Raw genomic sequence first — 228891 nt, 5'->3', positions numbered from 1 at the left:
TCGACGATCACGTCTACCACACGGTGATCGGCCGGACGGTGCGCTTCCCGGAGACCACGGTCGCCGGTGAGCCCATCACCACCTACGCCTCGAACTCCGTGGGCGCCGCCGCCTACCGCCAGCTCGCCAGGGAGGTGCTCGCCCGGTGTCACGCCGAGTGAGTCTGCCGGGGGCCGACGAACTGTTCCGCACGACCGGGGGTATGGGGCTCCAGTCCTCCAACCGCAGGTCCGGCGCCAACGGCGAGCCGGCCAGGGTACCGGCGCCCGCGGGCGAACCCGCGGCCCAGGGTCCCGCCGACGGAAGCGGTGAGGGCGCCGGACACGGCGCCGCGGCCGACGCCGGACAGCAGCGGACCAGGGGAACGGAGGGCGAGGGCGCCGCGCCGGCAGGGACCTCCGGTCCTGCAACCGCCGGTGCCACCGCGGCCACGGCCAAGGCCGCCGCGGGCAGGAGCCAGGAGGCCCCTGGAGCGCCGCGTAACGCCGTCCCGGCCCCCACCGGGGCCCAGCCACGCCGCCGGGGCGGACGCGGTGCCAACCGGCGGCCCAGCGGCCGCGAGCGGCACGACGAGAAGATCACCGTCTACGTCTCCGCCGAGGAACTCATGGACCTGGAGCACGCGCGCCTGGTGCTGCGCGGCGAGCACGGCCTGGCCGTGGACCGGGGACGGATCGTCCGGGAGGCGGTCGCCGTCGTACTCGCCGATCTGGAGTCGCGCGGCGACGCGAGCATCCTCGTACGGCGCCTGCGCGGGCGCTGACCGGTGCGGCGGTAGCCTCGCGGCTGCCCCTCCACCGTGTTCCGCCCGTACCCAGGACCCTCCTTGACGCCGCCCGCAGTTCCCGCCCCCACTCCTGAAGACGACGCACCGGGCCGCCCCTCGTCCCGCCGCCCGCTGGGGCGTGGGCCGGGGGCGGAGGGTGCCGCGGGGGACACGGGCGCCGCGGCCGGGGAGCCGACCGTGAGGACTCCCGAAGAGGCCGCGTCCGGGGGATCCGGCGGCGAGGCGCAGTCCGGGGCGGTTTCCGGAGAGGCGCGGTCCGGGGCCTCCGAAGAGGCGCCGGGCGAACCTTCCGAAGGGCCGTCGTCCGGGGCCACCGGAGAGCCGCCGCCCGAGCCGTCCGACGGCAGGTTCACTGTCCGGCTGGCGAACTTCGAGGGGCCCTTCGACCTGCTCCTCCAGCTGATCGCCAAGCACAAGCTGGACGTCACCGAGGTCGCCCTGTCGGAGGTCACCGACGAGTTCATGGCCCACATCCGCGCCATGGGGGCCGACTGGGACCTCGACCAGACGACCGAGTTCCTCGTCGTCGCCGCCACCCTGCTCGATCTGAAGTGCGCCCGGCTGCTGCCCACCGCCGAGGTCGAGGACGAGGCGGACCTGGCGCTGCTCGAAGCCCGCGACCTGCTGTTCGCCCGGCTGCTCCAGTACCGGGCGTACAAGAGGATCGCCGCGATCTTCGAGGAGCGCCGGCAGAGCGAGGGGCGGCGCCACCCGCGCACCGTGGGCCTTGAGGAACAGCTCGCCGAGCTGCTGCCCGAGGTGGTCATCACCATCGGCGCCCAGGGCTTCGCGGAACTGGCAGTGAAGGCCATGCAGCCCAGGCCGCAGCCCCAGGTCTACGTCGACCACATCCACGCCCCCCTGGTGTCCGTGCAGGAGCAGGCCGGGGCCGTGGTGGAGCTGCTGCGCGAGCGGGGCGCGGCGAGTTTTCAGGAACTCGTGCAAGACGCACCGGACACCCTCACCGTCGTCGCCCGCTTCCTCGCCCTTCTGGAGCTGTACCGGGAGAAGGCCGTCGAGCTGGACCAGGAGGAGGCACTGGGGGAGCTGACCGTGACCTGGACGGGCAGCGGGACCACCGATCCCGTCGTCACGGACGAATTCGATCACGTGACGGAGAAGAACGTGACGGAGAAGAACGTGGAGGAGAAGGAGTGAGCGAGCAGGACCTGAGAGGTTCCCTGGAGGCGGTCCTGATGGTCGTCGACGAACCCGCTTCGGCGGCGCACCTCGCCAGAGTCCTGGACGCCACGGAACGGGAGGTCACCGACGCCCTGCGCGAGCTGGCCGACGAGTACACCGGCCAGGGGCGCGGATTCGAGCTGCGACTGGTGGCGGGCGGCTGGCGGTTCTACTCGCGGGCCCGGTACGCGGACGCCGTCGAGGCCTTCGTACTGGACGGGCAGCAGGCCCGGCTCACCCAGGCGGCACTGGAGACCCTGGCGGTCGTCGCCTACCGGCAGCCGGTGCCCCGGTCGCGGGTTTCGGCCGTACGGGGAGTCAACTGCGACGGGGTCATGCGGACCCTCCTCCAGAGGGGTCTGGTGGCGGAGGCGGGCACGGAACCCGAAACAGGTGCGATCCTGTACAGGACGACGAACTACTTTCTGGAGCGGATGGGCCTGCGAGGCCTGGACGAGCTCCCGGAGCTCGCTCCCTTCCTCCCAGAGGCGGACGCGATCGAGTCCGAGACGCAAGAGGGTGTGCCGTCGTTCGATCCGGACGCCCCGGACACCGACGCAGACGACGACAAGACGGATTTTTGATGCGAAGCAACGGCAGGAACAGCGGCAGCAGCGGCAACGACCGGAACCAGCGGGGTGCGGGTAACGGACGCGGCGGCCCTGCGAGCGGCGGGCGCGGCGGCGCGGGCGGCGGCGGACGCGGTGCGGGCTCCGGCTCGGGCGCGGCGGGCGGCGGACGAGGCGGCTCCGGCGGCGGGCGCGGGGGCTCCGGCTTCGGCGGGTCCGGCGGCGGGCGCGACGGGGGCTTCAGCGGCTCCGGCGGCGGCCGGGGCGGCGCGGGTGGCCGTGGCGGCGCCGGGGCCGGTCGTGGCGGCAGCGGTGGCCGTGAGGGCTTCGGCGGCGGGCGCGGTACGTCCGGTGGCGGACGCGAGGGCGGCTTCGGCGCCCCGCGCGACTCCCGCGACGACGAGCGCGAGCAGCGGCCGCGCCGGCCCCGTCCGGAGGAGCGCCGTTACGACGTCGGCCCCTCCGCCACCCACGAGGGCCCCCGCAGCGGCCGCGGCGACTCCGCCCGCGGCGGTGCCAAGGGCGGACCGAAGTCCCCGAAGACCCCGCAGAAGCCCGGTCGACGCGGCAACTACAACGCCGGCGCCTCCCGCCCCCGCGAGCTCGACGCCAAGATCGAGCAGCGCAACCGGGACCGCTACGCGGGCAAGCCCGACATCAAGATCGAGAAGACCTTCCCGGGTGCCGAGCAGGAGGGCGAGCGTCTGCAGAAGATCCTCGCCCGGGCCGGCATGGGTTCGCGCCGCGCGTGCGAGGAGCTCATCGAGCAGTCCCGCGTCGAGGTGAACGGCGAGATCGTCACCGAGCAGGGCCGGCGCGTCGACCCGCACAAGGACGAGATCAAGGTCGACGGCCTCACCGTCGCCGCCCAGTCGCACCTGTTCTTCGCGCTGAACAAGCCCGCGGGCGTCGTCGCGACGATGGGCGACCCGGACGGCCGCCAGAACCTCAACGACTACGTGAACAACCGCGAGACGCGGCTGTTCCACGTCGGCCGTCTCGACACCGAGACCGAGGGCATCATCCTGCTCACCAACCACGGCGAGCTGGCCCACCGGCTGACCCACCCCAAGTACGGCGTGAAGAAGACGTACCTCGCCGCCATCCAGGGGCCGCTGCCGCGCGACATCGGCAAACGGCTGAAGGACGGCATCGAGCTGGAGGACGGCTACGCGCGCGCCGACCACTTCCGGGTCGTCGAGAACACCGGCAAGAACTACCTCGTCGAGGTGACCCTCCACGAGGGCCGCAAGCACATCGTCCGCCGCATGCTGGCCGAAGCGGGCTTCCCGGTGGAGCGCCTGGTCCGCACGTCCTTCGGGCCGATCGCCCTGGGCGACCAGAAGTCCGGCTGGCTGCGCCGCCTCACCAACACCGAGGTCGGCATGCTCATGAAGGAAGTCGGCCTCTAGGCCCGCCCGTCCGGCTGTCCCACCCGTCCCGGATCTCGGGGGCGGGATGTGCCCGGGGTCGGTCCCTGCTCATGCAGGGACCGGCCCCGGGCTTTTTTGCGTCCGGCCTCGTAGGTGCGGGCCTGGGATCTCCTGCCCTTGTGCGCCGACAGCACTTCATTTATAGTCAACCTGACTATATGGAGGGGGCGGGAGATGCCGGAGACCGGTGCGGGCAGGCCGTACACGCAACTCGCCGTAGGACAGCCCGCGGCGCTGCGGATCGTCCTCACCGCTCCTGCGGTGTACGGAAGTCCGCGGCCTGGGCCCACGGGGGTGGACCAGGCCGCGGACTGCCGGTGCGGTATCCACGCCCCATCCGACCGGGCCCGGCGGTGCGGTGAGGCCCGGCGAGGTCGCCGCAGCCTTGGCCGCGCTGCGAAAGGGTGCGAGTGCGTGCGCGGTGCGGAGGCGGCCAAGTGACAGGAAACGACATTTCATACGGCGGAGACGTCCCACCGGGTTACGACCCGAAAGCATTCGAACCCTTCGCGGTCACCGTCGATCTCGCCGTCTTCACCGTCCGGGATGCTCGACTGCACGTCCTGCTGGTACGGCGCGGACAGGCGCCCTTCGAGGGGGCGTGGGCGCTGCCCGGCGGTTTCGTCCTGCCCAGGGAGTCGGCGGAACGGGCCGCGCTGCGTGAACTCGCCGAGGAGACCGGGCTCTCGGAGTCGGCCGCGGCGGGACTGCACCTGGAGCAGCTGCGCACGTACAGCGAGCCGGACCGGGACCCCCGGATGCGGGTCGTATCGGTGGCGTTCGCCGCGCTCGTGCCGGATCTGCCGGAGCCACGCGGGGGCGGAGACGCGGCCGAGGCCCAATGGGTGCGCCTCGGAGAGCATCCGGAGCCTGCCCTCCGCCTCGCCTTCGACCACGGTCGGATCCTCGCCGACGCGCGGCGGCGGATCGGCGACAAGCTGGAATACACGACGCTCGCGACGGAGTTCTGCCCGACCGAGTTCACACTGGGTGAGCTTCAGCAGGTGTACGAGACGGTGTGGGGCGTCACGCTGGACCGGCCGAACTTCCGACGGAAAGTACTGGCTACGGGGGGATTCGTGGAGCCGGTGGGCGGGGCACCCAGGCGTACCGGGGGGCGCGGCAAGCCGGCGGCGCTGTACCGGGCGGGGGGAGCGGCTGTCCTGCATCCGCCGTTGCTGCGGCCGGTGGCCGATGTGTCTGCGGGAGCCGCCGTGGAGGCGCAGCCGCCCGTGCAGCCACCTGGGCCGACATCCGCGCAGGCACCCGGCGATGTGCGCGTGCCCGCAGAAGTATCCGCAGAGCTGCCGGAAGGGCAGCCGTCCGTTGAACGGCCTGGGGAAGGACCTCCCGCATGATGCGTACGAAGCAGGCAGCCACCGGTTCGCTCATCGGGCTCGCCCTGGGGGACGCGCTCGGCTTCCCGACGGAGTTCGACAACGTGCCGTCCATCCTCGCCGAGCACGGGCCCTGGCGCGAGATGGAACTGCCACCGAAGGCGCGCGTGAGCGACGACACGCAGATGACCCTGGCGCTGGGGCGGGGGCTGTGGACCGCGATGGAGCGCGGGCCGCTGGTGCCGCGGAGCCTGGAGAGGCCGGTGCGGGAGGAGTTCGTGAACTGGTACCACTCGCCGGACAACGACCGCGCGCCCGGACGGACCTGCCTGGTCGCCTGTCGACTGCTGGACAGCGACCTGCCCTGGCAGAAGGCCTCGCAGATCGGCTCGAAGGGGTGCGGGGCGAACATGCGGGTGGCGCCGGTGGGGCTGGCGCCGGGGCTGGACGAGCGGCAGCGGGCGGGCGCCGCACAGTTGCAGGCGGCGCTGACACACGGGCACCCGACGGGACTGGCGGCGAGCGACCTGACGGCCAGGGCCGTCCACCTGCTCGCCCAGGGGGCGGAACCGGCCGGCTTGGTCGGTCGCTTGCGCTCGTACGGGCTGGAGAGCCGGACGAGGTACGACGAGCGGTGGCTGGGCGACCTGTGGACCTACGCGGACGACCCCACCCCCGCGCACTTCATCGCCCGGGGGTGGGACGAGTGCCTGGCCGTCCTGGAACGGCTGGAGGCGGTCCTGCGCGACCCGTCGCTCACATCGGAAACGGACCCGTGTCTGGCGACGGGCGTCGGGTGGGTCGCGGAGGAGGCGTTGGCAACGGGGCTGCTGTGCTTCCTGATGTTCCCGGAGGACCCGGTCACGGCCCTGCGCAGGGCCGCGTGCACCCGGGGCGACTCGGACTCCATCGCCTGCCTCACGGGGGCCTTCGCCGGCGCTCACCTGGGGGTTGCGGCTTGGCCGGGGGAGTGGGTGGAGCGGGTGGAGTATCGGGGGGAGTTGGAGGGGTTGGGGGTGGGGTGGGATGGGGGTGTGTAGGGGGTGCGAGTGGCTGCAGCTTTCAACTGGGGAGTTGAGCGGGGACTTCGGGGCCGTTCATGCATCCCAGCTCGCGGCTCATGGTGCGTGCCAACGTGGAAGCTAGGTTCTCGCGAAGTTCTCCGTCAAAGTCAGGAATGTTCTGTGCGTCGATCCACACCCAGAGAGGGAGGCCCGAAGCTTGTTTCTCGTGGGCCTTTGGAATCTGACAGGCGAGTGCGAAGCGCGACGCCGTAGTTCCCGGCATACGGGATGAATAAACGTCGCCCGCAGAGTGACGCCAGCCGAATTGCGGGTCACCTGAGGTGATTGCCGACATGGGCAGAAACGACCATCCCACCCGGGCTGTGAAGTGTTGGCGCTTCTCGGCAAGAACTAGCTGGCACGGGATGTAATCACTCCCCGCAGAGCCGGGGGAGATGCGTGGTGTCCACGCCCGTGCATCCTTTGTCAGGGATTTAGTGAGATCCTGGGGGGTTATGGCCCGGTTGAAGTATTGGACTGTCCCACCAGTCATCCGTGTGTGTACGGCATCGACGTTTTTCGCGCCGAGTAGTTCATTGCATGTACTCCATCCGGCGGGAGGGCCGCTTCGAGAAGGAGTTTGCTCGGAGCAGGAGATAGTAAGCGCGATTGCCGCGGCTAGGATGTAGAAGGCGACGCCGGTTCGTCTATGCCTCACTGGCTACGACGCTTTCTCTGCGGCATCCGTCTTTCCCATTCCGCGATCGTACGCATTGTTGACTCGATCGCGGAGGATCAGTCGTTGGTCGGTCGGCATGCCACTCGTATCCATATAACGTTCAATGGGGCGCCAGGCAGCTTTGGTTCCTACTGTTTCGATGTGCTGGCTTTGCTCAACGGCTGTTGCGCTGTGATCAGCCTCATTCGCCTTCAAGTACTCGAGCATCGAGTTCCCGTAAGCCGTATTTACGGCTGCGCCGCCTGCTTCCAGAAGCATGGGAACCGCTTGGGACGCGATGACTCCGGCGGCTGGGCCAGCGACAAGGGTGCTTCCCGCTCCCACTGCCACCTCGACGCACGTGCTCACTCCGAATTGACGCCAAGCGCCCTGTTGCTCCAACTTGAGATTTTCGTTGTCTCCCAACTCTCTAGCGTCTGCGCGAATCTGAGTCGATCGTGCCCCGTCGATGATTCCATGCATTTCTGCCGAGGTGCTTGCGATCTCACTACCGTTCATGTGATCCTTCCGGAATGCAGCCAGTCCGCTTGCCGTAAAAAACTCCTGCGCCGTCGAGAGGCTCTTGTAACCCTCTTCGCTTCTCGCCACCAATGTCATGAAATTCCTCACCTTCATCAGGTCGAAATCTGTTCGCTTAGATCCATCGCTACTGTAGGCGTAGCGTTCTTCTCTTCCCATTTCCCTTCCTGATCCGCCGAAATTATCCGACGAATAATTCAAGTCGTCGATATACGCAGCCCCCATTCGACCCAAACTGTCCATCATCTCCTCGTGCGGCTTCACCTCCGACGTGGGACTGTACAAGTCGATTACCTTCTTCATAATGGCTGCCGTCCCCTCGTCCCGGTGCAGCCCGGGTCGTACGTCGTCCCAGGGGTGGCCTGTCGTTGCCGCTTCCAGTGCGTGGCCCAAGGCGTCGGGGCCGCCCTTTCGGGCGTCTTCCAGTGCCTCGTCGTCGGTCGACCTGTCGAGAGTGTCTGCGGCCCACTCGAATTCGTTGCTCGTCAATTCCGCCAAATGCTCCCCGTCCGCGAAGAATTGCTTGGCTGCCTCCGGGCTGTGGCCCAGCCCCTCCAGCACGCTGGTCAGCGGGTCGTAGCCTGCGCCCGTGCGGCCCGAGGGGTTGAAGCCGTAGTCCGGGTCGTTCGGGGCGTACGGTCTGTTTTCCATGAATCGGTTGGGGTCCTCCTTGTGCAGGCGGAGGATGTCCTCGGCGATGGGGCTGATGAAGCGCGGGTCGTAGTCGCCGTAGCGGAGGAGGCCGCCCAGGATTTGGTAGCCGTAGGGTCGGTTGGAGGCGAGGGGGTCGTATTCGATGGGCTGGGTTCCCAGTTTCCGGAATTCCGGGCCCCAGCTTGTGGGCAGATGGGGCTTGTTGTCAGGGTCGGTGGCCGAGGCGAGGGCGGTGCCCATGCTGCGTTGCAGTTCCTGGACCTGAGCCAGACGTGTCGGGTCGTCACCCTCCGTGCCGTGCAAGGACATCCGGGCGTAGAAGTCCAGTGCTTGCTTCGGGCCGCCGAGTCCCCGGTAGAAGGCGGTCGAGAAGTCCGCGTCCTTCGCGTTGAACTTCATGATGCTGTTGAACTCGGCGTACTGGTCCTCGGTCATGCTTGGGCCGGACCGGGCCAGTTCCAGGGCGCGTTCCTGTTGTGCGTCGTCCAGGGAGCCGTATGCGCGGTGGCCGAAGTGGGTCGCGTCGTTGCCGTGCGACCCGCTCAGTGCGCGGGCCACCGAGGCGTCGATTTCGGCGGCGTGCGCGACGAGGACGGACAGGCGGCTGTGCAGCGCCTGGACGGCCGCTTCGTCGTGCGGCTGGGTCGTGCGCGGGACCGCCTTGTCGAAGGTGCCCGGTCGGTACTGGAGGTTCGCCCAGTCGTTCTGCACGGTCAGGTTCAGGCCCAGCTTCGGACCCTCCACCTCGCGGATGTGACGTACCGCCTTCTGGATCTTGACGAGTTCCAGGTGGGCGTCCTCGATGACCTTCACGATGCTCTGCGCTTCCGCGAGGGCGTCGGCGAATTCCTTTGTCGTCCTGCGAATGAAGTCACGGGTGACGGCCGCGTTGACGCCTTCCCAGCGGGCCCGTTCCGACTTGGCGAGGAGGCCGGTGCGGGCTTGGGCGGAGAGGGCCTTGAGGTGGGCGGCCGTGCGTTTCCAGTCGGCCACCGCGCTGCCGAGCCGGGTGAGGTCGACGTCGGCGACGTCGGCGTGGGTGAGGGCGCTCATGGCCGGTCCCGTCCGTCCCGGCCCTACTTGAAGTACTCGGTGAGGCGAGAGACGGGGGTGTCGGGGGCGACGATGCCCCGGATCTTCGTTCTGACCTTGGCGTCGTCCTGGGCGTGGGAAGCCTTCGTGTGGTCAAGGTGGTTGGAGATGTGTGCGCAGGCCTGGAGGAGGTGCTTCAACTGGGCGGTCCAGACGGTGACCGTCGTCCCCAGGGCCGGACCCATCGCGAAGTGGTGGCTCTTGAGGGAGACCGCCGCCTGCGAGGTCGAGCAGGCACCGGACCTGTCGAGGCCCGCCCCCGAGATGTCGGCCTGTCGGGACAGTGCGCGGTGGAGGACGAAGGCCTCGTGGCCGACCGCCCCCAGATCGTCCTGGTGAGCCACCAGGTCACCCCGGGCCCCGCCGCCCCCGCCACTGCCCCCGCCGCCGGGCGAGGCGGCGGCCTTGGCCGACTTCAGGCTTTCCCACTCGTTCCAGGCCACCGACGGGTCCTTCCGGCCAAGCGCTTCCTACGGGGAGGTCCCGTACGCCGACGCCGAGTTGCGGCGGGTACGGATCAGGAAGTCTTCCACCCGGGCGTGGTCGGGGAGGAGCGGCAGCGGGCTGCCGGATGCGGCCTCGGTCGCCGCCGTGATGAGGCGGCTCAACCGGTTTTCGATGTGCTGCCAGGGGATCTCGCCCCGCTTGACGCGGAGGAGGTCGTCGCGGGCGTCGCCCACGTCGGTCGTCAATTCACCCGTACGGAGAAGGGCGACGCAGCTCGTGAGGAGGCGGAGCAGGTGCATGGCGTGCTTCCACCGCGGAGCGCCGTACCGGCGTACGTCCGCGTCGATCCTGCGGCGCTGGCTTTCCGCGTACCCGACGAAGGTCGCGTGGACGCGCCGGGAGAGGAACGCGGTGCGCAGCGCGAGGAGTTCGTCGCCGCGGGCGTCCGTGTGGAGGGGGAGCGGGGAGTGCAGGACCTCCAGAACGTTGGGGTTGGCGCGCAGGGCGAGGGCGCAGAAGCGTTCCAGTTCCCAGGAGAACTGTTCGGGGGCGGGACCCTCCACGTGCGTGGGGGGCTTGTCGAAGCACCAGAAGAGGGGCGTGGGGGCGACGAAGACGCCGCGCACGTCCGTGTCGCTGTCCTCCGTCGCCAGGCCGAACGCGCGGGAACCCATCACGCAGGAGTAGATGCTGTGGTCACGGACGAGATCGGGCTGCGCGGGCGACGGGGGCATGGAAGGGATTGTTGCCGGTCAGGCCAGCCGGATCGAGCCGCTTTCCACCGTGATCGCACGGGGAGGAAGGGGCTGGGTCGCCGGACCGCCCGCCACCGAGGCATCCGCCACGCGGAACCTGCTGCCGTGACAAGGGCAGTTGATGGTCCCGTCGGACACGGACGCCACGTCGCATCCCTGGTGGGTGCAGGTCGAGGCGAACGCCTTGAAGCTGCCCGCCTCCGGCTGGGTGACGACCACCCTCTGCTCCTTGAAGACCTTGCCGCCGCCCACCGGGATGTCGGAGGTGGCTGCCAACGGGGCGGGCTTCGGGTCCTGTTGGCCGGTCGGAGCGGAAGCGCCGGACGGAGCCGGAGGGTTGTCGTCGGCGTCGCCCGCGCCCCCGCTGTCGTCGCCGTACTTGCTGCAGCCGGTGACCAGCGCGGCCGCCGTCCCGGCCGCCGCGGTCAGGACCGTCCGCCGGTGGGTGGGGTGGGTCATGGGGTGAGCTCCCTTGCGAGTGCGAGTGCGAGTGCGCTTGCGAGTACCGGTGCGAGGAGGTGTACGTGCGGCGGGGGGCGCGCGTTCACCGGGTTACGTGGTGACGCCGAAGGTGCGGAAGAACCACAGGGCGGACGTCAGCCAGGCCACCGCAAGGACGGTGAGGACCAGGCCGCCGACGACCGGCAGCAGCCACCCGGGCAGTCGCTCCGCCCGCAGCAGCAGCATCTTCGCCCTTGAACGCGCCGAAGAAGAAGCAACCCGCCAGAGAGTGCCACATCACGCGGCTGCCGAAGGACTGGAAGCCGAGACCGTAGAGGCAGTGCACGGCGACGGGGACCGCGAGCAGGAAGGCGATCCCGCCGGACCAGCGGTGGGTGGCGGACATCCAGGGCGCTGTACGGACGCCCGGCAGGCGGCCGTACAGCGCGAGGGCGGACACGACCTGGGCCAGCGCGAACGCGAAGGCCGCGGTCGCCAGCCACGACTTCACCGCGCCCGTGCTGCTGAACCCGGCCAGGTTGAACGCCGTGCCGGCCGGGTCGTGGATCCGCCCGTACGCCCCGAGTGCGACCGCGACCGCGGCGGCCACCAGTACCGGGACGGTCCAGCGGGCGGGCCCGGGGCGGCCGTGGCTGTGCGCGGGGGAGGGGAACGACATGGTCGGGGCGTTGGGGTCGACGTTGCTCATGGCGGGGTCACTCACTCCCTGGGTGGTGGGACGGGGCACAGGAGCGGGTCCCGTTACGGGACGACCGCACGGGCGACGAGCCGGGTGTCGCCGACCAGCACGGTTCCGGTGGCCGGGTCGAGACCGGGGGCGGCGGCGCGCCTGCCGTCGCGGGTGAGGATGCCGACCTGGCGGCCGTTCGGGAGGACGATCTACCCGCCGTCGACCTCGGCGCCGCGTACCCGCGAGGTCGCACGGTAGAGGCCGGACGGCTTCGTCGTCCTGGCGAGCGTGAAGTCCTGCTCCCGGTCGGTGGCTTCGACCGTGCCGATGAGCGTTCCCGCACGGGTGGAGGCTTCGAGTCCGGCGCCGTTCCTGCCGGTCAGGCGCATGCTGCCGTCCTCCTTGACGACGCCCTTCAGCCAGGACTCACGGGTACGGCCGTCGCAGTAGTACGCCACCGCTTTGCCGTCGCGCACGGAGACGGAGAGCGCGGCGGACCCGTCGGTGGTACGGCCCGCGTAGACGGTCTCGGAGGCCGGGACGGACGTCGTCGGCCCGGAGGGGGCAGGGGTGGGAAAGGGCGTCGGAGTGCCGGACGAGGACGGCGGGTCCGTAGGGATCTGTGAGGCGGAGGAGGCGGGCGGCGTGGAGGGGGCCGGTGGGGCGGAGGGCGTGCCGCCGCTCGCGTAACCCGGAGTATTCGTTCCTGTCGTCGCATTGAGCGACAGCATGAAGGCGGCGAGGAGCAGCCCCGCCAGGAGCGTGCAGAGGGGACCGGAGCGTTTCAAGGAGGGCCTCCCCAGTGCGCCGGATAGGCGGCGCCGGACCCACCATGCAAGCGGACCCGGAGTCGGCGCGTCCATAGCCAGGACGGGCCGGAGCGCGCGCTCCCCAAGCACCTCAATGACCGCCTGAGTGGCGGGGTGACTGCGGCTGGGCGAGATTGATCGAGTCCGGCGTCCGTGACTGGACCTGGTCCTCGGGCCGTTCGAGTCTCGGCTCCCGGCCCTCTTCGCACCTTCTCGAAAGGCTGGACCATGGCGGGCAACGACCTCGGCAGTCTCCTCGGCGGCCTCCTGGGCGGCAGCGGCAGCGGCAGCGGCAGTGCCGGCGGCTCCGGTTCCGGCGGCGCGGGAAACATCCTCGGCGCACTCCTCGGCGCTCTCGGCGGCAGTAGCGGCAGTGGCGGAACGCAGGGCGGCAGCCCGCTCGACGGCCTCCTGGACATGCTCAAGAAGTCCGGTCTGGGGGAGCAGGCGGAGTCATGGATCGGCACCGGCGGCAACCAGCCCGTCAGCGGTGCCGAAGTCGCCCGGGCGCTGCCCGACGACGCGCTGCAACAGGCCGCGGACCAGGCGGGTGTGAGCCCGCAGGAGGCTGCCGACACGCTGGCCCAGGCACTCCCGCAAGCAGTCGACAAACTGACCCCGGCCGGCTCGCTCCCGCAGGCGGCCTCCTTGGAGGACCTCGTCCGTCAGCAGCAGCTCTGATCCGACGCGCGTCCCGCACGCCCGGCTGGCCGCCCACGCCCCCGTACGCATGACACGTACTACGGCACGGGCGGCCGGAGCCGTTGTCGGTGGCGGCCACTACGCTGATCGGAACGCCCGACCGCCCCGCCCCCCGGCCCGGCACCACCGTTCCGACCCGGCGCCCGCGCCGCCCTGCGCAAGGACCTCCCGTGAGAACCGCACTCGTCATCGGCACCGGCCTGATCGGCACGTCGGCCGCCCTCGCCCTCGCGGCGCGCGGCGTCACCGTGCACCTCGCCGACCACGACCCGGACCGCGCGAGCACCGCGGCGGCCCTCGGCGCGGGGACCGACGAGGCGCCGGCGGGCCCCGTCGACCTGGCCGTCGTCGCCGTGCCGCCCGCCCATGTGGCGCGGACCCTGGCGGACGCGATGCGGCGCGGCCTGGCGCGCGGATACATCGACGTGGCCAGCGTCAAGGGCGGGCCGCGCCGCGAGCTGGAAGCGCTGGGCTGCGATCTCGCCCCGTACATCGGTACGCACCCGATGGCCGGCAAGGAGAAGTCCGGTCCGCTCGCCGCGAGCGCCGACCTCTTCGAGGGGCGGCCGTGGGTGCTGACCCCCACCCGCGACAGTGACACCGAGGTCTTCAACCTGGCGCTGGAACTGATCGCGCTGTGCCGGGCGGTGCCCGTCGTCATGGACGCCGACGGGCACGACCGCGCGGTCGCCCTCGTCTCGCACACCCCGCAGCTCGTCTCCTCCATGGTCGCCGCGCGGCTCGAGGAGGCCGACGAGACGGCGGTACGGCTCTGCGGGCAGGGCATCCGCGACGTCACCCGGATCGCGGCGTCCGACCCCCGGATGTGGGTGGAGATCCTGTCGGCGAACCCGGGGCCGGTCGCGGACGTGCTGTCCGGGCTTGCCGCCGACCTGGAGGAGACCGTGCAGGCGTTGCGGGCCCTCCAGTCGGGGGACGAGGCGAAGCGGCGGGGCGGCGCGGACGGCATCGAGGACGTGCTGCGCAGGGGCAACACGGGACGGGAGCGGGTGCCGGGCAAGCACGGGTCGGCCCCCGCCGCGTACGAGGTCGTGGCGGTGCTCATCAGCGACCAGCCCGGCCAGCTGGCCCGGATCTTCGCCGACGCCGGGCACGCCGGGGTCAATATCGAGGACGTACGGATCGAGCACGCGACCGGCCAGCAGGCGGGCCTCGTCCAGCTCATGGTCGAACCCGCATCGGCGGACACCCTGGCGCGGACGCTGGTGGAGCGCGGATGGTCGCTGCGACGGTAGGAAACGCCGGCCCGCCCGCCGGGAAGACGGTGGTGGGCGGACCGCGGTGAGGAGGGCGGAGGCGGCCGTCCGGCCTGCCCGTAAGGGGTACGCCATTCAGCCGGTACCGTAGATGGTTGGCAGCACTGTGGTCTGCCTCGTCAAGCCCGTGTTCTCAGGAAGGTGCCCGACACCGTGGAAAACGCCGCCCGGACCGCCCCGGCCGCAGTGATCGTCGCCATCGACGGCCCCTCCGGCACGGGCAAGTCCAGCACGTCCAGGGCCGTCGCCGCCAAGCTCGGCCTCAGCTACCTGGACACCGGCGCGCAGTACCGGGCGATCACCTGGTGGATGCTGACCAACGGCGTGGACGTCACGGACGCAGCCGCCGTGGCCACCGCCTCCGCCAAGCCCGTCATCGACTCCGGCACCGACCCGTCCGCCCCGGCCATCACCGTCGACGGCCAGGACGCCTCGGGCCCGATCCGCACCCAGGAGGTCACCTCCAGGGTCAGCGCGGTCAGCGCCGTGCCCGAGGTGCGCACGCGGATCACCGAGCTCCAGCGCGAGATCGCCCGCGCGGCCGGGGGCGGCATCGTCGTCGAGGGCCGTGACATCGGCACCACCGTGCTGCCCGGCGCGGACCTGAAGATCTTCCTCACCGCTTCCGCCGAGGCCCGCGCGGCCCGCCGCAGCGGCGAGACCAAGGGCGCCGATGTCGCCGCCACCAAGGAAGCCCTGATCAAGCGGGACGCGGCCGACTCCGGCCGGAAGACGTCCCCGCTCGCCAAGGCGGACGACGCGGTCGAGGTCGACACCACCGACCTGACCCTCGACCAGGTCATCGAGTGCGTCGTCACCCTGGTCGAGGAGAAGCGGGCCGGGAAGTGACGGACGCCAGTGCGCGCAGTGCGCGCGGCGCCGCCGTGGGGCGGGGCATCGGCATCGGCCTGATGTACGGCCTGTGGCGGCCGCGGGTGCTGGGTTCCTGGCGCGTCCCGGCCACCGGGCCGGTCATCCTCGCCGTGAACCACACCCACGGCATCGACGGACCGATGCTGATGGGGACGGCGCCGAGACCGGTGCACTTCCTCATCAAGAAGGAGGCCTTCGTGGGCCCCCTCGACCCGTTCCTGCGGGGCATAGGACAGCTGAAGGTCGACCGCCACGGCGTCGACCGGAACGCGATCACCGACGCGCTCGGCGTGCTCGGCGACGGGGGTGTACTGGGAATCTTCCCGGAGGGCACACGCGGCGAGGGCGACTTCGCGTCGCTGCGCGCCGGGCTCGCGTACTTCGCGCTGCGGTCCAGGGCGCCGATCGTCCCCGTCGCGGTACTCGGCAGTACGCGGAGCAGGAGCCGGCTGATATCGGCGGTGCCGCCGCTGCGCAGCAGGATCGACGTCGTCTTCGGCGACCCGTTCGAGGCCGGCGACGGCAGCGGACGGCGCACGAGGAAGGCGCTGGACGACGCCACGGTTCGGATCCAGGAGCGGCTGACCGCCCACCTGGCGGGGGCGAGGCGGCTGACCGGCCACTGAGGCGAGGACGGCAGCGGGGGGCAGGAACGGCCGCCGGGGCGGGAAGCGTCATCGGTGGCGGTGAGCGAGACTTGAGTAGTGGGCCGCGGGGAAACGCGGCTCATCGATGATGATTGAGGAACGGACTTCATGAACGACCAGATCCACTCCGGCGACGAGCACGGACCCGAGCAGGGCGCCTCGCACGGTGCGCTCGGCGACGCCGAGTACGCGGAGTTCATGGAGCTCGCCGCGCAGGAGGGCTTCGACCCCGAGGACATCGAGGGCGCCCTCGACGAGGCGTCGGCCGGGCCGCTGCCCGTGCTCGCCGTCGTCGGCCGCCCCAATGTGGGCAAGTCGACCCTGGTGAACCGCATCATCGGCCGCCGCGAGGCCGTGGTGCAGGACAAGCCCGGCGTCACCCGCGACCGCGTCTCCTACGAGGCCGAATGGGCGGGCCGCCGCTTCAAGGTGATGGACACCGGCGGCTGGGAGCAGGACGTGCTGGGGCTCGACGCCTCCGTCGCCGCCCAGGCCGAGTACGCCATCCAGACCGCCGACGCCGTCGTCTTCGTCGTCGACTCCACGGTCGGCGCCACCGACACCGACGAAGCCGTCGTACGGCTGCTCCGCAAGGCCGGCAAGCCGGTCGTCCTGTGCGCCAACAAGGTCGACGGCCTGTCCGGCGAGGCCGACGCCGCGTCCCTGTGGTCGCTCGGCCTCGGCGAGCCGCACCCGGTCTCCTCCCTGCACGGGCGCGGCACGGGCGACATGCTCGACGCCGTCCTGGAGGCCCTGCCGGACGCGCCCGCCCAGACCTTCGCGAACGGCACCCCGCTCGGCGGCCCGCGCCGCATCGCCCTCATCGGGCGTCCCAACGTCGGCAAGTCCTCGCTGCTGAACAAGGTGGCCAAGGAGGACCGCGTCGTCGTCAACGAGCTGGCCGGCACCACCCGCGACCCGGTCGACGAGCTGATCCAGCTCGGCGGCGTCACCTGGAAGTTCATCGACACCGCGGGCATCCGCCGCCGCGTGCACCTCCAGGAGGGCGCGGACTACTACGCCTCGCTCCGCACCGCTGCCGCGGTGGAGAAGACCGAGGTCGCCGTCGTCCTGATCGACGCCAGCGAGTCCATCTCGGTGCAGGACCAGCGCATCATCACGATGGCCGTCGAGGCCGGACGCGCCATGGTGCTCGCCTTCAACAAGTGGGACACCCTCGACGAGGAGCGCCGGTACTACCTGGAGCGCGAGATCGAGACGGAGCTCGGCCAGGTCGCCTGGGCCCCGCGCGTCAACGTCTCCGCACTCACCGGCCGCCACATGGAGAAGCTGGTGCCGGCGATCGAGACGGCGCTGGAGGGCTGGGAGACCCGCGTCCCCACCGGCCGTCTCAACGCCTTCCTCGGTGAGCTCGTCGCCGCCCACCCGCACCCGGTCCGCGGCGGCAAGCAGCCCCGCATCCTGTTCGGTACGCAGGCCGGTGCGAAGCCGCCGCGGTTCGTGCTGTTCGCCTCGGGCTTCCTGGAGGCCGGCTACCGGCGCTTCGTCGAGCGCCGTCTGCGCGAGGAGTTCGGCTTCGAGGGAACGCCGATCCACATCTCGGTGCGGGTGCGCGAGAAGCGCGGCCGCAACAAGTAGGCGGGCAGCACCTCCAAAGGTGCTAGTAGCCCCTGCGGGGGCCGGGCGGCAGTGCGGCGGGAACATGGTTCCCGGGGTGCTGCCGCCCTTGGCCGTGCTGGATGTGCAGGTTCTGCCACGTGCTGTACGGGGCGACGTAGTGACCGTGCTGGTGCTGGCCGGACTGCGGGTGCGGCGGCAGACCGCTGCCGACGCGATGGCCGTGCTGCAGGCCCGTCCCCGTGCCGAAGGCCGTGAAGCCGAGGTCCTCCTCGCCGCTCCGGTCGCCCGGCAGGGCACGGAAGGACCTGCGGTACTCGGAGTAGAGCGCGTCGTAGATCGGCGTGTACGAGGTGTGCGGCTGAGGCTCCTGGGACGGCCGCATGGCGGGGATCTGGCTCTGGAACGGGCGAGTGGGGTCGTATGAGTGCACGTCTGTGCCAACGACCCCACTGCCTCGCGGATGCGGGTACGGAGTGCATCCGGACCCACCGCCTCCGGATCACCCTCGCGCCGGATCACCTACCGCCTCCGGATCCTCGCGCCGGATCACCTACCGCCTCCGGATCCTCCGCGCCGGATCGCCCGCCGTCTCCGGATTACCCGCGCCGCCGGACGCGCCGACGGCGGACGACTGTCAGGTACCCGCCAGCGGCAGGGTCGCGGCGACCAGCCGGCCCTCGGCCGCCGCCTTGTCGAGGGCGCTGCGCAGCAGGTCCTCACGCGGCTGCTGGCCGATCGACCCGACCGGAGCGGCCAGGACGAGGACCTTCTGCGACTTGTTGGCGGCGGACCGCCACGAGTCGGTGACCTGGAGCGGACGGTGCGCCTGCCACCAGGCGACCGGGGTGCCGCCCGCGGCGCCGGGCTGGAGGACGGCGTGCAGCTGACCGGCGGCGAGCAGTACGGACCAGCCCGGCAGCGAGGCGGGCATCGCCCTCAGGTCGGCGACGGGCTGGAAGCCCTGTTCGGCGAGCAGCGGCAGGAACTCGTCCCCCGCGTCCGCGCCCGGCCGGGCGACCGCGGAGGTCGGCTCCACGACGAGCGCGGGCTGCAGCTCTCCCTCGATGAGGACGAGTCCGCTGGTGACCCCGAGCACGGCCTGCTCGGGCGACCCGTCGCCGGCCGAGCCGTCCTGGCTGGCGGTGATGGAACGGACCGCGCCCTGGAGCTGCTCCTCGGCGACCGGGACGACCTGGGACGGGATGCAGGTGGCGTGCGCGAAGGCGAGAACGGCGGTCTCGTCGCCGACGAACAGCACGGTGGAGGTGGCCTCCCTGCCGGAGTCGCCGGGGGTGCGGCAGGAGGTGCAGTCGTAGTTGCCGGGGGCGTTCTCACCGGCGAGCAGCCGGTCGGCTTCTTCGTCGCCGATCTCGGCGCGTACGTCGTCGCTGACGTCGAGCATGCGCGACACGGTTGGCTCCTAGAGCTGGGTGCTGGCGCCGGGCGGATCCCGGAGCTCAAGAAGACAACGGGCGATCCGCGGCCGGAGTCACGCGCGGGAGGGAACGGAATCGACCCGGACACGCTCTCCGGGCCTGCTTTCTCGTACGCATGTTCCCGCGTGCGCGTTCCCGTTCGGCACCGCAGGCACGGTGGTGCCGAACGGGAACCGCGGCTCGTCGTCGAGTGACGGCACGCAGTCGCGGCGGGCCCGATCGGTCACCCGACCGGGTGGGGGGCCGTCCGCGTTCTGCGCGCCGTGCGCGTGCGCACGGGGTGACGGTGATGGGGTGGCCGCGTGCTGAAGCCTCGATTGCGTTTCCTGTCCTGCGTGGTGCTCGGCGCGCTGGTCGCCCTCGCCCCGCTGCCCGCCGTCTCCGCGGCCCCTTCCGTCGCTGCCGCGTCCTCCGGCCCCGCCCTCGGAGCGCCATCCGCCGCAGGGGTCTCGGAGGCTCCCGCGTGCGCGGCGAGTGAGTGGCCGTGGAACTGCCTCGCCGAGTGCGAGAGCAGCGGCGACTGGACCGCCAACACCGGCAACGGCTACTACGGCGGGCTCCAGTTCGCCCAGCCGACCTGGGAGGAGCACGGCGGACTCGCCTACGCGCCCCGCGCCGACCTGGCGACCCGTAGCGAACAGATCAAGGTCGCCGAGGAGGTGCTGAGCACCCAGGGGTGGGGGGCCTGGCCCGAGTGCTCGAAGCGGTACGGGCTCCCCGACCACCGTATCCACATCGTGAAGACGGGTGAGACGCTCTGGTCCATCGCGGCCAGGTACAAGGTCAGAGGTGGCTGGCAGAAGCTCCACGAGGTCAACAGGGAAGCGGTCGGTCCCCGTCCGGACGGCCTCGTCACCGGGACCTGGCTGGTCATCCCCGAGGGGTCGGGACGGGGGAGGGGCGGACACGACGAGCGCCGTCGGTTCGGTCCGCCGGCCGACATCGCGCCGAGCGGGGCCAAGAGCTCCTAGGCACGGGCGGCGGCGGGCAACACTCCGCCGCCGGGCTCGCCCACCCCACCACGCACGCCGCCCCGGACCGCAGCGGCAGCTCGAACGCCATGCCCTCCATCCGACCCGTGTCCGGGAGCGGGCAAGTAAAGTCCTCAGCTGAAGGAACGGCGGCCGACAACGTGACCGGGCCGCCGAAGACCAGGGGGACTCACCGGCGCATGCACATCTCTTTCCTGCTCCACAACGCGTACGCCGTCGGCGGCACGATCCGCACCACGTTCAACCTCGCCCAGACCCTCGCCGAGGAGCACGACGTGGAGATCACCTCGGTCTTCCGGCACCGCGACGAGCCCGCCATGACCCCGCCTCAGGGCGTGCCCCTGGGCCACCTCGTGGACCTGCGCAGCCAGAGCCCCGGGTACGACGGGAACCGGCCCGAGCACGCCAGGCCCGCCCGCGTCTTCCCGACCGGCGACGGCCGCCACCCCCAGTACAGCCGCCTCACCGACCAGCGGATCGGCGCCCACCTCCAGGGACTGAAGGCCGACGTCGTCGTGGGCACCCGGCCGGGCCTCAACGTGCACATCGCCCGGCAGGCCCGCCCCGGCACCGTACGGGTCGGCCAGGAGCACCTCACCCTGGACGGCCACCGCTACCGGCTGCGCCGCGAACTGCGCTACCGCTACGCCCTGCTCGACGCGGTCACCACCGTCACGGAGGCCGACGCCCGCTCGTACCGGGAGAAGTTCGGGCTGCCCGGCGTGCGCATCGAGGCGATGGCCAACATCGTCCCGCCCGCCCGGCTCGCCCCCGCCGACGGCGAGGGGAAGGTCGTCGTCGCGGCCGGCCGGTTCGCCCCCGGCAAGCGCTACGACCTCCTCATCAGGGCCTTCGCCCAGGTCGTCGCCGCCCACCCCGACTGGAAACTGCGCATCTACGGCAGCGGCGAGACCGCCCCGAAGCTGCGCGCCCTCATCGACGAACTGCGTCTGCACAACCACGTGTTCCTGATGGGCGTCGCCGACCCCCTGGAAGCGGAATGGCCCAAGGGCTCCATCGCCGCCGTCACCTCCGACCTCGAAGCCTTCGGAATGACCATCGTCGAAGCGATGCGCTGCGGCGTGCCCGTCGTCTCCACCGACTGCCCGCACGGGCCCCGCGAGATCATCCGCGACGGCGTCGACGGCCGCCTGGTACCCATGGGCGACGCGGACGCCGTCGCCCGCGCCCTCCTCGACCTCGTGGAGGACGACGGACTGCGCAAGCGGATGGGCCGCGCGGCCTTCGAGAACTCCGCCCGCTTCGACCCCGTCCGGATCGCCGAGCGGCACGCCGCGCTCTACGCCGACCTCGTCGCCCGCGGCACCAACGACCGAACCCGCAGCACTCTGCGGGACAACCTTCACCGCGTGCCGGGTGTCCTCATCGACGAAGCCTTCACCCTGCGCCGCAAGGTCCTCTCCACGCTCCGGAAAGGCCGTACCGCATGACCACCTCTTCCTCCTCCCGGCCGCCGGCGGCCGGGGACGACGCCCCGGCCGTGCCGCGTGCCGACTGCACCGCCGACTCCGCGGGCGGAGTCACCTTCGACGTGGCGGTGGCGGCAGCGCCGGACGCCGCGCTCGTACTGCGCCGCGGCGGCAGGGCCGGCGACGAGGTACGGCTGCCGCTCACGCCCGTCTCGCCGGGCCGGCTGCGCGCCGTGCTGCCCAGCACGGTCGACCTCCCCGAGGGGCGCTGGGAGGCGCATGTGTACGGCGGTGGGACCGACCTGACCGTCCGGCCCGGTATCCGTGACCTGCGGGCCCTGGTCAGCCGTACGCCCGACCCCCGCACCGACGCGGTCGCCGTCCGCATCCCGTACGCCACCGCGGACGGCAGCCTCGCCGTCCGCAGCTGGCGCCGCGCCCCGCACGCCGAGGCCGGCGACATCCTCTTCGACGACGCGTCGATGACCGTCGAGGGACGGCTGTACGGGGCCGGGCTGGGACCCGGCGCGGCCGTCGAGGCCCGGCTGCGCGGCGACCGGGACCGGGTCCACCGCGAGCCCGTGACGGGCGCGGAGCACGCGTTCTCCTTCACGCTGCCCTACGCGCCCCTCGCCGCCGGCCGGGACGGCGCCAAGCAGGCCTGGGACCTGTGGCTGACGGCGGCCGACGGCACGCCCGCGATACGGGTGGCCCGGCTGCTCGACGACATCGCGGACAAGCAGCCCGTCTTCAAGTACCCGGTGCTGCCGGTCGGCGACGACGGCAAGACCGTGGCCTTCCCCTACTACACGCTCGACAACGACCTCACGGTCCAGATCGGCACCCCGTAGACGATCAGAAACCCCCGCCCGCACAGGACTTGCGGACCGCACCTGTCCGCAAGTTCTGGCAGACTCCGCACCATGTTGGAGACCTCCGCACGGCTGCTGCGTCTGCTCTCGCTGCTCCAGTCCCACCGCGAGTGGTCGGGCCCCGGCCTGGCGGACCGGCTCGGCGTCACGCCCCGCACCGTACGGCGCGATGTCGACCGGCTCCGTGAGCTGGGCTACCCCGTCCACGCCAGCCCCGGCACCGGCGGCGGCTACCAGCTGGGCGTGGGCGCGCAGCTGCCGCCGCTGCTGCTCGACGACGACGAGGCGGTGGCCGTGGCCGTGGGCCTGCGCAGTGCGGCCGGCCAGGGCATCGAGGGCATCGGCGAGACCTCCGTACGCGCCCTCACCAAGCTGGAACAGGTGCTGCCGGACCGGTTGCGCCGCCGGGTCGGCGCACTGAACGCGTTCACCGTGCCCATGCTGCACGGCCGCCGCGCCGGGGCCGTCGACCCGGGAGTCCTCACCGAACTCGCCGCGGCCTGCCGGGACTCGACGCGGCTGCGGTTCGAGTACCGCGACCACGAAGGCAGCGTCACCCGCCGCACCGTCGAACCGCACCGCCTGGTGTGCACGGAGCGCCGCTGGTACCTGGTCGCCTGGGACACCGACCGCGCCGGCTGGCGCACCTTCCGCGCCGACCGGCTCACGCCCACACCGCCGCACGGACCGCGCTTCGAACCACGCCAGGCACCGGCCGAGGACCTGGCCGCGTACGTCTCCGAGGGGGTTTCCACGGCGGCCTACCGGGCGACCGCCGTACTGCGCCTGCTGGTCCCCCTGGAGGCGGCCCGGGAGGTCGTGGGCCCCAGTGACGGCGTCCTGGAGGCGGAGAGCGAGAACACCTGTCTGCTGCGCACCGGGGCCCTGAGCCTGGACGTGATGGTGATCCACGTGCTCCTGACGGGGCTGGAGTTCGAGGTGCTGGAGCCGGTGGAGCTGACCGAGCGGATCACTGCGGCCCGTGATCTCCTCGGGCGCGCTCTGGATCGAGCGGCCCCGGCGTGACCTGGGTCTCCCGCTGCAGCGCGGCGATCTCCGGGTGGTGGAGGTCGAAGGCGGGGGACTCGGAGCGGATCTTGGGCAGGGTGACGAAGTTGTGCCGCGGCGGCGGACACGAGGTCGCCCACTCCAGTGAGCGCCCGTAGCCCCAGGGGTCGTCCCGGTCGGTCTTCGCCCCGTACTTCGCGGTCTTCCAGACGTTGTGGAGGAACGGCAGCGTGGAGAGGCCCAGCAGGAACGCCCCGCTGGTGGAGAGCATGTTCAGGGCGGTGAAGCCGTCGGCGTCGAGGTAGTCCGCATAGCGTCGCGGCATGCCCTCCGCGCCCAGCCAGTGCTGCACCAGGAACGTGGTGTGGAAGCCGGCGAACAGGGTCCAGAAGTGGATCTTTCCCAGCCGTTCGTCGAGGGGCTTTCCGGTGAACTTCGGCCACCAGAAGTAGAACCCCGCGAACATGGCGAACACCACCGTGCCGAACACCACGTAGTGGAAGTGCGCCACCACGAAGTACGAGTCGGTGACGTGGAAGTCCAGCGGCGGCGACGCGAGCAGCACCCCGGTCAGCCCGCCGAACAGGAACGTGACCAGGAAGCCGATGGACCACAGCATCGGCGTCTCGAAGGACAGCGAGCCCTTGAGCATGGTGCCCGTCCAGTTGAAGAACTTCACCCCCGTCGGCACCGCGATCAGGAACGACATGAAGGAGAAGAACGGCAGCAGCACCGCCCCGGTGGCGAACATGTGGTGCGCCCACACCACCAGCGAGAGCCCCGTGATGGCCATGGTCGCCCCGATCAGCATCACGTAACCGAAGATCGGCTTGCGGGAGAAGACCGGGATGATCTCCGTGATGATCCCGAAGAACGGCAGCGCGATGATGTAGACCTCGGGGTGGCCGAAGAACCAGAACAGGTGCTGCCAGAGCAGGGTCCCGCCGACCTCGGGCGCGAAGACCATCGACCCGAACCGCCGGTCGGACTCCAGCACGAGCAGCGCGGCCGCGAGCACGGGGAATGCCACCAGGATCAGGATCGACGTGAACAGCACGTTCCAGGTGAAGATCGGCATCCGGAACATGGTCATGCCGGGCGCGCGCATCCCGATGATGGTGGTCAGGAAGTTCACCGCGCCCAGGATCGTGCCGAAGCCGGACAGGGCGAGCCCCATGATCCACAGGTCGGCCCCCATGCCGGGGGAGCGCTCCAGCCGGCTGAGCGGGGTGTAGGAGGTCCAGCCGAAGTCCGCCGGGCCGTTGGTCACCAGCAGTGAGCCGAGCACGATGAGTCCGCCGAAGAGGAACAGCCAGTACGAGAACATGTTCAGCCGCGGGAACGCCACGTCGGGCGAACCGATCTGGAGCGGCATGATCGCGTTGGCGAACCCGGCGAAGGTCGGCGTCGCGAACAGCAGCAGCATGATCGTGCCGTGCATCGTGAACGCCTGGTTGTACTGCTCGTTCGACATGAGCTGGATGCCGGGCCTGGCCAGCTCGGCCCGCATCAGGAGCGCCATCAGGCCGGCGATCAGGAAGAACCCGAACGACGTGATCAGGTACAGGTGCCCGATCTTCTTGTGGTCGGTGGTGGTCAGCCAGTCCACGACCACCCGCCCGGGCCGCCGCTCCCGCACGGGCTCCGCGGCAGTCGTCTCGACGGTCGTCGTCCCCATCGTGCCCCCTCGCAGTCCCCGCCCGGGTCAACTCGTCACATGATGCGCGTGAGTACCCCGGACCGACAGGGGGCATGCGCGATCGGATGTGCGTATCAGATGTGGTACTCGGGCGGGACCCTCGCGCAGTTGGGGCGGAATCATGTATTCCGAATCGTGGGGAAAGTCTTCTTGCTTTCCTCGAAAGGCCTGAGGGGCGGAGGGCGGGAAAGGGCATCCGGAGTGAATTCGAAGTGAACGTGGGCACGTCAGAATCTCGGCGGCGAGACGGCATTCTCCCGCGAAAGAAGTGCCCTATCGAGTGAAAGGGCATCCGCCAAACTCCTGTAGTGATCTTGTGACACAAGCGTGACCGGGAAGGTATCCGGGCCTACGGTGGCTCCCATGGCACCTCTACCGACACCCCCCGCCCAGCCCGAGGACACACCCGACCGCTACGTCGGTCTCGCCGCCGCCGAGGCCACCCGGAGCGCCGAGGAACACGGCTGGAGCACCGTCAGGACGCTCCCGCCGGGCACGATCATCACCATGGAGTTCCTCCAGGGACGGCTGAACTTCGAAGTCCAGGACGACACCGTGACCCGCTGCTGGGTCGGCTGACCGGCCCCGTCACAAGGGTCCGCCCCCACCGCGGCGAAGGCCCCGGACCGCTCACCAGGAGCGGTCCGGGGCCTTCGCCTTGCGCGCGCCGGGTTTCCCCGGCGGGCGTTCCTGTCCCGGGCCGGCCGGGTCAGCGCGTCGCGTGGGGCGCGTGCGTACCGCCCTTGTGCGGCTGCGGCGGCCGTCGGCTGCCCGCAGGGGCGACCGACGGACGTTCGGAGCGGGCCGCGTGCGGACGGGCCTGGAGGTGGGCGGAGGCCTGGAGGTGCGCCGGAACGCCCTGGGACGCGGGACGCGTGCCCGCGTACCGGCTGCCGCCCGCACTCACCGGCTCGCGGGCCGCGGCGGGCTCGGTCGCACCCGGGAGTACGGCGGGCACCGTCACCGCAGCCCCGGCAGGCACCGCCGCGCCGGGGACGCCGCCGGAGAACCCGGGGACGGCCGGTACGAACGCCCCGCGCGAGCGCCACCGCTCGCGCACCGCGAAGACGAACGCCTCGGCCCGCCCGATCAGCGGCTCGAACCAGGGCAGCGCCAGCAGGATGAGCAGCCCCGCCGCCCAGCCGAGCAGCACGTCGCTCAGCCAGTGCGTACCGAGATAGACCGTGGTCGCTCCCACGCTGAGGGCGACCACCGCGGAGAGCACCGAAAGCCAGCGTCTGGCCCTCGGTGTGGTGGCCAGATAGGCGAGGATTCCCCAGGTCACGACTGCGTTGGCGGTGTGGCCCGAAGGAAATATATCGCCGCCCGCGTACAGCTCGGCGGAGCCGATCTGCGTCGCGTAGTGCGGGCCGAGACGGCCGAGGCCGATCTTCACCGCGCCCACCGTGACGTTGAGCAGCAGCAGCGAGGTGGCCAGCGTGAGCAGCGGACGCAGCGTGTGCTGGCGCCAGGAGCGCCAGCCGAGCCAGGCGGCGACCATCACGGCGGTGGGACCGCGCTGGCCGAGCACCACGAGGTAGTCCAGGAAGGCGTGCAGCTCCGGCCACTGCTCGTACGCCCGGAAGAGCATGACCTTCCAGTCGAGCAGGACGAGCCAGGAACTCAGCAGCACGGCCCAGACGATGGCGAGGTAGAACGCCAGCGTCGAGCCGAAGAGAACCTTGCGGGTCCCGCTCATGCGGGGGATCTCTATCTTCGGCGGCTCCGGTTCCCGGTCCAGCCGGGCAAAGATTCGGTCGATACGCACCCAATCGACGTTACCGCGAGTGCGTGACGGGCCCGACCGGTCTCCGGTCTTTGTGATGACCATGTGATGTGGAGTGTGTCTCATCTCAAGGTTTGTTCCGGGTTCCGCGGGAAATGGCGGGTGCGTTGTTCCCTATTCATTACGGCACACTCCCGCAACTCCCTTTGAATCCGGTGAATTCTGGTGGGCGGGTCGTCATCAGGAATTCCGCGTTCCGTACGACGGCCGCCCGGGCCGACCGCCCGCCGACCGCGCGGTGACCCGTGCCGGCGCCCGGGAGCGGACCGCCGGGGGAACCGCGGGGGCCCCGCCGAGCGTGCTCCCGCGTGGCGCACGCCACACCTGTCGGGAGGTTTCCGTGAGAGATGGACCACGCGCCCGACGGGTGAACTCGCGTACGCTGACGGCTCGCTCGCCCGTCGATGCCGGGCCCCACCAGGTCGTATGAATTCGTGACGTATGAATGCATACAGTGCCGGCGGTCTGCCGAGCGCGAGAGGTTCTCCGGGAGGTCACGTACATGGCAGGGACAACCACGGCCGGCGCCGAGCTGACTGCGGGAGGTCCTTTGCGACGGCTCCTCTCCGGGCAGGGGGCCAACCGCTGGGTCGTTCTCGTGGTGCTCTGCGTGAGTCTGATCCTCGTCGCACTCGACTCGACGATCCTGCACATCGCGGTCCCCTCGGTCACCGAGGACCTGCGTCCCGGTTCCGTGGAGCTGCTCTGGATCGTCGACTCCTACCCTCTGGTCTGCGCTTCGCTTCTGATCCTCTTCGGCACGCTCGGCGACCGGGTGGGACGCCGTCGCATCCTGCTCCTCGGCTACGGACTGTTCGGCTTCGCCTCGGCGATGGCCGCACTCTCCGAGACCCCCCAGTTGCTCATCGCGGCCCGTGCCCTGCTGGGCATCGGCGGCGCGATGATCATGCCCGCGACGCTGTCGATCCTCCGGCAGGTCTTCCCCGACCGGCGCGAGCGGGCGATGGCCATCGGCATCTGGGCGGCGGTCTCGGGAATCGGTGCGGCCGGCGGTCCGGTGCTCGGCGGCTTCCTGGTGGAGCACTACTGGTGGGGCTCGGTCTTCCTGATCAACATCCCGCTGATGATCGTGATCCTCCCGCTCGGCCGGCTGCTGCTGCCGGAGTCGCGCGGCAGCGGCAAGGGCCCGTGGGACGTGATCGGCGCGCTGATGGCCTCCGCGGGCGTGCTCGGCGTCGTGTACGGGGTCAAGCGCGCGGGCAGCGGCGACCCGGTGCTCGACGTGCTGACCCTGGCTCCGCTGCTGGTCGGGGCGGTGCTGCTGGTGCTGTTCGTACGACGGCAGAGGCGCCTTGAGCACCCGCTGATCGACATGAATCTCTTCAGCCGGGTCACCTTCACCACCTCCGTGGGCTGTCTGGTGCTGGGCATGCTCGCGCTGGTCGGCCTGGAGCTCATCGCCGTCCAGTACCTCCAGCTGGTGCTCGGGCTGAGCCCGCTGGAGACCGGCATGCGTCTGCTGCCGCTGACCTTCGCGGCGATGGCGGCGGGCGCGGTCGGCGGCTGGGTCCTGCACAAGGTGGGTCCGCGCGCCATGGTCGTCTTCGGCTTCACGCTCACCGCGGCCTCGGTCAGCCTGCTGACGCTGATGGGCCAGGAGGACCGGCCGTGGCTGATGGCGGGCGGATTCGTCCTCCTCGGCTTCGGCATCCAGGCGACGCTGTTCGGGTCGTACGAGTCGATGCTCAGCGAAGCCCCCGCCGACTCGGCGGGCGGCGCGGCGGCCATCGGCGAGACCTCCTACCAACTCGGCGCGGGCATGGGCATCGCCCTGCTCGGCAGCGTGATGAACGCCGCGTACGGGCCCGGCGTCAAAGGCGTCGAAGGCGTCTCGGCCGCGGAGACGAAGTCCGCGTCGAACTCGCTCGGCGAAGCGTACGAAGTGGCCAAGGAGATCGGCGGCACGGCGGGGGCCGCCCTGCGCTCGACCGCCCGCGTGGCCTTCGTGGACGGTCTGCACCTCACCTTGCTCACCAGTGCCGGCCTGCTCCTCGTCGGGGCCTTCGCCGCGCTGCGGCTGCCGCGCGGCATGGACCAGACGGCGGCCTCCGCCGACGGCGGGGACGGCAGAGGGGACGGCGGAGGGCCCCCGTCGGGCGGTCCCTCCGTACCGAAGCAGTACGACCTCACCAAGCAGCACGACAGCACCAAGCAGCACGACAGCACCAAGCAGCACGACAGCGCCGGGCAGCACGACCGCGTCGAGCCAGACGACCGCACGAAGCAGGGCGGTCGGGCGGAGTCGGGTTCGCCGGGGGCCGGGCGAGGGCAGGCTGAGTCCCGGCAGCTCCGCTCCACGGCGCGTGAGCGGGCCGACGCGACCGCGGGCCTGGACTGAACAGGACCCCGCCCGTACCGTTTCCCCGAGCATTAACTAACACCGCTAGTTAATTCGTCCGCGAGCCGTGTCCGAAAGTCGCCGGAGGGCATCATGTCCGCACAGTCAGCGAAGCTTCCGTCGTTCGACCCCGCCGACCCGCTCGGCATCGACGACCTGCTCGGCCCCGAGGACCTCGCCGTCCGTGGGACCGTCCGCAGCTGGGCCGCCGACCGCGTACTGCCCCACATCGCCGAGTGGTACGAGCGTGGCGAGCTCCCCGGCATCCGCGAGCTGGCCCGCGAACTGGGGTCCCTCGGCGCGCTGGGCATGTCCCTGACGGGCTACGGCTGCGCGGGTGCCACCGCCGTCCAGTACGGCCTGGCCTGCCTCGAACTGGAGGCCGCCGACTCCGGCATCCGCTCCCTGGTCTCGGTGCAGGGCTCGCTCGCCATGTACGCGATCTGGCGCTTCGGCTCCGAGGAGCAGAAGCAGCGGTGGCTGCCGGGCATGGCCGCGGGCGAGACCATCGGCTGCTTCGGCCTGACCGAACCCGACCACGGTTCCGACCCGGCCGGCATGCGCACCCACGCGAAGAAGGACGGCGCCGACTGGGTCCTCACCGGCCGCAAGATGTGGATCACCAACGGCTCGGTCGCCGGGGTCGCCGTCGTCTGGGCGCAGACCGACGAGGGCATCCGCGGATTCGTCGTCCCCACCGACAGCCCCGGCTTCTCGGCCCCCGAGATCCACCACAAGTGGTCCCTGCGCGCCAGCGTCACCAGCGAGCTGGTCATGGACGAGGTCCGGCTGCCCGCCGACGCCGTGCTCCCGGACGTGGTCGGGTTGAAGGGGCCGCTGAGCTGTCTGAGCCACGCCCGGTACGGAATCGTGTGGGGCTCGATGGGCGCGGCCCGCGCCTCCTTCGAGGCGGCGCTCGACTACGCGAAGTCCCGCGAACAGTTCGGAAAGCCGATCGGCGGCTTCCAGCTCACCCAGGCCAAGCTCGCGGACATGGCCGTCGAACTGCACAAGGGAATCCTGCTCGCCCACCACCTGGGGCTGCGGATGGACGCCGGAAGGCTGCGCCCGGAACAGATCAGTTTCGGAAAACTCAACAACGTGCGCGAAGCGATCGAGATCTGTCGTACCAGTCGCACGATCCTCGGCGCCAACGGCATCTCGCTCGAATACCCGGTGATGCGCCACGCGACGAACCTTGAATCGGTGCTGACGTACGAAGGCACCGTGGAAATGCACCAGCTGGTGCTGGGCAAGGCGCTCACCGGACTCGACGCGTTCCGGTAAGGGCGCCCGGAACGAGGACGCCGGTGAGCGCCCTGCTCAGCTCTGGTTGAAGAAACCGCCGGTCCCGCGGCCGGCGGCCTCACCGCTCACGATGCTGGTGTTGGCGGGGGTCAGCAGGAAGACCCGGGTGGCCACGCGCTCGATGGAGCCGCGCAGACCGAAGGTCAGACCGGCGGCGAAGTCCACGACGCGCTTGGCGTCTCCCGGCTCCATGGCGGTGAGGTTGACGATCACCGGGACGCCGTCCCGGAACAGCTCGCCGATGCCGCGGGCGTCCCGGAAGCCGTCCGGGGTGACGGTGGCGATACGGCGGCCCTTGTCCTCGGCCGCCTCGGAGACGACACGGACCCGCGGGTCCGTGACCCAGGGCTCCGGTGTCTCGTTGTTCCCTTCGGCGTACTCGTCGTCGTAGTAGCGGTCGTCGTCGCTGTCCTCGACGAGTCCGAGCCAGGCACTCGCCTTGCGCACCGATCCCATGAACGCCTCCTTTCACCGCGGTCTGCTTGTGTTCCGCTCCCCCTATGGTCGTCCATCATGCGGATTGCGCGCCAAGTGGATAGTCGGCGCGCAGGGTTTTCGTGACGGTACTGGTGCAGAAGTTGTGGCGATTTCCCTGTGCTCCGGCCGGGATTCGCCGTGCCCGGAGCCGCCGGGAGAGTGTAAATCGGACCATCGGGCCAGACGGGTGAGCAAGGGCACGGACGGGTGAACGTACGCCGTCGATACGATGCCTGACGGACCGTCCAATGGGTGTTCGGAGCCCGGGGGACCACACACGGGGGCGCAACTTGTTCGGCATCGTCAGACCCTGCACGCACCGGCTCGGTGAAGGTCTCGCCACGGAATGGATGGCCCATCTCTGCGGACTGTGCCTGGCACTTCGCCGTGACCACGGCCAGTTCTCACGCATCGTCACCAACTACGACGGCCTGATCGTCTCGGTCCTGACGGAGGCTCAGTCCCCGGGGCCGGCCGGGCGGAGGCGTACGGCAGGCCCCTGCCCCCTGCGTGCGATGCGTACCGCACCCGTCGCGCAGGGCGAGGGCGCCAGGCTCGCCGCAGCCGTCTCGCTGGTACTTGCCTCCGCCAAGGTGCGCGACCACATCGTCGACCGGGACGGCCTGTTGGCCCGCCGCCCCGTCGCCCTCGCCGCGCGCAGGATCGCCAGGAACTGGGACAGGGCCGGCGTCGGGACCGCTGCCTCGCTCGGCTTCGACACCTCGGTACTCGTCGACGCGGTGGACCGGCAAGGGGGCATCGAGGCGGTCGCGGGCCCCGGCACGCCGCTGCTCCTGGTGACCGAGCCGACCGAGACCGCCACCGCCGCCGCCTTCGCGCACACCGCCGTACTCGCCGGGCGTCCGGGCAACACGGCCCCGCTCGCCGAGGCGGGCAAGCTCTTCGGACGGCTCGCCCACCTGCTGGACGCCGTCGAGGACCAAGGCGCTGACGACGCGTCAGGCGCGTGGAACCCGCTGACCGCCACCGGGACATCCCGCAACGAGGCGCGGCGGCTGTGCGACGACGCGGTGCACGGGGTGCGGCTCGCGCTGCGGGACGCGGAATTCGACGACTCCCGGCTGGTGCACGTCCTGCTCGCGCACGAACTCCGCGAGTCGGTGAACCGGGTCTTCGGCACGACCGGGTGCGGGCACGCCCACGACGGCCGGGCTCAGGCCTACGGGCCGCCGCCCGGCGGACAGCAGTCCGGACACCCGGGGCAGGGCGGCCCCTACGGGTCCAGCAATCCGCACGGCGGAGGCGGTTTCGGCCTGCCCTCCAGTGGCGGTGGCCCGGGGCAGGGCAGGCCGCCGGGCGGCGGCGGATACGGCGGCGGTGGCTTCCTGGGCGGAGGGCCGACGCCGCCCGAGCGGAAGAAGCCGCGCGGCTTCTGGTCCGGCTGCGCGGTGGCGATCGGCCTGTGCTGCACGTGCAGGGTGTGCTGCGCCAGCGAGTACGAGAGTGCCTGGTCGAGGAAGAAGCGCAAGGGCTGGTGCGACAAGTGCGACTGCGGCAACTGCGACTGCGGTTGCTGCGACTGCTGACCCGCCTCGTGCGCGCTGTGCGCGACTGCCGACTAGCCCGGTGCGCACTGTGCGACTGCCCATCCCCCGGGGCGCGGTCGACGTACGGCCTGCTCCCGCTGCCCCTCGCGCGGGTTCGGGCGATTGTCCGACCCGTGTGGAAGGCTGGTCGCATGAGCAGAGTCGAGAGCAGCGGCACGCAGGCGCAGGACGACCCGCGGCGGGACTGGGAGCGCTGGCACGAGCGGCGCGTCGAGACGGCCGCCTCGCCGTACGGCCCGCTCTCCCTGTCCGGCACCCACTGGCTCGCCGACCACCCCGACGGCCGCATCGACGGCGTGCCCGGACGGTGGAAGGACGACGGCGCGGAGGTCGTGCTGACCGCCGCTGAGCAGGACGGCATGAGTGTCGACGGGCAGCCGTTCGCCGGGGAGGTCCGGCTCGGCGCCGACCGGGGGCCGATCCCCGGCTCGCGGGTCTCGGTGGGGGAGCGGCGACTGGTCGTGCTCAGCCGGGAGGGTCAGTGGGCGGTGCGCGACTTCGACCCCGGGTCGGCGGCGCGCCGCGCCTTCGCGGGCGTCGAGGCCGGACCGTACGACCCCGCGTGGGTGCTGCGGGGCCGCTTCGTGCCCTACGGGGAGAACCGGACCCTGCAGGTCGAGAACGCGGACGGGCGCTCGCGCGGGCTGGGCCTCGCGGGCGAGGTCGTCTTCTTCGCACATGACGGCGCCGAGCACTCGCTGCACGTCGCGGTCGAGGACGACGGTTCGCTGTGGGCGGTCTTCGCGGACGCGGACAGCGGCCGCAGCAGCTACCGGTTCCGCTTCCTGCGGCCCGGGGCGCCGGATGCCGAAGGGGCGGTGACCGTCGACTTCAACCGGGCGCTGCTGCCGCCGTGCGCCTTTGCCGACCACTTCATCTGCCCGTTTCCGCCGCCGGGCAACACGCTGCCCTTCGCCGTGCCGGCCGGGGAACTCAACATGCTTGTGAAATAAGCGGCTTCGACCTCCCGTTCACCGGCAGCCCCGGGCCCTGCAACGGTCCCGGGGCTGCCGCGCGTCGTGCCCCCGCCGACCGCGCAAGGCCGAAACGCGCCCTTGCGCGGGCGTGGAGCGCGTCGAATACTCCCGTCACAGCGCTTGTCAGGGGCACAGCGAGGCCGACGGCATCACACCGGGGCCCACGCGGCCCCTGGCTGCGCCTCACGGGCCCCGGGACAGACCCAATCCATACGGGGCCCCCGATTCCCCTCGGGAGGAACGACAAGTGAGGAAAGAGCGCACCACCCCCACACCCCGCAGCGGTACAGCAAGACGCGCCCGATTCCTGGGCGTGGCGGCAGGACTCGCCGCCGCTGTCGCCATCGCGGTACCGAACGCCCAGGCCCAACCGGCCGCCACCCCCACAGCGTTGAGCGCCACCCAGCTCGCCTCCGTGCAGTCCGCCGTCCTCAAGGCGGACGTCGCGGGCACCGCCTGGCACGTCGACAAGGCCACCAACACCCTCGTTGTCACCGCCGACTCCACCGTCTCCCGCGCCGATCTCGCCCGGATCAGCGCTGCCGCCGGTGACCAGGCGCGGGGCCTGCGCATCGAGCGCACCCCGGGCAAGTTCTCCAAGCTCCTGTCGGGCGGCGACGCCATCTACGCGCCCAGTTGGCGCTGTTCGCTCGGCTTCAACGTCCGCTCGGGCAACACGTACTACGCGCTGACCGCCGGGCACTGCACCGACGGCAACCCCACTTGGTACTCCAACTCGGGCCGCACCACGCGGATCGGCCCCACCACCGGGTCCAGCTTCCCGGGCAACGACTACGGCATCCTGCGCTACGACAACACCTCGATCGACCGCCCCGGCACCGTGGGCAACGTCGACATCACCAGCGCGGCCAACGCCACCGTCAACATGGCCGTCACCCGGCGGGGATCCACCACCGGCACCCACAGCGGCCGGGTCACCGGTCTCAACGCCACCGTCAACTACGGCAACGGCGACGTCGTCTACGGCATGATCCGCACCAACGTGTGCGCCGAGCCCGGCGACAGCGGCGGCCCGCTCTACTCCGGCAGCCGCGCCATAGGTCTCACCTCCGGTGGCAGCGGCAACTGCAGTACCGGCGGCACGACCTTCTTCCAGCCGGTCACCGAAGCACTGAGCGCGTACGGGGTCAGCATCTACTGACCCCCGTTCCGTCCCCGTCCGTCCGTCACCCGAGGTCTCTCGGGTGCTTGTGAGAACCGCGTTGGCACGTGACAGGCCCCCGCCCGGACTCCCCCGGGCGGGGGCCTGTCACGTGCGCGGGCACGACGGACGGCGAAACCGTCGCCGCACACCCGGCATGCGCGTCCTCACTCGCGTACCGCTGCCCGAAATGCGTCCCGCAGGGACCAGTACCGGACAGGAGTAGACCTCACACTGGGGCGGTCACCCGTCGCACCGGGTGTTCGCGAATGTGACGAGGAGGGCACGGGTGGGGCACCGGAACGTCATGTCAAGAGATGGAGGGCGTGCGGTAGTTGTCGTGTGCGCGTCCTGAAGTCGACCTTGTGTGCCCCTGGTCGTCCTGGGAATAGTGAGGCCCCACCCGGGCCCACCCCCACAATTCGGGGCCCGGACCCCCCACAGGAGGTCATTCGTGAAGCACCGACGCATCCCCAGGCGACGCGCGGCCGCGGTAGGCACCGCGGTCGTCGCCCTGATCGCCACGGGCGTCACCTTCCAGACCGCGAACGCCAGCGAAGACCCGGCCGCGGCGCCCGCCCTGAAGACGCTGTCCGCGACGGGTGCGACCCAGCTCGCCTCGTCCCTGACCAAGCAGCTCGGCGCAGAGGCCGCCGGGGCGTACTACGACGCCGAGGCCCGGTCCCTCGTCGTCAACGTCACGGACGAGACCGCCGCCCGGACCGTGCGCGAGGCGGGCGGCAAGGCCAGAGTCGTCCAGCACTCGCTCGCCGAGCTGAAGTCCGCACGGTCGACGCTGGCGGGGAAGGCGTCGATCCCGGGCACGTCCTGGGCGACCGACCCGGTCAGCAACAAGATAGTCGTGACGGCCGACCGCACGGTCAAGGGCGCGGCACTCGCCAAGCTCACCCGCGAGGTCGACGCGCTGGGCTCCAAGGCCCGGCTGAAGCAGTCCAAGGGGGAGTTCAAGCCGCTCATCGCCGGCGGGGACGCCATCTACGGGGCGGGCTCCCGCTGCTCGCTCGGCTTCAACGTAACCAAGGGCGGCGAGCCGCACTTCCTGACCGCGGGTCACTGCACCGCCGGCATCACGACCTGGTCCGACAAGCAGGGCGGCGCGGGGATCGGCACCACCGTCGACTCGAACTTCCCCGGCGGCGACTACGGCCTGGTGAAGTACACGGGCGACACCCCGCACCCCAGCGAGGTCAACCTCTACAACGGCAGCACCCAGGTCATCAGCAGGGCCGGCGACGCCACCGTCGGCCAGAAGGTGACCCGCAGCGGCTCCACCACCCAGGTCCACGACGGTGAGGTCACCGGCCTCGACGCCACCGTGAACTACGGCAACGGCCAGGTGGTCAACGGCCTGATCCAGACCACGGTCTGCGCCGAGCCCGGCGACAGCGGCGGGGCACTCTTCGCGGGCGACACCGCGCTCGGCCTGACCTCCGGAGGCAGCGGCGACTGCTCGTCCGGCGGGGAGACCTTCTTCCAGCCGGTGACGGCGGCGCTCGCGGCGACGGGCACCGAGATCGGCTGAGGTCCGCAGCAGACGCACGCGCACGCCCCGGCCAGGTGAGGCCGGGGCGTGCGTGCGTGGGGCGGGGGTCAGGGGCTTCCGACCGTGCGAGCCGCGCTCACCCGAGGGGGGTCCGCGCGGAGCGGACCTCCGTGGCGCCGCCCGGCTCGTTGTCCGCGCCCGCCCGGCTCGACTTCACCCGGGAGGCCACCGCGAGGGTCAGGGCAGAGCTGACGACCGCCCAGGCGGTAAGGACCAGCAGCGGGCCCGTGATGCTGTTGCCCTTGAAGTACGCGATCGAACGCGCCACCCACGTTGCCGCGCCCGGCGGCAGCGCCGGCCCGATGGCCTGCCAGAAGCCCGGCAGCATCGGACCGGGGAACGCGCCGCCCGCACTGGGGTTGCCGGCGATCACGATGATCAGGATGGCCAGCCCGATACCGACCACGCCGAAGATTCCCTGGAGGGCGAGGGTCAGGGCGCCGACCGCGAAGACCGTGAGCGCCCCGAGCCCCCACAGGCCGAGGACGCTGCCCGGAAGCGCGTTCAGGACCGGTCCCGCGATGACCGCGCCGAGGAGGCCGGAGACGACCGCGTACAGGGCCATCACGCCGAGCCGGATCGCGGCCCGCTTGCCGTTCGCCGGGCGGGCCCCGGCGCTGATCGCGAGGATCGCCGCGCACAGGTAGCCACCGACGCACCAGCCGACCACCAGGTAGAACGACGACAGTCCGTTGGCGTCCTTCGCGGAGGCGGGCGCGACGTCCTCGAAGGTGACGGTGCGCTGCTGGGACTTCGCGACCCCGGTGAAGACCTGCTCCAGTGCGCGGGTCTCCGAACCGCCCTGGCCGGAGGCGACCAGGAGCGTGTCGGAGGTGCCGCCCTTCGGGTCGACGAGGAGGGCCGCGTCGATGTCCCGGTTCAGCATGTCGTCGCGCGCGGCCGCCTCGGAATCGGACACACGAGGATCGAGCGGCGAGCCGGGGAGCTTCCTGAGCTGCTCCGTGAACTTCTCCGCCGCCCCGCCGGGCGCGACCACCGCCACCTTGACGTCGCGCGGTTCCGGGTGGTGCAGGGCACCCACGTACGACGTGATGAACAGCAGCTGGAGGGCGAGCGCGCCGAGGACGAGCAGCGCGGCCCTGGGCGTGACGGCGTTCTTCAACTCGTCGGCGAATCTCATGCCCTCAACGCTCTGGCGGGCGCGGGGTTCCCGCAGGTGGGGTGGGCCGGACGAGTGAAGAGGAGGAGCGGTGCGACGGGGCGTCCCGGCGCGGGCGTGCACCGGACATGAGTGTGCCGTCCGTTCCCCCCGGAACGGACGGCACACTCAGCTGTGGGGGATCAGCGGCCGTGACGCCCGCCCGCGGCCGCCTTGCGGCGGACCGAGCCGAACAGCAGCGCCGCGCCGAGCGCCAGCACGGCCGCACCGCCGACCGCGAGGTACGGGGTGCTGCCGTCGCCGCCGGTCTCGGCGAGGTTCTCGCCGCCGGCCGGAGCGGGGGCCGGGGTGTCGGCGGGGGCACCGGCCGGGGCTTGCGTCGGCGTCTTCACCGGGTCGGGCGCGCCGCCCTGCGGAGCGGGCACGTTGGCCTCGGCGGCAGGCGCCTCGGGGGCGGTGGGGGCGGACGGCTTCGTGCCCGCGTTCGTCGTGTGGTCGTCGTCGCCGTGGCCCTGGTGCTCGACCGTCGACTTGTCCGCGCCCGCCGCGATGTCCTTGTCGGACGGTGCGGAGGCGACCGGTGCGGTGGCACCCCCGGTGCCCGTGCCGGAGGTGTCCTTGCCGAAGACCACGTCGGAGCAGGTGTAGAACGCCTCGGGGCTGTCCGAACGCTGCCACACGCTGTAGACGAGGTGCCGGCCGGACTTCTTGGGCAGCGTGCCCTCGAAGACGTAGTCCCCCGCCTCCATCCGCGGGTCGGTCACCGACGCGAACGGCTTGGCCTCGAGGTCCGACCACTTCAGCGGTTTGGCGGGGTCGTAGCCGTCCTTCGTGACGTAGAGGTCGAAGGATCCCTTGTGCGGGGCGGTGCCCTTGTAGCGGAAGGTGTGCTTGCCGGCCGTGAGCTTCGACGAAGGCCAGTCGGCGCGGGGCAGGTCCAGCCCCTTGTACTTGTCGTTGCCCGCGCTGCACAGCTTGCCGTCCGGGATGAGCGCCTTGTGGTTGCCCGCGGCATTGGCGATGTTGACCGCGTTCCAGTCGTAGAACGCCTGGACGCCGCTGGCGGCGACGGCCGCCTTGCAGGCCGCCGAGTCGGGGCTCTCCGGGCCCTCCGCGTAGCAGGCCGACACCCGGCTGACCGGGTCCGTCATCGAGCCGTGCGCGGCCGCCGGGGAGGCGGCGAGACCGGTCAGGGCGAGCGGGGCGAGACCGAGAGCGGCAACGGTGGCGGCCTTGCGACGAGCGGTGGTCATCGTGGGGAACTCCTTGGCAGGGTGCTGTTTCCATGGCCGGAGGAGAGAGGGGCGAACTCCCCGGCGCAACAGCACGCTAGACCCCCGGAACCGCGAAAAGCCCTGCTGAGGGCGGGGTGCGGAGTTCTTTATGGCCCGCTTAAGGACCTGCTCAGTGGTGATTAAGAAGGCCCTACGGCGAGCTCCGGAACCTCACGCCCCGTCACCGGGCGCACCCGCTCACCCCACCCACCGGTACCGCCGTTCCGGCCGCCCCGTTCCCCCGTACCGCAGGGTCACCTCGGCCCGCCCGGTCGCCGTGAAGTACTCCAGGTACCGCCGCGCGCTCACCCGCGACAGCGCCCCGCCCTCGGCGCACTCCGTCGCCGACAGGCCCTCGGGATGTGCGCGCAGGGTGCGCTCGACCAGTTCCGCGGTGTGCGCGGCCAGCCCCTTCGGCAGCTCCCGCGAACCGGGCGGGCGGGTCCCGAAGAGCTGGTCCACGTCCTCCTGCCGGGCCTGCCCGTGCACGGCGATCGAGTCGAACCGGGTCCGCAGCGACGCCACGTGCCGCAGCTGTTCGCGCAACGCCGCCTGGTGGAACGGCTTGATCAGGTAGTGCAGCGCCCCCGCCCGCAGTGCCGCCCGCACCGTCCCGGCGTCCCGTGCCGCCGTGATGAACAGCACGTCAGCGGTCGGCCGCCCCTCGTCCCGTGCCTCGGCCGCCCGCAGCCCGCGCAGGACGTCCAGCCCGTCCATGTCGGGCAGGTACACGTCGAGGAGCAGCAGGTCCGGGCGCAGCCGCTCGGCGGCGCGCAGGGCGTCCGCACCGCTGTGCGCGACACCGACCACCGCGAACCCGTCCATCGCGGACACGCAGCGGCTGTGCACCTTCGCCACCATGAAGTCGTCGTCCACGACCAGCACATTCGTCACCCGGTGAGGCTAGGCGCGCGACCACAACGACCACAACGTCCGTTGGTTCCGGAACGGCGACAGCTCCCTCACACCCCGGCAACATGACCCCACCCCCTCCCGCGTCACGCGACGAAAGAAAGGCGGCACCCGTGCGTCTGCGCACCCCCCTCGCCCTCGCCGGGGCGGCACTCCTGGTGCTCGTGGGGCCACCGCTGCTCTCCCCGGGCGACGGCGCCGACACCGGCACCCGGATCCCCGGCCTGCGCTTCATGGTCCCCAACACCCCGGGCGGCGGCTACGACATCACCGCCCGCACCGCCGCCAAGAACGCCGAGGACGCCGGCCTCACCTCCGGCATCGAGGTCTTCAACCTGCCCGGAGCCGGCGGCACCGTGGGCCTGGCCCGGCTCGCCGCCGACCACGGCAACGGCAAGGTCGCCATGTCCATGGGACTGGGCGTCGTCGGCGCCGTCCACACCAACAAGGCGCCCAAGACGCTCGCCGACACCACGCCCGTCGCCCGGCTCACCGAGGAGCAGGACATCGTGGTGGTGGCCAAGGACTCCCCGTACAAGAGCCTCGGGCAGCTCGTACAGGCGTGGAAGACGAACCCTGCCAAGGTCCCCGTCGGCGGCGGCTCCTCGCCCGGCGGACCCGACCACCTCGCACCGATGCTGATGGCACGCGCGGCCGGGATCAAACCGAAGGACGTCAATTACGTCCCGTTCGACGGCGGTGGCGAACTCCTCGCCTCCATCCTCGGCGACAAGGTCCACTTCGGCGTCTCCGGCGTCGGCGAGTACCTGGACCAGATCAAGGCCGGTGAACTGCGCGTCCTCGCCGTCACCGGTCCCCGGCGGGTCCCCGGCCTGGACGCCCCGACGCTGCGCGAGTCCGGACTCGACACCGACTTCACCAACTGGCGCGGCATCGTCGCCCCGCCCGGCCTCACCGACGCCGAACGCACCAAGCTGATCACCCTCTTCGAGAAGCTGCACGCCTCGAAGGAATGGCAGGACGCCCTGAAGAAGAACGGCTGGGACGACGCCTTCCTCACGGGGGACGAGTTCGGCGCGTTCCTCGACAAGGAGAACAAGCGCGTGGTCTCGGTCCTGAAGGAGCTCGGCCTGTGAGCACCCCCACCGCCCCCGGAACACCGCAAAGCACCCCCGTGCCCGCTTCCGGGCGCCGGGCCTGGCTGCGCGAGCACTCCGAACTCGGCGTCAGCGCCCTTCTGCTGCTCATCGGCGTTCTCGTCCTCACCGACGCCCTCACCATGCACGTGGAGCTCACCCAGCGAGGCCCCGTCGGCCCCCGTACCGTGCCCGTCGTCGTCGGTACAGCCCTCGTACTGGTCGCCGTGCTCCTCGCCGTGGACGTCCTGCGCGGCGGACGCGGCGAGGCCGAGGGCGGCGAGGACGTCGACCTGTCCGAACCCGCCGACTGGCGTACGGTCCTGCTGCTCGCCGGAGTCTTCCTCGGCAACGCCGTGCTGATCGGCCCGCTCGGCTTCCCGGTCTCCGGCGCACTTCTCTTCTGGGGCTCCGCGTACGCGCTCGGCAGCCGGCACCCCGGCCGCGACCCGCTGATCGCCGCCGGCCTCTCCCTCTTCACCTACGTCGTCTTCAACAACCTGCTGGGCGTACCGCTCCCCGGCGGCCCGCTGATGGGAGTGCTTTAACCGATGTGGGACTCCCTCAACTCCCTGATGGGCGGCTTCGAGACCGCCCTCACCCCGGTCAACCTGCTGTGGGCCGCCGTCGGGGTGCTCCTCGGCACGGCCATCGGCGTCCTCCCCGGCATCGGCCCCGCCATGGCCGTCGCACTCCTGCTGCCCGTGACGTACGGACTTGAGCCGACCGGCGCGTTCATCATGTTCGCGGGCATCTACTACGGAGCGATGTTCGGCGGCTCGACCACCTCGATCCTCCTGAACACCCCGGGCGAGAGCGCGGCCGTCGTCGCCGCCATGGAGGGCCACCCGATGGCCAAGGCGGGACGCGGCGCACAAGCCCTGGCCGCCGCCGCCATCGGCCACTTCGCGGGCGGCATGATCGGCACGATCCTGCTGGTCGCGCTCGCACCCGCCGTCGCCGCCCTCGCCGTCGACATCGGGGCCCCCGACTACTTCGCGATCATGGTGCTCGCCTTCATCGCGGTCACCTCCGTCCTGGGCTCCTCCCGCATCCGCGGCCTCGCCTCCCTCCTCATCGGTCTCACCATCGGCCTGGTCGGCCTCGACCGGATGACCGGCCAGTCGCGCCTCACCTTCGGCTCCCTCGAACTCGCCGACGGTGTGGACATCGTGATCGTCGCCGTCGGCCTCTTCGCCATCGGCGAAGCGCTCTGGGTGGCCGCCCACCTGCGCCGGGGCGGTGTGGAAGCGATACCGGTGGGCCGCCCCTGGCTCGGCAGGGCGGACGTCAGGCGCACCTGGAAGTCCTGGCTGCGCGGCCCGCTGATCGGCTTCCCGTTCGGCGCGATCCCGGCCGGCGGCGCGGAGATCCCCACCTTCCTGTCGTACGTCACCGAGAAGCGCCTCTCCAAGCACCGCGACGAATTCGGCAAGGGCGCCATCGAGGGAGTCGCCGGCCCGGAGTCGGCGGCCTCCGCCTCCGCCGCCGGAACGCTCGTCTCCATGCTCACCCTCGGCCTGCCCACCACCGCCGTCGCCGCCGTCATGCTGGCCGCCTTCCAGCAGTACGGAATCCAGCCGGGCCCGCTCCTGTTCGAACGCGAACCCGACCTGGTGTGGGGCCTCATCGCGTCCCTGTTCGTCGGCATGGTGCTGCTGCTCGCGCTCAACCTCCCCCTGGCACCCCTCTGGGCGAAGCTCCTGCGCATCCCGCGCCCCTACCTCTACGCCGGCATCCTCTTCTTCGCGTCGGTCGGCGCGTACGCGGTGGGCGGCGAGGCGCTGGACCTGGTGGTGCTCCTGATCATCGGCCTGATCGGCTTCGGCATGCGGCGGTACGGACTCCCCGTCCTGCCCGCCGTGATCGGAGTCATCCTCGGCCCGGCCGCCGAACAGCAGCTGCGCCGCGCCCTCCAGATCAGCGACGGAAGCGTGAGCGGCCTGGTCAACACGCCCTTCTCGATCGCCGTGTACGCGATCGTGGCGCTGCTCCTGGCGTGGCCGCTGCTGAAGAAGCTGCCTCTGCTGCGACGCGGCGGGGCGTCGTGACCAGCCCGCACGACACGTCTCTCCGCCCGGCCGCGCCGCCCTCCTCGGGCCGGTTGTCGCAGGCGGATGCCACCATCGGGGCATGAGGTTCGAGAACCGGCATCCTGCGCCCGCTCCCCGGCACACCGAGGTGGTCGACGTCCACCTGATCCTCCGCCGGGGTGCGGACGTGCTCCTGGCCCGCCGGGCCAACACGGGATACGCGGACGGGCTGTTGCACGGCCCGTCCGGGCACGTGGAGGACGGCGAGGACGTGCGGGCGGCGATGATCCGCGAGGCGTACGAGGAGGTCGGTGTCACGATCGGGCCGGACGAGCTCGCCGTGGCGCTGGTGATGCAGCATCGCGGGCCGGGTGGGCAGGCGCGTACGGGCTGGTTCTTCGAGGCGTGGTACGACCCGGCCGACCCGCCCGCCAACCGGGAGCCCCACAAGTGCTCCGGTCTTGCCTGGCACTCCCTCGACGCGCTTCCGGACGACATGGTGGCGTACTGCCGGGCCGGCCTGGAGGCGTACCGCAAGGGCGAGCGCTTCGTCCTGCACTGGCACGAGGACGGCGACCCGATCGCGTACGAGGAGTCGGTGCGCGACCGGAAGGTGCCGCTCCGGGAGTCCGGGACCCGCGGCCCGGTGCACCACAGACCGGAGAACCGGGACGGCCGCGAGGTGTAGATCGTGGCGCAGAACCGCCCGTAGGGGGAACGGATGTGCGGTTGGATGGGTGCATGAGACACAGGGTGCGGAGGACGTCCGCCATGCTGCTGCTTCCGTTGGTGCTGACCGGGTGCGGGAGCGAGGTGGTCGGCGGGGCGCAGGTGGACCGTGCGGAGCTGGAGAAGCGGGCCGGGGAGTCCGCGCTGGAGCACGTTTACGTCACGGAGATACCCGGGTTCACGCTGGCGGAGCAGTCCGTCAACGTCATCGGCCACGACGGTTTCTCGGCCACGTACTTCTCGCAGCGGGGCGGCCAGGTGCAACTGGCCGTCGACCGCGAAAAGTTGCCGGCGAACGGCTGCGACGGCTGCGTCAGGGACGGTGACCACTGGTACAGCTCCACCAGTGGGGGGAGCGTGTACCTGCGCGCCGAGGGCGGACACGTCGTTCGGCTCACCGGCTCCGGCGGTGTCCCACGGGACGTCGTCAGGACCGCCGCGGAGAAAGCGCACCACGCCGGCCCGGAGGAGATGGACGCCGTACTGCCGAAGGCGCGTTCCGGGGCTGCGGGCGGCGCGAGCACCGAGGGCCCCGCCGGCGGTGGCACGAGCACCGGTGGGGGACCGGTCGAGCGGGGCGACCTGCCGCCGGTGGGCGACGGGGCGCCCCGCAACGACGTGGGGGTCAGCGGCTGACCCGGAGTGCCGGCCGACGTCAGCCGCCGGCGTCGCCGCACAGCAGATCGGTGAACCGCTCGCTGCGCGCGGCCAGTTCGAGGGCGTCCAGGGTGCGGGACGCCGCGGCGGACGCCGCCGGGTCACGGTCCGCGAGGCCGCTCGCGGCGAACTCGTCCTCGTCGAGCCTCAGCACCGTGGCGCCGTCCGCCGAGCGCCACAGGTCGAGGTCCAGGTCCTCGACCTCCACGGTGCCGTCCCCGTGGACGACCGCCGGGCGGGCCACGTCGCAGTACCAGCCCTTGAGCGTGCCGTCGCCGGAACGGACCTCCTTCACCGCGTACCAGCGGTCCCGCCAGTAGTGCTCGACGAAGACGTCACCGGGCGCGAACTGCACGAAACCGAAGTCCTTCACCGTCTCCCGGGCCCAGGCTGCGCGCACGGTGAGGTGGGTGCCGTCGTCGGAGAGCAGAGCGGCGGGGTAGCGGATCTTGAGGCGGCCGGCCTTGGTGAGGGCGACCTCGATCACGTCGGCGGCGTCAGGCGAGGGCGCGGACATATTCCACCTCCGTGGCGCAGTGTGCGTAACCGCACCAGCGGTTGACGGCGAGCATCGGACCGTTCACGGCGTCGTTGCCGGTGTACGCCTCCAGGCAGCCGGCCGCCCGTGCCCTGCGCAGCGAGTCGGCCTTGGCGGCCTTGGCGAGACCCAGGCCCCGGAACTGCTCGCGGACGCCGGTCATGCCGGACGAGTAACGGGTACGGCCGTCGGTGTGGGCCAGGGTGAAGGCGGCGACGCGGCCGTCGTCGGCATACACGAGGGTGGTGAGGGCGCGGTCCAGCACAGGGACGTCCCAGGTGGTCCTCCGCCAGTCGTCGTAGTCGTCGAGCGAAACCGGCACCGAGCCCGGCTCGTCGCGGGCGGCCTCCGCGTCCGCCTCGTACAGCGCGTGCGGGTCGTCGCCCAGCCCCTCGGCGCTGCGCAGGGCGAACCCGGGCGGCAGCGCAGGGACTTCGGGAACGCCGTCGTCGGCCAGGGCGAGGCGGAGGTGGTGCATGGTGTGGCCGGCGGCGAAGCCGCGCTTCTCGGCGAAGGCACGGTCCCCGCCGTCCGCCGTCCACACGTGCAGGGTGGTCGCGCCCAGCCCGGCGAGGTACTCCTCCGCCCTGCGCAGCAGCTCCGTACCGGTGCCCCGGCCCCGGTGCTCCGGGTGGACGTGCGGAACGCCGAATGCGTGGCCCGGCACGGGGCTCCGGTAGGAGAGCCCTGCGTGCAGGGAGCCGACGACCTGCCCGGTCGAGTTGTCCTCGGCGAGCAGGAGCCGGTACCGGCCCGCGGGGTGGGCATTGGCCATGCCGCAGGAGACGGCCTCCGCGGTGGTCACGACGAACGGGGCGGTGGCACGGCGGAGCCGCACGACGGACTCTGCGTCCGGGGAACCGGGACGGTACTCGCGGATGGTCACAGTCATGGGAAGGCACGGTACGTACCCGCAGGGCCGGGACGCCTCCGAATTTCCGGGCGTGGGGGACAATCCCTCGCGTGACCGTGACTCTGAAGATCGTCGTGGACTGCGACGACGCCACCGCCCCGTACGAGCAACTCCGCGCCCAGATCTCCGGGCAGGCCCGCTCGGGGAAGCTTCCCGTCGGCTACAGACTGCCCACCGTGCGCGGACTGGCCGGCGAACTGGGCCTCGCCCCGAACACCGTCGCCAAGGCGTACCGGGCCCTGGAGACGGACGGGGTCATCGAGACGCGAGGGCGGAACGGGACGTTCGTGGCGGCGGCGGGGGACGCGGCGGGACGGGCGGCGGCGTCGGCGGCGCGGGAGTTCGCCGAGCGGGTGCGGAGGCTGGGGCTCAGTGAGGGGGACGCGGTGCGGGTGGTGGGGGAGGCGGTGCGGGCGGTGTATGGGGGGTGAGAGGCAGTGCGTGGGGGGCGGGGCTCACGTGAGGGTCGGGGGCGTGGGGCGGGGTGCACCGTCCGGTGAGGGCCGGCCCCTTGCCCGCCCGTTCCGCCCCCGGGGGGCGGCCCCGCCGCCCACGGGGCCGGGGGACGTGGCGCGGCCCCGCTGTCCGAGGGGGCGGGGGACATGGCGCGGCCCCGCTGTCCGAGGGGGCTCATGTCTGCTGCGTCCGACAACTCCCCCCGTTACTCTGGCAGGTGATGGGACGACACGGGTGGAATCCGGAGGCGCGGAGGTGGCGGTTCGCTGCCCTGCTGGGTGTGGGGATGACCGTCCTGGCGCTCGTACTCACCATGTGCAGTGTCTGGCCGGACGACGACGGCGCTGTTGTTCCCGGCACCACCTCCGACGGGGCGCGCCCGCACGGCACTGCGCCACCCGTCCCCGGTGCGCCGAAGCCCGAACTGGGCTGGGGCTTCACCCACACCCAGTACAGCGCCGACGACGACACCCCGGCCCCCGCGGCCCGCGCCCGGGCCGAGAACCTCCTCGCCGACCGCGGACTGCCGCAGGTCCAACACCTGATGGGCTGGGGCTCCGACAACCCCGAGCCCGCACCGGGCCGCTACCAGTTCGGCGCGATGGACAGCCGCATCGACCTGATCCGCAAGTCGGGCGGCACCCCGGTCGTCACCCTGTGCTGCGCCCCCGACTGGATGAAGGGCGGAAAGCCGGGTGCGAAGACCGACTGGTCCCAGCAGGCCCTGGAGACCGCGCCCCGCCCCGAGCACTACGCGGACTTCGCGAAGCTCGCCGGGATCGTGGCGCGTCGCTACCCCGACGTCAAGCACTTCATCGTCTGGAACGAGTTCAAGGGCTTCTTCGACGACCGCGCCAAACGCTGGAACCACGAGGGCTACACCGAGCTCTACAACCTCGTGCACGCGGAGCTGAAGAAGGTCGACGCGAGCATCCTGGTCGGCGGCCCCTACCTCGTCATGGACAGCCACGAGCCGCGCGCCACGGAGTACGCGTCGAGCGTCAAGGGCCCGTGGGGCAGCATCGACCAGCGGTCCCTGGACGCCTTCACGTACTGGAACAAGCACAAGGCGGGCGCCGACTTCGTCGTCGTCGACGGCTCCAGCTACACCCGGGACGACGAACTGCTGCCCGACGAATTCCGTGCCACCGACAAGTTCACCGCCGTCAGCCGCTGGGTCCGCGAGCAGACCGCGAACAAACTGCCCCTCTGGTGGGCGGAGTACTACGTCGAGCCCGGTGACAGCAACGACGCACGCGACGACTGGAGCGAACCGCGCCGCGCCGCCGTCCACGCCACCGGCATGATCGCCCTCGTACGGGGCGGCACCGGCACCGCCTTCTACTGGAACCCGCAGAACCAGGGCGCCCAGTGTGCGGGCTGTCTCTGGTCCTCCACGCAACTCGGCGACGGGGGGCAGGAGTTGCCCATGATGAAGCTGATCTCCCGCTTCGCGAAGGAGTTTCCGCCGGGCACCCGTCACGACGCCACGGTGACCGTCGCCGCCGCCGACGCCCCGCACGTCCGCGTCCTCGCGAACGACACGACGGCCCTTGTCGTGAACACCCTCGCGCGCCGCGTCGAGACCCAGGTCGGCAGCGAGAAGGCCGACTTGGCGCCCTACGAGGTCCGCTGGCTCACGCGCCGCTGACCGGCTCGCGAGGCCTGCACGTCCGTCCCCCGACCGGCGATTTCAGGCCAGCACCCCCGACAGCGACAGCAGCCTGATCAACAGGGCCGCCAGCAGTACCGCCAGCAGCGGCAGCGCGAACCAGTACGTGGACTGCATCCACTGGAGCTTGCGCACGCTCTCCCGCCGCGCGACCCGCACCATCTCCCGCGCCGACAGCAGCACGATCAGCGCCACCGCCGCGAGTGCGCCGACCACCGACCACGACGTCCAGGTCACCCGCGGACCGGCGGGTCCCGGGTCCGCCTTCTCGACGGGGCCGTCCGGCCGGTCCCGCATCGTGTAGAGCGTGACATCGGGGTTGGCCAGGACCTTCTTCAGCTCTGGCCGGGCGTCCAGGTTGCGGACCAGGCGCTTCTCCCAGGCCGTGCCGTACCCCGCGTCCATCTGGAGGTAGACGACCTGGCTGCGGTTGATCATCAGATACGAGTTCGGGCCGGCGTCCTTCAGCTTCTTGACCAGCCCGGCGACCAGCACGGGATCGCGCGGGGCCTCCGTCGGCTCGTACCGGACCTTCTCCATGTCCCGTGCGCCCCACGGCATCGCGGGCGTCACGTTCTCCATGATGTCGCTGCTCATCCACAGCAGCCGCGCGGTCGGCTCGTCGTGCGCGTACACGTACTCCATCGCCGCGACCTCGCCCGCCCGGGTCCGCTCGAACGCCTCGTTGCCCCAGCGGGCCACCAGGAAACCGCCCATCAGCACCAGGCCCGCCGTCAGCGCGGCCAGCGGCGCGAGGCTGGTGCGGTCCGCGTCGCGCTCGGCAGCCGTCGCCCCCGTACGGGGGAAGAAGCCGAGTCCGGCGAGCAGGGCGGCCCCGGGCAGCGCGAACATGAAGACGCGCAGGGCCATCTCCCCGCCGTACGACTGCATCCCGAGCATCAGGAACGGGACGAAGGCCAGGACGATCAGCGAACGCTCCGTGTAGCCCGCGAAGCGCCGGCGGGAGACGCCCCAGCAGGCCAGCGCCAGCACACCGCCGGCCAGTGCCACCCGCACGTACAGCACCAGCTTGTGCGTGGAGCTGCCGCCCTCGATGCGGCCCGCGACCGACGACGACACGTTGTCGCCGAGACCGCCGATCCCGCCGAAGAGCTCCTCGAAGTGCCCCGACCAGTACGGTTCGGCGAAGAAGCCGATCCAGACCGCGACCAGGACGGTCAGCAGGACCGGCAGGCCGCGCAGCGTGCAGCGCCCGAGGACCACCAGCAGCGTCACCACCCCCAGCATCACGAACGGGGTGAGCTGGTGCGCCGGTACCGTCCCCGCGAACAGCGCGATCAGCACCACGAGCAGCGTCGCCTTCTCCCGCCGCCCGGCAGGCGCCACCTCCGCCTCGCCCGGCCGCCGCTTCGTCCAGATGACCCGCGGCTCCCTGAACCACACCAGCAGGATCGCCACGAACGCGAGGTGGAGGAGGTACGTGTAGCCCTGCGGCGAGAAGTAGTCCTGCCCCACCCAGCCGCTCAGTACGAAGAACCACGCGCCCGTCCACTTCGCCCGCCAGCTCGCCCGCATCGACTGCATGAGGAGGAACAGCGGTGGCAGATAGAGCAGTTGCATGGTCGTCGGCCACCACCGGATGACCTCCGTCAGATCCTGGATCCCGCACGCCTCGGCGACGAAGGAGGCCGCCGCGAAGAAGCCCGGCCAGCTCCAGCGCGCGTCCAGGTCCGGCACGGAGGAGCCGGTGCGGTCGATGTACTCGACGAAGCCGAGGTGCTGCCAGGCCGTGGCGAAGCGCGGCGTGTCCTCCAGTACGGCGGGCAGGGCGTGCAGCGACACGACGGTGGCGACCAGGGCCAGTCCGAGAAGAACGGTGCGCGGGCGCTCCAGCCACAGCAGCGACGCGAACGACACCGCGAGCAGCCCCGCTCCGGCGAGCGTCGCCCACGGCAGCACGGAGACGAGACCGAGCCCGCCGATCCGGTCGAGATCCGCCTCGTCGATGCCGCGCACCGGCAGCCAGTACAGCAGCAGTGCCGCCAACAGGAGGACGGCCATCGAAAGTTCAGGGGCACGGCGGCGCAGGAAACTCCGTACCCGGCGGTGCGGCGGGGCAGCGGCCTCGCGGTCGGCGGGGGCCGGCGCGGCGGAGTCCGGCCCCGCCGGGTTCCCCGCCGCGCCGACGGCCGGTGCACGCGCTGCTCCGGCCGCCGGCAGCGGCTTCTCGCTCTCGTCGACGGACGGCACGGACGTGGGCGTGGAGGCCGTCGACGCGGGGGTGGACGAGCCCCGGGCGGGGGCGACCGCCGGACGCGACGGCGACGGCACGCGCAGCGCCCACGTCGGCCGGTGTTCCCCCGCGCCCCCGGACATCTTCCCCATGCCCTGTACGACGCCGGAGGCTCCCCGAGGGATGTACAGCCCGCCCGCCGGGGTTTCCGGGGCCGGCGGCACGTCCGGCCTGCGTTCCAGGTGGTCGAAGCCGGCGTGCGCGCCGAGCGGCAGGGAGCCCGTCTCGGCGAACCCGGTCCGCTGCGCCCAGCGCGGGCCCTTCCGCAGGGGCTCCCGGTCCGCTCCCACCACGGCGGCGGGCTCTCCCGGACCTCCCCGCCCGCCCGCGCCCCCGGCGGCGACCCCCGGTACGTCCGCAGCGGGAGCCGCGGGCTCTCCAGCAGGCTCCGGCGCGTCCGCGGCACGCGCCGCTCCGGCCGCCGGCCCGCGGGGCCGCCTTACCACCCCGTACAGCTTGCAGGCGGCGACGGCGGCGACCACCGCGAGGCTCGCCACCTCCGCGACGCCCGCGCCCGTCAGGCCCGTCCGGGGCAGCAGCACCAGCGTCAGCCCGAGCACCAGGACGCACAACCCGCCCTGAAGATACGCCAGTCCGGACGTGCGGCTCTGCGCGCGCAGCACCGCGAAGTACACCTCGATGACCACCCGCAGCAGGGCGCCGACCGCGAACCAGCGCAGCAGCGGCGTCGCGGCCGCGGCGTACTCCGGACCGAAGACCCCCAGGATGTACGGCGCCCCGAAGAAGAGGACCGCCGCCACCGGCACCATCAGCTTCGCCATCCTCACCAGCGCCGCCCGGCAGTTGCGCGCCAGTGAGGCAGGGTCGTGCGCGCCCTCGACCGTCAGCGACGCACCCATGTTGATGGCGAGCAGGTTGACGGTGCTGACGATGGTCACGGTGATGTAGAAGTACGCGTTGTCGGCCGCGGCGACCTGCGAGGCCACGATCACCGGCACCAGGTAGACCACGGCCAGCGAGAACAGCGAACCCGTGTAGTCCCCGGCCAGGAAGCGCCCCATCTGCCGCGCCGTCGGCCGCTCGGCCAGCCCCTTCGTCGCCTCGATGTGCCGGGGCACCAGCCTGCGGAACACCAGGAACCCCAGCGGGACCACCGACACCGAGATCGCCGCCACCCATGACACGAACACGCCCGCGGTCGGGACCGACGCCGCGATCAGCACCAGCAGGACCAGCTTCACCGCCGAGAAGACGGTGTTGCCGACCGGTACCCACAGCGCGCTGCGCAGTCCGGTCAGTACCCCGTCCTGGAGCGTCAGCAACGACCAGCCGATCACGGCCAGCACGAATCCCAGCCCGTTCAGCGGCCCGTGCAGGAATCTGTACGACGGCCCCCACAGATCCAGGGTGAGCAGGAAGATCCCGGCCGCCACCGCCACGACCACGGAACTTCCCGCGTACGTACGGAACACCAGCCGCCCGGTTCCGGCGCCGGACACCGGGATGAACCGCGCCAGGGCGCCGGTGAGGGTCAGCGCGGTGAGCCCGGCGAGCAGCTTCATGGCAGCGATCGCCGCCGACCCCTGACCGACCGCCGAGGGCGCGTAGTAGCGCGCGGCGACCAGCCAGAAGCCCAGGCCGAGGACCGCGCTGACACCCGTGTTGAGCATCAGCGCGTAGGCGTTGCGGAAGAGCGGACTGCCGCCGCCCCTGCCCGCGGAGAACAGCCCGGCCACCGACGGCAGCCGCGACCGGCGCCCCGGCGGGCGTTCCCCGGCGACGGAGTCCTGCACGGCATCGGGCACTGCGTCGTGCACGGCGCTGTTCTCCCCGGTGTCGTTCCCGGCCTGTGCGGTGGTCGTGTCAGACACGTCCGGCGGCTGCCTCTCGGATCTGCCGCGGCACACGGGCGGCGGCCCGGGACCTGCGCAGCACCGCGTAGCCCCGGGTGAGTGTCCGGTCCTTCGCGAAGTCGCGGCGGGTCGCCCGGTTCTCCACCATCCGCTCGAAGCGGCCGATGCCCGTGGTGCGCCGCACGGTCACCCGGCGCAGCGCGTACGGGCCCTGGCAGCGCGCCGCGAGACAGTTGTTCACCGCCAGGGCCTGCGCGAACCCGGCGTCCCGCACCGCCTGTCTGACCCGGCGGCTGGAGTAGCCGTAGGGGTACGCGAACGACACGGGTGCGCGGCCGAGTTCGCAGGCGGCCAGGTCCCGGCAGCGCAGCACCTCGTGCCGCAGCCGCGCGTTGTCGAGCTGGTCCAGCTGCGGGTGGCTGTGGCTGTGCCCCCCGATCTCGGTCCCGGCAGCGGCCAGTTCGCGCACCTGGCCCCAGTCGAGCATGGTGTCCGGCGCGCCCGGTGCCTCGTACGGTCCGCGCAGCCAGCCCGTGGAGACGAACAGGCTGGAGCGGAAGCCGTACCGGACGAGTTCGGGCAGCGCGTACCGGTGCACGCCCTCGTACCCGTCGTCGAAGGTGATCACCACCGGCTTGGCGGGCAGCACGGCGCGCCCCCGTCGCCAGGCGTCCCCCAGCTCCCGTGCGGTCAGCGCGGTGAAGCCGTTCGCGTCGAGCAGCGCCATCTGTGCGGCGAAGGAACCCGGCGAGACGGACAGCCGGTACGCGGCGTCCGCCGGCCGGTGTCCTACGGCGTGGTACATCAGGATCGGAACAGGTGCCGTGCTCATCCGTACGCCCCCTCGCGTTCCTCGCTCCCGCCGCCCGCGCCGTTCGCCGGGGGTGCGAGCGGTGTGACCGGCGCGACCGAGAAACCGGCATCCCCCCTGCGGACCCGGACGCTGCCGACTACGTACCCTCCCGCCGCGGCGGCCACTCCCGAGACGATGGCCCCCGCCCGGCCCGCCCCGCCCGGCCGGCCCCGCGCCGCGTCCCGCAGAGCGCGCAGCACGCCCGCGGGCAGCACCCTGCTCGTGTAGCGGCGCTCGGACTCAAGCCCCTTGTCCGCGCCCACACTTCGTGTGACGAGTGCTTTCGACAGGCCCTCGGCGTAGGTCCGGGAACGGAAGTAGCCGAAGCGCTCCCGGCCGGCGGGCACCTTGTGGTGAATGACCGCCCGGTCGTCGATCAGGAGCACCGCGTCCGGGAGCGCTCTGCTGAGCCGGATGCACAGCTCGGTCTCCTCGCAGCCCAGCGGGCGCCTGTCGCCGTCCCGGCCGATGCCGGTGGCGAAGCCGCCCGCCGCGTCGAAGGCGGATCTGCGGAACGAGGCGTTGCCGCCCAGCACGTTGCGCACCCGCACCTTCCCCGGCGGGATGCCCCGGTATGTGCAGCCGACGACCCAGTCGAACTCCTCGGGGAACCAGGCCGGGCGGCGGCCCGAGGACCACGCGGGCACGGTCCGGCCGCCGACCGCCATCACGCGCGGATCCGCGTAGCCCGACACGAGGTGGTGCAGCCAGTCCCGCTCGGCGACCGCGTCGTCGTCGAGGAACGCGACGATCTCCCCGCGGGCGGCGGCGATGCCGGTGTTGCGGCCCGCGGACAGGCCGCGGGGTCCCGCGTTCGCGAGCACCCGCACCCCTCCCGGGGCGGCCCCGCCCGTCTGCTCCCCGAACTCCTTCTCCAACCGCTGTCCCAGCGCCGGATTGTGGTCCACGACCAGCAGCGTCTCCGCCGCCGGCCGGGACTGCGCGCGCACCGAGGAGACCGCCGCGAGGATGTCCTGCCAGCGGTCCTCGGTGTACACGCAGATCACCACCGAGACCGTCAACCGGTGCACGTCCGGCGGGTGTTGGGCTCTCAAGACACCTCTCCCGGACCTGCCACCCGGCGGGGTGCGACCGCGGGCAGGGCGGCGCGGCGCCTCCCGTGCCGCTTGCCGTGCTCCTTGAGGATCACCCTGAGCACCCGCAGCCCGTCGCGGACCGCGCTGAGGTTGCTCAGGCCGTGGATGCGCTCGTACTCGTGGCTGGGTATCTCCTGGACGCGCAGGCCGGCCTTGACGACCCGGATGTTCATCAGGGTCTCCACCTCGAAGCCGGTGCAGTCGAGGTCGATCTTGTCGAGGCAGTGCCGCCAGAAGGCGTTGTAGCCGTAGCAGAGGTCGGTGTACCGGGCGCCGAACTTGGCATTGACGACCGCGCACAGCACCCAGTTGCCCAGCTTGCGGATGGCGGTCATGTCGTCCGTGCCACCGCCGTTCGCGAACCGGGACCCCTTCGCGAAGTCGGCGCCGGAGACGAGCGCGGAGACGTAGCTGACGATCTCGGCCCCGTCCGCCGAACCGTCCGCGTCGACCATCACGATGATGTCGCCGGTGCAGGCGGCGAAACCGGCGATCAGCGCGTCGCCCTTGCCCTTTCCGGTCTGCCGCACGACCTTGACGTCCGGCCACAGTTCACGTGCCACCCGCACGGTGTCGTCCGTGGAATTCCCGTCCACCAGTACGACTTCGTGAATCCATTCCGGCAGGGTCTTGAAGACGTACGGAAGATTTTCCGCCTCGTTCATGGCGGGGATCACGACGCTGACGGGCGGAGTGATCGCGAGATGCGAAGAGATGGCGCGGTACGTGAGACCTTTCTTGATCGGCCTTCGGTTGTTTCCGTTCGTGGACGGCACGAGAAGCGGATCTTGTCCCGCTACCGCGGGTCGGAGAAATGAGCCCATGAGTCTTTTCCCTCTCCACCGGTGGACCGCCCGCCCCCGGGCGGTCCGGATGAGTTTCCGGTTTGAAGGGGGGTTTCACCCCGGCGCAACGGAATCGAACTCCGTGCTGGTGTACTTCCGTTCCGACTGGGTGAGCTGGCTGATCCTCTGCGCGGAACGTGCCTCGGCGAATAAGTGTTCGCCGAGCACGGCACCCCCCTGCCCGCGCGCCCGCCCCGGACCCCATCGCGACGCCTGAGCCCTCCCCTGGAGCCGCTTTGCTCGATGGACCGGTGCGAGTCGATGTAGACGGTATTGATGCTTGGGACCCTATGGCAAGACCTGGAACCCTTCCTCGCTCTTTTGTGACTTTGGCCGTTCTTCGACGGTCACTTCCGGAATCGTCCCGATCGGATTTCTCCCATCCGTTTGAGCAGTCTGTCGGCGGGTTCGAAGAACTCCGGCCGCTCCACCACCGTATTCCGCAGTGCGCGCACCGGAGTGCGGTGTGCGCGATGGCCGAATGCGACCGGATGACGTCGCATCACCCACCCCTCGGAAACCATGACCTCCCGCGTCTTGAGCGCGTCCTTGTACTCTTTCTGGCCGCGGCCCAGATCGATGTGCGCGATCCCCCCGGACGCCGCACCTTCCGCGATCTTGAGCTGCAACAGCAAACCCGGCGAATATTTTGCGAACTCCGGGTCGTAGGCCGGGAACCAATTCGCGAGGATGCGTTTCGACCGTGGACCGAAGTGCGCGGCGACGGGCCGCCCGTCCGCGTACAGCACCGACAGGAGCCCGCTGAAGGAGTCGGTGCGGGTGTGGAACAGCTGCTCGACGAGATGGACGATCCACTCCTGGGCGAAGCGGTCGCTGCGCCCGGTTCTGCGGTACTGGGCGGACTTCCACCGCATCAGCGTCCGCAGCATCGCCGGATCGCGCTCGTCGTGCACGTAACGCACCTCGCCGGCCTGCCGCTGCAGCCGGCGTTCCTTGGCCAGCGTCGTCTTGAGGAACTTCGGTGCGTGGGTCCGCAGATGTGCGAGGTAGGTGTCGTAACCGCCGAGGGTGTCGACGACGGGGGAGGGGAAGCTGCCGCTCGCCCCGGTCTCGAACGGGCCCTGCCCCTGCACCAGGTGGTCGAACTCCCAGACGGCGAGCCCGCAGGCCCGCAGCAGCTCCCGGGCGTCCCACGTGAAACCGCTCCGGTGCACGATGCCCTGGCTGTCGGAGACGCCCAGCCCCAGTGCCCGTCCCACGCCGGCGGCGGACCGTTGGTACGCGAAGAACGCGACGGGCTCCCCCGACTCCCGTACGACGGCGATCCGCACCCCCCGCCGGCACCGGCCGAGCGCCAGCGCGAACTCCGGCGAAAGGAACGGATTGGCCAGCTCGGGCGCACCGTGCAGATGTGCCTCGGACTGCAGGGCGCTCCATGCTGCCCGGTCGGCGGAGCAGAGTTCGCCGGGGCGGTACACGGTGACGCCGTCGGCGCCGTGGACGTGGGAGCTGCTGCTCCCGGGGCGGTTCGCGTGCGTGTCGTTCTCGTAAGTGCTGTTCCTACGAGCGCTGTTCGGACCGGAGAGTTCCACGTCAGGTGCCCTGCCTTCTCGCCGTACGGCCGCCCGGCCGGCGTACCAGGGTGAACAGGATGAGGAGAGCGCTGATCCCGGCGACCGCCACGACACCGCCCCGGACCGACCACAGGTGCATGGCCAGCATCGCCTGGGCGACGAGGAGGTTGAGCGCCAGCGCCGCCGCGGCCGACACCACCACCCGGGCCGGCGGTTCCAGCCCGCGCAGCAGGCCCGCGACCGCTGCCGCCGGAGCGACGACCAGGAAGAACACGGTGAACGGCGCGCGCAGCGGCGACGGCAGATCGGTGAACGCCAGCCCCGCGCCCGCGGCTGCCACGACGAACGCCGCTCCCGCCGCGACCGGAAGGAGCTCGCGCCAACGGCCCGAGCGGTTCGCTGACGACACGTCAGAGTTGGTCCGCATGGGTGACTTTGCCCCCCGAAGCACCGGATGCCGGACTTCAATGTCGCGCAGCCGGCTCGGCCCCGTCAAGGATGCGGAGAGAGTGTGCAGAAGATCCCGGCCGAATGTCCTTGGCATGGACACTACCGGCGAGTCACTGGGGCTGGTACCAACGGTTGAGGCGGCCTGCTCAACCTGATGCGGCCCCCCACAGGGAGGTTCCATGAAACTGTCCCGAACCACCGCGCTGTCCTCCTCGCTCCTGCTCGCCGGAGCCCTCGTCCTCACCGGGGCGGGGGCGGCGCAGGCGGACCAACAGGCCCAGGCCGTCGACTACGTGGCCCTCGGCGACTCCTACTCCTCGGGCGTCGGCGCGGGCAGCTACGACTCCGCGAGCGGCAACTGCAAGCGCAGCACCAGGGCCTATCCCGTCCTCTGGGCTGCCAAGTCGGCACCCGCCAGCTTCAAGTTCGCCGCGTGCAGCGGCGCCCGTACCGGTGACGTGACCAGCGGCCAGCTGGGCGCGCTCAGTGCGGCGACCGACCTCGTCAGCATCACCGTCGGCGGCAACGACGCCGGCTTCGCCGATGTCATGACCACCTGCGTGCTCCAGGGCGAGTCCGCGTGCATCACCCGCATCAACAAGGCGCGTGCCTACGTCGACACCACACTCCCCGGTCAGCTCGACACCGTCTACCGCGGCATCAGAGCCAAGGCTCCCGCCGCCCGTGTGGTCGTCCTCGGCTACCCGCGCTTCTACAAGATCGGCGGCAGCTGCGCCGTCGGTCTCAGCGACAGATCCCGCAAGGCGATCAACGACGCGTCCGACTACCTCAACACCGCGACCGCCAAGCGCGCCGCCGACCACGGCTACACCTTCGCCGGAGTGACCGGCACCTTCACCGGCCACGAGATCTGCACCACCGCCCCGTGGCTGCACAGCCTGAAGCTGACCAACATCGGTGAGTCCTACCACCCCACCGCCGCAGGACAGTCCGGCGGCTACCTGCCGGTCATGACCTCGGCGGCCCAGTAAACCGGCCGGGAGCCCCTCAGTAGGGCGTGACCGGTGGTGAGGAGCCTCCGCCCGTGGTGGGCGGGGGCTCCTTGTCGTCGCAGGTCACCGAGAACGGGGCCGGGGCGGAGGTCACCGTGCGGGGGCTCCGGACCTTGAGCAGGACGGACTCCTGCCAGCTCTCGCCGTCCCGGTACGTCAACTCGGTGTGCTGCACCTGCTGGTTGGTGGTCCCGGCCGGGAAGTCCAGCGTTTTCCACTCGCCGTCCGAGGTCTCCCCGCTCCGGGTCGTCCACTGGTACTCGACCTTCTCGGGCGAGCGGTCGATGGTGATCGTCGCGTGGAAGGCGGGCGCCTCGCCCTCCGGAGCCGGACACTTCCCCGTGTAACTGTCCCGCACCGCGTGGACACTCACCCGCACCCCCTGCTTGGGCGGTGCGGTGGTCGTGCCGCCGCCGCCGCCGTCGCCGCCGGTGGTGCTGCTGCCCCCGGTGGAACCGGCGGCGCCGTCGTTGCCGGCGGCCGTGCTGTCCTCGGTGCCGGTGGGAGCGGGAGCTCCGCCGGTACTGCCGGCCGCGCCGGAACTCCCCTGGCCACCGGCGGTGTTGCTGCTGCCGCCCGAGGTGCCCCCACCCGCCTCACGGGCCGTTCCGGTGTCCCTGGTGAGGGCGTGAACGAGCGCCGCGACGCCCAGCAGCAGTATCGCGACGCCCATCGCGAGCAGGGCGGCCTTCTGCCGGGGCCGGCCCCCGACGGTGACCGCGGGCCCGGTAGTGCGCCCCGTCTGCCCGGCCACCGGCCCGTACGACCCGCTGCCGGTGCCGCCCGCCGGCAGCGGCACGGGCACGGGCCGTGCCGGAGTCGGGTACGGGGTGCCGGCCGTGACCGTCGGGCTGCTGTGCGCACCCGTGTCCGCGCCCCCCGGCACCCGCCCGCCCGCGGCCACGGTCCGCAGCCACCGCTCCGCCTCCGCTCCCGGCATCCGTTCGGCCGGGTCCTTCCTCAGCAGCCCCTCGATCACCGGGCACAGGGCCCCGGCCCGGGTGGGCGGCGGCAGTTCCTCGTCGACCACCGCCCGCAGCGTGGACAGCGGAGTGTCCAGCCGGAACGGCGAGTTCCCCTCCACCGCGGCGTACAGCAGCACCCCGAGCGACCACAGGTCCGACTCCGGGCCGGGTGTGCGCCCCAGCGCCCGCTCCGGGGCGAGGAACTCGGGCGATCCGATCAGCTCGCCCGTCATCGTCAGCGCGGACGTGCCCTCGACGGTGGCGATTCCGAAGTCGGTGAGGACCACCCGCCCGTCGTTCCCGAGCAGTACATTGCCGGGCTTCACGTCCCGGTGCAGCACCCCCGCCTCGTGCGCGGCCCGCAGCGCCGCGAGGACCTCCGCGCCGATCTGCGCCGCCCGCTGCGGCGTGAGGGCGCCCTCGGCGTCCAGGACGTCCGACAGGCTCAGTCCGCGCACCAGCTCCATGACGATCCACGGCCGGCCGTCCTGGGCCGCCACGTCGTACACGGTCACCACGTTGCGGTGCGAGACGCGGGCCGCCGCCCATGCCTCCCGCTCCAGCCGGGCGTACAGCCGCTGCTGGTCCGCCCCGCCGAGCCCGGCGGGCGCCCGGACCTCCTTCACCGCGACCTCGCGCCCCAGCACCTCGTCGCGGGCCCGCCACACGACGCCCATCCCGCCCTGCCCCAACGGGGCCAGAAGGCGGTACCGGCCCGCCACCACCCGCTCCTCGCCCGGAACTTCGCTCACTGGACGCATCCCCCGATCCGCACGATCCGCAGCAGAGCGGCATCATGGCCGAAACCACTCCAAGTTAGCTCAACTGCGCTGTCCTGCGGCCCCCTTGAACCGTCACGGTCCGTCAACATCCGTACGCCTGTAATGAATCCCGTGGGCGGGATACACGTGGGTGACGACGGGGAGATAGGGTTAACCTGCCCGGTGACGGGTGCCCTCGTACGGGTGGGGAGTGACATGGAACAGATAACGGTGCGCAGCAGGCCCCGGGTGCCTGCCATTACATGCGGGAGCAGTGCGACCAGCACGCGGCTCGACCGCCATCTCTCGGTGCTCGGCGGCCCGGCCGTCCCGCAGCGGGACACGGCCGAGGCGACGATGCTGATGCGTGAGCTGACCTCGCGTGAGGTGCCGCGCACGCGCAACACCAGCAGGGGCACGCGGATCTCGCGGGTCTCGCTGTTCGCACCGCTGAGGCGGCTGCGGAGATCGCTGTTCGGGAGTCGCGGCTGAGAGCAGCCGCTTTCCTTCCGAACGTGAGAGCACCGCGCTCCGGCGAGCGCACCGTCTCGACGCTGTCGCCCCACTGCCTGTCCATCCGTCATTCCCTGGGCAGGGGGCGCGGGCGGGGAGAGGGGTGGATTGCCGGGGGCGGTGTTTTTTGCGTGCGGAAGCGGAACGGCGGCGCGTCCACGGGCGACCGGGCGGCTGTCGAGGCCGGAAGCGTCCGCAGCGCCCCTACAGCAGTGCGAACTGACCTCCCGGCCCCTCCTCCCGGTGGTCCAGCACCGACGCCGGCCTGCGCGCCCGGGGCGGAGCCGGCAGAACTCCGGCCGCGCACAGTTCGTCCCGGCCGAGGACCGCGGTGCCGGGGGAGCGCCGGGATTCCCGCACCTCCGCCAGCAGTGCCAGCACCGTCACCAGCTCCAGCAGCTCCGACGACCACTCCTGCGGCCATCCCCCGGATCCGACCGCCTCCAGCGAACCGGCCGGCGCGGCGGCGGTCCTTTCCTCGAACCACCGCTCCAGCACCCGCACCCCTCCCACCTCGAACCGCCAGGCCGTCTCCGGCACCGGCGAGATCCGGCCGGTCGTGCCCACCAGCAGAGCGGCCTCCTCCGCGTCGTACGACAGGGTGCCCGGCCGCGCCGGGATCGCCGCCCGTACGTACGGCCGCCGCCCGCCCGGCAGTCGCGGGCGTTCCCCGCCGCGCGCCCCGCGCAGCAGCAGCGCGAGGACCCGGTGCCCCGACTCCACCCCCGCGAGCCACGTTCGCGGGTCGCGGGGCAGCGGCACCACCACTCCGCGCGCCGACGGCTGCGCCGCGTCCAGCGCCCACGCCAGCACGTCCTCGGGGTCGACCGGGCACCCGTACCGGCCGGCCAGGAAGTCGAGCAGGCCCGGGGCCAGGTTCGGCTCCCGGCCGCCGGGGCGGCGGTACAGGGGACGGATGCGGCCGGGACGCCCGGCGGGGGAGCGGCCGTCGGGCAGCAGGGCGGTGGCCAGGAGTGCGGGGCCGGCCGTGCCCGGGACGTATCCCTGTTCGACGGCGAAGACCTGATGGGTGGAGTCGACGACCCGCCACAGCTCGGGCCGGGCAGCGTCGATCAGCCGGTGGTCGGGGATCAGCCACTGTTCGTCGAACGCCCCGTGCAGCACGCGGACCGGTTCGGGGCAGCGCCCGGACTCGGAGGCGAAACGGGTGGTGGCGGTGGGCTGGCCGGGCAGTGCGGCGACGGAGGAGTGCGGCGTACGAAGCCGGGTCGGACCGAAGAGCGTCTCCCGGTCCGCCTGCGCCCCGGCCCGTACCAGCGTGTCCCAGCGCGCCCGCAGGGACGCCGGGTCGGGACCCATGATCCACCCGCGCCCCAGGCGCAGCGGAGCCACGGACCACGGCATCAGATCGTCGAGCAGCAGGGCCCGCGACGGCACATGCGGTGCGTCGGGCGCGGGCCGCGGGGCGTCGGGAACCGGTTGCGGTGCATCGGGAACATCGCTCACGCCCCGCATGGTAGGCGGTGCCGGAGACGGCGGCCGAGCCGTCAGTCCGCCTCGACCGTCACCGAGAAGGAGAACCGGTCACCCCGGTACCGGATGCGCGCCACGTCCACCACGCGCCCCTCCACGTCGTACGTCACGCCCGTGTAGTGCAGGATCGGGGAGAGCAGCGGGACGTTCAGCAGCCCGGCCGTCTCCGGGTCGGCGAGCCTGGCCTCGATGGTGTCGGTGATGCGGCTGATGCGCACGCCGACGAGGTCGCGCAGCACCTTCGTCATCGGCCAGCGCTCCAGGTCGCCGGCCTTGAGGAGGTCCGCGATCTCCGGACGGACCGCGTTCTCCGCCCAGTTGGTGGGTTCGCCGCTCTCCGCGTCGTGCCGCAGCCTGCGGTACGTCATCACCTCTGCCACGTCCGGGAAGTACTCGGCCAGTTCGCCGGGCACCGGAACCGGGCCGTGCCCCAGCAGCGTCGTGGGTTCGCCCGACTGCTGGGCCACGACGGCATCGATCGAGCCGAGCAGGCGGCGCGGGGCGCCCCGCCTGGCCCCCGGCTCGATGAACGTGCCGCGCCGCCGGTGCCTGCTGATCAGACCCTCCGTCTCCAGCTCCTTCAACGCCTGACGCATCGTCAGAACACTGACTCCGTAGTGCGCGGCCAGGTTCTCCTCGGTGGGCAGGCGCAGCGAGGCGTCGGACGTGCGGCCCAGTATCGAGGCGCGCAGCGACTGCGACACCTGGTACCACAGCGGGAGTTTGCGGTTCAGCACGAGGGAGTCGGGGGCGAAGGCGGTCACCGGGGGTCTCCGTATGAGCGGTTACGGGCGGAAGTGGCGCTCAAGACCCTGCCACACCCCGTCGTACGAGGGCTGAAGGTGTTCGGCCTGCGCCGCCTGCCGCGTCGCGGTCACCGGCCAGCGCGTCTCGAACATGAACGCCAGCCCGTCGTCGATCTTCTGCGGCTTCAGCTCGGCCGCGCTCGCCCTGTCGAACGTCTCCCGGTCGGGGCCGTGCGCGGACATCATGTTGTGCAGGGAACCACCGCCGGGGACAAAACCTTCCGCCTTGGCGTCGTACGCGCCGTCGATCAGGCCCATGTACTCGCTCATCACGTTGCGGTGGAAGTACGGCGGCCTGAAGGTGTCCTCGCCGACCAGCCAGCGCGGCGCGAACACCACGAAGTCCACGCCCGCCAGGCCCGGCGTGTCGGACGGCGAGGTCAGGACGGTGAAGATCGACGGGTCCGGGTGGTCGTAGGAGATCGACCCGATGACATTGAAACGGTGGAGGTCGTAGACGTACGGCACGTGGTTGCCGTGCCAGGCGACGACGTCGAGCGGCGAGTGGTCGTACGTCGCCGACCAGAGGTTGCCACAGAACTTGTTGAGCACCTCCACCGGACCCTCGACGTCCTCGTACGCGGCGACGGGAGCCCGGAAGTCCCGCGGGTTGGCGAGGCCGTTGGCGCCGATCGGGCCGAGGTCGGGGAGCTGGAAGGGGGCGCCGTAGTTCTCGCAGACGTAACCCCGGGCGGTGGCGGTCAGCAGCTCCACGCGGAAGCGGATGCCGCGCGGGATCAGGACGACCTCGCCCGGTTCGGCGCCCAGCAGGCCGAATTCGGTACGGACCAGCAGGCCGCCGTGCTCGGGGACGATCAGCAGCTCGCCGTCGGCGTCGCTGAACACCCGTGTCCGCATGGAGGTGTTGGCGTGGTAGAGGTGGATCGCCATGCCGGTGCGCTGGGTGGCGTCGCCGTTGCCGCCCACGGTCCACAGGCCGGCGACGAAGTCGGTGCCGGGCGCGGGCTCGGGGAGCGGATTCCAGCGCAGTCGGTTGGGGTCTGGCACGGTCTCCGTGAAGGGTGCGCTGCGGATTTTTCCGTTGTCGGCCCGCGCGAAGGCGGGATGGGCGGCGGACGGGCGGATGCGGTAGAGCCACGACCGGCGGTTGTGCGCACGCGGCTCGGTGAAGGCGCTGCCGCTCAGCTGTTCCGCGTACAGGCCCAGCGGTGCGCGCTGGGGCGAGTTCCGGCCATGGGGGAGTGCGCCGGGAACGGCCTCGGAGCCGTGTTCGTTGCCGAAGCCCGAGGAGTACGTCAGGGTCTCGGCGGTCTTGCGCGCCCGCTCGACGTCCTGCTCGGCGTCCCGCTGCCCGCTCTGCTCCGTGCTGGTGCCGCTCATCGTCCACTCCCGGTGAAATAAGGGCCTCAAGAGAATCCTATGCGTGACAGTAGGATTCCGCGTCCGGGACGTCAACGGGGCAGCCACGAGGCGCGGGCGTGCTCGCGGCGGTCCCGGCCGTCCGGGCTTTCCCGGCCTCGTTCCCTTCCGGCATTCCCGACCGGCGTACCGGTCGGTATGCTCGCGGTGCCCGTACGCCGTCGTGCCCCCGGAGGGCCCCGTGTCCCGTACCGCGTCCAGTGCCGAGCCCCGTACCGCGTCCAGCGCCGAGCCCCACGCCCCGGCCGGCGCCGTCCCCCGTACCGCGCCCCGTTCCGATTCCCGCGCCCCGACCGGGGCGGCCACCCGCACGGCCCTGCGGATCTGTCCGCTCTGCGAAGCCACCTGCGGACTGACGCTCACCCTGGAGGGCACCCGCGTCACCCGTGCCAGGGGAGACGCCGAGGACGTCTTCAGCCGGGGCTTCATCTGCCCCAAGGGCGCCGCGTTCGGCGAACTGGACGGCGACCCCGACCGGCTGACCGGGCCCCTCCTCCGTACGGACGGCGGTGAGTTCAGGGAAGCGAGCTGGGCCGAGGCCTTCGACGTGATCGCCGCCCGGATCCGGCCGGTGATCGAGGAACACGGGGGTGACGCGGTCGGCGTCGTGCTCGGCAACCCCAACGTGCACACCATGGCGGGCGCCCTCTACCCGCCCCTCCTGCTGGCCGCCCTGGGCACCCGCAACCTGTTCACCGCGAGCACCGTCGACCAGATGCCCAAGCACGTCTCCAGCGGACTGCTCTTCGGCGACCCCTTCGCCATCCCGGTCCCCGACCTGGACCGCACCGACCACCTGCTGCTCCTCGGCGCCAACCCCCTGGAATCCAACGGGAGTCTGTGCACCGCACCCGACTTCCCCGGCAAGCTCAAGGCGCTCAAGGCGCGCGGCGGCACCCTCACCGTCGTCGACCCGCGCCGCACCCGTACGGCCGGACTCGCCGACCGGCACGTGGCGATCCGGCCCGGCGCCGACGCGGCCCTGCTCGCCGCGCTCACCCACGTCCTCTTCGACGAGGAGCTGGTCGCCCTCGGGGAACTGGCGGAGCAGGTGGAGGGCGTGGACGAGGTCGCCGAAGCCGTGGCCGCGTTCAGCCCGGAGGCGGTCGCCGACGTGTGCGACGTGCCGGCCGCGGAGATACGGGCGATGGCGCGTGAACTGGCCGCCGCGCCGACCGCCGCCGTGTACGGGCGGGTCGGCAACTCCACGGTCGAGTTCGGCACCCTCGCGAACTGGCTCGTCGACGTGCTGAACGTACTGACCGGCAACCTGGACCGGCCGGGCGGCGCACTGTTCCCGCTCTCCGCGACCTCCCCCGCACCGCGGACCCCCGGGCCCGGCAAGGGGTTCGCCCTCGGGCGCTGGAAGAGCCGGGTCAGCGGCCACCCCGAGGCCAAGGGGGAACTGCCGCTCGCCGCCCTCGCCGAGGAGATCGAGACGCCGGGGGAGGGGAGGATCCGCGTCCTGATCACCATCGCCGCCAATCCGGTGCTCTCCGCCCCGGACGGCAACCGGCTCGACCGGGCGCTCGCCGCCGGGCTCGACCTCATGGTCAGCGTCGATCCGTACCTCAACGAGACCTCCCGGCACGCCGACGTGATCCTGCCGCCTCCGCCGCCGTCCCGCAGTGCCCACTTCGACTTCGCCTTCAACGGGTTCGCGGTGCACGACCAGGTGCGCTTCACGCCCGCCGCCGTCGAGTTGGACGCGGACGGCATGGACGAGTGCGAGATCCACGCCCGGCTGGTGCTGGCCGTCGGCGGCATGCACGGCGCCGACCCCTCGGCGGTGGACGACACCGCTGTCGCACGCCTGCTCGCCAGGGCGAAGGTCCCCGATCCCGCGGCACTGGCCGCGCGGCTCACGGGCGCCAACGGCCCGGAACGCCGCCTCGACCTGATGCTCCGGCTCGGCCCGTACGACGGTCTCACGCTCGACGCGCTGCGAGCGGCCCCGCACGGCATCGACCTCGGCCCGCTGAAACCGCGCCTCGGCCAGGTACTGAAGACGCGGAGCGGACGCGTGGAGCTTCTGCCCGCCCCGATCGCGGGCGACCTCCCCCGGCTGCGGAGGGCCCTGGACGTGCGGCGGGACCCGAACGCGTTCGTTCTCGTCGGACGTCGCCACCTGCGCTCCAACAACAGCTGGCTGCACAACGTGCCCGCACTGAACAGCGGTTCGAACCGGTGCACGGTGCAGATCCACCCGCAGGACGCGGAGCGGCTGGGCGTGACGACCGGTGCGCAGGTACGGGTGCGGGGCGCGGGCGGGGCGGTCACGGCGCCTGCCGAGGTCACGGACACGCTGCGCCGCGGAGTGGTGAGCCTGCCGCACGGGTGGGGGCACGACCGGCCGGGCACGCGGCTCTCGGTGGCGGGGGCGAAGCCGGGGGTCAACGTGAACCAGCTGCTGGACGGGTCGCTGCTGGACCCCCTGTCGGGGACGGCGGTCCTGAACGGGTTCGCGGTGGAGGTGGAGGCGGTGCAGCGACACGGGGCGGGCGCGCCCGGGGAAGCCCCGCAAGAGCCGTAAACGGAAAAAGGGCCCCCTGGCGCGCAAAAACTAACACCGCTAGTTTGAGGGGGCGCGCACCGGGAAGCGCGCCCCACCCCACCACCCCGCAGCGGAGGACCCCATGCAGGCGCAGAATCGCATGTACATCGGCGGCGAGTGGCGCCCCGCCCTCGGCCAGGACACGATCCCCGTCATCAACCCCGCAGACGAGCAGGTCATCGGCCACGTTCCGGCAGGCACCGCAGCCGACGTCGACGCGGCGGTCGCCGCCGCACGGGCCGCGTTCCCCGCCTGGGCCGCCACCCCGCCCGCCGAACGCGCCGCCCGCCTCACCGCCCTGCGCGACGGCCTCGCCGCCCGCAAGGGCGACATCGCCGCGACCGTCACCGCCGAACTCGGCGCCCCGCCCGCCCTCGCCGAAGCCGTGCACGCGGGGCTTCCGATCGTCATCGCGGGCACCTACGCCGAACTCGCCGCCACCCATCCCTTCGAGGAGAAGCTCGGCACCTCCACCGTCTACGCCGAGCCTGTCGGCGTCGTCGGCGCCATCACCCCGTGGAACTACCCGCTGCATCAGATCGTCGCCAAGGTGGCACCCGCCCTGGCCGCGGGCTGCACGGTCGTCCTCAAGCCCGCCGAGGACACCCCGCTGACCGCGCAGCTCTTCGCCGAGGTGGTCCACGAAGCCGGCCTGCCCGCCGGGGTGTTCAACCTGGTGACTGGCCTGGGCCCGGTCGCGGGACAGGCACTCGCCGGACACGACGGCGTCGATCTGGTGTCCTTCACCGGCTCGACCGCCGTCGGCCGGCAGATCGGGGCGGTCGCGGGCGCCGCCGTCAAGCGGGTCGCCCTGGAGCTGGGCGGCAAGTCGGCGAACGTCATCCTGCCCGGCGCGGACCTCGCCAAGGCGGTCAACGTCGGCGTCGCCAACGTGATGTCCAACTCCGGTCAGACGTGCAGCGCGTGGACCCGCATGCTGGTCCACCGGGACAGTTACGACGAGGCCGTCTCGCTCGCCGCCGCCGCCGTCGCCAAGTACGTACCGGGCGAGCGGGTGGGCCCGCTCGTCAACGCCAAGCAGCAGGCCCGGGTGCGTGGTTACATCGAGAAGGGCGTCGAAGAGGGCGCCCGGATCGTGGCCGGCGGCCCCGAAGCCCCCCTCGACAAGGGGTACTACGTCTCGCCGACGGTCTTCGCCGACGTCACCCCGGACATGACGATCGCGCAGGAGGAGATCTTCGGCCCGGTCGTCTCGATCCTCCGTTACGAGGACGAGGACGACGCCCTGCGCATCGCCAACGGCACGGTCTACGGCCTTGCGGGCGCGGTGTGGGCCGCGGACCCGGAGACCGCCACCGCCTTCGCCCGCCGCATGGACACCGGCCAGGTCGACATCAACGGCGGCCGCTTCAACCCGCTCGCCCCGTTCGGCGGTTACAAGCAGTCCGGCGTCGGCCGCGAACTGGGCCCCCACGGGCTCGCGGAATACCTCCAGACCAAATCCCTCCAGTTCTGACCCAATCCGCCCCCTTCCGCCCCGGGTAACCCCTCCGGCGGCGGGGCCGCCCCTCCTCCCCGGTAGCAGCGCCCTTGGGCGGCGGGGCCGCCCCCGGGGGCGGAACGGGCGGGCAAGGGGGCGGCCCCCCGGAACGCCTTGCTTCCGCCGATCGCCCAGCTCCGCACCCGCACCCCGCACTCCGCTCCCCGCACCCCCGCCACCCCGCCCGGCCCCGTTCCGTCCCGCCCCCGCCCCCGACCCCCAGGAGCCCGCCCCATGCCCCGCGCCGCCATCCTCCGCGCCCCCCATACCCCCCTCGAAATCACCGACATCACTCTGCCGGCCCCCGCCCCCCACCAGGTCCGCATCCGCCTCACCGCCGCCGGCGTCTGCCACTCGGACCTCTCCCTCACCAACGGCACCATGCGGCTGCCCACCCCCGCCGTCCTCGGCCACGAGGGAGCGGGCACCGTCACGGAGGTGGGCGAAGCCGTCACCGGCCTCGCCCCCGGCGACGAGGTCGTCCTCAACTGGGCTCCCTCCTGCGGCACCTGCCACGCCTGCTCGCTCGGCGAGATCTGGCTGTGCGTCGACGCCCTCACCGGCGCCGGCCGCCTGCACGCCCGTACGACGGCCGACGGCACGGACCTCCACCCGGGCCTCAATGTCGCCGCCTTCGCGGAGGAGACCGTCGTCGACGCCTCCTGCGTGCTGCCCGCCCCGCCCGGCATCCCCCTCGCCGACGCGGCGCTCCTGGGCTGCGCGGTCCTCACCGGGTACGGCGCGGTCCACCACAGCGCCCGGGTCCGCGAGGGGGAGACCGTCGTCGTGTACGGCGTCGGCGGCGTGGGCCTCGCCGCCCTCCAGGCCGCCCGCATCGCCGGAGCCTCGCAGATCATCGCCGTCGACGTCTCCCCGGCCAAGGAGGAGCTCGCCCGCGCGGCCGGGGCCACCGACTACCTCGTCGCCTCCGACACCACCGCCCGGGAGGTGCGGAAGCTGACCGGCGGGCACGGCGCGGACGTCGCCGTCGAGTGCGTGGGCCGCGCCGCCACCATCCGTACCGCCTGGGAGTCCACCCGCCGCGGGGGCCGTACGACCGTCGTCGGGATCGGCGGCAAGGACCAGCAGGTCACCTTCAACGCCCTGGAGATCTTCCACTGGGGCCGCACGCTGACGGGCTGTGTGTACGGCAACAGCGACCCGGCCCGCGACCTTCCGGTCCTCGCCGAACACGTCCGGGCGGGCCGTCTCGACCTGGCCTCCATGGTCACCGAACGCATCTCCCTGGACGGCATCCCGGCCGCCTTCGACAACATGCTGGCGGGCAGGGGCGGCCGGGCGATGGTGGTGTTCTAGGCCCCGCGGCTCACCGGATACCGACGGTGCGGGCGGCGTCGTCCCCGGCCAGGGGCACCGCGGCCCGCCGGGTCCGTGACCGGGAGACCGCCACCCCCGCCAGGCACACCACGCCGCCGAGCAGGGTCATCCAGCCGGGGACCTCGTCCAGCAGCAGCCACGACATCAGGACGACGATCGCCGGCACCGCGTACGTCGTCGCGCCCATCCTCCCGGCGGTCGTGCGCTTCAGCGCGTACGCCCAGGTGGTGAACGCCAGGGCGGTCGGGAAGACGCCCAGGTAGACCATGTTCAGGGTGGCCGGCAGCGGGGCGCGGGCCACGTCGTGGACCAGCTGCCCGGCGAACGGCAGACAGGCCACCGCACCGATCAGGCAGCCGTACGCCGTGGCCTGCAGGGGCGTCGCGTGGCCCAGGGCGGGCTTCTGCGCGACCACGCCGATCGCGTACGTCACGGCCGCGGCGAGGCACAGACCCACACCGAGCAGTGACGTTCCGCCGCCGCCCGACATGGAGATGCCCACGATCGCCGCGCCCGCGAACGACACCGCCATCCCGGCGAGCAACCGCGGCGGCAGGCCCTCGCCGAGGAAGCGGCCCGCGAGGAGCGCCATCAGGATCGGCGCCACGTTCACCACCAGGGAGGCCGTGCCGGCGTCGACGAGCTGCTCGCCCCAGTTGAGGGCGACCGCGTACGCCCCGAACCACAGCAGACCGGACGTGATGATCCCCGGCCAGGCGGCGCGCGGCGGCAGTCCCTCGCGGCGTATCACTACGAGGGCCACCAGGACGAGGGAGCCGGACAGCAGGCGGCCCAGTGCCAGCGCGCCCGGCGCGTACGACTCGCCGGCGCTGCGGATCGAAACGAAGGCCGAGGCCCACAGCACGACGGTGACACCGGCGGCGACGAGGGCGAGAGGTTCGGTACGGCCGCCGGAACGGTCCGTGGGGGAGGGGGAGTCGCTCATGCGGCGATGCTAGGGCACGAATACTTCGGCTGTCACCGAAGTATGCCCGTCGTCATCGCAGTTCGTCCGCCTCGATGCCCAGCAGGGCGTACAGGGCCCGCTCCCCCGCTGCCGTCACCTTCACCGCCCGCTCGCTGCCGATCCGTACGCACCACTGCTTCTCCAGCGCCAGCCAGCACAGCTCCGCACCCGCGATGCCCGCCAGGTGCCGCTTGCGCTCCGTCCAGTCCAGGCACGAACTGACCATCGGGCGACGGCTCTTGGCCGGGAGGAGGTGGATGCCGAGCCCGCCGAACCAGTCGAGCCCCTCCTCCGTGAGCGCGAACCCGCTGCCCATCAGCAGCAGCCCGCGCCGCTCCATCGCGTCCGTGACGGCGATGCCGAGCCGCCCGGCGAAATGGTCGTAGCAGGTGCGCCCGCGCGCCATGGCGCTGCTCGCCCCCGCCGCGCGCAGGGTGTGCGGATTGTCGCGGCCGGGAAGGGCGTACGCGGCGACGGACTCGACGAGCCGGGCGGCCGCCGCGTCGGCGAGCCGTACGTAGCGGTGTCTGCCCTGCCGTTCCTCGGCGAGCAGCCCGGCGGCCGTGAGCCTGCTCAGGTGCTCGCTCGCGGTGGAGGCGGCGACGCCCGCCTGCCGGGCGAGCTCGCTCGCGGTCCAGGCGCGGCCGTCCAGCAGGGAGAGCAGGAAGACGGCCCGGGTCTCGTCGGCGAGCAACGAGGCGAAGTGGGCCAGCCTGAGCCCGGGGGGCGCGTGGGCGACGATGCCGGAGGAGACGGCTGCGGAGCCGGATGAGGGCGACATCCTCCCAGGATGCCCCAGGCACCCTTCGGTGCGGACCGAACGGTCGCACGGTCACGCCTTCCGGTAACCGCCCGCCTCGTACTGGCATCCCAGCCCGTCGAGCAGTGCCCGCAGCCCCGTCCCGAACGCCCCCTCGTCCACCTTCTCCTGGTGATCCGCGAGCAGGTGTGCCTGCTGGAGGTGCGGGTAGTCCGCCGGGTCGTACGCCGTCCGGTCGTCCACGAAGCCGCGGGCGAACGACCCCAGGGCGGAACCGGTGATGAAGTACCGCATGAGCGCACCGATGTGGGTGGCCTGCGCGGGCGGCCAGCCGGCCCGTGTCATCGCCCCGAACACCGCGTCCGCGACCTTCAGCCCGGCCGGCCGGCGCCCGGGGCCACGGGCCAGCACCGGGACGATGTGCGGATGCGCGGTGAGTGCCGCGCGGTAGGAGAGCGCCCAGTCGTGCAGCGCCTCGCGCCAGTCCCGGGGGTCGCCCTCTTCGAACATCGACAGGTCGACCTTCGCCGACACCGCGTCCGCGACCGCCTCCAGGATCTCGTCCTTGGTGCGGAAGTGGTTGTAGAGGGACGGGCCGCTGACCCCCAGCTCGGCCGCGAGCCGCCGGGTGGACACCGCCTCCAGGCCCTCCGAGTCGACGAGCGCGCCCGCCGCCCCGACGATGCGGTCTCTGCTCAGGAGGGGCTTGCGTGGTCGGGCCATGCGGCACATAGTAGGCCCTGCGCACCAGAAACTAGCAGTGCTAATTAATCTTGCGACGAACGGGATGGTGAGTGGTCCGTGAACCTGGAACTCAGCGAGGAGCAGGGTGCCGTCCAGCAGCTCGCCCGCGACTTCGTCACCCGCGAGATCACCCCGCACGTCGTCGAGTGGGACCGCGCCGAGAACGTCGACCGGGCGATCGTGAAGAAGCTCGGCGCGCTCGGCTTCCTGGGCCTCACCGTCCCCGAGGAGTACGGCGGCTCGGGCGGCGACCACCTCGCGTACTGCCTGGTCACCGAGGAGCTCGGCCGCGGCGACTCCTCGGTGCGCGGCATCGTCTCCGTGTCGCTGGGCCTGGTCGCCAAGACGATCGCCGCCTGGGGCAGCGAGGAGCAGAAGCAGCGGTGGCTGCCCGGCCTCACCTCGGGCGAGGCCGTCGGCTGCTTCGGCCTCACCGAGCCGGGCACCGGCTCCGACGCCGGCAACCTGAGCACCCGGGCCGTCCGCGACGGTGACGACTACGTCCTCAACGGCACCAAGATGTTCATCACCAACGGCACCTGGGCCGACGTCGTCCTGCTGTTCGCCCGTTCCACCGGCGCGCCCGGCCACCGGGGCGTCTCCGCCTTCCTCGTCCCCACCGACACCCCCGGCCTCACCCGCCGCACCCTGCACGGCAAGCTCGGCCTGCGCGGCCAGGCCACCGCCGAACTGGTTCTCGAAGACGTCCGGGTCCCCGCCTCCGCGATGATGGCCCCGGAGGGGAAAGGTTTCTCCGTCGCCATGTCCGCCCTGGCCAAGGGCCGGATGTCGGTCGCCGCCGGCTGTGTCGGCATCGCCCAGGCGGCACTGGACGCGGCACTCTCGTACGCCGCCGAGCGCGAGCAGTTCGGCAGGACCATCGCCCACCACCAGCTCGTCCAGGAACTGCTCACCGACATCGCGGTCGACGTCGACGCGGCCCGCCTGCTCACCTGGCGCGTCGCCGACCTGATCGACCGCGGCCTGCCGTTCGCCACCGAGGCGTCCAAGGCCAAGCTGTTCGCCTCCGAGGCCGCCGTGCGCGCCGCGAACAACGCCCTCCAGGTGTACGGCGGTTACGGCTACATCGACGAGTACCCGGTCGGCAAACTGCTCCGCGACGCCCGCGTGATGACCCTCTACGAAGGCACCAGCCAGATCCAGAAGCTGCTCATCGGCCGGGCGCTGACGGGGATCTCGGCCTTCTGAGTACCTGACTGAGTACGAAAGCGGATGGTGCGCCCGGGTGATCCGGGTCACTCTGGCCGCATGAGTGAGACACAGGTCAAGCAGCAGAGCAGCGGCGCCTTCTACGGCCAGGCGGTCGCCTCCTTCGCCGTCGCCCTGGCCGCCACCTCGATCGGCATCTTCTTCCTCGACGCCAGCGGCTGGGTCCGTGCCTTCCTGGCGATCGCCGTCCTCTACCTCACCACCTCCGCCTTCACCCTCGCCAAGGTGATCCGGGACAAGCAGGAGGCCGGGCAGATCGTCAGCCGGGTCGACCAGGCGCGTCTGGAGAAGATCCTGGCCGAGCACGACCCGTTCCAGAAGCTCTGACCCCGCCCGATTCGCCCCGCTCCGTCTAAGCGCTTGCTCAGAGGCCCGGGGTATGGTGTTCGTCCTGCTGGTACGGACGGACGAAGGGGCGAGCGATGAGCACGGCGGAGCGCGCGGCGGAGGCCACCGGCGGCGAGCCGGGCGGCGGTGCGGCCGACGAGGTGCCCGCCTGGGCCGAGGTCTCGCCCGAGGCGGCCCGCAGGCTGCTCGTCGCCGCGGTCGAGGCCTTCGCCGAGCGCGGTTACCACGCCACCACCACGCGCGACATCGCGGGCCGCGCGGGCATGAGCCCCGCAGCGCTCTACATCCACTACAAGACCAAGGAAGAACTGCTCCACCGGATCAGCCGCATCGGCCACGACAAGGCCCTGCGCATCCTGGAGACCGCCGCCGACGGCGACGGCAGCGCCGCCGAGCGCCTCACGGACGCCGTCACCACCTTCGTGCGGTGGCACGCCGCGCACCACACCACGGCGCGGGTGGTGCAGTACGAACTGGACGCGCTGGGCGACGAGCACCGTGCGGAGATCGTCGAGCTGCGCCGGCGCAGCGACGCGGCGGTACGGCGCATCATCAACGACGGTGTGAAGGCGGGGGAGTTCCGGGTCGCCGACGTTTCCGGCACCACGCTCGCCGTGCTGTCACTGTGCATAGACGTGGCGCGCTGGTTCAACGTGGAGGGGCGCCGGACCCCCGACGAGGTCGGCGCGCTGTACGCCGAACTCGTCCTGCGGATGGTGGCCGCCGACTCCGCACGGGGACCGTCGTCCGTATGAGGCGTGCCGGGTCAGAAGTAGTAGCGGGAGATCGACTCCGCCACGCACACCGGCTTCTCGCCGCCCTCGATCTCCACCGTCACCTTCGCCGTGAGCTGCACGCCGCCACCGGCCTCGGCGACGTCCGTCAGCACCGCGGTGGCGCGCACCCGTGAGCCCACCGGCACGGGGGCGGGGAAGCGGACCTTGCCCGTCCCGTAGTTGACGCCCATCTTCATGCCCTCGACCCGGAGGATCTGCGGCACGAGCACCGGCAGCAGCGACAGCGTCAGGTATCCGTGCGCGATCGGCTTCCCGAACGGCCCCGCGGCCGCCTTCTCGGGGTCCACGTGGATCCACTGGTGGTCGCCGGTCGCCTCGGCGAACAGGTCGATGCGCTTCTGGTCGATCTCCAGCCAGTCGCTGTACCCCAGTTGCTCGCCCACCCCGCCCCGCAGTTCCTCGGCGGACGTGAAGACCTTCGGCTCGGACATCCTTGTGCTCCCTCTGCTCAGGCGCTGCCGCATTCACCGTTCACATCACTGTCTAAGCGCTTGCTCAGCATGGTCGGGCCCCCGTGTTCCTGTCAACGGATGGCCACTAGGCTTCGCGGAGTGCCGCAGATTCCAGAGAAGATCCACGAGCTCACGGTCGGCCAGCTGTCCTCCCGCAGCGGCGCGGCCGTTTCCGCCCTGCACTTCTACGAGGCCAAGGGGCTGATCTCCAGCCGCCGCACCTCGGGCAACCAGCGCCGTTACGGCCGCGACGCGTTGCGCCGCGTCGCCTTCGTGCGGGCCGCCCAGCGCGTCGGCATCCCGCTCGCCACCATCCGCGACGCCCTCGCCGAACTCCCCGAGGAGCGCACACCCACCCGCGAGGACTGGGCCAGGCTGTCCGAGAACTGGCGCGCGGAACTCGACGCCCGCATCCTGCAGTTGGGGCGCCTGCGCGACCATCTCACCGACTGCATCGGCTGCGGCTGCCTGTCGCTGGAAACCTGTGTGCTGTCCAACCCGGACGACGTGTTCGGCGAGAGGGCGAGCGGCTCGCGTCTGCTGGTCGAGAAGAAGAAATAATCCCCCGGGGCGGGCCGCCTCCTCCCCGTGTCCCCGCGGCCCGTACGGCCCGCGGCCTGCGGTCAGGCCTCGTCCCGCGGCCACCGGATGTCCCGCGCGGCGCCGACCAGTTGCGCGTTCGACTCGGCGTACCGGCCGTCCGGCAGCAGCAGCGTGTCCTCCAGGCCGATCCGGGTGGCCAGCCCCAGCCGCCGCGCCAGCGCGAGCACCGGCCAGGCGCCGCCGCCCTCGCCGTGCAGCAGCATCGGGGCGCCGCGCACGTCCCCCCGGGGCCCCACCGCTCCCCGGCGCGAGAGGTCGGCCAGGAACTGCAGCGCGGAGTCCTCGGCGGTCAGCGGATCGGGATCGGTCACCTCGATCAGCACGCGCAACGACCTGGACGCCAGCGGGGAACGCAGGAATCGCTCCGTCCCGTCCGTACCGGACCAGAGCCCCGACTCCACCGCGACACCGCGCGCCAGCAGCGCCTCGACGACCTCCTCGGCGCCGGGCTCGTGCCAGTTCACCGAGGCGTGGTCGGGCAGCACCGTCCAGGAGGCGATGCGCTCGATGCGGCGCTGCGGCTCGGGCTCCGTCCATGCGCCGGTCGTCACGCCGACGGGCACGTTCACCGCCGCGCGCATCGCTGTGAGGGTCTGGGCCAGGACCCGGGGTGAGAGCGTGTCGTCCCCGCAGGGCGACTTGGGGTGCACGTGCACATCCGCCGCACCCGCGGCCACCGCGGCGGCGGCGGACCGCGCCATCGCGTCCGGAGACACCGGGACCGCCGCGCCGTCGCCGGGACCGCGCTGTCCGTTCACACAGACCTGAATCAAGGGCTCGACCATGCATTCGATGGTGGCACCCGGCACTGACATTCAGCCATGCACTGAGCATTCGCACGGTTGTCGCGCGGAAACCCTCCGGCCGGAGTGCGGCGACGCTCCGCACCACACCCCCGCGCGCCATGCTTCCCTTTCCGGCACACGTCCGTACCGCGCCGGTCGCACCACCGCCCTCGCACGGCCGGCCGCCACGCACTCGGGACGCGGCGCCACGGGGATGGCCTCCGCCGCGCCCCGGGCGCTCACCCCACGGACGCCAGCTCCCTGCGCCGGACGCGGCGGGCCTGTGCCAGCGCCTCGTCCGTCAGGACGGGCTGGGGCACGAGGATCCCGCACCCCGTGCAGACCGGCCCGCACCACGGCTCGTGCACCATGTCCTGCTTCCACACGATCCGGCTCGACGTGCACACCGGACAGTGCCCGCCGGGTTCCGACTCCAGCGCGGTGATCAGTGCGCGCAGCACCCCGGCCAGCGGGCCCTTCGGATGGACCGCCGGGTCGTCGCACCAGGCGACCCCGAAACCGCCCCAGGTCCGCCGGTGCCAGTCGTCGAAGGAGCCCGGCCGGCGCAGACCGTCGTGCTTCTCGCGCTTGCGGCGCTCGGCGAACGCCACCTCGTACGCGAGCCAGACGGCCCGCGCCTCCTCCAGTTCCTCGAGCGCGGCCACCAGCCGCGCCGGATCGGGCGACCTGTCCTCGGGACCGAACCCGTGCCGGGAGCACAGGTGGTCCCAGGTCGCCCGGTGCCCGTAAGGGGCGAACCTCTCCAGGCACTTGCGCAGCGAATACCGCCTGAGCGCAAGATCACACCTCGGATCACGGACCTGTCTTGCGAGACTCCGAAAACCGGCCATCGCACTGCCACCTCCGTCGCTGGTACTTCGGCGTCGATGAATGGACGTACGAGTGCCCGTTTCGGCTCCATTGAAAATCCGATGAGCCCCATCAGAGAACAATTGGCCCGGATTCGCACCGTTCCCTCCCGTCCCCTCCAGATTCGAATGCCGTGCTCGAACGCATGGAGGGGCTGGGAGAACGCGTGCCCCGATACCCCGGAGGGGACGGGTCACCGGTACAGAAGATGCTCCCGCCGTACCCGCCGGAACGTGGCGAGATCCGTCTGCCAGGCACCCACCACCTCGTCCGTCCCGGCCCCCGCGTCGATCATGGTCCGCACCCTGCTGTTCCCCGTGAGCTTGTCGATCCAGTTGTCCGGCCGCCACGCGAACCCGCTCCACGACCTCTTCGCCGTCACCAGCAGGGCGATCCCGGTACGCACCGGGTCGAACGACTCCCGGTCGTGCACGTGCAGTTGGACACCGCCGATCGTCCGTCCCTGGAACTTGGAGAAGGTGGGCGCGAAGTACGCCTCCCGCAGCCGCACCCCCGCCAGCCGCTCCCCGTTCGCCGCCTCCGCCCACCGGCGGTCGATGCCCTCCGCGCCCAGCAGCTCGAACGGCCGGGTCGTGCCGCGTCCCTCCGACAGATTCGTCCCCTCGAACAGGCACGTGCCCGAGTACACCAGCGCGGACTCGGGTGTGGGCATGTTGGGACTCGGCGGCACCCACGGCAGCCCGGTCGCGTCGAAGAAGTCTCCCCGCCGCCACCCCGACATCCGCACCACCTCCAAGGGCACCGGTTCGGCCAGGAACTCCGCGTTGAACAGCAGCGCCAGCTCCGCCACCGTCATCCCGTGCGCCTGTGCGATCGGCTCCCGCCCCACGAACGTCGCGAACGCCCGGTCCAGGACCGGCCCGAGCGCCGCCCGCCCGGTCACCGGATTCGGCCGGTCGAGCACCACGAACCGCTTGCCTGCGAGCCGTGCGGCCACCATGCAGTCGTACAGCGTCCAGATGTACGTGTAGAAACGGGCACCCGCGTCCTGGATGTCGAAGACGACGGTGTCCACGCCCGACGCGGTGAAGACATCGGCCAGTTTCCGGCCACTGGTCAGGTACGTGTCGTAGACCGGCAGCCCGGTCGCGGGGTCGGTGTGACGGCCCTCGGAGCCGCCCGCCTGCGCGGTGCCCCGGAAGCCGTGCTCCGGGCCGAAGACGGCCGTGAGACGCACCCGCTCGTCGGCGTGCATCACGTCGACGACGTGTCGCACGTCGGCTCTCACCCCGGTCGGGTTGGTGACGATGCCGACCTTGTGGCCGTCCAGCAGCCGGTAGCCGTCGTCGGCCAGCCGGTCGAAGCCCGTACGGACCCTTCGCTGACCGGCGAACCGTGCTCCGGCCGCGCCGGACGCCGCCGAGGCAGCGGTCCCGGTGGCGGCCAGCGCGCCCACCGCGCCGCCGCTCGCGGCCAGCAATCCTCTTCTGGACAAGCTCATGTGCTCAACCTCCGGGATCGGACGGTCTGTCATGTCCGCGCACGCTAGCCCGTGCGGCCTCCCCGCGGAACGGAACGCGCCCGGTTGGCGTGCACACCACCCCGACCGGCGTCGCCCGGCCCTTTCCTCCCGGCATACCGACTGGTTAGTCTGCGGGTCAGTCGTCATGGAGAGGCAGGCCGATGGTGAACGCGGTGCAGGGTGCCACAGTGGTGGTCACGGGCGCGGGAGGCGGTATCGGAGCCGCACTGGCCCGCAGGTTCGCGGCCGAGGGAGCCAGAGTCGTGGTCAACGACCTGGACGCGGACAAGGCCAAGGCGGTCGCCGACGACATCGGCGCGACGGCGGTCCCCGGAGACGCCTCGCAGATCGTCGAGGAGGCACGCACGGCACTCGGCGGCACGATCGACGTGTACTGCGCCAACGCCGGCGTCGGCAGCGGCGGCGACCCCTTCGCCGAGGAACTCTGGGAAAGGGCCTGGGACGTCAACGTGATGGCCCACGTCCGGGCGGCCCGCGCACTGCTCCCCGAGTGGGTGGAGCGAGGCAGCGGCCGGTTCGTGTCCACGGTGTCGGCGGCCGGCCTGCTGACGATGATCGGAGCCGCCCCCTACAGCGTCACCAAGCACGGGGCGCTCGCCTTCGCGGAATGGCTGTCGCTGACCTACCGCCACCACGGGGTCAAGGTCCACGCGATCTGCCCGCAGGGCGTACGGACCGACATGCTGACGTCCGCCGGATCGGCCGGGAGCCTCGTCCTGGCGCCCACCGCCATCGAACCCGAGGACGTCGCCGACGCCCTCATCGAGGGCATCGAGAGCGACCGCTTCCTGATCCTGCCGCACCCCGAGGTGGCCGAATACTACCGGGCGCGCGCGGCCGAGCCCGAGCGCTGGCTGGCGGGCATGAACCGCCTCCAGCAGAAGTGGGAAGGGGCAGACCGGTGACCGGACCCGCGCGGGACACGGCGGCGGCAGAAGCGCCGCGCACGACCGCCGGGACGGAGGCGTCGGTCTACGCGGCCAAGCCGTGGCTGGCGCAGCTCACCGAGACCCAGCGGGCGCCCGTGCACCCCGCACCGACCCTGGTGCACGCCTTCCGGGAGAGCGTCCGGCGCGCCCCCGACCGCACCGCGCTGGCCTACTTCGACGGCAGGCTGAGCTACCGCGAGACGGACGCCCTGTCGGACTCGGTGGCCGGACACCTGGCCGCCGAGGGCCTGCGGCGCGGCGACCGGGTCGCGATCATGCTCCAGAACTCGCCGCACTTCGTGCTCGCGCTGCTCGGCGCGTGGAAGGCGGGCGCGACGGTCGTCCCGCTCAACCCGATGTACAAGTCGGCGGAGGCCGCCCACGTACTGAAGGACGCCGAAGCGAGCGCGCTGATCTGCTCCGACCGGGCCTGGGCGAGCTACCTGCGGGAGACCGCCGCCGGCGTGCCGTCGGTCCGTACCGTGCTGACCGGCTGCGAACTCGACTTCCAGAGCGCGGACGACACACGGGTACTGAACTTCGAACGGCTGCCCCGGGCGGCCGACGCGGCCGACCTGACCGCCGTCGCCCGCGCGGGCGCGGATGCACCCCCCGACCGGGAACCGGGCCCCGACGACACGGCGTTGATCAGTTACACGTCCGGCACCAGCGGCACGCCGAAGGGGGCGATGAACTCCCACCGCAACATCATGGTCAACGCGGAACGGCAGCGCACCGGCCACCCGGTCGCCGAGGGATCGTCCTACTTCGCGCTCGCCCCGCTCTTCCACATCACCGGCATGGTCTGCCAGCTGGCCGTCTGCCTCGCCCACGCGGGCACCCTCGTCCTCACCCACCGCTTCCACCCCCAGGTGGTGCTGGACGCCTTCGCCGAGCACCGGCCCGCGTACACCGTCGGCCCCTCGACGGCGTTCATGGCGCTGGCCGCGGCCCCGGGCGCCACGCGCGAGCACTTCGCCTCGTTCGAGGTGATCTCCTGCGGAGGCGCGCCGCTGCCGCCCGCGCTGGTGGAGAAGTTCCGGGCGGGCTTCGGGCCCTACCTCCGCAACGGGTACGGGCTGACCGAGTGCACGGCGCCCTGTGCCTCCGTACCGCCGGAGAAGGAGGCGCCCCTCGATCCGGTGTCCGGCACGCTGTCGGTCGGCGTGCCGGGGGCCGACACGGTCGTCCGCATCGTCGACGACAAGGGCGCCGACGTGCCCTTCGGGGAGCACGGCGAGATCGCGGTGCGCGGCCCGCAGGTCGTCTCCGGCTACTGGCGGCAGCCCGAGGCCACCGCCGAGGCCTTCCCGGACGGCGAGCTGCGCACCGGAGACATCGGCTTCATGGACGCCGACGGCTGGCTCTACGTCGTCGACCGCAAGAAGGACATGATCAACGCGTCCGGCTTCAAGGTCTGGCCGCGCGAGGTCGAGGACGTCCTGCACACCCATCCGTCCGTGCGCGAGGCGGCCGTGGTCGGCGTCCCCGACGCGTACCGGGGCGAGAGCGTCAAGGCGTACGTCAGCCTGCTCCCCGGCGCGGGGCCCGGCCCCGAGGAACTCGTGTCGTACTGCCGGGAGCGGCTCGCCGCGTACAAGTACCCGCGCGAAGTGGTCATCCTGCCGGAACTTCCCAAGACCACGAGTGGGAAGATCCTCCGACGGGAACTGCGTTCCCCGCAGTGAGCACGAACGCACCCGTACGACGGCATGCGGACAACGGACAAGCGACGAGCAAGGCAGGTGCGGCCATGGCCAGGACGACGGAACCGAACGGCACCCCCGTTCCCCAGCGACTGCTGGCCGCCGCCACCCGGCTCTTCGCCGAGCGCGGCTACGACCGCACGTCGGTCCAGGAGATCGTCGAGGCGGCGGGTGTCACCAAGGGTGCCCTCTACCACTACTTCGGCTCCAAGGACGACCTGCTGCACGAGGTGTACGCGCGCGTGCTGCGCGTGCAGCAGGAACGGCTGGACGCGTTCGCCGACGCCGACGCGCCGGTCGAGCAACGGCTGCGCGACGCGGCGGCCGACGTCGTGGTGACGACCATCGAGAACCTCGACGACGCGTCGATCTTCTTCCGTTCCATGCATCACCTGGGGCCGGAGAAGGACAAGCAGGTACGGGCCGAGCGCAGGCGCTACCACGAGCGGTTCCGCGCGCTGGTGGAGGAGGGCCAGCGGTCCGGCGTCTTCTCCGAGGCCACCCCCGCCGACCTGGTGGTGGACTACCACTTCGGGTCGGTGCACCACCTGTCCACCTGGTACCGGCCCAACGGCCCGCTCACCCCCCAGCAGGTCGCCGACCACCTGGCCGACCTCCTGCTGCGGGCCCTGCGCCCGTAGCCCCCGGCCGCCCGCAGGCAGCCGACGGCACGGCCCCCCCAGTGCCCGCCCACGGCAGGCGGGTCACCGGGGGCGGACCGGCTACGCGTACTTCTTCAGCTCCCGACGGGCCAGCGACCGCTGGTGCACCTCGTCCGGCCCGTCCGCCAGCCGCAGCGTCCGGGCGCTCGCCCACAGTTCGGCCAGCGGGAAGTCCTGGCTGACACCGCCGGCGCCGTAGAGCTGCACCGCGTTGTCGATGATGTCGAGCACCGCGCGCGGCGTCGCGATCTTGATGGACTGGATCTCGGTGTGCGCGCCCCGGTTGCCGACCGTGTCCATCAGCCAGGCGGTCTTGAGGACCAGCAGGCGCAGTTGCTCGACGGTGACCCGGGCGTCCGCGATCCAGTTCTGCACGACGCCCTGCCGGGCCAGCGGCTTGCCGAAGGCGGTGCGCGTGACGGCCCGACGGCACATCAGCTCGATGGCGCGCTCGGCCATGCCGATGAGGCGCATGCAGTGGTGGATGCGGCCGGGTCCGAGCCGTGCCTGGGCGATGGCGAAGCCGCCGCCCTCCTCGCCGACCAGGTTCGCGGCGGGCACCCGCACCCCGTCGAGGACGACCTCCGCGTGGCCGCCGTGGGAGTGGTCCTCGTACCCGTACACCTGCATCGCACGGCGGATCTCCACGCCCGGGGTGTCGCGCGGGACCAGGATCATCGACTGCTGGCGGCGCACGTCGTCGCCGTCCGGGTCGGTCTTGCCCATCACGATGAAGATCTTGCAGTCGGGGTTCATCGCCCCGGAGATGTACCACTTGCGGCCGGTGACGACGTACTCGGAGCCGTCGGCGGACCGCTCGATCCGGGTCTCGATGTTCGTCGCGTCCGAGGACGCCACCTCCGGCTCGGTCATCGCGAACGCCGAGCGGATCTCCCCGGCGAGCAGCGGCTCCAGCCACTGCTTCTTCTGCTCGTCGGTGGCGAACTGGGACAGCAGCTCCATGTTCCCGGTGTCCGGCGCCGCGCAGTTGAGGGCGGTGGGTGCCAGGTGCGGGGAGCGGCCGGTGATCTCGGCCAGCGGGGCGTACTGGAGGTTGGTGAGCCCGGCCCCGTACTCGGCGTCGGGCAGGAAGAGGTTCCACAGACCCTGCCGGCGTGCCTCGGCCTTCAGTTCCTCCACCACCGCCGGGGTGTCCCACGGGGAGGCGAGCAGGGCGCGCTGTTCGTGGGCGACGGTCTCGGCCGGGTAGACGTGTTCGTCCATGAAGGCGAGCAGCTTGCCGCGCAGCTCTTCGGTGCGCGCGTCGTATGCGAAGTCCATGAGGAATCAGCCCTTCCGGGGGGTCGTCAGAGTCGTCAGGCCGTGCTGGATGAAGACCGGCACCAGCTCGCCGATCCGGTCGAAACCCGCGCCGACCGTCTGCCCGAGCGTGTAGCGGTAATGGATGCCTTCGAGGATCACGGCGAGCTTGAACCAGGCGAACGCCGTGTACCAGTTGACCGCCGAGACGTCCCGCCCGGACGCCTGCGCGTAGCGCGCGACGATCTCGTCCGTCGTCGGATGGCCGGCCGCCGATGCCGTCGTCGAGACGGGGGAGGCAGGAAGGTCGAGTTTCGTCCCGTACATCACGAGCAGGCCCAGGTCGGTCAGCGGGTCGCCGAGCGTCGACATCTCCCAGTCGAGGATCGCCCGGATGGTGTCGTCGGGGCCGCCGATGAGGACGTTGTCGAGCCGGTAGTCACCGTGCACGACGGTGGCGGCGGGGGAGGCGGGGAGGGCCTTGCCCAGTGCGGCGTGCAGTTCGTCGATGCCGGGCAGGTCGCGGTTGCGGGAGGCGTCGAGCTGCTTTCCCCAGCGCCGCAGCTGCCGGTCCAGGAAGCCCTCGGGACGGCCGAAGTCGCCGAGTCCGGCCGCGGCCGGGTCCACGGCGTGCAGTTCGACGAGCGTGTCCACCAGGCCGAACACGGCGGCCCTGGTCCGCTCCGGGCCGAGCGCGGCCAGTTCGTCCGCCGTACGGAAGGGGGTGCCCTCCACGAACTCCATGACGTAGAACGGCGATCCGAGCACCGACTCGTCCTCGCACAGCAGCACGGGGGCGGGCACCGGCACGGCCGTCGGGTGCAGTCCGCTGATCACCCGGAACTCGCGCTTCATGTCGTGCGCGGTCGCCAGTACGTGACCGAGCGGCGGCCTGCGCACCACCCAGCGCGAGCGCCCGTCGGTGACGTCGTACGTCAGGTTGGACCGCCCGCCCTCGATGAGCCGTGCGGACAGCGGTCCGGTCACCAGGCCGGGCAGCGCGGCGTCAAGATGGCCGCGCAGCCGCTCCGGGTCGAGTCCGGGCGGCGCGGCGGCCTGGGGCCCTGGTGGGGGGACGGAGCTCATGGGCGATACCTCCGGGCGCGAGCGTGCGTGCAGAACAGTCCGCCTCATGATGCCGACCAGTCGGTATGCCGTCCAGAGGGACGGGCCCACCGGGTGCCCGGCGCCCGGTCCGCGGCCGACGGTTCACAGCGCGACGGCCACCGCGAAAGCCGCCAGAGCCACCGTGCAGCACACCGCCGCCAGCGCCCGCCCCGGCGTCAGCGCATCGGGCCGCACCCGTTCCAGCTCCCGCATCCGACGGTGCGCGACCACCAGGAACAGCACCCACACCAGCGCGCTCAGCGAGGCGGCCAGCAGCCCGGGAGCAGTCACCCCGTCGTGCACGGCCTGCTTCCCGGCCAGCACCGCGACGACCGTGCAGGACAGGGTCGTACGCCGCCACGCGAGCCGGGTCCGCTCGGGCTGGAGCCCCGGATCCCGTACCGCCACCGGCGCGCTCACCCCGCCCATCCGAACAGCACGAGCACCACCGGCGCGCTCACCCCGCCCATCCGAACAGCACGAGCACCACCATCGCCACCGCGACCACCCCCACCAGCAGGCCGAGCAGCACCGGGAAACGCGTCATCGGGAGGTCCTCGCCGCGTCGCATCGCCCGCTCGCAGCGCACCCAGTGGTTCACCGCGCGCAGTGCGCACAGCGCACCGGCCGCCAGGAGCGCGAGCGCCATCCCCACCCGTACGCCCCACCGCAGGTCCGGGAGGAACTGGTCGACCGCGAAACCGGCCCCCACCAGCGCCAGCGCCGTCCGTACCCAGGCGAGGAAGGTCCGCTCGTTGGCCAGCGAGAACCGGTAGTCGGGGGTCTCGCCCTCCTTCCGGATGCGCTGCGGCGCGAACCAGAGCCGCAGACCGGTCACCGGTTCACCAGCCGCTCGTACGCCGCCAGGCCGTCCGGCACCCACTCCCAGCCCTGCGGGCCGCCGCCGAGCCGCCGTGCCAGCTCCTCCTCCGTCAGGAAGGTGTGCCACGCCACCTCCTCGGCCTGCGGGCGCACCGGCAGCGCGCAGCGCACCTCGTACACCTGGCTCCACCAGGTCCTGCCCGACCCCTCGAAGAGGAACTTGAACAGGGACTCCGGCCGGGCGAGCCCCGACACCCCCAGCTCCTCCTCCGCCTCCCGCAGCGCCGCCTCGTCGTACGACTCGCCCGCGCCGACGACACCCCCCACGAACATGTCGTACAGGGACGGGAAGACCAGCTTCGTCGCGGTCCTGCGGTGCACGAAGATCCGGTCCTCCGGGTCTCGCACCAGGACGAAGGCGCAGCGGTGACGCAGGCCCCGCACGGTCGCCTCGCCGCGCGGGGCCTGCCCGACGACCTCGTCGTTCTCGTCGACGATGTCCAGCAGCTCGTCAGAAGGGGAAGTCATGCGCCCATCCAACATCACGCCGGCCACCGAATCCCGACGTACTCGACCGCCGGGCCGGCCGGCCCGCCGGCGTCCGCCCCGCCCGCCGGTCCGCCCTCTGTCCGGTGACGTCTGCGGCGTCCCGCGAACGGGTACCGCCGGACGGTTGACTAGTTACTGCCCCGTACCGAAGATCGGGCCATGGGAGACTCGGGTACGGCAGCCAAGGGTTACGACGCGGACGTCATCGTCATCGGAGCGGGCCTCGCCGGCCTCGTCGCGACCGCCGAGCTGGTCGACGCGGGGCGGAAGGTGATCCTCCTCGACCAGGAGCCCGAGCAGTCGATCGGCGGCCAGGCGCACTGGTCCTTCGGCGGCCTCTTTCTCGTCGACTCGCCCGAACAGCGCCGGATGCGCGTCAAGGACAGCCGCGAACTCGCCCTCCAGGACTGGCTCGGCACCGCCGGGTTCGACCGCGAGGAGGACAAGTGGCCGCGCAGGTGGGCCGAGGCGTACGTCGACTTCGCGGCCGGGGAGAAGCGCAGCTGGCTGCACCGGAAGGGCGTCCGGTTCTTCCCGGTCGTCGGCTGGGCGGAGCGCGGCGGCTACGACGCGAACGGCCACGGCAACTCCGTACCCCGCTTCCACATCACCTGGGGAACCGGTCCCGGCCTGGTCACACCCTTCGAGCAGCGGGTGCGCGAAGGCGTCGCACGCGGCCTCGTCACTCTCGGGTTCCGCCACCGGGTGACCGGCCTCGCCCGCACCGCGGGGGCTGTCGACACGGTGACGGGCGAGATACTGGAGCCCTCGTCCACCGCTCGCGGCACCGCCAGCAGCCGTACCGTCACCGGGGACTTCTCGCTCCGCGCGCAAGCCGTGATCGTCACCTCGGGCGGCATCGGCGGCAACCACGACCTGGTCCGCGCCCAGTGGCCCGAGCGGCTCGGCACCCCGCCGGCCCACCTGCTCTCCGGGGTCCCCGCCCACGTCGACGGCCTGATGCTCGGCATCACGGAAGCCGCCGGTGCCAGCCACATCAACCGCGACCGGATGTGGCACTACACCGAGGGCATCCAGAACTGGGACCCGATCTGGGCCAGGCACGGCATCCGGATCCTCCCCGGTCCGTCCTCGCTGTGGCTGGACGCCCGCGGAAACCGCCTGCCCGTCCCGCTCTTCCCCGGCTTCGACACCCTCGGCACGCTCGACCACATCATGAAGACCGGTTTCGGCCACACGTGGTTCGTCCTCGATCAGAAGATCATCGGCAAGGAGTTCGCCCTCTCCGGCTCCGAGCAGAACCCCGACCTGACGGGCAAGTCGGTGCGCGGCGTCCTCGACCGGGCCCGCGCCGCCGTACCCGCCCCGGTCAAGGCGTTCATGGACCACGGTGCGGACTTCGTCGTCGAGAAGGACCTGTCCTCGCTCGTACGGGGCATGAACGCGCTCACCAAGGAACCCCTCATCGACGAGGCCGAACTCCGCCGCCAACTCGTGTCCCGGGACCGGGAGATGGCCAACCCCTTCACCAAGGACCTCCAGGTCACCGCGATCCGCGGCGCCCGCAAGTACCTCGGCGACAAGCTGATCCGCACCGCGGCCCCGCACCGCATCCTGGACCCGAAGGCGGGCCCGCTGATCGCCGTGCGCCTGCACATCCTGACCCGCAAGTCACTCGGCGGCCTGGAGACCGACCTGTCCTCCCGCGTGCTCACGCCGCAGGGCTCGCCCCTCCCGGGCGTCTACGCGGCCGGGGAAGCGGCCGGCTTCGGCGGCGGCGGCGTCCACGGCTACCGCTCCCTGGAGGGCACCTTCCTCGGCGGCTGCATCTTCTCGGGCCGCGCGGCGGGAAGGGCCGCGGCGAAGGCGGTGGGGTAGCGCCCGGCTCCCGCCGGCGCCGGCCCCTAGAGCACCTCCACCACCTTGAACCGCTCCGCCACGACCAGTGTCCCGTCGTCCACGACGAAATCGGGGTCGCCCATCGCCTCCCGCATCTCCTCTCCGTGCCAGAACCTCTCGTGCGCAGCCCGCCACTCGGCCACGGACCGATGGCCCTCGCCCTCGTCGATCGCGTGCTGGAGATCCACGTCCCCGAGCCTCAGCACCCGCACATCGGTCGTTTCGAGGACCGCCACCTCGCGTCCGTCCGAGTCAATCAGCGCGTACCGTTCGCCGGCCGGCGGCAACTCCTCGTCCTCCGCCTCGTACTCGGCGAGCAGACCCGTCGTCGACACCTTCTCGCCGCTCAGCACCGCTGCGACCAGCCGGTCGCGCAGCGGCCCGGGAAACGCCAGCAGATAGGGCGGCAGCGCCGGACGCCGGTCCGGTACGCGACCGTTCGCGGCCTCGGCCGTCAAGTCATCGCTCATGCCGCCACTTTAGCCGCGCCACCCCACCCCACCTGCGGCGCTGTGTCGCCGCGGACACTCAACCCACGCGTGGCAGGTTGCAGTTGACGGGGGCGGCACTTATCCGGCCTTGACGCGGAGCCGTCCCTACCGCTTTGCTGTCCGTGATCAAACGTCGGCCGGCTCGTCGTGGAGGTACCCCGCGGATGGCCCCTCCTCCGCCGCTCCTCGGCCGCCGACGCCGCGGCGAGCAGCCGCCGGATCCCGCTCTCGACGACACCGAACTCGTCGACGTGCGCGAACAGTTGGCCCAGGGCCGCTGGACGAGAGTGCGCAGCCTGCTGACCCGTACCGGCGACGACTGGGACCGCCGGGGGCACCGGCTGCTCGTCCTCGGCGAAGCCAGGGGCACCCACGCCTGGGCACAGGACTGGCTGCTCGCCGAGCCCGAGAGTGCCGACGCCGCCGCACTGCTCGCCTGCGCCGCCGTCCACCGCGCGCTGGCCGGCAAGGGCTCTCCCGACCGCGCCCGCCAGGCCTGCCGGGCGGCCGCCGCGCGCGCCCCGCAGGACCCCACGCCCTGGCTCGCCCAGCTCCTCCTCGCCCGCCACCTCGGCACGGAGGAAGCGGTCACCCAGCTCTACGACCAGGTCAGGGCACGCCACCCGGAACACCACCACGCCCACCACCTGATCATCGCCCGGCTCGCGGAACGCCGCCCCGACACGGGGCAGGACCCCCTCCACGAGGTCTACGACTTCGCCGCCTGGGCCGCCGAACAGGCCCCGGCGGACTCCCCGCTGGCGGTGCTCCCCGTCGTCGCGCACGCCGAGCGGCACCGGGCGCTCGCCGTCGCCGGGCAGGTACCGCCGGACCCGGTGGCCTCCGGCCACTGGGCGACCCGCCGGGCCCGGCAGACGATGAAGGCCGCGTTCGACTGGTGGCTGGAGTGGGAGCGCGAGGACCACCCGCGCTCCCGCGTCGACCTCAACTACCTCGCCCACGCGAAGTTCTGCGAGGGCCGTCTCGCGGAGGCCGCCGCGCTCTTCCACCGCATCGGCCCGCACCGCACCACCGCGCCCTGGTCCTACCCCGACCGGGACCCCCACCAGGCGTTCACCGCCGCGCGCAGCGCCGCGCTCGGGGACGCCTGAGCGCATCCGACCAGCAGCGAACCTCGACTCGTACTCCGAAGGGACCACCCCGCCATGGCCACGGGCAGTTCACCCACCAGCGCGAAGAGAGCGACCGGCGCCGCAGGCAGCCGCCGTCCCGAGAACGGCGGCGACGGCGAAGCCGGAATCAGCACCTACAAGGGCGAGGAGAGCGCCCTGCGGGCCGGCCGCCTCGGCACCCTCGGACTCCTGCTGTCCGTCCTCGCCGCCAGCGCCCCCCTGATGGTCGTCGCAGGTGTCATGCCCACGATCTTCGGCGTGATGGGAGTGGTCGGCCAGCCGCTCCTCTTCCTCATCCTCGGCGCGGTCCTGCTGCTGTTCAGCGTCGGATACGCGGAGATGAGCCGGCACGTCCACAACGCCGGCGCGTTCTACGCGTACATAGCCCGAGGCCTCGGCGCCACCGCCGGCGCCGGGGCCTCCCTGGTCGCCCTCGTCGCGTACAGCGCGATGCAGGTCGGCATCTTCGGCATCCTCGGCTTCGAGCTCTCCGGGATCTTCGCCACCTACCTCGGGCTGCACATCGCGTGGTGGATCCCGGCCCTCGTCTCCGTCCTGCTCGTCGGCGTCCTCGGCTGGCTGAAGATCGACCTCAACGCCAAGGTCCTCGGCGTCCTGCTCCTCATCGAGTGCCTGCTCGTCGTCATCTTCGACGTTTCGGCCGTCGCCGAACCGGCGGCGGCGACCGGCCTGTCCTTGGCCGCGTTCGACCCCGGCACCCTGGCCGGCCCCGGTGTCGCCCTCGGCACCGCACTCTGCTTCTCCGTCGCCGCCTTCGTCGGCTTCGAGCAGGCCCCGGTGTACGCCGAGGAGACCAAGCGCCCGCACGTCGTCGTCTCCCGCGTGATGTTCCTCGGCGTCGCCTACTCCGCGGTCTTCCTGGCCCTCAGTTCCTGGGCGATCAGCATCGCCGCCGGGCCCGACAAGGTCGCCAGGCTGGCCGCCGACGAGGGCCCGGGGATGCTGTTCACCCTCGTCCAGGCGCGCCTCGGCGACACCTTCACCGACGTCCTGCACATCCTCTTCGTGTCCGGCATGCTCGCCGCGCTCCTCAGCTTCCACAACGTCGTCGCCCGCTACTCCTTCGCGATGGGCCGCGAAGGCCTGCTGCCCGCCGCCTTCGGCCGTACCAACAAGAGCACCGGCGCCCCCGCCACCGGCTCCATCCTCCAGACGGTCGTGTCCGTCCTCGTCGTCCTGGCCTTCGCCGTCACCGACGACAAGCCGATCGGCGACCCGACCGCTCCCGTCCTGCACCTCTTCACCTGGATGGGCAACATCGGCGCCCTCGGCGTGATCCTGCTGATGGCCGTCGCGTCCTTCGCGGTCATCGCCTTCTTCGTACGACGCGGGGCGGGCGCGGCGCAGAAGTGGCGGCTGCTCTGCTCGGGCGTCGCGGGTACCGCGCTGCTGGGCATCGCCGTCTACACCGTCAAGGACTTCGCCCTCCTCGTCGGCGCGGAGTCCGGCTCGGCACTGAGGTGGCTGCTGCCCGCCCTCATCGGCGCCACGGCGGTCGGCGGGCTGGTGTACGGAGCGGTCCTCAAGGCGAAGAAGCCCGAGGTGCACGCCCGCATCGGCCTCGGCAACGAGGCGTTCCAGCTCGACAAGGCGGCGGCCGCATCCCACGCGGAACGCCACTGACCGGCCGCCCGTCCCCGACGCCGGCGCGTCCGCGCACACCGCGTGCCCGGCCGCGGTGCTCCGCGACGGGGCAAATCTGACCGAACGCTTACGGACACTCGCGGCCCCTGGTACCGGGAGGCCGCGAGTGCTCGAATCCTCGTGTGACCCCTCAACCTCCGCGCCACGACGAACCGGCACCGCACGACGAACCGGCACTGCCCGGCGAACCGGCACCGCCCGGCGGCGAACCGGCACCGCCCGGCGGCGAACCGGCACCGCCGCCGGGCACACCCTCCCCCCGGGCACGGCCGGCCGCCCCGGTGTCCCGCGGCGCGCCCGTCGGCCGCCGTCTCGTACTGGGCATGCTCGGTCTCGGCGCGGCCGGTGTGGCGGCGGCCCCCTACCTGCAGAGCGGCTACGACTCCTTCCTGGGCGCGGCCGCCGGCAAGGACCCCACCGGCATCACCGGGCTTCTGCCCGGCAGCGGCGGCTTCCGCTACTACTCCGTCGCCTCGTCCGTACCCAGGAAGACCCCGCAGAACTACCGCCTCACGGTCGACGGCCTGGTGGACCGCCCCGCCTCGTACACCCTGGCCCAGCTCCGGGCCATGCCGCAGACCCGGCTGGTCCGCGACGTGCAGTGCGTGACCGGGTGGCGGGTCCCGGACACCGCCTTCGAGGGCGTCCCTCTGTCCCACCTGCTCTCGCTCGCAGGCGTGCGCCCCACCGCCCGCGCCATCCGTTTCACCTGCTTCGACGGCGTGTACAGCGAGAGCCTCACCCTGCAACAGGCGGGCCGGGACGACGTTCTGGTGGCCCTGCGCATGCAGGACAAGGACGTCTCCCACACGCACGGCGGCCCCGCCCGCCTCTACGTCGCGCCGATGTACTTCTACAAATCCGCGAAATGGCTCACGGGTATCACGGTCACGGACCGGGTGCGCCCCGGTTACTGGGAGGAGTTGGGCTATGACATCGACGCCTGGGTCGGCCGGTCCAACGGACGCGACGACACCCCCACCGTCTGAGCGCCCGTCGCGCGGGGCGCAATGGTCCCCGACCCCGCGGCCCGCCCCGGTACGGCGGTTCAGCCCCGCCGAACGCCTCGTCCACCGCACCACCGCGATCCTGATGCTCACCTGCCTCGCCACCGCGGGCTGCCTCTACCTGCCCTCCCTCGCCGAACTTGTCGGGCGGCGCCACCTGGTGGTCACCGTCCACATCTGGACGGGCCTGCTGCTGCCCGTCCCGTACCTCCTGGGCCTGGCCTCCCGTGCCTTCCGGGCCGACCTCGCACTCCTCGGCCGCCTCACACCGGTCGACAGGGCCTGGCTGCGCGCCGTCCGCCGGCGCCGGCCCGCACGCCCGTCGGGAAAGTTCAACGCGGGGCAGAAGCTGTTCGCGGGCTGGATCGCGGGCGCGACCCTGGTCATGCTCGGCACCGGTCTCCTGATGTGGCTCACCCACCTCACCCCGCTCACCTGGCGCACCGGAGCCACCTTCGTCCACGACTGGCTCTCGCTGGCCATGGGCACGGTCATCGCCGGTCACCTCTGGATGGCCGCCACCCACCCGGAAGCCCGCCGCGCCATGCGCACCGGCTTCTCCCGGCCCCGGTAGACCCGCGGGCGGCCCCGGCCCCGCTACCGTGCCGCAAGCATCTCCACCGCCCGCCCCACGATCTCCTCGGGCGTCCCGTTCACCGAGACGGTCACACCCGCCTCGTCGGCCCCCAGCTCCTCCAGTGCCGCGAACTGCGAATCCAGCAGCCCCACCGGCATGAAGTGCCCCTCGCGGGCCGCCATCCGCCGCTCGATCAGCTCCCGGTCCCCGGCCAGGTGCAGGAAGAGCACCGCGGGAGCAGCCTCCCGCAGCCGGTTCCGGTACGCCCTCTTCAACGCCGAACAGCTCACCACACCCCCCAACTCCCCGCGCCAGGCGCACCATTCGCCGACCCGGTCCAGCCACGGCCACCGGTCCGCGTCGTCCAGGGGCATGCCGTCGGCCATCTTCGAGACGTTCGCCGCCGGGTGGAAGTCATCGCCCTCCGCGAACGCGACGCCCACCTTGTCGGCGAGCAACGCCCCGATGGTGGACTTGCCGGTGCCCGATACGCCCATGACGACCACCACGTGTGGAAAATTCATCAGCCCGTCCGTTCCCTCTGCCGATCCGATCGCCCGCGAGGCCCCGTGTACCCGTAGCGGCACCGGCCAGACGGTGTTCCGTGCGGGCAAGGGTACGTACGTGCGTATGCCGAGCCGACGGACCCCGCCCCCGCCGGTCCTCGTGGGCACGCGAGCACAGAGCGCGCGCGAGGCCGTCCCGTACCGACACGTCGCCGCCCCGCCCCGGCCGGACGTCCCCCGGCGAGGGACCGGCCAACCGGCGTATGGTCGGACATATTGCGAGGTCAGGCACCCCCCAGGTCAGGAAGGACCGCAAATGCCGCAACAGGTACGTGGCGTGATCGCGCCCGGCAAGGACGAACCGGTACGGGTGGAGACGATCGTGATCCCCGACCCGGGCCCCGGCGAGGCCGTGGTGAAGATCCAGGCCTGTGGCGTCTGCCACACCGACCTGCACTACAAGCAGGGCGGCATCAACGACGAGTTCCCCTTCCTCCTCGGTCACGAGGCCGCGGGCGTCGTGGAGTCCGTCGGCGAGGGCGTCACCGACGTGACCCCCGGCGACTTCGTCGTCCTCAACTGGCGCGCGGTGTGCGGCCAGTGCCGGGCCTGCCTGCGAGGCCGCCCGCAGTACTGCTTCGACACCCACAACGCCCGGCAGAGGATGACCCTGCTCGACGGCACGGAACTGTCCCCTGCCCTGGGCATCGGCGCGTTCGCCGAGAAGACCCTGGTCGCCTCGGGCCAGTGCACCAAGGTCGACCCCGCCGTCGCCCCGGAGGTCGCGGGCCTGCTCGGCTGCGGCGTCATGGCGGGCATCGGCGCGGCGATCAACACCGGCCAGGTCGGCCGCGGCGACTCGGTCGCCGTCATCGGCTGCGGCGGAGTGGGCGACGCCGCGATCGTCGGCGCCCGCCTTGCCGGAGCATCGAAGATCATCGCCGTCGACATCGACGACCGCAAGCTCGACACCGCGAAGTCCATGGGCGCGACCCACACCGTCAACTCCCTCACCACCGACGCCGTCGAGGCCGTCCGCGGGCTCACCGACGGCAACGGCGCCGACGTCGTCATCGAGGCCGTCGGCCGCCCCGAGACGTACAAGCAGGCCTTCTACGCCCGCGACCTCGCCGGCACGGTCGTCCTCGTCGGCGTCCCCACCCCGGAGATGACCCTCGAACTCCCGCTCCTCGACGTCTTCGGCCGCGGCGGCGCGCTCAAGTCCTCCTGGTACGGCGACTGCCTGCCCTCCCGCGACTTCCCGATGCTCATCGACCTGCATCAGCAGGGACGCATCGACCTGGCCGCGTTCGTCACGGAGACCATCGGTCTCGGCGACGTCGAGCAGGCCTTCGCCCGCATGCACGAGGGCGACGTACTGCGCTCGGTGGTGACGTTCGCATGAGCCCCACGGACCCCACCGACCGCACGGCCCCCGCAGATGCCGTCCGCATCGACCACCTCACCACCTCCGGCACCTTCTCGCTCGACGGCGGCACCTGGGACGTCGACAACAACGTCTGGATCGTCGGCGACGACTCGGAGGCCGTCGTCATCGACGCCGCCCACGACGCGGACGCCATCCTCGCCGCCCTCGACGGCCGCACCCTGCGCGCCATCGTCTGCACCCACGCACACAACGACCACATCGACGCCGCCCCCGCCCTGGCGACCGCCACCGGCGCGCCGATCCTCCTGCACCAGGACGACCTCCCCCTCTGGAAGCAGACCCACCCGGACCGCGCCCCCGACGGCACCCTCACGGACGGTCAGGAGATCCCCGTGGCGGGTACGGTCCTCAAGGTCCTGCACACCCCGGGCCACGCCCCCGGCGCGGTCTGCCTCCACTCCGGGGCACTCGCCACCGTCTTCACCGGCGACACCCTCTTCCACGGCGGCCCCGGAGCCACCGGACGCTCCTTCTCGCACTTCCCGACGATCATCGACTCGATCCGCGACCGTCTGCTGACCCTCCCCCCGGAGACCTCCGTCCGTACCGGCCACGGCGATTCCACCACCATCGGCGCGGAGGCCCCGCAACTGGCCGACTGGATCGCCCGGGGACACTGACGGCCCCACCGCGGACCGCCGCCGCCCACGCCGGAGGGGGCCGCTCAGCCCGAGCGGCCCCCTCCGCGACGTCCCCGCGCCGGACATGCTCATGCGTTGGTCACGTGTCCAACGGGCTTTCAAATGGGTCAGGAAGCCACGGCCCGAATCAGCATTGTTGCTACCTCCGCACCTTGCGGCGGGGCGAGAACCGTGGCGTCCGCGTCTCCGAATCCGTGCGATCCGAGGATGTGTACCCACTCGCCCGGAGTGTGGTCGTGTCGCATCCCCGCCTTACCGGGCCGGGGTGCCTGGCTGCCTGGGGGGAGGTGGGAGAACGCCAGGATGCCACCCGTAGCCATACGAGCCCGGACCAATGGGAGCAGCTTCTCCGGGTCCACGAACCACACTGCGCCGAAGATCGAAAGCACCACATCGAAGGTCTCGGAAGTGTCAGCCAGGAACGCCGTAGCTTCCGCAGTCCGGAACTCAAGCCCCGCCACGTGACCCCACTCCTGCCGCGCCTTCTCCTTGCGGGCCGGGGCCACGTCCACACCGACTCCTGTAGCCCCCAGCGTCACAAGGTGAGCAAGGTTGCATCCGACTCCCGATCCCAGCTCCAACACGGATCGGCCCGCCACCGGCCCTAGAACGCGCTCGTTCGGCCCGTGGTCGGGGTACTGGGTCCAGTTGAGCCAGGTCGTCTCACCTCGGGCGTTCGTAGTCCTACGTGGCTTACTGCCGACCGCGTATCGGTCCCAGGACTCAGCCAGGGTCATTGCTTGTTGATCCTCTCCATGCGGGAGGGCCCACCCCCGACGTACGGGGATGAGCCCCAGCCAATCAGCCGCGAGACGGCGTTACTGCTTCTTCGGGGAGTCGTGACACCCGGCGTGGCACTGGTTGCAGTCCGCCGCGTCCGCCATGCCCCACAAGTCGGCGTCGATCTCAAACCCCGCCGCCTTGATGGCCTTGATCGTCTGAGCCAGCACGAAGGGCTTGCCGGTCTTCGGGTCGTGTCCGTCCGCGTCGATCACCCCGCCGCCGCACTTGGTGTCGCCCTCGGCACCGGGCGGGCTCCGGGACGTGGTGGATGTACCGGCCGAAGTGCCGGTTGGTGAAGTGGTGGTACTGGATCGAGTCGAGCATGAACGAGTGCCACGCCTCGTCCACGGCCTTCGACGGGCCCATGAGGAGGTCCGGGTTCTCACCGCAGGTCATCACGAAGGCGACAGCCTGACCGAACTTGCGCTCCGCCAACTCCCGCGTGTTCTCCGGATTACGCAGGAGAAGGGATACCTCCCGCTCCCACACGTCCGGCGTGATGTACGCCCTCGGCTCTCGGACCACGATCAACGTGCTCATGCTCTCTTGCCTCCACTGTTCGTGGTGCTCCGGACAGGACGCACACCCCGGCACCTGGGGCAAGAACAGATCGGCATGGTGCTCGAAACGAGCGGCCCCTCCCCGTCGCCCCAGTAGAACGTTCGCGGAGTGGTCTGCGTGCCGTCGGCTCTCACCGTGTACGTGCTGATGCGGATGGACATGCCGTCCATCGTTGCGGCGTGAGCGGGACATAACGACGACGTTCGAGACGTCGCTTAGGTGGCGGACAGGCGTCACCCGAGAGGCGTCAAACCGGTGTCATTCAGAGAGCCTCAGCGCTAGCCTCAGATCATGACGACGACGGTTCAGACAAATGATGTTCTGCGCGCCGTACGTATCGGAATGCGCTTGTCCCAGGATGAGTTCGCCAAGGCGATCAGGGAGGCCGGTAAGGCTCTCCGTGAACCAAACGACGCTTCCAAGAGGCTCGTTCAGCGGTGGGAGTCGGGGCAGACTCGCACATGCCGACCTGCGTACGCCCGTGCCCTGGAAAAGGCCACCGGCCGACCGGCTGAAGCCCTAGGGTTTGCTCTCGCCGTGCCCGGCTCGCGCGTCCACGAGGACGGGACAGGAGGTCACGACTTGGAAGCAGAAGGGGCGGGGAGCACGGAGGCCGATGGAGACCCTGCGACGGCTTCTCAGCCCCAGGGAGACGACTTCTCGGGTATCTGGCTAAGCCGGTACGAGTTCTTCTCGTCCAGCCGGGAGCAGACGTTCACGGCTGCTCATCATGTGCTTGTGGTGCACCGTGGAAACCGCCTCACGGTCGAGTCGCTGCCGGGGGCGTCGAGCAACCCGGACAGCCCGATTCACCTTGACCTCACTGTGGACCGGAACGTCGTCACCGGGTCGTGGACGGAGCAGACCGCCGCTGACGGCTACTACAACGGGGCTCGCTATCACGGGGCGATCCAGCTTCTTGTCGAGCCGACTGGCCGCCGGATGGCAGGGAAGTGGGTCGGGTTCGGGAAGGACTTCGACGTGAACACGGGGCCGTGGGAGTTGCGGCTCCTCGACCGGTCCACGTCCAAGGCAAGCATCGAACGCCATTTGGTCGTACCGGAGTCATGAGCCCCATCGCACCTTGGGTAGGACCCGCCTGGCTGGCCCCGAAACAAAGGAACGCCCCGCTGTAACAGCGGGGGCGTTCTGGGGTTGTTCGTTAGGTCAGATCAGGGCTCCGGGCTGTTGGTCAGGCCACAGCCCGGAAAAGCAAAAAACCCCACGTGAAGTGGGGTCTCAGCTGGTGTCCGAGGGGGGACTTGAACCCCCACGCCCGATAAAGGGCACTAGCACCTCAAGCTAGCGCGTCTGCCATTCCGCCACCCGGACAAGGTGTCTGCCGTACAGGGCCGCTCTGCGCTGGCCCGTTCCGACGTAGAAAACAATACCAGGGGTTTCGAGTGCTCCCTCACCACCCCCGCCACGCCCTCCCACCTGCGTGAAGGGCACGTCGAGGGGGAGGACCCCCCTTGGGCGGGGAGGCCGGGAGCGGGAGGATGAGGGGGACCACCAGCAACGCAGTGGGAGGAAGCAGCGTGAGCGAGTCGAACACGACGCGGAAGGTGACCGGCGAGGACGAGGTCGTCGACCTCTGCCGGGACCTCATCCGCATCGACACCAGCAACTACGGCGACCACTCCGGGCCGGGGGAGCGCAAGGCCGCCGAGTACGTCGCCGAGAAGCTCGCCGAGGTCGGTCTCGAACCGAAGATCTTCGAGTCGCATCCGGGACGGGCCTCCACCGTGGCCCGGATCGAGGGTGAGGACCCGACGCGGCCGGCACTGCTCATCCACGGCCACACCGACGTCGTGCCGGCCAACGCGCAGGACTGGACGCACGACCCGTTCTCCGGCGAGATCGCCGAGGACTGCGTGTGGGGGCGCGGCGCGGTCGACATGAAGGACATGGACGCGATGACCCTCGCGGTCGTCCGCGACCGGATGCGCTCCGGCCGCAAGCCGCCGCGGGACATCGTGCTGGCCTTCCTCGCCGACGAGGAGGCGGGTGGCACGTACGGCGCGCGCCATCTCGTCGACAACCACCCGGACCTCTTCGAGGGCGTCACAGAGGCCATCGGCGAGGTCGGCGGCTTCTCGTTCACGGTGAACGAGAACCTGCGGCTGTACCTGGTGGAGACCGCGCAGAAGGGCATGAACTGGATGCGGCTCACGGTGGACGGCACCGCGGGCCACGGTTCGATGACCAACAAGGACAACGCCATCACCGAGCTGTGCGAGGCGGTGGGGCGGCTCGGCCGCTACGAGTGGCCGGTGCGCGTCACGAAGACCGTACGGTCCTTCCTCGACGAGCTCTCCGACGCGCTCGGCACCGAACTCGACCCGGAGGACATGGACGAGACCCTGGCCAAGCTCGGCGGCATCGCCAAGATGGTCGGCGCCACCCTCCGCAACTCGGCCGCGCCCACCATGCTCGACGCGGGCTACAAGGTGAACGTCATCCCCGGCCAGGCGAGCGCCCACGTCGACGGACGGTTCCTGCCCGGGTACGAGGAGGAGTTCCACGCCGACCTGGCCCGCATCCTCGGTCCACGGGTGAAGATCGACGAGGCCCGCTCGCACCGCGACAAAGCGCTGGAGACCGACTTCGACGGCCACCTCGTCGACGCCATGCAGACCGCCCTGCGCGCCCACGACCCGATCGCCCGCGCCATCCCGTACATGCTCTCCGGCGGCACCGACGCCAAGCACTTCGACGACCTGGGTATCCGCTGCTTCGGCTTCGCGCCGCTCCGGCTGCCGCCGGAGCTGGACTTCGCCGGCATGTTCCACGGCGTGGACGAGCGGGTGCCGGTCGACGGGCTCAAGTTCGGAGCGCGGGTACTGGACCGGTTCCTCGACGACTGCTGAAGCCTCGCTGCCCGGTACGGCGGCCGGGGCAACACGGTGTGCCGATATTCACTCAAACGTTCCCCTTGAGTGGAAAGAGTGAATGAGTGTGCCGAGTCGTAGCCCCCTCCGTTTCTCCTCGTTACAGGTGATGCGGTCCGCGGCTGGGATCGCGCCTTTCAACTAGGAGGAACAACAATGATCAAGAAGATCGTCGCTGCTGCGGCTGCTACGGGTGGTCTCGTTCTCGCGGGTGCGGGCATGGCCGTCGCCGACTCGGGTGCCCAGGGTGCCGCGCTGAACTCTCCCGGCGTCCTCTCGGGCAACGTCGTGCAGGCCCCGATCCACATTCCGGTGAACGCGTGCGGCAACACGGTCAACGTGATCGGTCTGCTGAACCCGGCTTTCGGCAACACCTGCGTCAATCACTGACGTACTACATGACCCCATGAGGGGCTGAACTACCCGGGCGGCCCCGGAGTGCGCGCCATGCACTCCGGGGCCGTTCCGGGTTTCTCGCCCGCGGACACAAAGGTACGCGGGCACTTCGAATGGCAGAGACAGGGGAACGAATGCGTCAGGTCACCAAAAAAGGTCTCATCAGCTTCGCGGCCGCCGGTGGTGTGCTCGCTCTGAGCGGCGGTCACGCGTACGCCGACTCAGGTGCCGACGGGACCGCGTCGAACTCGCCGGGCGTGCTCTCCGGCAATTCCCTGCAGGTCCCGGTAGACGCCCCGGTCAACGCCTGCGGCAACACCGTCAGCGTCGTCGGGGCTCTCAACCCGGCGATGGGCAACAAGTGCGCCAACAAGTCGGAGCCGGCCAAGCCCGGAAAGCCCCGACAGTCCGACCGGCCCGGACCGGCCAAGCCCGGCACCGGTGGTACGCACACCGAGCGCGGCTCGTCCGCCCACGGCGACACCAGCGACTCGCCCGGCGTCGGTTCCGGCAACAACGTCAAGGTGCCGGTCCACCTCCCGGTGAACGCGTGCGGCAACAGCGTCGACGTCATCGGGCTGCTCAACCCGACGATGGGCAACGGCTGCACCAACCAGTCCGGCCCCGCCGCCCCGGACGAGCCGCGCACCCCGGACGAGCCGAAGAACCCGGTCAAGCCCGCCACCCCGCACACTCCCGGCGACCCGGGGCAGCCGCGCGACCGGGCGATCCCGAGCGATCCGAGCGTCCCGAGCGCCCCGAACGCACCGGAGGCGCAGACCGTCGCCCAGACCGAGAGCACCGAGGGGCTGGCACAGACCGGCGCCTCCGATGCACTGGGCATCGCGGTCCCCGTGGGCGCGGGCCTGCTTCTCGCGGGCGCGGTCCTCTACCGCCGGGCGCGCTCGGCGGCGTGACGCGGCAGGAACGCCGAACGGCGTTACGGAGCGGGCCCCCGGGTTGCGGGACCCGCTCCGTAACGGCAGCCGCTCACCAGGTGGCGCGCACCTGGCGGATGATCCGCCTGCGCAACCGCACCCGGCGGCTCCCGTCCCGGTGCAGACTCAGTCGGTCCAGCTCCCAGTGCCCGTACTCGGCATGGTCGGTCAGCAGACGCGTCGCTTCCTTGCGGGAAACCCCGCGCGGGACGTACACGTCGACAAATTCGTATTCCGGCATCGCATCTATTGTGCGGGCAGAGGTCGTCTACGGATAGCGTCTGTCCCATGTCTGATGCCGCTCAGCCCACCGCTGCCGAGGTACGCGCCGCCGCCGAGGCGGTAAAAGCCGCGCTGGACCGCCACCTTGAGGCGGTCGAGCGCCGATCCGGAGACGACGATCCCGCCGTCTACGACGCTTTCAACGAACTCGCCTCGGCCGCGGAAGAATACGACGAGCTGCTCTACGAGCGCTACGACGAAGTCACCCCGTTCGAGATCCCCAGCCCCGAGGATTCGCTGCCCGCCCACGAAGGGCCCGTCGACGCCCTCAGTGTGCTGATCCGCCGCGACTACGCCGTGGCCCAGCCGCAGCGCCTGCTCGCCCAGGCGCAGCGCATCGCCGACCTCGACCCGGACGTCGCCCCCAACGGCCTGCCTGCCGCCGCGGGTGTCGTCGGCGGCAGCGTGCAGGCGGCGCTGGGCGTCCTCTTCGGCGAGTACGAACCCGATGAGATCGCCTCCAGGCACAAGGAGTTCGGCCTGGAGGAGGGGGACTCCACGCTGTGGGTCGCGGCCGTGGAGGAGCTGCCGGAACCGGGGGAGTGGCTCAGCTCCCCGTTCGAGGGCGCGGACCCGCAGGCCGTCATCTGCCGCTTCGACGTGAGTTCGGTCTTCGACGACGACGAGATGGACGACCTCGAAGAGGCCTGAGCGGCCACGAAGGGGGTGGGGGCGCGGGGCTCGTCGGCCCCGCACCCCCACCCCCTGTTCCGCCCCCTCGTTACGCGGGTGCCTCGACCGGCACCGGGCGCAGCAGCTCCGCCAGCCGGGTCGTGCGCCGCTTGGCCGGAACCTCGGCAACCGCCTTGGGCAGCGCCTGGTCCACACCGTGCACCACCGACAGGTGCTGCACGGCCCGGCCGAACGCCGTGTACACCCACGGGCGGTCCAGGGCCGCCGCGGCGTCGCCCGGCAGCACCACGACCACCGCGGGCCAGCGCATCCCGGCCGCCTGGTGCGCGGTCAGCGCCCACGCGTGCCGCACGGCCGTCTCGACCTGCTCCTTCGGTACGAGGACGGGCGTGCCGGCACAGTCCAGCCGCAGCCCCTGGGCGTCGGCGCCCAGCACCGTGCCCGGAACCGTCCGGCCCGGGACGGGCACGTACGCGATCCGGTCCCCCGCGTCGAAGCCGCCGAAGCGGCCCGGACCGGGGTTGAGACGCTGCTTGAGCGCCGCGTTCAGCGCCCGGGTGCCGGCCGAACCGCCATGGCCCGGGGTGATCACCTGGGTGTCCCCGGACGGCACACCGAAGGCACGCGGCACCGAGTCCGCGACGAGCTGGACCGTGCGGTGCACGGCCTCGCCCGCGTCGCGCACCGGTACGATCACCACTTCCTTGCCGGGAGCGTCGACCTGGTGCAGCTCGCCGATGCCGATGCCCGAGACCAGTTCGCCGATCGGCCCGGGGTCGGGCGTGCGCGAGGCGACCTGAGGGCAGGCGCGGGCAGTCAGGACGTCCACGAAGACCTGTCCCGCTCCCGCCGAGGCCAGCACGCCCGGGTCGCCGCTCAGTACCAGCCGGGCACCGTCCGGCAGCGCCTCGACGAGCACCGCGCCGGTTTCCACGTCGAGCTGCGGCGCGTCGAGCACGACCAGCAGGTCCAGGTCGAGAGCACCGTCCGCGTCCCTGCCCGGCCCCTCGGCCCCCGACAGGAGACCGGCGAGGGTCACGACAGCTCCGCCGGGCGCGTCGCCCTCGCCGACGGCACCGAGCGCCTCGGCGACACGGGTGCGGCCGTCGGCGCTGTGGGTGGCCGCGTACGCGCGCAGGCCCAGGCGGTGCGCCGCGGCCAGCAGGGCGGCCGGTTCCGCGCGGGCGGCCTCGCCGCCGGTGTGGGCGACCAGCCCGTGGCCCGCCACCGCGCGTACCAGCTCACCGGCGGAGCCCGGCGGCGTCGGCCACTCGCCGGCGTCCGGCACCGGCGAGCCGACCAGCCGTGCGAGGCCCTCGGCCAGGCTCTCCTCGGCCATCGCGTACCGGTCCAGCCCGAGGAGTGCGGGCGCGGCCCGCGACTCCTCGGCGTCGGGGGCCCCGCCCTGCACGGCCTCCTCGTCCTCGTCCTCCTCCGTGTACGCCTCCTCTGACTCGGCGCCGTCCTGCAGGGACAGGGCCACGCCTTCCGCCACGGCACCGGCCACGGCCCCGGCCGGGTCCGGCACCGCGTGCCCGGCGAGTGCCGCGCACACCTGCTCCGTCGCGACGGCGGTGTGCCCCTGGAGGGCGGCCCGCTCCAGCAGCCAGCCGACGAGCGCGGCGGTCCGCCGCCCGTCGCCGGGCCCGCACTCGCCGCCCAGCAGCGCACGGGCGAACCCGTCGGCCTGCTCGGGGCGTACCCCCGGTACGGCCAGCAACTGCCAGGGATCGGCGCGCAGCAGTCGTCCGGCCTGCTCGCCGAGTGCCTTCGCGACCCCGGCGGCGAGCGCTTCGGGCGCCCCTCCGGCGGTCAGTACGCCCCGTACGTCCTCCACGGTCTCCGGCGCCACGGCCGCCGGCGGCGGGGCCGTGGGAGGTGCGTTCGTACCCTGCGCCGGTACGGGAGCGGGGGCGACAGCCGGTGCGGCGGCAGCGGGCGTCGCGGGCGCGGGGGCCGTGACGAACGCCGCGGCGGGCCTGGCTCCGCTCTCCACCGCCTTCACCGCGGCCAGGAGGTCGGCGGCCCGCCCGCTGAGCTTGGTCCCGGCGGTGATGGCGGCCTTCTCGGCCTTGCGCTTCTCGATCTTCGCCCGGAACTCGCGCTGCGCGGCCAGCTCGGCCTCCGCCTCGGAGAGCACGGGGACGGCGGGGGTGTCGGCCGCGGGGGCAGAGGCGGGGGCCTCGTCGTCCGAGGCGGCGGCGTCGGCCGCTGCCGCTTCGGCCGCTTCCGTAATCGTCCCTTCCGCATCGGTCGCTTCCGCATCGGTCGGTTCCGCGGAAGCCGAAGCCGCCTCGCCCTCCGCCTCGGATGCCTCCGCGCCGGTCGGGGGAACCGCGGCGGCTGTGTCGTCGTCCGGTGTCCCGGCCGCGGGGGCGGTCTCGGGGTCGGCCTCCGGGACGGGGGTCTCCCCCCGGGGGTGCGCGGTCACAGCGTGCTCCAGTCCTGATCGGGATAGCGGTGCACGGGCGCGGACACGTCGTCCAGCGCTCGGCGGATCTCGTAGGGAAGACTAAGCGCCTCCACTGACAATGCCGCCGCCAGTTGCTGCGCGTGGCGCGCGCCCACGATCGGGGCGACCACCCCGGGCCGGTCCCGCACCCACGCCAGCGCCACCTGGAGCGCGGTCGCCGCCAGCCCGTCGGCGGCCGTCGCCACCGCGTCCACGATGCGGCCCGCCGCGTCGTCCAGGTAGGGGGCGACGAAGGGGGAGAGGTGCTCGGAGGCGCCTCGCGAGTCGGGCGGGGTGCTGTGCCGGTACTTGCCGGTCAGCACGCCCCGGCCGAGCGGCGAAGAGGGGAGGAGGCCGATCCCCAGGTCGAGCGCGGCGGGCAGGACCTCGCGCTCCACGCCGCGCTGCAGAAGGGAGTACTCCATCTGCGTACTGGCCAGCCGGGTCCGTACGCCCGGTGCCGCCAGCTGCCAGGTGGCTGCCTTCGCGAGCTGCCAGCCGCAGAAGTTGGAGACTCCGGCATAGCGGGCCCGGCCGCTGGTTACTGCGATGTCGAGGGCCTGCAGGGTCTCCTCCAGCGGGGTGCCCGGGTCGAAGGCGTGCACCTGCCACACGTCGACGTAGTCCGTGCCCAGGCGTTCCAGCGAGGCGTCGAGCGCGGTGAGGAGGTGCCCGCGCGAGCCGTCGAAGCGGCGCTCCGGATCGGGCACGCTGCCCGCCTTGGTGGCGATGATCAGGTCCCGGCGCGGGACGAGCCGTTCCACGAGCTGTCCGAGCACGTACTCAGCGTCGCCGTCCCCGTACACGTCGGCCGTGTCGACGAGCGTGCCGCCGGCCTCCCAGAAGACCTTCAACAGGTCGGCGGCGTCGTGCTCACCGGTGTCGCGGCCCCAGGTCAGGGTGCCCAGCCCGATTCTCGAAACGCGCAGGCCCGTGCGGCCGAAGTGCCTCTGCTCCATGGCCGCGAGGTTACTGGGCCGTCCCTGGCTCCGAAGGGTGCCTGTGGACAACCCGTGGCTGACGGATCGCCGTACCCGCGCTAGAGTCCGCCGCACCAGGACGTTACTGGTTGGTACGACAGTAAGAGCGCACGGCAGAAGCGACGGCAAGAGGGAGCGACGTATGCAGCTCGGGATCAACCTCGGCTACTGGGGAGCGGGCATGGACGGCGACAATCTCGCCGTCGCCAAGGAAGCGGACCGGCTCGGCTACGCCGTCTGCTGGGCCGCCGAGGCGTACGGCTCGGACGCCCCCACCGTGCTCTCCTGGGTCGCCGCCCAGACCGAGCGCATCGACGTCGGGTCCGCGATCATGCAGATCCCGGCCCGCCAGCCCGCCATGACGGCGATGACCGCCGCCACTCTCGACTCACTGACGGGTGGCCGCTTCCGGCTCGGCCTGGGCGTCTCGGGGCCGCAGGTCTCCGAGGGCTGGTACGGGGTCAAGTTCGACAAGCCGCTCGCCAGGACCCGCGAGTACGTCGAGATCGTCCGCAAGGCCATGTCGCGGGAGCGGCTGACGTACGAGGGGCAGCACTGGACGCTGCCGCTGCCGGACGGCCCCGGCAAGCCCATCAAGCTGACCGTGCACCCCGAGCGCGAGACCATCCCTCTCTACATCGCCGCGATCGGCCCCAAGAACCTGGAGCAGACCGGTGAGATCGCCGACGGCGCGCTGCTGATCTTCCCCTCCGCCGAGCACCTGGAGGAGACCGCCCTCGCTCCGCTGCGGGCGGGCCGCGAGAAGGCCGGCAAAACCATGGAGGGCTTCGACGTCTGCCCGACGTTGCCGCTGGCCGTGGGCGACGACGTGTCGGCGCTGGCCGACATGTTCCGCCCGTACACCGCGCTGTACGTCGGCGGCATGGGCAGCCGCAAGCAGAACTTCTACAACAGCCTCGCCCAGCGCATGGGTTACGAGAAGGCCGCCGCCGAGATCCAGGACAAGTACCTGTCCGGCGACAAGGAGGGCGCCGCGGCGGCCGTGCCCCACGAGCTGATCGACCAAACGACCCTGCTCGGCTCCGTCGAGCGGATCGCCGAGCGGATGCAGGCGTACGCGGCCGCCGGGGTCACCACGCTGACGCTGGCTCCCGCCGGGTTCACGCTCGACGAGCGGGTCGCCGCACTGCGGGCCGGTACCGAGGCGCTGGAGTGCGCCGGACTCGCGTAACCCCGGCGCAGCAACACGCAAGGGGTGAAAGGGAGTTGAAGTCCGCGGCCGTGGTGGGGGCTCGGGGGTCTTCCCCGCCACGGCCGTCATGCAGAACAACGCGCGAGACGGTCCCGGGTTACGCCTTCCGCCCTCCGGAGGGAGGGCACCCCCCTCGGCGGGCGCCCCGGCGTCACGGGGCCGACTCGTTCAGAGCCAGCCGCGCCGTTTGAAGAGGCGGTACAGGCCCACCTCGCACACCGCCATGAACACCAGCACCGCGTAGTACGCCCACGACCATCCCAGCTCCGGCATGTGCTCGAAGTTCATGCCGTAGATGCCCGCGACCATCGTCGGCACGGCGGCCATCGCCGCCCACGCGGAGATCTTGCGCATGTCGTCGTTCTGCCGCACGCCCATCTGTGCCAGATGGGCGGACAGGATGTCGGAGAGCAGCCGGTCCAGGCCGTCCACCTGCTCGTTGGCGCGGGTCAGGTGGTCGCTGACGTCCCGGAAGAACGGCTGTGCGTGGTCGTGCACGAACGGCAGGCCGGGGCTGGACAGCCGCTGCATCGGCTGCGCCAGCGGGCCGGTCGCCCGGCGGAACTCCAGCACCTGGCGCTTGAAGGTGTAGATCCGTGCCGCGGTGCCCTTCGCGTCACCGCCCTGCGGGGCGAACACCTCCGCCTCCAGCTCCTCCAGGTCGGTCTGCAGTTCCGCCGCGACCTCCATGTAGTGGTCGACCACCGCGTCGCTCACCGCGTAGAGGACCGACGTCGGCCCGTGCGAGAGCAGTTGCGGATCGGACTCCAGCCGCTTGCGCACGGCGGCCAGCGGTGCGCCCTCGCCGTGCCGCACGGTCACCGCGAAGGAATCACCGACGAAGATCATCAGTTCGTCCGTCGACACGGTGTCGCTCTGCGGCTCGTACACAACCGGCTTGAGGACGGCGAACAGCGAGTCCTCGTACACCTCCAGCTTGGGCCGCTGGTGTGCGGACAGCGAGTCCTCCACGGCCAGCGGGTGCAGCCCGAACTCGCTCGTGACGAGAGCGAACTCCTCCTCCGTCGGCTCGTGCAGACCGATCCAGAGGAACCGGTCCTGCGCGGACCGCGCCTCCTCCAGCGCTTCGGAGAAGTCGGACGGGCCCTCGGTGCGGCAGCCCTCTCGGTAAATGGCGCAGTCGACGATCACGGCGTGCATTCTCCCCGGGTACGGGCCCCCGCGCACCCCGGTGCGCCCGGCCGCCTACGCTGAGGGACATGGCCACGCTGATCCTCGTACGGCACGGACGCTCCACCGCCAACACCGCAGGTCTGCTCGCGGGCCGCACCCCCGGCGTCACTCTCGACGGACGCGGCACCGAACAGGCCGCGGCGCTTCCCGGACGACTCGCGGGACTGCCCCTCGCAGCGGTGGTGAGCAGCCCCCTCCAGCGCTGCCGCGAAACCGTACGACCGCTGCTGGACGCCCGTCCGGACGTGCCGCTGCACACCGAGGAGCGGATCAACGAGTGCGACTACGGCGAGTGGTCGGGGCGCAAGCTCGGTGAACTGACCGACCACCCCCTCATGGACGTGGTGCAACGGCACGCCTCCGCCGCGGCCTTTCCCGGCGGCGAATCCATGCGCGCCATGCAGGCCCGCGCGGTGGACGCCGTGCACGACTGGAACGCCACGATCGACGCCGGACACGGCGCCGACGCGCTCTACGTCATGTGTTCCCACGGCGACATCATCAAGTCCCTCGTCGCCGACGCCCTCGGCATGCATCTCGACCTTTTCCAGCGCATTCACGTCGACCCGTGTTCCCTGACCGTGATCCGCTACACCAGGCTGCGGCCCTTTCTCGTGCGCCTCGGCGACACCGGTGATCTGTCCGGCCTCGCCCCCCGTCCGGGCGAGGCCGCCGCGGCCGGCCGGGACAGCAGCGGCGCGGGTGGCGGCGGCGACGCGGCTGTCGGGGGCGGCGCGGGGGCGCCGTGATCGCCGTGCACAGTAGGGTGGTCGCGCCGTAAACCATTTGTTGTCACTGTCCCTTTCTGCCCCCGAACCGATGGAGATCAGGACGTGTCCCGTCAGGTGTTCCTCTACGACCCGCCGGAGCGTTTCGTGGCCGGTACGGTCGGGCTGCCTGGCCGCCGTACCTTCTTCCTCCAGGCGTCGGCGGCCGGCCGGGTGACCAGCGTCTCCCTGGAGAAGACCCAGGTCGAGGCGCTCGCCGAGCGCATCGACGAACTCCTCGACGAGGTCGTGCGCCGTACTGGTGGCAACGCCCCCGTGCCCGCGGTCGCCCCCGCCGACGTGCACGACACCGCCCCGCTGGACGCTCCCGTCGAGGAGGAGTTCCGGGTCGGCACCATGGCGCTCGCCTGGGACGGTGAGGACCAGCGCATGGTCGTCGAGGCGCAGGCGCTGGTGGAACTCGACGTCGACACCGACGAGGATCTCGCCGAGGCCGAGGAGCGGATGCTCCAGGACGACGAGAACGGTCCGCCCATGCTGCGGGTACGGCTCAGCGGCGCACAGGCCAGGGCCTTCGCCAAACGCGCTCTGGACGTCGTCAACGCCGGCCGCCCGCCGTGCCCGCTGTGCAGCCTGCCGCTCGACCCGGAGGGACACGTATGCCCGCGCCAGAACGGATACCGGCGAGGCGCGTGACCTCGTCGGCCCCCGATGTCCTGACCCTCCTCACCAAGGGCGAGCTCACGGTGCTCGGGCAGATCCGCGAGGCGTCCAACGCGGTGCTGCACTGCGAGATCTCCTACGAGGGCTCCACCGCGACCTGCGTCTACAAGCCGGTCGCGGGGGAGCAGCCGCTGTGGGACTTCCCCGACGGCAACCTCGCCCGGCGCGAGGTCGCCGCGTACGAGGTCTCCGAGGCGACGGGCTGGGGGCTGATCCCGCCGACGGTGCTGCGTGACGGACCGTACGGCGAGGGCATGTGCCAGCTGTGGATCGAGGCCGCGGAGGACACGGGCGAGGACGGGGCGCTGCTGGCCCTCGTGGAGGAACCGGCGGAGGGCGAAGGACCCGGCGAGGGGTGGAAACCGGTGGTCCTGGCGGAGGTCGCCGAGGGCCGCACCGCGCTCCTCGTGCACGCCGACGACGTACGCCTGCGACGCCTCGCCGTGCTCGACGCGGTGATCAACAACGGTGACCGCAAGGGCGGCCATCTGCTGCCCGCCGGGGACGGCCGCCTCTACGGCATCGACCACGGCGTCACCTTCCACGTCGACGACAAGCTGCGCACCCTGCTGTGGGGCTGGGCCGGGGAGCCGCTGCCGGGCGAGGCCCTGTCCGTACTGGAGAAGCTCGCCGCCGCGCTCGCCCCGGGGGCGCCGCTCACCACCCGACTGGCCGAACTCGTCACGGCCGCGGAACTGGACGCACTGCGGGAGCGAGTGGCGGCGCTGCGGACCGCCGGAACGCACCCGCGGCCGAGCGGACAGTGGCCCGCCATCCCGTGGCCCCCCGTCTGAACCGTGCGCCCTGTCCGGTTGTCCTGACATACGGTCCGGGTCCTCGTCCGGACATGCGGCCCCGGCGGGGGTTGTCCTGACATGCGCGGCGCGCAAGACGGCGTAATCGGTCAAGATCCCGATCCGGGTCGTAACCGGAACATGCGTCCGGTTAGGCTCGTCGTATGCATGCCTGGCCCGCTTCCGAGGTCCCCGCTCTGCCCGGCAAGGGCCGCGACCTCCAGATCCACGACACCGCGACCGACGGGTTGATCACCCTCGACCCCGGTCCCGTCGCCCGCATCTACGTGTGCGGCATCACGCCGTACGACGCGACCCATATGGGGCACGCGGCGACCTACAACGCGTTCGACCTCGTACAGCGCGTGTGGCTCGACACCAAGCGGCAGGTCCACTACGTCCAGAACGTCACGGACGTCGACGACCCGCTCCTGGAGCGCGCGATCCGCGACGGCATCGACTGGGCCGGCCTCGCCGAACGCGAGACCGCCCTGTTCCGCGAGGACATGACCGCCCTGCGCATGCTGCCCCCGCAGCAGTACGTCGGCGCGGTCGAGGCGATACCCGGCATCGTGCCGCTCGTCGAGCGGCTGCGGGACGCGGGCGCCGCCTACGAACTCGAAGGCGACATCTACTTCTCCGTCGAGTCCGACCCGCACTTCGGCGAGGTCTCCCGTCTGGACGCCGAGGCGATGCGCGTCCTCTCCGCCGAGCGCGGCGGCGACCCCGAGCGCCCCGGCAAGAAGAACCCGCTCGACCCGATGCTGTGGATGGCGGCCCGGGACGGCGAACCCAGCTGGGACGGCGCCTCGCTCGGTGCCGGGCGCCCCGGCTGGCACATCGAGTGCGTGGCCATCGCCCTGGAACACCTCGGGATGGGCTTCGACGTGCAGGGCGGCGGCTCCGACCTCGCCTTCCCGCACCACGAGATGGGCGCCTCGCACGCCCAGGCACTGACCGGCGAACACCCCTTCGCCCAGGCGTACGTGCACGCCGGCATGGTCGGCCTGGACGGCGAGAAGATGTCCAAGTCCAAGGGCAACCTGGTCTTCGTCTCCGCCCTGCGCCGTGACGGCGTCGACCCGGCGGCGATCCGTCTCGCGCTGCTCGCGCACCACTACCGCGCGGACTGGGAGTGGACCGACCAGGTGCTGGCCGACGCGGTGGCCCGGCTGGGCCGGTGGCGCGCGGCCGTCTCCCGCCCGGACGGACCGTCGGCGGACGCCGTGGTCGAGGAGATCCGCGAAGCTCTCGCCAACGACCTCGACGCCCCCGCGGCACTCGCCGCCGTCGACCGCTGGGCGGAACTGCAGGCCGCCGAGGGCGGTACCGAGGAGGGCGCGCCGGGCGTGATCTCGCGGGCCGTGGACGCGCTGCTCGGAGTCGCGCTCTAGCCGCAGGCGGCATCCGGGACGCACAGACCGGCGGCGTCGGGCGGGGAGAAACCACCGCGCGACGCCGCTGATCCGTGCGGACCGGTCCCGGGCATCGCCCGCGCGCCGCGCCCCGACCGGTTGGCCGTCCCCCGGCCGTACATCGCCGAGGGGGCGGCGCCAACCGGCACCGCCCCCTCGGGACTCCGCACGTTCCATGCCGCGCGGTCGGCTACTCCCCGCCGCCCCCGGAATCCCCGGAACCCGCACCCGATCCGGAGGGCGGACCTTCGCCGCCCGTGTCCTCCCCGCCCTCGGGGCCCTCGTCCGTGCCCGTACGGGGCTTCTTCGGTGGCCGGGTGCGTCCGCTCGCCGCGTCGCGCAGGTACGAACTGCCCTCCGCGCCGTCCGTCGCGTGACCGGTCCCGCCGCCCGGCACATTGCCGCCAGGACCGGCGCCCGGGTCCCGCCGCCGCAGATACCGCTCGAACTCCCGCGCGATGGCCTCGCCCGACGCCTCCGGGAGGTCCGCGGTGTCGCGAGCCTCCTCCAGCGACTGCACGTACTCCGCCACCTCGCTGTCCTCGGCGGCCAGCTGGTCCACGCCCACCTGCCAGGCCCGTGCGTCCTCGGCCAGCTCGCCCAGCGGAATGCGCAGACCCAGCAGGTCCTCCAGCCGGTTCAGCAGGGCCAGCGTCGCCTTCGGGTTCGGCGGCTGCGACACGTAGTGCGGCACCGCCGCCCACAGGCTCACCGCGGGCACGCCCGCGTGGGTGCACGCCTCCTGCAGAATGCCGACGATGCCCGTGGGCCCCTCGTAGCGCGTCTCCTCCAGGTCCATCGTGCGCGCCAGGTCCGGGTCCGAGGTGACCCCGCTGACCGGTACGGGACGGGTGTGCGGGGTGTCGCCGAGCAGGGCGCCCAGCACCACCACCATCTCCACGCCCAGCTCGTGCGCGAAGCCCAGGATCTCGTTGCAGAACGAGCGCCACCGCATGGAGGGCTCGATTCCGCGCACCAGCACCAGGTCGCGCGGCTTCTCGCCGCCGGTGCGCACCACCGAGAGCCGCGTCGTCGGCCAGGTGACCTTCCGTACCCCGTTCTCCAGGAAGACGGTGGGCCGGTTCACCTGGAAGTCGTAGTAGTCCTCGGCGTCGAGCGCCGCGAACACCTCGCCCTTCCACTCCCGGTCCAGATGCGCGACTGCGGCCGAAGCGGCGTCACCTGCGTCGTTCCAGCCCTCGAACGCGGCCACCATGACCGGGTCGACCAGCTCGGGAACCCCGTCGAGCTCGATCACCCAGCGCCTCCTTCATCCGGAACACCCCTGTGCGGGCGATACAGCAGAACCCCCACCTTACGCATGCCGAGAGCGTGCCCTCCGGGCGCCGAATCAATCGAAAACGGCCACGGTGGAGAGACCCGGTCTTCCACCCCTCCGTTCCTTTGCCGCGCCCGGCCTACGACCTGGACCGCAGCCACCGTTCCACGCTCGCGATGTGCACCGTCGCCCAGGACCGGGCGGCCTCCGTGTCCCGGTCGCGCAGCGCGCCCAGGATCGCCCGGTGCTCGTGCAGGGTGCGCCCGAGCGCGTCCTCCCGCGCCAGTCCCCGCCAGATCCGTGCCCGGGTGGCCGGCCCGGACAGGCCGTCGAGCAGCGAGCACAGCACCGAGTTGCCCGATGCCCGCACGATGCGCCGGTGGAACTCCAGGTCGGCCGCGACCAGCTCCTCCACCGACGTCTCGGGACCCAGTGCCGCCAGCTGTGCCTCCAGGGCGTCCAGTTCGTCCTCGCCGATCCGTCCGCACGCCATCGCCGTGGCCGCCGGCTCCAAGATCCTGCGGACCGCCAGGAACTCCAGGACCGTGTCGTCGCGGTGGAAGTCCACCACGAAGCTCATCGCCTCCAGCAGCAGCTGGGGGTCGAGGCTGGTGACGTACGTGCCGTCGCCCTGACGCACATCCAGGATCCGGATCAGCGAAAGCGCCCGCACCGCCTCGCGCAGGGAGTTGCGGGACAGGCCCAGCTCGGCGGCCAGTTCGCTCTCCTTGGGCAGCCGGTCGCCGGGACGCAGCGCACCCGAGACGATCATGGCCTTGATGCGTTCGATGGCCTCGTCGGTGACGGCCATGGACTGCCCTCCTGCTCCCGCCCGGCGCCGCCGCCAGACATCCGACCTATGGTCGCACGGCGCTCCACAGAGGCAGCGCACACGGCCGCGGGCGGACCCCCCAGGGAGCCCGCCCGCGGCCGTACAGCGGTCCCGCTCAGACCTCGCGGCTCAGTACCCGCTCGACCTTCGCGCGCACGTCGTCCGTGGCCAGGCCCCGGATCGTCAGCGTGGTGCGGCGGCGCAGCACGTCGTCCGCGGTCTCCGCCCACTCGTGGTCGCGTGCGTAGACGACCTGCGCCCAGATCTCCGGGGCGTCGGGGTGGATGCGCTCGGCCAGCGCCGGGTCCTCGTTCGCCAGGCGGGCGATCTCGAAGGACAGCGACCCGTAGTGCGTGGCCAGGTGGCGGGCCGTCTCCGGGGACATCCGGGGGCCGGGGGTACCGCCGTCGACCAGCAGCCGGTGGGCGACCGCGTTCGGGTTGGAGATGCCCGGCAGCGGCAGCTTCTTCGGCAGGTGGGAAATGGGCTCCATGTCCTCGCCCAGCGGGTGGCCGGGGAGGGCGGCGAGCTTGTTCATCACCGTGCGGCCGATGTGGCGGAACGTCGTCCACTTGCCGCCGGCCACCGACAGCATGCCGCCACGGCCCTCGGTGACGACCGTCTCCCGCTTGGCCTTCGAGGTGGCGCCGGGACCGCCGGGCAGCACCCGCAGACCCGCGAAGGAGTACGTGATCAGGTCCCGCGACAGCTGCTGGTCACGAATCGAGAACGCGGCCTCGTCGAGGATCTGCGTGATGTCCTTCTCGTTGACCGAGACGTCGGCCGGGTCGCCCTCGTACTCCTCGTCGGTGGTGCCCAGCAGGAGCTGGTCCTCCCACGGCAGGGCGAAGGTGATGCGGTACTTGTCGATCGGGGTGGCCAGCGCGGCGTTCCACGGCGACGTCCGCTTCAGCACCAGGTGCGCGCCCTTGGACAGGCGTATGGAGGGCGCCGCGTTGGGGTCCTCCAGCTTGCGCAGGTGGTCCACCCACGGCCCGGTCGCGTTCAGTACCAGGCGGGCGTCGACCCCGAACTCGGTGCCGTCCATGCGGTCCTTGAGCTCCGCGCCCGTCACCCGGCCGTGCGTGAAGCGCAGCCCGGTGACCTCGGCGTGGTTGAGGACGGTGGCCCCGGCCTCGGCGGCCGCCCGGACCGTCATCAGCGCCATGCGCGAGTCGTTCATCTGGTCGTCGCCGTAGACCGCGACGGCCTTCAGGTTGTCCGTACGCAGCTCCGGCACGTCACGCGCCGCCCGCGACGGCGAGATGACGTGGCCGACGCCGTCGCCGAACGCGGACAGCGCGGAGTAGGCGAAGACGCCCGCACCGAGCTTGGCCGCGCCGTGCGGGCCGCCCTTGTAGACGGGCAGGTAGAAGGTCAGCGGGTTGGACAGGTGCGGGGCGACGTCCCGCGAGACCGCCCGCCGCTCGAAGTGGTTCTCCGCGACGAGCTTGACCGCACCGGTCTGAAGGTAGCGGAGCCCGCCGTGGAGCAGCTTCGAGGAGGCGGAGGAGGTGGCGCCGGCGAAGTCGCCGGCGTCCACCAGGGCCACCCGCAGTCCGGACTGTGCGGCGTGCCAGGCGGTGGAGATGCCCAGGATGCCGCCGCCGATCACCAGGAGGTCGTACGTCGCCTTGGAAAGCCGCTCCCGGGTCTCGGCGCGGCTCGCGGTCGAACCGTCGGCCGGGCGCGTCCCGGGGGCCGGGACGCTCTGCAGGGTGGTCATGTCGGTTACTCCTCGCCTGTGTTTTCGTCGAGCCAGCCCATGGAGCGTTCAACGGCCTTGAGCCAGTTCTTGTACTCGCGGTCCCGCACGTCCGCGTCCATGCGGGGGGTCCACTCGGCGGCCCTGCGCCAGTTGGCGCGCAGCTCGTCGGTGCTGGACCAGAAGCCGACCGCGAGGCCGGCTGCGTAGGCAGCGCCGAGACAGGTCGTCTCGGCGACCATCGGACGGACGACGGGGGCGTCCAGGAAGTCCGACAGGGTCTGCATCAGCAAGTTGTTGGAGGTCATGCCGCCGTCGACCTTCAGGGCGGTCAGTTCGACGCCGGAGTCCTTGGTCATGGCGTCGGTGATCTCACGGGTCTGCCAGGCCGTCGCCTCCAGCACGGCGCGCGCGATGTGCGCCTTGGTGACGTACCGGGTGAGACCGGCGATCACACCCCGGGCGTCGGAACGCCAGTACGGGGCGAACAGACCGGAGAAGGCGGGCACGAAGTACGCGCCGCCGTTGTCGTCGACGCTGGAGGCCAGCGTCTCGATCTCCGCAGCGGTCTTGATCATGCCCATCTGGTCGCGCATCCACTGCACCAGCGAACCGGTGACCGCGATCGACCCCTCCAGCGCGTACACCGGCTTCTGGTCGCCGATCTGGTACCCGACGGTCGTCAGCAGGCCGTTGTACGAGTTGACGGGCTCCTCGCCGGTGTTCATCAGCATGAAGGTGCCGGTGCCGTACGTCGACTTCGCCTCGCCCTCGGAGAAGCAGGTCTGGCCGAACAGGGCCGCCTGCTGGTCGCCGAGCGCGGACGCCACCGGTACGCCCTTCAGGACGCCGGAAGCGGCCTTTCCGTACACCTCGGCGGAGGACTTGATCTCCGGCAGGACGGCGGCGGGGATGTCCATGGAGGAGAGGATCTTCTCGTCCCAGGCCATCCTGTGCAGGTTCATCAGCAGGGTGCGCGAGGCGTTGGTGACGTCGGTGACGTGCACACCGCCGTTCACGCCGCCCGTGAGGTTCCAGATGACCCAGGAGTCCATGGTGCCGAAGAGGATGTCGCCGCTCTCGGCGCGCTCGCGCAGGCCCTCGACGTTGTCGAGCAGCCAGCGGATCTTCGGGCCGGCGAAGTAGGAGGCGAGCGGCAGACCGGTCTCGCGGCGGAAGCGGTCCTGGCCGACGTTGCGGCCGAGCTCTCTGCACAGCGCGTCGGTACGGGTGTCCTGCCACACGATGGCGTTGTGGACCGGCTCACCGGTGGTCCTGTCCCACATCATCGTGGTCTCGCGCTGGTTGGTGATGCCGATCGCCTTGACGTCGGCGGCGGAGATGCCCGCCTTGACGACCGCTCCGGCCACGACCTCCTGGACGTTCTCCCAGATCTCGGTCGCGTCGTGCTCCACCCAGCCCGGCTTGGGGAAGATCTGCTCGTGCTCCTTCTGGTCGACGGAGACGATCCGGCCGTCCTTGTCGAAGACGATGCAGCGGCTGGAGGTGGTGCCCTGGTCGATGGCCGCGATGAACGGGCCGGTGGTGTGTGCGTCGGTCACGGTGTGCTCCTCGAAGTCTTGTGTCGTGCGGCTCTGGCGCGTGCGGGTCTCAGGCGAAGGCGAGCTGGTATATGCCGCCCGCCAGCGCGCCGCCGATCAGCGGCCCGACGACGGGAATCCAGGCGTAGCCCCAGTCGGAACCACCCTTGTTGGGCAGCGGGAGCAGAGCGTGCACGATGCGCGGACCGAGGTCACGGACCGGGTTGATGGCGTAACCGGTCGGTCCGCCGAGGGACAGGCCGATGCCGACCACGACCAGGGCGGTGATCAGCGCGCCCATCACGCCGGGGCCCTTGGGGTCGGTGGGCAGGACACCGCCGATGGTGGACTGCGTCAGGATGGCCAGAACCAGGACGCTGGTCGCGATGATCTCGGTGACCAGGTTCTGCGCGACGTTGCGGATCTCGGGGCCGGTGGAGAAGACGCCCAGCACCGGGCCGGCCTGGGGCGCGGTCTTCTGGTCGACCATGCCTTCCTCGGCGGGCTGGGCCGCGAGGATCTCCGGGTCCGTCAGATGGGCGCGGAACTGACCGGCGTACGAGGCCCACACCAGCAGCGCGCCGACCATCGCGCCGAGGAGCTGGCCGGCGAAGTAGACCGGGACGTCGCCCCAGGCCGTGCCACCCTTGACGGCGAGACCCACGGTGACGGCCGGGTTCAGGTGGGCGCCGGAGAGCCCGCCGGAGATGTAGGCGGCGGTCAGCACCGCGAAACCCCACCCGAAGGTGATGGCGAGCCAGCCGGCGTTGAGCGCCTTCGAGCGCTTGAGGGTGACGGCCGCGCACACGCCGCCGCCGAGCAGGATGAGTACGGCGGTACCTATGGTCTCGCCGGTGAAGATGTCGAGGCTGGACACCCGCGACTCCTTTGTCCTTCGTCCAGGTTCAGAACCCTCGATGAGGGCCCAGTCGGTTCCTGGCTTGTCACACTCTAACTCCTATTGCCGTCAGGTGTTCGACAATGCCGACCGATGAACGGCAGTTTTCCTCCCGGTTACCAGCACGTCAAGGGTTCTGTGAGCTGCGTTTCACAGCGCCGTGCGGTCTTCCATGGTCTTCCCCACGCCCGCACGGCGCAGCTCAGAAGCGCCCGGCGCCCAGATCCCGCGACACGGCGCGCGCGCAGTCCCGTACCGCCGCGACCAGCTCCGGCTTCAACTCCCCGTCCGGGCAGACCCGTTCGACCGCGCCGGCGACGCCCACCGCGCCCACCGGCATCCGCCGCCGGTCGTGAATGGGGGCGGCGATCGAGGCCAGCCCCTCCCAGGTCTCCTCCACGTCCGCGGCCCAGCCGCGCGCCCGGGTGAGGTCGAGCACCCCCTCGAAGTCCGCCTCCGAGGTCAGCGTGCGCGCGGTGAACGCCTCCCGCTCACCCTCCACCGCCTCGGTGTGCGCCACCGGGTCGTACGCGGAGAGCACCTTGCCCAGGGCCGTGCTGTGCAGCGGCTGCATCGCCCCGACCTCCAGCACCTGGCGGCTGTCGTCCGGGCGGAAGACGTGGTGCACGATCAGCACGCCCTGCTGGTGCAGCACGCCCAGGTAGACGCTCTCGCCGCTGGAGCGGGCCAGGTCGTCCGTCCACACCAGCGCGCGGGCGCGCAGCTCGTGCACGTCCAGGAAGCTGTTGCCCAGGCGCAGCAGCTCGGCGCCCAGCTGGTAGCGGCCCGAGGCCGGGTCCTGCTCCACGAAGCCCTCGTGCTGGAGGGTGCGCAGGATGCCGTGCGCGGTGCCCTTGGCCAGCCCGAGGGCGGTCGCCACGTCGGAGAGGCCGAGCCGCCGCTCACCACCCGCGAGCAGCCGCAGCATGGCGGCCGCCCGCTCCAGCGACTGGATGTTGCGAGCCATCGCTCGATCGCCTCCACGGGGCAGTTCGGTTCGGATCTTCTTGTCGGGTCTTCTTGTCGGGCCGCCGGCCGGTGGCCGGCCGCCTCGGGCCGGTTCCTCCGGACCGAGGCGAGGCCCGACGTTCGGCAATGCTGAACACTATCGGCCCTGGTCGACCCCTGTCATGACGGCCACCGACCCACCAGCACCTTTCGGACCGTCCATCGACCGGGACACTTGCGCGCCTTGAGGGTCCTCCCCGCTACCCTGACCGCGTGCGCCCGCCACCGGGCGGGCGCAAAGCCGACAGCCGTCGCAACCCTGGGAGCACATCCATGGCCTCGTTGCCGAACTCCACGCCCGACGCCCGGACACGAGTCGAGGCCCTCCGTGAGGCGCTCGCCACCCGCGTAGTGGTCGCCGACGGCGCGATGGGCACGATGCTGCAGGCGCAGGACCCCACGCTTGAGGATTTCCAGAACCTCGAGGGCTGCAACGAGGTCCTGAACGTCACCCGCCCGGACATCGTCCGCACCGTGCACGAGGAGTACTTCGCGGTCGGCGTCGACTGTGTCGAGACCAACACCTTCGGCGCCAATCATTCGGCGGCCAACGAGTACGACATCGCCGACCGGATCGTGGAGCTGTCGGAGTCGGGTGCCCGGATCGCCCGCGAGGTCGCCGATGAGTTCACCGCCGCCGACGGCCGCACGCGCTGGGTGCTGGGTTCCATCGGGCCCGGCACCAAGCTCCCCTCCCTGGGGCACATCGAGTACGGCGTCCTGCGCGACGGCTACCAGCAGAACGCCGAGGGCCTCCTGGCCGGCGGCTCCGACGCCCTCATCGTGGAGACCACCCAGGACCTGCTGCAGACGAAGTCGAGCCTCATCGGCGCCCGCCGCGCCATGGACGCCCTCGGCGTCAGCGTCCCGCTGATCTGCTCCCTGGCCTTCGAGACCACCGGCGTCATGCTGCTCGGTTCCGAGATCGGCGCGGCCCTCACCGCCCTGGAACCCCTGGGTATCGACCTCATCGGCCTGAACTGCTCCACCGGCCCCGCCGAGATGAGCGAGCACCTGCGCTACCTGGCCCGCCATTCGCGGACCCCGCTGATGTGCATGCCCAACGCCGGCCTGCCCGTCCTGACCAAGGACGGCGCGCACTTCCCGCTCGGCCCCGAGGGCCTGGCCGACGCCCAGCAGGCCTTCGTGCAGGACTACGGCCTCTCCCTGATCGGCGGCTGCTGCGGCACCACCCCCGAGCACCTGCGCCAGGTCGTCGACCGCGCCCGCGCTCTCACGCCCACGGCCCGTGAGCCGCGCCCCGAGCCGGGAGCGGCGTCCCTCTACCAGAGCATCCCGTTCCGCCAGGACACCGCTTACCTGGCGATCGGCGAGCGGACCAACGCCAACGGCTCGAAGAAGTTCCGCGATGCCATGCTGGACGGCCGCTGGGACGACTGCGTGGAGATGGCCCGCGACCAGATCCGCGAGGGCGCCCACATGCTCGACCTGTGCGTCGACTACGTGGGCCGCGACGGCGTCGCGGACATGAAGGAACTCGCCGGCCGCTTCGCGACCGCCTCCACCCTGCCCATCGTCCTGGACTCCACCGAACTGCCGGTCCTGAAGGCCGGGTTGGAGAAGCTCGGCGGGCGCGCGGTCATCAACTCCGTCAACTACGAGGACGGCGACGGCCCCGAGTCCCGCTTCCAGCAGGTCACCGCCCTCGCGGTGGAGCACGGTGCCGCGCTCATCGCGCTGACCATCGACGAGGAGGGCCAGGCCCGCACCGTCGAGCACAAGGTCGCCATCGCCGAACGTTTGATCGCGGACCTGACCGGGAACTGGGGGGTGCAGGAGTCCGACATCCTCATCGATGTCCTCACCTTCACCATCTGCACCGGCCAGGAGGAGTCGCGCAAGGACGGCATCGCCACCATCGGGGCGATCCGCGAGCTGAAGAAGCGCCACCCCGACGTCCAGACCACGCTGGGTCTGTCGAACATCTCCTTCGGCCTCAACCCGGCCGCCCGCGTCATCCTCAACTCCGTCTTCCTCGACGAGTGCGTCAAGGCCGGACTCGACTCCGCCATCGTGCACGCCTCCAAGATCCTGCCCATCGCCCGGCTGGAGGAGGAGCAGGTCAAGGTCGCCCTCGACCTCATTCACGACCGCCGTGCCGAGGGCTACGACCCGCTGCAGAAGCTCATGGAGCTGTTCGAGGGCGTCAGCACGAAGTCGATGAAGGCCGGGCGCGCCGAGGAACTCATGGCGCTGCCTCTCGACGAGCGGCTCCAGCGCCGCATCATCGACGGCGAGAAGAACGGCCTGGAAGCCGACCTCGACGAGGCCCTGACCGCCCGTCCGGCCCTGGACATCGTCAACGACACCCTGCTCGAAGGCATGAAGGTGGTCGGTGAGCTGTTCGGCTCCGGCCAGATGCAGCTGCCGTTCGTGCTCCAGTCCGCCGAGGTCATGAAGACCGCGGTCGCCCACCTGGAGCCGCACATGGAGAAGACGGACGACGACGGCAAGGGCACCATCGTGCTGGCCACCGTCCGCGGAGACGTCCACGACATCGGCAAGAACCTCGTCGACATCATCCTCTCCAACAACGGCTACACCGTCGTCAACCTCGGTATCAAGCAGCCCGTCTCCGCGATCCTCGAAGCCGCCGAGGAACACAGGGCCGACGTCATCGGCATGTCCGGCCTCCTCGTCAAGTCCACGGTGATCATGAAGGAGAACCTCCAGGAGCTCAACCAGCGCAAGATGGCCGCCGACTTCCCCGTCATCCTCGGCGGCGCCGCCCTCACCCGGGCATACGTGGAACAGGACCTCCACGAGATCTACGAGGGCGAAGTGCGCTACGCCCGCGACGCGTTCGAGGGCCTGCGCCTCATGGACGCCCTCATCGGCGTCAAGCGCGGCGTCCCCGGCGCCAAGCTCCCCGAGCTCAAGCAGCGCCGCGTGCCCCGGCGCGAGACCACCGCCGTGCCGGAAGCGGACGAGCCCGAGGGCTCCGTACGCTCCGAGACCGCCACCGACAACCCCGTGCCCACCCCGCCGTTCTGGGGCACCCGCGTCGTCAAGGGCATCCCGCTCAAGGACTACGCGTCCTGGCTCGACGAGGGCGCCCTCTTCAAGGGCCAGTGGGGCCTGAAGGAGGCCCGCAAGGGCGGACCCAGCTACGAGGAGCTGGTGGAGACCGAGGGCCGTCCGCACCTGCGCGGCTGGCTCGACAAGCTGCACACCGACAACCTTCTCGAAGCGGCCGTCGTCTACGGCTACTTCCCCTGCGTCTCCAAGGGCGACGACCTGATCCTGCTGCACGAGGACGGCTCCGAGCGGACGCGCTTCACCTTCCCGCGCCAGCGCCGCGGCCGTCGCCTGTGCCTCGCGGACTTCTTCCGTCCCGAGGAGTCCGGCGAGAAGGACGTGGTCGGCCTCCAGGTCGTCACCGTCGGTTCGAGGATCGGTGAGGAGACCGCCAAGCTCTTCGAGGCCAACGCCTACCGCGACTACCTCGAACTGCACGGCCTGTCCGTCCAGCTCGCCGAGGCCATGGCCGAGTACTGGCACGCGCGGGTCCGCTCCGAGCTCGGCTTCGCCGGTGAGGACCCCTCCGACGTCCAGGACATGTTCGACCTGAAGTACCGGGGCGCACGCTTCTCGCTCGGTTACGGCGCCTGCCCCAACCTGGAGGACCGCGCCAAGATCGCCGAACTGCTCCAGCCGGAGCGGATCGGCGTCCACCTCTCCGAGGAGTTCCAGCTCCACCCGGAGCAGTCCACCGACGCGATCGTCATCCACCACCCGGAGGCGAAGTACTTCAACGCGCGCTGACCACCGGCGGGAAATCCACAGCGCGCGTTCACCGGGCCCGACGTACACTGGTCGGCCCAGTGCAGGCCGGTCGTCCTTCCCTCCGGGGGAGGAGCGGCCGGCCTTCTCGTCCCTCCAGGAGGTGTGCCCGGATGACCAGTACCGTCCCCGCGCCCAGTACACGCACGGCCGAAGGCGCGACGCTCCAGGCGGTCTTCCTCGACATGGACGGCACTCTCGTCGACACCGAAGGCCTCTGGTGGGACGTCGAGAAGGAGGTCTTCGCCGGCCTCGGGCACCAGCTCGACGAATCCTGGCGGGACGTGGTCGTCGGCGGCCCGATGACCCGCAGCGCCGGCTTCCTCATCGACTCCACCGGCGCCGACATCCCCCTCCCCGAACTGACGGTGCTGCTCAACGACCGTTTCGAGGCACGCATCAGAAACGGCGTGCCGCTGATGCCGGGCGCCGCGAAGCTGCTGGCCGAACTGCGGGCGCACGACGTGCCCACCGCTCTCGTCTCCGCCTCGCACCGGCGCATCATCGACCGCGTCCTGGAGTCCTTCGGCCCCGACGACTTCCGCTTCACCGTGGCCGGTGACGAGGTGGCCCGTACGAAACCCCACCCCGACCCCTACCTCCACGCGGCGGCCAGGGTCGGTGCCGACCCTGCGAGGTGCGCGGTCGTCGAGGACACCGCGACCGGTGTCGCGGCAGCGGAGTCGGCGGGGTGCCGGGTGGTGGCCGTACCATCCGTGGCGCCGATCGCCCCCGCACCCGGTCGCCCGGTCGTCGCCTCCCTCGAAGAAGTCGACCTCGCATTTCTTCGCACACTCATGACGGGAATGCACTGACCCGGACACCCAGTGTGGTTTTGCAGGGCCGTGGAAACGCAGCGGAACGGTTCATGCGGGCTGCGTAATTTCCGCTATTAGGAATTCACTCCTCCGTAAATGTATTCATGGGGTGAGCTTGGTCACCAGGTGGCCCGCCGACGCGGGGGCAGCAGCACGGGAACTCCGGTCGGCGGGCCGATTTGCCTGCCCTTGTGTCCTGGTTCGTGAATCCGTGTACGAAAAATTCCCCTTCGGGGGGCGCCGCCGGGAGCGGGGGACAGCGGTCGGAACGCGCGCACATTCCCACTAATCTCAACGCGAGAACTTCGCCGGACCCCTGCGGCTCGGTAACCGGCCCGAGTTGCATCCCCAACTGGCGGACAACGGCGAAGTGTTCGCAGACCGCTGCAATGCAGCCGCCGGTTGAGGGAGAACGTCCAGGATGAACCGCAAGACATTGGTACTGCCGGCAGTCGTCGGCCTGCTCGCCCCGGCACTCGCCGCATGCGGCGGCGCGTCCGACAAGGGCGAGGGCAGCAAGGCCATTGTCGTCGGCACCACGGACCACTTCGTCGCCACGAAGGAGGCCCCGGCCCCCTTCGACCCGGCACACGCCTACGACGTCGGCGCCTGGAACGTCCTGCGGCAGTCCCTGCAGACCCTGATGCGCGTCCCGCGCGGCGGCGGCGAACCCGTGCCGGAAGCCGCCCAGCAGTGCGGCTTCACCGACACCCAGAACACCAGCTACCGCTGCACCCTGCGCAGCGGCCTGAAGTTCTCCGACGGCAAGCCGCTGGACGCCACCGACGTCAAGTTCTCCATCGACCGCGTCCTGAAGATCCAGGACAAGAACGGCCCGGTCACCCTCCTCGCCAACATCGACACCGTCGAGACCAAGGGCGAGAACGAGGTCGTCTTCCACCTCAAGAACCCCGACGCCACCTTCCCGTACAAGCTGGCGACCCCGGCCGCCTCTCTCGTGGACAACGCCGTGTACGCCCCGGACAAGGTGCGCGCCGGCTTCCGGGTGGACGGCTCCGGCCCGTACACCGTCGAAGTCGAAACCAAGGGCCAGACCGTCACCAGGACGGTCTTCACGAAGAACCCGCATTACAAGGGCGACGTCAAGTTCCAGAACGACAAGGTCGAAATCCGTTCCTTCGACGACTCCGCCGCCATGGAGAAGGCCCTGCGCGGCGGCAAAATCGACACGGTCTCACGCACCCTGGCGCCCCAGCAGGTCAACAGCATGTCCGCGAGCGACGACCAGTCCCTCAAGCTCACCGAACTGCCCGGCCTGGAAATCCGCTACCTCGGCTTCAACACCGCCGACCCGGTGATGAAGAAGAAGGCGGTACGCCAGGCACTGGCCTCCGTCATCGACCGCACCAAGCTCACCAGCGAGGTGTACGGAGCCACCGCCGAGCCGCTCTACTCTGTGGTGCCGACGACCATCACCGGCCACAAGAACTCCTTCTTCAACAAGTACCCCGCCGCGGACCCGAAGAAGGCCGCCGACCTGCTGCGCGGCGCGGGAGTCCGCACGCCCCTCAAGCTGACCCTCCACTACACGACCGACCACTACGGCTCCGTCACGAAGAAGGAGTTCGAGGTGCTCCAGCAGCAGCTGAACTCCTCCAAGCTCTTCGACGTCACCCTCAAGGGCGCCTCGTGGAGCGAGTTCTCACCTCAGCAGAAGGCCGGCAAGTACGCCGTCTACGGCATGGGCTGGTTCCCCGACTTCACGGACGGCGACAACTATGTCGCCCCGTTCCTGGACAAGGACAACTTCCTCAACAGCCCCTACGCCAACCCCGAGATCCGGGACGCCCTCATCCCGCAGTCCCGCCGCGAAGCCGAACGCGGCTCGGCCGTCCCCGCCTTCGAGCGGATCCAGGACATCGTCGCCGACGACGTACCGATCCTCCCGCTCTGGCAGGGCAAGCAGTACCTCGTCTCCCGCACCGACATCACCGGCACCGAGTGGGCGGTCAACTTCGCCGCCGACCTCCAGCTGTGGGAACTCGGCCGCGGCGTCGCCTGACCCACACCCCTCACCCCCCAACACGCCCACCTCGTACGCCACCCCTCGTACGACGTACAGACCCGGAAAGTGTGAATCGCGCGGTGCAGATACGTAAGCCATGGCTGACCGCCCCCCTCGCGGCAGGACTCTCAGCAGGCCTCCTCGTCGGATGCGGCACCTCCGACGGCTCAGACGCCGGACAGAACGCCGGAACCGGCAAGGGCATCGTCATGGGCATGTCCGACGAGATCAAGGCCATCGACCCGGCCTCCGGATACGACCCCGGCTCCTGGCTCCTGTTCAACAACGTCTTCCAGTCGCTGATGGCCTTCCCCAAGGGCAACTCGGAACCCGTACCGGAAGCGGCGCGCAGCTGCTCCCTCGACAAGGGCAGCACCGTCTACCGCTGCACCCTGCGTGACGGCCTCACCTTCAGCAACGGCAACGCGCTCACCTCCAAGGACGTCAAGCACTCCTTCGAGCGCACCCTGAAGATCAACGACCCCGCCGGACCGGCCGTCATGCTCTCCTCCATCAAGAGCATCGAGACCCCCGACGACAAGCAGGTCGTCTTCCACCTCAAGGTCCCCGACGCCACCTTCCCCAGCAAGATCGCCTCCGGCGCCGGTTCCATCGTCGACCACCGCGAATACCCTGCCGACAAGCTGCGCACGGACGACAAGGCCATCGGCTCGGGACCGTACCGCCTGGACTCCTACGAAAAGGACCAGGCCGTCTTCGCCGTCAACGCCAACTACCGCGGCACCGCCGAGGCGCAGAACACCGGCATGACCCTCAAGCTCTTCCACGGCGACCAGAAGGCGCTGGGGGAGGCCCTCAAGGACGGCAGCATCGACCTCGCCTACCGAGGACTCGACGCCAAGGAACTCGCCGAGACCGAGACCGCCGCACTCGACGGGAAGCACCCCGTCCAGCCCATCGAAGGCAGCAGCGCCGAGGTCCACCACCTGGTCTTCAACATGAAGGACCCGGTCGCCGGAAACGTCGCCGTCCGCCGCGCCATCGCCCACCTCGTCGACCGCGACGCACTCGTCCACGACGTCTACCGCTCCACCGCGACCCCTCTCTACTCGATCATCCCCGCGGGCATCACCGGCCACAACACCGCCTTCTTCAACCGGTACGGCGGCACCCCCCAGCCCGACAAGGCCAGGAAGGTCCTGCGCGCGGCAGGCATCAAGGACAAGGTCAAGCTGACCCTCTGGGCCACCCCCAGCCGCTACGGCCCCGCCACCGTGGACGAGTTCAAGGCCCTCGCCGCCCAGCTCAACAGCAGCGGCCTCTTCGCCGCCGACGTCAAGTCCGTCGAGCACGAGCAGTACGAGAAGGACATCGCGGCCGGGAAGTACGGCGTGTACGTCAAGGGCTGGATCCCGGACTACCCCGACCCCGAGAACTTCACCCAGCCGTTCTTCGGCAAGGGCAACGTCCTCTCCAACAACTACGAGAACTCCGAGATCACCGGCAAGATCCTCCCCGCCACCGCGGCGGCCGCCGGCCGCGGCGCCACCGCGGACGACTTCGGCCGCCTCCAGAACGTGGTCGCCGAGGACGTCCCGGTCCTCCCGCTGTGGCAGGGCAAGCAGTACGCCGTCGCCCGGGACGGCATCACCGGACTCGAATGGACCCTCGACTCCTCGACGGTCTTCCGCTTCTGGGAGATCAGCAAGAACTGAGCCGACGGCCGGACCCCACTCGCCGTACGGCAACCCCGTACGGCGAACCGGGCCCGCACCTCGTACCCCGCATGACGAAGGGGCCCCATCGGACACGATCCGGTGGGGCCCCCTTCGTCATGCGGTGACCGTAACCGCTACTGGGCGCCCGGACGCACCAGACCGCTCTCGTACGCGTACACCGCCGCCTGCACCCGGTCACGCAGACCCAGCTTCGTCAGCACGTGCCCGACATGCGTCTTGACCGTCGTCTCGCTCACGAACAGGTCTGCCGCGATCTCGGCGTTCGACAATCCGCGCGCCACCAGCTTCAGCACCTCGACCTCACGCTCGGTCAGCGTGTGCAAGGTGTCCGGCGCCTCGTCCTCACCGGACGGCAGATGATCCGCGTACTTGTCCAGCAACCGGCGCGTGATGCTCGGCGCGAGCATCGCCTCGCCGGCGGCCACCACTCGGATCGCCTGCACCAGCTCATGCGCGGGAGCGTCCTTCAGCAGGAACCCGCTGGCGCCCGCACGCAGCGCCTCCACCACGTACTCGTCCAGATCGAACGTCGTCAGCACCAGCACCTTCGCCGGGCCGTCCCGCCCGGGACCCGTGATCTGCCGCGTCGCCTCGACACCGTCCATCCGCGGCATCCGGATGTCCATCAACACCACATCGGGCTGCAACGCCCGCACCTGGTCGAGCGCCTGCAGACCGTCACCGGCCTCGCCGACGACCGCGAGGTCCTGCTCGGCCTCCAGAATCATCCGGAACCCGGTGCGCAGCAGCGGCTGGTCGTCAACCAACAGGACGCGGATAGCCACGTGTACTCCTTCTCTAGACGGCCCCATTCTGCCCTGCCGTCCGACCGCCGCACCCGCCCGGGGGACAACCCCGAAGCTGCCGCCGGAAAGAACCCGGCACCTACTCCGCGGTCTCCCGCGGCCGGACCTCCGGGGGCTCTGCGGCCACGGGAGCAGCCTCCGGGCCCCCGGCCGGTACCTCGGCCGCCAGTTCCCGGGACTCCCGGGGCCGCATGGTGCCGGGGGCAACCCCCAGAGCCCCAGCCGGTACTGCTGCCGTCGCCTGTTCCCGGGTCTCCAGCGGCTGTGCTGTCCCGGGAGCGGCCCCCGGACTCCCGGCCGGTACTTCCGCCGCCGCCTGTCCCCGGATCTCCAGGGGGTAGACCGGTGGTGTCCCGCCGAACTCCGGGCACACCGCACGGTGGTCGCACCACCCGCACAGCTTCGTCGGCCGCGGGCGCCACTCGCCCGTCGCCGTCGCCTCCTTGATCGACTCCCACAGCGCGTGCAGCTTCCGCTCCATCCGCTCCAGGTCCGCCTCGTTCGGGTCGTACGTCATCACGTCGCCGCTGCCCAGATACACCAGCTGCAGCCTGCGCGGCACGATCCGCTTCCACCGCCAGATCACCAGCGCGTAGAACTTCATCTGGAACAGCGCGCCCTCCGCGTACTCCGGACGCGGCGCCTTCCCCGTCTTGTAGTCGACGATCCGCACCTCGCCCGTCGGCGCCACGTCCACCCGGTCGATCACGCCGCGCAGCCGCAGCCCCGACTCCAGCTCCGTCTCCACGAACAGCTCCCGCTCGGCCGGCTCCAACCGTGTCGGATCCTCCAGCGTGAACCACTTCTCGACCAGGTCCTCCGCCTGCCCCAGCCACCGCGTCAGCCGCTCGCCCTGCGCGTCGTCCGCGAACAACTCCGACAGCTCCGGTTTCGACTCCAGCAACCGGTCCCACTGCCCCGGCACCATCGCCCGCGCCTTCGGGGCCGTACGCTCCACCGCCGGATCGTCGAACAGCCGCTCCAGCACGGCATGCACCAGCGTCCCCCGGGTGGCCGCCTCACTCGGCTTCTCAGGAAGCTTGTCGATCACCCTGAACCGGTACAGCAGCGGGCACTGCATGAAATCGCTCGCCCTTGAGGGTGACAGCGAAGTGGGCCGCGTCGCCGCAGCCGCCGGACCGGAACTCGTATTCATGACTCCGACCCTACGGCCCGCCACTGACAACGCCCCCCTACCATCGACGACAAGCCCTCCCGCACTGCATGATCAGGGCATTGCCCCGCACAACGGCAACAGGGCGGCAGAGAGCGTACGCAGACGAAGGGACCCCGTGGACGAGCGCGACGAGAGCGGCGAGACCGGCGACGGCCGACGCCGCAGGCCCGGCACGGCCGACCCCACCACCCCCGCCGGCCCCACGGACACGACCGACCCCACGGACACGACCGACCCCACCACTCCCACCGAGGGTGGCACCACGGCTACGCCCACCGCCCCGGCCGCCCCGGCTCCGCCCCTCGCCCCGGACGCCCCCGGCACCGGCAGCACGCAGGGCGCGGCCACGGGCACCCCCTCGGCGCCCCGCACCCTCGCCCCCGCCCCCGACGGCGACACCGGCCCCGCGTCCGGCGGTACCGCTACGGACGGCGGCTCCGAGCCCGGCCCGCCCCCGAGCCGTCCCGACGGCGGCGCCCCCGCCGCCCACCACGGGCCAAAGCCGGACACCCCCGCCGACACCGACACCCCCGCCGACACCGACACCCCCGCCGACACCGACACCCCCGCCGACACGGGCGCCGGCACCGGCAACACCCTCGCCACCGGCAGCACCGGCAGCACCGGCAGCACCGGCAGCACCGGCAGCACCGGCAGCACCGGCAGCACCGGCAGCACCGGCAGCACCGGCAGCACCGGCAGCGCGCCGGGCAAGACCCCCAAGCGGCCCAGCGAGCCCGGAGGCGGCCTCCTCATGGGGCGGCCCTTCGGAGTGCCCGTCTACGTCGCTCCCAGCTGGTTCCTCGTCGCCGCCCTCATCACCTGGGTCTTCGGCGGACAGATCGACATCGTCCTGCCCGAACTCGGCGCCGCCCGCTACCTCGTCTCCCTCTTCTTCGCCGTCGCCTTCTACGCGTCCGTGCTCGTGCACGAACTCGCCCACACCGTCGCCGCCCTCCGCTTCAAGCTCCCCGTCCGCCGCATCCAGCTCCAGTTCTTCGGCGGCGTCTCCGAGATCGAGAAGGAGACCGAGACCCCCGGGCGGGAATTCGTCCTCGCCTTCGTCGGCCCCCTCCTCTCCCTCCTCCTCGGCGGCCTCTTCTACCTCGCCATGGACCTCGTCGAAGCGAGTACCGTCCCCGGCGTCCTGCTCGCGGGCCTGATGATCTCCAACCTCATCGTGGCGGCCTTCAACCTGCTCCCCGGCCTGCCCCTCGACGGCGGCCGGATGCTCCGCGCCGTCGTCTGGAAGATCACCGGCAACCCCATGACCGGCACCGTCGCCGCCGCCTGGATCGGCCGCGCACTCGCCGTCGCCGTCCTCATCGGCCTCCCCCTCCTCACCCACACCGGGGCCCTCGGCAACGACACCGAGGACATCACCGGCATGGACACCGTGCTCGACGCCCTCCTCGCCGCGATCCTCGCCGCCATCATCTGGACCGGCGCCGGCAACAGCCTCCGCATGGCCCGCCTGCGCGAGCACCTCCCCGCCCTGCGCGCCCGCACCCTCACCCGGCGCGCGGTCCCCGTCGAATCCGCCACCCCCCTCTCCGAAGCGCTCCGCCGCGCCAACGAAGCGGGCGCCCGCGCCCTCGTCGTCGTCGACGCGCAGGGCCGGCCCACCGCCCTCGTACGGGAAGCCGCCATCGTCGGCGTACCCGAACACCGCCGCCCCTGGGTCGCCGTCAGCGGCCTCGCCCAGGACCTCACCGACGACATGCGCATCCCCGCCGGACTCGACGGCCAGGACCTCCTCGACCGGCTCCAGACGGCCCCCGCCACCGAATACCTCGTCGTCGAGGACACCGGCGAGATCTACGGCGTCCTGTCCACCGCCGACGTCGAGCGCGCCTTCGTCAACGCCATGGCCCGCCCCCAGTGACGCTCCGGCGGGAACGGACCCGGCGCGAGGGCACTCAAACAGCCGGTAGGCTGGTCACATGTCCGAACCGACCGGTGCCGCCCGCCGACGCGGGCCCTTCAAGGTCGGGGACCAGGTCCAGCTGACTGACCCCAAGGGCCGCCACTACACGTTCACGCTCGAAGCCGGGAAGCAGTTCCACACCCACAAGGGTGCCTTCTCGCACGACGAGCTGATCGGGGCGTCCGAGGGCAGTGTTGTCCGTACCACGGGGAACGTCGCCTACCTGGCACTCCGCCCCCTGCTCCCCGACTACGTCCTGTCCATGCCCCGCGGCGCAGCCGTGGTCTACCCCAAGGACGCGGGGCAGATCCTGGCCTTCGCCGACATCTTCGCCGGCGCCCGCGTCGTCGAAGCCGGAGTGGGCTCCGGCGCACTGAGCGCCTTCCTGCTGCGCGCCGTCGGCGACCACGGAATGCTGCACTCCTACGAGCGCCGCCAGGACTTCGCGGACATCGCCCAGGGCAACGTGGAGCGCTACTTCGGCGGCCCCCACCCGGCGTGGACCCTCACCGTCGGAGACCTCCAGGACAACCTGTCCGACACCGAGGTCGACCGCGTCGTCCTCGACATGCTCGCCCCCTGGGAAACCCTCGAAGCCGTCTCCAAGGCGCTCGTCCCCGGCGGCATCATGTGCGCGTACGTCGCCACCACCACCCAGCTCGCCAGGACCGTCGAGTCCATCCGCGAGATCGGCTGCTTCGCCGAACCCCAGCCGTGGGAATCCATGGTCCGCAACTGGCACGTCGAGGGCCTCGCCGTGCGCCCGGACCACCGCATGATCGGCCACACGGGCTTCCTCGTCACCGCCCGCCGCCTCGCCGACGGCGTCGAGCCCCCCATGCGCCGCCGCCGCCCCTCCAAGGGCGCCTACGGCGAGGACTACGAGGGCCCCAACAAGGAGCGCGGCAGCGGCCAGGCGTAACCGCCCGGCACACCGCCCCCACAGACCGGCGCCGCCGTCCAGTTCCCGGACCGACACGAGAACTGGACGGCGGCGCCTTTTCCTCGCCCACCCGCTCTCACCACCACGTCGGGCAGCTCCCGCACGGCACACGCCGAGCGGGGCTCCCGGACGCGCACGGGAAACGACCGGCCGTGCACCCGCAGGCGGAGACCGCCCACGTACACGCGCGCGGAGCGGGCTCGGCACACGCGCGCGCGTGGAGCCCCGGGGGCCGCGCCACGGCCCTCCGCGACGGCACGCGCACGCCGCCCCGGCATTCCGCTGCGCCGCACCGTGTGGCACGATGCTGGCCACCCTCCCGTCGCCGACGCCCCTGGCGCCACAGCCCCACAGGAGACACTCCGCGTGCACACCCCCGCGCCCACGGCCCCCGCACACGCCCGGCCCCGCGCGGTGCACTGGCTGACCACCGCCGCAGCCACCGCAGCCGTCATAGCGGGCGCCGCGCTCCTCCAGCCCGCCGCCGCCACCGCCTCCCCGGACACTGCTGCCGCAGCCCAGGCACGCCCCGCCCCGGACGCGCAGGCGGCCACGTACCCCCTGGAGTGCCGGGGCGGCGCACCCCGCGTCGTGAACCGGGCCACCGGCGACCTCGACGGCGACGGCCACCTTGAAACCGTCGCCGTCGTCCGCTGCGATGCCGGCATCGGCACACCGCCGAGCGGGGTCTACGTACTCACCTCACCCCACCGCGTCGTCGCCACCCTCCTCGACCCGGGCGACGGAGAGAACGTCACCGAGATCGCCGTCGCCGAAGGCGCGGTCGCCGCCACCCTCCTCGGATACTCCTCCGACGCGGTCGCCCGCTGCTGCCCCGACCGGATGCAGAAGGTCAAATGGCAGTGGCGGAACGGGAAGTTCACCCGCTCCGCCACCCCCGACGCCCGCGGCGTCTGAAACACGCGCCCCAGCTACTGGGCGTCCGGCCCGTACACCTCGACGCTGTCCGAAACGCGACGTACATGAATACAGTCGCCCGGGCACTCCTTCGCCGAGTCCACGACATCGTTCAGCAGCGTCAGCGGCACCGGCGTCGTCGCACCAGGTGTCTGCAGCAACTCGTCGTCACCGCTCTTCACGTACGCCAGCCCGTCGATGTCGAGCTCGAAGACCTCCGGCGCGTACTGCGCACAGATGCCGTCACCGGTGCAGAGGTCCTGGTCGATCCACACCTCGAGAGGGTCGCCTGCCTGGGCGCCCTCTGCGGTGGGGGCCTTCTCCTCCACGGTCATATCTCCTGCCGTTCCCTGCGCGGTATGCACCAATTGAAGCCAGCCCTGACGGGTGTTGAACACTTCGACGATACAACCGCCCGCTTTCCGATGTTGCTGGGTGGGTATCCCCCCTCTGTGAGGGAGTACGCAAGGGTGAAGATCAGACACTCCTCGATCCTGTTTGTGATCTAGGGGTTTCAACCAGCACCCACCCAGGTAGGGTCAGGAAGCGTCCAGCTCCCCTTGGAGGAGGTGAGGACCGTGGCAGCCCACGACGACGACATCAACCGCGGCATCCGGCCCGCGCGAGGGTCCGAGGACCCCGCCGGACAGGTTGCCTATCTAGAGCAGGAAATCGCCGTCCTGCGACGCAAGCTCGCCGACTCTCCGCGTCATACGAGGATTCTCGAAGAGCGGATCGTCGAGCTGCAGACCAACCTGGCAGGCGTGTCCGCCCAGAACGAGCGGCTCGCCAACACACTCCGCGAGGCGCGCGACCAGATCGTGGCCCTCAAGGAAGAAGTGGACCGGCTCGCACAGCCGCCGGCCGGCTTCGGTGTGTTCCTGGAGGCCAACGAGGACGGCACGGCCGACATCTTCACCGGAGGACGCAAACTCCGGGTGAACGTCAGCCCGAGCGTCGAGCTCGAAGAGCTCCGGCGCGGCCAGGAAGTCATGCTGAACGAAGCGCTCAACGTGGTCGAGGCCATGGAATTCGAGCGTGCAGGGGACATCGTCACCCTCAAGGAGATCCTTGAGGACGGCGAGCGGGCCCTGGTGGTCGGGCACACCGACGAAGAGCGGGTGGTGAGGCTCGCCGAGCCACTGCTGGACATCACCATCCGTCCCGGCGACGCCCTGCTGCTGGAGCCCAGGTCCGGCTACGTCTACGAGATCATCCCGAAGAGCGAGGTCGAGGACCTGGTCCTCGAAGAGGTCCCGGACGTCGACTACGAGAAGATCGGCGGCCTGGGCAACCAGATCGAACTGATCCGCGACGCGGTCGAACTCCCCTACCTCTACCCCGACCTCTTCAAAGAGCACGAACTGCGGCCCCCGAAGGGCATCCTGCTCTACGGACCGCCGGGCTGCGGCAAGACGCTCATCGCCAAAGCCGTCGCCAACTCCCTCGCCAAGAAGGTCGCCGAAGTCACCGGCCGACCCCAGGGCAAGTCCTACTTCCTCAACATCAAGGGCCCCGAACTCCTCAACAAGTACGTCGGCGAGACCGAGCGCCACATCCGCCTGGTCTTCCAGCGTGCACGGGAAAAGGCGAGCGAAGGCACCCCCGTCATCGTCTTCTTCGACGAGATGGAATCCCTCTTCCGCACCCGCGGGTCAGGCGTCAGCTCGGACGTGGAGAACACCATCGTCCCCCAGCTGCTCGCCGAGATCGACGGCGTGGAAGGCCTGGAGAACGTCATCGTCATCGGCGCCTCCAACCGCGAAGACATGATCGACCCCGCGATCCTGCGACCCGGACGACTCGACGTCAAGATCAAGATCGAGCGCCCGGACGCCGAGGCCGCGAAGGACATCTTCGCCAAGTACCTCAAGGCGACCCTGCCACTGCACTCCGACGACCTCGCCGAGCACACCGGCTCCAAGGACGCCGCAGTACACGGCATGATCCAGACCGTCGTCGAGCAGATGTACGCGGAATCCGAGGAGAACCGCTTCCTGGAGGTCACGTACGCCAACGGCGACAAGGAAGTCCTCTACTTCAAGGACTTCAACTCCGGCGCGATGATCCAGAACATCGTCGACCGGGCCAAGAAGATGGCCATCAAGGCCTTCCTCGACCAGAACCAGAAGGGCCTGAGGATCGCACACCTCATCCAGGCCTGCGTGGACGAGTTCAAGGAGAACGAGGACCTCCCCAACACCACCAACCCGGACGACTGGGCCCGCATCTCTGGCAAGAAGGGCGAACGGATCGTCTTCATCCGTACGCTCGTCACCGGAAAACAGGGTGCAGACACCGGACGCTCCATCGACACGGTGGCCAACACGGGCCAGTACCTCTAAAGCGCAGCCCGGCTGCGGATACCCCCGGGTATCCGCAGCCGGTTGCTTTCCCCCGCAACCCCGGCCATCCGAGCGGGACTTCCGCACACAACAGGGCAATGACGGATTTGATCTCCCCACCAGCGCAAAGGCGCTCTAGGCTCTTCCGTACCGCCACCGCCGGGCCGCACAGTGCGGGGACGGGCACCGCACACGCACCCGAAAACCAGCGGTACTTGAGCGCCGCCCCAGGACGGGGGCGACGCCGGGCAAGGAGGGCCGCATGACCGTACGGCGAGTAATGGGCATCGAGACGGAATACGGAATCTCCGTCCCCGGCCACCCCAACGCCAATGCCATGCTCACCTCGTCCCAGATCGTCAACGCCTACGCGGCGGCGATGCACCGGGCGCGCCGCGCCCGCTGGGACTTCGAGGAAGAGAACCCGCTGCGAGACGCCCGAGGCTTCGACCTCGCCCGCGAAGCAGCCGACTCCAGCCAGCTCACCGACGAGGACATCGGCCTGGCCAACGTCATCCTGACCAACGGCGCCAGGCTCTACGTCGACCACGCACACCCCGAGTTCAGCTCCCCGGAAATCACCAACCCCATGGACGCGGTCCTCTGGGACAAGGCCGGCGAGCGCATCATGGCCGAAGCCGCCGAACGCGCCGCCCAGCTCCCCGGCGCCCAGCCGATCCTGCTCTACAAGAACAACACCGACAACAAGGGCGCCTCCTACGGCACGCACGAGAACTACCTGATGAAGCGGGAGACCCCCTTCTCGGACATCGTGCGCCACCTCACCCCCTTCTTCGTCTCCCGTCAGGTCATCACCGGAGCCGGCCGGGTCGGCATCGGCCAGGACGGCCACGAACACGGCTTCCAGATCAGCCAGCGCGCCGACTACTTCGAAGTCGAGGTCGGCCTGGAAACCACCCTCAAACGCCCCATCATCAACACCCGCGACGAACCCCACTCCGACGCCGAGAAGTACCGCCGCCTGCACGTCATCATCGGCGACGCCAACCTCTCGGAGATCTCGACATACCTGAAGCTCGGCACCACCGCACTGGTCCTGTCGATGATCGAGGACGGCTTCATCAACGTGGACCTGGCCGTGGACCAGCCGGTGCGCACGCTGCACCAGGTCTCCCACGACCCCTCGCTCCAGCATCTGATCACCCTGCGCAGCGGACGCTCACTGACCGCTGTCCAGCTCCAGATGGAGTACTTCGAGCTGGCCAGGAAGTACGTCGAGGACCGGTACGGGGCGGACGCGGACGACCAGACCAAGGACGTCCTCACCCGCTGGGAGGACGTGCTCAACCGGCTGGAGAACGACCCGATGAGTCTGTCCGGGGAACTGGACTGGATCGCCAAGCGGGAGCTCCTGGAGGGCTACCGCCGCCGCGACAACCTCGAATGGGACGCACCCAGGCTTCACCTGGTCGACCTCCAGTACGCGGACGTACGGCCCGACAAGGGGCTCTACAACCGGCTGGCGGCCCGCGGCAAGATGAAGCGCCTGCTGGACGAGAGCGCCGTCCAGCGGGCCGAGAACAAGCCACCGGAGGACACCAGGGCGTACTTCCGCGGCCGCTGCCTGGAGCAGTACGCGGACGATGTCGCGGCGGCCTCCTGGGACTCCGTGATCTTCGACCTGCCGGGCCGGGACTCGCTCCAGCGGGTGCCGACGCTGGAGCCGCTGCGGGGCACCAGGAACCACGTCAAGGAGCTTCTGGACCGGTGCCGCACCGCGGACGAACTGGTCCGCGTACTCTCCGGCGGCTGAAGCGCGGCTGAAATGCGCGGCAAGTGGGAATCACAGAAGTACGGAGCGAATGTCGGAGCCTGGTTATAGGGTCTGATCAACGGTCCGGTGAGCGACCGGCTGCAAAAGCATCCAACCGAGCGGGGTGAGGTAGAGATGGCGAGCAAGGACACCGGCGGCGGACAGCAGAAGGCGACGCGTTCCACCGAGGAGACCGAAGAGCAGACTGCGGAGGCGCAGGGCTCGGAAGACCTCAAGGAACGCCAGGAAAAGCTTTCGGACGACGTGGACTCGGTTCTCGACGAAATCGACGACGTACTCGAGGAAAATGCCGAGGAGTTCGTGCGGGGATTCGTGCAAAAGGGTGGGGAGTAGGGCAAAACGGGCAGTGGCTAAGTCTTTGCCACTCACGTGCCCGTTGCCGTTCTTCACTGTCGTGCGATCAATTCGGGCGACATTCCGCCAGGGCTGACGGACTGTTCAACGCGACGAAATGATCGCCCCGCAAGCCGGGGCCGGCACGATCCGCCCGAAGGCCCCCGCCGTGCATGTGGATCACTGCCACGAGACGGGTAGGGTCCGGGGCGTACTGTGCTTCAACTGCAACGCGGCCGTCGGACAGTTGGGAGACGATCCCGGCAGTCTGCGTCGGGCCATCGCATACCTGGAGGGAAACGCGTGGAAGCCAACACTCGTAGCACCGGGCGTCTACCAGCTGCCTTCCTGACGCCGGGGTCGTCCTCGTTCATGGACTTCCTCGGAGAGCACTCGCCCGAGATGCTCCCCGGCAACCGGGTGCTGCCGCCCGTGCAGGGCGTCATCGAAGCGCCGCACGGGACGACCATTGTGGCCGCCGCCTTCCCCGGCGGCGTCGTTCTCGCCGGCGACCGCCGCGCGACCATGGGGAACATGATCGCCCAGCGCGACATCGAGAAGGTCTTTCCGGCGGACGAGTACTCGGCGGTCGGGATCGCGGGCACGGCCGGGCTCGCCGTCGAGATGGTGAAGCTCTTCCAGCTGGAGCTTGAGCACTTCGAGAAGGTGGAGGGTGCTCAGCTCTCGCTCGAAGGCAAGGCGAACCGCCTGTCGACGATGATCCGGTCGAATCTCGGAATGGCCATGCAGGGCCTTGCGGTGGTGCCGCTGTTTGCCGGTTACGACGTCGACCGTGCGAAGGGGCGCATCTTCTCCTACGACGTCACGGGCGGCCGCTCGGAGGAGAACGGATACGCCGCCACCGGGTCGGGTTCCGTGTTCGCCCGCGGTTCGATGAAGAAGCTCTACCGGAACGACCTGACGGAGCAGGAGACCACCACCCTGGTCATCCAGGCACTCTACGACGCGGCCGACGACGATTCGGCGACCGGCGGGCCCGATGTGGCGCGGCGGATCTATCCGATCGTGACGGTCATCACGGAGGAGGGTTTCCGGCGGCTTTCGGACGACGAGTCCGCCGAACTGGCGCGGGCGATTCTGGAGAAGCGGCTGGAGCAGCCCGACGGGCCGCGTGCCGCGCTTCTGTGAAGTTCCGCGCGTATTCTCCTGGGCTTCTTCGATGTTTTTGCCTCTGACAGAAAGGGACGGATAGCCGGTGTCGACGCCGTTCTATGTCTCACCCCAGCAGGCCATGGCCGACCGGGCGGAATACGCCCGGAAGGGCATCGCCCGTGGACGCAGCCTGGTTGTGCTGCAGTTCGCCGACGGCATCGTCTTCGTCGGCGAGAACCCGTCCCGTGCGCTGCACAAGTTCAGCGAGATCTACGACCGGATCGGTTTCGCGGCCGCCGGGAAGTACAACGAGTACGAGAATCTGCGGATCGGTGGTGTCCGGTACGCGGATCTTCGTGGGTACACCTACGACCGGGACGACGTGACGGCGCGCGGCCTGGCGAACGTCTACGCGCAGACGCTCGGCACGATCTTCTCCAGCAACGCGGAGAAGCCGTACGAGGTGGAGCTGGTGGTCGCCGAGGTCGGTACGGAGCGTGAGGGCGACCAGATCTACCGCCTTCCGCACGACGGGTCGATCGTGGACGAGCACGGCTCGGTCGCGGTGGGTGGCAACGCGGAGCAGATCAGTAGTTATCTGGATCAGCGGCACCGGGACGACATGTCCTTGGCGGAGGCGCTGAAGCTGGCCGTGCAGGCGTTGTCGCGGGACACCAACGGTACGGAGCGGGAGATTCCGGCGGAGCGGCTCGAAGTGGCGGTGCTGGACCGTACACGGCCGCAGCAGCGGAAGTTCAAGCGGATCGTGGGGCGTCAGCTGGCGCGGTTGCTGGAGGCCGACGGTGACGCGTCGGCGCCGACGGACGTGCCGTCGGACGTCGAGGAGGAGTAGATCCTCGAAGGTGTGGTGTGTGGCCCCGGATCGCGTCGAGCGGTCCGGGGCCACACGTGTGTCAGGGCGGCGGCGGTGCGGTGGAGCCGCGTACGACGAGTTCGACGGGGAGGTCGCCGCCGATGGGGGTGCGGTTTTCCAGGACGGCGAGGAGGGCTGCCATGCCGCGTTCGCCGACCTGCTCGGCGGGGAGGCGGACGGTGGTGAGTTCTGGTTCGACGGCGGTGGCGAGGGCGAGGTCGTCGAAGCCGGTGACGGAGACGTCCTCGGGGACGCGCAGGCCCAGACGGCGCAGGGCCTTGCAGGCGCCGGCGGCGAGGATGTCGTCGTCACAGATCAGCGCGGTGGGGCGGGTGGTGCTCCGGGTGAGGGCGCGGGTGGTGGCTTCGCGGGCGCGTTGGACGTCGAGGGCGGAGCGCGCGGTGTGCAGAGTGGCGTCCGGGACCGTGGCCAGGGTGTGGGCAACGGTGTGGGCGCGGACGTCGAAGGTCCAGGTGTCGACGGCGGCGGCGAGGTGGAGGAAGCGGCGGTGGCCGAGGTCCAGGAGGTGGCGGGCGACCTGGTGCATGCCGTCGGCGACGGCGAGGTTGACGTGGGCGGCGGCGTCGCCTTCGGGGTCGCTGTCGAGCATGACGAGGGGGAGTCCGGTGCTGCGGAGTGCGCCGAGTGCGCCGGTGGCCATGGAGGAGGCGATGACGCCGTCGAGGGCGGTGCGGGCCGAGGCGAAGGGGTCGCGGGCGGGGCCGGTGCCGTCGGGGGAGGGGTAGAGGACGACGCCGAAGCCGTGGGTGGCGGCGGTGGCGGCGGCTCCGGCGTAGACGCGGGCGAAGAATTCGTTGGTGAGGGCGGGGACGACGAGGAGTGCGGTGCGGGTGTTGCCGAGGCGGAGGCTGCGGGCGGCCTGGTTGGGGCGGTAGCCGAGGTCGGCGGCGGTGGTGCGGACGAGGGCGGCGGTGCGTTCGGAGACGCGTCCGCGCCATTTGTCGCCGAGGACGAGGGAGACGGTGGCCTGGGAGACGCCGGCGGCCCGTGCGACGTCGCGGCTGGTGGGTGTGGGGCGGGCGGGGTGTGCGGGGGTGGGCACGGGGGTCTCCGTGGGTGGGGGCCGTGGGGTGGACCTCGGGTCCGGGGTCATGGTACGTATGACGGCGGAAGTTATACGTAAAACGTGCGTCGTCCGTGCGGGCGGCGTCCTCTGGGAGAGGCGGCACGATGGCCGCGGGATATGCCGAACTGCTCAGGACGCGGCATGCCGCGCGCCTGCTGGCCGGGACCCTGGTCGGGCGGTTGCCGAACGCCACGGCGCCGATCGCGATCATGCTGTTCACGCGGGCGGAGGGCGGGAGTTACACGCTGGGTGGCGCGCTGGCCGCGGTGTACGGGGTGACCAACGCGATCGGGCAGCCACTGCTGGGACGGGCGGTGGATCTGCACGGGCAGCCCCGGGTGCAGCTGCCGGCGGTGCTGGTGTCGGCGCTGGGCATGGTGGCGCTCTGCCTGGCGGGGATCGATCCGCTGGTGCTCACGTACGCCGCGGTGGCGGTGGCGGGGCTGTTCACGCCGCCGCTGGAGGGCGGACTGCGGGCGCTGTGGCCGAGTGTGCTGGGGGAAGGGGACAAGGTGCACCGGGCGTACGCGATGGACGCGGTCGCCCAGGAGATCATGTTCACGGTCGGGCCGTTGCTGGTGACGCTGCTGGTGTCGCTGTGGTCGCCCGCGGCGGCGCTGCTGGTGATCAACGGCGTGGGGGTGCTGGGTGCGCTGTCGGTGGTGCTGTCCGAGCCGTCGAGGGGGTGGCGGTCGGCACCGCGCGAGGCGCACTGGCTGGGTGCGCTGCGTTCGCCGGGGCTGTTGGCGCTGCTGGGGTCGTTCTTCTTCGTGGGGACGGCGCTGGGATCGATCACGGTCGCGGGGGTGGCGTACGGGGACGACCACGGGAAGACGTGGGTGTACGGGGTGCTGATGGCGGCGCTGGGACTGGGTGCGCTCCTGGGCGGGCTGGTGTACGGGGCGCGGCGGTGGGCGGGGGAACCGGAGGCGCGGCTGCTGGTGATCGTGGCGCTGCTGGCGGCGGGGTACCTGCCGTTGATGCTGACGCCGGGTGTGGTGGCGATGACGGTGCTGGCGGGGGTGTCGGGGGTGTTTCTGGCGCCGGCGCTGGCGTGCGCGTTCATCGTGGTGGACCGGCATGCGCCGCGGGGGACGGTGACGGAGGCGTTCTCGTGGCTGGTGACGACGTTCGGGGTGGGTTCGGCGGTGGGTACGGGCGTGGCGGGGCCCGCGGTGGAGTTCGGGGGGACCTCGGTGAGTTTCGCGGTGGCGGGGGCCGGCGGGGTGGCGGCGTTGCTGGTGCTGCTGGCGACGCGCCGGGTGCTGAGGGTGCCTCAGGTCGGGGAGGGCGGCGTAAACCTCGCGGGGGCTTGCGAAAATGATCGAATCGGTGCCGTCGAACCCGGTTTCAGCTCCGGTCATCAGGCGTAATGTTCAGACATGGACCGCCGCATTTTCGGGCTGGAGAACGAGTACGGCGTCACGTGCACGTTCAGGGGACAGCGCCGACTGTCTCCTGACGAAGTGGCGCGCTACCTCTTCCGCCGTGTTGTGTCATGGGGCCGCAGCAGCAATGTCTTCCTGCGGAACGGCGCCCGCCTGTACCTCGACGTGGGTTCGCATCCGGAGTACGCGACACCCGAGTGCGACAACCTGACCGAGCTGGTCACCCACGACAAGGCAGGCGAGCGCATTCTCGAAGGTCTGCTCGTCGATGCCGAGCGCCGCCTGCACGAGGAGGGGATCGCGGGCGACGTCTATCTGTTCAAGAACAACACCGACTCCGCGGGGAACTCCTACGGGTGTCACGAGAATTATCTGGTGGCGCGGCACGGTGAGTTCTCCCGGCTGGCGGACATCCTCATTCCGTTCCTGGTGACGCGTCAGCTGATCTGTGGTGCGGGGAAGGTGTTGCAGACGCCGCGTGGTGCGGTGTACTGCGTGAGTCAGCGGGCGGAGCACATCTGGGAGGGCGTCAGTTCGGCGACGACCCGTTCCCGGCCGATCATCAACACCCGTGACGAGCCGCACGCGGATGCGGAGCGTTATCGGCGTCTGCACGTGATCGTGGGCGACTCGAACATGTCCGAGACGACGATGCTGCTGAAGGTCGGCGCGACGGATCTGGTACTGCGCATGATCGAGGCGGGCACGGTGATGCGGGATCTGACGCTGGAGAACCCGATCCGGGCGATCCGTGAGGTCAGCCATGACATCACGGGTCAGCGCAAGGTGCGTCTGGCCAACGGGCGGGAGGCGTCGGCGCTGGAGGTGCAGCGGGAGTACTACGAGAAGGCGGTGGACTTCGTCGACCGGCGTGGTATCCGCACGGGGACCGTGGCGCAGGTGCTTGAGCTGTGGGGCCGGACGCTGGACGCGATCGAGGCGGAGGACCTGGACCGGGTCGGTACGGAGATCGACTGGGTCATGAAGTACAAGCTGATCGAGCGGTACCGGGCCAAGCACAACATGACGATGTCGCATCCGCGGGTCGCGCAGTTGGACCTGGCGTACCACGACATCCATCGGCGCCGTGGTCTGTACTACCTGTTGGAGCGGAAGGGCCAGGCCGCCCGGATCTGCAACGACCTGAAGATCTTCGAGGGGAAGTCCGTTCCTCCGCAGACGACCAGGGCCAGGCTGCGGGGTGACTTCATCCGGCGGGCGCAGGAGCAGCGGCGGGACTTCACCGTGGACTGGGTGCATCTGAAGCTCAATGACCAGGCGCAGCGCACGGTGTTGTGCAAGGACCCGTTCCGGTCGGTGGACGACCGGGTGGAGAAGCTGATCGCGGGTATGTAGTCGGGTTTCCGGCGGCATGTGGGGGAGCGTGCGTCGCTTCCCGGGGCCCCATGGACGTGCTGTCCGTGGGGCCTTGCGTATGCCCTCCGGCGTGCGGGGCCGGGTGGGCCGTAGAGTGGCGGCACTGAACCAGCCCCCCCAATCCCCGAGGACACTCGTGCGACGCCGACTTGCAGCCTTGTTGATCGTTCCGGCCCTGGCGCTGACCGCGTGCGGGGGCGGTGAGTCCAAGGAGCCGACCGACGCGAAGAGCGCGTCGTCGTCTCCGGACAAGCCTGCGGATCAGCCGGAGGCGCCGAAGCCGGTGGACTCCGCCGACCCGATGCCCACGGTGAAGGGTGAGGTGGGGAAGCAGCCCGAGGTGACCATTCCCAAGGGTGAGCCGAGCGGCAAGTTCGTGGTGAACACCGTGAAGGCGGGTGACGGCGCGGAGGTCAAGAAGGGCGATCTGGTGGTCGCCGGGTACGAGGCGAAGGTCTGGAAGGGCAGCAAGTCGCTGGGTGGTTCGTACGGCGAGAAGGGTGCCCCGCAGGTCATTTCGGCGGGTTCGCCGACGGTGATTCCGGCGTTCTCGCAGGCGGTGCTGGGCAAGAAGCTGGGCAGCCGGCTCCTGGTCGTTGCTCCGCCGGCCGCGGCGTTCGGTGCGCAGGGCCAGCCGCAGATGGGAGTGGGTCCGACGGACAACCTGGTCTTCGTGCTGGATCTCCAGAAGGTGATGCCGAAGAAGGCGGAGGGCGAGCAGAAGGACACCGCCGCCGACCAGCCGAAGATCGAGGCGGACAAGGAGGAGCCGGCGACGATCGTGATTCCGAAGAACGATCCGCCGAAGAAGCTGGTCTCGGAGACGCTGATCGAGGGCGACGGTCCGGCGGTGAAGAAGGGCCAGACCGTGTACATGCAGTACAGCGGTGCGGCCTGGGAGCTGAACAAGGGCAAGCCGAAGGCGGAGCTGTTCGACTCCAGTTGGAAGACCGGGTCGCCGTTCGTCACGCCGATCGGTGAGGGCCGGGTCATCAAGGGCTGGGACGAGGGTCTGGTCGGCAAGAAGGCCGGCAGCCGCGTCATGCTGGTGATCCCGCCGGACATGGCGTACGGCAAGGAGGCCAAGGGGGAGACCCTGCCGGCGAACTCCACCCTGGTCTTTGTGGTGGACATTCTCTCGGCAGTGTAAGACTGTCCCCTTGTCCGACATGTACGAAGTAGGAGCGCAGTGGTGAGCATCGAGAAGCCCGAGATCGACTTCCCCGGTGGCGAGGCCCCGAAGGACCTGGAGATCAAGGAGATCTGGGAGGGCGACGGCGCCGTTGCCAAGGCCGGGGACTACGTCAAGGTCCACTACGTGGGCGTGGCCTTCTCCACCGGTGAGGAGTTCGACGCCTCCTGGAACCGCGGTACGCCGCTGGAGTTCCAGCTGGGTGCCGGTCAGGTCATCGCGGGCTGGGACCAGGGCGTGCAGGGCATGAAGGTCGGCGGCCGTCGTCAGCTGACCATTCCGGCGCACCTCGCGTACGGCGACCGCGGCGCGGGCGCCGGTGTGATCGCTCCGGGCGAGACGCTGATCTTCGTCTGCGACCTGGTCTCCGTCTGATCGCGGCACGTGTGTGAGGAGGGCCCCCGCCCGACGGCGGGGGCCCTCCGTTCGTTCCGCTCGTGTTCGCTGTCCGCTTTCTCCCTCGGCTTTTGCCGCGACACCCCGGGGCGGTACGGTCGACGGTCGTAGCGCCGGGACGGTACGCGGTGCACTTCGGATGAGAGGGCGTCGATGGCGATTGCCAAGGCCGAGCGTTTGATGAACCTGGCTCTGTGCCTGTTGGGGACCCGGCGCCCGCTCAGCAAGCGTGAGTTGAAGGAGTCCATCGAGGCCTACCTGGAGGCCGGCAACGAGGAGTCCTTCAACCGGATGTTCGAGCGCGACAAGGATGATCTGCGCGAGCTCGGTCTGGTCATCGAGACGGTGGAGAACCTGGACGGCGACGCGGGTTATCTGGCCCGCCGGGACAGCAACCGGCTGCCCGCGATCCAGTTGGACGCCGAGGAGGCCGCCGCGCTGGGTCTGGCGGCGAAGGTGTGGCAGCAGGCGCGGCTGGCGGGTGCGGCCAGCGGTGCGCTGCAGAAGCTGCGCGCGGCGGGGATGCCGGAGGCGGAGGACCCCTACGCCGGGGGGCAGCACAGTGCGCTGGAGCCACGGATCCCGGTGCACGAGGCGGCGTTCGAGCCGTTGATGCTGGCGTGCCGGGACCGCCGGCCGGTGGTCTTCGAATACCGCAAGGCGACCGCTGCCCGTCCCGAGACCCGGCAGGTGGAGCCGTGGACGCTGGAGTGCTGGCGCGGCCACTGGTATCTGGCGGGCTGGGACCGGGACCGGGGTGCGGAGCGGGTCTTCCGGCTGTCGCGCATCACGGGCAAGGTGCGGTCACGGGCGGGCGCGTTCACCGTCGAGGTGCCGGACGTGGTGACGGTGCGGGAGACGGTGGAGAGCTGGGCGGGGGAGACCGCGACCCGCAGTGCGCTGATCAAGCTGCGCGCGGGGGCGGGCTATCCGTTGCGTTCGCGGGCGAGCGCGGTGCGTGACCTGGGCGACGGGTGGGACGAGTTGGCCATTCCGTACGGTCATGGGCTGGATGCCTGGCTGGTGGAGTTCGGGCCTGACGTGGTGGTGCTGGAGCCCGCGGATCTGCGGGCGGATGTCGTGGACCGGCTGCGCGCCGTGGCCCAGGGCTGAGGGGCGGGACGGATCGTGGCGACCAATGCCATCGACCAGACACGGCGGATGCTGTCGCTGGTGACGTATTTGCGGGAGCGGCCCGGGGCGCACGTCGACGACGTGGCGCGGGCCTTCGGTATCACCCAGGACGAGCTGATCTCGGACCTGGACGTGCTGCCGATGTGCGGGACGAGTTTCCGGGGCGGTGACCTGCTCGACATCGACACCGACGGCGAGCGGATCTGGTGGCACAACCCGGACGACGTGGCGTCCCCGCTGCGGCTGGCCGCCGACGAGGCGACGGCGCTGCTGGTGGCGGCGCGCGCGGTCTCGACGTTGCCCGGTCTGCGCGAGGGCGACCGGCAGGCACTGCTGCGGGCGACCGCCAAGCTGGAGGCGGCGGCCGGCGAGGCGGCGGGCGCCAGCTCGCGGCTCTCGGTCACGTTCGAGTCGGAGGGCGGGGTCTTCGCGGACGTCGACCGGGCGATCTCGGAGCGCCGCCGGCTGTGGCTGCGCTACTACTCCCCGGCGCGCGACGAGCTGACCGAGCGGGAGGTGGACCCGATCCGGCTGTTCGCGGTGGGGCACACGTACATGGAGGCGTGGTGCCGGACGTCCGAGGCGCGGCGCACGTTCCGCCTGGACCGGGTCGCGGAGATCAAGTTGCTCGACGAGCCGTCCGAGCCGCCGCAGATCGAGCTGCGGGACCTGTCCGAGGGGCTGGTGCAGCCTGCCGCCGAGGACCCGGAAGTGGTGGTCGAGGTGGGGCCCGGGGGCCGCTGGGTCGCCGAGTACTACCCGCACGACAGCGCGGAGGAGCTGCCCGGCGGCGGGCTGCGAGTGACCCTGCGCACGCCGGATCCCACGTCGCTGCGGCGGCTCGCGCTGCGCCTGGGCCGGGACGGGCGGATCGTCTCGCCGGCCGGGCTGGCGGTCAGTGCGCGGGAGGCGGCGCGGGAGGCGCTGGCCGCGTACGGACCGCACGACGGGCGGGGCCCGGACCCGGTCGCCTGAAACCGGGGTACGGGCGATCCCGGAGTCACGCCGGGACGGCGGTCGCACCGGCACGGGGAGCGCGTCCCTGCCCGACCGGACAGCGGTTCCGGGCGCCTGCGAGGCGCCGGGTCCGTTCCGGGGGCGGCGTCGCTCGCGTAACACCTGGCGCGCCGCGGCCGCAGTAAGGAGCAGCCGTGCAGACGGAACACCCGCCGCGCCGGGCGGGAAGAACAAGGCACGAGGAGAGCTGGGGACATGACCGTGATGTCTGGTATTGCCGCTCGGGGGGAGTCGGTCCTCTTCATGGCCGCCTGCCCCGACTGCCGGGCCCGCATCGAGCTGGCCGCGGGGGCGCTGCGGCTGGCGATCGGCGGCAGCCGCCGTACGACGTTCTACTCCTTCACCTGCCCGGAGTGCGGGGCGGCGGTGCGCAAGCCGGCAGGCGAGCGCATCGTGGAACTGCTCACCGGCGGTGGGGTGCGGACGCTGCGTTTGCATTCCGCACTGTGATGCGCGTCCGTCCCGCGACCCCGTAGGCTCGGCCCATGTTCTGGCCCATGCTCGCCATCGCGCTCGGTTTCCTCGGTCTCGCCGTACTCGGCGTGCTGGCGGTCCGGGTGTTCGCCGAAGTCCGCAGGCTCGGCCGGCAGGTCGCGCAGAGTTCGCAGCGCATCAACGTCGCCGCGGGGGAGCTGGAGCGGTCGGCGGAGAGCCTGGCGCGGACGGGTGACGCGCTGCGCTAGCCGACCGGCGCCCGTGCGGGTCTGCACTCCCACTCGTACCGGCGGTACGCTCGGTGAACGCGGTCCCGGAGCGAGGCGGCGGGCCGCTACCCGGGCGACGCACGGGCATTGCCCCGCGTTTACCCCCTCGGGTTACGATCGCTGTCAGCGCGGCGACCGGACAGACGTCCGGCCGGTCGAGTGCCAGACCCCCCTGTCGCCTCGGTGAAGAAGGTAATCAGCATGAACCTCGGTGCCCCCGAAATCATCCTCATCGTCCTGGTCATCATCCTGCTGTTCGGCGCCAAGAAGCTGCCGGACATGGCCCGCTCGCTGGGCAAGTCCGCCCGCATCCTCAAGAGCGAGGCCAAGGCGATGAAGAAGGACGACGCCCCCGAGCAGGCCTCCGCGACCCCGCAGGGCCCGGTCACCGAGGCTCCCCGCACCATCAAGGCGGCGCCCGGTGACGTGACCAGCTCGCGCCCGGTGACCGAACCCACCGACACCCAGCGCTGACCCAGGTCCGCCGCAGGCACCGCAAACGGTGAATACCTGCCGCACGAGATGAGGACGTGGGTTGCTCAAGTCTGCCCGCAAGACGGAGAAGGACCCCGAGGGCCGGATGCCCCTCGTGGAGCACCTGCGTGAGCTCCGCAACCGGCTCGCGAAGGGTGTGCTCGCCATCCTGGCGGCGACCATCGTGGCTCTCGTCTTCAGCGAGAAGCTGCTCGGCTTCATCACGGATCCGGTGCCCAAGTGCGACCCGGACGTCACGAGCAGCGGCGGCAACTGCGCCATCGTCGCCTTCAACTCGCTGATGGCGCCGATCAGCGTGACCATCCAGGTGAGCCTCACCGTCGGGCTCGTGGTGTCCAGCCCGGTCTGGCTGTACCAGCTGTGGGCGTTCGTCGCGCCGGGCCTGCACCGCAACGAGAAGAAGTACACGTACGCCTTCGTCGGCGCTGCCGTGCCGCTGTTCGCGGGCGGCGCCTACCTCGCGTACCTGATCCTCCCCATCAGCGTGAAGGTGCTCATCAGCTTCACGCCCGACGGATCCGCGAACATCCTCTCGCTCGGTGACGTCCTGGACTTCACACTGCGCATGGTGCTCGTCTTCGGCATCTCCTTCGAGCTGCCCCTGATTCTGATCATGCTGAACATGACGGGGGTCCTGTCCGGCAAGCGCATGGTCAAGTGGTGGCGCGCCGTCATCATGGGCGTCTTCGTCTTCGGTGCGGTGATCACGCCGACGACCGACCCGGTCGGCATGCTCGCCCTGGCCGGCCCGATCGCCGTCCTGTACTTCGTCGCGGTCGGCTTCTCGCTGCTCAACGACAAGCGGCGCGAGCGCAAGAACCCGGACGCGCACCTGAGCGACGACGAGGCATCCCCCCTCGACCTGACGCCCGACCCGCTGGACTACGAGGTCGAGCCCGTCGCGGCCTCCCGGATGCTTCCCGAACAGCCCCGGCCCACGGCGGTCAAGCAGCTCAACGGGTACGACGACATCACCTGAGCCCGAACCGTGCCCCGGGACGGCGGAGCGTTCCGTTCCGGGAGCCCGGTCCGCGGGCTGAACAAAGATCGGGCTGAGTGTCGGAGGTGCCGGGTAGGCTCGAAGACAAGATGACAGAGGACCTCTCACCAGCCGAGCGATACGCCGCCTCCCGGATCCGCGCCGCCGAGGAGGCCACCGCGCTCCACCCGTTCCGTGCCATGTACGACTTCGATCTGGATCCCTTCCAGATCGAGGCCTGCGAGGCGCTGGAGGCGGGCAAGGGCGTACTGGTCGCGGCACCCACCGGCTCGGGCAAGACGATCGTCGGCGAATTCGCCGTGCACCTCGCCCTCACGCAGGGCGGCAAATGCTTCTACACCACGCCCATCAAGGCGCTGTCCAACCAGAAGTACCAGGACCTCGTGAAGCGCTACGGCGCGTCCAAGGTCGGACTGCTCACCGGTGACAACAGCGTCAACGCGGACGCACCCGTGGTCGTGATGACCACCGAGGTGCTGCGGAACATGCTGTACGCGGGCTCGCAGTCGCTGCGCGGCCTGGCCTACGTGGTCATGGACGAGGTGCACTACCTCTCCGACCGCTTCCGCGGAGCCGTCTGGGAAGAGGTGATCATCCACCTTCCCGAGTCGGTGACGCTGGTCTCCCTGTCGGCGACCGTCTCCAACGCCGAGGAGTTCGGCGACTGGCTGGACACCGTCCGCGGCGACACCGACGTGATCGTCTCCGAGCACCGGCCGGTCCCCCTGTGGCAGCACGTGCTGGCCGGGCGGAAGATGTACGACCTCTTCGAGGAGTCCGACGACGGACGCGGCGGGCGCCGCGAGGTCAACCCGGACCTGCTGCGGATGGCCCGGCTGGAGAACCAGAAGACGTACAACCCGCGCGACCGCCGCAAGGGCAAGACGGTGCGCGAGGCCGACCGGGAGCGCGAGCGCCGCTCCCGCACCAGGATCTGGACGCCCAGTCGGGCGGAAGTGATCGAGCGGCTCGACTCGGCGGGCCTGCTGCCCGCGATCACGTTCATCTTCAGCCGGGCCGGCTGCGAGGCCGCCGTGCAGCAGTGCATGTACGCCGGGCTGCGGCTCAACGACGAGGACGCCCGGCAGCGGGTGCGCGAGATCGTCGAGGAGCGCACCGCGTCCATCCCCGGCGAGGACCTGCACGTCCTCGGGTACTACGAGTGGCTGGAGGGCCTGGAACGGGGCATCGCCGCGCACCACGCGGGCATGCTGCCGACGTTCAAGGAGGTCGTGGAGGAGCTGTTCGTACGGGGGCTGGTGAAGGCCGTCTTCGCGACGGAGACCCTCGCGCTCGGTATCAACATGCCCGCCCGGTCGGTGGTGCTGGAGAAGCTCGTCAAGTGGAACGGCGAGCAGCACGCCGACATCACCCCCGGCGAGTACACACAGCTCACCGGGCGGGCCGGGCGCCGCGGCATCGACGTCGAGGGACACGCGGCGGTGCTCTGGCAGCGCGGCATGGACCCGACGGCACTGGCGGGACTGGCCGGGACGCGGACGTATCCGCTGCGCTCCAGCTTCAGGCCGTCGTACAACATGGCGGTGAACCTGGTCCAGCAGTTCGGCCGGCACCGTTCGCGGGAGCTCCTGGAGACCTCGTTCGCGCAGTTCCAGGCGGACAGGTCCGTGGTGGGGATCTCCAAGCAGGTCCAGCGCAACGAGGAGGGCCTGGAGGGCTACAAGGAAGGCATGACCTGCCACCTCGGGGACTTCGAGGAGTACGCGGCGATGCGCCGGGACCTCAAGGACCGGGAGACGGAACTCGCCAAGCAGGGCGCCGCCCAGCGGCGGGCGGCCGCGGCGGACTCGCTGGAGAAGCTCAGGACCGGCGACGTCATCCACGTGCCGACGGGCAAGTTCGCGGGCCTGGCCCTGGTACTGGACCCGGGCGTACCGGCGGGCCGCACCAACGGGCACGGGCGCGGCTTCGAGCACCACGACGGACCCCGCCCCCTGGTGCTCACGGCGGAGCGGCAGGTCAAGCGGCTCGCGGAGATCGACTTCCCGGTGCCGGTGGAGGCGCTGGAGCGGATGCGGATCCCGAAGTCCTTCAACCCGAGGTCCCCGCAGTCCCGCCGGGACCTCGCCTCGCAGCTGCGCACCAAGGCCGGGCACCTCGCCCCGGAACGGCACCGCAGGGGGCGTGCCGCGGCCGCCGACGACCGGGAGATCGCCCGGCTGCGGGCCGCGCTGCGCGCCCACCCCTGCCACGGCTGCGACGAGCGCGAGGACCACGCGCGCTGGGCGGAGCGCTACCACCGGCTCCGGCGAGACACCCGGCAGCTGGAGAACCGGATCGAGGGCCGGACCAACACCATCGCCCGCACCTTCGACCGGATCTACGGCCTTCTGACGGAGCTGGACTACCTGCGCGGCGACGAGGCCACCGAGCACGGGAAGCGCCTGGCGCGGCTCTACGGCGAGCTGGACCTGCTGGCGTCCGAGTGCCTGCGCGAAGGGGTCTGGGAGGGCCTGGGGCCGGCCGAGCTGGCCTCCTGCGTCTCCGCGCTGGTGTACGAGGCCCGGCAGTCCGACGACGCGGTGGCGCCGAAGGTCCCCGGCGGTGCGGCGAAGGCGGCCCTCGGCGAGATGGTGCGGATCTGGGGCCGACTGGACGCCCTGGAGGAGGACCACAGGATCCATCAGGCGGAGGGTGTCGGCCAGCGCGAGCCGGACCTCGGGTTCGCGTGGGCCGTCTACATGTGGGCCTCCGGCAAGGGCCTCGACGAAGTGCTGCGGGAGGCGGAGATGCCTGCCGGTGACTTCGTGCGCTGGTGCAAGCAGGTCATCGACGTCCTGGGGCAGGTGGCCGCGGCGGCTCCCCGGGAGGGCAGCACCGTCACCAAGAACGCCCGCAAGGCGGTCGACGCCGTGCTGCGGGGAGTGGTGGCCTACAGCTCGGTGGGGTGATACCGAAGCCGTGATGCCGCGTGCCGCGGCAGCGGTTCGGGTGGGCCCTCGTCGGACGCTTCGGTGTCCGGCGGGGGCCTTTTGCCTGTGCAAGGGCCCTACGAGGCCTGAGCCGGGTGGCGCGGGGGTCAGGGGGTGCGGCCCGTCGTCCAGCCGTCCTGGTCGGCCCAGGCCTGGAGGGTGCGGCGGGACTCGAAGCGGTGCCGGACCCCGGTCAGGGGGTCGGTGAACTCCAGGACGCGGGCCAGGAGTTGCAGCGGGCGGCGGAAATCGGTGGGTGACGGGTCGGTGAGCTGGGGGAAGTAGGGGTCGCCGAGGATCGGGAGGCCGAGGGAGTTCATGTGGACGCGGAGCTGGTGCGTGCGGCCGGTGCGCGGGACGAGGCGGTAACACCCCAAGTCGCCCTTGTGGTCGACGAGTTCGATGCCCGTCTCGCTGTTGGGCTCGCCCGGGACCTCGCGGGCGGCGACGATGCCGCGCGTCTTCTCGATGCGGCTGCGCAGAGTGCGGGGAAGGGCGACGGCGGGGTCGTACCGGGCCAACGCGGCGTACTCCTTGTGGACTTGACGGTCACGGAACAGGGTTTGGTACGCGCCGCGTACGTCCGGGCGGACCGTGAACAGGACCAGGCCTGCGGTCAGGCGGTCGAGGCGGTGTGCCGGGCTGAGAGCGGGGAGGTCGAGGTCGCGGCGCAGGCGGGCCAGCGCGGTCTCGGTGACGTGGCTGCCGCGGGGGGTGGTGGCGAGGAAGTGCGGCTTGTCGACGACGAGGAGGCGGTCGTCGCGGTGCAGGACGGCGACGGGGAACGGAACGGAGGGCTCCGGGGCGAGGTCGCGGTGGAACCAGACGCTCAGGCCGGGGACGTACGGGGCATCCGGAGCGAGAGCGGTGCCGTCGGCGGTGACGAACGCACCGGACCGGAGCATGCGGTCGACGGTGTCGTGCCCCGCGACGGCGCCGAGACGGCTGAGGAGGTACGCGCGGGCGGTGACCGGCGGAGAGCCGGGGACGCGCTGGGCGGCCGGAGCGCGTGGGGTGCCTGCTTCGTCCGCGTTGCCCGGTGCAGGTGGGGTGCCCGCGCCGCCCGGAGTATCCGCGAAGCCGGGCGCGAAGGGCGGAAACCTCAGGTGGACGGGGTCGATGCCCTGTCGCTGGGGGAGCGGGGCGGTGGTGGGGCGGCGGCGGGGTCTGCGGTTCATGTCGAGGACAAGGGTACGGAGCGATGGGGCGGGGCCGCGGCGCGTGGGTGACGCGCAAGGACGGAGCGGGACGGCTGTCCCCGGTGGCGGACCTGCGTTCCACCAGCCCCGCCCCGCGCACCCCGCCCCGCGCACCCCGCCCCGCGCGCGAGTGAGCCGTGTCCGTACGCGTCACAGGGTGGGCGTACGGACACGGCGGAACTGCTCGGTGCGGCGGGTCAGCTCTTCGGCATCAGGACCGTGTCGACGATGTAGACCGTCGCGTTGGCGGTCGGGACGTTGCCGCAGACGACGTTGGAGCTGTCGTTGACCTTGTAGGACTCACCGGATCCGGCGGTGGTCAGGGTGGACTTCTGGAGGGTCGGGTAGGTGCCCGACTCCAGCTGCTTGGGCGTCAGCTTCTCGCCCACCACGTGGTAGGTGAGGATGCTGGTGAGCTTGTCCTTGTCGGCGAGGACCGCGTCCAGGTCGGCCTTCGGAAGCTTGGCGAAGGCGTCGTTGGTGGGGGCGAAGACGGTGATGTTCTGGGCGTTGTTGAGGGTGTCGACCAGGCCCGCCTTCTTCACCGCGGTGACGAGGGTGGACAGGGCCGGGTTGTTGGAGGCGGCGGTGGCGACGGGGTCCTTGGCCATGCCGTCGAAGCTGCCCGCGCCTTCCTTCGGGACGCCGGCACAGCCCGGGCCGAACGGGGCGGCCATCGGGTCGGCGGAGGCGGGCCCGGCGGGCGTCTCCGGCGCCTGGCTCTGCGAGGACTCGGACTTGGCGGGCGCGTCCTTGTCCGTGCCGCCGTCGGAGCAGCCGGTCAGGGCGAGGGGGAAGAGGGCCACCGCGGAGACGGTGAGGGCGGCACGGCGGGCGAGGGTACGGGTGGTGCGCATGGTGTTCTCCTAGAACAGGGGGTGGGCTTGCTGTATGGGGCGGTGGTCCGGGGCGTGCCCGGTGGGTCAGGTCACGGCGACCACCACCGAATGGAGGCCGGTGGCACCGTCGGGGACGGTGCCGACCCGGCGCTCGGTCTGGGTGTCCCCCTCGCGGTCCGTCGCGCGGACTTCGAGGGTGTGGTTCCCGGGGGTGGCCGTCCACGGCCATGTCCACTGGCGCCAGGTGTCGCGGCCCGCCTCGGCGGCGAGCCGCGCGTCCTGCCAGGGGCCGCCGTCGACCCGTACCTGCACCCGGGCGATGCCCCGGTGCTGGGCCCAGGCGACGCCGGCCACGGTGACCGGGCCCGCCTTCGGCGAGGCGAGCGGGCGCGGGGTGTCGATGCGTGACTGCGTCTTGATCGGCGCCTCACGAGCCCACTTGCGGCGCACCCAGTACGCGTCGAAGTCGTCGAACGTGGTCAGTTCCAGGTCCTGGAGCCACTTGCACGCCGAGACGTACCCGTACAGGCCGGGGACGACCATGCGGACGGGGAAGCCGTGGTCGAAGGGGAGCGGCTCGCCGTTCATGCCGAGGGCGAGGAGGGCGTCGCGGCCGTCCATCACCGTCTCGACGGGTGAGCCGAGCGTCATGCCGTCGACCGAACGGGCGACCAGCTGGTCGGCGGGGCCGCCGCGCGAGGGCGGTCGCACACCCGCGTCGCGCAGGACGTCGGCCAGCCGTACGCCGATCCAGCGCGCGTTGCCCACGTACGGGCCGCCCACCTGGTTCGACACGCAGGTGAGGGTGATGTCCCGCTCGATCAGCGGAAGCTTGAGGAGGTCGTCGAAGGAGAGGGACAGCGGGCTGCGTACGCCCCGGCCGTGCACCTTCAGCCGCCAGCGGGTGGCGTCGACGCGCGGCACGACGAGGGCGGTGTCCACCCGGTAGAAGTCCCGGTTGGGCGTGGTGAACGGAGCGACGCCGGGGATCGAGAGTTCCGTGCCCCCAGGGAGCGGGCGGGCCCGTTCGGCGGGGGCGGGCAGGTCGATCCGGGACCGGGCGGCGGAGGCGTCGGCCTGACGTCCGGAGTTGAGGTGGCGGCCGAGCAGTCCGGCGCCCGCGGACGCGGCGACGGAGGCGGAGGCGGCGACGACGAACGCGCGGCGGTCGAAGCCCGGCGATCCGGCGGGGCGGGGGCGGTCCGTGTCCTGGCTTCCGGAGGTTCCGTGGGTGGAGTACGCGTCCGGGCGCATCGTCGGCTTTCCGGCGGAGTGCTCGGGCACCGTCTCCGGGGAGCCCGCCGGGTGGGAAGGGGCAGCCCCCGCAGTGGGCGGCCCCTCCCTCCCGCTCGGGGCGGCGGGGGGCGCGGAGGCCGCACTCCCCGCGCCCCCGGGGCGGGCCGGGTCCGAGGGGGAGCCCACGTTCCCCGTACCGGAACCTGCGTGCCCGCCCCCGGGCGCCGCCGTCTTCCCCTCAGCCGCGGGGGACGGGCGTGCGCCCAGCTTCGAGGTGAGTACGAGAAGCACCGCGCACCCGGCGAGTCCTCCGGCCAGCGAGGGCAGCGCGTCCAGGAGCCGGCCGTCCGGCCGTCCCACGGCGATCCACGCGCCCAGAACACCGAAGCCCGCCACAAGGAGCGCGGCCGTGCGCCGGTGCCGGGCCGACAGCAGACCGACGGCCAGCGCGAACACGGCCAGTACGGTCAGGATGCCGATCTGGAGCACCAGCTTGTCGGCGGTGCCGAAGGTGCGGATGGCGAAGTCCTTCACGACGGCCGGGGTGCGGTCCACGACCGCGCCGCCCACCGCTGCCACCGGTCCCGCCTCGGGGCGTACCGCGGCCGCCACCAGCTCCGCCACGCACAGCGCGGCGAATGCGGCGATCGGTCCGCTGACCGCTGCCGCGAGGGTGCGTCGACTTCCGGTTTTTTCGCTCACGCAATGCATTCGGGGCCGAGGCCCGTTCCGGATTGGTCCGGATGCGTGATTCATCCGTGCGGGTATTTCTCGGGCCTTCGGCCAATCCGGCCGGCCCGCGGCTCCGAATGTGCTGGTCGCCGGAGCAGGTCGGGCAGGCGGGCACCTGGAACGGCCCGTCGCGCGGGGCGCGGTCCCCGGTACGGGCGGCGGCCGCTATCCCCGTGCCCGCTCGAACCGGGCCCGGCTCTCCGCCAGGTCGACGATCGGGTCCGGGTAGTCGAAGCGGGCCCGCGCCGGGCCCTCCAGACGCCACGGCTGGTGCACGGCGGAGCCGGCGAAGTCCGCCAGTTCCGGCACCCAGCGGCGCACGTAGTCGCCGTGCGGGTCGAAGCGTTTGGCCTGTGCGAGCGGGTTGAGGATGCGGTTGGGGCGGGTGTCGGTGCCGGTGCCCGCCGCCCACTGCCAGTTCATCTGGTTGTTGGCGAGGTCTCCGTCGACCAGGAGCGACAGGAAGTGGGCGGCCCCCAGCCGCCAGTCCACGTACAGCGTCTTGGTGAGGAAACTGGCGACCAGCAGCCTGCCCCGGTTGTGCATCCACCCCTCGTGCGCGAGTTGTCGCATCGCCGCGTCGACCACCGGGAAACCGGTCAGGCCCGCCTTCCAGGCGTCGATCTCGGCCGGGTCCGAGCGCCAGGCGTCGTGCCGCGGACGGTAGTCGGCGTGCGCGGCCGCGGGGCGGGCGGCGAGGACCTGGTGGTGGAAGTCCCGCCAGGCCAGCTGGCGTACGAATGCCTCCGCACCCGGGCCGCCCCTCTGCCGGGCCCGGTGCACCGCCTCCACGGGCGACAGGCACCCGAAGTGGAAGTACGGGGAGAGGCGGGACGTGGCGTCGCCGGGGAGGTCGTCGTGCTGGTCCTCGTAGCCGGCGATGCCCGAGACGCCGTCCGCGAGCCAGGCCGTGAAGCGTTTACGGGCGGTGCGCTCGCCGCCCGTAGCCAGCCCCGGCGAGGTGTTCTGAACGGACGTGCGGGCGGGGAGGGGGTCGCTCGCGACCCGATCCGGCACCCGCACCGTCCTCGGCGCCCCGAGCACCGCACGCGTCCCCGCCGTTTCCCAACGGCGGAGGTACGGCGTGAACACGGCGAAGTGGTCGCTGCCGGCACCCGTCGGAGTCACCGCGCCGGGCGGCAGCACGGTGATCACCGCGTCATGCACCGCCAGCTCGCAGCCGTGAGCGGCCAGCGCGGTACGCAACCGCTGCTCGCGTCCGGTGGCGTACCCGCTGACCCCGCCCGCGACGTGCACCGTCAGTGCGCCGGTCTCGGCCACCACCCGGGCGACCTCGTCCACCACCCGTCCGGTACGGACGACCAGCCGGCCGCCCCTCGCGCGCAGTTCCGCGTCCAGCCCGGCCAGGCAGTCGGCGAGGAAGGCGCGCCGGTTGGGTACGGCGAAACCCGCCTCCCGCACCCCGTCGTCGAGCACGAACAGCGGGACCACCTCGTCGGCCCCGCGCAGTGCGGCCCGCAGTACCGGCTGGTCGTGGACGCGCAGGTCGGAGGTGAAGAGGACGACGGCGACCCGGCCGCCGGACGTGGCGGACGGCGGGGCGGGGGGAGTCGTTCGGCTCATGCGGGAAAGTCCATCACTGCGAGCGGGTCCGACGTGGGAGCGGCGGAACCTCCGGCGGGTTCGACCGTGAGACCCATGCCGGACGCACTGCCGACCGGGCCGTCGAGGAGCACCGCGTCGGTGCGCGCCTTGGGGTCCATCAGTCCGGCCGCACGCATGGTGCCGCCGTCGTTGAACCACAGCTGGTAGACCTTGCCGGGCGGCGGCTGCGGAAGCCCGGCCGCCACGAACGCCGCCCGGTTCCGGCTGCGGGACACCACGACCGTGGCCGACGCGCCGTCCCCGACCCGGCCCGTCGCGGCCTTCGCGTCCGGTGCGGCCAGTACCGACGCCAGGGCCTCGGCCTGCGTCTGGGCGGCCTGCGCCTGCTGACGGGCGTTCTGGGCCTCGTCGTACTGCCACAGGGCGACACCGCCGAACGCGGCCGCCGCCGCGACGCACGCGGCCAGCACGAACCGGGAAGCGGCCCGCCCGTATCTGCCCGGCACCCGGGCCTGACGGCCCGCCAGTGGGCCTTCCTGGCGTTCGGCCGCGATGCGCCGCAGGACCTCGTCCTTCATGCGGGCCGGCGGGTTCTCCGTCATGGCGCGGCCCAGCCGGGCCGCCGTGGAGGCCAGTTCGCGTACCTCCTGCGTGCAGGAGGGGCAGTCCGCGAGGTGCCGCTCGAAGGCGGCGCGTTCGTCGTCGGGCAGTGCGTGCAGCGCGTACGCGCCGGTCAGCGTGTGCAGTTCGGCCGTGCTCATGCGCCCACTCCCAGGCAGTCGCGCAGCCGGATCAGTCCGTCGCGCATACGGGTCTTGACGGTCCCCAGTGGTACGGAGAGGAGCTCCGCGACCTCGCGGTACGCGAGACCGCGGTAGTACGCCAGGGTCACCGACTGGCGTTGCAGCTCGGTGAGCGTGCGCAGGCAGCGGCGCACCTGCTCGCGCTCCAGCCGGGCCTCCACCTGTTCGGTGACCTCGTCGAACGCGGGGGTACGGTCGAGCAGCGCGGCCCGCTGCTCCCGGTCCGTCGATGCCTGCGCCGAACGCACCCGGTCGACGGCCCTGCGGTGCGCCAGGGTCAGCACCCAGGTCATCCCGCTGCCGCGGGCCGGCTGGAAGCGGGCGGCGGTGCGCCACACCTCCACCAGAACCTCCTGGGCGACCTCCTCGGACTGCGCCGGATCGCGCAGCACGCTGCGGATCAACCCCAGGACCGGGCCGCTGACCAGGTCGTACACCCGGCCGAAGGCGTCCTGGTCGCCCCTGGCCACTCGCCCGATGAGCTCCTGGAGGTCCGGCCCCGAGGGGGCTGCTCCACTGAACTGGACGGCTTCTTCCACGCGGGTTTTTCCTTCGCTCTCGCTCTGCGGACACTGGCTCCCACAGGGTGTTCGGAGCGGGCGCCCGCCCGGATTGGTCAGCTTGCCCCGCCGGACGCGTGCGCGGGGCTGCGACTCACTGGGGCAGGCGGAGGAGCAGGGCGCGGGGCGAGGGGCGACGGCAGGAGGGCGCGGCGCCTGCTGGCTCCGCGCCCTCCTGTGCCGGATGTGCCGGGTGTCCCGGATGTGGTCGGACCATGCCCGTCCCCTCGGTTGCGCTACTGCTCCTGCTCGCGCTCCACCTGCTCGTTCCACTCCCGCTTGACCGCGCGCCACGTGTCGTCGTCCTGGCCCAGACGCCAGTAGCCCGAGATGGAGAGCCGTTCGCGGGGGATCTGGCGGTCGATGCGCAGGTGGCGGCGCAGCTCCTTCACGAAGCCCGCCTCACCGTGCACGAACGCGTGGACGTCGCCGGAGGGGAAGTCCAGCTCGCGCACGGCCGTCACCAGTTGCTCGCCGACCGGGCGGCCCTCGCGGTGCAGCCAGGTCACCGAGACGCCGTCCGGCGGGTCGATCTTCTGCTCCTCGGCCGCGTCCTGGACCTCGATGAAGGCGTGCACCACCGCGCCCGGAGGCATCCGCTCCAGGGAGGCGGCGATCGCCGGCAGCGCGCTCTCGTCGCCGACGAGCAGGTGCCAGTCCGCGGCCGGGTCCGGCACGTAACCGCCGCCCGGCCCCAGGAAGCGCACCGTTTCGCCGGGCTGGACGCGGGCCGCCCACGGGCCGGCCAGGCCCTCGTCGCCGTGCACCACGAAGTCGATGGCCAGCTCGCGGGCCCCGGCGTCCCAGCTGCGCACCGTGTACGTCCGGTTGACCGGCCACTGCTCGGCCGGGAACTCCTCGCGGATGCGGGCCATGTCGAAGGGCTCCGGGTAGGTCACCCCGGGCACGGGGAAGAGCACTTTCACGTAGTGGTCGGTGAACTCGTCGGCGCCGAGGGTCGCGAGAGCCTCGCCGCCGAGGACGACGCGCACCATGTGCGGGGTGATCCGCTCGGTGCGCACCACCGTCGCTTCGTGGGCTCGCGGTGCCTTACGGGCCGGTCGTTCTGCCACGGTGCTCTCCCCAAAACGCTCTGCTGCATTGCTTAGGCTTACCTAAGCTAACAGCTCAGTCCGGGAGTACGGAGAGAAGTCGCTGCAAAGAGCCGCCCAAGCCGTACCGCTGTGCCAGAGCCTCCAGTGCCGCCGGGTCGCGGGGGGCTGAGGGCAGTGCCGGGTCGAAGGACGGGAGGGGGACGTCGTCGGCGACCCGTACGACCTTCGGCGCGACCGCGAGGTAGGGGCGGGCCTCGTCCAGTTTCCGGCGCTGGGAGGGGGTGAGCTTGGAGGCGGGGTCGTCGACGGCCGCCATGATCCCGGCCAGGTTCCCGTACGCGTCGAGCAGCTTGGCGGCGGTCTTCTCGCCGACACCGGGTACGCCCGGCAGGCCGTCGCTCGGGTCGCCGCGCAGCAGGGCCAGGTCGACGTAACCGGGGCCGTCCACCCCGTACCGTTCCCGCAGCCATGCCTCGTCGGTGACCTGGAGCGTGCCGACGCCCTTGATCGGATAGAGGATGCGGCGCCCGCGGGCGTCGTCGACGAGCTGGAAGAGGTCCCGGTCGCCGGTGACGACGTCGACCGGTCCCTCTGCCCGGGCGGTCAGGGTGCCGATCACGTCGTCCGCCTCGTACCCGTCCGAGCCGACCCGGGCGATGCCCAGTGCGGCGAGGACCTCTTCGATGACCGGGACCTGCGGGGAGAGGGTGTCGGGGGTCTCCTCGGCGTCCGGTGCGCCCTCGATCTCCTCGGCGACGCGGTGCGCCTTGTAGGACGGGATCAGGTCGACCCGCCACTGGGGGCGCCAGTCGTTGTCCCAGCAGGCGACCAGGTCGTCCGGTTTGTGGTCGTGGACCAAGCGGGCGATGAAGTCCAGCAGCCCGCGCACCGCGTTGACGGGGGTGCCGTCGGGTGCGCGGACCGAGTCCGGGACCCCGAAGTAGGCCCGGTAGTAGAGGGAAGCGGTGTCGAGGAGCATCAGGCGTCGGGTCACGTTCCCGATGATGCCGCACACCAGTGACAGCGGCCCGGGACCGGGCCGGGGGGCAGGATTCGGGCGTCGCACGCAGGACGGCATGCGCGAGAGCTGATCGGTCCTCAAGTCCCCTGCGCTGTCACACCGTTCAGGAAGAGAGGGTGTGGTGCGGCGGGACGCCGGGGACCGTTCCGGCCGCGGTGTCCCGTAGGGGTTCTGGACGCGGGCGAGTGACTTCGCGGCGGAAGCAGTTGTGTCACCCAGGTGTGACGTGTGTGGGAAACCGTGGGGTGAAATTGCGTAGGCTGCTGTGCGTCGGTGGAAGAACGGGACGGGGCGGGGAGGAGGGCCGGAGCGATGCCGAGGGACGACAAGGACGACAAGAAGGACGACAAGGCGATCGTCCGGGTCGGTACGGCAGTGCGCAGGCGCCGCCGCGCCCTGGGGCTGACCCTCGCCGTGGTCGCCGAGCGCAGCGGACTGTCCGTGCCCTTCCTCAGTCAGATAGAGAACGAGCGGGCCAGACCCAGCATGCGTTCGCTCCAGCGGGTCGCGGACGCCCTGGAGACGACCGCGCCGCAGCTCCTCGCCGCCGCGGACTCCGCGCTGTCGGTGGACCTCGTACGGGCCGGCGAGGACCCCGGCCTGGAACCGGGTGCGGGGGTACGGCCGTTGGTGCGCGGACACCATCAGCTGCACGCCCTGGAATTCACCGGGATGCAGGACGCGGGGCGGGAGTACCAGCACCGCAACGACGAGCTGATGTACGTCGCCGACGGCGCGGTGGAGGTCGAGGCGGAGGGCCGCGCCTACCGGCTGTCCAGGGGCGACGCGCTGCACCTGTCCGGCGGCGTCCGGCACCGCTGGCGGGCCACCGAACCCGGCACGCGACTCGTGGTCGTGGCGGTCGCCGAGCACATCGACGCGGCGGACGGGTCCCGGCGGTGAGCACGGAACCGCCGCGGAAACGGGTCGTCTCGCTGGTCCCCTCGCTGACCGAGGCCGTCGCCGTCACCGTGCCCGGGGCGCTCGTCGGCGCCACGGACTGGTGCACGCACCCGGCGGACCTCGGGCCCGGCGTCGTGCGCGTCGGCGGTACCAAGAACCCGGACGTCCCGGCGGTCCTCGCGCTGCGCCCCGATCTCGTGCTCGCCAACGAGGAGGAGAACCGCGCACCGGACGTGGCCGCCCTGCGGGAGGCGGGCGTCGAGGTCCTCGTCACCGAGGTGCGCACCCTTCAGCAGGCCTTCGCCGAACTGGCCAGGACACTGCGCGCCTGCGGGGCCGCCGGGCGCGTGACCTGGATGGACGACGCGCGGGCGGCTTGGGACGCGGTGCCGGTGCTGGCCGCGCCGTGCCGGGCGGTCGTGCCGGTCTGGCGGCGGCCGTGGATGGTGCTGGGCCGGGACACCTTCGCCGGGGACCTGCTGCGCCGGCTCGGCGTGGCGAACGCGTACGCCTCGCACGAGGACCGCTACCCGAGGATCGGAATCGACGAACTCCACGTCTGCGAAGCCGAGTTGGTGGTCCTGCCGGACGAGCCCTACCGGTTCACCGCCGAGGACGGGCCGGAGGCTTTCCCCGGCCGTGCGGCGGCCCTCGTCGACGGGCGGATGCTCACCTGGTACGGGCCCTCGCTCACCCGAGCGCCGGCCGTGCTGGGCGCGGCCCTGCGAGCAGCGCGCCGCTGAGCAGGCCCCGTACGGTACGGAAGGCCGTCACCGCCCAGGCGGCGACGAGCAGCACGAACAGTGCCGTCGCGAGCCAGAGCAGGGCGTCGAGCCCGGTGTGCCGGGCCAGTCCCGCCGCCCCCGTCACGCACGTGCCCACGGGGAAGGTGAAACCCCACCACGTCATCGCGAACGGCATCCCGGCGCGGGCTCCCCGTACGACCATCGCCACCGCCAGTGCCAGCCACAGCAGCGCGAAGCCCAGCACGGGGACGCCGTAGACGACGGCGAAGGCCTGGAAGCCGTGCGCGTACGTCGCGCCTATCGCGCCCGGAGCCACGTCGGCGAGCTGATTGACGGCGGTCGTGGACTGGCCGAGCGGTCCCAGCACCAGGAACAGTGTCGGCGTGAGCGGCAGCGGCAGCGGACCGTGCACGAGCAGCCGCGCCAGCACCAGCGGCAGGATCAGCAGCGTCGCCAGCAGACTCAGCCCGAACAGGGCGTAACAGGCGAGCAGCATCGCCGTACGGGGCTGGCCCTGCGGCAGATGCGGCATCAGCTGCGGGCCCAGCGCGGCCGACACCATTGGCGCGACCAGCGGCAGCAGCCACACGGGAGAGGCGGCGGCCACCCCCTCGATGCGGTGCCGCACCACCATCAGGTACGGGACGACCGCCGCCGCCAGCAGCGCGAGCACGGTCCCCGCACTCCACAGCACCGACGCCACCCCCAGCGCCGTCGCAGGACCCAGCACGTCCTGCCCCACGGTCGCGGCACCCCCGCCGACGGCGAGCACCGCCATGGCGAGGCAGCCGTAGAACGGGGCGACCGCCGGATCGAGGAGATGGGCGCGGGCCTGGTCGCGGTGGTGGTGCCAGTGCGCGCCGCGGGCCGTCACCAGGACGAACAGAACGAGCGCGGCCAGCACCCAGGACGCGGTCAGCGCGGCGTGCAGGACGGGCGAACGGTACGGGAGGGCGCTGCCGGCGGTGGCCAGGACGGCGGTGCCCATCACGGTGGCGTACCAGTGGGGGCCGAGGTGACGCAGCTGCGGGGACGGCGCGACGGGAGCGGCGCGTTCGGGGGTGCGGGGGAGGAGCTGCTGCGTGGTGAGGGCCATGGCACCAGGGTCCGCCGCGGCTGTCCCTCCCACCAGGGACAACGCCTCTATGAGGACATAAGCTGGGGTTATGAGCCCCGGCGAACCGTCCCTCCCGTCCCCTCTCTCGCATCGCGTCCCGGACCTGGCCGCCATGGAACTGCTGCTCGCCGTGGCCCGGCTCGGCAGCCTGGGGCGCGCCGCCAAGGAGCTGGGCGTCTCGCAGCCCGCCGCGAGCGGCCGGATCCGGTCGATGGAGCGGCAGCTCGGCGTGACCCTGGTCGAGCGTTCGCCGCGGGGTTCGCGGCTGACGGAGGCCGGAGTCCTCGTCACCGACTGGTCGCGGCGGATCGTGGAGGCCGCCGAGGCGTTCGACGCGGGGGCGCGGGCGCTGCGCGGACAGCGGGATTCGCGGCTGCGTGTCGCCGCGAGCATGACGATCGCCGAGTACCTGCTGCCGGGCTGGCTCGTCGCCCTCCAGGCGGAACGGCCCGGCACGGCGGTCTCGCTCCAGGCCGGCAACTCCGCGGCCGTGGCCCGGAGCCTGCTCGACGGATCCGCGGACCTGGGGTTCGTGGAGGGCACGGCGATGCCGGAGGGGCTGGACGGGGTGGTCATCAGGCGCGACCGGCTGGTGGTCGTCACGGCACCGGGCCACCCGTGGGCGCGGCGCCGGCGACCGGTGGGCGCGGCCGAGCTGGCGTCCACGCCGCTGATCCTGCGCGAGGAGGGGTCGGGAACCCGGCAGGTCCTCGATGCGGCCCTCGCCCCGTACGGCGGCCTCGCGCTGCCCCTCCTCGAACTGTCCTCCACGACGGCCGTGAAGGCCGCGGCCGTGAGCGGGGCGGGACCGAGCGTGCTGAGCGAACTGGCCGTGGGGGAGGAAGTGGGCGCGCGCCGGCTGGTGCCGGTCGAGGTGGACGGGGTGGAACTGCGCCGCGACCTGCGCGCGGTCTGGCCCGTGGGGCCGGCGCCGGTGGGCCCGGGAAGGGACCTGCTGGGGCTGACGCGGGAGCGATGACGCGGAGCGGCGGGCAACAACGGCTCCCGGCCCACGTCCTGATGAACCGTCACGTGGACCGGGACCCGTTGCCGGAACCCGACCGGGGCGAACCGGTCGCCCTCTTGGGCCGCGTGTTGTTGTTTGCGGTGTGGACGAGCGGATACCCGGTGTTCATGACTGCACAGAATTCGAACGCCAAGTCCACTGCCACCGATGCCAAGTCCCATGCCACCGGTGCCGCGAAGTCCACCGCCACCGATGCCAAGAAGGCCGCGACCGACACCAAGGCCACTGCCCAGGACACCACTTCGCAGGCCAAGGGCGCCGCCGACAAGGCCAAGGACGCCACCACACCCGTGAAGGACGTCGCCGGGAAGGCGACGAGCGCCGCGCAGAGCGCGACGGCCGCAGGGCTCAAGGGGGTCCAGGCCGGGAAGCAGGCCCTGGAGTCCGCTTCCGGGAAGGTCGCGTCGAAGGCCACCACGGCGTGGACGCTCATCAACAACCGCAAGGCGATCGTCGCCGGGGCGGGCGCGGGAGTCGTCGCGCTGGGCGCCGCGTCCTTCGCGGCGGGCCGCCGGGTCGAGCAGCACAGCCGCGGGCCGCTGACAAAACTTCTCGCCGGTACGAAGCTCTGAGTCCGGGCGCGTCCGCGCGGACTCACGACGGGCTGCCGCGACCGCGGCCGACGCGACGTCACCCGCCCACTAGGCGGAGACGTGCCGTCACGCGGTCGCGGCTGCCGCGATGTTGCGCACCATCCCGCCGAACACCACGCCGTGGAACGGTGCCACGCTCCACCAGTACGCGTGCCCGGCCAGCCCGTGCGGGTGGAAGACCGCCCGCTGCCGGTAGACCGTCCGGCCCCGCTCGTCCCGTTCGACGGCCAGCTCCAGCCAGGCGAGCCCCGGCACCCGCATCTCGGCCCGCAGCCGCAGCAGCTTCCCCGGCTCGATCTCCTCGACCCGCCAGAAGTCGAGCGAGTCCCCGACCCGCAGCCGCGCCGCGTCCCGCCGTCCGCGCCGCAGGCCCACGCCGCCCACCAGGCGGTCCATCCACCCCCGTACCGCCCAGGCCAGCGGGAACGAGTACCAGCCGTTCTCTCCGCCGATGCCTTCGATCACCCGCCACAGCCGTTCCGGCGTGGCGTCCACCACCGCTTCCCGCAGGTCGGTGTAGAGGCTGCCGCCCGCCCAGGCGGGGTCGGTGGGCAGCGGGTCGCTCGGCGTTCCCGGCACGGACGCGTTCGACCAGCGGGTGGTGACGTCGGCCTCCTGGACCCGGCGCAACGCCAGCTCCACGGCCCGTTCGAAGCCGATCGGCCCGCCGTCCTGGTCCTGGGCCGCGCGGGGTACGTACTGCTCGATGTCGTGCTCCGCGCACACCACCTCGTGCCGCAGCGACTCCGCGAGCGGCCGGGCGATCGACGCGGGAACCGGCGTGATCAGCCCCACCCAGTGGCTGGACAGTCCCGGGGTGAGCACCGGCAGGGGCAGGATCAGCCGCCGGGGGAGCCCGGCCACCCGGGCGTACCGCTGCATCATGTCCCGGTAGGTGAGGACGTCCGGCCCGCCGACGTCGAAGGTCCGGTTCACGTCCTCCGGGAGCCGGGCGCAGCCGACGAGCAGCCGCAGCACGTCCCGCACCGCGACCGGCTGGATCCGGGTGCGCACCCAGCTGGGCGTCACCATCAGCGGCAGCCGCTCCGTCAGGTACCGCAGCATCTCGAACGACGCCGAGCCCGAACCGATGATCACCGCCGCGCGCAGGGCCGCCGTCGGGACCCCGGAGTCCATCAGGATCCGCCCGACCTCGGCACGCGAACGCAGATGCGGCGACAGCTCGTGCTCCGCGACTCCGGCCGGGGTGAGTCCGCCCAGGTAGACGATGCGCCCGACGCCGGCCCGGTTCGCCTGCTCGCCGAAGTTCCGCGCGGCTTCCCGGTCGGTCCTCTCGAAGCCCTTGCCGGTGCCGAGGGCGTGCACCAGGTAGTACGCGACATCCACCCCCTCCATGGCCCGGCGCGTCGACTCCGGGTCCGTCACGTCACCCCGTACCGTCTCCACCTGCCCGGCCCAGGGGAAGTCCCGCAGCTTGGCGGGGGTGCGCGCCAGACAGCGCACTTCGTACCCGGCGGCCAGCAGTTCGGGCACCAGCCTTCCGCCGATGTAGCCGCTCGCCCCGGTCACCAGACACCGCACGCCGTCGCCTCCTCGCTCCTGTGACTTCCGTCTTCCCGCCCCTCCACTGTGAACCCCCGCGGGTGATTCGGAGCGGCGGGGCGGGCGGATGGGTGCGCGGACGGGTGAACGGAGCCTTCGGTGCGCCGTTGCAGCCGGGGCGTGTCCCTACGGGCGTCCGGCGGTCAGGACGCCGTCGGCTCCCGCCGTCCCTGCCTCGTGGGGGACGCCGAGGGCGGCCGACACCAGTGCCTGTGACAGCCGCAGGTCGGTGCCCATCTCCGGGTGCCACTGGACGCCCAACGCCCAGCTCTCGCCCGGGAGTTCGATCGCCTCCACGGTGCCGTCCGCCGCGTACGCGGAGACCACCAGGCCCTCGCCCACCCGCAGGACGGCCTGGTGGTGGTAGGCCGGTACGTCGCTGCTGCCCGGCAGGATCTCCGCGCAGCGCGTGCCGGGCACCGTCCGTACCGGGTGGGTCCCGAAGGCGCCGACCGTCACGGCGTGCCCGTCGAGGTGCTGGACGAGGGTCCCGCCGAGCGCCACGTTCAGCAGCTGCATGCCCCGGCACACGCCGAGCAGCGGGGTCCGGGAGTCCAACGCCGCCCGGATCAGGGCCAGTTCCCACGCGTCGCGCGCCGTGGCGGGCGGCCCGGTGCGCGGCTCGCGCTCGGCTGCGTACCGTACGGGATCCACGTCGGGGCCTCCCGCGATCACCAGCGCGTCGAGCCGGGCGACGACCTGGGCCGCGTACGCCGGATCGTCGGGCGGCAGCAGGAGGGCGCTGCCGCCCGACGCCTGGACGAGCTGCGGGTAGCCCGCGGGGACCAGGGCGGCGGGAAGGTCCCAGACGCCCCATCGCACGGACGACTCCAGGTAGGTGCTGATGCCGACGAGGGGCTTGACGGACACGTGCGGTTCCTCCCACTGAAGCGGTACGGGGGTTACTTGCGTTCCAGTTCGGCCTCGGCGGCGGCCAGTGCCGCGAACTCCTCCTCGGGCGCCGAGGCGACCAGCCGGTGCCGAGAATAGAGGGCGAAGTAGGCCAGCGCGACGACGTACACGACCAGTGCGATCAGCGCCGCGTCCTTGTCCACCAGGAACGTCGCCACCAGCGCGAACAGTGCCAGCACGAACGCCGTCGACGAGGTGATCACGCCGCCGGGCGTGCGGTACGGCCGGGGCAGGTCCGGCTCACGGCGGCGCAGGACAATGTGCGACAGGGCCATCAGGGCGTACGAGATGGTCGCGCCGAAGACGGCGATGTTGAGCATCCGGGCCCCGTTGCCGGTGGACGCGGCGAGCGCGAAGCCGATCGCGCCGGGTATCAGCAGCCCGAGGTAGGGGGCCTTGCGCCGGCTGGTGAGCGAGAGGAACCGGGGGAGGTAGCCGGCCCGGGACAGGGCGAAGAGCTGGCGGGAGCCCGCGTAGATGAGGGAGAAGAACGACGCGACGAGCCCGGCCAGCCCGGCGTAGTTCACGAAGCGGCTCAGCCCGGTGGCCGGGCCGTCGCCCTGCAGCGCCACGACCAGCGGATTGCCCGCGTCCTGCACGGCCGCCGAACCGCGGGCACCCGTCGCGGCGAAGAAGGTCAGCATGGCGAGCAGGACCAGGATGCCCATGGAGATCGACAGCGCGCGCGGCATCGACCGCACCGGGTCCTTCGCCTCCTCGGCGGCAAGCGGCACCCCCTCCACCCCCAGGAAGAACCACATGCCGAACGGGAACGCCGCCCAGATGCCGAGCAGGCCGAACGGCAGCCAGGAGTTCGCCCCGAGCGCGTCCTCGTCGACCGGGATGTCGTTCAGGCCGTCCGCGTTGAACTCGGTGAACGCGCCCACCGCGAAGATCAGCAGCGCGGCCACCGCGATGGCCGTGACGACCAGACTGAAGCGCAGCGCCTCGCCGACGCCCCACAGGTGGATGCCGATGAAGACGGCGAAGCAGGCGAGATACACCGGCCAGCCGGAGGTCAGGCCGAACAGGTTCAGCGACTCGACGTAGTCGCCGATGAAGATGGAGATCGCGGCCGGGGCGAGGATGTACTCGATGAGGATCGCCGTGCCGGTCAGGAAGCCGCCCCAGGTGCCCAGCGCCCGGCGGGCGAAGCCGTAGCCGCCGCCCGCCGTGGGCAGGATGGCGGACAGTTCCGCGAGGGCGAAGACCAGGCAGGCGTACATCGCGCCCATCAGGAGGGTGGCGATCGCGAGGCCGCCGAAGCCGCCCTTGGAGAGGCCGACGTTCCAGCCGGAGAAGTCCCCGGAGACCACGTAGGCGACGCCGAGCCCGGTGAGCAGCAGCCAGCCCGCGCTGCCCCGGCGCAGAGTGCGCCGTTTCAGGTAGTCGTCCGTGACGTCGGGTCCGCCGCCGCTCCCCGGTCCGCCGGTGGATCCGGCCGTGTCCGTGGAACCCTGTCCGTCCGTGGCCATGGGCCGCTCCCGCCGTCGCCTGACAATGGTGTGGGACCACACCATTGCGGCCGGAACGGCTCCCGCGCAACCCCCTCGCGTGACGCGGGAGTTACGAGAGGAAGCCCCGGAGGAGGGCGGCCGTCCCCGAGCAGTGCTCGCGCATCACCTCGCGCGCCGCCTCCGCGTCCCCTTCGATGACGGCCTCCACGAGTGCCGTGTGCTGCTGCTGGGAGTGCTCCAGGTTGCGCACCAGCAGGGGTATGCAGTCCAGGAGTCCGTTCACCTCGGCCCGTACGGCGGCGTACTGCGCGCTGAGCCGCGGCGAGCCGGCCAGCCCGGCCAGCGTCAGGTGCAGCAGCGTGTCCGCCCGCCGGTAGTCGGCGAGGGGGGCGTCGTGCGTGGCGGCCAGCGCGGCCCGCAGCCGGTCCGCCCCGGGGCCGTCCAGTCCCCGGTCCGCGCAGAGCCCGGCCGCCCCCACCTCCAGCACCTCGCGGAAGCGCAGCGCGTCCTCCACGTCCAGCGAGGCGACCCTGCGCCGGAGTTCGTCACCCCCGGGGTTCTCCGGGCGGCGGCACACGAACGTGCCCCCGTACCTCCCGCGCCTGCTCTCCACCAGCCCCTGGTCCTGGAGCACCTTGAGCACCTCGCGCAGGGTGACCCGGCTGATGCGCAGCCGCTCCGCCAGGTCCCGCTCCGCGGGCAGCCGTCCACCGGCCGGTACCAGGCCGAGCCGCAGTACCTGCAGCACCTGCTCCAAGGCCTCCTCGAAGCCGTTCCCGGCCCGCACCGGACGCAGTACGGCCGTCAACCGGTCGCCGTTCACATCACCCGCCCCGCCCTTCGCCATGTTCCCGAACCCTCTTCCCAAGCAATGGTCTTGGGGAATACCTTAAGGGCTCCGGCCGACCCTGGAGGGCTTTCCCGTGGCAGTTCCCGAGGCAGACCGCACACCCCCGCTCCCGCTGGAGGAGCTGCGCGCGCTGGTGGCGAGCGGTGAGATCGACACCGTGGTGCTGGCCTTCCCCGACATGCAGGGACGACTCACCGGCAAACGGTTCGCCGCCCCGTTCTTCCTCGACGACGTGCTGACCGACGGAGCGGAGGGCTGCAACTACCTCTTGGCCGTCGACGTCGACCTCAACACCGTCGACGGCTACGCCATGTCCTCCTGGGACAGCGGCTACGGCGACTTCGCCATGCGACCCGACCTCGCCACCCTGCGCCGCGTCCCCTGGAACGAGGGCACCGCCCTGCTGATGGCCGACCTGATGTGGCACGACGACACCCCGGTCGTCGCCGCGCCCCGCCAGATCCTGCGCCACCAGATGGCGCGCCTCGCCGAACTCGGCTACACCGCGCACGCCGGCACCGAACTCGAGTTCCTCGTCTTCAAGGACACCTACGAACAGGCCTGGGACGCCAACTACCGGGACCTTGAGCCGGTCAACCAGTACAACGTCGACTACTCCATCCTCGGCACCGGCCGCGTCGAACCCCTGCTGCGCCGCATCCGCAACGAGATGGCCGCCGCGGGTCTGACCGTGGAGTCCGCCAAGGGCGAGTGCAACCCCGGCCAGCACGAGATCGCCTTCAAGTACGACGAGGCCCTCACCACCTGCGACCAGCACGCCATCTACAAGAACGGCGCCAAGGAGATCGCCGCCCAGGAAGGCGTCTCGCTCACCTTCATGGCGAAGTACAACGAGCGCGAGGGCAACTCCTGCCACATCCACCTCTCGCTGCGCGACGCGGACAACCGGAGCGCGATGGCCGGTGACGGCCCCGACGGCATGTCCCCCCTGATGCGCCACTTCCTCGCCGGACAGCTCGCCGCGCTGCGCGACTTCTCCCTCCTCTACGCGCCCAACATCAACTCGTACAAACGCTTCCAGCCCGGCTCGTTCGCCCCGACCGCCGTCGCCTGGGGCCACGACAACCGCACGTGCTCGCTGCGCGTCGTCGGCCACGGCCCCTCGATGCGCTTCGAGAACCGGCTCCCCGGCGGCGACGTCAACCCCTACCTCGCCGTCGCGGGCCTGATAGCCGCAGGCCTGTACGGCGTCGAGCACAAGCTGGAACTCCCCGAACCCTGTACGGGCAACGCGTACACCGCCGACTACGAGCGCGTCCCCACCACGCTGCGCGAGGCTGCGGAGCTGTGGGAGGCCAGCCCGATCGCGCGGGCGGCCTTCGGCGACGAGGTGGTGGCGCACTACGCGAACATGGCCCGCGTCGAGTTGCGGGCCTTCGACGCCGCGGTCACGGACTGGGAGCTGCGGCGTTCCTTCGAACGCATGTGAGCCGGAGCCGCGCCCCGGGGTGCGCGACGGGCCGATGCCCTGCGGCGACCACCCGGGGCGGCTCTTCGGCGAGCCCCTCGTCGAGTCCGCGCGTGCCCGCGTACCCCTCGGTTCCGCTGCCCTCGGTTCCGCTGCCCGGGGCCGCACCCCGGCCCTCCTGTCCGGCCCCTGCTGCGCCCTTCACCCGTTGGCCGGACCGCCAGTGTGACGGGGGCCCGCGCGGGCGGGCCCCGCAGAGCCCCACCCGACCCACCCCGTAAGGAAACCCCTTGCAGATCCTCAACCCCGCCACCGAAGAAGTGATCGCCACCGTCCCCGCCGCGACGGCGGCGGACGTCGACGCGGCCGTCGCCCGCGCCACGCGCGTCCAGCGCGCCTGGGCCGCCACCCCTCCGGCCGCCCGCGCCCGCCACCTCCGGCGCTTCGCCGTCACCGTCGAGGAGCACATCGAGGAACTCGCCCGGCTGGAGGTGCGGGAAGCGGGCCACACCCTCGGCAATGCCCGCTGGGAAGCGGGCAACGTCCGCGACCTCCTCGACTACGCCGCCGGTGGAGCCGAACGCCTCCACGGCCGCCAGATCCCGGTGCCCGACGGACTCGACGTCACCCTCCTGGAACCGCTCGGCGTCGTCGGCGTCATCGCCCCGTGGAACTTCCCCATGCCGATCGCCGCGTGGGCGACGGCCCCCGCCCTCGCCGCGGGCAACGCGGTGCTCCTCAAGCCTGCCGAGACCACCCCTCTCACCGCGCTGCGCCTCGCCGAACTCGCCCTGGAGGCAGGGCTGCCCGAGCACCTCTTCCAGGTACTCCCGGGAGAGGGCCCGGTCGCCGGGAACGCTCTCGTCGAGCACCCCGGTGTCGCCAAGATCGTCTTCACCGGCTCCGCCCGTGTCGGCAAGGCGGTCATGGCCAAGTGCGCGGACCGGGTGAAGCGCGTCACCCTCGAACTCGGCGGCAAGAGCCCCAACATCGTCTTCGCCGACGCCGACCTCGAAGCCGCTGTCGCCGCCACCCCCATGTCCTTCCTGGACAACGCCGGCCAGGACTGCTGCGCCCGCACCCGCATCCTCGTCGAGCGCTCCGTCCACGACCGCTTCCTCGAACTCCTGGCCCCTGCCGTCGAGTCGGTCGTCGTCGGCGATCCCTTGGACGAGAAGACCCAGATGGGCCCGCTGATCTCCCGGACGCAGCGGGACCGGGTCCGCTCGTACGTCGACGAGCACGCCCCCGGTATCCGCGGAACGGCCCCCACCGGCCCCGGCTTCTGGTTCCCGCCGACGGTTCTCACGGGCCTCGCCCCCGACGCGCCCGCCGCCACCGAAGAGATCTTCGGCCCCGTCGCCGTCGTCCTCCCCTTCGACGACGAGGCCGACGCGATCCGCCTGGCCAACGCCACCGACTACGGGCTGTCCGGTTCGATCTGGACCCGCGACGTGGGCCGCGCCCTGCGCGTCTCCCAGGCCGTACGGGCGGGCAACCTCTCCGTCAACTCCCACAGCAGCGTGCGCTACTGGACCCCCTTCGGCGGTTACGGCCAGTCCGGCCTCGGCCGCGAACTCGGCCCCGACGCCCTCGCGGCCTTCACCGAAACCAAGAACGTCTTCATCAGCACGAGCCACGGCACGGAGGCCTGAGAACACCATGAGCACCGACAACGACATCATCTGCCGCCGCCTCGTCGGCCGCACCGCCGTCATCACCGGCGCCGGCAGTGGCATCGGCCTCGCCGCCGCCCGCCGCCTTGCCTCCGAGGGCGCCCACGTCGTCTGCGGCGACATCGACGAAACGGCGGGGAAGGCCGCCGCCGAAGCCGTCGGCGGCCTCTTCGTCCGGGTCGACGTCACCGACGCCGACCAGGTCGACGCGCTCTACCGGGCCGCGCACGACACCTACGGCAGCGTCGACATCGCGTTCAACAACGCCGGTATCAGCCCGCCCGACGACGACTCCATCCTCACCACGGGCCTGGAGGCCTGGAAACGCGTCCAGGACGTCAACCTCACCTCCGTCTACCTGTGCTGCAAGGCGGCCCTGCCGTACATGCGGCGCCAGGGCCGGGGCTCGATCATCAACACCGCGTCCTTCGTGGCGGTCATGGGCGCCGCCACCTCCCAGATCTCGTACACCGCCTCCAAGGGCGGCGTCCTGGCGATGTCGCGCGAGCTGGGCGTGCAGTTCGCCCGCGAGGGCATCCGCGTCAACGCGCTCTGCCCTGGCCCGGTCAACACCCCCCTGCTGCAGGAGCTGTTCGCCTCCGACCCGGAGCGCGCCGCCCGCCGGCTCGTCCACATCCCGCTCGGCCGGTTCGCCGAGGCGACGGAGATCGCGGCGGCCGTCGCCTTCCTGGCCAGCGACGACTCGTCGTTCGTCAACGCCACGGACTTTCTGGTCGACGGCGGCATCTCGGGCGCATACGTCACTCCGCTCTAGGCCCGCCCTTTAAGGTGAGCCGCATGAGCATGACGACCCCGCCCGGCTGGTACCAGGACCCCAGCGCCCCCACCCAGGAACGCTGGTGGGACGGTTCGGCATGGAGCGCGCACACCCGCCCTCCCGGCCAGACCGCGCAGGCCCCGCAGTTCGGCCCGCCGCAGTCCCAGCCGCCGCAGGGTGGTTACGGCTACCCGCAGACCGCGGCACCGGCGCAGGGTTACGGATACCCGCAGGCCCCGCAGGCCCCGCAGCCGTACGGCACGCCGCCGCCCCCGCCCGCACCCCCGGGCGGGGGGCAGGGCGGCTCCGGCGGCCTGAGCAAGGGCGCGCTGATCGCGGTCGTCGTCGCCGGGGTCGCCGTCGTCGCCGCGATCATCACGGGCGTCGTCGTCCTCGGCAAGGACGACGACGCCCCCGTACCTCCCGTCGCGGCGCCCACGTCGGTGACCACCCCGGGGGCGGGCCAGAGCGCCCCTGCCGCGCCGGAGACCCCCGGCTCCTCCGGCCCGTCCGCAGACCCCACCACGCTCGCCGACCAGCTCAACGGGATCACGCTGCCGATCCCCGAGGGCTGGGAGATCCCGGAGTACGGCGGCGACCGCGAGGCCGCCACCCTGCAGACCGACGAGACGTACGACTGCCCCGCCGAGGGCGGCTTCTGCCGCCACGGCACGGTCACCTCCCGTACGGCGCCCTCCGGGCCGACCACTCCCGAGGCCGTGGCCAAGGCCGACATCGCCAAGGCCACCGAACTCGCCTACGGCAAGGACTTCCTCGACCGCGAGAAGCACGGCGGCGTCACGTCCCACACCCAGGTCAAGGCGGAGGCCGTCACCGTCGCGGGCAAGCAGGGCTACCTGGTCCGCTGGAAGGTCGTCACGGGCAAGGGGCCGGGCGGCTACGTGCAGTCCCTCGCCTTCCCGAGCAGCATCGGCCCCGGCTCGATCGTCCTGGTCCGCTTCAACGTCGACGCGGGACCCGGCGCCCCGTCGGTCGACGTCATGGACACCATCACCCAGGGCATCCGCAGCACGACCTGAGACACACGTGGGGGCCGTGGAACCCGCCCGGCGGGGCCGCACCTGTCACAGGAAGGTGTGCCCCTCGCCCCGGTACGTCGGGACGGACTCGGTCACCCGCTCATCCTCGATCAGGTGCAACCGCGCGAAGCGCTCGCACAGCTCACCCGCCTTCGCGTGCCGGAACCACACCTTGTCGCCGATGAGCAGATCGTCCGCCGCCGAACCCAGCAGCGGCGTCTGCACCTCGCCCGCCCCCTCCTGCGCGTCGTACCGCAGCCCCTCCGGCAGGTACGGCACGGGCGAGCGGTCCGCACCGGCCACACCGGAGGCGGGGTAACCGCCGCCGAGCACCGTCACGACGCCCACCCCCGGCCGCCGCACCACCGGCATCGCGTACAGCGCCGCCGGACGCCCGCTGAACGACCGGTAGTTGTCGAACAGGCGCGGTACGTACAGCCCCGACCCGGCGGCCACCTCCGTCACCGCGTCCTCGGCGACCGTGCTCTCCACGCTCCCCGTCCCGCCGCCGTTCACGAACTCCAGATCCGGTACGACGCTCCGCACCGCCCGTACCACCTCCGCCCGCCGCGCCGCCAGTTCCCGGCGCGCCGCCGCCTGCATCAGCCGCACCGCACGGGACCGCAACGGCCGCCCCCGGACGAGGTCACCGACGCCGGCGACGTGCCCCTCGTACGCCATGATCCCGACCAGCCGGAAGCCCGGACGACGGGCCACGGAGCGTGCCAGCTCGGCGAGTTGGGCGGGCTCGCGCAGCGGGGAGCGCAGCGCGCCCACCCGGATCCGGCCGCCCAGCATCCGCAGCGAGGTGTCCAGCTCCAGGCATACCCGGATCTCCTCGGCCCCGCCGCCGCGCGAGCGCTCGATCAGCTCCAGCTGCGCCGGGTCGTCCACCATCACCGTCACCGCGGCTGCCAGCTTCGGATCGGCGGCCAGCTCCGCGTACCCGCCCCGGTCGACGGACGGATAGGCCAGCAGCACGTCCTCGAAACCGGACCTCGCCAGCCACAGCGACTCGGCCAGGGTGTAGGACATCACCCCGCAGAACCCGTCCCGAGCCAGCACCCGCTCCAACAGTGCCCGGCACCGCACCGACTTGCTCGCCACGCGTACGGGCTTGCCGCCCGCCCGGCGCACCAGATCGGCGGCGTTGTCGTCGAACGCCTCCAGATCGACCACGGCCAGCGGCCCGTCCAGGTGTGCCGTCGCCCGGTCGTAGCGAGCCCGGTCGGCGGCGCGCGGCACCGCACCGGACACGACGGAGGGGGCGGTACGGGCAAGTGCACGGCGCGTCACACGGGGAGTCATGGCCGCAGCTTGCCAGAGTCGATTACCCCTCGGTAGGGGGACGATCCGGTCAGATGCACTCCATGCCCGGCTCGGGTTCCCCGGGCGCCGGAGCCACCCCGTAGAGTGACCGGAATTCCACGGGAATCCCGGGTGGGCCCGGGTGACGGGGCTGCCACGGGGCAGAAGCCGGGAACACGAGAAGAGACGGACCTGGGGGCCGGATGACCACCGAACCGCACGGCCCCGCCGTCCCGCCCCGGCCCCCCTTCCCACCGCCCCCGGCGGTCCCCCGCACCCCGGCCCCCGAGCCGTCGCCCGGACCGGCGTACGCCCATTCCGGCGCGTCCCTCGCCCAGGCGCCGACGCGCGCGCCTCGCCCCGCCGCGGTGCCGCACGCCCCGCGCCACGCACCGCACGAAGCCCTCGGCGACCCCCGTACGGACACGGCCCGCCCCGCCGCCTTCGCCCCGCCGCAGCACTGGGCCCAGGACGACCAGCAGTCCCCCGTCCGGCAGCGGCCCTCCGGGGCCCGCATCGCCGCCGCCACCGTCTGCGCGGTGCTCGGCGGCGGCCTCGTCGGCGGGGCCGCCGCCGGAAGCTGGCTGGCCGACAGCGCTGCCGCCCCTACCGTGAACAGCGCCTTCGCCGAGGCCCGTTCGACATGGCGCAGCACCCCCGTCGACACCCTCTTCCCCCGCGCACTCGCGGGCACGGGCGCGGGTCCCGGCGGCGCCGACCGGACCTGGACGCGGGTCGCCGTCGCCCCGGACGGCGACTGCGCGCACGCCCTGGACCCGCTCCTGCTCAAGGCGCTCGGCCCGGTCGGCTGCGAACGCCTGCTGCGTGCGACCTACACCGACGCCACCACCAGCAGCGTCACCACCGTCGGCATGGTCTTCACCAAGGCGGACGAGAACGCGACGCACGCCCTGCGCGCACGCTTCGCCCGCGAGAAACTCGACCGGCGCCGGGATCTGATGCCCCGTACCCTCCCCGTGCCCGGCACCGTCGCCGCCGGGTTCGGCGACGGGCAACGGGCCAGCTGGACCGTCAGCGTCCTGAAGGACGCACCCGTCGTCGTGTACGCGGTCTCGGGCTTCGCCGACGGACGCACCGTGTCCGACCCGCAGCCCGCCGCCCTCGCCACCGTCGCGGGAACGGCCACCACCCCCGCCCAGGCCGGCCTCGGCCACGAGGCGAAGGGCATCGCGGACCGCATCGAGCGCGCCCTGCGCAGAACCGTCGACTCGGCCACGGAGAAGCCACAATGAGCACCCGTCGGACGCGTGGCGCGGAATGGGCTGCGCTCCGGCCGCCGCGCCGCACGCGTCCCGCCGTCGCCTTCGTGTCCGCGGCCACCGCCGCGCTGCTCGCCGTGCTGCCGCTCTCCGCCGCCCACGCCGACAGCATCCGCGACCGGCAGTGGGGACTCGCCGCACTCCACACGCAGGAGGCGTGGCGCACCACGAAGGGCGCGGGCATCACCGTCGCCGTCCTCGACACCGGCGTCGACGACCAGCACCCCGACCTGCGCGGCAACGTGCTCACGGGCCATGACCTCGTCGGCTTCGGCGCGAAGCGCGGCAACCGGTCGTGGGCCCGGCACGGTACGGCCATGGCCTCGATCATCGCGGGCCACGGACACGGCCCCGGGCGGGCCGAGGGGGTGCTCGGGATCGCCCCCGAGGCGAAGATCCTGCCCGTACGGGTCATCCTCGAAGGCGGTGACCCCGCCCGTGACAGGGCCCGCGAATCGCGCGGCAACGCCCTCGCCCAGGGCATCCGTTGGGCCGTCGACCACGGAGCGGACGTCATCAACCTGTCCCTCGGCGACGACAGCGAGTCCGCGCACCCGCAGGCCGAGGAGGACGCGGCCGTCCAGTACGCGCTGAGCAAGGGCGCCGTGGTCGTCGCCTCCGCGGGCAACGGCGGCGAGAAGGGCGACCACGTCTCCTACCCGGCCGCCTACCCCGGCGTCATCGCCGTCACCGCCGTCAACCCGGCCGGCACCCACGCCTCCTTCTCCACCCGGCGCTGGTACGCGACCGTGGCCGCGCCCGGCGTCGACGTCGTGATCGCCGACCCCGACCGGAGCTACTACGAGGGGTGGGGGACGAGCGCGGCGGCCGCGTTCGTCTCCGGGGCGGTGGCGCTGGTGCGCTCCGCGCATCCCGAACTGCCGCCCGCCCAGGTCAAGCGGCTGCTGGCGAAGACCGCACGGAACGCGCCGAGCGGAGGGCGGGACGACTCGCGGGGCCACGGAATGGTCGACCCGGCGGCGGCGATCGCGGCGGGGGGACGGGACACGGCGATCCGGTCCACCTCGGGGGAGGGGTACGCGAAGCGGTACTTCGGGCCGGGCCCGCAGGCGGCGGAGAAGGTTGCCGCGGGCCCCGGGGCGTGGGCACTGGCGGCGGGCTCGGCGGGTGTGCTGGTGCTGGCGGCGGGTGTGCTGATCTGGCGCAGGGGCGCGAGGAGCTGAGGGGTACGGTCCCGTTAGGCTCGGTCCGTGCTCAAGAACATTCCCGATTCCGGTTTCGGCGACGACGACGGCACCGCCGACCCCGCACTCGCCGCCGCCCTTGCGGCCTGGGCCGGCGGGCCGCAGGACGACGCGCCGGCCCAGCAGCGCATCCTCGACGCGCTCCCCGCCGCCCGCCTCCTGGTGCCCGTCGTCGCCGTCCTCGGCGAGGTCGAGACCGACCCGGACACCGGGCTGAAGCGGGAGAAGACGAGCGACATGGCAGTGCCGACCCTCCGCGCGGGGGACCGCAAGGCGCTGCCCGCGTTCACCTCCGTCGAGGCGCTCGCGCGGTGGGACCCGGCCGCACGCCCCGTTGCCGTACCTCTGCACCAGGCACTGCAGGCCGCCGCCCACGAGCAGGCGGACACCGTGGTGCTGGACCTCGCGGGGCCGGTGCCCTATCAGCTCACCGGGCCCGCCCTGCGCGCCCTCGCCGAGGGCCGCACCAGTACCCGGCCGCTCGACGACCCCGCCGTGACGCAGGCGCTGCACGCGCTCGTCGCCGCCGAGCCCGCCGTGCTCCGCGCCCATCTCGGGCCCGGCGAGGCCGACGGGGTACTGGCCCTGGTGCTGACCGCGGACGCGGTCCCGGCCGAGGCCGTCCGCCGGATCGCGCAGGCGCTGGCGGCCGACGAGGTGCTCAGGGCCCGTCTCGTACGGGGGCTGGACCTGGCGCTGCTGCCCGCCGACGCCACCCCGCCTCCCGGCGAGCCGCTCTTCACGCGCTGCTGACTCCGCACGGGTGACGCGCGGGAGCGCGGGGACGGGAGGCACCTCGGGCCGGAGCCCGGGGTCGCGGCCCGCGGGAGTGGGGGGTACCTCGGCCCGGAGCGCTCAGCCGTAGACCGGGCCGGTGTACTTCTCGCCCGGCCCCTGGCCCGGCTCGTCGGGAACCACGGAGGCCTCGCGGAACGCCAGCTGGAGGGACTTCAGTCCGTCCCGCAACGGCGCCGCGTGGAAGGAGCTGATCTCCGTGGCGCTGGCCGTGATCAGGCCGGCCAGTGCCTGGATCAGCTTCCGGGCCTCGTCCAGGTCCTTCTGCTCCTCGCCGCCCTCGGCGAGGCCGAGGTTCACGGCGGCGGCGCTCATCAGGTGCACGGCGACCGTGGTGATGACCTCGACGGCGGGAACGTCCGCGATGTCGCGGGTCAGGTCGTCGAAGCCGGGGTTGTTCTCGTCAGTGGTGCCGGTGGTGCCGGTCGCGTCGCTCATGGCGTCAACGATAGGTCCCGTGTCGCGGCGGACTTCCCCGGGACGGGTGGTTTACGCAGGGTTCGCGGCGATGGGGAAAGTGCAGTACTGTTTTCTCACGACCGGCTGGGCACTCCTGTGCCCGGCCCACAAGTGGAGGCTCCGATCTCCCACCTGACCGTCCCCCGGGACGGCGGGTCACCGGTCAGAAGACGGTACCCATCGTTCCGTACGGACGATGGAACTGTCCGATGTGCGCGCCCCGCGGTTTTAGACGCGGCGGTGCTCCGGTATTTCCAGGAGCCCTGCCTGTGTCCCGTCCGGGGCATTTTTTGTATCCCGGTGCGGTTGGTCCGAAGAAATAAGACGTTGCGCGGCTGTCTGCCAGACAGCCGTGTGGTGCTACTGAGGAGGATCCATCAGCGCCGAGCCCCGCATTAACGACCGGATTCGCGTTCCCGAGGTCCGGCTTGTAGGCCCCAGCGGCGAACAGGTCGGCATCGTTCCCCTCGCCAAGGCCCTTGAGCTGGCGCAGGAGTACGACCTCGACCTGGTCGAGGTCGCGGCGACCGCCCGTCCGCCCGTGTGCAAGCTCATGGACTACGGGAAGTTCAAGTACGAGTCGGCCATGAAGGCCCGTGAGGCGCGCAAGAACCAGGCGCACACGGTCATCAAGGAAATGAAGCTCCGCCCGAAGATCGACCCGCACGACTACGACACCAAAAAGGGTCACGTCGTCCGATTCCTCAAGCAGGGTGACAAGGTCAAGATCACGATCATGTTCCGTGGTCGTGAGCAGTCCCGTCCCGAGCTTGGCTTCCGGCTGCTTCAGCGACTCGCCTCCGACGTGGAGGACCTGGGCTTCATCGAGTCCAACCCGAAGCAGGACGGCCGGAACATGATCATGGTTCTCGGCCCCCACAAGAAGAAGACCGAAGCGATGGCCGAGGCCCGTGAGGCCCAGGCCGCCCGCAAGGCGGAGCGTCAGGGCACCACTGCCCACGACGACGAGCCCGCGGGCGAGGTCGCCGAGGCCACTGCCGAGGCTCCGGCCGAGGCACCCTCCGAGGCGTGATCCACGGGGCCGCCATCCAGGCGGCCCCCCGGGTCCCCGACCGGAACCCCCAACCAAAGATCTGACGCTCCCGCAGTCCGGTGCCCGCACCGGGGGCCGGGGGAGCGGCACTGACGAGGAGATACGGCGCGATGCCGAAGAACAAGACGCACAGCGGTTCCAAGAAGCGCTTCAAGATCACCGGCTCCGGCAAGGTGCTCCGTGAGCGTGCCGGCAAGCGCCACCTGCTCGAACACAAGTCGTCCCGCGTGACGCGCCGCCTCACCGGCACCGCCGAGATGGCCCCGGGCGACGCCGCGAAGATCAAGAAGCTTCTCGGCAAGTGATCCGCCTGCCCCGGGTGCACCCGCCCGAGGCACTGGATCGAGACCGGGACCAATTCGTTTTCGGGTCGTGTGAACATCCCCACGACCCCGCTACAAGGAGTCAAAAGTGGCACGCGTCAAGCGCGCAGTAAACGCCCACAAGAAGCGCCGGGCAATCCTCGAGGCGGCCAAGGGCTACCGCGGACAGCGTTCGCGCCTGTACCGCAAGGCCAAGGAGCAGGTCACCCACTCCCTGGTCTACAACTACAACGACCGCAAGAAGCGCAAGGGCGACTTCCGCCGTCTGTGGATCCAGCGCATCAACGCCGCTGCCCGCGAGAACGGCATGACGTACAACCGCCTCATCCAGGGTCTGAACGCCGCCAGCATCGAGGTGGACCGCAAGATCCTCGCCGAGCTGGCCGTCAACGACCCGAACGCGTTCGCCGCGCTCGTCGAGGTCGCCCAGAAGGCGCTTCCGAGCGACGTCAACGCCCCGAAGGCCGCCGCCTAGTCCTCACGGCAGGCACGAGCTCTTCCTGGCTTGAAGCCGGACCCGCAGGCGCACAGTGCGCCTGCGGGTCCGTGCGTTGTGCGCCTGCCAGTCCCGTCACGCCCCTACGAAGAAGTGAGCCGCACACCCATGGGCAGCACCCCCGAGCCGATCTCCCCGCGTTCCCCCCGCGTCGTCGCCGCCAGACGGCTGGCCAAGCGCAGCTTCCGGGGCAAGGAACGCCGGTTCATCGCCGAGGGGCCGCAGGCCGTGCGGGAGGCGGTCGGCCACCGGGGGCCGGACGGAACGCCCACGCTGATCGAACTGTTCGCGACCGTGGAGGCCGCCGAACGGTACGCCGACATCGTGGACGCGGCGCAGGCCGCCGGGGCACGGGTGCACCTCGCCGGGGACGACGTCCTCGCGGACATCTCGCAGACCATCACGCCGCAGGGCATCGTCGGCGTGTGCCACTTCCTGGACTCCCCCTTCGCGGACATCCTGGCCGCCGGGCCCCGGCTGGTCGCCGTCCTCGCGCACGTGCGCGACCCCGGCAACGCCGGCACGGTGCTGCGCTGCGCCGACGCGGCGGGCGCGGACGCGGTGGTCCTCACCGACGCCTCCGTCGACCTCTACAACCCCAAGTCGGTGCGCGCGTCGGTCGGTTCGCACTTCCACCTGCCGGTCGCCGTGGGCGTTCCCGTCGAACAGGCGGTCGCCGAGCTCCGGGCGGCGGGAGTGCGCATCCTGGCGGCCGACGGCGCGGGTGACCGCGACCTCGACGACGAGCTCGACGCGGGCACCATGGGCGGCCCCACCGCCTGGGTGTTCGGCAACGAGGCCTGGGGGCTCCCCGAGGAGACCCGCGCGCTGGCGGACGCCGTCGTACGCGTACCCATCCACGGAAAGGCCGAGAGCCTCAACCTCGCCACGGCGGCCGCAGTCTGCCTCTACGCATCCGCGCGCGCACAGCGGGTACGCAGCACTCCCTGACAGGCCTCCGTCCCGGATAAGGTGACGGGCTCGGGGGCTCCTGCGCGCGTCGGATGGGTGGGGTACGGGGAATGGTTGCGCAAGTGCCTGAACGGGCGTCCGCGGCGCGGGAGACGATGGGGCCCGGAATCGGGGCCGACGATCTCCCGGACGGCCTGGTCGTCGCCGACGAAACGGGCGCGGTCGTCTGCTTCAACGCCGCCGCAGCCCGTCTCACCGCCGTCCCGGCCGGTCGCGCGCTGGGCCGCGCGCTGGACGACGTACTTCCGCTGGAGGACCTCAAGGGCCGGCGTTGGTGGGCGCTGACGGACCCCTACGGCGGTCTCGCCATCCGGGTGGGACAGCCCGAGCGGAACCTGCTGCTGCCCGGCGGGCGCGAGGTGCTGGTCTCCGCGCGCTACGTACGGGAGCGGCCGTGCGGTCCGGTGCGCCGCGTGGTGGTGACGCTGCGCGGGACCGAGGCGCGGCGGCGCACCGAACGCAGCCACGCCGAGCTGATCGCGACGGTCGCCCACGAGCTGCGCTCGCCGCTGACGTCGGTGAAGGGGTTCACCCGGACCCTGCTGCGGAAGTGGGAGCGTTTCACCGACGACCAGAAACTGATGATGCTGGAGACCGTCGACAACGACGCCGAGCGGCTCACCCGGCTGATCGCCGAACTGCTCGACATCGCGCGCATCGACTCCGGCCGCCTGGAGCTGCGCAGGCAGCCGGTGGACGTCGTGGCGGCCGTCGGACGCCATGTGCACGCCCGGGTCTCCGCCGGGCAGGCCGCAGATCGCTTCCTCGTACGGATCGAGCACCCGCTGCCCGGCCTGTGGGCGGACCCCGACAAGATCGACCAGGTGCTCGACAACCTGCTGGAAAATGCGGTGCGGCACGGCGCGGGAATGGTGACCATTGAAGTGGCGCCCGCCACCGCCAAGGACGACGAGAAGGGAACGGCCGTGACCGTCAGCGACGAGGGCCCGGGGATTCCCGAGGAGTCGCTGAGCCGTGTCTTCACCCGCTTCTGGCGGGGCAGCAAGCGCGGCGGCACCGGTCTCGGGCTGTACATCGTCAAGGGCATCGTTGAGGCGCACGGCGGCACGATCGCGGTCGGCCGCGGACCCGGCGGCGGCGCCGAGTTCCGATTTATCCTGCCCGTGGGGGCCCCGGCCTACCTGGCCTGACCCCGCCCACGGGCTTCGTCGCGTCCCGCGTCCCTTTAGACTCGACTTTTGGCACCTTTGCGTCCTCACGTGTCGAGCGGGGCCGCCCACCAGCCATCGGAAGTACGGGAAGAGATGTCCGCACCCAATAAGTCGTACGACCCTGTCGAGGTCGAGGCGCTGAAACCCGAAGAGATCGAGCGCATGCGGGACGAGGCGCTCGCCGCCTTCGAGTCCGCCGCCGACCTCGACGCGCTGACGCACGCCAAGACCGCGCACACCGGTCCCACCTCGCCGCTGTCCCTCGCCAACCGCGAGATCGGCGCGCTCCCGCCCCAGGCCAAGGCCGAGGCGGGCAAGCGCGTCGGCATGGCACGCGGCGCCGTCAACAAGGCCCTCGCGGCCCGGCTGGCGGTGCTGGAGGCCGAGCGCGACGAGCGCGTGCTGGTCGAGGAGGCGGTGGACGTCACGCTGCCGTACGACCGCACCCCGGCAGGCGCCCGGCACCCGCTGACCACCTTCATGGAGCGCGTCGCCGACGTCTTCGTGGCGATGGGTTACGAGGTCGCGGAGGGCCCCGAGGCCGAGGCCGAGTGGTTCAACTTCGACGCCCTGAACTTCGTACCGGACCACCCGGCCCGGCAGATGCAGGACACCTTCTTCGTCCAGGACGCCGACGGCGCGAAATCCGACGAGTCCGGTGTCGTGCTGCGGACGCACACCTCGCCCGTGCAGGCCCGCGCGCTGCTGGAGCGCCGCGAGCCGCCCGTGTACGTCGTGTGCCCCGGCCGCGTCTACCGCACCGACGAGCTCGACGCCACGCACACCCCGGTCTTCCACCAGATCGAGCTGCTGGCCGTCGACGAGGGCCTCACCATGGCCGACCTCAAGGGCACCCTCGACCACATGGTCCAGGCGCTCTTCGGGGCGGGCATGAAGACCCGGCTGCGCCCGAACTACTTCCCCTTCACCGAGCCGTCCGCCGAGATGGACATGGTCTGCTACGTCTGCCGCGGCGAGTCCGTCGGCAACCCGGACCGTCCCTGCCGCACCTGCGGCAGCGAGGGCTGGATCGAGCTCGGCGGCTGCGGCATGGTCAACCCCAAGGTCCTCGTGGCCTGCGGCGTCGACCCCCAGAAGTACAGCGGCTTCGCCTTCGGCTTCGGCATCGAGCGGATGCTGATGTTCCGGCACAACGTGGAAGACATGCGAGACATGGTCGAGGGTGACGTGCGTTTCACTCGGCCCTTCGGGATGGAGATCTGATGCGGGTCCCGCTTTCCTGGCTGCGGGAGTACGTCGATCTCCCCGCCACCGAGACCGGCCGTGACGTACAGGCCAAGCTCGTGTCCGCCGGTCTGGAGGTCGAGACGGTCGAGCAGACCGGCGCCGGCCTCAAGGGCCCCCTGGTCGTCGGCCAGGTGCTCACCATCGAGGAACTGGAGGGCTTCAAGAAGCCCATCCGCTTCTGCACGGTGAACGTGGGCCGGGCGAACGGCACGGGCGAGCCGCAGGAGATCGTCTGCGGCGCCCGCAACTTCGCCGTCGGCGACAAGGTCGTCGTGGTCCTCCCCGGCGCGGTGCTCCCCGGCGACTTCACGATCGCCGCCCGCAAGACGTACGGCAGGACCTCGCACGGCATGATCTGCTCCGGCGACGAGCTGGGCATGGGCGACGACGGCACCGGCGGCATCATCGTGCTGCCGCCCGAGTACGAGCCCGGTACGGATGCCATCGAGCTGCTGGAGCTGGTGGACGAGGTCCTCGACATCGCCGTCACCCCCGACCGCGGCTACGCGCTGTCCCTGCGCGGCATCGCCCGCGAGGCGGCCACCGCGTACGGGCTGCCGCTGCGCGACCCCGCGCTCCTCGACGTGCCCGCGCCGAACTCGTACGGCTACCCGGTGAAGATCAGCGACCCGCAGGGCTGCGACCGCTTCACCGTACGCACCGTGACCGGTGTCGCCCCCGAGGCCCGCTCGCCGATCTGGATGCAGCGCCGCCTGCAGAAGGCCGGCATGCGTCCGATCTCGCTCGCCGTGGACGTCACCAACTACGTGATGCTGGAACTGGGCCAGCCCCTGCACGCGTACGACCGCTCCCGGGTGCAGGGCACCATCGGCGTCCGCCGCGCCGAACCGGGCGAGAAGTTCACGACGCTCGACGGCACCAAGCGGGTGCTCGACGGCGAGGACCTCGTCATCACCGACGACCGCGGGCCGATCGGCCTCGCGGGCGTCATGGGCGGCGCGGACACCGAGGTCGCCGACGTACGGACGGACGCGGAGACCGGCGAGGCGACCGGGACGACCGACCTCGTCATCGAGGCCGCGCACTTCGACGCGCTGACCGTCGCCCGCGCCTCGCGCCGTCACAAGCTGACCTCCGAGGCGTCCAGGCGCTTCGAGCGCGGCGTGGACCCGCAGGCCGGCCCGGCCGCCGCCCAGCGGTGCGTCGACCTGCTCGTGCTGCTCGCCGGCGGCACCGCCGAGGCCGGGGTCACCGAGGTCCTCGCGCCCTCCGCGCCCCGTTCCATCGCCATGAAGGCGGACCACCCGGACCGGGTCGCGGGCGTCGCCTACGGTCGCGAGACCGTCGTGCGCCGCCTCCAGGAGGTCGGCTGCGACGTCTACGGCTCCGACGAACTCGTCGTCACCGTGCCGTCCTGGCGGCCCGACCTGGCGTTCCCCAACGACCTGGCCGAAGAGGTCATCCGGCTGGAGGGCTACGAGAACCTGCCCTCCACGCTGCCCACCCCGCCGTCCGGGCGCGGACTCACCGAGCGCCAGCGGCTGCACCGCCGCGTCGGCCGCTCGCTGGCCGGCGCGGGTTACGTCGAGGCGCTGAACTACCCGTTCGTCGGCGACGCCGTCCTCGACCAGCTCCAGCTCGACGCCGACGACGCCCGACGCCGTACGGTCAAGCTGGTCAACCCGCTCGCCGACACGGAGCCCGCGCTCCGCACAACGCTGCTGCCCGGCCTGCTGGGGGCGCTGCGCCGCAACGACGGACGCGGCGCGCACGACCTGGCGCTGTTCGAGACGGGCCTGGTCTTCCGGCCGACCGGCCAGGAGCGGAAGGCGGTACGTCTCCCTGTCGACCGCCGTCCGACGGACGAGGAGATCGCGGGGCTCAACGCCTCGCTGCCCGCCCAGCCCCGGCACGCCGCCGTCGTCCTCGCGGGCGCCCGCGAGCAGGCCGGCTGGTGGGGCAGGGGCCGCCCGGCGACCTGGGCCGACGCGGTCGAGGCCGCCCGCGGTCTGGCCCGCGAGGCCGGTGCCGACCTGCGCGTGGGCCGTGCCGTCCACGCGCCCTGGCACCCGGGCCGGTGCGCCGCGCTGTCCGTCGTCGTCGACGGCGAGGAGCAGATCATCGGGTACGCCGGTGAACTGCACCCGCGCGTCGTGAAGGCGATGCACCTCCCGGAGCGCACCTGCGCGATGGAACTCGACCTGGACGTCCTGGAGAGGGCCGGCCGGGGTGCGCTGGGCGCGCCCCGGATCTCCACCTTCCCGGTCGCCACCCAGGACGTCGCGCTGGTCGTCGACACGGACGTCACGTCCGCCGCCGTCGAGGACCTGCTGCGCGAGGGGGCGGGCGAACTCCTGGAGGGCATCCGGCTGTTCGACGTCTTCGAGGGCGAGCAGCTCGGTGCGGGCAAGAAGTCCCTGGCGTACGCGCTGCGCTTCCGCGCAGCCGACCGCACGCTGACCGTCGAGGAGGCCACGGCGGCCCGCGACGCGGCGGTGGCACACGCCGCCGAGCACGTGGGCGCGGTGCTGCGCGGGGCGTAACTCCGCGCGGCCGCCACGGTCGTTGCACGCGTGGCAGAGGGGCACATCCGGGACACGGGTGTGCCCCTCACTCATTCGGGTGAGTTGTGCGGGCGATGTACGCATGGCGGCACGAACGGTAGACACAATCGTTGCGGCCGACCGGCCGCACCGCTGTGGAGCGCTCCGAGGGGGCCGTCCGGATGAACACTCCGAAGCCGGGCCCACCGTCCGGGGCGGAGGGCCGCGCCCGCCGCTTACCGCGCGCCGTCGTCGCCGTGGTCCTCGGACTCTGGCTCGCCTTCGTCATCTGCTGGGAGCTGGCGTGCCCGCTGTCGGACGCGGGTGTCGTCCCGGACCTCGCCACCTGTACGGGATTCCTGCTGGCGGTCCTCGTACTGGTCGGGTGGCTGCGGAGCGGGCTGCTGCGGGAGCTGCGCCGGGCCAAGGAGGTCGCGCGCGCCGCCCAGGACGTGCTGCTGCGCCCGTTGCCCGCCCGGCTCGACGGACTGGCCCTCGCCGCGGGGCGGTTGTCGGCCAGCCGGGGCGCGTCCGTCGGCGGCGACCTGTACGAGGCGGTGGCCACGGGGGACGGGGTACGGGTGGTGATCGGCGACGTACGGGGGCACGGCCTGCCCGCGATCGGAGTGGTGGCCGCCCTGCTCGGCAGCTTCCGTGAGGCCGCTCACGACGAACCCGAACTCGGCGGCGTGCTGCGGAGGCTGGAACGCGCTCTGCAGCGGAACCTGAGGGAGCGGGCCCGCGACGAGCGCCCGGCGTCGGGCGGGGCGGACCCGGACAGCCCGCTGACCGAGGAGTTCGTCACCGTCCTGCTGCTGGAGATCCGGCAGGACGGCGAGGTGCTTGCCCTCAACTGCGGTCATCCGTGGCCCCACCGGCTGGGCGGGACGGCGGAGGAGGTGGCCGCGGGGGAGCCGCTGCCGCCGCTCGGCCCCTTCCCGCTCCCGGCCGAACTGCCCGCACGCCGTTGCCTGCGGCTGCTGCCGGGCGAACTGCTCGTCCTGCACACGGACGGGGCCGAGGACGCCCGGAACGCGAACGGGGAGTTCTTCCCGCTGCGGGAAGTACTCGGCCGGACCGCCGCGGCGCGTCCCGCGTCACCCGCCTCGGTCGTCGAAAGGGTGCAGGACGAACTGCTGCGGCACACCGGGGGGCGGGTGTGCGACGACGTGGCGCTGGTGGTGCTGCGCAACGACCGTCTGCGGGTGCCCGCGCAGCCCGGTGCGCAGGCGGTCGCCGCCCGTCGGCCGTGTCCCGAACCCTCCCGCCGGTAGGCCCGTCCGCCGGGCCGGGCACGGTGGGTGGAGGTGCGGGCGGCGACTGCGGCTGCGGCTGCCGTCCGCCCCGCCCGGGGATGCCGGGCGGACAGGGCGGGGCGGACGGGGGTGGGAACGGGCCGCCGCACTGATGGAGGGGGGAGCCGGCGGCCCGGCCGCCTCTTGCGAGGCAGTTCAGTCAACCGACTCCCGGGGCGCGAGGGGAGTGGGTGAAGGGGGTGGATGTGGGCATTCCGTTCACCCCCCGTGTGAATCGCCCCGTACTACGCTGGACGGGACCGAGTCAGCCGGAGGCGCTCTCATGCAGCCCAATGCACTCCTCGACGCTCTGCTGGACGAGGCGGGGATCTCCCAGGCCGGACTGGCCGCGCACGTCAACCTGGCGGGGAGGAAACGCGGGTTGGCGCTGCGCTACGACCACACGGCGGTCCGCCGGTGGCTCAAGGGGCAGCGTCCCCGCGGCCAGGCACCGGACCTCATCTGCGAGGTGCTCAGCGCACGGCTGCACCGGCAGGTCGCGCTGGTCGACATCGGACTGAGCGGAATCCAGGGCGAGCTGATCTCGCCCAGCAGCAGTTCCAGCAGCTCCACCCTGTCCGGGTTCGTGGAGCGGGCCACCGCGCTGTGGCGCTCGGACGAACAGCAGCGCCCGCACGTCATCGGCGCTCCCGCCGTCACCGGGACACCCGCCGTGATGCCGGTCTGGGAGTGGGAGAACCCGCCCGAGGACAGCGACGTGTCCCGGTCCGGGCCGACCCATGTGAACCTCTCGGACATCGAGACCCTCAAGGGGGCCCGGGCGCACTACGAGCAGATGTACCGCAAGGCCGGCGGCATCGCGACCCGCTCGCGCATCGTCGGCTTCCTCAACTCCGAGACCGCACCCCTGCTGCGCGGCGGCTACAACGACGCGACCGGCCGCCAACTCCATCGTGCCACCGGCGGGTTGGTGGCCATCGCGGGGATCTGCGCCTACGACTCGGACGCCCAGGGACTCGCCCAGCGCTACTTCCACCAGGCCCTGCGACTGGCCAAGGCCAGCTGCGACCGGGGGCTCGGCGCGTACGTCATCGCCCTGCTCGTCAACCAGTCGCTGTTCATGCGGGAGTACCGCCAGGCCGTCGCCTTCGCGGAGGCCGCCCTGCGCACCGCCGGACGCGAGATCAGCCCGGCGCTGGCAGCCGACCTGTACGCGATGCAGGCCAAGTCGTACGCGCATCTCGGCGACGGGACGAGCGCGCTGGCCTGCATCAGGCGCGCCGAGAAGGCCGCCGACCGCATCCGCCCCGGCCGCGAGCCCGACGAGACCGGCTACGTACAACCGGGGCTGGTCAACGTGCAGGTGGCGGAGGCGCTGCTCAGCATGGGTGATCTGCCGGCCGCGCGGGAGCACGCGGCGACGGCTGTCGACACCCGCGCACACGACCGCGGCCGGGTGCACCGGCTCGCCATCCTCACCCATGTCGAGCTGAGGCAGGGGGAGGCCGACCTGGCGGTTGCCACCGCGGTCGAGATGGCCGAGCAGGCGCGGGGCATGGAGTCCCACCGGCTGAGAGACCGGTTACGGGCCGTCCGCGAACATCTTGCGGCCAGCGGCTGCGCCCAGGCCGACGAGGCGGCCGAAATGATCGACGGGGCGCTGCGGATTCCGCTGTAGCGCTCCGCGTCCGACCGGACGACCGCTGTTTCCCCCGGCGTGCCCCTCCTGCGATGTTGCCATCTACGTGCATCTAATTGCCGGAAGGTGGCAGAACCGTGCAGTGGACGAACCTGAACGAACAAACTGTGTATGAGAACCCGTGGTTCCGGGTGAATCTCGCGGACGTCGAACTCCCCAACGGCCGTCATCTGGACCACTTCCTCATCCGTCTGCGCGCGGTCGCCGTGGCGACCGCGGTCAACGAGGCGGACGAGGTGCTGATGCTCTGGCGCCACCGCTTCATCACCGACAGCTGGGGCTGGGAGCTGGCCGCTGGCGTCGTCGAGGACGGCGAGGACGTCGAAGCCGCGGCGGCACGCGAGATGGAGGAGGAGACGGGGTGGCGGCCGGGGCCGCTGCGCCACCTCCTCACCGTCGAGCCGTCCAACGGCCTCACCGACGCCCGCCACCACCTCTACTGGGCGGAGGGCGCGACGTACACCGGCTATCCCGAGGACGACTTCGAGTCCTCGCGCCGTGAGTGGGTACCGCTGAAGCTGATCCCCGACATGATCGCCCGGGGCGAGGTCCCGGCCGCCAACATGGCGGCCGGGCTGCTGATGCTGTATCACCTGCGGCTCGGCCAGCAGGAGTTGCGGCAGTCGTGAGCCGTGGCTGTCGTAGGTCGTGGGGGCTGTCGGCCGCGGCCGTCGCACGTCGCGGGCGGCGTACGGCGTAGGCGTGGCCTCAACGACCGAGGGCCTGCCACACGGTGACGGCGAGTGCGCCGATCGCGGTGAGCGCCGCCACCGCGGGCAACGGCCAGCGGGAGTGCTCAAGGGCGCTGACGCGGACGATCAGATCGGCGAGCTCCTTGTCGTTCTGGTCGTCCCGCAGCGTCTGTACGGCCAGCCGTCCCTCGATGTGGGCCAGCCCCACGTCGAGGCGACGGCGGACCTCCGCGAGTTCCTCTACGACCACGCTCTGCTCGGGGTCGGTGGTCACGATGTGCGCTCCTTCGGGAGAGTTGTCTCTGCATCTCGTGACGGTGAGTCAACTCCCTTTGCGGGCACAGCGGGAGCGTGTGTTCCGGGCATATGCGAGCACGCCTCGCACACCGCGCGCGCCCCCGCACACACCGTGTGAATCAGGCGTGTGCGGGGGCACGGGTGACGCTCCGTCAGAAATGGGGGGCGGCCAGGAACGGCGCACTGTCCGGGCGCGCGGCGGCTCAGCCGTACGGGTAGAAACCCGAGCCCGTTTTGCGGCCGAGCCGCCCGGCGTCCACCATCCGCTGGAGCAGCGGCGGAGCGGCGTACAGCGGCTCCTTGTACTCCATGTACATCGAGTCCGCCACGGACGCGACCGTGTCCAGGCCGATGAGGTCCGCGAGCTTCAGCGGTCCCATCGGGTGGGCGCAGCCCAGCTCCATGCCGTTGTCGATGTCCTCGCGGGACGCGATGCCCGACTCGAACATCCGGATCGCGGAGAGCAGGTACGGGATGAGCAGCGCGTTCACCACGAAGCCCGACCGGTCCTGGGCGCGGATCGCGTGCTTGCCGAGAACCTTCTCCACCATGGCGTGCGCCCGGCTGATGGTGCCCTCGGAGGTGGTGAGGGCCGGAATCAGCTCGACGAGCTTCTGCACGGGGGCCGGGTTGAAGAAGTGGATACCGATGACGGCGTCCGGGCGGGACGTGGCGACGGCCAGCTTCACCAGCGGGATGGAAGAGGTGTTCGAGGCCAGGATCGCGTCCGGGCGGGTCACCACCTGGTCCAGAACCTGGAAGATCTCCGTCTTGACCTGCTCGTTCTCCACCACGGCCTCGATGACGAGGTCGCGGTCGGCGAACTCGCCGAGGTCGGTGGTGAAGCTCAGGCGCTCCAGCGTCGCGTCGCGCTCCTCCTCGGTGATCTTGCCGCGTTCGGCGGCCTTCGAGAGGGAGTTGTAGAGGCGCGTGCGGCCGATCTCCAGGGCCTCGCCCGTGGTCTCGGCGACCTTGACCTCAAGGCCGCTGCGGGCGCACACCTCCGCGATACCCGCGCCCATCTGGCCGCAGCCCACCACTCCGACGCGTTCGATGTCGGTCACATCGTGCCTTTCGCTCTACGTTCACGCTCTACGGTTCGGCGGGCCCCCCGGTGTCTCCGTCGGCCCGCCCCGACCCCCTGACGTTACTCCGCGCCCGGGCGGCAGTGCGGCGGTGGGGCGGGCATGCTGTGCGGGAACGAGCAGCGGAACCGGCACGGTGAGGAGCTTTTTTGTGGGACATGTCGCACGAAGGCAGATTCTGGTGGGCGCACTCGGAGCGCTGTCCGCACTGGCCCTGACGGGCTCCTCGGCGGCGGCTCCCCGCCGGCCCGGAAGGGGGGACATGCGAGGGGTCTGGCTGGCCACCGTGGCCAACCGGGACTGGCCGTCCCGCAAGGGCCTCACCGCCGCCGAGCAACGCGCTGAGCTGCTGGTTCACCTCGACACGGCGGTGCGGCGGAAGCTGAACGCGGTGATCCTCCAGGTGCGCCCGACCGCCGACGCGCTGTGGCCCTCCCCGTACGAACCCTGGGCCGAATGCCTCACCGGCCGACAGGGCCGGCACCCCGGCTGGGACCCCCTCGGCACAGCGGTAAAAGAGGCCCACCGGCGGGGCCTGGAACTGCACGCCTGGTGCAATCCCTACCGGGTGGCGAATCACACAGAGCTCACCCGGCTCTCACCGTCCCATCCGGCTCGCGCGAACCCGGGGTGGGTGCTCCCGTACGGCGGCAAGCTCTACTACAACCCCGGACTGCCCGAGGTCCGCCGCTTCGTGCAGGACGCGATGCTCGACGCGGTACGGCGCTACGACGTGGACGCCCTCCACTGGGACGACTACTTCTACCCGTACCCGGTGAAGGGCGAGACCTTCGACGACTCCGCGGCCTACGCGGCGTACGGCGCGGGGTTCGCCACGCTGGGGGACTGGCGCCGTCACAACACGGACCTGCTCGTACGGGAGATGGGCGAGCGGATCCGGCAGGTGCGGCCCGGGGTGCGCTTCGGGATCAGCCCGTTCGGCGTGTGGCGCAACGAGGCGGCGGACCCGCAGGGATCGCGGACCCGGGCGGGCGTGGGCACGTACGACGACCTGTACGCGGACACGCGGAAGTGGGTGCGGGAGGGATGGCTCGACTACGTCTGCCCGCAGCTGTACTGGAACGTGGGATTCGAGGCGGCGGACTACGCGGAGCTGGTGCGCTGGTGGGCGGCCACGGTACGGGGAACCTCGGTCGACCTCTACGCGGGGGAGGCGCTCTACAAGGCGGGGAACCCGGCGCAGGGCACGGCGTGGCAGGACCCGGCGGAACTGTCCCGCCACCTGACGCTGGCCAAATCCCACCCGGAGGTGCGGGGACACGTGTTCTTCGCGGGACGCGAGATGCGGGAGGACCGAATCGGCGCCATGCGACGCGTAGTCCAGGACCACTACCACTAGCCCCCTCGCCGGGCGGGGCCGCCCTCACGTCAGCCCCTTGGTCGGCGCCGCCGCCCCCGTAGCACTCTTGGGCGGCGGGGCCGCCGCCCCCCGGGGGCGGAACGGGCGGGCAAGGCGGCGGCCCCCCACCGGAGGTGCACCCGCCACCCCACGCCCCGCCACCCCACGTATGCCCCGCCCCCTCCCGCGCGCCCCACCCTCCACGCCGCGCCTCCCCCGCCCCCTCCCCATACACAGACCACCCCCCGCCCCCACCCGCAGAAGGCCCCCATGAGCGACCACCCCCCACACCTCCCCAGCGCCCCCGACGCCAAGGTCCCAGGCGTCCCTGACGCCCCCGAGATTCCGGACCTCCGCACCCTCACCCGCTCCAGCGCCTGGGCCCCCCTCGACGCCGAAGGGCGTCACCGCTGGCTCGTCGCCGTCCGGGAGCAGTACTTCTCCCGGACGGACGTCGCCCCGGACACCCCGGCCGGCGCCGTTCACACCCTCGCCGGCCGGTACATCACCGACCGGTCCGCCCTCTTCCTCGCCCTCGGCGAGGCGGTGAACGGCCCCGGCGGCTACTTCGGGGCCGATCTGGACGCCCTCAACGACTGCCTGCGCGGTGGCTTCGGCGCCGCCACCCCGTTCACGCTCGACTGGCCGGACTCCGATACCGCCCGCACCCACCTGATGGCGTACTTCGACTCCGCGCTCGACGTGCTCCGCGACCACGGAGTGGACGTACGCCTGCGGTGAGTGCGCGGCTCACCCGGCCGGTCCGTCGAAGGCGGTGCGCAGCCTCCGTATCCCCTCGGTGATCTCCGCGGTGCTCGCCACCGCGGCGAAGCTGAGGCGCAGATGCCCGGCGGGGGGCTCCGCGCTGAAGTAGGGGCGGCCGGGAGCGACGGCGACCCCGGCGCGCAGCGCGGCGGCGACCACGGCGGTCTCGTCCGTGCCGTCGGGCAGCCGCAGCCACAGGTGGTAGCCGCCGGACGGGACGTGAGGCAGGGCCAGTTGGGGGAGGTGCAGGCGCAGGGCCGCCGTCGCGGTGTCGCGTCGCAGCTTCAACTCGCTTGCCACGGTACGGAGATGGCGTGCCCAGGCGACCGTGCCGACGAGCTCCGTGGCGGCTTCCTGGAGGGGGCGCGGTACGAAGAAGTTCTCGACGACCTGGATGGCGCGGAGTCGTTCGAGGGCCGGTCCGCGCGCGGCCAGGGCGCAGACGCGGAAGCTCGGCGAGGTGGCTTTGGTGAGCGAGCAGACGTGGACGACGACCCCGTCGTGGTCGTCGGCGGCCAGCGGGCGCGGCAACGGGCCCGCGTCCTCGTGGGCGAGGCGGCGCACGAAGTCGTCCTCGACGACGAAGGCCCCGGCGGCGCGGGCGATCCGCAGCACTTCGGGACGCCGTCCGGCGGAGAGGACCGCGCCGGTGGGGTTCTGGAAGAGGGGCTGGCAGACGAAGACGCGGGCGCCGGTCGCCCGGAACGCGGCTTCGAGGAGTTCCGGGCGCACCCCGTCACGGTCCACCGGCACGGGTACCGGCCGCAGCCCCGCGGCACGGGCGATGGCGAGCAATCCCGGGTACGTAGGCGACTCGACCAGCACCGGGGCGCCGGGCGGGGCGAGTGCGCGCAGGGTGGTCGTCAGCGCGCTCTGCCCGCCCGAGGCGATCAGCACGTCGGCGGCGGTGATCGCCCCGCCGATGCCCCGGGCGAACCATTCGCGCAGCTCGGGAATGCCGTCGGTGGGCGGCCGGCCCCACGCCCCGGGCCGCCTGCCCGCACGGGCCAGGGCGGCGGCCATCGCCCGCTCCGGCTGGAGCGAGGCGTGCAGGTAGCCGCCGTTGAACTCGACGACTCCGGCGGCAGGGGCGGTCAGGGTCGCCAGCAGGCCGGACGCGTCGACGGAGCGCGGGACGAGGTCGGTCGCCCCGTCGGCGCTCAGGGACACCTCCTGCCAGGACGTGTCCCCGGGGGCCGGGGCGGACGTACGGGGCTCCGCCCGGAAGGCCCCCGCCCCTGGCCGGGTCACCACCAGCCCCTCGGCGGCGAGCTTGGCCAGCGCCCGGGAAACGGTGACGGGGCTGACGCGGTACCGCTCGACCAGGGCGCGGCTCGACGGCAGCTTTCCTCCGGGGGAGTAGCGGTCGAGATCCGCACGGAGGACTTCTGCCAGTTCGGAGACGCTGCTACGCTCGTGCATGACAGCACAGAATAGCGCTACTACTGCTCCCTCGATAGCAGTTGAGGGTTCGGCGTCAGCGGAGAGAACTCCACCGAGCGGCCCGGCGCCGGCCGGCGGTGCCTCCCGGACCCGCGAGGGCACCCTGCTCGCCGCGCTCGGCATCCTCTGCTTCTCCCTCACCTTCCCGGCGACCGCGTGGGGGCTCGAAGGGTTCGGGCCGTGGTCCCTGGTCGCCGTGCGGAGCGTGCTCGCCGCGCTCATCGCGGGCGGTGCGCTGCTCGCCCTGCGGGTGCCGGTGCCGGACCGGCGGCACTGGGGCGCACTGGCGGTCGTCGGGCTCGGCGTCGTCCTCGGCTTCCCGATGCTGACCACGCTGGCCCTCCAGACGTCCACCACCGCCCACTCGGCCGTGGTGGTGGGACTGCTGCCGTTGACCACGGCCGTCTTCTCCGCCGTACGTACGGGAAACCGGCCCTCGCGCGCCTTCTGGGCGGCCGCGCTCGCCGGGGCGGCGGTCGTCATCGGTTTCACGGTGCAGCAGAGCGGCGGCGTCCTCTCGGCGGCCGACCTCTGCCTGTTCGGCGCGCTGGTGGTGTGTGCGGCCGGTTACACCGAGGGCGGCCGGCTGGCGCGCGAGATGCCGGGCTGGCAGGTCATCGGGTGGGCGCTCGTCATGTGTCTCCCGGTGGCCGTACCCGCGGCGGCCGTGGCGCTGACCTCCGAGCCGGTGCGGTGGACGGTGCACGGGGTGGTCGGGCTGCTATGGGTGGCGGTGGGCTCGCAGTTCCTGGGGCTGCTGGTCTGGTACCGGGGGATGGCGGCGATCGGAGTGGCGCGGGCCAGTCAACTCCAACTGGCACAGCCCCTGTTGACGCTGGTGTGGTCGGTGCTCCTGCTGGGTGAGGTGCTGCCGGTGGCGGCCCCGGTGGCGGCGGTGGCGGTGCTGGTGTGCATCGCGGTCACCCAGCGCGCCCGGAGCTGAGGACGGACGTCCCGGAAGGGGTCAACTCCCTTGCTGCGCCCTAGACTTGTACCGGCAGGAGTGGCCTTGGGGCGACCTCGGGAGGTTCAGTCGCGATGCGAGCGAACGTGGGCGACCAGTTGCTGACGCACGGCCGGGTCGTGGGCCGGGGGGCCCGTGTCGCAGTGATCGTCGAGGTACTGGGCCCCAACGGGGCGCCGCCGTACCGGGTGCGGTTCGAGGACGGGCACGAGACGGTGATGTCGCCGGGGCCGGACACGGTGGTACGGGGACGGCAGGGGCCGGGACAGTAGCGGCGCGCCTTGGGTGGCCGTGGTGCGGGACCGGTCGCCGACCGCGCCCACCGGCCGGAGCAGACACTCGCAGGTGCCGTGCCCCTCCTCGGCCGGAACGCAGCGCCCGGAGCCTACTCCCCGTCCAGCATCCTGCGGAACAACCCCCGGATCTCCTCCTCCAGCTCCGGCGCCGGCCCCTCCACCACGATGCCCGGCACCACCCGGTGCACGGGGAGAATCGTCACGGGCGGCTTCTCCGCGCCCCACTCGCCCAGCCACCCCATCAGCTGCTCGGAGGAGCTGGCGTACGAGATACGGCCCAGCCCGACCCAGCCGTGGGCGGCGGCGCACATGGTGCAGTGCTCGCTGGACGTGTAGACGGTCGCGGCCCGCCGCTCCTCGGGCGTCAGGTGCGCGGCCGCCCAGCGGGCGAGCGCGAACTCGGGGTGCTGGGTGGCATCGCCGCCGCCGACCCGGTTGTGATCCTCGGCGAGCACGGTGCCATCGCCGCCGACGAGCACCGAACCGAACGGCTGGTGGCCCGCCGCCAGGGCCTCCGACGCGAGCTGTACGCAGCGACGCAGGTGGACGAGTTCGCTCTGTTCCGTCATGAGGTCTCCGGGTGCGCGGTGCCGCAGTGATCAACTCAGTGGATGGTAGCCGCCCTTGAGGCTACGGTGGCCGCACCCCACCCCGACGTACGGAGCCCCCTCGACATGCCCCAACCGCCGCCCGACGTGCCGCACCCCGAGGTCATCAGGACCGACCGGCTCGACCTCCTCCCGCTCGCCGTCGAGCACGCCACCGAGATGACCGGGGTCCTCGCCGACCCCGCCCTGCACGCCTTCATCGGCGGCGAACCGCTCTCCGCCGACGCCCTGCGCGCACGCTACGAGCGCCTGGTGCGCGGCACACCGGACCCGTCCGCGGGCCGGTTCAACTGGGTGGTCCGGCTGCGCGACGAAGGGTGCCTGGCGGGCACGGTGCAAGCGACGACCGCGGACGGACACGCGGAAGTCTCGTGGGTGCTCGGGACGGCATGGCAGGGACGCGGCCTCGCAGCGGAGGCCGCGCGCGGGCTGGTGGGGTGGCTGTCCGCACATACCGGCATCATCGAGGTGCGCGCACACATCCACCCGGACCACCACGCCTCGGCGGCCGTCGCCGGGTCGGCGGGTCTGTCGCCCTCGGGGCAGTGGCAGAACGGCGAGCGACGCTGGACACGGAACACCCGTTCCGACGCCGTGTCCCCCGCGGCGTCCGAGGCGACTGCCCGCGCGGTGGCCGCAACCCTGTCCGCGACCGCCACCTCCCCCGAAGCCACGCCCGACGCGAGTGCCCGCGCGGTGGTTGCAGCCCCCTCGGGTTCCGTCGCCCCCGCCCTGCCCGAGACCGTCGTGAGCACCGGCCGGATTGGCGGGCTGCGCCCCGCCCCCGGTGTGCGCGCCTTCCTCGGGATCCCGTACGCCGCTCCTCCGTTCGGCCCGCGCCGCTTCCGGTCGCCGCAGCCGCCCGAGCCCTGGGACGGCGTGCGGGACTGCACCGCCTTCGGGCCCGTCTGCCCGCAGTCGGCGGAGCTGCCCGGCGCGCCCTCCTGGTCACTGGGCGAGGAGGACGTACTGAGTCTCAACGTCTGGGCGCCGGAGAGGAGGTCCCGGGACGGGCGGCAGCCGGAGACGCTCCCCGTGCTCGTCTGGATCCACGGCGGCGCCTACACCTTCGGCTCCTCCGCCCAGCCCGACTTCGACGGCACGGCACTGGCCCGTGCCGGGCTGGTGGTGGTCACGGTCAACTACCGGCTCGGCTTCGAAGGCTTCGGGCACATCCCCGGGGGAGGGGCCGCTCACCCGGACAACCGCGGCCTCCTCGACCAGGCCGCCGCCCTGCGCTGGGTCCGTGCGAACATCGCGTCCTTCGGCGGCGACCCGCAGCGCGTCACCGTCGCCGGCCAGTCCGCCGGGGCCACCTCCGCGACCTGTCTGATGCTGATGGACGAGGCCCGCGGGCTCTTCCGGCGGGCCGTCGCGCACAGCGCCGTGGGACCGTGCTTCTCGCCCGGCACGGCGACCGAGTACACCCGGCGGATCGCCGCCGCGGCCGGCGTCCCCGCCACCGCCGAAGGGCTGCTCGCCGCCTCCGCGCAGGACCTGGTCGCCGCCTCGGACGCGGTCGTCGAGTCCCTCCGCAGGGATCCCGGCTCCGGTGCGGCGCACTACGACCCCGTCCTGTACGGGCCGGTCGCCGACGGCACGGTCCTGCCCGCCGACCCTTTGGCGGCCCTGGCCTCGCCCGCCGCCGCGGAGATCGACCTGCTGGTCTGCCACACCACCGAGGAATTCTGGCTGATGGACGCCGTCGACGGCTGCGCGAAAGTCACCACCGAAGCCGAACTCGCGACCTTCCAGGCCGATTTCCGCCTCCCGGACGCGCTCGTCGACGCATACCGCTGCCGCCTGCCGGACGCGCCCGTCCTCGACGTCTACCTGGCCCTCCTCGGCGACCTGACGTTTGCCGAGTACAGCAACCGGGTCGCCGACGCCCACACCCGCGCCGGAGGGCGCACCCACCTCTCCCGCTTCGCCCGCACCCGCAGCGACGCCGCGGGCCGTCCCCTCGTGCGCGCCTGGCACTGCGCCGACGTCCCCTTCGCCTTCGGCACCCACCGCGACCCGCGTCTGGAGTTCCTCGTGGGCGGTCCGCCCACCCGCGCCGACGACGAGCTGTCCGCCCGGCTCATCCGCACCTGGGCGGACTTCGCGGCCACCGGGGATCCGGGCTGGCAGCTCCATGACGGTACGGACGCGGGGCCGGTACGGATCTGGGGCGCCCCCACGGCGAGCGCCCCGCCGCGCGCCCTGTGGCGCGAGGTGGACTACGCGCCCGTCACGTGGGACCTGGTGTCCCGTACCGGCGGCTCGGCGTCCGTCGCGGGCTCCGACGTGATCGCGCCCGCCGAGGACGGGCGCAGCGCCCCGGTCAGCGGCTTCCCGGACCGCGTACCGGGAGCCTGACCGCCGGTACGCCCGCCGGTCGGCGACGGAGTCCGCGGTGGGGCGGGGACGAAGGTCCAGGGCCGTCCCCGTGCCCGTACGCAGGCACATCGACCGCCCCGCACCCCGCTGCCCGCCCCCGCTCCCACCCGACCCCCTGCACGAGATATCTTGACGTCAAGCAATGTTGCAGACGTGGAGCGGAGTACCCGGTGACTGACTCGACCATCATCTATACGCACACCGACGAGGCCCCGGCCCTCGCGACGTATTCGTTCCTGCCCGTCGTGAAGGCCTACGCCTCCACGGCCGGTGTCACGGTGGAGCGCCGTGACATCTCCCTGGCGGGCCGCATCATCGCGAGCTTCCCCGAGCGCCTCAAGGAGGAGCAGCGTATCGATGACGCGCTCGCCGAGCTCGGCGCGCTGGCCAAGACGCCCGGCGCCAACATCATCAAGCTGCCCAACATCTCGGCCTCGATCCCGCAGCTGAAGGCCGCGATCGCGGAGCTCCAGGAGCAGGGCTACGCCCTCCCGGACTACCCGGACGACCCGCGGACCGACGAGGACAAGGACGTCCGCGCCCGGTACGACAAGGTCAAGGGCAGTGCCGTCAACCCGGTCCTGCGCGAGGGCAACTCCGACCGCCGCGCCCCCGCCTCGGTCAAGAACTACGCCAAGGCCCACCCGCACCGCATGGGCAAGTGGACCCCGGACTCGAAGACGAACGTCGCCACCATGGGCGCCGACGACTTCCGCTCCACCGAGAAGTCCGCCGTGATCGCCGAAGAGGGCTCGCTCCGCATCGAGCTGATCGGCAACGACGGCGTCACCACCGTCCTGCGCGAGTCGGTCCCCGTCCTCGCGGGCGAGGTCGTCGACGCCTCGGTCATGCGCGTCGCCGCGCTGCGCGAGTTCTTCACCGCACAGCTGGCCCGCGCCAAGTCCGAGGGTGTGTTGTTCTCCGTACACCTCAAGGCCACGATGATGAAGGTCTCCGACCCGATCATCTTCGGCCACGCCGTCCGCGCCTTCTTCCCGAAGACCTTCGCGAAGTACGGCGAGGCGCTCATCGCGGCCGGTCTCACCCCGAACGACGGCCTCGGCGGCATCTACAAGGGCCTGGAGTCCATCCCGCACATCGGCGAGGAGATCAAGGCCTCCTTCGACGCCGAGCTCGCCGAGGGCCCGGCCCTCGCGATGGTCGACTCCGACAAGGGCATCAGCAACCTGCACGTGCCGTCCGACGTCATCGTCGACGCCTCCATGCCGGCCATGATCCGCACCTCCGGCCACATGTGGGGCCCGGACGGCAACGAGGCCGACACCCTCGCCGTCCTTCCGGACTCCTCCTACGCGGGCATCTACCAGGTCGTCATCGACGACTGCCGCGCCAACGGCGCCTTCGACCCGGCGACCATGGGCTCCGTCCCGAACGTCGGTCTGATGGCGCAGAAGGCCGAGGAGTACGGCAGCCACGACAAGACCTTCGAGATCCCGGCCGCCGGCACCGTGCGCGTCGTCGACGCCGAGGGCAACGCCGTCCTGGAGCAGGCCGTCGGCGCCGGCGACATCTTCCGGATGTGCCAGACCAAGGACCTCCCGATCCAGGACTGGGTCAAGCTGGCCGTCACCCGCGCCCGTGCCACCGGTGTCCCGGCGATCTTCTGGCTGGACGAGACCCGCGCCCACGACGCGCAGCTCATCACCAAGGTCGAGAAGTACCTCGCCGACCACGACACGGACGGCCTGACGATCGAGATCATGGCGCCGGAGAAGGCCATCGCCTACTCCCTGGAGCGCATCCGCCGCGGCGAGGACACCATCTCGGTGACCGGCAACGTGCTCCGCGACTACCTCACGGACCTCTTCCCGATCCTGGAGCTGGGCACCAGCGCCAAGATGCTGTCCGTGGTCCCGCTGATGAACGGCGGCGGCCTCTTCGAGACGGGCGCCGGCGGCTCCGCCCCGAAGCACGTCCAGCAGCTCGTGAAGGAAAACTACCTCCGCTGGGACTCGCTCGGCGAGTTCCTGGCGCTGGCCGTCTCCTTCGAGCACCTCGCCACCACGACGGGCAACGCGCGCGCCCAGGTGCTCGCCGACACCCTGGACCGCGCCACGGGCACCTTCCTGAACGAGGACAAGTCCCCGAGCCGCAAGCTCGGCGGCATCGACAACCGCGGCAGTCACTTCTACCTCGCCCTGTACTGGGCGCAGGAGCTGGCCCGGCAGACGTCCGACACCCAGTTGGCGGAGGCCTTCGGCCCGGTCGCCAAGGCGCTCGCCGAGCAGGAGGAGACCATCGTCGCCGAGCTCGTCGCGGTGCAGGGCTCCCCGGCCGACATCGGCGGCTACTACCAGCCGGACGCCGCGAAGTCCGAGGCGATCATGCGTCCGTCGAAGACGCTGAACCAGACGCTTTCGCTCCTCGCCTGACGCATCGTCAGTCGTAGACGCAACTGTGGGACGGGGCTGCCCCGGCCGGTATTCCACCGGCCGGGGCAGCCCTTTTTTCGTTGCGGGGTGGCGGCGAGGCGGGCGGGGGACGGCGGGGCGTGGGGCGGGGTGGAGGGTGCACCGTCCGGTGGGCCGCCCCCTTGCCCGCCCGTTCCGCCCCCGGGGGCGGCCCCGCCGCCCAAAAGGGGGGCTATGGGGGGTGGGGAGGTCCCGCCGCCCAAGGGGGCTACGGGGGCCCTGCCGGCCAGGGGCTACGAAGGTACGGGGCGCGGCCCCGCCCGCCGACTGCGCCAGCGGCCGGGATGCAGTGCGGGCGCTCTCAGCGGGCGCCCCGGGGCAGCACGAGCGCGTCGAGCACCCGGCGCATCGTCCGCCGGAACACCGCCGCCCCGACGCCGGCGGCCTCCGTCGTCGCCTGCGCGGCGTCGGCCTGCCCGGCCTGCCCGATCTGCCCGGCCAGTGCGGCCGCCAGGTGCGGGTGCTCCCCTCCGGCGGCTGCACTGCTGAGGTACGCCGCCTGTGCCGCCCGCCGTCCGGCGTCCGGTACGGGGTCCTGCTGTTCCGTACGCGCGAACTGCGCGACCAGCGCGTTCATCACGGCGACCACCTCCAGCTGAACCGGCCCCGGCAGCCCGGCCGGCGCGAGGGCCCGCAGCGCGTACTCCAGGTACGCCAGCCCGCACGGCCCGAGCCGGAGCGGCTCCGGTGGCACGTCGGCCAGCCAGCGGTGCCGCAGCAGGACGGCCCTGGTGCGGTCCGCCAGGCCCAGCAGATCCTCGGCGGGGTCACCGGACAGAGGGACACTCAGGTCGGTTTCGCCTGTCACCCGGTCCGTCATGAGGTCGAGCAGATCGTCGCGCCCGGCGAGATAGCGGTAGAGGGACGACTGCCCCACACCCAACTCGCGGGCGATCCGGCGCATCGACACCGCCGCGAGTCCCTCCCGGTCCGCGAGGGCGACGGCCGCCGCCGCCAGTTCCGTACGGCTGTGCCCGGCGGCCGGGCCCCGCGCTCCGCGCTCGGGGCGCATCCACACACTGACCGGCTGCTGCGTCACCTCGTCCACCCGCCCGTTCCGCCCTTCCGGCCTTCCCCGTTCAGGGTGCGCGCCCCTACTATAAAACTGCGAACACCGATCGCAGTAACAGGGAGGTCCCGATGTCCACGTCCCCCGCCCCCCTCTGGGGTCCCACCCGCTTCGCCGAGAACGGCCCCGTCCGGGTCGCGTTCGACGCCCTGGCCGAAGGCGCGGACGGCGAGCCGCTGCTCATCGCCACCGGCCTCGGCGCCAACCGCCACTGGGTACCGGACGGGTTGTGCCGGATGCTCGCCGCGGAGGGCTTCGCCGTCGCCCGGTACGACCAGCGCGACGGCGGCGAGTCGACCCACCTGCCGCCATCGCCGACCGCCGCCCGCAACCCGATCTCCGCACTGCTCGCCAAAGGCTCCGGCCGCGGCCTTGCCCCGTACACGGCCGAGGACATGGCGGACGACGCGGTCGCCGTCATGAACGACCTGGGCTGGAGGTCCGCGCACCTGGTGGGCGTCTCGCTCGGCGGCGCCGTCGTCCAACGCGTCGCTCTGCGGCACCCGGACCGCGTCCGTACGCTCACCACCGTGAGTGCCGTCCCCGGCGACGTCGCCGGGCTGCGGGCGCTGCGGTACGTACGGCTGGGCACCCTGGCGAAGTTCGCCCGCCTGAAGTTTCCCGACACGCGCGAAGGGACGATCGAGGCGGGCGTCGCCGTGTCCCGCCTCCTCGCCTCCCCGCACCGCCCCTTCGACGAGCGGGCGGCCCGCGCCGCCGCCGAGGGCAACGCGGACCGGGGCATCCACGACCAACAGGCCCAGAGCCGGCAGATCGGCGCGCGCTGGCACGGCCCGCCGATCAGCGCCGTCGCCCGGCCGACCCTCGTGCTCCACGGCGCGGACGACCCGCTCATCAAGCTCCGTGCGGGCAGGGTCGTCGCCGCCCGCATCCCGGGCGCTCGCCTGCTCGTGCTGCCCGACGTCGGCCACGAACTGCCCGAACCCGCCTGGCCCGTCCTCGCTGCGGAAATCCGCAAGCACGCCGCCGACAGCGCACCCCGGACGCCCGGGGCCACGCCGGGAGGGCGGGAGAGGTGAGTTCCGCGCGCGGACCTCGCCGGCTTCGATCCCGGACCGGTCGGGAGCCGGACGTCCGACGCGCACGTCCGGGAACCCGTCCACCGGCCCGCTCTGCCCGCCCGCGCCCGGGACCCGTGCCGTGCGGCCTGCCGCGGAGAGCGGTACCGGGCGGTCAGTGCGCGTCGCGCAGTCGCAGGAGGTACGTCGCGGTCAGCGCGACGGCACGGTCCTCGTCGTACGTCAGCTCCACAAGGGCACGTGACGCCGTCGGCCCCGGGACGTCCGCCAGCGCCTGGGTCAGGCGTCCGCGCGAGGACGCGTCCGTGGCCCGGTGGGACAGGCGGCCGACGAGATCGCCCGCGATGCGCTCCGCCGTCGCCGCGTCGCGCGCCGCGAGCATGCTCAGCGCGTCGGCGGCATCGGTGTCGTTCCTGCCCGCCACGACCATGTCGACCAGCGTCGGCACCGCGTCGGCGACCCCCCGTGCCGCGAGGGCGGGCGCCGCGTGTCCGCGCACCACCGGGTCGGGGTGCGCCAGCGCGTCCCGCAGTCGCGCGGCGGCCTCGGCGCCGGGCAGTGCGGCGAGGGCCCGGACGGCGCGTTCGCGCACGGGCGCCACCGGCGAACCGAGAGCCTCCGCCAGCAGCGCCGGACCGTCTCCGGCCGCACGTGCGAGCGCCCAGCGCAGGGCCCCGGCGACGCTCGGGTCCTTCTCCGCCAGGGCGGCCTCGACCAGGGCCTCCACCGGTGCGGCGCCGGCCGGCGCGGCGGAGGACGCCGAGGACAGGGCCGCACGCTGGCGCGCGGCGGGACTCGTCGAACCCAGCGCCCGCAGGAGCGACACCACCTTCAGGACGTCCTCCCAGCCGGCAGGCTCCGCACTGTCGATCCGGTGCAGCCGCGTCAGCAGCTCCGTCTCCGCAGCGATGCGTTCGCGGGTCCGGCGGACGAGGTCGCCGACGAGTGCCGAGGGCGTGAAACCGGGGTCGTCGAGGGCGCGCCCGACCTCCCGCAGCGACAGGCCCAGCGATCGCAGGCTCTCGACGTGCAGGATCCGGCGGATGTCCGCGTCCGCGTACTCCCGGTACCCGGAAACCGTGCGCCCCGAGGGCCGCACCAGCCCGAGCGACTCGTAGTGCCGGAGCATGCGGGCACTGACCCCGGACCGCCGCGCCACCTCACCGATCAACACACCCTCATCGTCCCCTCTCGCCGTCCCCGGCGTTCCCGCGGAGAACCCCGCACCCACCGTCCCCGCCGAGACACCCCCGACTTCGCTCCGGCCGCGCCCCTCGGCCCCCACCGCTTCGGCCGATAACCTCAGCCTTCCTCCTCCCCGTCGGGATCCCCCGTCCCGCCCGGCGCCATGAACCTCAGCGCCTCCGCGACCGCGCTCTCGAATCCCGCCTCCGGGTCACGCAGCAGGCGCTGCGTGGCGAGTGCGTGCGCGCGCACGTCCGGGTCGGCGGTCGTCCTCGCCGCCGTACGCACCGCCGGAACCATCGCTTCGCCGAGCGCGACCAGTGCCCGGCTGAGGCTCAGCCGCGTGTCCCGCCCGCCCCGGCCGAGCTGCGTCGCCAGCACCGCGGCGAGGCCTGTCTCCCCGCCTTCCGGTACGAGCACGACCGCGGCCCGCCAGGCGCTGCGTGCCACCTCGTCGTCGGCGTCGCACAGAAGCTCCCGCGTGAGGGCCGGCCAGGCGCGCCGGTCCCCGATCTTGGACAGCGTGTGCAGCGCCTGACTCCGTGCCTGCCCACGCTCCGACGCCACCTCGGCCACCAGCGCGGGCAGCGTCACGGAGACCGGATGCCGGGTGAGGGCCCAGGTCAGCATGTCCCGTACGAGAAACTCGGGCTCGCTCGCGCACCGCTCGACGAGCGGTTCGACGAAGCGCGGGTCGGGCGTCGAACCGATCGCCAGGGCCGCCCGCAGCCTTACGGACGCACGCTCGTCGTCCAGTGCCCGGAGCGCTCGCGCCGCCGGCGTGTCCTCTTCCGTGGCCGTCATCGTGACCACCTCCTCGCCGAGCAGTGAAAACCTTGTCATCGTGTCAAGGTCAACCGGAGCGCCTCAGCCCCCCCAAGTCTTTGCATAAACCTGCGTGGATACGTATAGTCATGCCATCGGCGAGGAGGGTTTTCGATGGTGGTACGGGCAGCAGTGGCAGGCGCGAGCGGATATGCGGGAGGTGAACTCCTGCGCTTCCTCCTCGCGCACCCCGGCGTACGGATCGGCGCGCTGACCGGGCACTCCAACGCGGGCCAGCGGCTCGGGGCCCTGCAGCCGCACCTCGGGCCGCTCGCGGACCGTGTCCTGGAGCCGACCACGGCCGACGTGCTCGCCGGCCACGACGTCGTCTTCCTCGCGCTGCCGCACGGCCAGTCCGCCGCGGTGGCCGAGCAGCTCGGCGAAGAGGTACTGGTCGTGGACATGGGTGCCGACTTCCGGCTGACGGACGCGGCGGACTGGGAGGCGTTCTACGGTTCCCCGCACGCCGGGACGTGGCCGTACGGTCTGCCCGAACTGCCCGGTGCGCGCGCCGCGCTGGAAGGGACCAGGCGCATCGCGGTGCCCGGCTGCTACCCGACGGCCGTCACCCTCGGTCTCTTCCCCGCGTACGCGGCCCGTCTCGCGGAGCCGGAAGCGGTGATCGTCGCCGCGTCCGGCACGTCCGGCGCGGGCAAGGCGGTCAAGCCGCACCTGCTGGGCTCCGAGGTCATGGGTTCCATGTCCCCGTACGGCGTGGGCGGCAGCCACCGGCACACCCCCGAGATGATCCAGAACCTCAGCGCCGTCGCGGGGGAGCGGGTCACCGTCTCCTTCACGCCGACGCTGGCCCCCATGCCCCGCGGCATCCTCGCCACCAGCAGCGCGAAGGCGAGGCCCGGAGCGACGTACGAGGCCGTCCGGGCCGCCTACGAGAAGGCCTACGCGGGCGAGCCGTTCGTCACGCTGCTGCCCGAGGGGCAGTGGCCGGCGACCGCCTCCGTGTACGGGTCCAACGCCGTACAGATCCAGGTCGCACACGACACCGCCGCACACCGCATCGTGGTCGTCAGCGCGATCGACAACCTCGCCAAAGGCACCGCCGGCGGCGCGGTGCAGAGCATGAACATCGCCCTCGGACTGGACGAGTCCGCAGGACTTTCCTCGATTGGAGTCGCACCGTGAGCGTCACGGCAGCACAGGGATTCACCGCGGCGGGCATCGCCGCGGGAATCAAGGCCAACGGCAACCCGGACCTGGCCCTCGTGGTCAACACCGGGCCGCGCCGAGCCGCCGCGGGCGTCTTCACCTCCAACCGCGTCAAGGCCGCCCCGGTCCTCTGGTCCGAACAGGTCGTCAAGGGCGGCGAGATCTCCGCCGTCGTCCTCAACTCCGGCGGCGCCAACGCCTGTACGGGCCCCCAGGGTTTCCAGGACACCCATGCGACCGCCGAGAAGGTCGCCGAGGTCCTCAGCGCGGCCGGCACGGAGACCGGCGCGGGCGAGGTCGCCGTCGCGTCCACCGGACTCATCGGCATCCTGCTCCCCATGGACAAGCTGCTCCCCGGCATCGGGACGGCCGCCGCCGAACTCTCCGCGCACGGCGGCGAGAAGGCCGCCATCGCCATCAAGACCACGGACTCCGTCCACAAGACCGCGGTCGCGGAGGGCACCGGCTGGACCGTCGGCGGCATGGCCAAGGGCGCGGGCATGCTCGCCCCCGGCCTGGCCACCATGCTCGTCGTGCTGACCACCGACGCGGACGTGGAGGCCTCCGTGCTCGACCGCGCGCTGCGCGACGCCACCCGGCAGACCTTCGACCGGGTCGACTCCGACGGCTGCATGTCGACCAACGACACCGTGCTGCTGCTCGCCTCCGGTGCGTCCCACATCACGCCCGGCTACGACGAGTTCGCCGCGGCCGTCCGTACCGTCTGCGACGACCTCGCCCGTCAGCTCATCGGCGACGCCGAGGGCGCCAGCAAGGACATCCGGATCGAGGTGATCAACGCGGCCAGCGAGGACGACGCCGTCGAGGTCGGCCGGTCCATCGCCCGCAACAACCTCCTCAAGTGCGCCCTGCACGGCGAGGACCCCAACTGGGGCCGGGTGCTCTCCGCCATCGGCACCACGAAGGCCGCCTTCGACCCGGACGCGCTCAACGTCGCCATCAACGGCGTGTGGGTCTGCAAGAAGGGCTCCGTCGGGGACGACCGTGACCTCGTCGACATGCGCTACCGCGAGATCAGGATCACCGCGGACCTCGCCGAGGGCTCCGAGTCCGCCGTCATCTGGGCGAACGACCTCACCGCCGACTACGTCCACGAGAACAGCGCGTACTCCTCATGAGCACCGGACCGAGCAACCCCGCCGCGAGCAGCACGCGCAAGCACACCGCCCTGCCCAAGGCGCAGATCCTCATCGAGGCCCTGCCCTGGCTCACCCGCCACCAGGGCAAGACCGTCGTCATCAAGTTCGGCGGCAACGCCATGGTCGACGAGGACCTCAAGGCGGCCTTCGCCCAGGACGTCGTCTTTCTGCACCACGCCGGCCTCAAGCCCGTCGTCGTGCACGGCGGCGGCCCCCAGATCAGCAGGCAGCTCGACGCCGCGGGCATCGTCAGCGAGTTCAAGGCCGGCCTGCGCGTCACCACGCCGGAGGCCATGGACGTCGTACGGATGGTCCTCGCGGGCCAGGTGCAGCGCGAACTGGTCGGGCTGCTCAACCAGCACGGCCCGCTCGCCGTCGGCCTCACCGGCGAGGACGCCCACACCATCACCGCCACCCAGCACTTCCCGCAGATCGACGGCACGGCCGTGGACATCGGCCGGGTCGGCGAAATCACCGCGATCGACACGGGCGCCATCGAGGCGCTCCTGGCCGACGGCCGCATCCCGGTCGTCTCCTCGATCGCCCGCTCCCAGGACGACGGACATGTCTACAACGTCAATGCTGATACGGCGGCTGCGGCACTCGCTGCGGCGCTGGACGCCGAAACGCTGATGGTCCTCACCGACGTCGAGGGCCTCTACGAGGACTGGCCGAACAGCGACGACGTCATCAGCCGCCTCACCGCCACCGAGCTGGAGAAACTCCTGCCCGAGCTGGCCAGCGGCATGGTGCCCAAGATGCAGGGCTGCCTGCACGCGGTACGCAACGGAGTCACCACCGCCCGCGTCATCGACGGACGGGTCCCGCACTCCATCCTGCTGGAGATCTTCACGGACGAGGGCATCGGCACGATGGTCGTGCCGGACGCGCAGCACGCACAGGGGGAATCATGAGCAACGCCGACCTCACCGGGCGGTGGCAGAACGCACTGACCGACAACTACGGCACTCCGCAGCTCGCCCTCGTCCACGGCGAGGGCTCCCGGGTCCGGGACGCCGACGGTAGGCAATACGTCGATTTCGTCGGCGGCATCGCGGTCAACGCCCTCGGCCACGCGCACCCCGCGATCGTCGAAGCGGTCTCCCGCCAGATCGCCTCCCTCGGACACGTCTCCAACCTCTACGTCGCCGAGCCGCCCGTGGAGCTCGCCGAGAAGCTCGTCCAGGGCTCCGGACGCCCCGGCCGCGTCTACTTCTGCAACTCCGGCGCCGAAGCCAACGAAGCCGCCTTCAAGATCGGCAGGCTCACCGGCCGCGGCCACATGGTCGCCACCACCGGCGGCTTCCACGGCCGGACGATGGGCGCCCTCGCCCTCACCGGACAGCAGGGCAAGCGGGAACCCTTCCTCCCGCTTCCCGGCGACGTCACCCACGTACCGTACGGAGACGTCGACGCGCTCCGCGCGGCGGTCACCGAGGACACGGCGCTGCTGATCGTCGAGCCCATCCAGGGAGAGCTCGGTGTCGTCGTCCCGCCCCCCGGCTACCTGTTGGCCGCCCGCGAGATCACCCGCGCCACCGGCACCCTCCTGGTCCTCGACGAGGTCCAGACCGGCATCGGCCGCACCGGCCACTTCCTCGCCCACCAGGCAGAGGACGGCATCGACCCGGACGTCGTCACCCTCGCCAAGGGCCTCGGCGGCGGTCTCCCGCTCGGCGCGACGATCGCGTACGGCGAGGCCGCCGACCTCCTCAAGCCGGGCCACCACGGCTCCACCTTCGGCGGCAACCCCGTCGCCTGCGCCGCCGGAATCGCCGTCCTCGACACCCTGGCCGCCGACGGGCTCCTCGACGGGACCAAGCGCAAGGGCGAGAAACTCCGCGACGGAATCCAGTCACTCGGACACCCGTTGGTCTCCCACGTCAGGGGGGCGGGGCTGCTCCTGGGTATCGTCTTGACCGAGCCCCTCGCTCCCCAAGTGCAGCAGGCGGCTCAGGACGCCGGTTTCCTGGTGAACGCGCCCGCCCCCGATGTCGTACGGCTGATGCCCGCTCTGACCATCGAGGACGGCGTGCTGGACACCTTCCTGACGACCCTCCCCGGCATCCTCGACGAGGCGTACGCCGCAGCACACGGGGACCAACGATCCGGAGAATGACGCAGATGACCGAGGCCCAGGCGCGGGACAACGAACACGGCGGCAACGGCGGCCCCGCGGTACCGCAGACCCGGACCGCACGCCACCGCCGGATCGTGGACATCCTCAACCGGCAGCCGGTGCGCTCGCAGAGCCAGCTCGCCAAGCTCCTCAGCGACGACGGGCTGAGCGTCACCCAGGCGACGCTCAGCCGCGACCTCGACGAGCTCGGTGCGGTGAAGATCCGCAACACCGGCGGCGAACTGATCTACGCGGTTCCCAGCGAGGGCGGCTTCCGCACCCCGCAGGCCCCCCTCGGCGAGTCCGCCAAGGAGGAGCGGATGAGCCGCCTCGCCGCCGAACTCCTGATCTCGGCGGAGGCCTCGGCCAACCTCGTCGTCCTGCGCACCCCGCCGGGCGCCGCCCAGTTCCTGGCCTCCGCCATCGACCAGGCGGAACTGCGCGCCATCCTCGGCACCATCGCGGGCGACGACACGCTGATGCTGATCAGCCGCGACCCGGCGGGCGGCCAGGCCCTGGCCGACCACCTGCTGAGGCTGGCGCAGAAGGAGCGCTGAGCACCCGGAGGGGCGGGCGAGCGGTGCGGCGGGGGAGGCTCGCAGCACGGGGCGGCGGCAGGACCGTCGCAGGCCAGCCGCCGGCGACCGGGTCAGGGTCGGGCGAGCGCGGTCGTCCCGCCCTCGGTCCCGATCGCGAGGTGCGGCCGACGGGCCGGATCGGCCCAGGCCAGGATCCGCCGCATGGCCTCCCTCGGCACGGACACGCAACCGGCCGTCGCCCCGCGTCCGTTCACATGCAGGAAGATGCCCGCACCCCGGCCCCGTACCGGCTGCGCGTAGTTGAAGCCGACGACCAGCGCGTAGGCGTACTGCGTCCCGTAGGAGTCCAGTTTCTCGGCATCGCCCGGACGGCAGTCCTCCGGCAGCCCCTCCACCCACCGGTTGTACGAGAGGGAACCGTTGTCCTGGCACCACCAGGACTGCGGCCCGACCCGCCGGTAGCCGATCCGCGTCCCCTCCGGAGCCGCCTGCGTGCCGAATCCGTACGGCAGGTCGTACAGCCCGGTCGGCGTCGTGTCCGTGCCCTGCACCCGCCGGGCGCCCTCCACCAGCCCCTTCGCGCCGAACCGCGCCGGCGCGCGCCCCGCCTCGACCCAGTGCCCGCGCCGCCGGTCCCACCAGGTCACCGTGCCCGTGGTCGCGCGGAGGTCGGCGGCGACGGCGGTGATCAGCTGGCGCCCGCCGCCGGTGTCCGTCATCCGCGAGGGCAGCGGATCGGTGCCCGTACCGCCTCCGGCGAGAGCGACAACGGCCAGCAGAACGGAAGCGGCGGCGGTGCGCAGAAGGGTCACCCCCCGACGTTAAGCACTCTCACGCCCGCAACGGCGGAAGCGGCAACGGCAAGCCGGGCAGGCCGTCGATGCTCGTCGCGATGTCCTCCTTCTTCTCGAAGTACGCGGACAGCGACTCGTCGTCCTCACGTGCGAACCGGGAGCCGTGCAGCGTCCGGTCCTCGTCGTACGTCATGAACGGCACGGCGTACCCGCACGTGTCCCGGACCAGCTCCGCCGTGACCACGACGATCGCCCGCAGTCCGTTCTGCGAGACATCGAACCCGTCGAACCGAGCCAGCAGCTCCGTGAAGCGCGGGTCGTCCCGGAAGACAGCCTCCCCCTTCCCGTGCACCCGCACGATGTTCGGCGGCCCCTCGAAGGCGCACCACATGAGGGTGATCCGCCCGTTCTCCCGCAGGTGCGCAACCGTTTCGGCGTTGGAGCCCGCGAAGTCCAGGTACGCGACCGTGAGTTCGTCGAGCACCGCCCAGGAGCCCTTGAGGCCCTTGGGTGAGAGGTTGATGGTCCCGTCACCGGCGAGCGGCGCGGTGGCCGTGAAGAAGACCGGCTGCGCCTCGATGAAGCTGCGCAGCCGGCCCTCTATGCGTGCGTGAGTTTTTCCCATGGGCAGGATTATCCGCCCGCGACGATCTACAGGCAGGGGTTTTCGCCTGCCTCAGTGCCTCAGTGCCTCAGCGCCCGGGTGGCCGCGCGAGGGCGGTCCGGGGCTTTCTCCTCGGGCGCGGCGTTCTGTCCCTGCGGTGCCTCTTCCTCGGGCGCGGCGCTCTGCGGTGCTTCGCCGCAGGCGCGGCGCCCAGCGGCGACGCGCCCTGCCGCGCGATCGGCACGGACCCGCCGGCCGCGCCCGCGGACAGGCGCGCCGGAGCTCCGTGCAGGAGCCGGGCCAGGCGCCTCTTGAGGTTCACCCGGCGGAGCCTACGGTCGCCGCCCCGGCCGCCGAAAGCCGATCAGGCCCGTACGTTGAGCGTCTCGCTGTGCTTCTTCACCTCGTCGGGCGACAGGTACGCCTTCGTCCGCTCGAAGTCCTGGAGGGTTTTGGGCCGGTTGTCCTGGAAGTCCGTGCGGACGAAGTCGTCGCCGGCCACCGCGTTGAGGCCCCAGTTGACGAGTACCCGGGTGCGGGCCGTGAAGGTCGGCAGGGCCATGACGTGGTAGCCGCGGGCCACGACCTGGGCGGGCAGGCCGTGGAGTTCGACACCGAGGGGCTTGGAGACGGCGTCCGCGCCACCGAGGTCGACGACCAGGCCGAGGTCCTTGTGGATGTACGGCTTCAGCGGGGTGGCGGACATGCTCGCCACGATGTTGTCCGCGAGGACCTTGCCCTGGCGCTGCGCGTGCTGGGCGGTCGGCGGGCAGATCGCATCGCCGCCCTTGGCGACGTCCGGGACCGCCGCCACGTCGCCCGCCGCGTACAGGCCGGCGCAGCCGGGGACGGTCAGCTGGTTCGAGGTGATGATGCGACCGCGTACCGTCTCCGCCCCGAGCGTGGTGACCAGCGGCGACGCGGCGACGCCCGCGGTCCAGATGAGGGTGCGGGAGGGGAGGGTGCGCCCGTCGGTCAGCTTGACGGTGCTCTCGTCGACGGAGGCGACGGAGGTGCCGAGGGAGAACTCGATGCCGCGCTCGCGGAGCATCGCCATGGCTTTGACGCCGAGGCGGTCGCCGAGTTCGGGGAGGAGCCGGGGAGCGACGTCGACCAGGTGCCAGCGGAGTAGCGCGGGGTCCAGGCGGGGGTAGCGCTTGAGAGCGTTGGTGGTGAGGCGCTGCAGGCAGGCCGCCGTCTCCACGCCCGCGTAGCCGCCCCCCACGACCACGAACTGAAGCCGCGCCCGGCGCTCCTCCTCGTCGGTGGCGGCCGCCGCGAGGTCGAGCTGGGCGATCACGTGGTCGCGGATGTACGCGGCCTGGGCGAGCGTCTTCACGCCGAGCGCGTGATCCGTGAGGCCCGGGATGTCGAAGGTGCGGGTGGTGGAACCGGCGGCGATGACCAGATGGTCGTACGGCTTCACCGTCACCTCGCCCGTCGTCCGGCGCACGATGCAGACCTTGGCGGCCGCGTCGATGCCGATCGCCACCCCGGGCACGATCTTCGTACGGCGCAGGCGGCGGCGGAGCGAGACGGCGACCGACTGCGGGGTGAGGACGCCCGCCGCCACGTGGGGGAGGAGGGGCAGGTAGAGCTGGTAGTCCTGCGGGGACACCAGGATCAGTTCGGCATCGCGCGCGGAGAGCTTGCGCTCCAGCCGGTGCAGGCACTCGATCCCGACGAAGCCTGCGCCGACCACCACAATCCTCGGTCGCGTCATCGTGTCCACTGCTCCTTCGGTCCGGCGGGAAAACTCAGACGGCAATCTCAGAAATCGACTCCAGCTTCAGCTCTCCCTCGGCTGCCCGCTCGTTGGCGGACGATTCACCGGGCATCCGGGGGAGTCGGGAAAGCACTTTGACAAAACATACGGAGCTCTGCATAGTTATGCCTATCGCAGCTCGGGCGCGACCTGGCTCGATCGTCGTTCGTTACCCGTAAGGCCCGCCGCCTCCCCGGCCCTCCGTGCGAGGAGGCGGCGGCGCACCTACCACCCCCGAGGCTCTGAGGAGTTCCCGCTGTGAGCAGCAATACCGGTGATGTACGGCTCTGGGGCGGCCGTTTCGCAGACGGCCCGGCCGAGGCCCTGGCCAAGCTGTCCGCGTCCGTCCACTTCGACTGGCGCCTCGCCCCGTACGACATCGCCGGGTCCCGCGCCCATGCCCGCGTCCTGCACGGGGCGAACCTCCTCACCGCCGACGAGCTGACCCGGATGCTCGCGGGGCTCGACCGGCTCGAAGCCGATGTCGCGTCCGGCGAGTTCGTCGGCACGGTCGCCGACGAGGACGTGCACACCGCCCTGGAGCGGGGTCTGCTGGAACGCCTCGGCGGCGACCTCGGCGGCAAGCTGCGCGCCGGGCGGTCCCGCAACGACCAGGTCGCCACCCTCTTCCGGATGTACCTCCGGGACCACGCCCGGATCATCGGCGGCCTGATCGCCGGACTCCAGGACGCGCTGATCGGTCTCGCCGAGGCCCACCCGGACGTGGCGATGCCCGGCCGCACCCATCTCCAGCACGCCCAGCCCGTCCTCTTCGCCCATCACGTCCTGGCCCACGTGCAGTCCTTGTCCCGGGACGCGGAGCGGCTGCGCCAGTGGGACGCCCGTACGGCCGTGTCCCCCTACGGCTCGGGCGCCCTGGCGGGCTCCTCGCTCGGCCTCGACCCGGAGGCGGTCGCCGCCGACCTCGGCTTCGAGAACGGGTCCGTCGGCAACTCCATCGACGGCACGGCCTCCCGCGACTTCGTCGCGGAGTTCGCGTTCATCACCGCGATGATCGGCGTGAACCTCTCCCGGATCGCCGAGGAGATCATCATCTGGAACACGAAGGAGTTCTCCTTCGTCACCCTCCACGACGCCTTCTCGACCGGCTCCTCGATCATGCCGCAGAAGAAGAACCCGGACATCGCGGAACTTGCGCGCGGCAAGTCGGGGCGGCTCATCGGCAACCTGACCGGGCTGATGGCGACTCTGAAGGCCCTGCCGCTCGCCTACAACCGGGACCTCCAGGAGGACAAGGAGCCGGTCTTCGACTCCTGCGACACGCTCGAAGTCCTGCTGCCCGCCTTCACCGGCATGATGGCGACGCTCACCGTCAACCGCGAGCGGATGGAGGAGCTGGCCCCGGCGGGCTTCTCGCTCGCCACCGACATCGCGGAGTGGCTGGTCAAGCAGGGCGTGCCGTTCCGGGTGGCCCACGAGGTGGCGGGCGAGTGCGTGAAGGTGTGCGAGCGCGAGGGGATCGAACTGGACGAGCTGACGGACGATCAGTTCGCCGCCATCTCGGCGCACCTGACGCCGGAGGTGCGGACCGTCCTCAACGTCGCCGGCGCGCTGGCCTCCCGCGACGGCCGTGGCGGCACGGCGCCGTCGGCGGTGGCCGTCCAGCTGGCCGAACTGAAGGCGGACCTGGCGGAACAGTGGGCGTGGGCGGAGGCGAAGAAGGCGTAGGAGGCACCCGGGCGCGGGGGTGAGGGGCGTGCCGGGCCCCCGTCTCACCGGCCGTACGCCCGCCCCCGCCCCCGGGGTGTGCGCCCGCCCTCGCCTCCCTCGGGCCACACGCCTTCGTCCGTGAGACGTCTTCGTCTCACTCGGGCTATCCTCGTCTCATGACAGTCGACCGCGAGCGCGTCCTGCGCTCCGCCGCCGCCCTCCTCACCCGCAAGGCCACCTCCACCATGGACGAGGTCGCCAGAGCCGCGGGGATCGGGCGCGCCACCCTGCACCGCCACTTCGCCGGCCGTGACGCGCTCATCAAGGCCCTGGAGGAGTTCGGCCTCCGTGAACTGGACGCCGCCCTCGACGCCGCCGCCCTGGACGAGGGCCGCGCCGCCGACGCCCTGCGCCGCCTGGTCCGCGAGGTCGAGCCGGTCGCGGGACTCTTCGCGTTCCTCATCACGGAGAATCAGCTCTTCGAAGCGGGCCAGAACCCCGGCTGGGACCGGGTGGACGCCCGTCTGGCCGCCCTCTTCCGGCGCGGTCAGGAAAGCGGCGAGTTCCGCATCGACCTCAGCCCCGCCTGGCTGACGGACGCCCTGTACGGGCTCGTCAGCTCCGCTGCCTGGTCGGTCCATGACGGGCGGACCGCTGCCAAGGACTTCCAGCACATGATCGTCGAGTTGCTGCTCGGCGGTGCACGGCGGAGCGTGGAGAAATGACAAGCACAGAGCGGCGCCTGTCCGCGGATCAGCCGGATCCCCCGGGAGCGACCTCCCGCCCCGGCCGCTGGCTCGCGCTCGCCGTACTCGTCCTCGCGGTGCTCCTGGTGGCGGTCGACGCCACCGTGCTCGGTCTCGCGACCCCGTTCCTGAGCGAGGACCTCAAGCCGTCCGGAACGCAGCTCCTGTGGATCGGTGACGTCTACTCGTTCGTCATCGCCGGTCTGCTCGTCTCCATGGGCAGCCTCGGGGACCGCATCGGACGCAAGAAGCTGCTGCTCACCGGCGCGGTCGCGTTCGGCGCCGTGTCCGTGCTGAACGCGTACGCCACCAGCCCCGAGATGATGATCGTCGCCCGCGCCCTGCTGGGCGTCGCCGGCGCGACCCTGATGCCGTCCACGCTCGCCCTGATCCGCAACATCTTCCACGACGCCAAGGAACGCAGCCTCGCGGTCGGCATCTGGGGCGCCGCCGCCTCGGCCGGCGCGGCGGTCGGACCCGTCGTCGGCGGGTTCCTCCTGGAGAACTTCTGGTGGGGTTCGGTCTTCCTCATCAACCTGCCCGTGATGGCGGTTCTGGTCGTCGTCGGCATCAAGCTGCTGCCGGAGTCGAAGAACCCCCGCCCCGGCCCGTGGGACCTGCTCAGCGTGGCGCTCTCGCTCGTCGGCATGGTCGCCGTCGTGTACGCCGTCAAGGAAGCGGCGGTGCACGGCTTCCGCTGGGACATCGCCGCCGCGGCCGTCGTCGGTGTGGCCGCGCTGTACTGGTTCGTACGACGCCAGCGCACGCTGCCCTCGCCGCTGCTGGACATGCGGCTCTTCCAGCACCGTGGCTTCTCGGGGGCGGTGCTCGCCGACCTGCTGACCATCCTCGGCCTCGCCGGGCTGGTCTTCTTCCTCTCCCAGTTCCTCCAGCTGGTGCAGGGCCGCACGCCGCTGAACGCCGGACTCATCGAACTGCCGGCGGCGGTGGGCGCGGTCGGGGCCGGGCTGTCCGCCGGCTACCTCGCCCGGAAGGTGTCCGTACGGAGCGCGGTCTCCGTCGGCCTCCTCGCCGTCGGCCTCGCCCTGGCCGCCTGCACGCTGATGACCGCCGACACCGGTGAGGTGGCGCTCGGGCTCGCGCTCTTCCTCGGCGGACTCGGCGCGGGACTCGCCTTCACGGTCACCGCCGACGTCATCCTCTCCAGCGTCCCCAAAGAACAGGCCGGCGCCGCCTCCGCCGTCTCCGAGACCGCCTACGAACTCGGCGCGGCCCTCGGCATCGCCCTGCTCGGCTCCATCGTCACCGGCATCTACCGGGGCTTCCCGGTCCCGGCCGGGGTACCCGCCGATGTGTCCGCCGCCGCGCACGACTCACTCGGCGGAGCCGTCGAGTCGGCGACCGAACTCCCGCAGGAACAGGCGGCCGCCCTGCTCGCCTCCGCCCGCGACTCCTTCACCGACGGCTTCCAGACGGCCGCCCTGGTCGGCGCACTGGTGCTGTTCGCGACGGCGGTCGCGGCCTGGTTCATGCTCAAGGGCCAGAAGCTCGAAGAGGGCATCGAACACTGAGGGGCGCGGGTACGGGTGGGGCCCGCCGGATCTTTCCGGCGGGCCCCACCCGTACCCGCAGGAAGAACTCAGGCGGCCTTCGCCTTGGTCGCGTACATGTCCACGTACTCCTGCCCCGACAACTGCATGACCTCGGACATCACCGAGTCCGTCACCGCCCGCAGCACGTAGCGGTCGCGGTCCATGCCCTCGTACCGGGAGAACTCCATCGGCTCGCCGAAGCGCACCGTCACCTTGCCGGGACGCGGCAGGCCCGCGCCGCCCGGCTGGATCTTGTCGGTGCCGATCATCGCGAACGGGACCACGGGTGCGCCCGTCATCAGCGTCAGCCGCGCGATACCGGTACGGCCCCGGTACAGCCGACCGTCGGGGGAGCGGGTGCCCTCGGGGTAGATGGAGAACATCTTCCCCTCCTCCAGCACCCGGCGTCCCGTCATCAGGGCCGCGACGCCGCCGCGCCCGCCGTCCCGGTCGACCGGGATCATGCCGCAGCTGGTGAAGAACCAGGCCATCAGACGGCCCTTGAGGCCCTTGCCCGTGACGTACTCGTCCTTGCCGATGTAGTGCACCGGCCGGTCCAGGCAGATCGGCATGATCATGGAGTCGATGAAGGTGAGATGGTTGCCGGCGAGAATGACGGGCCCCGTTCCCGGGATGTTCTCGGCGCCCTCCACCTGTGGGCGGAACATCAGGCGCAGGATCGGTCCGAGCACTGCCTTGATGAGCGCGAGACGGGACAACGGTTCCTCCGAAGTCGTGTTTCTTCTGATGGCCATTCGAGGTTTACGAGGGTCGGTGCAGGTGAGGACGATACTCGCGGGTCGCCGCTGATCGCACATCGGGTTCACCGATTGGATACGCAGTGTTGACGTGTGTTTCCGGTGCGTACCGTCCAGAGGCTCCACTCTTTACGTCGTAGCCCTCCGCGGGCCTTCTCCCCACCTCAAGGAGTACTTCATGACGCACGGTGCGCAATTCGGTCCCGGTCGCAGGTCGTTGCTGGCAGCAGCGGTCCTCGGTGCGGGCGGTACCGCCCTGGGGCTGTCCGGTACGGCGTCCGCGGCCGAGCGCGGCAGGGGCGCGACCTCGTACAAGCGCCTGCCCGTGCCGACCGTGGTCGCCCACCGGGGCGCCAGCGGATACCGCCCCGAGCACACCCTCGGCGCCTACCAGCTCGCCCTCGACATGGGTGCGCACGTCATCGAGCAGGACGTCGTCCCGACCAAGGACGGCCACCTGGTCTGCCGCCACGAGAACGACATCACCGGCACCACGGACGTGGCGGCGCACCCCGAGTTCGCCTCCCGCAAGACCACCAAGAAGATCGACGGCGTCGAACTCACCGGCTGGTTCACCGAGGACTTCACCCTCGCCGAGCTGAGGACGCTGCGCACCAAGGAGCGCATACCCGCACTTCGCCAGCACAACACCGTCTACGACGGCCGCTGGCCGATACCCACCCTCGACGAGGTGCTCCGCTGGGCGGACAAGGAGGGCCGCAGGCGCGGCCGTCCGGTCTGGCTGCACATCGAGACCAAGCACCCCACCTACTTCCGCGGCCTCGGTCTGGGAACGGAGGAGCCACTGGCCGAGCTCCTGCGCAAGTACGGCCGTCACAAGCGGAACTCCCCGACGTTCCTCCAGTCCTTCGAGCCCAGCAGCATGCAGCGGCTCGCCCGGCTCGTGGAGGCGCCGCGCGTGGTTCTGCTGGACGGCCCGAAGACCCGCCCCTGGGACTTCGTGCAGACGGGCGACCCGCGCACCGTCGCCGACCTGATCAAGCCCGAGGGCCTGAAGTGGATCGCCGGATTCGCCCAGGGCATCGGCCCGTCCCTCAACGAGATCATCCCCAGGGACGCCGCCGGCAAGCTCGGCAGGCCCACCACCCTCGTCCGGGACGCACACGCCAAGGGTCTGGTCCTGCACCCGTACACGATGCGCAACGAGAACAACTTCCTGCCGGCCGACTTCCGCCGCGGCACCGACCCGGCCGCCCACGGCGACGCCTTCGGCGCCCTGAAGGCGTACTTCGCGACCGGCATCGACGGCATCTTCTCCGACCACCCCGACACCGCGCTGCTGGCGGCGGCCGACTTCACCTCGTAGCCCGCCCACGCGCCCGTACGGGTGAGACGCGGCCGCGACGGCAACCACAGCCGCCCCCGGCCGCGTCCCGCCCGGCATGGATCTACTGCTGCAAGAGGTGCAGGCCCTCACCCCGCTGCTGGCCGCCGAGGCCGCCGCGGAGGCGCCGGGGGCGGGGGTCGAGGCTGCCGACCTCGAACAGGCCGTCTGGGTCAGGCTGTTGGAACACCCGGACGGCGTGCCCGAGGAACCCGCCGGGTGGCTGCGCACGGCCGTACGGGCCGAAGCGCGGCTCGCCAGACGCCGGGCGCTGCACGAGCAGCCGTACACCGTCGAGCCGCCGGCCGCGTACGACGCGGGCCCCGAACCGGCCGTCCTGGCCGCCGAACGACGCCGCGTACTGCGGGCCGCCGTCCGCCGCCTGCCCGCACGCTGCCGTCCCCTGCTCGCCCTCCTCCTCTCGCCCTCCGACCCCACCTACCGGGAAATCGCAGGGAAGTTGGGAATGTCACAAGGGAGTTTGGGGCCCATGCGTTCCCGATGCCTGGGATGCCTGCGCAGAATGCTGGCGGCGGAGGTTGCGCCCCCCGAACGCAGGGGAATGGAGCCGTAGACCGGCCGGTGGAGCGGGCGAGCAGGAGGCAGCACATGGGCACGAGCGTGATCATCTCTGCGGTGGCGGACGAACGGGACGCCGAGCAGATCCTCAAACTCCAGTACCTCTGCTACCAGAGCGAGGCGGCGCTCTACGACGACTACGGCATGGAGCCGCTCACCCAGACCCTCGCGGAACTGACCGCCGAACTCGGCCGGGGCCGCGCCCTGGTGGCCCGCCTGGGCGACGAGGTGGTCGGGTCCGTACGGGCGACGGTCGACGAAGCCGGCACCGCGCGGATCGCGAAGCTCATCGTGCATCCGAGGATGCGGCGGCACGGGCTGGGCGGGCGGCTGCTGGCCGCCATCGAGGCCCAGTTGACGGCGGAACACTCCGCCAGGCGCTTCCGGCTCTTCACCGGTCACCGCAGCGAGACGAACCTGCGGCTGTACCGCAGCAGGGGCTACGAAACCGTCTCCCGCGAACCGTCGGGGCCGAACCCGAAGCTGACGGTGATCACGCTGGAGAAGGCCGCGGGGGCGGGGGAGTTCGCCGCGAGCGCGTAGGTGTGGGGGTGGGGGTGGTTGGGTGAGCGGGGGTGGCGGGGTGTACGGGCGGGGGTGCACCTCCGACGGAGGGCCGCCCCCTTGCCCGCCCGTTCCGCCCCCGGGTGCGGCCCCGCCACCCAGGACGGCTCACCGGGGGGCGGCTCCGTCGTCCAAGGGGGGCGCCCGGGGTGGCTAGCGGCGGTGGCGCAGCCAGAGGAGGCCGGTGAGGGGCAGGACGACCGGGATCAGCAGGTATCCGGCTCCGAACTTCGACCACACCGTCGCGTCGGGGAACGACCCCGGCGACACGAGCGTCCACGTTCCGACCACCAGCACCCCCACCAGCTCCACCGCGCAGCACCCCAGTGCCACCCGCCGGGCCGTCTCCCCGCCCCGCACCAGCGTGTACGTGATGAACGCGTAGACCACCGCCGCGACCGCCGACAGCGTGTACGCCAGCGGCGCCCGGCCGAACTCCGTCGCGATCTGGTACGCCGAGCGCGACACCGCGCCGACGGACATCACTCCGTACAGCCACACCAGCAGCAGCCCAGGACCCTTGACGAGCCGCTTGCGCTCGCCCGTGCCGGTACCGGAAACCACGTCAGCCACCCCAGATGTCGTTCAGCCGGACTTCCAGCACGGCCAGGACGACCGCCCCCGCCGCCACGGTGATCGAACCCCACTTGGTCCGCTCGGCCAGCGACATGAATCCCGCGGTCGGGACCGCCGCGACGGCCCCGACCAGGTACGACACGAAGATCACGTTGCCTTCGGCGGGCTGCTCGCCGCGTGCCAGCTGCACGATGCCGATCACCAGCTGGGCGAGTGCGAGGACCGTCACCACGGCCATGCCGATGAAGTGCCAGTCCTTGGTGGGCTGATCGCGGAAGGCGGCATAGCCGCACCACGCGGCGAGGGCGAGCGCGGCCACGGAGACCGCGACCGTCAGGGCGTCAAGCATGGAAGGGAGCGTACTGGGCGCTTCCGGACGCCGTCCGACGGCCCCCGGGCGGACGGCGTCGCGTGGCGTCCACCACACCGCCCGCGGGAATGGTGGCGGGGAAGCCGTACCGGAGCGGCTGTCCTGCGGGTTTCCATATCCGTCCGTGGACGTTTCGTGTCCGCTATTCGGACGCGCGAGGTCGCCCCGTACGCCCGTCTGGTTTACTCGTTCCCATGACCACGACGAGCAGCCGCACCCTTGCGACCGAGGCGATGATGACGCCCGGTGCTCGTTGTATGTGTCGAATGTGCGACTTCTGAGGGCCCCCGTCTGAGCTCGCGCCCCGAAGCGAGCCCCGGTCCGGCCGCGTGCGTACCGCAATCCCTGCCCGTACGCGACGCGCCGCCCACCCCGCGTGCACCCGGCTTCCCGCAGCACCCCGAGCCGAGCCGTGCCGCGCCCCGGACACCTGCCCCGTGCGCCCGGCGCAAGAGCCGCCGCGCACTCGACAACAGTGATGGAAACCCCTGTGATCACCACTACTGGCCTGACCAAGGTCTACCAGTCGCGCGGCCGTGAGGTCACCGCCCTCGACGGCGTCGACCTGCATGTCCGCGAGGGCGAGGTGTTCGGCGTCATCGGTCAGAGCGGCGCCGGCAAGTCCTCGCTCATCCGCTGCGTCAACCTCCTGGAGCGCCCCACCACCGGCACCGTGACCGTCGACGGCGTGGACCTCACCGCTCTCGCCGGCCGTGGCAACCGGGCCGGCCGGGAGCTGCGCGAGGCCCGCTCCCGCATCGGCATGGTCTTCCAGCATTTCAACCTGCTCTCCTCGCGCACCGTGCAGGGCAACATCGAACTGCCGCTGGAGATCCTCGGCGTCTCCGGCAGGGAGCGCAGCCGCAAGGCGCTGGAGCTGCTCGACCTGGTGGGTCTCGCCGACAAGGCGAAGTCGTACCCCGGCCAGCTCTCCGGCGGGCAGAAGCAGCGCGTCGGCATCGCCCGCGCCCTCGCCGGCGACCCCAAGGTGCTGCTCTCCGACGAGGCCACCAGCGCCCTCGACCCGGAGACCACCCGCTCCATCCTCCAGCTCCTGCGCGACCTCAACCGGCAGCTCGGCCTGACCGTCCTGCTCATCACGCACGAGATGGACGTCGTCAAGACGGTCTGCGACTCGGCCGCCCTGATGAGGCGCGGCCGGGTCGTGGAGACCGGAACCGTCGGCGAACTGCTCGCCACTCCCGGCTCCGAGCTCGCGGCCGAGCTGTTCCCGGTGACCGGCCAGGCGACCGGCCCCCGCCGCACGGTCGTCGACGTCACCTTCCACGGCGAGGCGGCGACCCGGCCGGTCATCTCCCAGCTCTCCCGCACGTACAACATCGACATATCGATCCTGGGTGCCGCCATGGACACCGTCGGCGGCAAGCAGATCGGCCGGATGCGCATCGAGCTGCCCGGCCAGTACGAGGAGAACGTCGTCCCCGTCGGATTCCTGCGCGAGCAGGGCCTGCAGGTCGACGTCGTCGACGACGAGGACGCTCCGCTCGACACCCAGGACCCGACGCCCGCCCTGGTCAAGGAGACTGCCAAGTGACCTGGTCAGAGATGCAGCCACTGCTGTCGCAGGGCATCATCGACACGCTTTACATGGTGCTGTGGTCGACCCTCGTCTCGGTGGCCGTCGGCCTGCCGCTCGGCGTGCTGCTCGTCCTCACCGACAAGGGCGGACTCCTCCGGAACGTCGCCGTCAACAAGGTCGTCGGCGTTGTCGTGAACATCGGCCGGTCGCTGCCGTTCATCGTGCTGCTGATCGCCCTGATCCCCTTCACGACGCTTGTGGTCGGCACCTTCATCGGGCCCAGCGCGATGATCGTTCCGCTCGCCATCGGCGCCATCCCCTTCTTCGCGCGCTTGGTCGAGACCGCCGTGCGCGAGGTCGACCACGGGCTCGTCGAGGCCGCGCAGGCGATGGGGGGCGGAGTGCCCACCGTGGTCTTCAAGGTGCTGCTGCCGCAGGCGCTGCCCTCGCTGATCTCGTCCGTCACCACCACGTTCATCGTGCTGATCGGCTACTCGGCGATGGCCGGAGCCGTCGGCGGCGGCGGTCTCGGCAGCGTTGCCATCAGCTACGGCTACCAGCGCTTCGAGACGCAGTTCATGCTCGCGACCGTCGTGATCCTGGTGCTGCTGGTCACGGTCGTCCAGCTGCTCGGCGACGCCGCCGTACGCCTCCTCGCCCGTCGCGGACGCACCTCCTAGAACTTTCTCCCCCGAGCCCGCACTCCTTGTCCGGGCGTACCACCCGCAAGATCAAGAAAGAGGCACTTTTCGTGCGCAAGAACATCAAGATCTCCGCCGCAGCCGCCGCCGTCACCGCGCTCGCCCTGGGCGCCACCGCCTGCGGCACCGCGTCCGACCCGGCCAAGAAGTCCGAGGGCGGAAAGGCTGACGAGTCCAGGGCGCTCGTCGTCGCCGCGTCCCCGACGCCGCACGCCGACATCCTCGACTACGTCAAGAAGAACCTTGCGGAGAAGGCCGGCCTCAAGCTGGAGGTGAAGGAGTTCACGGACTACGTCCTGCCGAACACCGCCACCCAGTCCGGCGAGGTCGACGCCAACTTCTTCCAGCACAAGCCCTACCTCGACGACTTCAACAAGAAGCAGAAGACGGACATCGTGCCGGTCGTCAACGTCGAGCTGGAACCGCTGGCCCTCTACTCCAAGAAGGTCAAGGACCTCAAGGACCTGAAGGCCGGCCAGACGGTCGCCGTGCCCAACGACACCACCAACGAGGGCCGCGCGCTCCACCTGCTCGCCGACAACGGCGTGATCGTCCTCAAGGACGGCGTCGGCACCGACGCCAAGCTCTCCGACATCAAGGACACCAAGGGCCTGGAGTTCAAGGAGCTGGAGGCGGCCACCCTGCCCCGCGCCCTGAACGACGTGGACGCCGCCGTCATCAACGGCAACTACGCCATCGAGGCCGACCTCAAGCCCGTTGAGGACTCCCTGGCCATCGAGAAGGCCGACGGCAACCCGTACGCCAACTTCCTCGCCGTCAAGAGGGGCAGCGAGAAGGACCCCCGCGTGGAGAAGCTCGCCGGGCTGCTCAACTCCGACGAGGTCAAGACCTTCATCGAGAAGCAGTACGCCGGCGCCGTTGTCCCGGCCTTCGGCCCGGTCGAGTAGTCCGAGCGCGCCCCTCGGGCGGACGATTCCGTACGACAGCCGGCGTGCGGCACCTACCGACGGCCCCGTACTCCCGTGCGGAGTACGGGGCTTCGGCCCCTCCGCACCCGTCACCCGCACCGCGGACCCGGTCATGCGCACCGCTCGCCGCATGCTGCATGCTGTGCGTTCACGCCCCTTCGGTATGGAGCAGCGCATGACTACCACCTTCCCGGACGTCTCGATCAGCACGGACCGGCTGGTGCTTCGCCCGTACGAGGAGGCGGACGTGCCCGCGCACATCGAGATGATGAACGACGAGGCCGTCACGGCCTGGACCAACGCCCCGCACCCCTATACCGAGCGTGACGCCGAACGCTGGGTGCGCCGCATCGCGCCCACCGAGCGCACCCAGGGCCGTGGCATCGTCCTCGCCGTCACCGAGTTCCTCACCCAGCGCCTCGTCGGCCTCGTCCATCTCTCCCGCACCGACTGGCACATCCGGGCCGCTGAGGTCTCGTACATCACCGCCCCCTGGGCCCGCGGCGAGGGATACGCCACCGAGGCCGTGCTCGCGGTCGCCCAGTGGCTCTTCCGCGACCAGCGCTTCGAGCGGATCGAACTGCGCACCCCGGCCGACAACACCGCCGCCCAGCAGGTCGCCCAGAAGATCGGCTGCATCAGCGAGGGCGTGCTGCGCAACGCCTGGATAGCGCGTACCCGCACGGAGAACGGCAGTCCCGACGGCTGGACGAACATCCGCACCGATCTCCTCGTGTGGAGCCTGCTCCCCGAGGACCTCGAAGGCGCCGGCGACGAGATGGCCGACGCGGGCGGCTACGCCTCCGCGTACAACGACTGGAACTGAGCCGCCACGCCCGGGGCGGGGGCAGTCCGCAGCAGGTACGCTCAGCCTGCCTCGACCGCGGTGATCACCTCACCGGGACTCGACCGCGGTGATCACCGCACCGGGAACAGCTGCGGCTCCCCGCACGCCCACCAGTGACACCTTCCGCTCGACCTCGACTGCCTCAGGAGACAGACCACGATGGCCGACCGCGTCACGGTGATCGGCTGGGACGGCTCCCCCCTCACGGCGGCCGGCAGGTCCGCCCTCCGGGCCGCGACCCTCGTCGCGGGAGCCGCACACCACCTCGCGCTCCCCGAGGTGCCGCCCCGGGCCGAACGCATCCGGCTCGGCAGCGTCGACCTGGCCGCCCGCCGGATCGCGGCCCACCGCGGCACGGCCGTCGTGCTGGCCGACGGCGACCCCGGCTTCTTCGGCGTCGTACGGGCCCTGCGCGCCCCGGACCACGGGCTCGAAGTGGAGGTCGTGCCCGCCGTGTCGGCCGTCGCCACCGCCTTCGCCCGCGCCGGCATGCCGTGGGACGACGCCCAGGTGGTCGTCGCCCACCGCCGCACCCTGCGCCGCGCCGTCAACGTCGTCCGCGCCCACACCAAGGTCGCCGTCCTCACCTCCCCGGGTGCGGGCCCCGCCGAACTCGCCCTGCTCCTGGACGGAGTGCACCGCACCTTCGTCATCTGCGAGGAACTCGGCACCGACCGCGAACGCATCACCGTCCTCACCTCCGACAAGGCCGCCGACCACGCCTGGCGCGACCCCAACGTCGTCATCGCCGTCGGGGGCACCCAGCCCCCCGCCCAGGGCGGCGGCTGGCTGGCCGGGCGCGAATCAGGCCACCCCCACGACCCGCGCGGGTGGGCGCTGACGCCGGGGGAGTACGGGGAGGACCTGGCGGAGGGCGAGGCGCCGGGCCTGCGCGCCGCACAGCTCGCCCGCCTGGGCCCCCGTACCGGCGACCTCGTGTGGGACATCGGTGCGGGCAGCGGTGCGCTCGCTGTGGAGGCGGCCCGGTTCGGGGCGGCGGTCATCGCCGTCGACGCGAGCGCGGACGCGTGCGTACGGAACGCCGCCGCCGCGCGCAGGTTCGGCGTGCAGCTCCAAGTGGTGCACGGCCGTGCACCGCACGTCCTGGAGGACCTGCCCGAGCCGGACGTCGTACGCATCGGGGGCGGCGGAGCGCCCGTCGTCCAGGCGTGCGTGGACCGGCGGCCCGAGCGGATCGTCACGCACGCCCAGAACCGCGACGACGCCGAGGAGATGGTCCGTACCCTCGCCGAGGGCGACTACGACGTCGAGTGCGCGCTCTTCCAGACCGTCGACCTGGACACGGCGGGGGACTGGGCGGAGCGGACCCGTTCGGTGGTCTTCCTGGTGACGGGCCGTCGGCGCGAGCGGGCGACCCGGGACGCCCGCCACTGAGCCGCGCGGTCCCCAACGGGCTCCCTCTACCGCATCTGCGCCGCCCGCGCGGCGCTTCGGGACCCTCGTACTCGATCCGGCGGGACCATGTCCCCTTCTTCGCGCGGATGTTCCATCGGTCGCTCCCCAGGGCGAACGCTGTCGGCGGCGCGAGGTAGGCTGACCGATCGTTGTACCGCAGACGGACGCTCGGCAAAACGGTCGCCGATGTCCCGGAAAGTGGCCTTCTTCGGGGTCGTGGGCGGTGCGGCGGACCCGGGACGTGCGCGACGTGGCGCAGCCCACAGAGGGTCGTGGCTGTTCTTCCTGCCCCGGCCCCCGAGGGCCGCGACAATGCTTGATGTCCGCGGAACCTTTCGTGCCGCGCGACACCCCCGCTCGTTCAACCACTGACGGGCGCGGGCGTGTCGAGCGGTCGTCCCGGGCGACGGGGTCCTGCCGGCGAGAGGCGGCGGGGCCGAAGAAGCGCTGGCGCTACAGATGGGCGAGGGGTACGCATGACTGACACCGGCCAGGTCCCGGGCGAGGGACTGCCGGAGAACGCAGGCATGGTGGAGCAGCCGGGCGTCCCCGCCCCAGGCACCTACACCTTCCTCGACCCCTCCGACCCTTCGGGGCACAGCACCGACCCCTCCATGGAGGACGACGACCTCCTCCTCATGCCCGCCTCGCAGGGCGCGTGGAGCGACCCCCAGGTCGTCCCCGCCCCCGCGCCGTACGTCGCCGAGGCGGTCCGCCCCGCGGAGACCGGTGCGCACGAGGCCGGTGGCAGGGACTCCGGTTCCGTCGACCTGTCGGGCGTACGCATGCCCGCGCCGTCCGCGCAGCCCCTCGCGCCCTCCGGAGCCCCGACGCCGCCGCCGTCCCGTAGGCCGCTGCACATGGGCCCGCCCGTCCCGGACGCCTCGGGCGGAGTCGTACGGTCGCTGGCGGACCGCGGTCCGGCGGCGCAGGGCCGCCCGGCGGGAAGCCAGAGCACGACGCAGACGCCTCCTCCCGCGCCCGCTGCCGTCCCCGGTCCGTACCCGACGCCGACGCGTCATGCGGGGCCGCCGACGGTGGGCCTCGAATACCTCGACATCCCGGCCGAAGAGGCCGCGCTGCTGCCCGGACCGCAGCTGGGCGAAAT

At 71.7% G+C, this 228891-nt stretch carries 209 protein-coding genes, 1 tRNA gene and 4 pseudogenes (2 of these 214 only partly in view); 129 read left to right on the top strand and 85 right to left on the bottom strand.

The annotated features are described in order from the left end of the window. From HNQ79_RS33230 to HNQ79_RS14910, 7 genes are all read left to right on the top strand, one after another. On the top strand, positions 1-161 hold the 3' end of the coding sequence (locus tag HNQ79_RS33230) for a ParA family protein (RefSeq protein WP_433548322.1). It extends 883 nt beyond the left edge of the window; 161 of the gene's 1044 nt are visible here — the last part of the coding sequence; its start codon lies beyond the left edge, outside the window; the stop codon is at positions 159-161. Next, on the top strand, positions 146-763 hold the full coding sequence (locus HNQ79_RS14935; protein ID WP_185031043.1) for a hypothetical protein: 618 nt from the start codon (positions 146-148) through the stop codon (positions 761-763). The genes HNQ79_RS33230 and HNQ79_RS14935 overlap by 16 nt, the downstream gene beginning before the upstream one ends. 63 nt (positions 764-826) lie before the next feature. After that, complete coding sequence (locus tag HNQ79_RS14930) at positions 827-1945, top strand: segregation and condensation protein A (protein WP_185031040.1); 1119 nt, start codon at positions 827-829, stop codon at positions 1943-1945. Further along, entirely contained in the window at positions 1942-2553 is a 612-nt protein-coding gene (scpB, locus tag HNQ79_RS14925) for an SMC-Scp complex subunit ScpB (protein WP_229923794.1), read from the top strand. The genes HNQ79_RS14930 and scpB overlap by 4 nt, the downstream gene beginning before the upstream one ends. Further along, entirely contained in the window at positions 2553-3950 is a 1398-nt protein-coding gene (locus tag HNQ79_RS14920) for a pseudouridine synthase (RefSeq protein ID WP_185031039.1), read from the top strand. The genes scpB and HNQ79_RS14920 overlap by 1 nt, the downstream gene beginning before the upstream one ends. 473 nt (positions 3951-4423) lie before the next feature. Next, positions 4424-5329, top strand: coding sequence for an NUDIX hydrolase (locus HNQ79_RS14915; RefSeq protein ID WP_185031156.1), 906 nt, complete (start codon positions 4424-4426; stop codon positions 5327-5329). Continuing rightward, the gene (locus tag HNQ79_RS14910; RefSeq protein WP_185031037.1) at positions 5326-6348 is read left to right on the top strand and encodes an ADP-ribosylglycohydrolase family protein; all 1023 of its coding nucleotides are present in this window, start codon (positions 5326-5328) and stop codon (positions 6346-6348) included. The genes HNQ79_RS14915 and HNQ79_RS14910 overlap by 4 nt, the downstream gene beginning before the upstream one ends. 685 nt (positions 6349-7033) lie before the next feature. Here the strand turns inward: HNQ79_RS14910 and HNQ79_RS14905 are convergent. The 6 genes and pseudogenes from HNQ79_RS14905 to HNQ79_RS14880 all read right to left on the bottom strand — a co-directional run bounded on the left by HNQ79_RS14905 (position 7034) and on the right by HNQ79_RS14880 (position 12438). Continuing rightward, entirely contained in the window at positions 7034-9277 is a 2244-nt protein-coding gene (locus HNQ79_RS14905; RefSeq protein ID WP_185031035.1) for a hypothetical protein, read from the bottom strand. Positions 9278-9300: 23 nt separating this feature from the next. Continuing rightward, positions 9301-9759, bottom strand: a complete 459-nt coding sequence (locus HNQ79_RS14900) for a hypothetical protein (protein WP_185031033.1) — start codon at positions 9757-9759, stop codon at positions 9301-9303. Between the two features lie 27 nt (positions 9760-9786). Continuing rightward, complete coding sequence (locus tag HNQ79_RS14895; RefSeq protein WP_185031031.1) at positions 9787-10497, bottom strand: nucleotidyltransferase domain-containing protein; 711 nt, start codon at positions 10495-10497, stop codon at positions 9787-9789. Positions 10498-10515: 18 nt separating this feature from the next. Further along, positions 10516-10977: a Rieske (2Fe-2S) protein gene (locus tag HNQ79_RS14890; RefSeq protein WP_185031029.1), complete on the bottom strand. Its 462-nt coding sequence runs from the start codon at positions 10975-10977 to the stop codon at positions 10516-10518. Positions 10978-11070: 93 nt separating this feature from the next. Further along, positions 11071-11668: pseudogene (locus HNQ79_RS14885) on the bottom strand (DUF6529 family protein). A gap of 191 nt (positions 11669-11859) precedes the next feature. After that, a complete protein-coding gene (locus HNQ79_RS14880; protein WP_308437349.1) occupies positions 11860-12438 on the bottom strand; it encodes a hypothetical protein in 579 nt (192 codons plus the stop codon). A gap of 249 nt (positions 12439-12687) precedes the next feature. On the opposite strand from HNQ79_RS14880, the gene HNQ79_RS14875 reads away from it, so the two are divergent. The 5 genes from HNQ79_RS14875 to der all read left to right on the top strand — a co-directional run bounded on the left by HNQ79_RS14875 (position 12688) and on the right by der (position 17557). Then, positions 12688-13140, top strand: a complete 453-nt coding sequence (locus tag HNQ79_RS14875) for a YidB family protein (protein WP_185031027.1) — start codon at positions 12688-12690, stop codon at positions 13138-13140. 191 nt (positions 13141-13331) lie between these two features. Further along, a complete protein-coding gene (locus HNQ79_RS14870; protein ID WP_185031025.1) occupies positions 13332-14417 on the top strand; it encodes a prephenate dehydrogenase in 1086 nt (361 codons plus the stop codon). 162 nt (positions 14418-14579) lie between these two features. Then, entirely contained in the window at positions 14580-15287 is a 708-nt protein-coding gene (gene cmk, locus HNQ79_RS14865) for a (d)CMP kinase (protein ID WP_185031023.1), read from the top strand. Then, positions 15284-15937: a lysophospholipid acyltransferase family protein gene (locus HNQ79_RS14860; protein WP_185031020.1), complete on the top strand. Its 654-nt coding sequence runs from the start codon at positions 15284-15286 to the stop codon at positions 15935-15937. The genes cmk and HNQ79_RS14860 overlap by 4 nt, the downstream gene beginning before the upstream one ends. Before the next feature lie 129 nt (positions 15938-16066). Then, the gene (der, locus tag HNQ79_RS14855) at positions 16067-17557 is read left to right on the top strand and encodes a ribosome biogenesis GTPase Der (protein WP_185031018.1); all 1491 of its coding nucleotides are present in this window, start codon (positions 16067-16069) and stop codon (positions 17555-17557) included. Between the two features lie 22 nt (positions 17558-17579). On the opposite strand, the gene HNQ79_RS14850 is transcribed toward der, so the two are convergent. Both HNQ79_RS14850 and HNQ79_RS14845 read right to left on the bottom strand, forming a co-directional pair. Then, positions 17580-17921: a hypothetical protein gene (locus tag HNQ79_RS14850; RefSeq protein ID WP_221507698.1), complete on the bottom strand. Its 342-nt coding sequence runs from the start codon at positions 17919-17921 to the stop codon at positions 17580-17582. Positions 17922-18173: 252 nt separating this feature from the next. After that, entirely contained in the window at positions 18174-18950 is a 777-nt protein-coding gene (locus tag HNQ79_RS14845; protein WP_185031014.1) for a DUF8842 C-terminal domain-containing protein, read from the bottom strand. A 327-nt stretch (positions 18951-19277) separates the two neighbouring features. Here HNQ79_RS14845 and HNQ79_RS14840 point away from each other — a divergent pair, with 327 nt between their 5' ends. The 4 genes from HNQ79_RS14840 (at position 19278) to HNQ79_RS14825 (ending at position 23295) form a co-directional block, all read left to right on the top strand. Further along, positions 19278-19946, top strand: a complete 669-nt coding sequence (locus HNQ79_RS14840) for a LysM peptidoglycan-binding domain-containing protein (protein WP_229923584.1) — start codon at positions 19278-19280, stop codon at positions 19944-19946. A 200-nt stretch (positions 19947-20146) separates the two neighbouring features. Next, on the top strand, positions 20147-21418 hold the full coding sequence (locus HNQ79_RS14835) for a glycosyltransferase family 4 protein (RefSeq protein WP_185031012.1): 1272 nt from the start codon (positions 20147-20149) through the stop codon (positions 21416-21418). Next, entirely contained in the window at positions 21415-22248 is an 834-nt protein-coding gene (locus HNQ79_RS14830; protein WP_185031010.1) for a transferase, read from the top strand. Before HNQ79_RS14835 ends, HNQ79_RS14830 begins: the two co-directional genes overlap by 4 nt. A 72-nt stretch (positions 22249-22320) precedes the next feature. Next, a complete protein-coding gene (locus HNQ79_RS14825; protein ID WP_185031008.1) occupies positions 22321-23295 on the top strand; it encodes a helix-turn-helix transcriptional regulator in 975 nt (324 codons plus the stop codon). On the opposite strand, the gene ctaD is transcribed toward HNQ79_RS14825, so the two are convergent. Then, positions 23240-24955 (bottom strand): aa3-type cytochrome oxidase subunit I, encoded by a 1716-nt coding sequence (gene ctaD / locus HNQ79_RS14820; protein ID WP_185031006.1) that lies wholly within the window; start codon positions 24953-24955, stop codon positions 23240-23242. The two genes, HNQ79_RS14825 and ctaD, sit on opposite strands and share 56 nt — an antisense overlap. A 384-nt stretch (positions 24956-25339) precedes the next feature. On the opposite strand from ctaD, the gene HNQ79_RS14815 reads away from it, so the two are divergent. Further along, complete coding sequence (locus tag HNQ79_RS14815) at positions 25340-25555, top strand: I78 family peptidase inhibitor (protein WP_185031004.1); 216 nt, start codon at positions 25340-25342, stop codon at positions 25553-25555. A gap of 130 nt (positions 25556-25685) precedes the next feature. Here the strand turns inward: HNQ79_RS14815 and HNQ79_RS14810 are convergent, their stop codons facing one another. Then, positions 25686-26744: a phosphatase PAP2 family protein gene (locus HNQ79_RS14810; protein ID WP_185031003.1), complete on the bottom strand. Its 1059-nt coding sequence runs from the start codon at positions 26742-26744 to the stop codon at positions 25686-25688. Positions 26745-27264: 520 nt separating this feature from the next. Here HNQ79_RS14810 and HNQ79_RS14805 point away from each other — a divergent pair. Both HNQ79_RS14805 and HNQ79_RS14800 read left to right on the top strand, forming a co-directional pair. Next, positions 27265-29121 carry an MFS transporter gene (locus tag HNQ79_RS14805; RefSeq protein ID WP_185031001.1) on the top strand — a complete coding sequence of 619 codons (1857 nt, stop codon included), beginning with the start codon at positions 27265-27267 and terminating at the stop codon, positions 29119-29121. Between the two features lie 93 nt (positions 29122-29214). Further along, positions 29215-30408, top strand: a complete 1194-nt coding sequence (locus HNQ79_RS14800; protein ID WP_185030999.1) for an acyl-CoA dehydrogenase family protein — start codon at positions 29215-29217, stop codon at positions 30406-30408. 36 nt (positions 30409-30444) lie between these two features. Here HNQ79_RS14800 and HNQ79_RS14795 read toward each other — a convergent pair whose 3' ends face one another. Beyond that, on the bottom strand, positions 30445-30885 hold the full coding sequence (locus HNQ79_RS14795) for a cell division protein SepF (protein ID WP_185030997.1): 441 nt from the start codon (positions 30883-30885) through the stop codon (positions 30445-30447). A 311-nt stretch (positions 30886-31196) separates the two neighbouring features. Between HNQ79_RS14795 and HNQ79_RS14790 the strand changes: the two genes are divergently transcribed. The 4 genes from HNQ79_RS14790 to HNQ79_RS14775 all read left to right on the top strand — a co-directional run bounded on the left by HNQ79_RS14790 (position 31197) and on the right by HNQ79_RS14775 (position 36156). Continuing rightward, positions 31197-32453: a DUF5685 family protein gene (locus HNQ79_RS14790; protein WP_185030995.1), complete on the top strand. Its 1257-nt coding sequence runs from the start codon at positions 31197-31199 to the stop codon at positions 32451-32453. A 152-nt stretch (positions 32454-32605) separates the two neighbouring features. Next, positions 32606-33427, top strand: a complete 822-nt coding sequence (locus HNQ79_RS14785; protein WP_185030993.1) for a DUF1684 domain-containing protein — start codon at positions 32606-32608, stop codon at positions 33425-33427. A gap of 271 nt (positions 33428-33698) precedes the next feature. Further along, positions 33699-34613, top strand: coding sequence for a S1 family peptidase (locus tag HNQ79_RS14780; protein ID WP_185030991.1), 915 nt, complete (start codon positions 33699-33701; stop codon positions 34611-34613). Positions 34614-35067: 454 nt separating this feature from the next. Continuing rightward, positions 35068-36156, top strand: coding sequence for a S1 family peptidase (locus tag HNQ79_RS14775; protein WP_185030989.1), 1089 nt, complete (start codon positions 35068-35070; stop codon positions 36154-36156). Between the two features lie 97 nt (positions 36157-36253). Here HNQ79_RS14775 and HNQ79_RS14770 read toward each other — a convergent pair whose 3' ends face one another. From HNQ79_RS14770 to HNQ79_RS14760, 3 genes are all read right to left on the bottom strand, one after another. Beyond that, positions 36254-37318 carry an ABC-2 transporter permease gene (locus HNQ79_RS14770; protein ID WP_185030987.1) on the bottom strand — a complete coding sequence of 355 codons (1065 nt, stop codon included), beginning with the start codon at positions 37316-37318 and terminating at the stop codon, positions 36254-36256. A gap of 161 nt (positions 37319-37479) precedes the next feature. Continuing rightward, entirely contained in the window at positions 37480-38550 is a 1071-nt protein-coding gene (locus tag HNQ79_RS14765; protein WP_185030986.1) for a lytic polysaccharide monooxygenase auxiliary activity family 9 protein, read from the bottom strand. A 219-nt stretch (positions 38551-38769) separates the two neighbouring features. Then, positions 38770-39465, bottom strand: coding sequence for a response regulator (locus tag HNQ79_RS14760; protein WP_268253571.1), 696 nt, complete (start codon positions 39463-39465; stop codon positions 38770-38772). 131 nt (positions 39466-39596) lie between these two features. Between HNQ79_RS14760 and HNQ79_RS14755 the strand changes: the two genes are divergently transcribed. The 5 genes and pseudogenes from HNQ79_RS14755 (at position 39597) to HNQ79_RS14735 (ending at position 43978) form a co-directional block, all read left to right on the top strand. Further along, a complete protein-coding gene (locus tag HNQ79_RS14755; protein WP_185030983.1) occupies positions 39597-40580 on the top strand; it encodes a Bug family tripartite tricarboxylate transporter substrate binding protein in 984 nt (327 codons plus the stop codon). After that, positions 40577-41128, top strand: a complete 552-nt coding sequence (locus tag HNQ79_RS14750) for a tripartite tricarboxylate transporter TctB family protein (protein ID WP_185030981.1) — start codon at positions 40577-40579, stop codon at positions 41126-41128. The genes HNQ79_RS14755 and HNQ79_RS14750 overlap by 4 nt, the downstream gene beginning before the upstream one ends. A gap of 3 nt (positions 41129-41131) precedes the next feature. Continuing rightward, positions 41132-42631, top strand: a complete 1500-nt coding sequence (locus HNQ79_RS14745; RefSeq protein ID WP_185030979.1) for a tripartite tricarboxylate transporter permease — start codon at positions 41132-41134, stop codon at positions 42629-42631. Positions 42632-42740: 109 nt separating this feature from the next. After that, positions 42741-43301, top strand: a pseudogene (locus HNQ79_RS14740) (NUDIX hydrolase); the annotation flags it as partial. An 83-nt stretch (positions 43302-43384) separates the two neighbouring features. Further along, on the top strand, positions 43385-43978 hold the full coding sequence (locus HNQ79_RS14735) for a carbohydrate-binding protein (protein WP_229923583.1): 594 nt from the start codon (positions 43385-43387) through the stop codon (positions 43976-43978). 19 nt (positions 43979-43997) lie between these two features. Here the strand turns inward: HNQ79_RS14735 and HNQ79_RS14730 are convergent, their stop codons facing one another. Both HNQ79_RS14730 and HNQ79_RS14725 read right to left on the bottom strand, forming a co-directional pair. Beyond that, entirely contained in the window at positions 43998-44516 is a 519-nt protein-coding gene (locus HNQ79_RS14730) for a ribonuclease FAU-1 family protein (protein WP_185030975.1), read from the bottom strand. After that, complete coding sequence (locus HNQ79_RS14725) at positions 44497-45429, bottom strand: GNAT family N-acetyltransferase (RefSeq protein ID WP_185030973.1); 933 nt, start codon at positions 45427-45429, stop codon at positions 44497-44499. Before HNQ79_RS14725 ends, HNQ79_RS14730 begins: the two co-directional genes overlap by 20 nt. 77 nt (positions 45430-45506) lie before the next feature. On the opposite strand from HNQ79_RS14725, the gene HNQ79_RS14720 reads away from it, so the two are divergent. After that, positions 45507-45881: a GntR family transcriptional regulator gene (locus HNQ79_RS14720; protein WP_185031150.1), complete on the top strand. Its 375-nt coding sequence runs from the start codon at positions 45507-45509 to the stop codon at positions 45879-45881. A 245-nt stretch (positions 45882-46126) separates the two neighbouring features. Beyond that, the gene (locus tag HNQ79_RS14715) at positions 46127-47557 is read left to right on the top strand and encodes a glycoside hydrolase family protein (protein ID WP_185030971.1); all 1431 of its coding nucleotides are present in this window, start codon (positions 46127-46129) and stop codon (positions 47555-47557) included. Positions 47558-47599: 42 nt separating this feature from the next. Here HNQ79_RS14715 and HNQ79_RS14710 read toward each other — a convergent pair whose 3' ends face one another. From HNQ79_RS14710 to HNQ79_RS14685, 6 genes are all read right to left on the bottom strand, one after another. Then, entirely contained in the window at positions 47600-51664 is a 4065-nt protein-coding gene (locus HNQ79_RS14710) for a lipopolysaccharide biosynthesis protein (protein WP_373312586.1), read from the bottom strand. After that, positions 51657-52478, bottom strand: a complete 822-nt coding sequence (locus HNQ79_RS14705; RefSeq protein WP_185030969.1) for a polysaccharide deacetylase family protein — start codon at positions 52476-52478, stop codon at positions 51657-51659. The genes HNQ79_RS14710 and HNQ79_RS14705 overlap by 8 nt, the downstream gene beginning before the upstream one ends. Further along, on the bottom strand, positions 52475-53554 hold the full coding sequence (locus HNQ79_RS14700; RefSeq protein ID WP_260421630.1) for a glycosyltransferase family 2 protein: 1080 nt from the start codon (positions 53552-53554) through the stop codon (positions 52475-52477). The genes HNQ79_RS14705 and HNQ79_RS14700 overlap by 4 nt, the downstream gene beginning before the upstream one ends. Further along, positions 53551-54420, bottom strand: coding sequence for a glycosyltransferase family 2 protein (locus HNQ79_RS14695; protein ID WP_221507695.1), 870 nt, complete (start codon positions 54418-54420; stop codon positions 53551-53553). The genes HNQ79_RS14700 and HNQ79_RS14695 overlap by 4 nt, the downstream gene beginning before the upstream one ends. A 368-nt stretch (positions 54421-54788) precedes the next feature. Then, a complete protein-coding gene (locus HNQ79_RS14690; protein WP_185031144.1) occupies positions 54789-55880 on the bottom strand; it encodes a GNAT family N-acetyltransferase in 1092 nt (363 codons plus the stop codon). A 115-nt stretch (positions 55881-55995) separates the two neighbouring features. Next, positions 55996-56385 carry a hypothetical protein gene (locus tag HNQ79_RS14685; protein ID WP_229923582.1) on the bottom strand — a complete coding sequence of 130 codons (390 nt, stop codon included), beginning with the start codon at positions 56383-56385 and terminating at the stop codon, positions 55996-55998. 220 nt (positions 56386-56605) lie between these two features. Between HNQ79_RS14685 and HNQ79_RS14680 the strand changes: the two genes are divergently transcribed. Next, positions 56606-57418, top strand: a complete 813-nt coding sequence (locus HNQ79_RS14680) for an SGNH/GDSL hydrolase family protein (RefSeq protein ID WP_185030965.1) — start codon at positions 56606-56608, stop codon at positions 57416-57418. A gap of 16 nt (positions 57419-57434) precedes the next feature. Here HNQ79_RS14680 and HNQ79_RS14675 read toward each other — a convergent pair whose 3' ends face one another. Further along, the gene (locus HNQ79_RS14675) at positions 57435-59165 is read right to left on the bottom strand and encodes a serine/threonine-protein kinase (protein WP_185030963.1); all 1731 of its coding nucleotides are present in this window, start codon (positions 59163-59165) and stop codon (positions 57435-57437) included. A 216-nt stretch (positions 59166-59381) separates the two neighbouring features. Between HNQ79_RS14675 and HNQ79_RS14670 the strand changes: the two genes are divergently transcribed. Then, the gene (locus tag HNQ79_RS14670) at positions 59382-59657 is read left to right on the top strand and encodes a hypothetical protein (protein WP_185030961.1); all 276 of its coding nucleotides are present in this window, start codon (positions 59382-59384) and stop codon (positions 59655-59657) included. A gap of 225 nt (positions 59658-59882) precedes the next feature. Here the strand turns inward: HNQ79_RS14670 and HNQ79_RS14665 are convergent, their stop codons facing one another. The 3 genes from HNQ79_RS14665 to hmgA are packed head-to-tail and all read right to left on the bottom strand — an operon-like array spanning position 59883 to position 63319. Beyond that, positions 59883-61154 (bottom strand): type ISP restriction/modification enzyme, encoded by a 1272-nt coding sequence (locus tag HNQ79_RS14665; protein ID WP_185030959.1) that lies wholly within the window; start codon positions 61152-61154, stop codon positions 59883-59885. A 32-nt stretch (positions 61155-61186) separates the two neighbouring features. Further along, complete coding sequence (locus tag HNQ79_RS14660) at positions 61187-61936, bottom strand: GntR family transcriptional regulator (protein WP_185030957.1); 750 nt, start codon at positions 61934-61936, stop codon at positions 61187-61189. Positions 61937-61957: 21 nt separating this feature from the next. Beyond that, positions 61958-63319 carry a homogentisate 1,2-dioxygenase gene (gene hmgA / locus HNQ79_RS14655; protein ID WP_185030955.1) on the bottom strand — a complete coding sequence of 454 codons (1362 nt, stop codon included), beginning with the start codon at positions 63317-63319 and terminating at the stop codon, positions 61958-61960. A 355-nt stretch (positions 63320-63674) separates the two neighbouring features. Here hmgA and HNQ79_RS14650 point away from each other — a divergent pair, with 355 nt between their 5' ends. The 3 genes from HNQ79_RS14650 (at position 63675) to HNQ79_RS14640 (ending at position 68730) form a co-directional block, all read left to right on the top strand. Beyond that, positions 63675-65891 carry a molybdopterin oxidoreductase family protein gene (locus tag HNQ79_RS14650; RefSeq protein WP_221507758.1) on the top strand — a complete coding sequence of 739 codons (2217 nt, stop codon included), beginning with the start codon at positions 63675-63677 and terminating at the stop codon, positions 65889-65891. Positions 65892-65994: 103 nt separating this feature from the next. Beyond that, positions 65995-67389 (top strand): aldehyde dehydrogenase family protein, encoded by a 1395-nt coding sequence (locus HNQ79_RS14645; RefSeq protein ID WP_185030951.1) that lies wholly within the window; start codon positions 65995-65997, stop codon positions 67387-67389. Positions 67390-67647: 258 nt separating this feature from the next. Then, positions 67648-68730 carry a Zn-dependent alcohol dehydrogenase gene (locus tag HNQ79_RS14640; RefSeq protein ID WP_185030948.1) on the top strand — a complete coding sequence of 361 codons (1083 nt, stop codon included), beginning with the start codon at positions 67648-67650 and terminating at the stop codon, positions 68728-68730. A 10-nt stretch (positions 68731-68740) separates the two neighbouring features. Here HNQ79_RS14640 and HNQ79_RS14635 read toward each other — a convergent pair whose 3' ends face one another. The 3 genes from HNQ79_RS14635 to HNQ79_RS14625 are packed head-to-tail and all read right to left on the bottom strand — an operon-like array spanning position 68741 to position 71201. Next, entirely contained in the window at positions 68741-69697 is a 957-nt protein-coding gene (locus HNQ79_RS14635) for a DMT family transporter (RefSeq protein ID WP_185030946.1), read from the bottom strand. A gap of 52 nt (positions 69698-69749) precedes the next feature. Continuing rightward, entirely contained in the window at positions 69750-70499 is a 750-nt protein-coding gene (locus HNQ79_RS14630) for an ArsR/SmtB family transcription factor (RefSeq protein ID WP_185030944.1), read from the bottom strand. 51 nt (positions 70500-70550) lie between these two features. Then, positions 70551-71201 carry a TetR/AcrR family transcriptional regulator gene (locus HNQ79_RS14625; RefSeq protein ID WP_185030942.1) on the bottom strand — a complete coding sequence of 217 codons (651 nt, stop codon included), beginning with the start codon at positions 71199-71201 and terminating at the stop codon, positions 70551-70553. A gap of 78 nt (positions 71202-71279) precedes the next feature. Between HNQ79_RS14625 and HNQ79_RS14620 the strand changes: the two genes are divergently transcribed. From HNQ79_RS14620 to HNQ79_RS14610, 3 genes are all read left to right on the top strand, one after another. Next, the gene (locus HNQ79_RS14620) at positions 71280-72431 is read left to right on the top strand and encodes an acyl-CoA dehydrogenase family protein (RefSeq protein WP_185030940.1); all 1152 of its coding nucleotides are present in this window, start codon (positions 71280-71282) and stop codon (positions 72429-72431) included. Between the two features lie 60 nt (positions 72432-72491). Next, entirely contained in the window at positions 72492-72779 is a 288-nt protein-coding gene (locus HNQ79_RS14615) for a YiaA/YiaB family inner membrane protein (protein WP_185030938.1), read from the top strand. A gap of 95 nt (positions 72780-72874) precedes the next feature. Further along, entirely contained in the window at positions 72875-73555 is a 681-nt protein-coding gene (locus HNQ79_RS14610) for a TetR/AcrR family transcriptional regulator (RefSeq protein ID WP_185030936.1), read from the top strand. A gap of 11 nt (positions 73556-73566) precedes the next feature. Here the strand turns inward: HNQ79_RS14610 and HNQ79_RS14605 are convergent, their stop codons facing one another. Beyond that, on the bottom strand, positions 73567-74028 hold the full coding sequence (locus HNQ79_RS14605; protein WP_185030934.1) for a MaoC family dehydratase: 462 nt from the start codon (positions 74026-74028) through the stop codon (positions 73567-73569). Between the two features lie 120 nt (positions 74029-74148). Between HNQ79_RS14605 and soxR the strand changes: the two genes are divergently transcribed. Further along, positions 74149-74610, top strand: coding sequence for a redox-sensitive transcriptional activator SoxR (soxR, locus tag HNQ79_RS14600; RefSeq protein WP_308437348.1), 462 nt, complete (start codon positions 74149-74151; stop codon positions 74608-74610). Positions 74611-74672: 62 nt separating this feature from the next. On the opposite strand, the gene HNQ79_RS14595 is transcribed toward soxR, so the two are convergent. The 3 genes from HNQ79_RS14595 to HNQ79_RS14585 all read right to left on the bottom strand — a co-directional run bounded on the left by HNQ79_RS14595 (position 74673) and on the right by HNQ79_RS14585 (position 77769). Further along, complete coding sequence (locus HNQ79_RS14595) at positions 74673-75437, bottom strand: 3-keto-5-aminohexanoate cleavage protein (protein ID WP_229923581.1); 765 nt, start codon at positions 75435-75437, stop codon at positions 74673-74675. 239 nt (positions 75438-75676) lie between these two features. Further along, positions 75677-76288 carry a hypothetical protein gene (locus HNQ79_RS14590; protein ID WP_185030931.1) on the bottom strand — a complete coding sequence of 204 codons (612 nt, stop codon included), beginning with the start codon at positions 76286-76288 and terminating at the stop codon, positions 75677-75679. A gap of 212 nt (positions 76289-76500) precedes the next feature. Further along, positions 76501-77769, bottom strand: a complete 1269-nt coding sequence (locus tag HNQ79_RS14585) for an exo-beta-N-acetylmuramidase NamZ family protein (RefSeq protein ID WP_185030929.1) — start codon at positions 77767-77769, stop codon at positions 76501-76503. Positions 77770-77951: 182 nt separating this feature from the next. On the opposite strand from HNQ79_RS14585, the gene HNQ79_RS14580 reads away from it, so the two are divergent. From HNQ79_RS14580 to HNQ79_RS14570, 3 genes are all read left to right on the top strand, one after another. Further along, a complete protein-coding gene (locus tag HNQ79_RS14580; RefSeq protein WP_185030927.1) occupies positions 77952-78716 on the top strand; it encodes an SDR family oxidoreductase in 765 nt (254 codons plus the stop codon). Between the two features lie 86 nt (positions 78717-78802). Further along, positions 78803-80428, top strand: coding sequence for a class I adenylate-forming enzyme family protein (locus tag HNQ79_RS14575; RefSeq protein WP_229923592.1), 1626 nt, complete (start codon positions 78803-78805; stop codon positions 80426-80428). Positions 80429-80493: 65 nt separating this feature from the next. Then, on the top strand, positions 80494-81087 hold the full coding sequence (locus tag HNQ79_RS14570) for a TetR/AcrR family transcriptional regulator (RefSeq protein ID WP_185030923.1): 594 nt from the start codon (positions 80494-80496) through the stop codon (positions 81085-81087). An 81-nt stretch (positions 81088-81168) separates the two neighbouring features. Here HNQ79_RS14570 and HNQ79_RS14565 read toward each other — a convergent pair whose 3' ends face one another. From HNQ79_RS14565 to HNQ79_RS14545, 5 genes are all read right to left on the bottom strand, one after another. Continuing rightward, entirely contained in the window at positions 81169-82389 is a 1221-nt protein-coding gene (locus HNQ79_RS14565) for an acyl-CoA dehydrogenase family protein (RefSeq protein WP_185030921.1), read from the bottom strand. 6 nt (positions 82390-82395) lie between these two features. Continuing rightward, positions 82396-83454, bottom strand: coding sequence for a phosphotransferase family protein (locus HNQ79_RS14560; protein ID WP_185030919.1), 1059 nt, complete (start codon positions 83452-83454; stop codon positions 82396-82398). Between the two features lie 123 nt (positions 83455-83577). Further along, positions 83578-83904: a DUF202 domain-containing protein gene (locus HNQ79_RS14555; protein WP_185030917.1), complete on the bottom strand. Its 327-nt coding sequence runs from the start codon at positions 83902-83904 to the stop codon at positions 83578-83580. Positions 83905-83932: 28 nt separating this feature from the next. Further along, a complete protein-coding gene (locus tag HNQ79_RS14550; RefSeq protein WP_185030916.1) occupies positions 83933-84313 on the bottom strand; it encodes a YidH family protein in 381 nt (126 codons plus the stop codon). Continuing rightward, complete coding sequence (locus HNQ79_RS14545) at positions 84310-84825, bottom strand: NUDIX hydrolase (RefSeq protein WP_229923579.1); 516 nt, start codon at positions 84823-84825, stop codon at positions 84310-84312. The genes HNQ79_RS14550 and HNQ79_RS14545 overlap by 4 nt, the downstream gene beginning before the upstream one ends. A gap of 180 nt (positions 84826-85005) precedes the next feature. Here HNQ79_RS14545 and HNQ79_RS14540 point away from each other — a divergent pair, with 180 nt between their 5' ends. Further along, the gene (locus HNQ79_RS14540; RefSeq protein ID WP_185030914.1) at positions 85006-86685 is read left to right on the top strand and encodes an FAD-binding dehydrogenase; all 1680 of its coding nucleotides are present in this window, start codon (positions 85006-85008) and stop codon (positions 86683-86685) included. 26 nt (positions 86686-86711) lie between these two features. On the opposite strand, the gene HNQ79_RS14535 is transcribed toward HNQ79_RS14540, so the two are convergent. Then, positions 86712-87176 (bottom strand): ASCH domain-containing protein, encoded by a 465-nt coding sequence (locus tag HNQ79_RS14535; protein WP_185030912.1) that lies wholly within the window; start codon positions 87174-87176, stop codon positions 86712-86714. A gap of 185 nt (positions 87177-87361) precedes the next feature. Between HNQ79_RS14535 and HNQ79_RS14530 the strand changes: the two genes are divergently transcribed. The 4 genes from HNQ79_RS14530 to HNQ79_RS14515 all read left to right on the top strand — a co-directional run bounded on the left by HNQ79_RS14530 (position 87362) and on the right by HNQ79_RS14515 (position 91576). Continuing rightward, entirely contained in the window at positions 87362-88309 is a 948-nt protein-coding gene (locus HNQ79_RS14530) for a hypothetical protein (RefSeq protein WP_185030910.1), read from the top strand. 54 nt (positions 88310-88363) lie between these two features. After that, positions 88364-89974, top strand: coding sequence for an APC family permease (locus HNQ79_RS14525; RefSeq protein ID WP_185030908.1), 1611 nt, complete (start codon positions 88364-88366; stop codon positions 89972-89974). A 344-nt stretch (positions 89975-90318) separates the two neighbouring features. Beyond that, positions 90319-90984 carry a molybdopterin-dependent oxidoreductase gene (locus HNQ79_RS14520; RefSeq protein ID WP_185031136.1) on the top strand — a complete coding sequence of 222 codons (666 nt, stop codon included), beginning with the start codon at positions 90319-90321 and terminating at the stop codon, positions 90982-90984. Beyond that, on the top strand, positions 90926-91576 hold the full coding sequence (locus HNQ79_RS14515) for a cytochrome b/b6 domain-containing protein (RefSeq protein ID WP_185030907.1): 651 nt from the start codon (positions 90926-90928) through the stop codon (positions 91574-91576). Before HNQ79_RS14520 ends, HNQ79_RS14515 begins: the two co-directional genes overlap by 59 nt. A gap of 23 nt (positions 91577-91599) precedes the next feature. Here HNQ79_RS14515 and HNQ79_RS14510 read toward each other — a convergent pair whose 3' ends face one another. Beyond that, entirely contained in the window at positions 91600-92103 is a 504-nt protein-coding gene (locus tag HNQ79_RS14510) for a gluconokinase (RefSeq protein ID WP_185030905.1), read from the bottom strand. 298 nt (positions 92104-92401) lie between these two features. Between HNQ79_RS14510 and HNQ79_RS14505 the strand changes: the two genes are divergently transcribed. Both HNQ79_RS14505 and HNQ79_RS14500 read left to right on the top strand, forming a co-directional pair. Continuing rightward, the gene (locus HNQ79_RS14505) at positions 92402-93490 is read left to right on the top strand and encodes an S-(hydroxymethyl)mycothiol dehydrogenase (RefSeq protein ID WP_185030903.1); all 1089 of its coding nucleotides are present in this window, start codon (positions 92402-92404) and stop codon (positions 93488-93490) included. Then, positions 93487-94155 (top strand): MBL fold metallo-hydrolase, encoded by a 669-nt coding sequence (locus HNQ79_RS14500; protein WP_185030901.1) that lies wholly within the window; start codon positions 93487-93489, stop codon positions 94153-94155. Before HNQ79_RS14505 ends, HNQ79_RS14500 begins: the two co-directional genes overlap by 4 nt. A 128-nt stretch (positions 94156-94283) precedes the next feature. Here the strand turns inward: HNQ79_RS14500 and HNQ79_RS14495 are convergent, their stop codons facing one another. Beyond that, positions 94284-94913, bottom strand: coding sequence for a class I SAM-dependent methyltransferase (locus tag HNQ79_RS14495; protein ID WP_185030899.1), 630 nt, complete (start codon positions 94911-94913; stop codon positions 94284-94286). 81 nt (positions 94914-94994) lie between these two features. Beyond that, the gene (locus HNQ79_RS33735; protein WP_229923578.1) at positions 94995-95171 is read right to left on the bottom strand and encodes a hypothetical protein; all 177 of its coding nucleotides are present in this window, start codon (positions 95169-95171) and stop codon (positions 94995-94997) included. Between the two features lie 640 nt (positions 95172-95811). Here HNQ79_RS33735 and HNQ79_RS14485 point away from each other — a divergent pair. Next, entirely contained in the window at positions 95812-96591 is a 780-nt protein-coding gene (locus tag HNQ79_RS14485) for a helix-turn-helix domain-containing protein (RefSeq protein WP_185030897.1), read from the top strand. Between the two features lie 173 nt (positions 96592-96764). Here HNQ79_RS14485 and HNQ79_RS14480 read toward each other — a convergent pair. Beyond that, positions 96765-96852 (bottom strand) — tRNA-Leu (locus tag HNQ79_RS14480). Positions 96853-97058: 206 nt separating this feature from the next. Between HNQ79_RS14480 and HNQ79_RS14475 the strand changes: the two genes are divergently transcribed. The 3 genes from HNQ79_RS14475 to HNQ79_RS34510 all read left to right on the top strand — a co-directional run bounded on the left by HNQ79_RS14475 (position 97059) and on the right by HNQ79_RS34510 (position 99724). Then, on the top strand, positions 97059-98390 hold the full coding sequence (locus tag HNQ79_RS14475) for a M20/M25/M40 family metallo-hydrolase (protein WP_185030895.1): 1332 nt from the start codon (positions 97059-97061) through the stop codon (positions 98388-98390). A gap of 177 nt (positions 98391-98567) precedes the next feature. Beyond that, the gene (locus HNQ79_RS14470; protein WP_185030893.1) at positions 98568-98801 is read left to right on the top strand and encodes a chaplin; all 234 of its coding nucleotides are present in this window, start codon (positions 98568-98570) and stop codon (positions 98799-98801) included. 140 nt (positions 98802-98941) lie between these two features. Next, positions 98942-99724: a chaplin gene (locus HNQ79_RS34510; RefSeq protein WP_185030891.1), complete on the top strand. Its 783-nt coding sequence runs from the start codon at positions 98942-98944 to the stop codon at positions 99722-99724. Positions 99725-99797: 73 nt separating this feature from the next. Here HNQ79_RS34510 and HNQ79_RS14460 read toward each other — a convergent pair whose 3' ends face one another. Next, complete coding sequence (locus HNQ79_RS14460) at positions 99798-99986, bottom strand: DUF5703 family protein (RefSeq protein WP_005319466.1); 189 nt, start codon at positions 99984-99986, stop codon at positions 99798-99800. Between the two features lie 47 nt (positions 99987-100033). On the opposite strand from HNQ79_RS14460, the gene HNQ79_RS14455 reads away from it, so the two are divergent. Continuing rightward, positions 100034-100678, top strand: a complete 645-nt coding sequence (locus HNQ79_RS14455; protein ID WP_185030889.1) for a hypothetical protein — start codon at positions 100034-100036, stop codon at positions 100676-100678. A gap of 70 nt (positions 100679-100748) precedes the next feature. Here the strand turns inward: HNQ79_RS14455 and HNQ79_RS14450 are convergent, their stop codons facing one another. Both HNQ79_RS14450 and HNQ79_RS14445 read right to left on the bottom strand, forming a co-directional pair. Beyond that, on the bottom strand, positions 100749-103091 hold the full coding sequence (locus HNQ79_RS14450; protein ID WP_185030887.1) for a helix-hairpin-helix domain-containing protein: 2343 nt from the start codon (positions 103089-103091) through the stop codon (positions 100749-100751). Beyond that, on the bottom strand, positions 103088-104071 hold the full coding sequence (locus HNQ79_RS14445) for an aldo/keto reductase (RefSeq protein WP_185030885.1): 984 nt from the start codon (positions 104069-104071) through the stop codon (positions 103088-103090). The genes HNQ79_RS14450 and HNQ79_RS14445 overlap by 4 nt, the downstream gene beginning before the upstream one ends. Before the next feature lie 163 nt (positions 104072-104234). Between HNQ79_RS14445 and HNQ79_RS14440 the strand changes: the two genes are divergently transcribed. Beyond that, positions 104235-105284 (top strand): LLM class F420-dependent oxidoreductase, encoded by a 1050-nt coding sequence (locus HNQ79_RS14440; protein WP_185030882.1) that lies wholly within the window; start codon positions 104235-104237, stop codon positions 105282-105284. Positions 105285-105473: 189 nt separating this feature from the next. Here HNQ79_RS14440 and corA read toward each other — a convergent pair whose 3' ends face one another. Continuing rightward, positions 105474-106466, bottom strand: a complete 993-nt coding sequence (gene corA / locus HNQ79_RS14435) for a magnesium/cobalt transporter CorA (protein ID WP_185030880.1) — start codon at positions 106464-106466, stop codon at positions 105474-105476. A 59-nt stretch (positions 106467-106525) separates the two neighbouring features. On the opposite strand from corA, the gene HNQ79_RS14430 reads away from it, so the two are divergent. The 4 genes from HNQ79_RS14430 (at position 106526) to mshC (ending at position 110138) form a co-directional block, all read left to right on the top strand. Further along, entirely contained in the window at positions 106526-107248 is a 723-nt protein-coding gene (locus HNQ79_RS14430) for a histidine phosphatase family protein (protein ID WP_185030878.1), read from the top strand. An 84-nt stretch (positions 107249-107332) separates the two neighbouring features. Continuing rightward, positions 107333-107923, top strand: coding sequence for an Rv2134c family protein (locus tag HNQ79_RS14425; RefSeq protein ID WP_185030877.1), 591 nt, complete (start codon positions 107333-107335; stop codon positions 107921-107923). After that, on the top strand, positions 107887-108744 hold the full coding sequence (locus HNQ79_RS14420) for an Rv2133c family protein (RefSeq protein ID WP_185030875.1): 858 nt from the start codon (positions 107887-107889) through the stop codon (positions 108742-108744). The genes HNQ79_RS14425 and HNQ79_RS14420 overlap by 37 nt, the downstream gene beginning before the upstream one ends. Positions 108745-108908: 164 nt before the next feature. Continuing rightward, entirely contained in the window at positions 108909-110138 is a 1230-nt protein-coding gene (gene mshC, locus HNQ79_RS14415) for a cysteine--1-D-myo-inosityl 2-amino-2-deoxy-alpha-D-glucopyranoside ligase (RefSeq protein ID WP_185030874.1), read from the top strand. A 211-nt stretch (positions 110139-110349) separates the two neighbouring features. Here the strand turns inward: mshC and HNQ79_RS14410 are convergent, their stop codons facing one another. From HNQ79_RS14410 to HNQ79_RS14385, 6 genes are all read right to left on the bottom strand, one after another. Then, positions 110350-111417: a PAC2 family protein gene (locus HNQ79_RS14410; RefSeq protein WP_185030872.1), complete on the bottom strand. Its 1068-nt coding sequence runs from the start codon at positions 111415-111417 to the stop codon at positions 110350-110352. Positions 111418-111577: 160 nt separating this feature from the next. Beyond that, complete coding sequence (locus HNQ79_RS14405) at positions 111578-112249, bottom strand: FadR/GntR family transcriptional regulator (protein ID WP_185030870.1); 672 nt, start codon at positions 112247-112249, stop codon at positions 111578-111580. A 136-nt stretch (positions 112250-112385) separates the two neighbouring features. Beyond that, entirely contained in the window at positions 112386-113996 is a 1611-nt protein-coding gene (locus tag HNQ79_RS14400) for a glycerol-3-phosphate dehydrogenase/oxidase (protein WP_185030868.1), read from the bottom strand. Positions 113997-114001: 5 nt separating this feature from the next. Next, the gene (gene glpK, locus HNQ79_RS14395) at positions 114002-115537 is read right to left on the bottom strand and encodes a glycerol kinase GlpK (RefSeq protein WP_185030866.1); all 1536 of its coding nucleotides are present in this window, start codon (positions 115535-115537) and stop codon (positions 114002-114004) included. Positions 115538-115586: 49 nt separating this feature from the next. Further along, positions 115587-116393, bottom strand: coding sequence for an MIP/aquaporin family protein (locus HNQ79_RS14390; protein WP_185030864.1), 807 nt, complete (start codon positions 116391-116393; stop codon positions 115587-115589). A gap of 223 nt (positions 116394-116616) precedes the next feature. Further along, on the bottom strand, positions 116617-117381 hold the full coding sequence (locus tag HNQ79_RS14385; RefSeq protein ID WP_185030862.1) for an IclR family transcriptional regulator: 765 nt from the start codon (positions 117379-117381) through the stop codon (positions 116617-116619). A gap of 314 nt (positions 117382-117695) precedes the next feature. Between HNQ79_RS14385 and metH the strand changes: the two genes are divergently transcribed. The 4 genes from metH (at position 117696) to HNQ79_RS14365 (ending at position 125746) form a co-directional block, all read left to right on the top strand. After that, entirely contained in the window at positions 117696-121208 is a 3513-nt protein-coding gene (gene metH / locus HNQ79_RS14380) for a methionine synthase (RefSeq protein WP_185030861.1), read from the top strand. A gap of 131 nt (positions 121209-121339) precedes the next feature. Further along, the gene (locus tag HNQ79_RS14375) at positions 121340-122041 is read left to right on the top strand and encodes an HAD family hydrolase (RefSeq protein WP_185030859.1); all 702 of its coding nucleotides are present in this window, start codon (positions 121340-121342) and stop codon (positions 122039-122041) included. 424 nt (positions 122042-122465) lie between these two features. Further along, complete coding sequence (locus tag HNQ79_RS14370; RefSeq protein WP_185030857.1) at positions 122466-124067, top strand: ABC transporter substrate-binding protein; 1602 nt, start codon at positions 122466-122468, stop codon at positions 124065-124067. Positions 124068-124150: 83 nt separating this feature from the next. Beyond that, the gene (locus HNQ79_RS14365; RefSeq protein ID WP_185030855.1) at positions 124151-125746 is read left to right on the top strand and encodes an ABC transporter substrate-binding protein; all 1596 of its coding nucleotides are present in this window, start codon (positions 124151-124153) and stop codon (positions 125744-125746) included. Between the two features lie 137 nt (positions 125747-125883). On the opposite strand, the gene HNQ79_RS14360 is transcribed toward HNQ79_RS14365, so the two are convergent. Both HNQ79_RS14360 and HNQ79_RS14355 read right to left on the bottom strand, forming a co-directional pair. Next, positions 125884-126555, bottom strand: coding sequence for a response regulator (locus tag HNQ79_RS14360; RefSeq protein WP_185030853.1), 672 nt, complete (start codon positions 126553-126555; stop codon positions 125884-125886). A gap of 100 nt (positions 126556-126655) precedes the next feature. After that, positions 126656-127732, bottom strand: coding sequence for a RecB family exonuclease (locus tag HNQ79_RS14355; RefSeq protein ID WP_185030851.1), 1077 nt, complete (start codon positions 127730-127732; stop codon positions 126656-126658). A gap of 136 nt (positions 127733-127868) precedes the next feature. On the opposite strand from HNQ79_RS14355, the gene HNQ79_RS33720 reads away from it, so the two are divergent. The 3 genes from HNQ79_RS33720 (at position 127869) to HNQ79_RS14340 (ending at position 131541) form a co-directional block, all read left to right on the top strand. Beyond that, positions 127869-129638: a site-2 protease family protein gene (locus HNQ79_RS33720; protein WP_229923577.1), complete on the top strand. Its 1770-nt coding sequence runs from the start codon at positions 127869-127871 to the stop codon at positions 129636-129638. 58 nt (positions 129639-129696) lie between these two features. Beyond that, on the top strand, positions 129697-130602 hold the full coding sequence (locus HNQ79_RS14345; RefSeq protein WP_185030848.1) for a tRNA (adenine-N1)-methyltransferase: 906 nt from the start codon (positions 129697-129699) through the stop codon (positions 130600-130602). A 387-nt stretch (positions 130603-130989) separates the two neighbouring features. Then, the gene (locus HNQ79_RS14340; protein WP_185030847.1) at positions 130990-131541 is read left to right on the top strand and encodes a hypothetical protein; all 552 of its coding nucleotides are present in this window, start codon (positions 130990-130992) and stop codon (positions 131539-131541) included. A gap of 14 nt (positions 131542-131555) precedes the next feature. Here the strand turns inward: HNQ79_RS14340 and HNQ79_RS14335 are convergent, their stop codons facing one another. Further along, positions 131556-131876: a ferredoxin gene (locus HNQ79_RS14335; RefSeq protein WP_185031133.1), complete on the bottom strand. Its 321-nt coding sequence runs from the start codon at positions 131874-131876 to the stop codon at positions 131556-131558. Positions 131877-132119: 243 nt separating this feature from the next. Here HNQ79_RS14335 and arc point away from each other — a divergent pair, with 243 nt between their 5' ends. The 6 genes and pseudogenes from arc (at position 132120) to prcA (ending at position 137980) form a co-directional block, all read left to right on the top strand. Then, the gene (arc, locus tag HNQ79_RS14325) at positions 132120-133886 is read left to right on the top strand and encodes a proteasome ATPase (RefSeq protein WP_185030845.1); all 1767 of its coding nucleotides are present in this window, start codon (positions 132120-132122) and stop codon (positions 133884-133886) included. A 262-nt stretch (positions 133887-134148) separates the two neighbouring features. Next, positions 134149-135660: a depupylase/deamidase Dop gene (dop, locus tag HNQ79_RS14320; protein WP_373312584.1), complete on the top strand. Its 1512-nt coding sequence runs from the start codon at positions 134149-134151 to the stop codon at positions 135658-135660. A 135-nt stretch (positions 135661-135795) separates the two neighbouring features. Then, positions 135796-136014 carry a ubiquitin-like protein Pup gene (locus HNQ79_RS14315; RefSeq protein ID WP_185031130.1) on the top strand — a complete coding sequence of 73 codons (219 nt, stop codon included), beginning with the start codon at positions 135796-135798 and terminating at the stop codon, positions 136012-136014. 106 nt (positions 136015-136120) lie between these two features. Next, positions 136121-136366, top strand: a pseudogene (locus tag HNQ79_RS14310) (endonuclease VII domain-containing protein); the annotation flags it as partial. Then, on the top strand, positions 136318-137163 hold the full coding sequence (gene prcB, locus HNQ79_RS14305) for a proteasome subunit beta (RefSeq protein ID WP_185030841.1): 846 nt from the start codon (positions 136318-136320) through the stop codon (positions 137161-137163). The pseudogene HNQ79_RS14310 and the gene prcB, both read left to right, overlap by 49 nt. A 67-nt stretch (positions 137164-137230) precedes the next feature. Further along, positions 137231-137980 carry a proteasome subunit alpha gene (prcA, locus tag HNQ79_RS14300; RefSeq protein ID WP_185030840.1) on the top strand — a complete coding sequence of 250 codons (750 nt, stop codon included), beginning with the start codon at positions 137231-137233 and terminating at the stop codon, positions 137978-137980. A gap of 61 nt (positions 137981-138041) precedes the next feature. Here the strand turns inward: prcA and HNQ79_RS14295 are convergent, their stop codons facing one another. Next, positions 138042-139064 (bottom strand): LacI family DNA-binding transcriptional regulator, encoded by a 1023-nt coding sequence (locus tag HNQ79_RS14295; RefSeq protein WP_229923576.1) that lies wholly within the window; start codon positions 139062-139064, stop codon positions 138042-138044. 128 nt (positions 139065-139192) lie between these two features. Between HNQ79_RS14295 and HNQ79_RS14290 the strand changes: the two genes are divergently transcribed. From HNQ79_RS14290 to HNQ79_RS14240, 11 genes are all read left to right on the top strand, one after another. Continuing rightward, complete coding sequence (locus HNQ79_RS14290) at positions 139193-140461, top strand: MFS transporter (protein ID WP_185030835.1); 1269 nt, start codon at positions 139193-139195, stop codon at positions 140459-140461. 9 nt (positions 140462-140470) lie between these two features. After that, entirely contained in the window at positions 140471-141832 is a 1362-nt protein-coding gene (gene pafA, locus HNQ79_RS14285; protein ID WP_185030834.1) for a Pup--protein ligase, read from the top strand. Between the two features lie 157 nt (positions 141833-141989). Beyond that, the gene (locus tag HNQ79_RS14280; protein ID WP_185030832.1) at positions 141990-143003 is read left to right on the top strand and encodes an FKBP-type peptidyl-prolyl cis-trans isomerase; all 1014 of its coding nucleotides are present in this window, start codon (positions 141990-141992) and stop codon (positions 143001-143003) included. Between the two features lie 42 nt (positions 143004-143045). Next, a complete protein-coding gene (locus tag HNQ79_RS14275) occupies positions 143046-143420 on the top strand; it encodes an FKBP-type peptidyl-prolyl cis-trans isomerase (protein WP_185030830.1) in 375 nt (124 codons plus the stop codon). A 174-nt stretch (positions 143421-143594) separates the two neighbouring features. Next, entirely contained in the window at positions 143595-144554 is a 960-nt protein-coding gene (locus HNQ79_RS14270) for a helix-turn-helix transcriptional regulator (protein WP_185030828.1), read from the top strand. 15 nt (positions 144555-144569) lie between these two features. Next, complete coding sequence (locus tag HNQ79_RS14265) at positions 144570-145550, top strand: helix-turn-helix transcriptional regulator (RefSeq protein ID WP_185030827.1); 981 nt, start codon at positions 144570-144572, stop codon at positions 145548-145550. Positions 145551-145796: 246 nt separating this feature from the next. After that, positions 145797-146042 (top strand): CpXC domain-containing protein, encoded by a 246-nt coding sequence (locus tag HNQ79_RS14260; RefSeq protein ID WP_373312589.1) that lies wholly within the window; start codon positions 145797-145799, stop codon positions 146040-146042. Positions 146043-146077: 35 nt separating this feature from the next. Continuing rightward, on the top strand, positions 146078-146275 hold the full coding sequence (locus HNQ79_RS14255; RefSeq protein ID WP_185030823.1) for a hypothetical protein: 198 nt from the start codon (positions 146078-146080) through the stop codon (positions 146273-146275). A gap of 222 nt (positions 146276-146497) precedes the next feature. Continuing rightward, on the top strand, positions 146498-146770 hold the full coding sequence (tatA, locus tag HNQ79_RS14250) for a Sec-independent protein translocase subunit TatA (protein WP_221507690.1): 273 nt from the start codon (positions 146498-146500) through the stop codon (positions 146768-146770). 61 nt (positions 146771-146831) lie between these two features. After that, positions 146832-147770, top strand: coding sequence for a twin-arginine translocase subunit TatC (tatC, locus tag HNQ79_RS14245; RefSeq protein ID WP_506005058.1), 939 nt, complete (start codon positions 146832-146834; stop codon positions 147768-147770). A 110-nt stretch (positions 147771-147880) separates the two neighbouring features. Next, positions 147881-150703, top strand: a complete 2823-nt coding sequence (locus HNQ79_RS14240) for a DEAD/DEAH box helicase (RefSeq protein ID WP_185030821.1) — start codon at positions 147881-147883, stop codon at positions 150701-150703. Positions 150704-150831: 128 nt separating this feature from the next. On the opposite strand, the gene HNQ79_RS14235 is transcribed toward HNQ79_RS14240, so the two are convergent. The 8 genes from HNQ79_RS14235 to HNQ79_RS14200 all read right to left on the bottom strand — a co-directional run bounded on the left by HNQ79_RS14235 (position 150832) and on the right by HNQ79_RS14200 (position 159693). Then, the gene (locus HNQ79_RS14235; protein WP_185030819.1) at positions 150832-151902 is read right to left on the bottom strand and encodes an RluA family pseudouridine synthase; all 1071 of its coding nucleotides are present in this window, start codon (positions 151900-151902) and stop codon (positions 150832-150834) included. Between the two features lie 218 nt (positions 151903-152120). Continuing rightward, a complete protein-coding gene (locus HNQ79_RS14230; RefSeq protein ID WP_185030817.1) occupies positions 152121-152780 on the bottom strand; it encodes a fasciclin domain-containing protein in 660 nt (219 codons plus the stop codon). 66 nt (positions 152781-152846) lie between these two features. Then, positions 152847-154700 carry a molybdopterin-dependent oxidoreductase gene (locus HNQ79_RS14225; RefSeq protein ID WP_373312582.1) on the bottom strand — a complete coding sequence of 618 codons (1854 nt, stop codon included), beginning with the start codon at positions 154698-154700 and terminating at the stop codon, positions 152847-152849. A gap of 195 nt (positions 154701-154895) precedes the next feature. Next, positions 154896-156314 carry a cryptochrome/photolyase family protein gene (locus tag HNQ79_RS14220; RefSeq protein ID WP_185030813.1) on the bottom strand — a complete coding sequence of 473 codons (1419 nt, stop codon included), beginning with the start codon at positions 156312-156314 and terminating at the stop codon, positions 154896-154898. Further along, on the bottom strand, positions 156311-157057 hold the full coding sequence (locus HNQ79_RS14215; protein ID WP_185030811.1) for an anti-sigma factor: 747 nt from the start codon (positions 157055-157057) through the stop codon (positions 156311-156313). Before HNQ79_RS14215 ends, HNQ79_RS14220 begins: the two co-directional genes overlap by 4 nt. After that, the gene (locus HNQ79_RS14210; RefSeq protein WP_185030809.1) at positions 157054-157638 is read right to left on the bottom strand and encodes a sigma-70 family RNA polymerase sigma factor; all 585 of its coding nucleotides are present in this window, start codon (positions 157636-157638) and stop codon (positions 157054-157056) included. Before HNQ79_RS14210 ends, HNQ79_RS14215 begins: the two co-directional genes overlap by 4 nt. A 257-nt stretch (positions 157639-157895) precedes the next feature. After that, positions 157896-158732, bottom strand: coding sequence for a siderophore-interacting protein (locus HNQ79_RS14205; RefSeq protein WP_185030808.1), 837 nt, complete (start codon positions 158730-158732; stop codon positions 157896-157898). A gap of 55 nt (positions 158733-158787) precedes the next feature. Beyond that, positions 158788-159693 carry a 5'-3' exonuclease gene (locus HNQ79_RS14200; protein WP_229923591.1) on the bottom strand — a complete coding sequence of 302 codons (906 nt, stop codon included), beginning with the start codon at positions 159691-159693 and terminating at the stop codon, positions 158788-158790. Positions 159694-160047: 354 nt separating this feature from the next. Here HNQ79_RS14200 and HNQ79_RS14195 point away from each other — a divergent pair, with 354 nt between their 5' ends. After that, positions 160048-160638: a helix-turn-helix domain-containing protein gene (locus tag HNQ79_RS14195; RefSeq protein WP_185030804.1), complete on the top strand. Its 591-nt coding sequence runs from the start codon at positions 160048-160050 to the stop codon at positions 160636-160638. Next, on the top strand, positions 160635-161381 hold the full coding sequence (locus HNQ79_RS14190; protein WP_185030802.1) for a helical backbone metal receptor: 747 nt from the start codon (positions 160635-160637) through the stop codon (positions 161379-161381). The genes HNQ79_RS14195 and HNQ79_RS14190 overlap by 4 nt, the downstream gene beginning before the upstream one ends. Here HNQ79_RS14190 and HNQ79_RS14185 read toward each other — a convergent pair. Further along, the gene (locus HNQ79_RS14185; protein WP_185030800.1) at positions 161329-162480 is read right to left on the bottom strand and encodes a TDT family transporter; all 1152 of its coding nucleotides are present in this window, start codon (positions 162478-162480) and stop codon (positions 161329-161331) included. The two genes, HNQ79_RS14190 and HNQ79_RS14185, sit on opposite strands and share 53 nt — an antisense overlap. A gap of 70 nt (positions 162481-162550) precedes the next feature. Between HNQ79_RS14185 and HNQ79_RS14180 the strand changes: the two genes are divergently transcribed. Together HNQ79_RS14180 and HNQ79_RS14175 are read left to right on the top strand one after the other, a co-directional pair. Then, the gene (locus HNQ79_RS14180; protein WP_185030798.1) at positions 162551-163480 is read left to right on the top strand and encodes a LysR family transcriptional regulator; all 930 of its coding nucleotides are present in this window, start codon (positions 162551-162553) and stop codon (positions 163478-163480) included. Between the two features lie 155 nt (positions 163481-163635). Further along, the gene (locus HNQ79_RS14175; RefSeq protein WP_185030796.1) at positions 163636-164100 is read left to right on the top strand and encodes a hypothetical protein; all 465 of its coding nucleotides are present in this window, start codon (positions 163636-163638) and stop codon (positions 164098-164100) included. An 87-nt stretch (positions 164101-164187) separates the two neighbouring features. On the opposite strand, the gene HNQ79_RS14170 is transcribed toward HNQ79_RS14175, so the two are convergent. The 4 genes from HNQ79_RS14170 to HNQ79_RS14155 all read right to left on the bottom strand — a co-directional run bounded on the left by HNQ79_RS14170 (position 164188) and on the right by HNQ79_RS14155 (position 168900). Next, a complete protein-coding gene (locus HNQ79_RS14170) occupies positions 164188-165651 on the bottom strand; it encodes an SDR family oxidoreductase (protein ID WP_373312588.1) in 1464 nt (487 codons plus the stop codon). 159 nt (positions 165652-165810) lie between these two features. Beyond that, on the bottom strand, positions 165811-166554 hold the full coding sequence (locus HNQ79_RS14165; RefSeq protein ID WP_185030794.1) for a gamma-glutamyl-gamma-aminobutyrate hydrolase family protein: 744 nt from the start codon (positions 166552-166554) through the stop codon (positions 165811-165813). Between the two features lie 32 nt (positions 166555-166586). Continuing rightward, a complete protein-coding gene (eat, locus tag HNQ79_RS14160) occupies positions 166587-168071 on the bottom strand; it encodes an ethanolamine permease (RefSeq protein WP_229923574.1) in 1485 nt (494 codons plus the stop codon). A 91-nt stretch (positions 168072-168162) separates the two neighbouring features. Continuing rightward, a complete protein-coding gene (locus tag HNQ79_RS14155; protein ID WP_185030791.1) occupies positions 168163-168900 on the bottom strand; it encodes a FadR/GntR family transcriptional regulator in 738 nt (245 codons plus the stop codon). A gap of 76 nt (positions 168901-168976) precedes the next feature. On the opposite strand from HNQ79_RS14155, the gene HNQ79_RS14150 reads away from it, so the two are divergent. The 4 genes from HNQ79_RS14150 (at position 168977) to HNQ79_RS14135 (ending at position 173826) form a co-directional block, all read left to right on the top strand. Next, a complete protein-coding gene (locus tag HNQ79_RS14150; RefSeq protein ID WP_185030790.1) occupies positions 168977-170353 on the top strand; it encodes a glutamine synthetase family protein in 1377 nt (458 codons plus the stop codon). 269 nt (positions 170354-170622) lie between these two features. After that, complete coding sequence (locus tag HNQ79_RS14145; RefSeq protein WP_185030788.1) at positions 170623-171987, top strand: aldehyde dehydrogenase family protein; 1365 nt, start codon at positions 170623-170625, stop codon at positions 171985-171987. A gap of 7 nt (positions 171988-171994) precedes the next feature. After that, positions 171995-172783, top strand: coding sequence for a 3-oxoacyl-ACP reductase (locus HNQ79_RS14140; RefSeq protein WP_185030786.1), 789 nt, complete (start codon positions 171995-171997; stop codon positions 172781-172783). Between the two features lie 23 nt (positions 172784-172806). Then, positions 172807-173826: a DUF2510 domain-containing protein gene (locus HNQ79_RS14135; protein ID WP_185030784.1), complete on the top strand. Its 1020-nt coding sequence runs from the start codon at positions 172807-172809 to the stop codon at positions 173824-173826. Positions 173827-173871: 45 nt separating this feature from the next. On the opposite strand, the gene HNQ79_RS14130 is transcribed toward HNQ79_RS14135, so the two are convergent. Then, positions 173872-175134 carry an amino acid deaminase/aldolase gene (locus HNQ79_RS14130; protein ID WP_185030782.1) on the bottom strand — a complete coding sequence of 421 codons (1263 nt, stop codon included), beginning with the start codon at positions 175132-175134 and terminating at the stop codon, positions 173872-173874. A 203-nt stretch (positions 175135-175337) separates the two neighbouring features. On the opposite strand from HNQ79_RS14130, the gene HNQ79_RS14125 reads away from it, so the two are divergent. From HNQ79_RS14125 to HNQ79_RS14115, 3 genes are read left to right on the top strand one after another with little or no spacing between them, the layout of a single operon-like run. Beyond that, positions 175338-176387, top strand: a complete 1050-nt coding sequence (locus tag HNQ79_RS14125; RefSeq protein WP_221507689.1) for a hypothetical protein — start codon at positions 175338-175340, stop codon at positions 176385-176387. Beyond that, positions 176384-177598, top strand: a complete 1215-nt coding sequence (mycP, locus tag HNQ79_RS14120) for a type VII secretion-associated serine protease mycosin (RefSeq protein WP_185030780.1) — start codon at positions 176384-176386, stop codon at positions 177596-177598. The genes HNQ79_RS14125 and mycP overlap by 4 nt, the downstream gene beginning before the upstream one ends. 27 nt (positions 177599-177625) lie before the next feature. Beyond that, positions 177626-178372: an SseB family protein gene (locus HNQ79_RS14115; protein ID WP_185030778.1), complete on the top strand. Its 747-nt coding sequence runs from the start codon at positions 177626-177628 to the stop codon at positions 178370-178372. A 102-nt stretch (positions 178373-178474) separates the two neighbouring features. On the opposite strand, the gene HNQ79_RS14110 is transcribed toward HNQ79_RS14115, so the two are convergent. Further along, on the bottom strand, positions 178475-178852 hold the full coding sequence (locus HNQ79_RS14110) for a DUF1844 domain-containing protein (protein ID WP_185030776.1): 378 nt from the start codon (positions 178850-178852) through the stop codon (positions 178475-178477). A gap of 397 nt (positions 178853-179249) precedes the next feature. Between HNQ79_RS14110 and infC the strand changes: the two genes are divergently transcribed. From infC to HNQ79_RS14060, 10 genes are all read left to right on the top strand, one after another. Further along, complete coding sequence (gene infC / locus HNQ79_RS14105) at positions 179250-179906, top strand: translation initiation factor IF-3 (protein ID WP_229923590.1); 657 nt, start codon at positions 179250-179252, stop codon at positions 179904-179906. Between the two features lie 131 nt (positions 179907-180037). Next, positions 180038-180232, top strand: a complete 195-nt coding sequence (rpmI, locus tag HNQ79_RS14100) for a 50S ribosomal protein L35 (RefSeq protein WP_030387121.1) — start codon at positions 180038-180040, stop codon at positions 180230-180232. 106 nt (positions 180233-180338) lie between these two features. Further along, positions 180339-180725 (top strand): 50S ribosomal protein L20, encoded by a 387-nt coding sequence (gene rplT, locus HNQ79_RS14095; RefSeq protein ID WP_185030773.1) that lies wholly within the window; start codon positions 180339-180341, stop codon positions 180723-180725. 129 nt (positions 180726-180854) lie between these two features. Next, positions 180855-181697 carry a TrmH family RNA methyltransferase gene (locus HNQ79_RS14090; RefSeq protein ID WP_185030771.1) on the top strand — a complete coding sequence of 281 codons (843 nt, stop codon included), beginning with the start codon at positions 180855-180857 and terminating at the stop codon, positions 181695-181697. A gap of 71 nt (positions 181698-181768) precedes the next feature. Further along, on the top strand, positions 181769-182869 hold the full coding sequence (locus HNQ79_RS14085; RefSeq protein ID WP_229923573.1) for a sensor histidine kinase: 1101 nt from the start codon (positions 181769-181771) through the stop codon (positions 182867-182869). A 114-nt stretch (positions 182870-182983) separates the two neighbouring features. After that, complete coding sequence (pheS, locus tag HNQ79_RS14080; RefSeq protein WP_185030767.1) at positions 182984-184114, top strand: phenylalanine--tRNA ligase subunit alpha; 1131 nt, start codon at positions 182984-182986, stop codon at positions 184112-184114. Continuing rightward, positions 184114-186642, top strand: a complete 2529-nt coding sequence (pheT, locus tag HNQ79_RS14075; RefSeq protein ID WP_185030765.1) for a phenylalanine--tRNA ligase subunit beta — start codon at positions 184114-184116, stop codon at positions 186640-186642. The genes pheS and pheT overlap by 1 nt, the downstream gene beginning before the upstream one ends. A gap of 182 nt (positions 186643-186824) precedes the next feature. Next, positions 186825-187916 carry a PP2C family protein-serine/threonine phosphatase gene (locus HNQ79_RS14070; protein ID WP_185030763.1) on the top strand — a complete coding sequence of 364 codons (1092 nt, stop codon included), beginning with the start codon at positions 186825-186827 and terminating at the stop codon, positions 187914-187916. 304 nt (positions 187917-188220) lie between these two features. Beyond that, positions 188221-189576 carry an NsdA family TPR-like regulatory protein gene (locus HNQ79_RS14065; protein WP_185030761.1) on the top strand — a complete coding sequence of 452 codons (1356 nt, stop codon included), beginning with the start codon at positions 188221-188223 and terminating at the stop codon, positions 189574-189576. 98 nt (positions 189577-189674) lie between these two features. Further along, positions 189675-190226: an NUDIX hydrolase gene (locus HNQ79_RS14060; RefSeq protein WP_185030759.1), complete on the top strand. Its 552-nt coding sequence runs from the start codon at positions 189675-189677 to the stop codon at positions 190224-190226. Between the two features lie 79 nt (positions 190227-190305). Here HNQ79_RS14060 and HNQ79_RS14055 read toward each other — a convergent pair whose 3' ends face one another. Further along, complete coding sequence (locus tag HNQ79_RS14055) at positions 190306-190563, bottom strand: hypothetical protein (protein WP_185030758.1); 258 nt, start codon at positions 190561-190563, stop codon at positions 190306-190308. A 226-nt stretch (positions 190564-190789) separates the two neighbouring features. Beyond that, a complete protein-coding gene (locus HNQ79_RS14050) occupies positions 190790-191650 on the bottom strand; it encodes a 3-hydroxybutyryl-CoA dehydrogenase (protein WP_185030756.1) in 861 nt (286 codons plus the stop codon). 172 nt (positions 191651-191822) lie between these two features. Between HNQ79_RS14050 and HNQ79_RS14045 the strand changes: the two genes are divergently transcribed. Together HNQ79_RS14045 and HNQ79_RS14040 are read left to right on the top strand one after the other, a co-directional pair. Further along, a complete protein-coding gene (locus HNQ79_RS14045) occupies positions 191823-193031 on the top strand; it encodes a glycoside hydrolase family 10-like protein (protein ID WP_229923572.1) in 1209 nt (402 codons plus the stop codon). A gap of 270 nt (positions 193032-193301) precedes the next feature. Then, the gene (locus tag HNQ79_RS14040; protein ID WP_185030752.1) at positions 193302-193772 is read left to right on the top strand and encodes a barstar family protein; all 471 of its coding nucleotides are present in this window, start codon (positions 193302-193304) and stop codon (positions 193770-193772) included. Positions 193773-193781: 9 nt separating this feature from the next. On the opposite strand, the gene HNQ79_RS14035 is transcribed toward HNQ79_RS14040, so the two are convergent. Continuing rightward, positions 193782-195218, bottom strand: coding sequence for an aminotransferase-like domain-containing protein (locus HNQ79_RS14035; RefSeq protein WP_185030750.1), 1437 nt, complete (start codon positions 195216-195218; stop codon positions 193782-193784). Between HNQ79_RS14035 and HNQ79_RS14030 the strand changes: the two genes are divergently transcribed. Together HNQ79_RS14030 and HNQ79_RS14025 are read left to right on the top strand one after the other, a co-directional pair. Next, positions 195217-196182, top strand: coding sequence for a DMT family transporter (locus tag HNQ79_RS14030; protein WP_185030748.1), 966 nt, complete (start codon positions 195217-195219; stop codon positions 196180-196182). The genes HNQ79_RS14035 and HNQ79_RS14030 overlap by 2 nt on opposite strands. 95 nt (positions 196183-196277) lie before the next feature. Next, positions 196278-196475 carry a DUF1918 domain-containing protein gene (locus tag HNQ79_RS14025; RefSeq protein WP_185030746.1) on the top strand — a complete coding sequence of 66 codons (198 nt, stop codon included), beginning with the start codon at positions 196278-196280 and terminating at the stop codon, positions 196473-196475. A gap of 113 nt (positions 196476-196588) precedes the next feature. Here HNQ79_RS14025 and HNQ79_RS14020 read toward each other — a convergent pair whose 3' ends face one another. Continuing rightward, positions 196589-197068, bottom strand: coding sequence for a nucleoside deaminase (locus HNQ79_RS14020; RefSeq protein WP_185030744.1), 480 nt, complete (start codon positions 197066-197068; stop codon positions 196589-196591). A gap of 42 nt (positions 197069-197110) precedes the next feature. Between HNQ79_RS14020 and HNQ79_RS33715 the strand changes: the two are divergent. The 3 genes and pseudogenes from HNQ79_RS33715 to HNQ79_RS14010 form a co-directional block, all read left to right on the top strand. Then, positions 197111-197626: pseudogene (locus tag HNQ79_RS33715) on the top strand (GNAT family N-acetyltransferase); the annotation flags it as partial. Between the two features lie 213 nt (positions 197627-197839). Beyond that, on the top strand, positions 197840-199468 hold the full coding sequence (locus HNQ79_RS14015; RefSeq protein WP_373312587.1) for a carboxylesterase/lipase family protein: 1629 nt from the start codon (positions 197840-197842) through the stop codon (positions 199466-199468). Between the two features lie 191 nt (positions 199469-199659). After that, positions 199660-201882, top strand: a complete 2223-nt coding sequence (locus HNQ79_RS14010; protein ID WP_185030741.1) for an NADP-dependent isocitrate dehydrogenase — start codon at positions 199660-199662, stop codon at positions 201880-201882. A gap of 340 nt (positions 201883-202222) precedes the next feature. Here the strand turns inward: HNQ79_RS14010 and HNQ79_RS14005 are convergent, their stop codons facing one another. Continuing rightward, on the bottom strand, positions 202223-202933 hold the full coding sequence (locus tag HNQ79_RS14005; protein ID WP_185031123.1) for a TetR/AcrR family transcriptional regulator: 711 nt from the start codon (positions 202931-202933) through the stop codon (positions 202223-202225). Positions 202934-203061: 128 nt separating this feature from the next. On the opposite strand from HNQ79_RS14005, the gene HNQ79_RS14000 reads away from it, so the two are divergent. Next, positions 203062-204030: an alpha/beta fold hydrolase gene (locus HNQ79_RS14000; protein WP_185030739.1), complete on the top strand. Its 969-nt coding sequence runs from the start codon at positions 203062-203064 to the stop codon at positions 204028-204030. 154 nt (positions 204031-204184) lie between these two features. Here HNQ79_RS14000 and HNQ79_RS13995 read toward each other — a convergent pair whose 3' ends face one another. Together HNQ79_RS13995 and HNQ79_RS13990 are read right to left on the bottom strand one after the other, a co-directional pair. Further along, positions 204185-205204: a MerR family transcriptional regulator gene (locus HNQ79_RS13995; RefSeq protein ID WP_185030737.1), complete on the bottom strand. Its 1020-nt coding sequence runs from the start codon at positions 205202-205204 to the stop codon at positions 204185-204187. 128 nt (positions 205205-205332) lie between these two features. Next, positions 205333-206058 carry a HEAT repeat domain-containing protein gene (locus tag HNQ79_RS13990; protein WP_185030735.1) on the bottom strand — a complete coding sequence of 242 codons (726 nt, stop codon included), beginning with the start codon at positions 206056-206058 and terminating at the stop codon, positions 205333-205335. A 96-nt stretch (positions 206059-206154) separates the two neighbouring features. On the opposite strand from HNQ79_RS13990, the gene argC reads away from it, so the two are divergent. The 5 genes from argC to HNQ79_RS13965 are packed head-to-tail and all read left to right on the top strand — an operon-like array spanning position 206155 to position 211043. Further along, positions 206155-207183, top strand: coding sequence for an N-acetyl-gamma-glutamyl-phosphate reductase (argC, locus tag HNQ79_RS13985; RefSeq protein WP_185030733.1), 1029 nt, complete (start codon positions 206155-206157; stop codon positions 207181-207183). Next, the gene (gene argJ / locus HNQ79_RS13980; RefSeq protein ID WP_185030731.1) at positions 207180-208346 is read left to right on the top strand and encodes a bifunctional glutamate N-acetyltransferase/amino-acid acetyltransferase ArgJ; all 1167 of its coding nucleotides are present in this window, start codon (positions 207180-207182) and stop codon (positions 208344-208346) included. Before argC ends, argJ begins: the two co-directional genes overlap by 4 nt. Next, positions 208343-209281, top strand: a complete 939-nt coding sequence (argB, locus tag HNQ79_RS13975) for an acetylglutamate kinase (protein ID WP_185030729.1) — start codon at positions 208343-208345, stop codon at positions 209279-209281. Before argJ ends, argB begins: the two co-directional genes overlap by 4 nt. After that, positions 209278-210486 (top strand): acetylornithine transaminase, encoded by a 1209-nt coding sequence (locus HNQ79_RS13970; RefSeq protein ID WP_185030727.1) that lies wholly within the window; start codon positions 209278-209280, stop codon positions 210484-210486. The genes argB and HNQ79_RS13970 overlap by 4 nt, the downstream gene beginning before the upstream one ends. 5 nt (positions 210487-210491) lie before the next feature. Further along, on the top strand, positions 210492-211043 hold the full coding sequence (locus tag HNQ79_RS13965) for an arginine repressor (protein WP_185031121.1): 552 nt from the start codon (positions 210492-210494) through the stop codon (positions 211041-211043). 92 nt (positions 211044-211135) lie between these two features. Here HNQ79_RS13965 and HNQ79_RS13960 read toward each other — a convergent pair whose 3' ends face one another. From HNQ79_RS13960 to HNQ79_RS13950, 3 genes are all read right to left on the bottom strand, one after another. Then, on the bottom strand, positions 211136-211828 hold the full coding sequence (locus HNQ79_RS13960) for a L,D-transpeptidase family protein (RefSeq protein ID WP_185031119.1): 693 nt from the start codon (positions 211826-211828) through the stop codon (positions 211136-211138). Positions 211829-211856: 28 nt separating this feature from the next. Next, positions 211857-212444 (bottom strand): pyridoxamine 5'-phosphate oxidase family protein, encoded by a 588-nt coding sequence (locus tag HNQ79_RS13955; RefSeq protein ID WP_185030725.1) that lies wholly within the window; start codon positions 212442-212444, stop codon positions 211857-211859. 343 nt (positions 212445-212787) lie between these two features. After that, entirely contained in the window at positions 212788-214146 is a 1359-nt protein-coding gene (locus HNQ79_RS13950; protein WP_185030723.1) for an NAD(P)/FAD-dependent oxidoreductase, read from the bottom strand. A gap of 300 nt (positions 214147-214446) precedes the next feature. Here HNQ79_RS13950 and argH point away from each other — a divergent pair, with 300 nt between their 5' ends. The 3 genes from argH to HNQ79_RS13935 all read left to right on the top strand — a co-directional run bounded on the left by argH (position 214447) and on the right by HNQ79_RS13935 (position 218137). Further along, on the top strand, positions 214447-215877 hold the full coding sequence (gene argH, locus HNQ79_RS13945; protein WP_185030721.1) for an argininosuccinate lyase: 1431 nt from the start codon (positions 214447-214449) through the stop codon (positions 215875-215877). Positions 215878-216035: 158 nt separating this feature from the next. Then, on the top strand, positions 216036-216584 hold the full coding sequence (locus tag HNQ79_RS13940; protein WP_185030719.1) for a TetR/AcrR family transcriptional regulator: 549 nt from the start codon (positions 216036-216038) through the stop codon (positions 216582-216584). Then, on the top strand, positions 216581-218137 hold the full coding sequence (locus tag HNQ79_RS13935; protein ID WP_185030717.1) for an MFS transporter: 1557 nt from the start codon (positions 216581-216583) through the stop codon (positions 218135-218137). The genes HNQ79_RS13940 and HNQ79_RS13935 overlap by 4 nt, the downstream gene beginning before the upstream one ends. Positions 218138-218205: 68 nt before the next feature. Here HNQ79_RS13935 and HNQ79_RS13930 read toward each other — a convergent pair whose 3' ends face one another. Beyond that, a complete protein-coding gene (locus HNQ79_RS13930; protein WP_185030715.1) occupies positions 218206-218877 on the bottom strand; it encodes a lysophospholipid acyltransferase family protein in 672 nt (223 codons plus the stop codon). A 217-nt stretch (positions 218878-219094) separates the two neighbouring features. Here HNQ79_RS13930 and HNQ79_RS13925 point away from each other — a divergent pair, with 217 nt between their 5' ends. From HNQ79_RS13925 to HNQ79_RS13915, 3 genes are all read left to right on the top strand, one after another. Further along, positions 219095-220243, top strand: coding sequence for a glycerophosphodiester phosphodiesterase (locus HNQ79_RS13925; protein WP_185030713.1), 1149 nt, complete (start codon positions 219095-219097; stop codon positions 220241-220243). 76 nt (positions 220244-220319) lie between these two features. Continuing rightward, positions 220320-220835, top strand: a complete 516-nt coding sequence (locus HNQ79_RS13920) for a sigma-70 family RNA polymerase sigma factor (RefSeq protein ID WP_185030711.1) — start codon at positions 220320-220322, stop codon at positions 220833-220835. A 35-nt stretch (positions 220836-220870) separates the two neighbouring features. Next, positions 220871-221383, top strand: coding sequence for a GNAT family N-acetyltransferase (locus tag HNQ79_RS13915; RefSeq protein ID WP_185030709.1), 513 nt, complete (start codon positions 220871-220873; stop codon positions 221381-221383). Positions 221384-221557: 174 nt separating this feature from the next. On the opposite strand, the gene HNQ79_RS13910 is transcribed toward HNQ79_RS13915, so the two are convergent. Next, positions 221558-221887: a hypothetical protein gene (locus HNQ79_RS13910; RefSeq protein WP_308437351.1), complete on the bottom strand. Its 330-nt coding sequence runs from the start codon at positions 221885-221887 to the stop codon at positions 221558-221560. Positions 221888-221969: 82 nt separating this feature from the next. Next, positions 221970-222329 carry a hypothetical protein gene (locus tag HNQ79_RS13905; RefSeq protein WP_185030707.1) on the bottom strand — a complete coding sequence of 120 codons (360 nt, stop codon included), beginning with the start codon at positions 222327-222329 and terminating at the stop codon, positions 221970-221972. 511 nt (positions 222330-222840) lie between these two features. Here HNQ79_RS13905 and HNQ79_RS13900 point away from each other — a divergent pair. The 6 genes from HNQ79_RS13900 to cobT form a co-directional block, all read left to right on the top strand. Beyond that, positions 222841-223905 carry a methionine ABC transporter ATP-binding protein gene (locus tag HNQ79_RS13900; RefSeq protein WP_229923570.1) on the top strand — a complete coding sequence of 355 codons (1065 nt, stop codon included), beginning with the start codon at positions 222841-222843 and terminating at the stop codon, positions 223903-223905. Continuing rightward, positions 223902-224570, top strand: coding sequence for a methionine ABC transporter permease (locus tag HNQ79_RS13895; RefSeq protein WP_185030703.1), 669 nt, complete (start codon positions 223902-223904; stop codon positions 224568-224570). The genes HNQ79_RS13900 and HNQ79_RS13895 overlap by 4 nt, the downstream gene beginning before the upstream one ends. 71 nt (positions 224571-224641) lie before the next feature. Further along, entirely contained in the window at positions 224642-225499 is an 858-nt protein-coding gene (locus HNQ79_RS13890; protein ID WP_185030701.1) for a MetQ/NlpA family ABC transporter substrate-binding protein, read from the top strand. A gap of 196 nt (positions 225500-225695) precedes the next feature. Then, positions 225696-226346, top strand: coding sequence for a GNAT family N-acetyltransferase (locus tag HNQ79_RS13885; protein WP_229923569.1), 651 nt, complete (start codon positions 225696-225698; stop codon positions 226344-226346). 180 nt (positions 226347-226526) lie between these two features. Further along, positions 226527-227762: a precorrin-6y C5,15-methyltransferase (decarboxylating) subunit CbiE gene (gene cbiE / locus HNQ79_RS13880; protein WP_185030699.1), complete on the top strand. Its 1236-nt coding sequence runs from the start codon at positions 226527-226529 to the stop codon at positions 227760-227762. A gap of 497 nt (positions 227763-228259) precedes the next feature. Beyond that, on the top strand, positions 228260-228891 hold the beginning of the coding sequence (gene cobT / locus HNQ79_RS13875) for a nicotinate-nucleotide--dimethylbenzimidazole phosphoribosyltransferase (protein WP_185030697.1). 3850 nt of this gene lie beyond the right edge of the window; only the first 632 of its 4482 coding nucleotides appear in the window; the start codon lies at positions 228260-228262; the stop codon falls past the right edge of the window.

Source organism: Streptomyces candidus, from assembly GCF_014207445.1.
GTDB lineage: Bacteria > Actinomycetota > Actinomycetes > Streptomycetales > Streptomycetaceae > Streptomyces > Streptomyces candidus.
This window is presented reverse-complemented; position numbering and strand designations above follow the sequence as displayed.

Coding starts and splice junctions, on each gene's coding strand:
- HNQ79_RS14185 (WP_185030800.1), bottom strand. CDS start 162,480: ATGGCCCTCACCACGCAGCAGCTCCTCCCCCGCACCCCCGAACGCGCC.
- HNQ79_RS14000 (WP_185030739.1), top strand. CDS start 203,062: ATGTCCACGTCCCCCGCCCCCCTCTGGGGTCCCACCCGCTTCGCCGAG.
- HNQ79_RS14035 (WP_185030750.1), bottom strand. CDS start 195,218: ATGCACGAGCGTAGCAGCGTCTCCGAACTGGCAGAAGTCCTCCGTGCG.
- HNQ79_RS14510 (WP_185030905.1), bottom strand. CDS start 92,103: ATGAATTTTCCACACGTGGTGGTCGTCATGGGCGTATCGGGCACCGGC.
- HNQ79_RS14125 (WP_221507689.1), top strand. CDS start 175,338: ATGACCACCGAACCGCACGGCCCCGCCGTCCCGCCCCGGCCCCCCTTC.
- HNQ79_RS14290 (WP_185030835.1), top strand. CDS start 139,193: ATGGCCGCGGGATATGCCGAACTGCTCAGGACGCGGCATGCCGCGCGC.
- HNQ79_RS14730 (WP_185030975.1), bottom strand. CDS start 44,516: ATGTCCGCGCCCTCGCCTGACGCCGCCGACGTGATCGAGGTCGCCCTC.
- hmgA (WP_185030955.1), bottom strand. CDS start 63,319: ATGAGCGGCACCAGCACGGAGCAGAGCGGGCAGCGGGACGCCGAGCAG.
- mycP (WP_185030780.1), top strand. CDS start 176,384: ATGAGCACCCGTCGGACGCGTGGCGCGGAATGGGCTGCGCTCCGGCCG.
- HNQ79_RS14585 (WP_185030929.1), bottom strand. CDS start 77,769: ATGAGCTTGTCCAGAAGAGGATTGCTGGCCGCGAGCGGCGGCGCGGTG.
- HNQ79_RS14610 (WP_185030936.1), top strand. CDS start 72,875: ATGAGCACGGCGGAGCGCGCGGCGGAGGCCACCGGCGGCGAGCCGGGC.
- HNQ79_RS14635 (WP_185030946.1), bottom strand. CDS start 69,697: ATGAGCGACTCCCCCTCCCCCACGGACCGTTCCGGCGGCCGTACCGAA.
- HNQ79_RS14580 (WP_185030927.1), top strand. CDS start 77,952: ATGGTGAACGCGGTGCAGGGTGCCACAGTGGTGGTCACGGGCGCGGGA.
- HNQ79_RS14005 (WP_185031123.1), bottom strand. CDS start 202,933: ATGCGCCCCGAGCGCGGAGCGCGGGGCCCGGCCGCCGGGCACAGCCGT.
- HNQ79_RS14020 (WP_185030744.1), bottom strand. CDS start 197,068: ATGACGGAACAGAGCGAACTCGTCCACCTGCGTCGCTGCGTACAGCTC.
- HNQ79_RS14795 (WP_185030997.1), bottom strand. CDS start 30,885: ATGGGATCGGTGCGCAAGGCGAGTGCCTGGCTCGGACTCGTCGAGGAC.
- HNQ79_RS14485 (WP_185030897.1), top strand. CDS start 95,812: ATGACGACGACGGTTCAGACAAATGATGTTCTGCGCGCCGTACGTATC.
- HNQ79_RS14640 (WP_185030948.1), top strand. CDS start 67,648: ATGCCCCGCGCCGCCATCCTCCGCGCCCCCCATACCCCCCTCGAAATC.
- HNQ79_RS14825 (WP_185031008.1), top strand. CDS start 22,321: ATGTTGGAGACCTCCGCACGGCTGCTGCGTCTGCTCTCGCTGCTCCAG.
- HNQ79_RS14345 (WP_185030848.1), top strand. CDS start 129,697: ATGTCCGAACCGACCGGTGCCGCCCGCCGACGCGGGCCCTTCAAGGTC.
- HNQ79_RS14270 (WP_185030828.1), top strand. CDS start 143,595: ATGGCGATTGCCAAGGCCGAGCGTTTGATGAACCTGGCTCTGTGCCTG.
- HNQ79_RS14625 (WP_185030942.1), bottom strand. CDS start 71,201: ATGGCCCGACCACGCAAGCCCCTCCTGAGCAGAGACCGCATCGTCGGG.
- HNQ79_RS14735 (WP_229923583.1), top strand. CDS start 43,385: ATGCTGCTGCTTCCGTTGGTGCTGACCGGGTGCGGGAGCGAGGTGGTC.
- eat (WP_229923574.1), bottom strand. CDS start 168,071: ATGGCCACGGACGGACAGGGTTCCACGGACACGGCCGGATCCACCGGC.
- HNQ79_RS13950 (WP_185030723.1), bottom strand. CDS start 214,146: ATGACGCGACCGAGGATTGTGGTGGTCGGCGCAGGCTTCGTCGGGATC.
- HNQ79_RS14875 (WP_185031027.1), top strand. CDS start 12,688: ATGGCGGGCAACGACCTCGGCAGTCTCCTCGGCGGCCTCCTGGGCGGC.
- HNQ79_RS14200 (WP_229923591.1), bottom strand. CDS start 159,693: ATGCTCCTCGACACCGCTTCCCTCTACTACCGGGCCTACTTCGGGGTC.
- HNQ79_RS14540 (WP_185030914.1), top strand. CDS start 85,006: ATGGGAGACTCGGGTACGGCAGCCAAGGGTTACGACGCGGACGTCATC.
- HNQ79_RS14850 (WP_221507698.1), bottom strand. CDS start 17,921: ATGCGGCCGTCCCAGGAGCCTCAGCCGCACACCTCGTACACGCCGATC.
- HNQ79_RS14110 (WP_185030776.1), bottom strand. CDS start 178,852: ATGAGCGACGCGACCGGCACCACCGGCACCACTGACGAGAACAACCCC.
- HNQ79_RS14815 (WP_185031004.1), top strand. CDS start 25,340: ATGGCACCTCTACCGACACCCCCCGCCCAGCCCGAGGACACACCCGAC.
- HNQ79_RS13910 (WP_308437351.1), bottom strand. CDS start 221,887: ATGTCCGTCGGCGCGGTGTCGCGCTCGGCGTACCAGATCGCGACGGAG.
- HNQ79_RS14085 (WP_229923573.1), top strand. CDS start 181,769: ATGGTTGCGCAAGTGCCTGAACGGGCGTCCGCGGCGCGGGAGACGATG.
- HNQ79_RS14545 (WP_229923579.1), bottom strand. CDS start 84,825: ATGACTTCCCCTTCTGACGAGCTGCTGGACATCGTCGACGAGAACGAC.
- ctaD (WP_185031006.1), bottom strand. CDS start 24,955: ATGGGGACGACGACCGTCGAGACGACTGCCGCGGAGCCCGTGCGGGAG.
- HNQ79_RS14255 (WP_185030823.1), top strand. CDS start 146,078: ATGTTCTGGCCCATGCTCGCCATCGCGCTCGGTTTCCTCGGTCTCGCC.
- HNQ79_RS14910 (WP_185031037.1), top strand. CDS start 5,326: ATGATGCGTACGAAGCAGGCAGCCACCGGTTCGCTCATCGGGCTCGCC.
- HNQ79_RS14890 (WP_185031029.1), bottom strand. CDS start 10,977: ATGACCCACCCCACCCACCGGCGGACGGTCCTGACCGCGGCGGCCGGG.
- HNQ79_RS14765 (WP_185030986.1), bottom strand. CDS start 38,550: ATGACCACCGCTCGTCGCAAGGCCGCCACCGTTGCCGCTCTCGGTCTC.
- HNQ79_RS14370 (WP_185030857.1), top strand. CDS start 122,466: ATGAACCGCAAGACATTGGTACTGCCGGCAGTCGTCGGCCTGCTCGCC.
- HNQ79_RS14155 (WP_185030791.1), bottom strand. CDS start 168,900: ATGGCGAAGGGCGGGGCGGGTGATGTGAACGGCGACCGGTTGACGGCC.
- HNQ79_RS14525 (WP_185030908.1), top strand. CDS start 88,364: ATGGCCACGGGCAGTTCACCCACCAGCGCGAAGAGAGCGACCGGCGCC.
- HNQ79_RS14030 (WP_185030748.1), top strand. CDS start 195,217: ATGACAGCACAGAATAGCGCTACTACTGCTCCCTCGATAGCAGTTGAG.
- HNQ79_RS13905 (WP_185030707.1), bottom strand. CDS start 222,329: ATGCTTGACGCCCTGACGGTCGCGGTCTCCGTGGCCGCGCTCGCCCTC.
- HNQ79_RS14235 (WP_185030819.1), bottom strand. CDS start 151,902: ATGAACCGCAGACCCCGCCGCCGCCCCACCACCGCCCCGCTCCCCCAG.
- HNQ79_RS14705 (WP_185030969.1), bottom strand. CDS start 52,478: ATGAGCACGGCACCTGTTCCGATCCTGATGTACCACGCCGTAGGACAC.
- tatA (WP_221507690.1), top strand. CDS start 146,498: ATGAACCTCGGTGCCCCCGAAATCATCCTCATCGTCCTGGTCATCATC.
- HNQ79_RS14680 (WP_185030965.1), top strand. CDS start 56,606: ATGAAACTGTCCCGAACCACCGCGCTGTCCTCCTCGCTCCTGCTCGCC.
- HNQ79_RS14565 (WP_185030921.1), bottom strand. CDS start 82,389: ATGGACTTCGCATACGACGCGCGCACCGAAGAGCTGCGCGGCAAGCTG.
- HNQ79_RS14375 (WP_185030859.1), top strand. CDS start 121,340: ATGACCAGTACCGTCCCCGCGCCCAGTACACGCACGGCCGAAGGCGCG.
- HNQ79_RS14455 (WP_185030889.1), top strand. CDS start 100,034: ATGTCTGATGCCGCTCAGCCCACCGCTGCCGAGGTACGCGCCGCCGCC.
- HNQ79_RS14555 (WP_185030917.1), bottom strand. CDS start 83,904: ATGGGCGGGGTGAGCGCGCCGGTGGCGGTACGGGATCCGGGGCTCCAG.
- HNQ79_RS14385 (WP_185030862.1), bottom strand. CDS start 117,381: ATGGCTCGCAACATCCAGTCGCTGGAGCGGGCGGCCGCCATGCTGCGG.
- argB (WP_185030729.1), top strand. CDS start 208,343: ATGAGCACCGGACCGAGCAACCCCGCCGCGAGCAGCACGCGCAAGCAC.
- HNQ79_RS13965 (WP_185031121.1), top strand. CDS start 210,492: ATGACCGAGGCCCAGGCGCGGGACAACGAACACGGCGGCAACGGCGGC.
- HNQ79_RS13990 (WP_185030735.1), bottom strand. CDS start 206,058: ATGACAAGGTTTTCACTGCTCGGCGAGGAGGTGGTCACGATGACGGCC.
- HNQ79_RS14605 (WP_185030934.1), bottom strand. CDS start 74,028: ATGTCCGAGCCGAAGGTCTTCACGTCCGCCGAGGAACTGCGGGGCGGG.
- HNQ79_RS14405 (WP_185030870.1), bottom strand. CDS start 112,249: ATGGCCGTCACCGACGAGGCCATCGAACGCATCAAGGCCATGATCGTC.
- HNQ79_RS13970 (WP_185030727.1), top strand. CDS start 209,278: ATGAGCAACGCCGACCTCACCGGGCGGTGGCAGAACGCACTGACCGAC.
- pheT (WP_185030765.1), top strand. CDS start 184,114: ATGCGGGTCCCGCTTTCCTGGCTGCGGGAGTACGTCGATCTCCCCGCC.
- HNQ79_RS14445 (WP_185030885.1), bottom strand. CDS start 104,071: ATGGAGCAGAGGCACTTCGGCCGCACGGGCCTGCGCGTTTCGAGAATC.
- HNQ79_RS14175 (WP_185030796.1), top strand. CDS start 163,636: ATGACTGCACAGAATTCGAACGCCAAGTCCACTGCCACCGATGCCAAG.
- HNQ79_RS14800 (WP_185030999.1), top strand. CDS start 29,215: ATGTCCGCACAGTCAGCGAAGCTTCCGTCGTTCGACCCCGCCGACCCG.
- pafA (WP_185030834.1), top strand. CDS start 140,471: ATGGACCGCCGCATTTTCGGGCTGGAGAACGAGTACGGCGTCACGTGC.
- pheS (WP_185030767.1), top strand. CDS start 182,984: ATGTCCGCACCCAATAAGTCGTACGACCCTGTCGAGGTCGAGGCGCTG.
- HNQ79_RS14180 (WP_185030798.1), top strand. CDS start 162,551: ATGAGCCCCGGCGAACCGTCCCTCCCGTCCCCTCTCTCGCATCGCGTC.
- HNQ79_RS14315 (WP_185031130.1), top strand. CDS start 135,796: ATGGCGAGCAAGGACACCGGCGGCGGACAGCAGAAGGCGACGCGTTCC.
- HNQ79_RS14665 (WP_185030959.1), bottom strand. CDS start 61,154: ATGCGGGGCGTGAGCGATGTTCCCGATGCACCGCAACCGGTTCCCGAC.
- HNQ79_RS14495 (WP_185030899.1), bottom strand. CDS start 94,913: ATGACCCTGGCTGAGTCCTGGGACCGATACGCGGTCGGCAGTAAGCCA.
- HNQ79_RS14040 (WP_185030752.1), top strand. CDS start 193,302: ATGAGCGACCACCCCCCACACCTCCCCAGCGCCCCCGACGCCAAGGTC.
- HNQ79_RS14590 (WP_185030931.1), bottom strand. CDS start 76,288: ATGGCCGGTTTTCGGAGTCTCGCAAGACAGGTCCGTGATCCGAGGTGT.
- HNQ79_RS13955 (WP_185030725.1), bottom strand. CDS start 212,444: ATGGGAAAAACTCACGCACGCATAGAGGGCCGGCTGCGCAGCTTCATC.
- HNQ79_RS14230 (WP_185030817.1), bottom strand. CDS start 152,780: ATGCGCACCACCCGTACCCTCGCCCGCCGTGCCGCCCTCACCGTCTCC.
- rpmI (WP_030387121.1), top strand. CDS start 180,038: ATGCCGAAGAACAAGACGCACAGCGGTTCCAAGAAGCGCTTCAAGATC.
- HNQ79_RS14440 (WP_185030882.1), top strand. CDS start 104,235: ATGCAGCTCGGGATCAACCTCGGCTACTGGGGAGCGGGCATGGACGGC.
- HNQ79_RS14695 (WP_221507695.1), bottom strand. CDS start 54,420: ATGGGCTCATTTCTCCGACCCGCGGTAGCGGGACAAGATCCGCTTCTC.
- HNQ79_RS13940 (WP_185030719.1), top strand. CDS start 216,036: ATGACAGTCGACCGCGAGCGCGTCCTGCGCTCCGCCGCCGCCCTCCTC.
- HNQ79_RS14805 (WP_185031001.1), top strand. CDS start 27,265: ATGGCAGGGACAACCACGGCCGGCGCCGAGCTGACTGCGGGAGGTCCT.
- HNQ79_RS14195 (WP_185030804.1), top strand. CDS start 160,048: ATGCCGAGGGACGACAAGGACGACAAGAAGGACGACAAGGCGATCGTC.
- HNQ79_RS14260 (WP_373312589.1), top strand. CDS start 145,797: ATGTCTGGTATTGCCGCTCGGGGGGAGTCGGTCCTCTTCATGGCCGCC.
- HNQ79_RS13925 (WP_185030713.1), top strand. CDS start 219,095: ATGACGCACGGTGCGCAATTCGGTCCCGGTCGCAGGTCGTTGCTGGCA.
- metH (WP_185030861.1), top strand. CDS start 117,696: ATGGCCTCGTTGCCGAACTCCACGCCCGACGCCCGGACACGAGTCGAG.
- HNQ79_RS14905 (WP_185031035.1), bottom strand. CDS start 9,277: ATGAGCGCCCTCACCCACGCCGACGTCGCCGACGTCGACCTCACCCGG.
- HNQ79_RS14630 (WP_185030944.1), bottom strand. CDS start 70,499: ATGTCGCCCTCATCCGGCTCCGCAGCCGTCTCCTCCGGCATCGTCGCC.
- HNQ79_RS14500 (WP_185030901.1), top strand. CDS start 93,487: ATGAGCCCCACGGACCCCACCGACCGCACGGCCCCCGCAGATGCCGTC.
- HNQ79_RS34510 (WP_185030891.1), top strand. CDS start 98,942: ATGCGTCAGGTCACCAAAAAAGGTCTCATCAGCTTCGCGGCCGCCGGT.
- mshC (WP_185030874.1), top strand. CDS start 108,909: ATGCATGCCTGGCCCGCTTCCGAGGTCCCCGCTCTGCCCGGCAAGGGC.
- HNQ79_RS14505 (WP_185030903.1), top strand. CDS start 92,402: ATGCCGCAACAGGTACGTGGCGTGATCGCGCCCGGCAAGGACGAACCG.
- HNQ79_RS14215 (WP_185030811.1), bottom strand. CDS start 157,057: ATGAGCACGGCCGAACTGCACACGCTGACCGGCGCGTACGCGCTGCAC.
- HNQ79_RS14070 (WP_185030763.1), top strand. CDS start 186,825: ATGAACACTCCGAAGCCGGGCCCACCGTCCGGGGCGGAGGGCCGCGCC.
- HNQ79_RS14515 (WP_185030907.1), top strand. CDS start 90,926: ATGACATCGACGCCTGGGTCGGCCGGTCCAACGGACGCGACGACACCC.
- HNQ79_RS14615 (WP_185030938.1), top strand. CDS start 72,492: ATGAGTGAGACACAGGTCAAGCAGCAGAGCAGCGGCGCCTTCTACGGC.
- HNQ79_RS14530 (WP_185030910.1), top strand. CDS start 87,362: ATGGCCCCTCCTCCGCCGCTCCTCGGCCGCCGACGCCGCGGCGAGCAG.
- HNQ79_RS13935 (WP_185030717.1), top strand. CDS start 216,581: ATGACAAGCACAGAGCGGCGCCTGTCCGCGGATCAGCCGGATCCCCCG.
- HNQ79_RS14090 (WP_185030771.1), top strand. CDS start 180,855: ATGGGCAGCACCCCCGAGCCGATCTCCCCGCGTTCCCCCCGCGTCGTC.
- HNQ79_RS14595 (WP_229923581.1), bottom strand. CDS start 75,437: ATGGTCGAGCCCTTGATTCAGGTCTGTGTGAACGGACAGCGCGGTCCC.
- corA (WP_185030880.1), bottom strand. CDS start 106,466: ATGCACGCCGTGATCGTCGACTGCGCCATTTACCGAGAGGGCTGCCGC.
- HNQ79_RS14830 (WP_185031010.1), top strand. CDS start 21,415: ATGACCACCTCTTCCTCCTCCCGGCCGCCGGCGGCCGGGGACGACGCC.
- HNQ79_RS14065 (WP_185030761.1), top strand. CDS start 188,221: ATGCAGCCCAATGCACTCCTCGACGCTCTGCTGGACGAGGCGGGGATC.
- HNQ79_RS14675 (WP_185030963.1), bottom strand. CDS start 59,165: ATGCGTCCAGTGAGCGAAGTTCCGGGCGAGGAGCGGGTGGTGGCGGGC.
- HNQ79_RS14220 (WP_185030813.1), bottom strand. CDS start 156,314: ATGAGCCGAACGACTCCCCCCGCCCCGCCGTCCGCCACGTCCGGCGGC.
- HNQ79_RS14570 (WP_185030923.1), top strand. CDS start 80,494: ATGGCCAGGACGACGGAACCGAACGGCACCCCCGTTCCCCAGCGACTG.
- HNQ79_RS14355 (WP_185030851.1), bottom strand. CDS start 127,732: ATGAATACGAGTTCCGGTCCGGCGGCTGCGGCGACGCGGCCCACTTCG.
- HNQ79_RS14400 (WP_185030868.1), bottom strand. CDS start 113,996: ATGACCACCCTGCAGAGCGTCCCGGCCCCCGGGACGCGCCCGGCCGAC.
- HNQ79_RS14670 (WP_185030961.1), top strand. CDS start 59,382: ATGGAACAGATAACGGTGCGCAGCAGGCCCCGGGTGCCTGCCATTACA.
- HNQ79_RS14025 (WP_185030746.1), top strand. CDS start 196,278: ATGCGAGCGAACGTGGGCGACCAGTTGCTGACGCACGGCCGGGTCGTG.
- HNQ79_RS14645 (WP_185030951.1), top strand. CDS start 65,995: ATGCAGGCGCAGAATCGCATGTACATCGGCGGCGAGTGGCGCCCCGCC.
- HNQ79_RS14535 (WP_185030912.1), bottom strand. CDS start 87,176: ATGAGCGATGACTTGACGGCCGAGGCCGCGAACGGTCGCGTACCGGAC.
- HNQ79_RS14130 (WP_185030782.1), bottom strand. CDS start 175,134: ATGACTCCCCGTGTGACGCGCCGTGCACTTGCCCGTACCGCCCCCTCC.
- HNQ79_RS14520 (WP_185031136.1), top strand. CDS start 90,319: ATGCTCGGTCTCGGCGCGGCCGGTGTGGCGGCGGCCCCCTACCTGCAG.
- HNQ79_RS13885 (WP_229923569.1), top strand. CDS start 225,696: ATGACTACCACCTTCCCGGACGTCTCGATCAGCACGGACCGGCTGGTG.
- HNQ79_RS14240 (WP_185030821.1), top strand. CDS start 147,881: ATGACAGAGGACCTCTCACCAGCCGAGCGATACGCCGCCTCCCGGATC.
- HNQ79_RS13915 (WP_185030709.1), top strand. CDS start 220,871: ATGGGCACGAGCGTGATCATCTCTGCGGTGGCGGACGAACGGGACGCC.
- HNQ79_RS14135 (WP_185030784.1), top strand. CDS start 172,807: ATGAGCATGACGACCCCGCCCGGCTGGTACCAGGACCCCAGCGCCCCC.
- HNQ79_RS14895 (WP_185031031.1), bottom strand. CDS start 10,497: ATGCCCCCGTCGCCCGCGCAGCCCGATCTCGTCCGTGACCACAGCATC.
- HNQ79_RS14430 (WP_185030878.1), top strand. CDS start 106,526: ATGGCCACGCTGATCCTCGTACGGCACGGACGCTCCACCGCCAACACC.
- dop (WP_373312584.1), top strand. CDS start 134,149: ATGACCGTACGGCGAGTAATGGGCATCGAGACGGAATACGGAATCTCC.
- HNQ79_RS14725 (WP_185030973.1), bottom strand. CDS start 45,429: ATGACTGTGACCATCCGCGAGTACCGTCCCGGTTCCCCGGACGCAGAG.
- HNQ79_RS14335 (WP_185031133.1), bottom strand. CDS start 131,876: ATGACCGTGGAGGAGAAGGCCCCCACCGCAGAGGGCGCCCAGGCAGGC.
- HNQ79_RS14835 (WP_185031012.1), top strand. CDS start 20,147: ATGCACATCTCTTTCCTGCTCCACAACGCGTACGCCGTCGGCGGCACG.
- HNQ79_RS14460 (WP_005319466.1), bottom strand. CDS start 99,986: ATGCCGGAATACGAATTTGTCGACGTGTACGTCCCGCGCGGGGTTTCC.
- HNQ79_RS14420 (WP_185030875.1), top strand. CDS start 107,887: ATGCCCGCGCCAGAACGGATACCGGCGAGGCGCGTGACCTCGTCGGCC.
- HNQ79_RS14470 (WP_185030893.1), top strand. CDS start 98,568: ATGATCAAGAAGATCGTCGCTGCTGCGGCTGCTACGGGTGGTCTCGTT.
- argC (WP_185030733.1), top strand. CDS start 206,155: ATGGTGGTACGGGCAGCAGTGGCAGGCGCGAGCGGATATGCGGGAGGT.
- HNQ79_RS14715 (WP_185030971.1), top strand. CDS start 46,127: ATGGGACGACACGGGTGGAATCCGGAGGCGCGGAGGTGGCGGTTCGCT.
- HNQ79_RS14745 (WP_185030979.1), top strand. CDS start 41,132: ATGTGGGACTCCCTCAACTCCCTGATGGGCGGCTTCGAGACCGCCCTC.
- HNQ79_RS14920 (WP_185031039.1), top strand. CDS start 2,553: ATGCGAAGCAACGGCAGGAACAGCGGCAGCAGCGGCAACGACCGGAAC.
- HNQ79_RS14140 (WP_185030786.1), top strand. CDS start 171,995: ATGAGCACCGACAACGACATCATCTGCCGCCGCCTCGTCGGCCGCACC.
- HNQ79_RS14785 (WP_185030993.1), top strand. CDS start 32,606: ATGAGCAGAGTCGAGAGCAGCGGCACGCAGGCGCAGGACGACCCGCGG.
- HNQ79_RS14770 (WP_185030987.1), bottom strand. CDS start 37,318: ATGAGATTCGCCGACGAGTTGAAGAACGCCGTCACGCCCAGGGCCGCG.
- HNQ79_RS13920 (WP_185030711.1), top strand. CDS start 220,320: ATGGATCTACTGCTGCAAGAGGTGCAGGCCCTCACCCCGCTGCTGGCC.
- der (WP_185031018.1), top strand. CDS start 16,067: ATGAACGACCAGATCCACTCCGGCGACGAGCACGGACCCGAGCAGGGC.
- cbiE (WP_185030699.1), top strand. CDS start 226,527: ATGGCCGACCGCGTCACGGTGATCGGCTGGGACGGCTCCCCCCTCACG.
- HNQ79_RS14560 (WP_185030919.1), bottom strand. CDS start 83,454: ATGAGCTCCGTCCCCCCACCAGGGCCCCAGGCCGCCGCGCCGCCCGGA.